Source organism: Vreelandella mediterranea, from assembly GCF_970647075.1.
In genome coordinates, this window is record NZ_OZ310198.1 from 1,697,186 (window position 1) to 1,924,665 (window position 227,480).

Genomic DNA, 227,480 nt, shown 5'->3' on the forward strand with positions numbered 1-227,480 from the left:
ACGCCGTATCGAACGCCTTCATGTCGTTGGCGTCCTTGGCGGCCAGTTCTTCGAGTACGTAGGGGTGGCAGCGGATCGCGCCCTGGCCAAAGATCATCAGGTTACGCGTCATGATGTTCGCACCTTCCACGGTGATCGCCACCGGGTTGGCGCTGTAGCCAATGCCTAAGTAGTTGCGCGGGCCAAGCGTAACCGCTTTACCGCCATGCACGTCCATGGCGTGGCTTAGAATCTCACGCTGGAATTCGGTTAGCTGGCTTTTCAGAATCGCCGAGGGCACCGCGGGCTTCTCGCCGTGATCGATCAGGTTAGCGGTCTGGTAGACCGTGGCCTGGGCGATATAACCAAGAGCGGCCATTTTAGCCAGCGGCTCCTGCACACCTTCCATCTCGGCGACCGGCACGTTGAACTGGCGGCGAACGCGGGTGAAGCCGCCGCTCCAGCCCAGCGCATAGCGCGCGGTACCGGTAGCGCCAGAAGGCAAGGTGATGCAGCGCCCAATGGAGAGGCACTCGACCAGCATGCGCCAGCCCTGACCGATCATGTCCTGGCCGCCAATGATGGTATCCAGCGGTACGAATACATCGTGTCCCTTGATCGGGCCGTTCATGAAGGGGCTGCCGATCGGATGGTGGCGACGGCCGATTTCCATACCGTCGGTGTCCCGGGGGATCAATGCGAGGGTAATGCCGCGATCTTCTTCGTCACCGAGCAGTTTTTCCGGGTCGAACAGGCGAAACGCCAGGCCGACCACGGTGGCGATCGGTGCCAGGGTGATCCAACGCTTTTCGAAGTTCAGGCGTACGCCGAGCACTTCCTGGCCATCGATGGTTTGCTTGCAGACCACGCCGGTGTCCGGAAGCGAGGTGGCGTCAGAGCCAGCGCGCGGGCCGGTCAGGCCAAAGCAGGGGATTTCGCGGCCATCGGCCAGGCGCGGCAGGTAGTGATCCTTTTGCTCTTGAGTGCCGTACTTGAGCAGCAGCTCACCCGGGCCGAGCGAGTTGGGCACGCCCACGGTGACCATCAGAGTTTCGTTGGCGGAAAGCTTTTGCAGGGCCATGGACTGCGCCTTGGCCGAGAAGCCCAGACCGCCATACTCTTTCGGGATGATCATCCCGAAGAAGCCTTCTTTTTTCAGGTAGTCCCAAAGCTGCTGGGGAAGATCAGCACGCTCGATGGAGATATCCCAGGCATTACACATGCCAGCGGCCTTGGCGCACTGAACGTCCAGAAACGCCTGCTCGTCTTCGCGCAGACCTTCGTCTTTATAGTTTAACAGCGTGTTCCAGTCGGGCTTGCCGGAGAAGAGCTGGCCATCCCAGGCAACGGTACCCGCTTCGAGGGCGGTGCGCTCGGTGGCGGATACTTTCGGCGCGACTTTTTTGAACGTGGCGAAAATGCGCGGCGTGAGCCACAGCCGACGAAGCGGAGCGAGGCCCGCCGCCGCGACCAGTAGCGCCGCGATGATGAGGATAAAGCCGGTGACCGGTGCCTCGAACACCAGACCCACCAGCCCCAATACCGCGAGTACGCCGATGGCCGGGGCCGCACCGGCTTCGCGGCGCATGACCACCAGCAGGCCTATCACAGCCAGCACTATAAGCAGTAGCGTGAGCATGGAATTTCTCCTTTTTGTTTATGCAGAGTCTTCAAGCGTGGTTCGTTCAGGGCTTTTTGTACAAACCTGTTTTTGCAAAACGGGGGTTCGGGGCAGCGCCCAGGGTACGTATTTAAACGAATGTTTGAATAGTGGCAGACTAGCGCTGCTTTGCGCAAGTACTACACGAGTACTACACAAATACTACGTGAATACTGCTCCAGTACTGCTCAAGTGCCACTATACCCTGCGGTGGCTTGATCTCTTTATAGTGGGCCCGATGGTGGCTGCTTTCTTGATGTCGTGGCGTGGATAGGCAAGCTTAAGAAGGGCGCGCAGGCGAGCCAAGCAGGTACCAGCAGGGTAATCGTTCGGCTCGTTGCCTGGCCGGGGCGTTACCGGCCACGAAGTATCCGACGTTTTCCCGCGGCAACGGGGCGCGGCCGCGAATACGGTCGGCGATTTTCTCGGCCAGCATGATCGTCGGCGCGTTGAGATTGCCGGTCGGAATCAGCGGAAACAGCGAGGCATCGACCACGCGCAGCCCTTCGATGCCGTGGACCCGGCCTTGACCGTCGGTCACCGCATCGTCCCCTTCGCCCATCCGGCAACTGCCGCAGGGGTGATAGGCGGTTTCGGCGTGCTCCTTGATGAACCGGTCCAGCGCCGCATCGCTTTGCGTGTCTACCCCCGGGGCGACTTCCCGGCCACGGTAGCGGTCGAACGCCGGCTGGGCGATGATCTCGCGGGTCAGCCGAATAGCGTCGCGAAACTCCTCCCAGTCCTTATCTTTGGACATATAGTTGAACAGGATACTGGGCGAGGCGGTTGGGTCTTTCGATCGCACCTGAATACGCCCGCGGCTTTGCGAGCGCATCGAGCCGACGTGGGCTTGAAAGCCGTGGGCCTGAACCGCGCTTTTGCCGTTGTAACTGATGGCGATGGGGAGAAAATGGTATTGCAGGTTGGGCCAGGCTTCTTCTTCCCTGGAGCGAATGAACCCGCAGGCCTCGAACTGATTGCTGGCGCCAACCCCGGCACCCTTGAAGAGCCACTCGGCGCCGATTTTGGGCCGGTTGTACCATTTGAGCGCCGGGTAAAGCGAAATCGGCTCCTTGCATTCGTACTGAATGTACATCTCCAGGTGGTCCTGTAGGTTCTTGCCGACGCCGGGCAGGGCGTGAACGATCTGGATATCCAGGGCTTTCAAAAGTGCCGGGTCGCCTACGCCGGAGCGCTGGAGTATCTGCGGCGAGGCGATGGCGCCGCCGCACAATAGTACCTCGCACTTGGCGCGCACGCGTTTCTCTTCGCCTTTTTGCCGATAGCGAACGCCCACGGCGCGCTTGCCTTCGAACTCGATTACATCGGTCAGCGCGTGGGTTTCGATGGTCAGGTTGGCGCGTTTTTTAGCGATATCCAAATAGCCACGGGCGGTGGAGGCGCGCCGCCCTTTGGGGGTGACGAAGCGGTCCATCGGGCCAAAGCCTTCCTGCTGGTAACCATTGACGTCCTCGGTCTCCGGGTAGCCCGCCTGTTTGGCCGCCTCGATGAAGGTGCGGTAGAGCACGTTATTGCCCGGCCCCGGCGTGGTGATGCTGACCGGGCCGTTGTCACCGTGATAGGGGCTTGCGCCGGTGTCTCGGGTTTCGAATTTTTTGAAATAGGGCAGGCAGCTCAGGTAGTCCCACTCTGCAAGGCCCGGCTCTTTCGCCCAGTGGTCGTAATCCAGGGCGTTGCCGCGGATATAGCACATGCCGTTGATCAGCGACGACCCACCCAGGCCCTTGCCACGACCGCACTCCATGCGCCGGTTATCCATATAGGGCTCCGGGTCGGTCTCGAACGCCCAGTTGTAGCGCTTGCCCTGAAGCGGAAACGCGAGGGCGGCCGGCATCTGGGTGCGAAAATCGAGGCGGTAGTCCGGCCCGCCCGCTTCCAGCAGCAGCACACTGACGCCGTCGTCTTCGGTCAAGCGTGTGGCCAGCACGTTGCCCGCCGAGCCCGCGCCGATGATGATATAGTCAAATTCGCGTTGCCAAGCCATGCATACCTCCCGAAAGTCGAGTAACGAAGCAGGATTAAAACGCCGTATTCAAAACACCGACTCGAACGGCCCCATCTCGATCTGCACCGATTTGAGCTGGGTATAGTGGTTAAGCGTTTCGACACCGTTTTCACGGCCGATGCCGGAGGATTTATAGCCGCCAACCGGCATCTGGGAAGGGGAGTCGCCCCAGGTGTTGATCCAACAAATACCCGCCTGCAACCGGTGAATCACCCGGTGGGCCTGGCTTAGCCGTTCGCTGAAAACCCCCGCCGCCAGCCCGTAAGCGGTATCGTTGGCGCGGCGAATGACCTCGTCTTCGTCATCGAAAGCGAGTACTGACATCACCGGGCCAAAGATCTCCTCCTGGACGATGCGCATGTCATCGGTGCAGTCGGTGAAAATGGTCGGTACCGCCCAGGCGCCTTTTGTGAACGGCTCGTGATCCCAGGCGCTGCCGCCCGCCAGTACCCGCGCGCCTTCCTGTTTGCCAAGCGCGATGTAGGCGAGCACCCTCTTTTGGTGCTCGAAGCTTACCAACGGGCCGAAGTTGACCGTGGGGGTGAGCGGGTCGCCGGCGCGGATACGCGCGACGCGCTCGAGTAGTTTGGCTTCGAACGCTTTTTTGACCGAGCGCTCGACGAAGACCCGCGTGCCGTTGGTGCATACCTGGCCGCTGGAGTAGAAGTTCGCCATCATTGCAGCATCGGCGGCGCGATCAAGCTCGGCATCCGCGAAGACGATGAGCGGCGACTTGCCGCCAAGCTCCATGGTGACGTCTTTGAGGGTGGAGCCCCCGGCGGCGGCCATTACCTTCTTGCCGGTCTCGACCTCGCCGGTGAACGAGATTTTGGCGATCCCCGGGTGCTCGGTCAGCATCGCACCCACGCGACCATCGCCCTGCACCACGTTGAAAACGCCGTCGGGCAGACCCGCTTCGGTCAAGATTTCAGCCAGTTTGATGGCCGTGAGCGGGGTGATCTCGCTTGGCTTGAAGACTACGGCGTTACCCGCGGCGAGTGCCGGGGCGGCTTTCCAGCAGGCGATTTGAATCGGGTAGTTCCAGGCGCCAATCGCGCCGATAACACCCAGCGGCTCACGCCGTGTATAAACGAAGGAGCTTTCGCGAAGCGGAATCTGACTGCCTTCGATCGCCGGGGCCAGGCCCGCGTAGTACTCCAGCGCATCGGCGCCGGTGACGATATCGACGCTCGATGTCTCGCTGATCGGCTTGCCGGTGTTGAGCGTCTCCAGTTCAGCGAGCTCGTCGTTACGCTCACGCAGCAGCGCCACCGCGCGCAGTAAAATCCGCGCGCGCTCCATGCCGGTCATGGCCGCCCAGACGCATTGACCCATTTGGGCCGCCTCGACGGCGCTATCCACGTCGCTCTGGCTTGCCTGACCAATGCTGGCAAGCGTTGCGCCATCGAACGGGTTGGTAACGCTAAAGACTTCGCCGGAGGAAGCCTCTTTCATACGACCGTTGATATATAGAGGGCCGGTGGGATGCACGTTCATGGAAGACTCCTGCGGATGGGGCGCTATCGAATCAGTGGGGTAGGCCAAGTAGGCGGTCTCGCTGGGTCAGCGCCAGGTCCCGGGCGCTTTCGACGTCGAGCCCATCCGGGGTAAGGGCGCCGCGTAGCCAAAGCCCGTCGATCAAAGCGGCCAGGGTGCGCGCGGCGTTTTGCGCCTGCGCCCGGGGCATTGCTTTACGAAACTGGCTGCACAGGTTGGCGTAAAGTCGCCGGTCGTTGACGTTTTGTAGGCGAGCAAGCGCCGGGCGGTGCATGCTGCTGGCCCAAAACGCCAGCCAGGTTTTAGCCGCGGGGCCACTGACCTGAGAGCGGTCGAAGTTACCTTCGATGATCGCGCCGATATGTGCGCGAGCACTACGCTCGGTCAGTGCCCGGCGCCGTTTGGCGACCGCCTGGCTCAGGTCGGTCAAAATCTGGCGCATGGTGGCCTCCAAAAGGCCGTCCTTGCCGCCGAAGTAGTGGCTGATAATGCCCGCGGATACCCCGGCATGGCGGGCGATACGCAGGATAGTGACCTCAGCGAGGCCAACTTCGTCGATCGCGGTCATGGTGGCCTCGATCAGCTGCTGACGGCGTATTGGCTCCATTCCCACTTTGGGCACGATGACCTCCTGGATGACGTTTCAGACCGGCGTTTTTAAGGGTGAAGCGCGTGAGAGCCCCAGGGCTTCGTCTTGAAATCCCCGTTGGGGCATGGTTACCTGAATATCGTGGCATTTATTAATTGAACGTTCAATCAATAAAAACGAAGTGACCAATGCCCCCCAACGCTACTACGCTAAGACCCTCACCCATCAGGAGATAAGTCATGAGCTACGCAAACAAGGCTAAATGGAGCGCGCTTGCAGTGCTGACCGCACTGCCCGCCGCCGCGATGGCCGATGAGTGCACGACCGTACGTTTCGCCGAAGTGGGGTGGACCGATATTACCGCGACCACCGCCATGGCAAGCGAAGTGCTCGACGCGCTGGGCTACGAGCCCCGGGTCGATACGGTATCGGTGCCGATTGCGTATGCCGGTATGCGTAATAACGACTTCGACGTATTTTTGGGTAACTGGATGCCCTCCATGGCCTCCATCAGCGACCCCTACGTTGAAGACGGCGACGTGGTGCGCCTGGTGGCGAACCTGGAAGGGGCGAAGTACACCCTGGCCGTTCCGCAGTACGTTTATGACGCCGGGGTGACCTCGGTCGAGGACCTGGCCGAAAACGCCGAACGGTTCGATGCCCGCATTCACGGTATCGAAGCCGGTAATGACGGTAACGAAATGATCGAGCAGATGATCGAAGACGACGCCTATGGCCTGGGTGAATGGCAGGTCGTCGATTCCAGCGAGGCGGGTATGCTCTCCGAGCTCAACACGCGCGTGCCCAACGAAGAGTGGATGGTGTTTTTGGGTTGGGAGCCGCACCCCATGAACACCAACTTCGATATGGCGTACCTCTCTGACGCCGACGACTACTTCGGCCCGAACCTGGGCGGGGCAACGGTGCACACCAATACCCGGGCCGGCTTTATCGAAGAGTGCCCCAACGTGGGCGAGCTTTTAGGCAACATGACGTTCACGCTCGAAATGGAAAACCAATTGATGGCCGAGATCATGGATGAAGGCACGGACCCCCGCGAGGCGGCCCGGGCGTACCTTGCCGAGCACGACGACGTTCTCGAGCAGTGGCTCGAAGGCGTCACCACGCGCGAAGGCGACGAAGCGTTGCCCGCTGTTCGTCAGGCGCTCTAATATTTTTGCAGCGCAAAAAGCAGAAGTGCCCGTGATTTTAAACATTTAGTGTAAAAGGCAGGCCGTTATGGCTTGCCTTTTGTCATCAAGGTGGGCATAATCTGCACCCGCTGATGAGGCAAAGGCTACGTAGCTCAGCTGGTTAGAGCACATCACTCATAATGATGGGGTCCCCTGTTCAAATCAGGGCGTAGCCACCACATCGCGCACGATAAAGCTAGCACGCCAAGGCTTTATCGCTATGGTGGCCCCTTAGGTCCTCCCGCAACGCGAAACTGCAAACCCCGCCAGGCCCGGAAGGGAGCAACGGTAGTGGTGGATGCGTGTGCCGGGATGTGGCTTTTGGGGTCGCCTCCATTTCTGACGTTCCCCCCCCCGTTATCAAGACCTCGATCCTTGGCGCTAGAACGCCCTCGTGACGCTTATCCGTACATTGTCAACGTCTTTGTGTGCGATCGGCGAAACGCTTTACGCGATCGCACACAAGGTTATTCATCGAAGCCCAAAACCGTATGTCGTGCCATTTCTAACGATTGGGTGAGCACGTTAACGTCTCAATCTTCAAAGACGGTTTCCAGTTCATTATCGATGGAGGCAAACGCGGCCTCATCCGTTAGCAATTGGCGTAGCGTTTCGACGGCCAGCTGGCCCTCGTTATCGATCAGGTTATCGAGCCATAGCAATGCTTCCTGCTGATTGGGATTCTCGAAGCCCCGCGCCAGGAGATAGGCCCTGGCCAGGGCGAGACGAGCAGTGCGGTGTCCCTGGCTTGCCGCCTCATAGAGGTAGCTGGCACCCCGATCGACATCCTGCTCGATGTTGTCCCCGTTGAGGTATTCACGGCCAAGCGATGCCTGGGCGCCCGCGTGACCTCGATTGGCGGCGTCCAGGAGTAGCTCATGGCCTTTCGGTACATCCTGGCCGATAGCACCCTGACCACGCATATAAGCAACACCCAGTTCGGCGCGGGCATAGAGGGCGCCTGCATCACTGGCCTGTCGATACCAGCGCTCGGCAAGCTCGGCATCCTGTTCGACCACGTCACCGTGCTGGTAGGCATCGCCCAGCACGTAGGCGGCATGGGTAGCGCCGGAGGCGGCCGCCTCGTTGAGCAGTTCAAGGCCCCGCGCCACATCTTGCTCAGTGTGTGAGCCGGTCAAGTAGGCTTCCCCCAGATCCTGGCGGGCGCCCGCATGGCCTCTGGAGACGGCGGTTTCCAGGTAGTCGATACCTCGCGCGCTTTCGCCCCGATCCAGATACATGCGGCCAAGGGTTGCCCCGGCGCCGGCATGGCCTGCCTGGTGGGCTTGCTCTAGCCAGCGCTCGGCCTGCGCCTGGTCTTGCTCCACCCCATTACCTTCGAGATAGGCGCGACCAAGGTTGGTCATGGCGCTGGGCTGCCCACTTCGGGCGGCGGCGATGAGCGCCTCGATATCGCCTTCGGCCCCCAGGTCGCGTTGCACGTAGGCGAGGGCGTCGGCGGCGGAGGGGTGGCCTGCCTCCTGCGCTCGGGTCAGCCACCGCCTGGCCTCGTAGAGATCGCGCCGGACGCCGTTTCCTTCTCGATAGGCACGACCCAGCAATACCATGGCATAGCCATCCCCCTGTTCGGCGGCCTGGGTGATCAGTCGAATGCCCTGGGACGCATCGCCTGGCAGCGCGCCGTCGAGATAGGCTTCGCCGAGGATGGTCATCGCGGTGGTGTCGCCGCTCTGGACGGCGCGTGTCAGCAGCTCCCGGCCTCGATCAGGCCGTGAGGGCAAGACATCGCCAGCCAGGTAGGCCTCACCAAGCAGACGCATGGCGCCGGTCTGGCCTTGCGCGACCGCCTCCTGGAGTAGCGTTTGGGCGCGTTCGGGGTCTCTTGTCACGCCCCGGCCCTCCAGGTAGGCGGCGCCGAGTTGCTGGGTCGCCCAGGGGTGGCCCAGTTCATGGCTGCGCTCCAGATAGTCCGCGGCGACGGTAGGTTGGCTTTCGACCCGCTCGTCATCCATGTACAACGCACCAAGCTGGGCCAGGGCCAGCGGGTCGTCATTTCCGGCCGCTTGTTCGAGCAGATCAATGCCGCGGGGTAGGTCGTCAAGGCCTGCCTGGCCTTCGACGAGGGCACGACCGAGAATCACCCGAGCATCGTTGGAGCCCGCTTGGATGGCCTCGCTCAGCCACCGTTCAGCGCGATCCGGCGCCGAGGGTCGACCATCGCTTCCGGGCGTCAACAGTGCCAGGCCAAGGTAGGTCATTGCTTCGACGTTACCCTGGCGTGCGGGCTCTTCCAGTAACGAGATGCCCAACCGGTATTCGCCGGCGTTGGCCAGCGCCTGCCCAGCCCGGGCCCGGTCTTCAAGATCACCCAGTTGGGCCGCTTGCTGCAACCACTGGATGCCCTGATCGGATTGGTCACTGAGCAGGCCGTCCGAGGAGTAGAGCGATGCCAACTGAAACATGGCGTCGACATCGCCCTGGCTTGCGTTGACCTCGAGCTTACTGGCGTAACGCTTGGCGTAATCCATCGACCGTGCGGAGTCTTCTTCTAACCAACCGCCGGGTGCGTGCGCTTGGGCCAATGCCTGCAGCGCCTGTTCCTTATCTTGAGAAGCCGCTTGCTCGTATAGCTCGCGGGCCAGTTCAGGGTCCGCTTGCACGCCTTCGCCGCCTTCGGACAGCAGGGCGGCAAGGTCGACTTCCGCTGTCCGGTCGAGGTTGGCCTCTTTGGCCTGCCAAAGCAGATGATAGGCGAGCACGTCGTTACGTTCTACGCCGCGACCCTCTCGATAGAGCTGTGCGAGGTTGAGCGAGGCATGACCACGGGTCGAGGAAGGCCGGTTAATGGCCTCGCCATAAAGGCGTGCCGCCTCGGTGTAATCCTGTTCGACGCCGAGTCCTTGTTCATAAAGCTTGGCTACCTCGTAAAAAGCCGGCGGCACATAGCGCTCCATCAAGGGGGCCAGGTACGCGATGGCCTCATCAAAGCGGCCCTCTTCGATGCGCTCCTGGGCGAGGTTGATTCTCTCCCAATCCGAGCCGCCCGTATCGACTTCTGACGCATTGGAGAACCAGCCGGCATAGTGGGCAGGAACGGGGCCTGCATGTTCTCCGACAGGGGCCTTCTCGGTGGTGACGGCGCAGCCAGCAAGCCATGCTGACAAGGTTAACGCTGCGGCCAGCTGCAGCGTAGGTCTGTATGGCATCTTGATCGTTGTCCTCTTCATATGCTCCCTACTGTTCTTATGTAGCGTGGTGACTGTTTAGTTGCCCAGACCCCGAAAAGCCTCGGTATCCTGACGCTGCTCGTCCATGTGGATATGCTCTTGGGCGTCGGGGTCCATGAAGTAAAGAGTGACGGGGCCTCCCGCGCTGCGATTGTAGGTAGGCCGTAACCGAGTAATGAAACTGGCCATATCCGGATGGTCGAAGTGCGAAAGGTAGATCTCCATCCATGTGAAGTACTGGGGGTCACGCAAAAAACCGGTGTACTGTTCGCGGGGCGCGTAATCGCCCAATGCTTCGGGGTCGTTAAGGATCTTGAGCAGGTAGTCGACGCCTTCCTGAATATTGCTGTTCTCATACTCCAGATTGAAGATGTCATAGCCTTGGCGATGGATGATCTGCATATTGGGGATGAGATAATTGAGTGCGTAGTTCTGGTAGTGAGTAGCGCGTCGTCCGCGGCGCACCTCGAGGGGGAGGGCGCCTTCCTCGGTCATGTCGTTTAAAGCCGAATAAATGGCCCCCACACCAAAACGAAACAGGTCGTTGTCTTCGACAAGAACGCCAATCATGGTGGCGTAAAGCGCGCGACGATATAAATGGTTGTTACAGCAACTCTCCTGCACAAAGCCTGGTACTGCCGAGTGCTCCAGGGCCAAGCGCTGCAACCATTGTTCAATGATATCCCTTTCTTGCTCTAGGCCGTCGATGTAAGGGCGCACGATAGAGTAAGCCATGCCCGCCGCGAACAGCATCGATTCGGAGGCAAACCAGGTTTGCGGCTGCGACGATTCATAGACGAAGTCCGTCATGGCTTCGGCCTCGGCCCAGTGGTGCAAGTAATGCACCAGGCATTCGCCGTAGTAAATATCGCCACTGGCCACGAACGCACCGGCAAGCTCCGATACGCTATCCTCGAAGGCGAATAGTGGCCTGGTCGCCACCTTCCATTCTGCAGGATTGGGATAGAAACCGGGTATCGCGCCCCGGGTGGTGATGGGCTCTACGTTGATTTTTTGACGGCAACTGGGGCCCATCGAGAACTCGTCTTTCAACTGGAGCAAAATGGTGCTGTCGGTTTGCTCGAGCAGCGCCATACGTGCTTCTACGTCAAAATAACTGGCGTTGGTATCAGTGACACGATAGTCGGAAAGGTCAAGGTTTTGCCGCTCTTCAGTAGAGAGCGTCTCGTCCAGGTTCACACTAGCCGACACAACAGTACTACCCATTGCCACCAGGGCAACGGGCAATGCAAATAGAAACTGGGCGGAACGCCCTTTTGCTAAGCCAAGAGGCATGATCATTATTGCTCCGAAAGCGTGACGGCTCGCGCTCAAGCTCCTGGGGTATAGAAGCGGAACTCGGCAAAATCCACGTACTGGTCGCGGGGCGTGCGCCAGCCTTCTCCCGTGCCACCAAAGAAAGTGGAAAACATCAAACCATCGATGGTGATATCCGGCGTGGTACGAAAGACGATGTTTTTCTGTTCAAGCACGGGCTGACCGTCTATCCAGATCCGAGCCACACCGTTCTCTTGTTCAGGGTCGTTGAGTTGAATTTCCTGTTCGATGGTGACCCATGAGCCGGTCGGGTAACGCCAGTAGCCGCGACCGACCGATTCTCCCTCGAAGTCGACCACGTAAGGGTAAAGCTCGCCTTTACCTTCCTCGCGCCACATCAAGCGCATGGAGAAACCGTGTTCGCCATCGACGTTATCACCGCCGGAGGGGGCGTCACCGCCATAAAGCCCCGGCAATTTGCCGCCTTTTACGAAATCGAAGTCGGCAGGGAAACGCAGCTTGTAGCTCAAACAGGCGCGCTCGACGTTTTGAAACGAAGCGGGGTCGCTGTAGAAGCCGGCGCCACCGAGAGGCTTTTCCCCGGGTGAGGAGCTGCCCGCGGGATAGCGAACACGCAGGCCTGCTTCATTCAGGCCGTTGTCCTGGGAGGCCAGGTACGCCACGTTCTCTTCGGTACCCCAGTGTCGTGTGGTATCGAACGCCTGACGAATGGCGTTATAGGCATCTTCGGTGGGCGCCAGGCTCGGGGCTTCCGTCAGGGCGTAGCGCTGAGAGCAGGGCGCTTCCTGGGGGGTGCTGAGCACGGCATTTTCGGCCTGGTCAGCTTGGCTTGCCGAAAACGGCAGCAGCGCCAGCACACTCACTAGTAGAGGCGTGTATCGTAACCCGTTAAATGGCTTTGAGTATTTACCCTTCAGTGTTGACGGCATCGGTATCGTTCCAGTAGTGGTTGATTTCATCCCGGATCGTGTCATAGAGGTCGTGGCTTGTCTGCGAGATCCAGTTCACGCCTTGCCATGTCTTTTCTGAGGCGATACTCAGCAGCTGTGTTTCGCTAAAGCGAACGTCGATCGGCTGGCCCACGCTTTCTGGCGGCAAAGGCTCCTCGGGAAATAGCAGTACACTGGCCATGTTTTGCTGCTGGCGTACCCAGCTGGGGAAACCGGCCCGGGGCTGCGATTCGATATCAAGGGCGACGTTGCGCACCTGAGCGCGAATCGGCTGAGTGGCATTGGGCAGCGTGACGTAGGCCTGCTGATTGGGCTGGATGCGGCTAATGTCATCCATGTGCACCAGCGCCTCGACCATCACGTCACCTTCATCGGTACGCACCAGGGTCATGATCGGGTCGCTCTCGTTGATGTAAACGCCCGCGGCACTACTCAGCGCCCAGGCAACGAGGCAGTTGCAGGGGCTGTATATCTCGTTGCTGGCCTGAACGCCTTTGAGAGCGGCGATGCGCGAGTTCTCGTAATCGCGTACCTGCTCGAACTGTTCGATACGGGCCTCGGCGATCGCCGGCGAGACTGTCTCGAAGGTGGTCGTGTCACCGCTGGCCGGCCGTGCGGAGTTGGCCAGACTGATCTCTTGGGCATTCTCCTCGAGAGAGCCTCGCAGGTTCTCGATCAGTCGATCGTTATAGCTGATGGCGGCTTCTGCCAAAATCAGGTCCGATTCGAGATCGCTGTCCACCACGTTGGTCAATAGCTGGTCACGCTCGACCCGGTCCCCCGCGTTTAAGTCGTGCTCGCCAAGTATGCCGGGGCTAGGGGCGCGGATATCGATGCGCGGTGCCGTTACAGCGGCGAAGCTTGGCTCGATCAAGACGAAATTACGATAGGCGGTCGCTGCACCTACCAACACCAACAAGGCGATCGCAAGAAACAGGAGAATGTAGCGCCCGATAGGCTTGGGTGCGCGCTTGGAGGGCGTTGTTCTGGTGGCCTGACGCTTGCGTGGCGTCTGTGGGTCTTCGCTGGCCATCTGGCCTTCGATATTGGGCGCACGGCCACTCAACCAGCTGCGAATGATTTGACGTAGCGACTCCTGATGCTGCGGGTCCATCTCGGTGAACTTGAATCTGACATCGAATCCCTTGCCGCTCTTTCGGGGAGTGGTGTCAAGGCATTCGGCCTTGGCCGCCACAATGACGTCAAAGCTGCCCGCTGCCATGATCAGTGACGCGTCAACACGCTCGCCAGGCTCAAACGCACGGCTACTTTGGGCAGAAAAGCCGCCCAATGAGACATCGTTGCCGTCAAGCTCGGTATCGCTATCGGCGAGGACCACGCGAAACATGGTCGGAACCCGGATATAGCCCCTTTCGTCGCGCTTCTCATGCTGGAGTGAGTTGTCCTGGGTCATGCGTTCATTTTCTTGATTGACACGTTCTGAGGATGCATCCTGGTTCGTCCGTTTTTGCTGTTCGCCGAGAGTGGGTTCGTGCCAACCGTGGTCAGCTTTTGAATGATCATCTTGCATCCGTAGATTGTTCCTTGCGTCAGGGATGAGTCGTCGACACCTTGCTCAGGTCGCCTTTTATAAGAAATAGTCAGTAGGCATCTACTGGATCGGATTACTGGGCGTCATTGCCTGCCCCCCATAGCTGATCGATAGCGATATGCATCGAAGCCCGATCCGGAAGCAGCGTGTCGCCGGTTGAGAGCACCAGGATGAGGAGAAGCGCGCCATAGAAGAGACCATGTAACGCATGGCCGATGCGTCGCTGTTTGCGCACCGCGACCGGATCGTCCGGTTCGCCCGCCGAGATGCCTTGGCGCGACCATTGCTGACGATTGAAGCGAAAGCTGACATAGGTCTTGAGGATCGCGCCCCACACCTGGTTGTAATAAATCAGCGGAATCCACAGCCAGCTGAACCGCCCGCGTTGCCACGCCAGAATCGACACGGCAATGCCACGGGTAAACATGATCCAAAGCACGTAAGTGAAGAAAAACGAGGGGCGTATGAAAAGTGTGACCAGAATGACCACCGTTGGGCCCACCAGGGTGGTCCACATGGAGATGCGCTGGTCGACCAGGCTCCACCAAGGGAACATCCCCATGGGGCGCGGGCCCAGGGCGATTGCGCGATTGCTGATGCGCAGCATGTTGCCAAACCAGCGCCGCATCAAATCGGTGGATGATGCAAAGAAGCGATGCCGGTTGGGCAGCTCCTCGAATCCCGTGACAAAAACATCGGGAACGTAGACCATGGACCAGCCGTTTTTCAGCAGCCAATACCAGGAGGATTTATCGTCACCTGACAGGAACTTGAAACTACCAAATCGCCAGTGATCGACATGGTCGTTCTCGATCAGTTCGATGAAGTCCGGCTGAATGGCGAGGTCGGTGCGAAAAACGCTGTAGCGGCCTGTGAGGACCAGTAGGCGCCGGGAGATCGACATCGAACTCATCATTAGATGGCGCTGTGCATAGCGCAGGTCGTACCACTCCCGAGTGACGTCATCGCCCGTTACCTGGGCACGGTTGTTGGTCGTCAGCGCCCCCAGATCGTCCTGGGCAAGAAAGAAGGAAACCGTGCGTGACAAGGTGTCGGGCTCGATGAGGATATCGCCGTCCATCGAAATCAACAGCGACCCCGGCGTGGGCATGCTCCTGGAGATCGCCCGCAGCACCTCGGCCATGGCCGAACGCTTGCCGTCTCCTTTCTGAAACATGTAGCGCACGTTAACGTTCTGTGGCCAGTCATTGTCTTCCAGAACGTGCGTGATGATATCCACGTCGGTACGATCCGAAACAGACGCGAAAATCGTCGTCGGCACCCCGTATTGATGGGCTTCCCGTATCAAGGCATCGTAGACCTGAAAGTTGACACGCTCATCGATACGATAAGAGGTGCAAAGCACGTACAGCTCAGAGGGCTTGTCGTGGCGTCCGGCTTCGTCCGCTTCGGCACGCAAGCTCGGAAAGACGACCCGGTTGTACAAAAGCGAGCGAACAGCCTGTACCGCCCACCAGGAGTAGCGCCAGATGGCAATCGCGCCGATGATGAAAAAGAAGCTTTCCGACTCGGGCGAGAGGACATCGGCCGGCAATTGACTAATGGCGAAGACGAGCAGGGCCAAACCGAACAGGAAGGTGGTTAGTTCCGTTATACGGCTGGCCGAGGAATGCTTGTGGCGATTAGCGAACATTGAAGGCCTCAAGCTTGGACGGCGCGTACGGAGTCACCCCGGCCAATGGCGTAGTAGGCAAGCCCTGCCGCTTTGACGGTATCGGGATTGAAAAGATTGCGCCCATCGATGACGACGGGTTCGAGTAACGTGTTGCGCAGTCGCGAGAAGTCGACGGTGCGAAAGGCTCTCCACTCGGTGCAGATGACCAGCGCATGAGCGCCTTCCAATGTATCGTCGCGTTGCTCGGCAAGAATCAGATCATCGCGCTCACCGTAGAGGCGACGGCACTCGTTGCTGGCCTCCGGGTCAAACGCCTGTACGCGCGCGCCAGCGTCCCACAAGGCTTCTATCAAGGTCCTGCTGGGGGCCTCTCGCATATCATCGGTGTTAGGTTTGAAGGCAAGCCCCCACAAGGCGATGGTTTTGCCCGCCAGTTGACCATCCAGGGCCTGAGAGAGTTTGTCGAACAGCGTGCTCTTCTGGCGCGTATTGACCTGTTCCACTGCCTTGATGACATGAGCGGGCTGGCCGATGTCGTCGGCGGTATTGGCAAGTGCCCTGACATCTTTGGGGAAGCAGGAACCACCGTAGCCACAGCCGGGGTAGATGAAGCTGTAACCAATGCGCGGGTCGGACCCGATCCCATTGCGAACCTCTTCGATCTCGGCGCCCAAGTGCTCGGCGAGGTTGGCGACTTCATTGATGAAGCTTATCTTGGTCGCAAGCAAGGCATTGGCCGCGTATTTGGTCAATTCGGCGCTGCGCACACCCATGAACATCAGCTTGTCGCGCTGACGATTGTAAGGGCCGTAACACTCCCGCATGGCGTCCTTGACGCGCTCGGATTCGGTACCGACGATAATACGAGAACCGCGCGAGAAGTCTTCGATCGCTGCCCCTTCCTTGAGAAACTCCGGGTTTGAGCAAACGTCGAAATCCAGCGTGAGGCCTCGCTTTTCGAGCTCGGCAGCCACCGCATGCTCCACCTGAGTGGCGGTACCTACGGGCACGGTCGATTTGTCGACGATAACCGTGTAGTCATCCATGTGCTGGCCGATCGTCTGGGCGACCTTGAGTACGTACTGAAGATCGGCACTGCCATCTTCGTCGGAAGGGGTGCCCACCGCGATGAATTGTAGCGAGCCGAATTTGACCGCCTCTGCCGCATCCGTGGTGAAATTCAAGCGCCCAGCGGCTTGGTTCTCGTGAATCAGGCGCTCCAGGCCCGGTTCAAAAATCGTTACCTTGCCTGCTTGCAGACTGGATACGGTATCCGGGTTGACGTCGACGCAGATAACTTCATGACCGACATCGGCCAAGCAAGCGCCCGTTACGAGGCCCACATAACCACAACCGAAAATACTAATCTTCATGTTCCCTGCTACTCCTTGTTTGATGAATTGCTTTATTTTATATATCTAAAGTTACCGGTAAAAGTCAGCATGCTCATCTCAAAGGTTGAGCATGCTAGTCGTTCAGCTATCAATGAATTAATTTATTCTTATATTTATAGTTTCGATAAAAGATTGGCTACATGGTGGTATTGATTTTTAATATTTTCAAGGCTTGTCACGAACCGAGTTGGGAAAACGGTTAGGACGATTATTGGTTGGGCGAGTTATTTTGATGGTCTGGTGTCGATCGATACGAGTCGCATTTTAACGCCATTTCGAGTCGATTAATCGATAGGTGTGAGCGGGCTTTTTGGGGCTTAAAGCCCGTCGTGCTGGTCCTTTTGCGATATGACGGCTTCGTTGGCAAGTGTTAAATATATTGAGAGTTGTATGGCTGCCTTGATGCAGAAAAAATAGGCCATCGAGTTGTTCTGTTCTTTGCCGAATAAAATTATTTGCTTAATGTATGTTATTAAAAAAGAAAGTTCGTATATCAATCGTTCCTTAATAAATAAAAATCATTGGTTAACTTATGTTGTTGAAGGATGATGCGGTTATATCGTTTTAGATGTGAATTTTAAATTAAGCAGCCTATTTTTTAACTTGAGTTATTTACCGGTTTTTAAAATTAAGTCAACGCGATATTTTTAACTTCGGTTTTTCTTTTTTCTATCTTTATATTCTCGTTCGTTGAAGCGCGCGCGCCGCCACTTCTTTAAAGTGTCATTACGCATTTGATTAAGGATCGTCATGAGAACGCTTTCAGAGGGTTTTTTAGCCTTATGGTGCTGCTGGCGCTATTCTCCAAACTGCCGGGGGTAGGCCGGGTTGACATGGCGCGAAAGGTAAGTCTGAGCGAGTGACCCTAAACAGCGTCTCGATATATTTGCAGATACTTTATTAAAGGATTAGTATTTATAAATAATAGTTGAGGATGGTCATGCAAACAGCCCCTGAATTAGCGAACAACAAAGCCGCCGCCGCGGTCGGTTTGAAGGCCGCGGTCCGCATTCTGGATAAATGGCAGGCAAGCGGTGAGCAAGGCGAAGCGATTCTACGAGTTTCGCACTCGACCTACGCCCGGGCGCGGCGTGGGGAGCTTGCCGAAATCAAGCTCGACAGCGACCAGCTCACCCGCATCAGCTATCTGCTCAATATTCACGCGGCGCTGCGTACCCTGTTTGAAAACCCGGAGAACATCTACGGGTTTGTCTCCATGGCCAATCATAACCCTTACTTTAATGGCCGTACGCCGCTCGAGGTGATCGCAAGTGGCGACTTCGCCGCGCTTTACGAAACGTTCAAGCGCATCGATAGCCTGCGAGGCGCCCAGTGGTAGCGGTCGAGGTGCTGGCGCAGCGCGTGCCCAATCGGGTCGAAGGCTACCGGCTGATCAATAGCAAATTCCCGCCGATCGCACTTTTCGACGACGTGGCCGATGCGGATGAGTTCGAAGCGCTTTTCAAGCTTCAGGCGCTGACCAATCCCCGCATTCGCAACGAGTTGGGTGATTTAGCGCTGCTCCCCGCAGAGGAGATTCCCTTCGGGATTCGCGGGTGTTCCTACGCCGCCGGGGCATTTACCCACGTCAATCCGGATGGTTCGCGCTTTAGCGACGGGCATTTTGGCGTGCTTTATATCGCGGATACGTTAGCCACGGCGATCGCCGAGGTAAGCCACCATCAGCAGGCCTATTGGGAGAAAGTACCCGCGCTTCATTATGAACGCTTCGTGTTTCGAGGACTGCGCTGCACGTTCGATGAGAAAAATTGCCGCGATGGGCTCGCCCTTGAACAGGACCATCCGATTTATGACCCGAACAGCTACCGTGCTTCCCGCGTACTGGGTAGAGAACTTCGTCAGGCCCGGGAACCAGGGCTTCGCTACCGGTCGGTGCGAAATCCCGGAGCGACCTGCTGGGCGCTAATGACCCCACGACATGTGAAAGGTGTCGTGCAAACCACGCATATCGAGATGGTCTGGAACGGCCGACTGACACAGGTCAACCGGCTTTCGGCACTGGCGGGAAAAGAGCAGTAGGCTAGCGGCGGTGCTGCTCGGTAAAGCGCTGCATAATGGCGAGGGTTTCGTCGCTGACGTGGTGCTCCATACCTTCGGCATCGATGCGGGCGGTGCTGTCGGTCACGCCCAACGCGCGCAAAAAGTGCAATACGACATCGTGGCGGCCCCGGGAGGTCTGCGCCATTTTCTTGCCTTCTTCGGTCAAAAAGAGCGAGCGGTAGGGCTGGCTGGTGACAAGGCCCAGCTCGTTGAGACGGCGGATCATTTTTGAAACGGTCGCCTGGCTTACCGCCATGCGATTGGCGATATCCGCTGCCCGCGCTTCACCGCGATGATCGAGCAAGTCGCCAATGAGCTCTACGTAGTCTTCAATCAGCTCGGTTTCATGAGCATTGCGCACCGTTTCGTACTGCCGAGCGTGTTGTTCCACCGGCGGAAGCGCATCGTTGCTATGGCCGCCCCGTAGTGGACGTTGCGGCGTTTGGTCATCACTCATTGGCAAAACTTACTGGCAGTAGATGGAAACAGCGTCATAAAGCTAGCGTATCGCACCGGCGATTGTTAGCCAAGGCTATATTGTTTACCCGTGGCTTTTACCGGCCAATGCCTGCCCCGGCGCATACTAGCATACCCCTAAGGCCTCTAGCGCCGTTCACGGCAGGGCGATCATCCAGGGTTTAGCGCTTGCCTTCACCTGCTGTTAGGGAGTTGATCTGGCTCTGTACGCCCAACGCGTCTTCTACATCCAGTTGAAAGGCGATCCCGGTGCCCGGCGTTTCATCGAATTCGCCCACCCGGGCAATTGCTTCGAGTATTGCCCGGCTTGCGCTCTCCTCGCTTAGAAAAAGCAGCACATCGCGCTGAGCGGTAATCTCCATACCCAGAAAACCATGCACCGGGTGATGGCCTTCGCCGCGGGCGTTGTTGATCACGGTCGCCCCGGTCGCACCGGCCTCGCGGGCGGCGTTCAATACTCTATCGCTCAACTCGTCTTCTACTAACGCGACGATCAGTTTAAAGCGCATGGTAGTCTCCTTTGCGCGCTGCTGTTAACGGTTGGCCTAGCGGCTTTTAGCGCTTTTGCGTCGATAAAGCCACTGGCTGATCTGGGCGTAGCCCATAACGGTCATGATGGGAAACAGACACGCCAGGGCGATCATGCCAAAGCCGTCCGCCAGCGGGCTGCGCCCGGGAATGGCGCCGGCGATCCCCAGGCCAAGTGCCGTGATGATCGGCACGGTAATGGTCGAGGTGGTCACCCCGCCGGAGTCGAAGGCCAGCGGTATGATGGCGCGCGGCGAGCGCAGTGTTTGCACGATCACCAGACAATAAGCGCCCAGAATGAACCAGTGAAGCGGCAAGCCCATGACGATACGCCAAACCCCGAGCGTAATGCCCATGGCCATCCCCAGGGCGACGGCGATACGCAGCATCAAGGGGTTGAGCGTGCCGCCGGAAATCTCGCCCGCCTTGAGCGCCACGGCCATGAGCGCGGGTTCGGCAATGGTGGTGCTTGCACCGATAGCGAAGGCGAACAGGTAGACCCAGTAATAGTCGGACCAGTGGCGCGTAGCACCTGGCGAAAGCGCGGGAAGAAAGTCCGGGTCGGTCAGTTGGATGGCCATGAGCTCGCCCAGTGGAAACAGCGCGCTTTCCAAGCCGACCAAAAATAGCGCAAGCCCCAGCCATACCATGATGAAGCCCACGGCGACCTGGGCCGGGCGCTTGATGGGTTTGCGGATCACGCCAAACTGGAAGCCAAAAATGATCAAAATGATCGGCGCAATATCGATCGACGTACTCCAGAGACTTTGCAGTATCGTCATAGCACGCCTCCTGCCGATATTCCCAGGCTTAGAATGCCGAATACCAGCACGAAGATGATGGGCATGATGGAGGCCAGCGCGATCAGTCCAAAGCCATCGAGCATGGGGTTACGCCCCTTGATGCTGGAAGCAAGCCCTACGCCCAGTGCGGTGACCAGCGGAACGGTAATGGTCGAGGTGGTCACCCCGCCGGAGTCGTAGGCAATCCCGATCAGCGCCTCCGGGGCGATCAGTGTGAGCAGCAGTACCAGCACGTAGCCGGTAATGATCAGCGGCGGCAAGCGCCAGCCCTTGATGATGCGCACCACGCCAAGAATCACCGCCACGCCGACCGACACCGCCACCACCAGGCGAAGCGTCAACGCAAAGCTTGCCTGGGCGCCGGGGTCGATCATGGCGCTTTCGGAAAGTACCAGCGCCGCTCGGGCGGCCACGGCGATAAGCGCCGGCTCGGCCACGGTAGAGCCAAACCCTAGGGCAAAGGCAAAAACGATCAGCCAGTTGATCGAGCCCTTTTTCACGAAGGCATGGGCCAGGCTTTCGCCGAGGGGGAAAAGCCCCAATGAAAGCCCCTTGATAAAAAGCGTCAGGCCAATCAGTACGCAGGCAACGCCCACCGCAAGGTCCGCCAGGGCAATGGTGTCCGGCAGCGGCTGGCGAATGACGACGAGCTGGAAAAAGCCCATCACGAGCACGATCGGGGCAAGATCGCGCAGACTGCTTTTGAGCTGGTGTAAAAGTGATAGAACGAAAAGCATGAAGTCACACTGGGTAGGGCGCGTTGGGCCATATTACCGTGGGCGCGGGTTGCGGGTTTGATATGAAGCAAGCTTTTCGAATCAAGCGTTCTAAAAGCTCCCCAATAACGTGCCCAGGGTGATGACACTGGCCAGTGCCGCGACGGGCAGCACGATAGTGACCATGGCCACGTTGGCGTAGGACTGGCGGTGGGTGAGCCCACAGATGGCCAAAAGCGTAATGACCGCGCCGGAGTGGGGCAGAGTATCCATGCCGCCGGCGGCAAGCGTTGCCACCCGGTGCATCAGTTCCGGGTCGATACCCGCCTGCTGCGCCATGGCCAAATACTCGTCGCCCAGGGTTTCCAGCGCAATCGAGAGCCCGCCGGAGGAGGAGCCGGTGATACCCGCCAGCACGCTCATGGCAAGCGCCTCGGAAATCAGCGGATTGTTGGGCGAGACGTTCAAGACCGCGTCGCGAATGATGGCAAAGCCAGCAAGACTTGCGATCACCGCGCCGTAGCCTACTTCGGACGCCGTGTTGAAAATAGGCAACAGTGAGCCAAATACCCCTTTGTTGACGGTCGCTTTCAGATTGGCCCAGTGGCGCCAGCGCGTCACCATCAGCCAAGCGGAGGCGCTCAATAGGGCAATCAGGATGGCCCAGAGGCCCGCCTGGTTATCCGCGGTGACGTTTTCGAAGGCGGCGTCGATAAAACTCAAATCCAGCGCGGGAAACACACCGTAGGTAAATAAAGCGTTCAGCCCGATCACCATCACTAGCGGAATCAGGGCAAGCGGCAGTGCCATGGTGGCGAGAGTGGCTTCATCAGCGCTCTCTTCGGTCTCTTTATCGGTATGTACGCCGTAGCCTTCGCCAGCTGCTTTGGCCTTGTGCACGCGCGACTGAATATAGGCAATCCCCAGCCCCAGCATGATCAGCCCGCCGATCACCCCAAGGCCTGGGGCTGCGAAGCTGTTGGTGCCAAAGTAAGGAATGGGGATGGCGTTCTGGATGGCGGGTGTGCCGGGCAGGGCGGTCATGGTAAAGGTGAACGAGCCAAGTGCGATGGAAGCGGGAATGAGCCGCTTGGGCACGTTGGCCTCGCGGAAAAGCTCGCGGCTGATCGGGTAGATCGCAAACGCGACCACGAACAGCGATACACCGCCGTAGGTCAGTACCGCGCAGGCCATGACCACGGTCAGTACCACGTGTTGGGTACCCAAACGCTTGACGATACCGTTCGAGATCGAGTGGGCTGCGCCGGAATCTGCCATTAGCTGGCCAAAAAGCGCCCCGAGTAAAAAAAGCGGGAAGAACTGGGTGACGTAACCGCCCAGCGCCTGCATGAAGGTGTCGGTGTAAACCGGCAGCAAAAAGGCGCCATCGCCGGAAAGTAGCACGGCAAGTGATGCCATGAGCGGCGCCAACAGCAGTACCGAGATACCTCGATAGGCCAGTAGCATCAACAGTACAAGAGAAACGATAATCGCCAGCATACTCATGGGGGCGTCTTGGCCTTTGTTGTTAATAGAGTGGACAAGCGAAAAAGAGTAGGCCCGATGTTGCAAAGCAGCAATGCCTTAGTGACTAAAGTTGTAGCGAGTAACGCCGGGACCGGGCGCTGAATTTAGCCTGCTAAAAGCCGTGGGCATCTGCTAATATTCGTCACCTTTAGCGCTAATACCAACGTCCACAAAACCCTTCAAGGCTTTAGGTAACTCGATGAATGCAGTGATTATTGCAGTGCTCGTCATGGTGGCGCTGTCGCTTTTACGTGTCTCGGTGGTCTTCGCCCTGGTGGCGGGCGCCATTGTGGGTGGTCTGGTGGGTGGGCTCTCCCTGGAGGATACCCTGGCTGCGTTCAACGACGGCGTGGGCGGTGGCGCCCAGGTGGCGCTGGCCTACGCCACACTGGGCGCGTTCGCCGTGGCGATTTCCCGCTCCGGGCTTCCCGATATGCTCGCCGAGCGCTTGATTCGACTCTTGGGCAAGGAATCCACCGCGGCGCACCATACCCGGGTCAAGTTTATTTTATTGGGCGCTATCCTGATGGTGGCGATCTTTTCGCAAAACGCCATTCCCGTTCATATCGCCTTCATCCCCATTTTGATTCCGCCGCTACTGGCGCTAATGAACCGCCTTCAGCTCGACCGCCGTGCAATCGCCTGCGCGCTCACCTTTGGCCTGACCGCACCCTATATGTTGTTACCGGTGGGGTTCGGGGCGATTTTTCTCAACGATATTCTGCTCGCCAATTTGAACAGCGCCGGCGAAGCGCTGGGGTTGGAGATCACGCGGGCCATGGTCCCCATGGCGATGGCCATTCCCGTGGGCGGCATGGCGGTGGGCCTTTTGGTGGCCCTGTTTTTCAGCTACCGGGGCCAGCGCCGCTACGCCGATAAAGAGGTCGCGGCCAATAGCTCGCAGGTAAGCGCTACACCAGCCAAACCCCATGCGAAGGGGCTTATCATGTCCGGTGTTGCCATCGTCGCCGCACTAGGCTTGCAGCTTTATACCGGCTCGATGATTCTGGGCGGTTTGGTGGGCATCGGCCTTCTCTCGATGGGCGGCATCTTCAAGTGGCGCGAAGCGGACGACTTGTTCACCAGCGGCATGCGCATGATGGCGCTGATCGGCTTTATCATGATTTCCGCAGCGGGCTTTGCCGAGGTAATGAAGGCGACCGGCGATATCGATGCGCTGGTCAGTGGCGCCTTCGAGCTCTTCGGCGATAACCGGGGCCTGGCGGCGCTGACCATGCTGCTGGTGGGGCTTTTCATCACCCTGGGGATTGGTTCGTCGTTTTCGACCATTCCGATCATTGCTGCGATCTTCGTGCCCCTGGCCGTGCAGTTTGGCTTTTCGCCCATGGCTACGGTGGTACTGGTCGGCACCGCCGCCGCCCTGGGCGATGCGGGCTCCCCCGCGTCGGATTCGACCCTTGGCCCAACCTCCGGGCTCAACGTCGACGGCCAGCACGACCACATCTGGGACAGCGTGGTGCCCACCTTCCTCCACTACAACCTGCCGCTGATCGCCTTTGGCTGGCTCGGTGCGATGTGGTTCTAGGTATCGCTTGCTACGTAAAAAGGCAGCCTCGGCTGCCTTTTTTATGACGCTTTAGTGCGTTATTCGTTATTCGTTATTCGGAAGGTGGGATTCGAACGCGCTTAGCAACCCGCGTAGTAGCGAAAGCTCCTTGCGGCTCGGCTCGGCGCGGGTGAAGAGCGTTTGCAGCTGCTCTTCGGTGCGGGCGTGGGGCTGGGTCAAAAAACCGCTTTGGCGCATCAAGCGGCCCAGATGGTCCTGGAAGTAATCGAGCTGCTCGCGGGTAGGGGGCGTGGCCTCGAGCGGGCGCTGATAGGAAAACTCGCTTCCGGCTCGTTTGCGCCAGGCCCGGTGAACCTCATAGGCGAGTATCTGCACGGCCTGGGAGATATTCAGGATACCGTACTCCGGGTTGGCTGGAATGCTCACCTGATGGGTGCATTCGCGAATTTCGTCGTTGGTCAGTCCCGAGCGCTCGCGCCCGAATACCAGCGCCACCGGCGCCTGCTGGGCATTTTGCACCGCGCTCTGGGCCATCTCATCGGGTTCGTCGAAGTGGGGCAGTGGCAGGCTTCTCAGCCGGGCGCTGGCGCCGATCACCTGTACGCAGTCGCTGACGGCTTCGTTGAGGCCATTCACGACCCGGGCGTTTTCCAGCACATCCGTGGCGCCGGCGGCCAAACGGGTTGCTTCTTCGCTTGGAAACTCCCGCGGATTGACCAGCACCAGGTCCACAAGACCCATGGTCTTCATGGCCCGCGCCGCGGCACCGATATTACCGGGATGAAAGGTTTGAACGAGCACGATACGAATTCGAGAAAGCACGGTAAGAACGACCCAAGTAAAGCCTGAATAAAGCGCGCATGGTAGCACGCTTTGGCTTCCAAAAAGCCGTCTTGCGGCCCCAAACGGCAAGAACCCCGCACAGGGCGGGGTTCTTGTAGACGTCAAACGTCAAAGCGGTGGGGCAAGGGCTGTCGGGTAGCAGCAGCGCATTACTACGCCGCCGCCCCCTAAGAACCGTACGTGCGAGTTTCCCCGCATACGGCTCAAGCCTTTATAAGTCTGACTGTTAAGATAGACCGGCGATCTTGAATCATTCTCCCCAAGAAATTTTCATAGTCCAGCCCAGAGTCCCGGATTCCAGTAGGGTTGAATAGCCATCAGCTTTTAGAACCCTTTCGGCTTCTTCTAGTACTGATTTTTCAACACTCTTCTCATCGAAGATTGCTACGGCTTTAGTCTCCCGACTGCTTCGGCTTCTAGCGTTGATATTGGTATAGATATCATCTAAAACCTTTTCCAACTTCATCGTGGTTACCGATGAACTGGCCTCTCTCGCCTGCTTAGCAGTTAGCCTATTTTCATTGTCCATATTTTCACTCCATAGTTTGTGATAACTACATTGGGGCAGCATCTCCAATCAATATATATAGCAAATATTTTGGATTATGCCTATATGTAGTGTTTAGGACCATTTGAAAATTGTTTTGTGTGCCACTGGCGATGGCAATTGGGATGCAACAACACCAAATTACTCAGCTCGTCACAACCGCCTTTATGCCGCTCCACCACATGGTGAACATTCCACCCGGTTTCCCAGGTGATAACGCTACGGCACATAGGACAGCGTTTATCTTGCCGAACCCAGAGCGTTTGCAGTTTCTTACGACCCTTGGTTGACGCTTTCCAGGAACGCTCCAGCCTGTCCTCGAAATACTGCTCGTCTCTAGGGTCATAAGGGTTCGCTTCCGCCCTGATCTTGGTGTGTCGCACAATCGAGATGTCCTTACTGCTCAACAACCGTACTGGCTTGCCGGGCAGTAAGGCACTCTGGAAAACCCAGTTCTCGCTTTTAACTGAGTGAAAATACTTGTTTTTCACCCAACGTTTTTGGCGATTACCGTGACGCCTACAACTCCAGCGCCATAAGAGCTTCCAGACACGGTAGTCAACATAGCCAAACGTCTCTTTAGCCACCACGTGACGGTGATAGTTCGCCCATCCCAGTAGTACTGGATTAAGCTCCTTTATCAACACGTCTTGTCGTGACGTTCGATTAAGTTTGACGATATCTTTGATTTTCCTTAGGTGTCTTTGCAGGTTCTTACGGCTAGGCTTAATCAAAAGCTTACCGTTGTACTTCCGCAAATTTTGCCCGAGGAAATCAAAGCCTGTTGTAATGTGCGTGACCACAGTCTTGCTGGTCGACAATGTTAGCCCACGCTCTGCCATGAAGGCAGTAACGACAGGTAGAACATCATTTTCTAACAGCTCCTTGGAGATGCCAGTAATGATGAAATCATCGGCGTAGCGCACATAATTAACCTTGGTCTTATAGCTGGCTTTGGTGTTTTTCTTCCCAAAGTGGGATTCAATCACCTTTTCCAGACCATCAAGCGCCAGATTGGCTAATACCGGAGAGATGATCCCGCCCTGGGGCGTTCCTGCCTCTGTCGGATACAATTGCTGTGACTCCATGAATCCCGCTTTCAGCCACTTCTTGAGTATTTGCTTGTCCATCGGGACGTTAGCAAGTAGCCAATCGTGACTGATATTGTCAAAGCACCCCTTAATATCACCCTCCAGCACCCATTCAGCAGAATGCTTACGACTCAAATTGACAAAGCACTGCTCTATCGCATCGGCCGTTGAGCGCCAAGGGCGAAATCCATAGCTGTTACGATCCGCTACCGTTTCCGAAACTGGTTCGAGCGCCAGCAAAAATAGTGCTTGCATGGCTCGATCCCGCATCGTAGGTATCCCTAGTGGGCGGCGTGAGCCATCCGGTTTGGGAATATAGATTCGACGTAATGGAGCAGGGCGGTAAGCCTTACTACCTAGTCTTTCTAATGCCGACCATTTGGATTGAGGAGTACTCCACAATTCGCCATCGACTCCGGGTGATTTCTTACCCCGGTTTTCCGTGACACGCTTAACGGCAAGTGCTTTAGCCGCAAACGAGTGGGTGAGTAGTCTTTGCAAAGCTTTAACCTTGCGCCAACGTTGTTCCCGAGTCGCCTTCGCGATCCGCACCTGTAGCCCTCTCACCTGCCTGTTAACGGCAAACCAGTTGATGGAATGCCAGCTCTCAGGCGGATGGGAGAACGCAGGTACTCTATCGACGTAAGTACTCATCTTGCTGTCCTCCTAAATGCCGTTACGACACTCCTCGGAGAACAAATACATTACTACCCTTACGGGAGTGTATTTGCTCCCGCAAGGGTTGGACAAGAACTCTAGACCACCGAGTCTATACCATTCGTAAAGTCAGCATGGTAGAGCGCTTTGCAGCGCTATCACACGATTAAAGACCAGTTGGACGTGGGCACCGTTTCCGGTAGAGGAACATTTAACCTCTTATTCGCCCCATTACAGGGCGACATTCGCTTTTTCCAACCTCCTAATCCCGCACTACTATCAGCTCGCCTTACGGCTTGCCTGCCATTCTGGCAGTAATACGGGGTTTCCGAGTTCCATATCCTGAACACGAATCACTTAGACCCTGCCTATACACCGAAGACCTGTTGGTAACGTATCCCCAGATGTAAGAGGGATAGCCGGTCTTTCACCTTTTGGTCAAAGCGTGTCAGTAGCTTACGCTTCTTGCGGCTGACGGTGCTTTTAGCAGTTCACTTACGTTGGTCATATGATCCAGCCTAGCCTCTCATTCGCCTGCTACTAGCGAAATCTTCCATGCGCCTCGCGGCGTCATAGAACCTCGAAAGGGAGTACATTGTCAGGACGCTTGGCACCCCACCGTTACCGGTGACGCACTGCCCCTAGACTACTGCTGGTTACACAGCAGGTTCCTCTTGTTCCGGCCCAGCTACATACTGGTTGAGAACATGGAACCATTCAGAATACAGCTTCGCACCGGATAGGTAGCTAAGCCTATTAATAGACACGAATATCCCCGCTACGTCACATCCTCAATAATAAAGATGTTTCAGCGTGTACGAATATCGCCGAGGCGAGAGGTACGAGCAGACTCATACCGGAAAAGGGTATTTACCCTGAGGTAATACCCGATATCCGGACTGAATCAGCCCGAATATCGGGTTTATTAAAAATGCTTCTTGGGCGGTTGTGGTCACTAACCAAATGTTAGTGACCACTTCTAGTGTAGACCGCTAGGCAAGCTACCTATACGACTCTCGTCGCACTACATCATGCCGCCCATGCCACCCATTCCGCCCATGCCACCCATATCCGGGGCAGCTTCTTTCTCGTCCGGGTCGTCGGCGATCATGCACTCGGTGGTGATCATCAGGCCCGCCACGGAACCGGCAGACTGCAGCGCGGTACGCGTGACTTTCGCCGGGTCGAGTACGCCCATTTCAAAGAGGTCGCCGTACTCGCTGGTTTGCGCGTTATAGCCGAAGTTGCCTTCGCCGTCTTTAACACGGTTGATCACGACCGCCGGCTCTTCACCTGCGTTGGTGATGATTTGGCGCAGCGGCGACTGCATGGCACGCAGCGCCATGTTGATGCCGTGGTTCTGGTCTTCGTTGTCGCCGGTCAGGCCCTGTACCTTGGCCATGACGCGAACCAGGGCGGTACCGCCGCCAGGTACGACGCCTTCTTCGACCGCAGCGCGAGTAGAGTGCAACGCGTCTTCGACACGTGCTTTCTTCTCTTTCATTTCGACTTCGGTCGCCGCACCCACACGGATGACGGCAACACCGCCAGCAAGCTTCGCGACACGCTCCTGAAGCTTCTCTTTGTCGTAGTCGGAAGAGGTCTCTTCGATCTGGGCACGAATCTGGCTAACGCGCGCTTCGATGTCGTTTTCAAGGCCGGCACCATCGATGATGGTGGTGTTCTCTTTGGACATGGTCATGCGCTTGGCGGTACCCAGATGATCCAGGTTCGCTTGCTCGAGCGTCAGGCCCACTTCTTCAGAGATCACGGTGCCGTTGGTCAGGATCGCGATGTCCTGCAGCATGGACTTGCGACGGTCGCCAAAGCCAGGCGCCTTGGTCGCGGCGACTTTAACGATACCGCGCATGTTGTTGACGACCAGAGTCGCTAGCGCTTCGCCTTCGATATCTTCAGCGATGATGGCCAGCGGCTTGCCTTGCTTGGCAACGGCTTCGAGTACCGGCAGCAGTTCGCGGATGTTGGAAACTTTCTTATCGACGAGCAGGATGTAGGGGTCCTCGAGCTCGACGGACATGGTTTCCTGGTTGGTAACGAAGTAGGGCGAGAGGTAGCCACGGTCGAACTGCATACCTTCGACCACTTCCAGCTCGTCTTCGAAACCACGGCCTTCATCGACGGTGATAACGCCTTCTTTACCGACTTTTTCCATCGCTTCAGCGATGATTTCGCCGATGCGCTTGTCGCCGTTGGCAGAGATCGTACCGACCTGAGCGATGGACTTGGTGTCGGTGCAGGGTACGGCCATCGCCTGGATTTCTTTGACGGCGGCGTTGACGGCCTGGTCGATACCGCGCTTGAGATCCATCGGGTTCATGCCGGCGGTCACACCTTTCAGGCCTTCGGCAACGATCGCCTGGGCCAGAACGGTAGCGGTGGTGGTACCGTCGCCGGCGGCATCAGAGGTCTTGGAAGCGACTTCCTTGACCATTTGCGCGCCCATGTTTTCGAACTTGTCTTTCAGTTCGATTTCCTTGGCAACGGACACACCATCTTTGGTGACGGTCGGTGCGCCGAAGGACTTGTCGAGTACCACGTTACGGCCTTTCGGGCCCAGCGTAACTTTTACCGCGTTGGCCAGCGTGTCAACGCCACGTGCCATACGTTTGCGGGCATCATCGGAAAACTTGACTTGCTTAGCTGCCATGTTCGTTACTTCCTAAATTGAAAGTGAAAAGATGAAAGTAAATAGTCGAAAAAGTCGAATTAGCCTTCGACGACCGCCAGGATGTCGGCTTCGCTCATGATCAGCACTTCTTCACCGTCGATCTTTTGCTTCTCGACGCCGAAGCCGTCCTTGAAAATCACGTTATCGCCTACTTTTACGTCCAGGGCGCGCACTTCACCGTTTTCCAGGATGCGACCATTACCGACGGCCAGGATTTCACCACGGGTCGGTTTTTCCTGGGCGTTGCCCGGTAGCACGATGCCGCCAGCGGTTTTCTGTTCTTCTTCCACGCGACGAATTACGACGCGATCGTGCAAGGGACGGATATTCATGCTTTCGTTCTCCTGAGTATCGTCAAAGCCCAACGGGCCGTTTTAAATGAATTCTCGCGGTCTTACCCCGAGAAGTGAAGGCCTGCTGCCTTCCTGTCGAAGGCAAAAGCCACTGCTTTTCCCGAAGTCTGTGCTGATTCAAAAAGTGGGGGCTTACGCCTGCCTTTCAAGGGCCTGGAGCCAAAAAATTATCCTAAAGACCACGACTTAAGTCGTGATCGCGGGGGCGGGTCTCACTACCGGCGACCTTCGTCTTCACGGCTAATGAACTCGCCCTCGATGGTGGTGGAGTCGCGTTGACCGCCGCGCTCATCGTTCCAGCCGGTATGAGGCGGCTCTTGTGGGCGCGGGCCCGGCTGTTGGAGCGTGGTTTTCAAGCCAAACCAGGTCAGCGCCTTTGCCATCAGCCGCCTCGCGTTGGGCAGCAAACAAGCAAGTCCGAGCGCATCGGATAAAAAGCCGGGAGCCATGAGCAGGGCGCCGCCGAAAATCAGCGCCGCCCCGGTGAAGATTTCGGAAGAGGGAATTTCACCCGACTGCATGCGCGCGCGTGCGCGGGCCAGTGTCGAGATACCTTCGCGGCGAATGAGGTGCAGGCCGACAAAGCCGGTGAGCACCACTAAAGCAAGTGTGGTGAGCAGGCCGATGTGGCTGCCTACCGAGAAAAGCACGACAAAATCGAGTAGGGTGAAGATCGATATGAAAAGTAATACGGGCATGGCTGCCTCCAGCACTAACGTTAGTACCCTCTATGGTGCCAAAAATTACAATTACAAGCAGCCTCGCGCGCAGCACGGGCAAAAGCCGCGCGCTCAATCATTAATTTGCACTTGGGAACGAGCAATGAATGTAGATCATAAAGTCATCGCGATTACCGGCGGCGCCCGCGGGTTGGGGTTTGCCGCCGCCGAACACCTGGGCGCTCGCGGTGCTCGGCTTGCATTACTGGATACCCAACCCCAGGCGTTGAACGAGGCCGTTGAACGCCTGGCCGAGCGCGATATTCAAGCTAACGCGTTTGAGGTGAACGTCGCAGACGAACGCTCGGTCGAGGAGGGGTTTGCGGCGATCAAGCGTGCGCTCGGCCCGGTCAGCGGGTGTATCAATAATGCGGGTATTACCGACGACGCGATGCTCGTTAAGGTCAAGGAGGGCAAGGTCGAAAAGCGTATGTCGTTTGACGCCTGGCGGCGGGTACTCGATGTGAACCTGACCGGGGCGTTTCTTTGCGGTCGTGAAGCCGCCACCCAAATGATCGAGGCGGGCCACGCTGGGGTCATCGTCAATATCTCGAGTATTTCCAAAGCGGGCAACATGGGCCAGAGCAACTACGCTGCCGCCAAGGCGGGAATTCACGCGTTGACCGTCACTTGGGGTAAAGAGCTTGCCCGTCATGGTATTCGTACCGGAACCGTCGCGCCGGGCTTCGTTTCGACGGAAATGACCGCGGCGATGCGCCCGGATATGCGCGAGCGGATCGCGGAAAGTGTGCCGCTGAAAGCGCTGGGCGAGCCTTCGCATATCGCCCAGAGCGTGGCGTTCATTTTTGAGAACGACTACTTCACCGCGCGTATCATCGAGTGCGACGGTGGTTTGCGCCTTTAACCCGCGCGTGTCGGTTTAAAAGTAGTCGCGGCTGATCTCGCGCTGAAAGTACATTTCCAGGCGCATCGTCATCGCCCAGCGCGGGTCGTAGCTGACATCGCGCTGAAAATGCAGCTCCGGAATCACATCCGCAAACAGAATGCCCTTGTGCAGGTCGCGGCGGTAACGGGTTTGCAGGTAGTAATCGGTCATGCGCGGGGTCGAAACGCTCTCGCCTATGGCAATCGCCGAGTAACGCAGCGCACTGCGGTCGTTGATGCGGTGATTGAGCTCGGCCACTTCGCTGTACTCGAGAGTGTCTTCTTCTTCGCGCCACTGCACGGTGCTGATAAAGCGAAGGTGGCGGCGCTCGCTCAGCGCCCGGCCGATGTCCCAGCGGGTGCGGGCGTTGTACCCGGAATTGTTGAACCAGGAGAGCCGGTTGAAGGACTCGAGCTGCCAAGGGCCATCGCCTATATCCCACAAGCGTTCGCTGGTGAAGCGCACGTAAGGGTCGATGGGCAGGCGCAGCCGGACACCGGCGCCAAACCGGTTGCTCCAGTTTTCACGTTTGTCGCGGCTTTCGAGCCAGTCAAGACCGAGTATCGAGTTGCTGCGGTCGCGCTGGTCGTTATAAAGCCGCCCCGAGCCCTCTTCAGCAAGTGTTCCCTGGCTCTCGTCCGGGTCGCTCTCGATGACCAGGCGCAGGCGCTCTTCGGTAGTGGGTAGATCGATTCGGTAGCGGATGCTGGTATCGCCATCGACGCCTTCTCCCTCCATCCAGTCGATTTCCTGACCAAGGCGAAGGTAGGAGTCGTTTTCAGCGGAGGCGGTGTAGTGGTCGCCCCCAAAAAAAGCGTCCACGTTGCGTGAGGTATTGTCGACCCAGTTACCCACACTGGCGCGAAAGGGCTCTACCTGCTCCGTCGCCCAGTCAGACAAATCACTATCTTCCTCTTGTTGTGCATGGGCGGGTAGCGAAAAAGCGACGAACGAGCCCATACAAAGCGAGGCAATAACTAACTTCATGATAAAACGTCCCTGAATGGTGGTGCGGGCAGGCAGCCGCTCAATCAGCTGCCTTGCCGGTGTTATCTTGTTTTACAGTGTTACTTCGCCTTGTGAAGTTCGACCTCTTCGGCCCACTTGATCACCTTCTTACGCTGGAGGTAGCTGGTCATACGCTGAGTATCGATACTTTGGGGGATGAGCTGGCGGTTCGGCTCGGCGTTGACGTCCAGGTCGAAACAGCGTGAGGCGCCAAAAGGCTTGTCTTCCGGCCCGTAAATGGCGATCACGCGTATTTCCATTTTAAGGTTCGACTGCTCGATGGTTTGCTGATCGACATTCCAGTACTTTCGAACCTGCTCGATGATCGAGCCAAAGCTTTGAATATGAATATTGTTGCCGGAGGTAAGCGGCCCCTGGTGGGTACGGTAGTTATCTTCGCCTTCGTCATCGCTTTGCTGCTGGTATTCCACTACGTCGAGCTCATAGGAGTGGCTATCCGTATGCAGGACCGCAATGACATGCTGAAGATAAACCGATTCGGTGCTCATGTTGCTGACCAGGCAAAGCGCTTCGGTACCGATACCTTTACCGCGGTTGATGATGATGCGAGGGCGACGCTGGCGGGAGTAACTGTGAAAAAGCAGTTGGGCGTAAAAAAGCCAAACAAAAAGCGTTAAAGAACTGGTAAGCGCCGAAATTGCCTGCGCATTCTCATCGAGCCATTCCATGGCAGATCCCTTGAATGAAGTCATTTGTAGCGCGCTAATTTAGCCTGGCAGGCGCCAAAAGTCATTAGCCCAGGTAAGGCGTAATAAAAAGCCGCGCGGATTAGGGGCGACGAATTGTCAGCCACTAAAAGGTACTTTAGTTTGAAGTGCGAGCAACGGAATTTGAAGTACGAGCAACAAGGACTGGGCGCCGAAGAAGTGCGTTAAGCCGTCAATTGGCCAAGTCACGATCCGGTCACACGGGATGATTCAGGGAGTCTAGAAGGAATACTAAAAGGAGGGAAAAACTGAAAAAAATCAAATTGGTGCGGATGGGGAGACTCGAACTCCCACACCTTACGGCACTAGAACCTAAATCTAGCGTGTCTACCAATTCCACCACATCCGCAGAAGACGAGGCGTATAGTATCAATATTTAGCGCTAAGTCAATAAGGTGCCAGAAGAAATTATTACCGAACAGGTGGGATTGCCATGGGGTTAATGAAGTGGGGCAGGATAGCCAATGCGGCATTTAAAAAAGCGCTGCCGGGATACTGCGCTTTCTGTCTATCGCCAAAGGCCGGAGTAGAAGGGTGGTGTGACGAATGCTATTCGCTTCTTGCGCATAACAACTGCGGCTGCCCCCGGTGCAAGGAGCCACTGCCATCGTGTTATACCGGGGCTGAAATGGCGCTTTGCGGCCACTGTCTGGTCGAGCCGCCGGCGTTCGCCGCGACCACCGCCGAGTTTCTCTACCTGGAGAGCGTTAAAGAGCTCGTACGCGATTTTAAGTTCCACGCCTCGCCCCGGGCGGGCATGCTGTTGGTGGAGTTGATGCTAACGCGTCCACCGGCGGCGGTGGGTGATGCGCTCATCGGCGTGCCTATGCACCCGGCTAAAGCGCGCGAGCGCGGCTTCAACCAGGCACACTGGCTTGCCCAGCAGCTCGCCAAGCGTTTGGGGCGGCCCTTGCTCACCGGAGAGTGTATTAAAAACCTACCCTCGCAACGCACGCTCAACCGTAAGGAGCGCGCGGCCAATTTAAGAGGTGCCTTCAAGCTTCCTCAAAGGCTTCCATCCCACGTAACCGTTATCGATGATGTCGTTACAACGGGGGCCACCGGGCACGAGTTGGCGCGCAGGGCGTTAAGCGCCGGCGCGAGCCGGGTCGATCTCTGGGCGCCGGCGCGCACACCTCTGGGAAGTAACTGATAGAATGGGCGTTTTGCAGGAGCAGCGTATGGCCCACGCATTTAGCGCACTTTCCCCGGATGCGGTGATGTCCGCCGCCGAATCCGTTGGCATCTATCCGGTCGCCGAGCCCTTTGCGCTCAATAGCTACGAAAACCGCGTGCTGATGTTCCAGGACGATGACCAAAGACGCTGGGTGGTGAAGTTTTACCGCCCCGGGCGCTGGAGCGACGCTTCAATCGAAGAAGAGCACGGCTTTCTTGCCGAGTTAGAGGCCGCCCGCGTACCGGTCAGCGCCCCCTGGCGCGATGGTCAGGGCCGCTCGCTACACACCTACGTGCATGGCGACCAGCCATTTCGCTTTGCACTATTCCCCCAATGTGTGGGCCAGGCACCGGAGCTCGATAACCCCGAGCATCTTTTCGCGCTGGGGGAGCTATTGGGCCAGCTGCACGAGCAGGCTGTTAAGGGCAGCTTCGAGCACCGCCACACACTGCATTTCGAAAAAGACATAAAGGACGCCGAGGCGCGGGTGCTGGCAAGCGGCCGGTTAGGCGAGCAGCAGCAAAGAGCCTACTGCCAGGTAATCGATAAAACGCTTGCGGCCTTGGCGCGGCTTGGCGTCGCCAAAACACCCTTGATACGTACCCACGGCGACTGCCATCTGGGCAATATTCTGGGCCGCGACGAGCGTTTTCACCTGGTCGATTTCGACGATTGCCTGATGGCGCCCGCCATTCAAGATGTTTGGATGCTGCTGCCCACCGGTGAGCCCGATAGCTGGCAAGCTCAGCTGAGTGAAATCGTCGAAGGTTACGAGCAGATTAGACCCTTTCCCAGCGAGCAGCTTGGCGTGATCGAGCCGCTAAGAGCCTACCGTTTGATTCGCTACACAGCGTGGCTGGTGTCGCGCTGGGAGGATCCCGCTTTCCCCCGTGCGTTTCCCTGGGTGGCCGAAAGCGGCTATTGGGACCAGCACATTCGCCAACTGGAGCAGCAACTGCTTCAACTAAGCGAGCCGCGCTGGCTTGCATGAGAGCGGCTCGTTAAAGCGCGGGGCGTTGGCAGTGGCGTTTGAATGTCGGGATGTGGATGTTTAACCACGGTTTTTGGTCGGTTTTACCCTGCCAACCAAGCCCCGGGTAGGGTAAAATGCGCGCACTCCATCGCTTTTAACTTTTCGCTTTTAATGATTCAAACGTTCATGGGCCTGGCGGCTTATGGCGTAAAAGCGCCTGAAAGCAGTTTGCCATGGGGCGGCACGCATCCCCGCGCTATCGATGAACCCGCAGTGTGTTCTAAAGCCCGTGTCGCCCATCAGTTAGGTTGAATGAGGCTCGTCATGACCGATGACATTGCAAAGAACTATCGCGACATTATTACCGCCCTGGGCGAGGACCCGGACCGGGAAGGACTGCGGGATACGCCCACCCGCGCCGCCAAGGCGATGCAGTTTTTGAACGCGGGCTATAAAACCTCGCTCGATGAGATCGTCAACAACGCGGTGTTCGAGTCGCAAACCGATGAGATGGTGCTGGTCAAGGACATCGAACTCTACTCCATGTGCGAACACCATCTGCTGCCGTTTATCGGCAAGTGCCATATTGCCTACCTGCCCGATGGCAAGGTGCTGGGGCTTTCAAAGTTCGCGCGTATCGTCGATATGTACGCCCGGCGTATGCAGATCCAGGAGAACCTGACCCGCGAAATCGCTGAAACGGTGCAGGAAGTGACCGGCGCGAAAGGCGTGGGCGTCGTGATCGAGGCGCGCCATCTTTGCATGATGATGCGCGGGGTCGAGAAGCAGAACTCGAGTATGACCACCTCGGTGATGCTGGGTCGCTTTAGAAGTAGCCAGGCAACGCGCCAGGAGTTTTTGACGCTGGTGAACTAAGCGAGGAAATTTCACTACCTGAAAGCAAACATTTGGTCAAACGGGCAGATTCGTCTTAGCATGAAACGATTGAAATGAATCGAGCATGGAAATCACCGACGACCTTCGGGTCAGGAGACTGTCATGGAAGCGCTCAAGGAAACCGAACTGTACTGCCCGTTTGCCTATATAGACGGTAGCTGGGTCGCCGCCGACAGCGGCGAGCAGATCAATGTCATCAACCCCGCTACCGGCGAAAGCATGGGCGACATGCCGCGCCTTGGCCGCGCGGAGACCGAGCGGGCGATCGACGCCGCGGACCGCGCGCTGCCCGCCTGGCGTGCGCTGACCGCCCTGGAGCGCTCGGATTTGCTGTTCAAGTGGTATGACCTGATGATGGGTCATCAGCACGACCTGGCCGTGCTGATGACCCACGAGCAGGGCAAACCCGTCAAGGAAGCCGAAGGCGAAATCGCCTACGCGGCGAGTTTCATTCGCTGGTTCGCCGAAGAGGCGCGTCGGGTTTATGGCGAAACCATCCCGGCGGCGAAAGCCAGTCAGCGCATTGTGGTGACCAAACAACCCGTGGGCGTGGTCGGGGCGATCACCCCCTGGAACTTCCCGGCGGCCATGATTACCCGCAAGGCCGGGGCGGCGCTCGCCGCGGGCTGCACGATCGTCGTCAAGCCTGCCAGCCAAACGCCGTTTTCCGCCACCGCGCTTGCGCTTTTGGCCGAGCGTGCGGGCATCCCTCGCGGTGTGTTCAACGTGGTGCCGGGCAGCGCTTCCGAGATCGCTAAAGCGCTGACCGACTCGCCCAAGGTGCGCAAGATTACCTTCACCGGCTCTACCGAAGTGGGCCGCGAGTTGATGGCGCAAGCCGCGCAGCACGTGCAGAAAATTTCCCTGGAGCTGGGTGGCAACGCGCCCTTTATCGTCTTCGAAGACGCGGATCTCGACGCTGCCGTCGAAGGCGCGATGGCGGCCAAGTTTCGCAACGCCGGACAAACCTGTGTGTGCACCAACCGCTTTTTGGTGCAGTCCAGCGTGATCAACGCGTTTTGCGAAAAGCTGGCCGTGGCGATGAATAGCGAGCTGCACGTCGGTGACGGCACCGAGGCCAATGTTAACGTGGGCCCTTTGATCAACGAAGACGCGGTCAAAAAGGTCAGCGAGCACGTTCAGGACGCCGTGGATAACGGCGCTGAGCTGCTGTTGGGGGGCCAGCCGCACCCGCTGGGCGGCAACTTCTTCACGCCGACGCTGATCAACTTCGCCAACGACAAGATGAAGGTCGCCCACGAAGAGACGTTTGGCCCGCTGGCGGCGGTGTTCCCCTTCGATGACGAGGAGACCGCCATCGAGATGGCCAACGATACCCAGTACGGTCTGGCCTCCTACTTCTACTCGAAGGATCTGGCCCGGGTATGGCGTGTCTCCGAGGCGCTCGAGTACGGCATGGTGGGGATCAATACCGGGCTGATCTCTAACGCCGCCGCGCCCTTTGGCGGGGTGAAGGCCTCTGGCCTTGGCCGCGAGGGTGGCCATCAGGGCCTCGAGGAGTACCTGGAGACCAAGTACCTGTGTATGGAGCTTGGCAGCTAATCGATCGGTCGATAGTGGCCAGTCTAAAAAAGCCCGGGCAAATGCCCGGGCTTTTTAATGGAGGAGCCGCTCGGCTAATGGGCGGCGGCTCTTTCCCGTCGTACTTAGTGGCGGAAGTGGCGCATACCGGTAAAGACCATGGCGATATCCGCCTCGTCGGCGGCGTCGATCACTTCCTGGTCGCGCATGGAGCCGCCTGGCTGGATGACCGCGGTGATGCCCGCTTTTGCGGCGGCGTCGATGCCATCGCGGAAGGGGAAGAAGGCGTCCGAGGCCATGACCGAGCCTGGCACGGTGAGGCCTTCGTCCGAGGCCTTGATACCAGCGATTTTAGCCGAGTAGACGCGGCTCATTTGACCGGCACCCACGCCAATGGTTTGACCATCCTTGGCGTAGACGATCGCATTGGATTTGACGAACTTGGCAACCCGCCAGGCAAACAGGAGATCACTCAGTTCTTGCTCGGAGGGCGCGCGTTTGCTGACCACGGTGAGTTCGTCGCGGGTGACCGCGCCCTGGTCGAGCTCCTGCACCAACAGACCGCCGTTGACGCGCTTGTAATCCAGCGCGGCTTTTACGTTCCGGCCCTCTAATGCAGCGGTTTCCAGCAGGCGTACGTTCTTTTTCTCGGCCACGATGGCGGCGGCTTCGTCGCTGACGCCGGGGGCGATGATCACTTCAACGAACTGGCGCTCCACGATGGCGCGGGCGGTGTCGGCGTCAAGCGCTACGTTGAAGGCGATGATGCCGCCAAAGGCGCTGGTCGGGTCGGTGGCGAAGGCCTTGTCGTAGGCTTGCAGGGCCGTGGCGGCGGTGGCCACGCCGCAAGGATTGGCGTGCTTGACGATCACGCACGCCGTTTCATCGAAGGCCTTGACGGCTTCGAACGCCGCGTCGGTATCGGCCACGTTATTGTAAGAAAGCGGCTTGCCCTGGCGGATTTTGGCCGTAGCCACGCTTGGTTCACAAGCGTTCGGGTCGACATAGAACGCCGCCTGCTGGTGCGGATTTTCGCCGTAGCGCATGTCCTGCTTTTTGTTCAGTTGCAGGTTGAAGGTGCGCGCGAAAGTAGCGTCGCTTTCGCTGACCTGGCGACCGAGGTAGTTGGCGATCGCGCCGTCGTAGCCGGCCGTATGCTCGAAGGCCTTGACCGCCAGATCGAAACGGGTCGCTTCGCTTACGGCGCCATTCTGGGCGGCCATCTCACCCAGCACCCGGGCGTAGTCACTGGTGTTGACGACGATGGTGGTGTAGGCGTGGTTCTTCGCGCAAGCGCGCACCATGGTCGGGCCGCCGATATCGATGTTTTCGATAGCGTCTTCAAGGGTGCAGTCGTCCTTGGCCACGGTAGCCGCGAAGGGGTAGAGATTCACCACCACCATATCGATGGGGTCGATATCGTTTTCCGCCATGACCGCATCGTCCTGGCCCCGACGCGCCAGAATGCCGCCATGAATTTTGGGATGCAGCGTTTTTACGCGGCCATCCATGATTTCCGGAAAGCCGGTATGCTCGGATACTTCCTGCACCTCGATGGCGTTTTCCTTGAGTAGGCGAAACGTACCGCCCGTCGAGAGCAGGGCAACGCCTTGCTCGCTCAGCCCGCGGGCGAAGTCGACGATGCCGGTTTTGTCAGAAACGCTCAGGAGGGCGCGGCGAACAGGAGTGTGGGTACTATCTGCCATTGGATGCTCGTAAGAGTCAGGGATTAAAAACGACAACGCCCCATTTAAGGGGCGTCACTTTCGATTAGGCTGTACTGCTTCAACTTCTTGCGCAGTGTGCCTCGGTTGAGTCCCAGCACGTCGGCGGCTCGCGTCTGGTTGCCGTCGGTGTGGTCCATCACGCAGGCAAGAAGCGGTGCCTCTACTTCGGCCATCACCATGGCATAAAGATCTGTGGCCTGACTGCCATCGAGATGCTCGAAGTAACGGCGCATCGCGCTTTCCACGGCTTCTCTCAAAGGTTGGGGGCCCGCTTGCGGGTCTGGGCCCTGGGCACCGAGAGAAGTCACTTCGCTATTCATTATAAAACGTTCGTTCATGCAGCATGGCTTCCTTTTGCTAGCAGGTGCGCCGCGGCGTCAGGCGTCATCGCCTCGTTGATCCATTCAAACTGTGCCTGAGGGGTGCTGAGCGCATTGAATTGTTGTTTTAATGACTTGCGTTGGGCCTCGTCGAAGCGGGCGTCCTCGTCGAGATACCAGCCCAGATGTTTGCGCGCAATGCGCACGCCCATGGTGTCACCGTAGAAGGCATGCAGGGCGGCGATGTGCTCGTCGAGCACGACGCGACGCGTGGCCAATGAAGGTGGTGCAAGGCGTTCACCGTGGGCCAGGTAGTGATTGATCTGTTCGAATATCCAAGGGTTGCCTTGGGCGCCTCGACCCACCATGAGCGCATCCGCCCCGGTATAGTCGAGCACGAAAGCGGCCTTCTCGGGCGTGGTGATATCGCCGTTGGCGATCACTGGAATCGACAGATGAGAGGCGACTTCGGCGATGGTGTCGTACTCGGCACAACCAGTATAGCGCTGTTCCCGGTGTCTTCCATGTATCGCCAATGCTTTGATCCCGGCGGACTCGGCAAGCCTTGCGATGTTCAGCGCGTTGTTGGAGTCCTGACACCAGCCGGTACGGATTTTAAGCGTCACGGGGATATCCACCGCGCGCACCACCGCGTTTAGTATCTCGGCCACCAGCGCTTCGTCGCGCATCAATGCCGAGCCCGCCGCTTTATTGCACACCTTCTTGGCCGGACAGCCCATATTGATATCGATCACCTGGGCGCCAAGCTCGGCGTTGAGCCGGGCGGCGTTGGCGAGCATCGCGGCGTCACCGCCGGCGATTTGCACCACCCTGGGCGATGGCTCGCCGGTATGGTCCATGCGCAGCTGAGATTTGCGGGTGCGCCAAAGCGAAGGGTCGGAGGTCACCATTTCACCCACTACCCAGCCTGCGCCAAGGCGGCGGCAAAGCCTGCGAAACGGCCGGTCGGTCACGCCGGCCATGGGGGCCAGCATTACCGGTCCATGAAGGGGGTAAGGCCCAATGTCAGGAAGCTTAAGGGTCGATAATGTCATGATGATTCAAGCGTTGGGCGAGCGGGTGGGCGCGTTAAAGGGGCGTATGATACGCCTACCCGCTAACAGGGTGAAGGCCCTGCGGCAATTATACCGGCCGCTTGCCGGTCAGGCGCACCCAGCCTTCGCGTACCGCCGGCTCGTCGATCACAAGCCCCTGGGCTTCGTAGGCTTTAATGACTTCATCGGCCTGGTTGGCCAGAATGCCGGAAAGCGCGATATGGCCGCCCGCGGCCACGTGACCGGCGATGGTGTCGGCCAGTTCGATCAACGGCCCGGCCAGGATATTGGCGGTCACGATCGGGTAGTCGCCGCCTTCGAGTTGCTCCGGGTAGTAAAGCGATAGCCGCTCTTCGGCTACTTGGTTACGCTCGGCGTTTTCGCGGCTGGCCTGCAGCGCCTGGGGGTCGATATCGGTGGCATCGGCTCTATCGGCGCCCAGCTTGAGTGCGGCGATGGCAAGAATGCCCGAGCCACAGCCCACATCCAGTACGGTCTTGCCCTCGAGGCTGCCTTCGACCGCCAGGCCGTCGAGCCACTCGAGGCAAAGCGCGGTGGTGGCGTGGGTGCCGGTACCAAACGCCAGGCCCGGGTCGAGGATCAGATTGACCGCATCAACGTGGGGAGGTGTGTGCCAGCTGGGCACGATCCAGAGCCGCTCGCCCATTTGTAGAGGGGCGAAGTCGTCCATCCACTCGCGCTCCCAGTCACGATCCGCCAAAAGCTCGTACTCGATACTCGGGCAGGGTTCGCCGGGCATCTGCTCGGCCCAGGCCGCCTCGATGCGTGAAAGCATCGCGTCGATGCCTTCCAGGTCGTCGTACAGGCCGGTCAAAATGGTGTCTTGCCAGAGTGGGGTAGTGCCCCGGTCGGGTTCGAACACCGGGTCGTCCTCGGCGTCTTGCAGGCCGATGGCGGTGGCGCCTTCTTCCAGTAAAAGTTCCTCGAGAAGTTCCGCCTGCTCGGGGGCGACGTGGGCGCGAAGCTGTAGCCAGGGCATGGCACTCTCCGAAAATGATGAACGGGGGAAACGATAACGGGGTGGCCAGGCCACCCCGTTAGACGCGATTGCAAGCGTGGATTAGCTGCTCAGCTTTTTCTCGAGATAGTGAATATTGACGCCGCCCTGGCGGAAGTAGCTATCCCGTACCAGATCTTTTTGCAGGTCGATATTGGTTTTGATCCCTTCGACCAGTAGCTCGTCGAGGGCGTTGCGCATACGCGTCAAGGCGGTCTCACGGCTGGCGCCCCAGGTGATCAACTTACCGATCAAGGAGTCGTAGTGCGGCGGCACGCTGTAACCTGTGTATATGTGCGAGTCCATGCGTACGCCAAGCCCGCCCGGGGCGTGATAGAGCGTCACCTTGCCCGGCGAGGGCATGAAAGTACGCGCGTCTTCGGCGTTGATCCGGCACTCGAAGGAGTGGCCGTTGATCTGAACGTCTTCCTGGCGAATCGACAGCGGCAAGCCCGAGGCGATACGCAACTGCTCCTTGACGATGTCGACGCCGGTGACCATTTCGGTCACGGGGTGCTCGACCTGGACCCGGGTATTCATCTCGATAAAGAAGAATTCGCCGTCTTCGTAAAGAAACTCGAAGGTGCCGGCACCACGGTAGTTGATTTCCAGACACGCCTGGCGACACGCTTCCAGTACTTTGGCGCGGGCGTCCGGGTCGATCCCCGGCGCCGGGGCTTCCTCCAGCACTTTTTGATGGCGACGCTGCAAGGAGCAGTCGCGGTCATAAAGGTGGATGGCGTTGCCCTGGCCGTCGGCGAGTACCTGGACTTCCACGTGACGCGGTTTTTCCAGGAATTTTTCCATGTACACCGTGCCATCGCCGAAAGCGGAGTGGGCTTCGGTGCGGGTCACGGTAATCGCCGAGAGTAGGTGGCCTTCGGTGTGCACCACGCGCATACCGCGGCCACCGCCGCCGGCGGCGGCCTTGATGATGACCGGGTAGCCGATACGGTTCGCCGTGGCCAAGTTGGTGGCATCGTCGTCACCCAGCGGCCCATCGGAGCCGGGCACGGTCGGAACGCCGGCTTCTTTCATCGACTCGATGGCGCTGACCTTGTCGCCCATCAGGCGAATGGTCTCGGCGCGTGGCCCAATGAAGGTAAACCCGGAGCGCTCGACCTGTTCGGCGAAGTTGGCGTTTTCGGATAAAAAGCCGTAGCCGGGGTGTATGGCGCTCGAGTCGGTCACTTCGGCGGCGCTGATCAGCGCGGGGATGTTGAGATAGGACTGGCTCGAGGCTGCCGGCCCAATGCATACCGCTTCGTCGGCCAGGCGTACGTGCATCAGGTCCCGGTCGGCCTTGGAGTGCACCGCTACGGTCTTGATCCCTAGCTCTTTACAGGCGCGAAGAATACGCAGGGCAATCTCGCCGCGATTCGCGATAAGTACCTTATCCAGCATGGGAGAATCCACCCGTATTGAAATGAAAGATTAAGCGATGACGATCATGGGCTGATCGAATTCCACCGGCTCTCCGTCTTCCACCAGGATAGCCTCTACCACGCCGTCGCGATCGGCTTCGATCTGGTTCATCATTTTCATGGCTTCGACGATACATACCGTGTCGCCCTGCTTGACGGTATCACCTACTTCGACAAAGGCCTTCGCACCCGGTGCCGGGCTGCGGTAGAAGGTGCCGACCATGGGCGAGTTGACCGCTTCACCGCGGTAGCTGGTCGCCGGGGCGTCCGGGGCTGTATCGGTGCTGGAGGGCTGAGCCGCGGGTGCCGGCGCCGGCTGGGGGTAGCCCGGGTAGCCGTATTGCGGCATCTGCTGAGGCTGCCAGCTTGCGCCATCCGGGTGGCGGCTGATACGGACCGATTCTTCACCTTCCTGAATCTCGATTTCGCTGATGTTGGATTCTTCGAGCAACTCGATGAGTTTTTTAACCTTGCGAATATCCATAATGGGGGCCCTATGCTGGTGAATAATGGTGCGCGTGCCTTGAAACGCACGTTTAAAAGCGCAGTAAACCAAATAGTAAAAGAGTCAAAAGGCTGCACGTTAACGAACGATGCCTGCCGGACAGCCTTAAAAGCGCGTATTTGACCAATATGGGGGCGGAGTTTGCCGAAAAACACCCCTATTGTCCAGCGCGAGGGCTTCAAAGCCCTTATGGGCGCAGGGCGCGGCTACTAAGCGCCCCGGCCGTCTTGCTGAAAGCGTTTGAGCGAGGCGAGGTGCTTTGCGAGGGCGTCGGCGCTGATATCGCCCTGAACGCGGGCCTGGCGAATCTCTTCGCCTGCATCGAAAAACAAAAGGCTCGGCGGGCCGAATAGCTCGAACGCCTCTAGCGCCGCCCGGGTTTGCGGTGTGGTCTCGGTGACATCGACCTCGATCAGCGTCAGGCCTTCGAGTGCGCTTACCACGCGCGGGTCCGGGTAGACGTTGCGCTCCATTACCTTGCAGGAGATACACCAGTCCGCGGTGAAGTGTACGAACGCAAGGGTATCACCGCTTTGTTCCAGAGCACCTTGCAACTCCTCGAGCCCCGCCACCGTAGTGAAAGCGGGCGCCTCGACATGCTGTGATGAAGTGGTCGATGAGCCAAAGCCGCCCAGCGGGCGCAGCGGGTCGTGATTGCCTTGAGCGGCGCCGAAGACCAGCGCCACCCCCCAGGCCAGCAGCATCAGGGCGAGGGTCTGACGCGCGCGGGCAAAGCCGCTTGCCCGGTGAGGAGTCAGCGCGCCAAGCGTCAACGCGGTACCGATTGCCAGGGCGGCCCAGAGCAAAAGTGCAATCGACGGGTCGATCAGACGCTCGATCATCCAGATGGCCACGCCAAAGAGCAGCAGCCCGAAGGCCACTTTGACGCCGTTCATCCACGCCCCGGAGCGCGGCAGCAGAGTCGTGCCGAACGTGCCCACCAGTAAAAGCGGCAAGCCCATGCCTAGCCCTAAAGCAAACAGTACCGCGCCACCCATCAAGGCGTCGCCCGTGGTCGAGATGAACACTAAAGCGCCGGCCAGCGGCGCGGTCACGCAGGGCGAAACCACCAATACCGACAACGCCCCGGCCAGGGCCAGCCCCGCGGGGCCACTTTGCTGAGCGCGGGTTTGCCAGCGCTCTACCTGCTGGGAGAGGCGCGGGGAAAGGCGCAGATCGAACGCCCCCAGCATGGCCAAGCCGAACAGGCCAAAAAGAGTCGCAAAGCCGATCAATACCGGCGCCGACTGTAGCCGTGCCTGCAGATTGAGCCCCGCGCCGAAAAGGCCCATCAGTATGCCGACCACGGCGTAGGTGGCGGCCATGCCCAGCACGTAGCTCGAGGAGAGCACGAAGGCCCGCGGCCGCGTGGGGTTTTGTCCCACGATGATCGACGAGAGGATGGGCAGCATCGGCAATACGCAGGGCGTAAAGGTCAGCCCGATGCCCGCTAATAAAAAAAGCCCAAGCGCGACGGGCAGGCTCGTTTCGCTAATCAGAGCGCTGAAGCGCCCATCTTCGCTTTGCGGCGCGCTTAATGAGGCGGCGTCTCCCGCGGTCGTGGTCGTTGGTGCTTCTTCTGCCTCGCTTTGCCAGTCTGCAAAAGCGGCGGGCGGGGACGTTTGGGCGGCCTCCAGGGTAATCTGTTCCGGCGGGTAGCAAAGTCCGGCGTCGGCGCAGCCCTGAAAGCGGAACTCGAGGGAGACCGGACCGTTTTGAGCGGTGGTAAAAGGCGCTTCGAATACCAACTGGTCCCTGAAAACGTAGGCCTCGCCCATGAATTCGTCGGTAATGAAACGGCCCTGGGGAATGACCGGCGCGTCCAGCAGCGCTTGTTCATTGGAGGCGTCGATGGCGAGCTGATGGCGGTAGAGGTAGTAGCCCTCGCTGATGTCCACCCCGACGTAAACCCGCTCACCGTCGTGCCAAGCCTGGCTTTGAAACGCCTCGAGTACCGGGAGAAAATCGCTTTGGCTGCTATCCGAGAACCACTGGGCCTGGGCCGCCAACGGTAGAGCCAATAAACAGGTTAAGAGTAAGCGCTTGATCAATAACACGGCAGGTCCTTGAAAATCGTCCCGCGTAGCATAACGTACCAGAGCGGGCGCGCGTAGCGGCTGCGATGACGTGCCGCGCTCGGCGCTTGGCCCGCCTGGAATGCACGGGTTTTCCATGCATTCGTCTTCGATACCGGCGTTTTCAATAAATTCGTTTTCCATACAAAAGGGCCGCCCTTGGGCGGCCCTTTTGCGCGGCGAAAAAAGCGTGGCTTACGCTTTCTGGTAAGCGGACACCGACTTTTCGATGGCTTTACGCGCGGCGTCTACGCCTTCCCAGGACTCGACCTTCACCCACTTGCCTTTTTCGAGATCCTTGTAATTCTCGAAGAAGTGCGCGATTTGCTGGCGAAGCAGTTCAGGCAGGTCAGTGACTTCATGTATGTCGTCATAGAGCGTGCTGAGCTTGGGGTGCGGTACGCAAACCAGCTTGGCGTCTTCGCCGGCTTCGTCGGTCATGTTGAGAATGCCTACCGGACGAGCGCGGATGATGCTGCCCGGCGCGACGGGGTGCGGCGTCACGACCAGTGCGTCCAGCGGGTCGCCGTCGTCGGCCAGGGTGTGGGGAATGAAGCCGTAGTTGGCCGGGTAGAACATCGGAGTGGCCATGAAGCGGTCAACCAGCAGCGCGCCCATGTCTTTATCGATTTCATACTTGATCGGGGCGTGGTTAGCCGGAATTTCGATCGCCACATAAATATCGTTGGGCAGATCCTTTCCAGCGGGGATGTGGTCGAAGTTCATTTGGAGTCCTTAGCTTGGCTTTTAACGTACGGAGTCTAAGCGATTGATGTATTGCGCAATTGCGACAAATTATACGAATAAGACCGCAGGATTACCAATTCAACGTCGGCCAAGTGCTAAATTTCCCCGGTTTTAGCTTGAAATGCAAAAGCGTTATTCGTCTCGAGACGGCCAGCCGGGTTGACGATCACCGACCATTGGCGGGCATCGCTGTGCTTACGCAACGTGTATGATAACGCCTATCGATAGGGCGCTTGTTGGTTGGCGCCTCTTTTTTTGATATTTAACGCTCGCGGCCAAGGAGGATGAATTGGCGCACGCTCAGTTACTGATCAGCTACGGCCAGGCGTTTGTTGCCCCGGACCGGCGAAAGCATCGAAGCTCCATGTCGGTAAGCTTGCCGGACACCCCCTTGCTCAACACCAAGGGCGCTTGCGCGGTGATCAGCGATTCGCTTTCGCGCAATACCATGGCGAAACAGGCGGGGGATTTGAGCGTGCGCGGCTTCATGGCTGACTACTACTCGACGCCGGAGCACTGGGATATCAAAACCTCCGCGACCAGGGTGATGCTCGCTCTCAATAGCTGGTGCTATAGCCAGAGCCAGCACGTCAAAGAGGGCAGTTTCGTCTCGTCCATGTCGGCGATGATTTTCAAGGCCGGTGAGGCCAACCTGTTTCATATGGGCGATACGCTGGTCTTTCGCCTGCGCGGGGCCGAGTTCGAGCAGCTCACCCGCGACCATGTCACCGACGTTGGCGGCTACCGCTACCCTTCGCGGGCACTGGGCATGGATGGCAGTTTGGATATCGACTACAGCCTGATCAATCTAAAGCAGGGCGATTTCTTCGTGTTCACCACCCAGGGCGTTCGCGGCACGCTGATGCCCTCGGACTACGTTCGCCTGATTCGTGAAGACGCAAGCGACCTGGACGCCGCCTGCGAGCGGCTGGCCAGTGAAGCCAAGCAGCGCGCCCAGGAACGCGGCTACGGCGGCGACCAGTTCTGCTTTCAAATTCTGCGCATCGACGAGCTGCCCGAGGAGACCGAGGACGACCCGGCACTCATCTACGGCGACCTACCCATTCCGCCGGAACTTTCCCCTGGTCAGCGCCTCGACGGCATGGAAGTAGAACGCGTCCTTTCGCGTAATGCGCAGTCGCGGGTCTATCAGGTGCGCGATATCAACTCTCAGCGGCGTATGGTCATGAAGGCGCCAAGCCCGGAGCTTTCGCTACGCAACGCCTATCTCGAGCATTTTCTGCTTCAACAGTGGGTGGTGGAGCGCGTCAACTCGCCCTTCGTGGTCAAGGTGATCGACCCCTCGCGGCCCCGGCGCTACCTTTACTACCTGATGGCGTATATCGAAAGCGAAACGCTGCGCGAGTGGGCGGACCGCCACCCCCAGGCAAGCCTCAAGCAGCGTCTGGACATCGCCAATCAGCTGGGCAAGGCAGTGCAGGCGCTGCACCACCGGGACATCATTCACCAGCAGATCACCCCGGACAACGTTTTGATCGACCAGCACGGGCAGGTCGTACTGGCGGACTTCAGCGCCTGCCACATGCGCGATATGGAGGGGCATCGTAACTCCGGCGAGCTGTTGCGCCAGGTCGGCTTCAACGAGCACACCGCCCCGGAATACGCCCTGGGCGATAGCGTTGGGCGGCGAAGCGATCAGTACTCGCTGGCCTCGACGGTCTATTGGCTGCTGACCGGGACGCTTCCCTATAGCCTCACCCCCGACCGGCTGCGCAGCCACACCGACCTGGAATCACTTAGTTATAAAAGCGCGCGCAGCGCGACGCCGGAAATCACCCCGGCGCTGGACGATGCGCTACGGCGTGCGCTGGACCCCCAGCGAGCACTGCGCTTTAGAAAGATGTCGGAGCTTTTGCACGCGCTGCGCGTGTCGCTTGGCCGGGTACCGGTGCGCGACGAAACCCGCCGCGAGCCACGCCGATTCTGGCAAGGTGTGGCGGGTATTTTGCTGTTGCTGCTCGTGCTCTCCTGGCTTTTGCGATAGCCCGCTGTAGCGGTCACACTGAATAGTCAGCCACTAGGGTCTGTCTGAAAAGTCGACGAGCGAAGACAAGACAAGGCAAAAATTGGCGAAAAAACGGAGTTTACATGTGTAAATGAGTATTTTGAGCCAATTTTTAACGCCGTATTGTCGAGCGCAGGCACTTTTCAGACAGACCCTAAAAAGCCGGGACGATGTGAGCATCGCCCCGGCTTTTTTTACCCGTTACCGCTTAAAGCGAAAAGGCGGGTAGCTTTTGCTCGACCTTGGCAAGCTTCAGCTTGGCGACTTTCGGCAGACCATTTTCGAAGGGCGGGAAATCCTCACCCTGAATCAGCGGCGAAAGATAGTCGCGGCAGGTTTGGGTAATGGCAAAGCCGTTATCGGAGATGAAGTCCCGGGGCATGAACTTCTCCTGGTTGGCGACCTGGGAAAGCGGTGCGGAAATTACATCCCACTGGTAGGGCGTCTGGGAGATACGGCGAATGGCCGGCATCATCGCGTTCTTGCCTGCCAGCGCCAGGCTTACCGCTTCGCGGCCCACGGCGTAGGCTTGTTCCACATCGGTTTTCGACGCCAAATGGCGCGCGGCGCGCTGCAGGTAGTCGGCCACCGCCCAGTGGTATTTGTAGCCCAGGTCCTGTTTCACCATGCCGGCCAGTGTTGGCGCCACGCCGCCGAGCTGGCGGTGGCCAAAGGCATCGGTGTTGCCCGCGTCGGCCAGGAAGGTGCCGTCTTCGTAGCGCGCGCCCTCGGAGACCACGATCACGCAGTAGCCGTATTTCTTCACGCTTTCATCGACCCGTGCCATGACGGCTTTACGGTCGAAAGCGATCTCCGGAAAGATCACCAGGTGGGGCGGCTCGCCTTCGCCTTCACCCGCCAGGCCTCCGGCGGCGGCGATCCAGCCCGCGTGACGGCCCATTACCTCGAGAACGAACACCTTGGTCGAGGTGGCGCACATGGACGCGATATCAAGCGAAGCCTCGCGGGTCGAGGTGGCGATGTACTTGGCCACGCTACCAAAGCCCGGGCTGTTATCGGTGATCGGCAGATCGTTATCCACGGTTTTGGGTACGTGGATCGCGGTGAGCGGGTAGCCAAGCTTCTCGGAAAGCTGCGAGACCTTGAGGCAGGTATCGGCGCTGTCGCCGCCGCCGTTATAGAAGAAGTAACGGATATCGTGGGCCTTGAAGACCTCGATCAAACGCTCGTACTGTTTTCTATGGGTCTCGATGTCCTTGAGCTTGTAGCGACACGAGCCGAAGGCGCCGCCCGGGGTGTGCCGGAGGGCGGCGATCGACTCATCGCTTTCCTGGGAGACATCGATCAAATCTTCGGTGAGTGCACCGATAATGCCGTTATGGCCGGCGTACACCTTGCCAATCTGGTCGGGGGCCTGGCGGCAGGCCTCGATAACGCCACAGGCGCTGGCATTGATGACGGCGGTGACGCCACCGGACTGGGCGTAGAAGGCGTTATGCTGAGCCATGGAAACCTTTTAACTCCTGATTCGGATGGGGTGAGGCGTTGCCGGCTTTTGAAACCGATACCAATCGAGTCATATCAGCCGGAGTTTAACGTAAAGCGGTTTTGACTGCATCACGGGTTACTCCGATGTATCCAGGTCTTGCTCCTGAAGCGCAAGGCGCCAGCCGCCCAGGTCTTTGTAGCGGTTGACCATGGCGCAGAAAAGCTCGGCGGTGCGCTCGGTGTCGTAGCGCGCCGAGTGGGCGGCCTTGTTGTCGAACTCGATGCCCGCTGCCCGGCATGCCCGCGCCAGCACCGTTTGCCCGTAAACGAAACCGGCGAGTGTAGCCGTGTCGAAGCTCGAGAAGGGGTGGAAAGGGCTTCGCTTCACGCCGCAGCGGTTGGCGGCGGCGTTCAAGAAGCCGTGATCGAAGGCGGCGTTGTGGCCCACCAATATGGCCCGCGAACAGTTGTGCGCTTTGACCGACTTACGAATCGGTTTGAAAATCTCGCCAAGCGCTTCTTCTTCCGAAAGCGCTACCTGCTGGCGCAGCGGGTCGTCCAGATTGATACCGGTGAAATCGAGCGCTGACTGCTCGACGTTCGCCCCTTCGAAAGGTTTGATGTGGTAGGCGTAGGTCGCATCCGGCAAGAGGTTGCCGTCGGCGTCCATCGTGAGCGTGACGGCTGCAATCTCGAGAACCGCATCACGTTGGGCGTTGAATCCACCCGTTTCCAAATCGATGACGACCGGTAAATAACTGCGAAAACGCTGGGCCATCAATTCACGGGCTATTGCCTCGCTCATGCAGCTCTCCTTAAAAGCGAGTAGTCGGTAAAGAGTAGCGGCAGGCTACCGCTAACAGTGGCTTGATTCTAGCAGCTTTAAACCGGCGGCGTCGTTGACGGTGTTCCCGAGACTTTGAGAGCGCTATACTCAGGGTTTAACGCATTCGTTAAAGCCCGGGTGATTGAAAGCGGGCTTTGCTAAACCAAAGGAGTCGAGAATGTCCGATGTCAAAAAGGTTGTGCTGGCCTATTCAGGAGGGCTTGATACATCCGTGATCGTTAAGTGGTTGCAAGAGACCTATAACTGTGAGGTCGTGACCTTCACAGCCGACATCGGTCAAGGTGAAGAAGTCGAGCCCGCCCGCGCCAAGGCCGAGGCGTTAGGCGTTAAAGAGATCTACATCGAAGATCTGCGCGAAGAGTTCGTACGCGACTACGTCTACCCGATGTTTCGCGCCAACACCATTTATGAAGGCGAGTACCTGCTCGGTACTTCGATCGCCCGCCCGCTAATCGCCAAGCGCTTGATCGAAATTGCCAACGAAACCGGCGCCGATGCGATCTCTCACGGCGCGACCGGCAAAGGTAACGACCAGGTGCGCTTCGAGCTTGGCGGCTATGCGCTCAAGCCTGGCGTCAAGGTCATCGCGCCCTGGCGCGAGTGGAATCTGACCTCGCGTGAGAAGTTGATGGCGTATTGCGAAGAGCACAATATTCCGGTCGATTTCTCCAGCAAGAAGAAGAAATCCCCGTACTCCATGGACGCCAACCTGCTGCATATCTCCTATGAAGGCGGCATTTTGGAAGACCCCTGGGCGGAAGCCGAGGAAGACATGTGGCGCTGGAGCGTATCGCCAGAACAGGCGCCGGAAACACCGACCTATATCGAGCTGACCTTCGAGAAGGGTGATATCGTCGCCATCGACGGCCAGGCGCTCAAGCCCCACGAAGTGCTTGAAAAACTCAATAAGGTCGGCGGCGACAACGGTATCGGCCGTCTGGATATCGTCGAAAACCGCTACGTGGGCATGAAGTCGCGCGGCTGCTATGAAACACCTGGCGGCACCATCATGCTGCGCGCCCACCGCGCCATCGAGTCACTCACTCTGGACCGTGAAGAGGCCCACCTGAAAGATCAGCTGATGCCCAAGTACGCCGAAGTGATCTATAACGGCTACTGGTGGAGCCCGGAGCGGCGCATGCTACAGGCTGCCATCGACGAAACCCAGGGCAATGTCTCTGGCGTGGTGCGTTTGAAGCTGTATAAGGGCAATGCCATCGTCGTGGGCCGTCAGTCCGAGCAGTCGCTGTTCGATGAGTCGATCGCAACCTTCGAAGACGATGCTGGCGCTTATGATCAAAAAGACGCGGAAGGCTTTATCAAGCTGAACGCGCTGCGTCTGCGTATTGCCGCAGGCAAGGGCCGTAAGCAAAGCTAAACGTTTGGCGGCCAGCGCGGCTGGCCGCTTTTAGCGGCAAGACTTCGTTTTCAGGTAACGGTTCAGGATAGCGCCATGTTTAAAAAACTGCTTTCGGCTCTAACGGGCAGCGGCGATAAACCCGCCGCCGGGGTGACGCCCGCCGAGCCCGTTCAGTACAAGGATTACGCCATCGTCTCGACGCCGGACCAGCAAAGCGGCCAGTACCGAGTGAGCGGCACTATCAGCAAGGCGGGCGATGATGGTCAAACCTGTGAGCACCGCTTCGAGCGCTCGGACATGTTGCCCGCGCGCCAGGCCTGCGATGACATGATGGTGACCAAGGCCAAGCGCTATATCGACGAGGTCGGCGAGGCGATGTTCGACCCCGACCCGCGCCACACAAGTGACCAACCCTAACGTTTAGGATTTGGCACTACTGTTTAGAGTGTTATCCACCAGGGACCGGGCTTGTGCCGCGGCTCCCAGCAAAAGAGAGTCCGAAAGCCCGTTCAAGAGGTTGCCACTCTCGGCGGACTCCACATCATTGAGCAGCATCCCCATTGCGCCCTTGCGCTCGACCAGCGCATCAAAAAACATCGGGCCCAGCGAAATCTCTTTCATCAGCGTGCTTAGATCAATATTCAAAATGATCGGCATGTGCGATAAGAGCCCGAGTATGAACCCTTCTTCCTCGTCTAGTCTTCTTTTGCGCGCGACTTGCTCGCAGGCCAGCGCCTTGGTTAGGCCGTTAATCAGGTTCAGCTTGTTGGCCGGACTATTATTAGCGAGCAGGATAATCGTCACCATCATTCTCAGCTCGTTAATACCCAGAAGCTGAATGCAGCTATTGAGTTTATAAGAGGGCTGCGCGAGGGCATACCAGGCCGAGTTGGTGCGCCGTAGTACTGCATCGACCATGCTCGGGTCCTGAGCAATCAAGGACCGGATTTCCGAAATACTGACATCGGGCTTATAGAGTTTCGCGATGAGCCGCAGCTGATAGGCTTTTGGGGATGAGCGGCGGATATTACGCGTTTTTTGAGTGGTCGGGCGCTCGTAAAAATAGCCCTGAAAAAGCGAGACGCCAAGCGCTTTGAAATGCTCGAACTCCTCCCGGGTCTCCACCCGCTCGGCCAAAAGCGTGACATTGTGCGCTTTTAGCGATGCGATCATTTCGTTTGAAATGCCGGATGAAATATCCAGTTTGATAATGTCGCAATAAGGCAACAGCGATTCGTGATTTTGGTCTGTCTGGAAGTCGTCGATGGCCAGCGTGTAGCCCTGCGCTTTCAACCCCGCCAGGGCTTGCTTGACTTCCGGCGTGGGCGGCGTGGTTTCAAGAATTTCGAGCACGACTTGATTGGCCGGGAGCGCATGCAGGTCCGGGTTGAGAAGCCACTGTTCGGAGACATTGATGAACAGTTTGCGCGAGCCGCAAAGCTTGTTTAAGCCTATTTCGTAAATAGCGACGGCGCAGGCCCGCGCGGTTGCCTGTACGTCGTCATCGATATGCGCTTCCCGGTCATTGAAATGACCACGATAAAGTAGTTCATCGGCGACGTGGTTGAGATGGGCATCGACGATAGGCTGGAGTGCGATCGTATAGCTTTTGGAAGCCACATCGAGTGCGGTGTTTGGCATTAACTTATGGCTCCCATGTATAAGGCCTGCGTGACCAGGAATGTTAGTTTAAACTTCACCCCCTTGCCAGCTACCCTACAGCGAACGATCATGCGAGCTTTCCAGCAAAGTGGGTTTTTAACCATCGACCCGAAATTATAGAGCTTCTATAAACTGCCGTCCTGCCGATCCAGGGCGGTTGCCTGGAAAGTGAGGAGCTCGGCGAGCGTATGAATGTTGCGCGCTTTTAGCCGAGTAACCATCGAAAGCCAAAGCTCGGCGGTTAGCTGAGCATCGCCTAGCGCCGTATGGCGGGCATCCTGGGCAATGGTCAGCGCGTAGCGCTTGGCCTGGGACTCCAGGTCGTGGCCGGACAGCGCGCTGTCCAGCGCTTTGGAAATCAACAGTGTATCGAGCACCGGATGGGTCGGCCTGGCGCCCGCCTGGCTCAGCGCGAGCAGGTCAAACGAGGCATTGTGCGCTAGTAGCACTGCGTTTTGGGTGTAAGCATTAAACGCATCGAGCACCACGCTTGCAGCAGGGGCGTTGCGTACGTCGTCGTCGCGGATGCCGTGAATGGCGGTGCTCGCGGCGGGGATCGGGCGGTGGGGATTGATGTAGCGATCGAACACGTCGTTGGCGAGCAGCCGGTTGTTGACGATCCGGCAGGCGCCAAGGCTTAACAGCGTATCGCCGCCGCGAAGGTCGAGCCCCGTCGTTTCGGTGTCGAAGGCCACGATATCGAGCTGCTCCAGGGCGCGTTCGAGCGGCGCCGCCGCCGGTGTTTGATCGGCGATGGCGAAGTCATGAAACTCCGGGCGGGGAGACGCAGACGGCTTGGGAGCGCTCTGGCGACGCGAGCGCTTGAACGATACGCATAGCCTTGCGTGCTTGCCATCCGCGTCGTTTTCGCTCCAGAGCGTGCTCTGGTGAATGTCCAGAACGTCCTCGACGCTGGGCGCCAGGGGCAGCGTCTCGATGGTTTCGTTTCGCCAGTTCGATAGCGTGGCCGCCTCGATGGCAACCCCCCGCCAGATGAAAGCGAGCCAAACGCCATTATGGGTGTTGATCAGCTCACCTTCGAAGCCGCATCGGGGCAGCTCACCGTGCAGCTTTTTAACCAGCGTATCGAAAAGAGCGATGAGCGAGGGCTGGTGGCCCTTGAACCAGCCGGGCACGCCGATAGGCGTTATCAGTGGGCGTGCCGGATCCAGCTGTTCGTCCAGCGCCTGCCAGAACGCGTTCGACCAGATCGAGGTCAGTCGCTCGTTGACGAAATCCGGGTCTTGCCATAGCGTTTTCAACTCGCCAAGCGCTGAGGGCGGCGTGGTTTGCTTGATCGTCTGTAACAAGGTGTTGATGCTTTTTCGCACTCCCAGCTCGTTTTGCCAGGCGCGGGTCACGTCCTTGAGCGTTACGACGATTTCACCGGGGGAATGGGCAAGCCGGGTTAAGCTAACCGACAGGATGCGTTCGGTTTGGCCCGTTAGCACTTCCCGCGAGAAGTCCCCGTTCGAGGCGGGGGCTGCCATCAGCGCGTCGAAGCGTGCGCCAATCGTCGGGTCGGGGAAGAGACTCTTGAGCTCTTTACCCAGCCCCAGGCAGTAGGGCGAGACGAAAAACGCCTCCGCCGCCTGATTGAAAAGTAACAGCCGACGGTGCTGGTCGAACACCAGGATGGGGATGGCCAGGCGCTGTAAAAGGGTTTCGAGTTCCCGGCGAACGCGTGCGGTTTCTTGCGCCCCTTCCTGGCGCGCGCTTTGCAGGCGGGCCCGGTCGGCGCGCCACTGCTCGGCGATCTGGCTTACGTCCGGCCCCAGGCTTGCAAGCCAGCCCCCCGGGCGTTCGATGGTTTTATCCGGGTGGGCCAGCAGTTTGGCAAGCTCGCCATGAAGGGTGCGCAGCGGCGTCAGCAAAAAACGCTCGAGCCAATAGCCCACCGTCAATAGCGTAACCCCGCCGGACAGCGCGCACAGCCACATAAGCGCCCGCGGCAGGGTCGAAAGCGCAAGTTGGTTGTCGAGCCAAGCCGCGAACACGGCGCCGCCCAACAGGCTAATACCGCCGAGCAGCAGCCAGAGCCCTACCAGCCGTTGGGGCGTAGGCAAGCCTTTAGCCATGGTTATCGCCCGCTTGGCGGCTAGCGCTCGAAAGCGGTAAACGTAAAAGATAAATAGACAAACGCTGAGTCCTTTGTCGGCGAAGTTGGCTGGGCGCCGGCGTATCGAACGCGGCTGTTGGAAGTTTAAGCTGTTGGAAGTCTATGTAGATACGTTCTCTCCGCCTAGGCGACCTTGGTGCAAACAGCCGTTCTCTTTAGTGCTTTGTGGCCGGGAGCGAGTTGATATACTGGCGGATCTTCAGAGCTTGTCCGAAAGCCGGCGGCACGGGCATCATTCAGGCAGGGCCTGGCAAGCGCTTAGCCAACAGGGTTTTAAATGCGGGTACTGTTACTTTCGGCTTATGAGGCGGTTAGCCACCGCTACTGGGCAGACCAGTTGATCGCGCGCTTTGATGACCTGGACTGGACACGCCTTAGCCTGGCCCCACGCCACTTTGCCTGGCGCATTCGCGGTAATCCCATGAGCTGGTGGCTCAAAGAGCACGCTACGCTAAGCAAGCCCTACGATGTGGTGCTGGCCACCTCCGTGGTGGACCTGGCCACCTTGGTCGGGCTTTTTCCTCACCTTGGGCGGGCGCGTAAGATCGTTTACTTTCACGAAAACCAGTTCGCCTATCCACCGTCGAGCGCCCAGCAGCATCACGTCGAGGCGATGATGGTCAATCTCTACGCAGCGCTTGGCGCAGATGAAATCGTATTCAACTCGGCCTATAACCGGGACTCGTTTATCGACGGCGCCCGGGCATTTTTGAAAAAGATGCCGGATAACCTGCCCGCCGCCGCACCCCTGGAGGCGCTTCGACGCCGTGCGCGGGTGCTGCCGGTGCCGATTGCGCCGCTTGAGGAAACCGCCACGGGGGTGTCGCCTTCAAAGCGGATTATCTGGAATCACCGCTGGGAGTACGACAAGAACCCGGACGACTTCTTTAACGTGCTTTTCAAGCTAAGCGAGGCGGGCGTGGCCTTCGAGCTTGCGGTGGTAGGTCAGCGCTTTCGCGACGAGCCGGCTATTTTCGACGAGGCGAAAACGCGCCTGAAAGAGCATATCGTGTGCTGGGGGCCGCTTGAGCTTTCAAAATACCGGCAGCTTTTGGAGCAAGGCGGCATCGTGGTCTCCACGACCTGGCACGAGTTCCAGGGCCTGGCGATCATGGAAGCCGCCCAGCAGGGGGCGCTGCCGCTGGTGCCCGACCGGCTCTGCTTTCCCGAGCTCTACCCGCCAGCATACCGCTACGATGGCACGCCCCAGGGGCTTTATGAGCGACTAAAAACGTGGCTAACCGACCCCGAGCGCCGTCCAAAGCGGCTGGATAGCCACGCCTGGGAGTGGCCTCAGTGGCAGGCGCGCTACCAGGCGCTTTTGTACGGGCCGCCAGCAACGAACGAGTAGCCGTTCAAAGATCGACTTTCTCCTTGTACTCGCACAGGTCTTCGATGATGCAGCTGCCGCAGCGCGGTTTGCGCGCCACGCAAGTGTAGCGGCCGTGGAGGATCAGCCAGTGGTGGGCATCCTTCATGAACGGGCGGGGGACGTGGCGCATGAGCTTTTGCTCGACCTCGACGACATCCTTGCCCTTGGCGATGCCGGTACGGTTGGAGACCCGGAAAATATGGGTATCCACCGCGATGGTCGGTTCATTGAAGGCGGTATTCAAAATGACGTTGGCGGTCTTGCGGCCTACCCCGGGCAGCGCCTCGAGCGCCTGGCGGGTGCGGGGCACTTCGCCGTCATGTTGCTCTACCAGTAGCGCGCAGGTCTTCATCAGGTTCTGTGCTTTGGTGTTATAGAGCCCGATGGTCTTGATGTGCTCTTTCAAGCCCTCGAGACCCAGCTCGATGATTTGGCCGGGCGTATTGGCGGCGGGAAAGAGCTTCGCTGTGGCCTTGTTCACGCCGACATCCGTCGACTGGGCCGAGAGCAGCACGGCGGTGAGCAGCTCGAACGGCGTACGCCAGTTGAGCTCGGTGGTGGGGTGAGGGTTTTCGGCCTGAAGCCGGCTAAAGATTTCAAAGCGCTTGTTGGCGTTCATGAGGACGTTTCCGATTCGAGCGCCTTATGGGCTGTGTCCACCACCTGTTGGGCCTGGTGCAACTGCTCTTCGACCCGTGCGACGTCGGCGGCCGTTCCCTGGCGCTTGGCGTGGCTTAGCTGCTGGCGCACGTGGCGTAGCGACTGCTCGGCGGCTTTTAGAGCCATGCGTTTTTGATGGCGCCGCGTAGCGCTGCTTTGTGTCTGTGCGGTGGCTGGCTCGTCGGCGTTTGCTTCATTCAGGGTCGCATCGAGCGCCTCTAGCGCCCGGCGTTGGGTCTCGACGCTGGCGGCAAGCTCGTCGCGTTTGGCGCTATCCTGCTCGGCTTCAAGCTTGCGTTCGAGGCGTTTGAGGGCGGCGGCCTGGCGCGCGCGGTTGGCTCGCAGCGCACTGGGCGAGGCGGGCGGGACCTCCTTTTTAGGCGCCTGCAACGGTTTGGCGGCGCTACGCTGGGCGCGCCGCTGACGTTTGGCCTCTGACTGGGCGGCCAGGCGTTGGTTGCGCGCGATAAAGCGCTCGCGGCCCTTGATGGCGCGATGCTCCAGGTAAGCGGTTTTCTCGGCGTCGGTATTCGCGGCCTGCCACTGCGGGTGGGGCACCAGGTCGATGCAGTCTACCGGGCAGGGCGCCACGCAGAGCTCGCAGCCGGTGCACTCGTCCTCGATGACCGTATGCATCTGCTTGGCCGCGCCGACGATCGCATCCACCGGGCAGGCCTGAATGCACTTGGTGCAGCCGATGCACTCATCCTCACGGATGAGCGCAAGCGTGGGCGGTTGGGGCGGTTGCTCCAGTGGCAGCGTGGCCCGGCCGGTGAGTTCGGCCAGCCGGTTTAGGGTCTCGACGCCGCCGGGCGGGCAGCGGTTGATAGCGTCACCCGCTACGATGGCTTCGGCGTAGGGGCGACAGCCGTTATAGCTGCACTTGCCGCACTGGGTTTGCGGAAGCTCGGCGTCGATGGCATCGATGAGCGCACTAGCAGCCACTCAAGTCACCCGTTGGCCCGGCTTGGCACCGCTGTCCGGCGACATGAGATAGATCCCTTCATCGTCACCGGCGGCCAGTACCATGCCTTCGGACATGCCAAAGCGCATCTTGCGCGGTGCCAGGTTGGCGACCATGACGGTCAGGCGGCCTTCGAGCGCTTCCGGCGAGTAGGCACTGCGGATACCGGAGAAGACGTTACGGGTTTCACCGCCCAAATCCAGGGTAAGCTGCAAAAGCTTGTCCGCGCCTTTGACGTACTCGGCTTTCGCGATACGCGCGATGCGCAGGTCGACTTTGGTGAAGTCGTCGAAGCTGATTTCCGCCGCAATGGGGTCGTCAGCAAGCGGCCCCTTGGCGGACTCTTTGAGTTTCTGCTCTTCCACGAGATCTTCTTTTGAAGCCTCGATCATGGCGTCGATCTTGTCACGCTCGATGCGCGTCATCAGCGGCTTGAATTTCTCGATGGCGTGGCCGGTCAGAAGGGTTCGACGGCTCTCCCAGTCGAGGGAGTCGACGTTGAGAAAGCGCTGAGCTTCACCGGCCATGGCGGGTACCACCGGCGCCAGATACACCATCAGTTGGCGGAACAAATCGATGCCCACCGAGCATATATCCAGTACTTCCTGCTCGCGGCCGTCTTGCTTGGCCAGCGCCCAGGGGGCTTTATCGGCGATGTAGGTATTGGCCTCATCGGCAAGCTCCATGATCTTGCGCATGGCGCGGCCGAATTCTCGCGCCTCATAATCCCGGGCGATCTCATCCCCTGCGTCAACGAAGCGCTCTACCAGCTGCGGCTCGGCGCAGTGCGCGGAGAGCGTACCACCGCCGAGCTTCTTCACGAACCCGGCGCAGCGGCTGGCGATATTGACCACCTTGCCGACGAGATCCGAATTGACCCGGGCGGTGAAGTCGTCGAGGTTCAGGTCGAGATCATCGACCCCGGCGCTGAGCTTGGCGGCAAAGTAGTAGCGCAGGTACTCCGGGTTGAGGTGCTCGGCGTAGGTGGCGGCCTTGATGAAGGTACCACGAGATTTGGACATCTTGGCGCCGTCCACGGTCAAAAAGCCGTGGCAGTTCACCGCGGTGGGCGTGCGCAGGTCGGCGCCGTGAAGCATCGCCGGCCAAAAAAGCGCGTGGAAGTAGACGATGTCCTTGCCGATGAAGTGATACACCTCGGCGGTGGAGTCCTTCTCCCAGAAGCTGTCGAAGTCGATGCCTTCGCGCTCACAAAGGTTCTTGAAGCTGGCCAAATAGCCGATGGGCGCGTCGAGCCAGACGTAGAAGTACTTGCCCGGCGCGTCGGGAATTTCAAAGCCGAAGTAGGGCGCATCCCGGGAGATATCCCACTCGTTGAAGCCGGACTCGAACCACTCCATCAGCTTGTTGCGAATTTGCGGCTGCACGTGGCCGTCGTTGATCCAGTCTTGTAGAAACTCACTGAATTCGGGCAGCTTGAAGAAGTAGTGGGTCGAGCTTCGTACTTCCGGCTTGGCGCCGGAAATCGCCGAGACCGGGTCAATAAGCTCTGCCGGGGTATAGGTCGCGCCGCATTTTTCGCAGTTATCGCCGTACTGGTCGTCGCTATGACACTTGGGGCAGGTGCCCTTGATGAAGCGGTCGGCGAGGAACAGGCCTTTGACCGGATCAAACATTTGCTCGATATCGCGGGTGGCGATATGGCCCTTGTCGCGCAGGCGCGTGTAGATCTGCTCGCTAAAGTGGCGGTTCTCTGCCGAGTGGGTGGAGTGGTAATTGTCAAAGCCCACGCCAAAGCGGGCGAAATCCGCCTGATGATTATTGGAGACCCGCTCGATCAGCGCCTCGGAGGTAATACCTTCCTGCTCGGCGCGCAGCATGATGGCGGTGCCGTGGGCATCGTCGGCGCACACGTAAAAACAGCGCTGGCCCCGGCTTTTTTGAAAGCGCACCCAGATATCGGTTTGGATATATTCGAGCAGATGACCAAGGTGAATATCACCGTTGGCGTAGGGGAGGGCGCTGGTCACCAAAATATTGCGCGGGGCAGTGTTTGACATGGTTTTGAATACGTCCGATTAACTTGTAACAAATAAAGTCGGCGAAGAGGGGGTGCACTTCGCCGATAACGTCGTTCGCCAGTGAGGCCCGGGCGCCTCTTGTCAGCGCAAGGCCGGTGTCAACGCAAGACCGGCGCTAGGCTCTGTCTGAAAAGTACCTGCGCTCGACAATACGGCGTTAAAAATTGGCTCAAAATACTCATTTACACATGTAAACTCCGTTTTTTCGCCAATTTTTGCCTTGTCTTGTCTTCGCTCGTCGACTTTTCAGACAGACCCTAGTAGAGCGCCTGCTCCTCCTGCACGACTTCCCGCAAAAGCTCTAAAAAGAGTTTGTCTGCCTCGGAGTGCTCGGCGGGGTCTTCGGGGATATGCACGCTGGTCGTGCCGGATACTTCGTTGGCGATGCGCGCCATCGCCGCGGGGCTGGAGCCTTCGGCAAGCTCCCGGCGAGCAACGGCGAGCGACTGCAGCAGGATATCCGGGTCTTGTAGAAGCTTGCGGATAAATCCACGTAGCTCGTTGATTACGCGAGTTTTTTGAATTTCGGATGCCGACATGATGCGCTCCTTGAGGCTTGGGTTAAAAGCCAAGCCTGAACCAAACAGTGAATGCCTTGACCTTAGCACTTTTTGACTGGCTCGGCATGAGCCCTGCGCGGACAAGGCGTGGGCCCCGCCGGCGTTTTAAAGGCGCAGCCGGCCGGCCTTGTGTTTTACCGGATTGGCGTACTGGTTGAGCCAATAAGGGCGCAGTTCTTCGGGCACAGAGGCCAAACGCTCTGCAAAGCGCGCCCGGTCTTCCCGGGTAATGGCCTTGCGCGCCACCAGCTCCGGCGCCTCACCGAGCGCTTCCAAGGCCAGGTAGTGGCTCGGAAATAGCCGGTAGCCGCCGATCACCTGGCGGTCGATCTCGGCGGCGACTTCATCCGGGGTCGCCATGTCCGCGTCCAGGGGCTGGCCAAAGCGCAGTTGCACGCGGCCCTTGGTACCGGTAATACCCGCCACGATCGAGCGGATATCCTCGAACTCGCTTTTCGCGTAGCTACCAAGGGTGGCGACGTCATGCAGTTCCTGGGCCTTTTGCATATCGCAGGGGTCGTACTCGTAGCTGATCGACACCGGCACGAGCTTGAGCTCGGCGATCGCTTCGCCGAAAACGAAATCGCCCGGATCGCCACGACTCGCCATGGTCAACATCTTGATGATGGCGGGGTCGGTGCGATCGATGCCGTTTTTGGCCCGTCCTTCGCGCTGGGCCATCCAGATGGAGTGGTTGTCCCCGGTGATCGAGTGGCGAATATAGCCCGAAAGCTTCTGGTAAGCGGCCAGCATCGCCCGCTTGCCCCGGGCACTGCGGGGCACGATAAAGCTTTTATTGAGCCGCATCAGGTCGGTGACGTAGGGCTTTTTGAGCAGGTTGTCGCCAATGGCGATGCGCACGGTGTTGCGTCCGGCCGCGTAGAGCGCGTAGTTGACGAAAGCCGGGTCCAGCGAGATATCGCGGTGATTACCGATGAACAGATAAGCACTATTCGCGTCGAGCTTCTCGAGCCCGGTAACCTCGAAGGCGTCGGTCGTGGTGCGTATCATGCGCTCCATGTAACCGGCGATACGCATTTGAAAATCGCGAACCGAGGCAACGTTTTCGACCTCGCGGCGCACCGTGCGCCCAGCGATCATGCGCGCAAGCGCCGGCGCCCACTTGGCAAGACGGGGCAGCTTGAACCGGGTTAACGCATCGAGTAGCTCGCTGTCGCGACTCAGCCGCGTGAGCACGTCTTTCACCTCGTGATCCATGTAAGGGCGAATATCGGCCCAGGGATCATCGGACGAGGCGTCGTTGAGAGCGTGATGTTGGTCAGTCATGCGATCCGTTTGTAAGAGTGAGCCAAATCGAGGGTGAAACCGTTATTCTAACCTAACGACGCGCGTCAGGCCTGGTCGGTCGTGGCGGGCTCTTTTTGGGCCTCGCCGCCCAGCCATTCGAGTAGCCGGGCGATATCTTCTGAAAGCGACTGCGCCATCAGGATGAAGTCGGTTTCAAGCCGGGCAAGCGCGTCGTCGCCGTCGTCGGCGTGATCCGCTTCCTCGATCAGCGCATCGCCAAAGCGCAGCGACTTGAGCGCCAGGTCGTCATGTAGCACCAGGTGTAACCGACCTTCGAGGCCGATGGCAAGTTTGCTTGCCTGGCGGCCGCTCTCCAGCAGGTTTTGAATTTCGTCGCTGTCGAGATCGACCTGGCGGGCGCGCAGGACGCCGTCGTCGCCTTTGGCCTTGAGCTCGACCTGATCGCCTAGCTGCATATCCGCCGGGCGGCTCGCGGCGTCGCCAAGCCAGGTCGTCATGGCGCGAATCGGCAGGGTTTGCGAGTTGACCGGGGTCACCTTCAGCGTGCCTAGCGTTTCGCGTAGAAGATCGAGAATCTCCTCGCAGCGGGTGCGCGAGCTTGCGTTGATACCGATCATGTTGTGCTTGGTGTCCCACCAAAGATCGACCTTTTGGCTGCGCACGAAGGCACGCGGCATCAGCTCCTCGGTGATCTGCTCCTTGAGCGTGGTTTTCTCCTTGCGGGTCACCTTGCGCGCCTCGGCGGCCTCGATATCGGCGACTTTCTCGTCGAGCTCTTCCTTGACCACGGAGGCCGGAAGCAGGCGTTCCTGGCGCAGCGCGCTCAGCAGGCGGTGGCCCTGGATCTCGTGGAGCAGTTGACCACTGCCCAAGCGGCCTGCCGGCGCTGTCCACCCAAGCCTGCGGGCGTCGGCGCCGCCCAAAGGCCTGGCGGCGTGGGGCTCGAGTGCGCTCTGAAGCGCGCTGGCATCGAGCTCGAACTCGCCGTGTAGACGATACAAGTGCAGGTGCTTAAACCACATATCACCAATCCTATCCAAAAGGGGGCACATTATGGCGAAACGCTGCCCGTCCTGCCAGCCTCTTGCACTAAAGCGCCTTTATTGCCTACGTTAAATGGCCGGTATTTAAATGTGCGTTTAAAACCCATGTTTGTTCGCTGGCGCTTTTCAAGCGTTGTCTAATTCAATAAGGATTTTTTATGTCGTCTTCGATTACCCGTGTCGATCTGCGCGTACGTGGCTACCACCTGGATGGCTACGGCCACGTCAATAATGCCCGCTATCTCGAGTTCATGGAGGAAGGGCGCTGGGCGTTTTTCGACGACCACAAGGACCTGATTCGCGAGCTGCACGAGGCCGGGCGCGCTTTTGTAGTGGTCAATCTCAATATCGATTACAAAAACGCGGCGGTGCAGAACGACGACCTGTCCGTGCTCACCGGGATTACCGAGGTGGGCGAGCGCAGCGCACGCTGCCACCACCGCATCCAACGCGCCGACGGCAAAGTCGTCGCCCAGGCGGATCTTACTTTCGTGCTGCTGGATATAAAATCGAACAAGGCAAGCGCCATCGAAGGCGATGTGTACCAGGTGCTCGACCGGCTTCGGGTCGATAAAGAAGCCTTCGCTTAACCTTTTATTCGCGAATAGCCCCGGCGCGTCGATGAGTCTACCCTTTACGCGCTCTCTGACTGCCCTTGGTGCTTATGCGGTGGTATGATGGGGGGGTATGTGCGCCCGTCTGTTGATTCTCTAACACGGCGGTATTAAAGCGCTTTCAACTCTCGCAGTGCCAATGCAGTGCAAAGGATCTGACTTTCATGGGTGACATCGCCAGAGAAATCTTGCCCGTCAATATTGAAGACGAGCTAAAGCAGTCGTACCTCGACTACGCGATGAGTGTCATTATCGGCCGCGCGCTTCCCGATGTGCGCGACGGGCTGAAGCCGGTGCATCGCCGCGTGCTCTTCGCCATGCACGAACTGAGCAATGACTGGAACAAACCGTACAAGAAGTCGGCGCGTGTCGTCGGCGATGTCATCGGTAAGTACCATCCCCACGGCGACAGCGCGGTCTACGACACCATCGTTCGTATGGCCCAGCACTTTTCCATGCGCCACGTGCTGGTGGATGGCCAGGGTAACTTTGGTTCGATCGACGGCGACAACGCCGCGGCCATGCGTTACACCGAGGTGCGCATGGCGCGCTTGGCCCACGAGCTGCTGGCGGATCTGGAAAAAGATACCGTCGATTGGGTCGATAACTACGACGGCACCGAGCGGATTCCCGAGGTGCTGCCCACCCGCGTACCGAATCTGTTGATCAACGGCTCGTCGGGTATCGCCGTGGGTATGGCGACCAACATTCCGCCACACAACATGCGCGAAGTGATCGACGGCTGCCTGGCACTGATCGACGACTACACGCTGACCATCGATGATCTGATGCAGTACATCCCGGGGCCGGATTTCCCGACCGCGGGTATCATCAATGGCCGCGCGGGCATTCTGGACGCCTACCGCACCGGCCGCGGGCGTATTTACGTGCGCGCGGCGCACACCATCGAGCACCACGACAAGACCGGGCGCGATCACATCATCATCACCGAGCTTCCCTACCAGGTGAACAAGGCGCGGTTGATCGAGAAAATCGCCGAGCTCGTCAAAGAGAAGCGCATCGAAGGTATTGCAGAGCTTCGCGACGAGTCCGACAAGGACGGCCTGCGCGTGGTCATCGAGATCAAACGCGGCGAGTCCGGTGAGGTGGTGGTTAACAACCTCTTCGCCCAGACCCAGCTTCAAAACGTGTTCGGTATCAACATGGTGGCGCTGGAAAATGGCCAGCCGCGCACGCTGAATCTTAAAGAAATGCTGGAGGCGTTCATTCGCCACCGGCGCGAGGTCGTTACCCGGCGCACGCTGTTCGAGCTCAAAAAGGCGCGCGAACGCGGCCATATCCTCGAAGGCCTGACGGTTGCCATCTCGAACATCGACGAAGTCATCGAGCTGATCAAGGCCTCACCCAACGCCGCCGAGGCGAAAGAGAAGCTGCTCGAACAAGTGTGGCAGCCCGGCCAGGTCACCGCGATGCTCGAGCGTGCCGGTGCCAACTCCTGCAAGCCGGAAGACCTCGACGAAGGCTTTGGTCTTAACACCACGGCCACCGAATACCGTCTCTCGCCGGCTCAGGCCCAAGCCATTCTGGAACTTCGTCTGCACCGCTTGACCGGTCTCGAAACCGAGAAATTGCTCGACGAGTACCTCTCGATTCTGCAACGCATTGCCGAGCTGACCGAGATTCTCGCCTCGGCGGAGCGTCTGATGGAAGTCATTCGCGAAGAGCTTCATGCGGTTCGCGACCAGTTCGGCGACGACCGCCGCACCGAGATTCAGGCAAGCCATCTCGATCTTTCCATGGAAGATCTGATCGCCGAAGAGGACATGGTGGTGACCGTGTCGCGCTCGGGCTACGCCAAGACCCAGCCGCTTTCCGACTATCAGGCCCAGCGCCGCGGTGGTCGCGGCAAGTCCGCTACCTCGATGAAGGACGAAGACGTCATCGAGCACCTGCTAGTGGCCTCGACTCACGACACCGTGCTGCTGTTCTCCAACCGCGGCAAGGTGTACTGGCTCAAGGTGTACGAGATGCCCAACGCCAGTCGGGGCTCGCGGGGCAAGCCGTTGGTCAACATGCTGCCGCTCGACGAAGGCGAAGCGATCAACGCGATTTTGCCGGTTCGCGATTACAACCCGGACAACTACATCCTGTTCGCCACCGCCAAGGGCACGGTCAAGCGCACCAGCCTTGAGCAGTTCTCGCGCCCGCGTTCGGTCGGTCTGATTGCGATCGACCTGGAAGAGGACGACCGCCTCGTCGGCGCGGCGATTACCTCCGGTAGCGATCACGCGATGCTGCTCTCGTCCAACGGCAAAGCGATCCGTTTCGAAGAAGGTAACGTGCGCGCCATGGGCCGTACCGCCCGCGGCGTTCGCGGCATGCGCCTGCTAGGCGGCGCCGAAGTGATCAGTCTGATCATTCCCAAGAGCCAGCAGATCGACTCGGAAACCGATAGCGAAAGCGAAACCGGTGAAGAGGCGGCGGCCCAGGTCGAGCCTCAGGCGGAAGGGCAGATCTACATTCTCACCGCCAGCGAAAAAGGCTACGGCAAGCGTACGCGGTTAGAAGAGTTTCCGCTGCGCGGACGCGGCGGCCAGGGCGTGATCGCCATGCAGACCAGCGAGCGTAACGGCGCGTTGGTGGCCGCCATGCAGATCTACGACTGCGATGAAATGATGCTGATCACCGACCGCGGCACGCTGGTGCGCACCCGCGTCGAAGAGGTCTCGACCACTTCGCGTAATACCCAGGGCGTCATGTTGATTCGTCTGGGTAAAGAGGAGAAGCTGGTCAAAACCGTGCGTGTCGACGAGCCCGCTGAGCTGCCGCTCGAAGAGCCAGGCGAAGAGGGCGAAGCGCCGGCGGAGGCGATCAATAGCGGCGAGGAGGAAAGCGGGCACGATGACACGTCACTATAACTTCTGCGCAGGGCCGGCGGCCCTGCCCACCGCCGTTTTAGAGCGCGCCCAGCAAGAAATACTCGATTATCAAGGGCGCGGGCTTTCGGTGATGGAGATGAGCCATCGAAGCGATGAGTTCGTTGCCATTGCGCATAAGGCCGAGGCGGATCTACGGGGGCTTTTAGGCATTCCGGATAACTACCGGGTGCTGTTTTTACAGGGTGGCGCAAGCCTGCAGTTCGCCATGCTGCCCATGAACCTGTTGGGTCGGGGCGGCAGCGCTAATTTTATCCAGACCGGTATCTGGGGGAATAAGGCGCTATCGGAAGCCAAACAGCTGGGCTTTGATTGCCATGTGGCGGGTAGCAGCGAAGCGAATGGGCACCTGGAGGTGCCTACGCTTGAAAGCCTTGCCTTGAGTGCTGATGCCGCCTACCTGCACTACACGGCCAACGAAACCATCGGCGGGCTTGAATTCGATTACACCCCTGCGCTCAAACGACAGGATGGTGCGGATGTGCCGCTCGTTTGCGATATGTCCTCGAGCATTCTTTCCGGGCCGATCGACGTCAGCGACTTCGGTGTCATTTACGCCGGCGCCCAAAAGAATATCGGCCCGGCGGGTCTGACGCTGGTGATCGTGCGCGACGACCTGCTGGCTCGCGCCCAAGCCGCCACCCCCTCGCTGTTTGATTACCAAAAGCTCGCCGAAGCGGAATCCATGGTCAATACGCCGCCGACCTACGCCTGGTACCTCTCGGGGCTTGTCTTCGAGTGGCTTAAAGACGAGGTAGGTGGGCTCGAGGCGATGGATGCGCTCAATCAGCGTAAAGCCGACAAGCTTTACCGCGCCATCGACGAAAGCGGCTTCTACTCCAACCCGATCGCCAAGCGCAATCGTTCGCGCATGAACGTGCCGTTCGTGCTGGCCGACGCCACCCTCGATGGGGAGTTTCTGCGTGAGGCCGAAGCGGCCGGGCTATTGAACCTGAAAGGCCACCGCAGCGTGGGCGGCATGCGCGCAAGTCTCTACAACGCCGTGCCGGAAGCCGCCGTGGACGCGCTCATTGCGTTCATGCACGATTTCGAACAACGAAAGGGCTAGGATTCATGTCAGATACGCCGATCAATTTGGACGAGCTGCGCCAACGCATCGACCAGCTCGATGAGGACATCGTGCGTTTAATCAGCGAGCGGGCCCACTGCGCTCAGCAGGTGGCCAAGGTCAAGCTGGTGGATGACGAGAACGCGGTGTTTTATCGGCCCGAGCGTGAGGCCCAGGTACTGCGCCGCATCATGTCGCTCAATGAAGGGCCGCTCGATGACGAAGAGATGGCGCGGCTTTTCAGAGAGATCATGTCGGCGTGTCTGGCGCTGGAGAAACCCATCAAGGTCGCCTACCTGGGCCCGGAAGGCACCTTCACCCAGCAGGCAGCGCTCAAGCACTTTGGCGACAGCGCCGTCAGTCTACCCATGGCCGCCATCGATGAAGTTTTTCGCGAGGTAGAGGCGGGCGCGGTGAACTATGGCGTGGTGCCGGTGGAGAACTCCACCGAAGGCGTGGTGAATCATACCCTCGATACCTTTATCGACTCCTCGATCAAGATCTGCGGCGAGGTCGTTCTGCGTATTCACCACCACCTGCTGGTCAGCGAGAATACCCGCCGCGACAAGGTCACGCGTATTTACTCCCACCCGCAATCCTTTGGCCAGTGTCGCAAGTGGCTCGACGCTCACTTTCCTCACGCCGAGCGGGTGCCGGTTGCCTCCAACGCCGAAGCGGCGAAGCTGGTCAAGACCGAGTGGCACAGCGCCGCGATTGCCGGTGATATGGCGGCCAAGCTCTATGGGCTTACGCATATCGCGGAAAAAATCGAGGACCGTCCGGACAACTCGACACGGTTTTTGATCATCGGCAGCGAAGGCGTGCCCAGCTGCGGCGAGGATAAAACCTCGGTGGTCGTGGCCATGCGCAACCAGCCCGGCGCTCTTCACGACCTGCTCGAGCCCTTTCATCGTCACGGTATCGACCTTACCCGTATCGAAACACGCCCCTCGCGCACTGGGGCGTGGAACTACGTCTTCTTTATCGATTTCAGAGGCCACTGCGACGAACCCGGCGTTGCCTCTGTGCTCGAGGAAGTCAAACAGCGCGCGCTTGAACTGCGTGTTTTGGGCTCCTACCCCCAGGGCGTAATGTGATCGATCGGCAATCCTCTTTGAAAAGCCAGGGGGGCTTTCGAGAGCCGCGGTTATTGATCGTCGGGCTTGGCCTGATGGGCGGCTCGCTTGCGGCTGCGCTTAGGCAGCAGGGCTTTGATGGCAAGATTCTGGCCTGCGACCCCAGTGATAGCGAGATCGCGCTGGGCATCGAGATGGGGCTGATCGACGGCGGCGGTCGCCGTCTCGAAACGCTACTGGATAACGTCTCGATGATCGTGCTGGCGGTGCCGGTGCTGGCCATGGAGACGGTGCTGGCAACGCTCAAGGAGGGCTTGTCCAGCGCATCCCCCGACGTAGTGATCACCGATGTCGGCAGTACCAAGGGCACGATTCGCGACTGCGTGGTGCGGGTTTTTGGCGAACTGCCAGCTAACGTTGTGCTCGGCCACCCCATCGCCGGGTCCGAGAAAAGCGGCGTGGCGGCGGCCAATCCGGCGCTTTTTATCGATCATAAGGTCATCCTGACGCCGGCACCCAACGCCGACCCCGTAGCGCTTTCCAGAGTCGCTGCACTTTGGCAGACCTGCGGCGCCGAGGTGCTCGAAATGAGTGTCGAGCGCCACGACCAGGTGCTGGCGCGTACCAGCCACCTGCCGCACCTGCTGGCATTTTCCCTGGTGGATACGCTGGCCCGTCAGGACGAGCGGATGGAAATTTTCCGCTACGCCGCCGGTGGCTTTCGCGACTTTACCCGCATCGCCGGCAGTGACCCGGTCATGTGGCGCGATATCTTCATCGCCAATCGCGAAGCGGTGCTGGCATCCCTCGATGATTTCGAGGCGGGCCTGGCGAGTCTTCGCCGCTCGATCGAGCAGGGCGATAGCGACGCGCTCATTGCCACCTTCGATCGGGCCAGCCACGCGCGGCACTACTTTGGCACCCTACTTAGTAAAACCAGTTATCAGGCGGAATACCATATGCAGTCTCACGCAAATGTTACCTACCGTGTAAAACCCGGTGGCCAGGCCCAGGGTCGGCTGAGGGTGCCCGGCGACAAATCCATGTCCCACCGCTCGATCATGCTGGGGGCGCTGGCCGAGGGCGTGACCGAGGTAAAAGGTTTTTTGGAAGGCGAGGACAGCCTGGCCACGCTGCAGGCGTTTCGCGAAATGGGTGTGGCCATCGAAGGCCCGCACCAGGGGCGCGTGACGATTCACGGCGTGGGGCTTCACGGGCTCAAGGCACCGGCCGGGCCGATTTACGTGGGTAATTCGGGTACCGCCATGCGGCTATTTGCCGGACTTTTAGCGGGCCAGCAGTTCGATAGCGAGCTCACCGGGGACGAGTCGCTGACCAAACGCCCCATGGGCCGCGTGGCAGAGCCGCTGCGCCTGATGGGGGCGGCGGTTGAAACCGCCGAGGGCGGGCGCCCGCCGCTGGTCATCCGCGGTGGCGCCAAACTGCAGGGCATTCATTACGATATGCCCATGGCCAGTGCCCAGGTCAAATCGTGTTTGCTGTTGGCGGGGCTTTACAGCGAAGGCGAAACCCGCGTGCGCGAACCCGCGCCGACCCGCGACCACACCGAGCGCATGCTCAACGGCTTTGGCTACCCGGTACACCGTGAAGGCGATACTTGCTGGCTGGAAGGCGGACACAAACTAACCGCCGGGCCCATCGACGTCCCTTCGGATATTTCGTCGGCCACGTTCTTTTTAGTCGCTGCGGCCATTACCCCAAACTCGGACATTACCCTCGAGCACGTGGGGATGAACCCGACCCGTATTGGTGTCATCAATATCCTGACGCTGATGGGCGCTAATCTCGCGTTTGAAAACGAGCGCGAAGTAGGCGGCGAGCCGGTCGCCGATATTCGCATTCGTTACGCGCCGCTCGAGGGTGTCGATATTCCGGTCGACCAGGTGCCACTCGCCATCGACGAGTTCCCGGCGCTGTTTATCGCCGCGGCCAATGCCAAGGGTACGACCCGGCTGCGCGGCGCCGAGGAGCTTCGCGTCAAGGAGTCCGACCGACTCCAGGCCATGGCCGACGGCCTTGCCATTCTGGGCGTCGAGCACACCATGCTAGAAGACGGTATCGATATCGTTGGCGGCCAGTTGTCAGCGGACGCATCGCCGAACTACGCCGGCGGTACAATCGACAGCCTGGGCGATCACCGTATTGCCATGGCGTTTGCCGTGGCGGGTCTGCGCGCCTCGAGTGAGATCGTCATTAACGACTGCGCCAACGTGGCCACGTCGTTTCCGGGCTTCTTGACGCTTTTGGAGCGCATCGGCATGAGCGCCGAGGAGGTACGCGAGCCATGATATCGATCCCGGTACTGACCATCGACGGCCCCGGCGGGGCCGGCAAGGGCACGATCAGCAGTCTGCTCGCCGAACGCCTTGGCTGGCATCTGCTGGACAGCGGCGCGCTTTACCGGCTCACCGCCCAGGCGGCGGCCAAACACGACGTGGCGCTAGACGATGAAGACGGCCTCAAACGCCTGGCAGCGGAACTCGATGTCGCCTTTCCCGTGACAGACGGTACTCCGCGTACACTGTTGGAAGGCGAGGACGTCACGCTCACCATTCGCACCGAGCAGGCCGGCGAGCGGGCCTCACGGGTGGCTTCGCTTCCCGGCGTGCGCCAAGGGCTCCTGGAGCGTCAGCGTGACTTTTGTAAAGCGCCGGGCCTGGTAGCTGATGGGCGGGATATGGGAACGGTGGTATTTCCCGATGCGCCTTTAAAGGTGTTTCTAACCGCCAGCGCCGAGGAGCGTGCCCGTCGACGGCATCAGCAGTTGCAGGAAGCCGGCGTGGATGCTAGTCTTTCGAGTCTTTTAAAGGAGATTCAGGCACGCGATGCACGCGACACGCAGCGCAGTGTGGCTCCTCTCAAGCCGGCAGATGATGCCATTACGCTTGATACCACACGCCTGAGTATACCGGAAGTGGTTGATCAGCTAACTCGCTTGCTCGCTGAGAAAGGGCTTGCAGGCGATAACTGACTCTCCCTTGCGGCGTTTTTGGGAAGGTGTCACGACATGGCAGGGCGGCAATTCATATGATCGTTCATATCAGAGAGCCCGGTCAGGTCTAACCAGCGTTAACACCCCTGAAAGCTGAGTTACATTAGGCCCGTACTCGCTGGTGGTACGGAGAAGGCATTACGCCTCAACAACGTTGATCACGTAGGAAAACCATGAGCGAAAGCTTTGCTGAACTGTTTGAACAGTCTCTTAACGACATCAACATGGAGCCGGGCGCCATCGTCGCGGCCCAGGTTGTCGACATCGACGGTGACTGGGTTACCGTTAACGCTGGTCTGAAGTCTGAAGGCCAAATCCCCGCGGCGCAGTTCCGCGATGAAAACGGCGAACTCAACATCGCGATCGGTGATGACGTTCACGTTGCACTGGAAGCCGTAGAAGATGGCTTCGGTGAAACACGTCTGTCTCGTGAAAAAGCCAAGCGTGCAGAAGCCTGGAAGATTCTTGAAGCAGCCTTCGAGAAAGACGAAATCATCAAGGGCGTGATCAACGGTAAAGTTAAAGGCGGCTTTACAGTCGACGTTGACTCTATCCGTGCCTTCTTGCCGGGTTCACTGGTCGATGTTCGTCCGGTTCGCGATACCGCGCACCTGGAAAACAAAGAACTCGATTTCAAAGTCATCAAGCTCGACCCGAAACGCAACAACGTCGTCGTTTCGCGTCGCGCCGTGCTTGAAGCCGAAAACAGCGCCGAGCGTGAAGCACTGCTCGCTACGCTGCAGGAAGGCCAGCAAATCAAGGGTATCGTCAAGAACCTGACCGATTACGGCGCCTTCGTTGATCTGGGTGGCGTTGACGGCCTGCTGCACATCACCGATATGGCCTGGAAGCGCATCAAGCATCCGTCCGAAATCGTTGCCGTGGGCGACGAGATCAACGTCAAGGTTCTTAAGTTCGACCGTGAGCGCAACCGCGTATCGCTGGGTCTTAAGCAGCTGGGCGAAGATCCCTGGGTCAACATCAAAGCGCGCTACCCGGAAGGCACCAAAGTACACGCTGTCGTCACTAATCTGACCGACTACGGCTGCTTTGCAGAGCTTGAAGAGGGCGTCGAAGGTCTGGTCCACGTTTCCGAAATGGATTGGACCAACAAGAACATCCATCCGTCCAAAGTCGTGCAAGTGGGCGACGATGTCGACGTCATGGTGTTGGATATCGACGAAGAGCGTCGTCGTATTTCCCTGGGTATCAAGCAGTGCACCGCTAACCCGTGGGAAACCTTCAACGCTGAGTACAACAAGGGCGACCGTGTTTCCGGTACCATCAAGTCGATCACCGACTTCGGTATCTTCATCGGCCTTGAAGGCGGTATCGACGGTCTTGTACACCTGTCCGATATCTCCTGGACCGAGACCGGCGAAGAAGCGGTTCGCAACTTCAAGAAAGGCGACGAAGCCGAAGCCGTCATTCTGTCTATCGACCCCGAGCGTGAGCGCATCTCGCTGGGTATCAAGCAAATGGATTCCGATCCGGTTGCTGAGTACCTCTCGGTCAACGATAAAGGCAGCATGGTAACGGGTCGCGTCGTCGAAGTTGACGCGAAGGAAGCGCACGTAGAACTCGCTACCGACGTTATCGCTATCTTGAAAGCGTCTGAAATTAGCGCTGACCGCGTCGAAGACGCGCGTAACGTGCTAAACGAAGGCGACAGCGTTGAAGCGCGCATCGTTAATGTCGATCGCAAGAGCCGTCAGATCAATCTGTCGATCAAAGCGAAAGACCAGGACGATACACGTCAAAACATGAAGAAACTGCGCGATCAGGACTCTTCTGAAACAGGCGGCGGTGGTGCAACCACTATCGGCGATCTGATCAAGCAGCAGATGGGCGGCCAGGACTAATCGTTCTAGCGTTCATTCAAGAAACGCCGCCTTCGGGCGGCGTTTTTTTTACCTGTAATACCGCATCTGCTTCAATAAATTAGTTTGCCGGTTTCCAGGTTTAAACTTTTAAACTGGTTTGATTTAAAAAAACGATTAGTATTTAGCTTAAAATCAACTAGACTATTGTCAATTAGAGCAATTAAAGCAATAATGTCGACGCCTCGGGGCAAGTGATTCATGGTTATTATAATTTAACCTCTTACTTGTTCAGTCACAGTATCAAGGAACCCCCTATGTCACTCCTAAATGAATACATGCAGAAAGAGCAGCAGCTAAAGCAGCTGCAGGAAGACCTACAGCGCTTGGAAGGTGATCAGCGCCTTAAGAGCGAGCTCGAGTTTAAATCAAAGCTCGAAGCATTGATGAATGAGTTCAATAAGCGTCCGGCAGATGTCATTGCTTTACTGGAACCATCAAGTGACCAACGCTCTTCCCAGAAAGCGGCGGCCCCGACCAATCGTCGCAAGCGTCGTCTTAAAGTGTACAAGAACCCGAACACCGGCGATGTCATTGAAACGCGTGGCGGAAACCATAAAGGGCTCCGTGCCTGGAAAGACGAGTACGGCGACGAGACTGTCGAATCCTGGCTCCAGCCGCAAGACAGCTAATTAAGAAAAGCCGGTGCCTTTTTAGGGCACCGGCTTTTTTGTTCGAGTTAAGCATTGGATGCCCACGGGTTCTCTGGAAGCCCTTCGAGCGAAGACACCAGGAAGCGTTTCTCGTAAAGACCCACAGCAGTAGACAGATGAATTCATTCCAGCGCCTGCTCGTAAGCACAGACACCTCTGCTATGCTTGAAAGAAGTTTGGGCTGCCTGCCACGTTCTGAGCGCATTGATAAGCATTTGTGAACGGCCGTTGGCGCTTCGAACCCGCGTCTCTTTGAAGTGTTCTGGCTTTGCCGTATGGTTTGACATTCGTGCGCTTCATTCAGTATCAGATGAGTGTGAACGTGACAGCCACGGCACGTTTTTTATGCGCTATAGTCGTTGTGCGCTAACACGCAAAAGATGAACGCTCTTGGGCCCTGTGGGCATTCTCTTTAACCCAGTGAAGGCCTGTACAAGGTAGCCGCGTCCTCACCCTGTGTGATTCATTAAGTGGCTCTATTCTTACCATTTAAAACGACTGCCAGTGCCACCATTATAAGATGTAGTAACGCTCACTGAGCCTGTAAGCCTTCATCGAGTATCTTGAGTATCAGTTAGCCGATTGGTTCGGCCGATTTGGGGGCATTTGCTGAAATTAACTTTTGTTAGCAAGCGCGATATTAAGTCGCACCCTAAAGCCAGAATTGCCGCACTATGAAGCTGCAAATTTTCTTTTCTTAAGTAAGGTGTAAATGAAAGGTCAATGAAATATCAAAAGGAATATAAGCAGGTGGACGAGCGCGATAAACTACGCAAGTTTCGCGAGCTTGACGATGCTTTCGCGCAGGCGTTACGTCAGCTGGAGAATCCAGACAATAGTTTTGATATTCCTACCGGCCCTCCGGTACGTTCGCTTAAAGACCTGGAAGAGCAGGATGAGAAAACCCGGGTCGAGGAAAGCGAGCGGCTATTTGGTGAACGCTTGAAAGCCCTGTGTATCGAAAACGGATATTCCGAGGAAAGTGTCAAAGCGCTCGTAGAGGCTTTGGTGAAAGGGGGGCGCTGGACCATGGATGAAACACCGTCGGTTACCCAGCCCACGGTCGAGCACAGTCTTAGCGGTAGCGATAAACCCGCAGGCTAGGTAGAAATGCCTCACTTTCCAGCTTTTCATCGCGGCGCTTGGCGCGGGTGCGCTGCTCCGGCATCTTAGGCGAGGGTGCCTTGATGTGCGGTAGGCGCGCTTGCTGGGCGGGCACGATCAGTGGCATGGCAATATTATGCGCCAGGCGTGTATGGCCATCCTGAAGTGGCTCGGTAAAGAACAGGTTCGCTCGCATCAATGGTGCCTGGGCTTGCACCCGGGCCAGCGTTTCGCCAGAGGGTATGCCGGCCAGTTTCTGTAGCTGAATACGTATGTGGGGGGCATCGGTATCCAGTTGCAGCAGTTTTTTCTCCGCCTCTTGAACACTCAGCTTTTTAATCGAACGCCCGCTCGTATACCAGGCCAGGCGCACCCGGGAGACAGGGCCCGGGGCGATAGGAATATGACGCCAACACTGCTTCAAGTGAAGCCGTGCCATACCGCTTTTGCGCAATACATCATCGACATGGGGATGGCGCTCGGGCAAGCGCTGCCGCGCCTCGGTCAAGGCGCTGGGTGAAAGCGCCTTGATACGGCTTATAAGCTCGCTAATAGCGCTCTTGGCCTGGTTGACCTCGTCGATGGCCTCTAGAAGGTCGTCGCCTGCCGCTATCACGGCGATATAGTTACGCGTTTCGCGCCCGTCCTGGCCTTGCACATGCCACATATCCATCAGTGCATGGCGAAACCAGCACGCCTTCTCGCTTGTTCCTTCCAGTTGCCAGGTGGGCGGCCTGGTTCGTTCATAAAACTCGGCGGCCTTTTCGATGGCAGCTATCAGCTGGTCGAAGCGTGAATCGAGCGCGTAAAAGAGGTGATACGCCGCGGGGGTATCGCTACTCATTGCGCGCCTTCATGAAAGCGGGGCGTCTTTGTCGGCCTGGGCCAGCAGTGTTTCGATATCGGCTTCATCCATGGCCGATTCGCCACCAATGCGGTGGGATTCATCCGCCCAGGCGCCAAGGTCGATCAACTGGCAGCGCTTGCTGCAAAACGGCCGATACGTACTGTCCGGTGTCCAGGGTACCTGGGCGCCGCATTGGGGGCAGGCTACTTCAAAAGGGGAATCGTTAGCGGGGGACATAAAACTCCTGCACGTTGATGCTCATATAGTGTTACTCAAATGCCGGTAGCGCTGGTCGAGAGTGGCGACTTGCTTTTCGAGCTGCTCGTGAGCGCTATCATTATCGACCACATCATCGGCGTTGGCCAAACGCTCTTCCCGAGAAAGCTGCGCGGCGAGGATCGCGTTTATCTGCTCTTCGCTTACGTTGTCCCGGCGCATGGTACGTTCGCGCTGGGTCTCGACGCTCACATCGACCACGAGCGTGCGCGCGACCAACGCCGCCTGCCCGGACTCGAACAGCAGCGGTGAAACCAGCAGTACGTAGGGCGAGTGCCGTTCGAGTGCTTCGAGGTGCTCGACCAGACGCGTGCGGATACGGGGATGGGTAACGGACTCGAGCCATTTGCGCTCGGTGGCGTCGTTGAAGATCAGGGCGCGTAGCGCGGCCCGGTCGAGCGTGCCATCACCCTTGAGTATATGGTTGCCGAAGTGCTCGATGATGTCCGCAAGCGCTGGTTCACCGGGCATGACGATTTCCCGGGCGACGTCATCGGCATCGACAAACCCGATACCCCGCGCCTCGAACGCCCTGGCGACGGTCGATTTACCCGAGCCGATACCACCTGTTAAACCAATGATCATAAAACTATCTATCCAGCCTTGATGGGGCTTGGTTAAAAGCTAAGCGCTGTGTAAAGAACGAACAGTTCGTCACCGGCGAGCAGGCACGTCCAGCCGGCCAGCGCCAAAAAGGGGCCAAAAGGCAGCGGTTTACCGCGCATGTTGGGGATCAGCCACTGGGCGAGCAAGCCAATGACCGCCCCCAGCCCCGCCGACACCACCAGCAAAAGGGGTAAGAATGCCCACCCCAGCCACGCGCCAAGGGCAGCCAGCAGCTTGAAGTCGCCATACCCCATGCCTTCCTTGCCGGTTATTAGCTTGAAGAGCCAGTAAAAGCTCCAAAGGACGAGATAACCCGCCATGGCACCGATAACGGCACTTTGCAGCATGAACGGCTGGAACATCAGCTGGTAGATGAGGCCTAGCCAGAGAAGCGGCAGTGTCAGCGCATCGGGCAACAAGAAGGTACGAAAATCGATAACCGCCAGAGCGAGAAGTGTCAGGCACGCGGCAAAGATGAACAGCGCGTTGAGCGTAAAACCAAAAAGCGCCAGCACCGCCACGGCCACTAGCCCTCCGGCGAGTTCCACGAGCGGGTACTGCGGGCTGATACGTGTTTGGCAATGCGCGCAGCGCCCCCGGCGCTTTAGCCACCCGACGACGGGCAGGTTATCGTGCCAGGCAATGGCCGCTTCGCAGCGCGGACACATGGAAGCGGGGACGGCGAGATTGAAGCGCGGGGCGGGTTCGAGGGGTAACTCTAAAGATGCCCGCGCCTCTTCGCGCCAGCGGCGCATGAGCATGACCGGAAGGCGGGTAATGACCACGTTCAAAAAACTGCCCAGGCAGAGTCCAACGATAAAAATGGCGCTATATAAAATGGCTGGCGGTAAACCCATGATGCTCCAGGCAAGCGGTTAAAGTGCGGTACCAATTTCGAAGATGGGCAGATACATGGAAACGACGACGCCGCCGACCAAAAGCCCCAGAACGACGATTATAACCGGTTCCATGAGTGAGGTAAGTGTGTCGACCTTGTTTTCCACTTCTTCTTCGTAATAGTCGGCCACTCGATTCAACATCGCATCCAGGGAGCCTGCTTCTTCGCCAATGCTCACCATTTGCACGGCCAGGGCCGGAAAACGATTGGTCAGGCGCATGGCAAAATGCAGCTGTTGGCCGGTCGTCACGTCCTCGCGTACCTCGTTGATGGCCTTGATGTAGACCCGGTTGTCCGCCGCCCCGGAGGCGGTTTCCAGCCCCTCGATGAGCGGCACACCGGAGCTAAAGGTCGTGGCAAGCGTTCGGGTAAAGCGTGACACCGCTGATTTGTGCAGTATGTCCCCCAGCACCGGTAGGCGAAGCAGGAACTGATCGATGGCGTAGGCGACTTTATCCGAACGCCTGGCCGCTGCCTTGAGGAGCACGATTCCCCCCACAATCAGGCCAAGCGTGGGTAGCCAGTAGGCCTGGGCGAGTTCCGAGAAGCGCACGGTCACCTGGGTAAGTACGGGCAGCTCGGCGCCAAAGCCCTGGAACATGCTTTCGAACTCGGGCACGACCATTACCAGCAAAATCATCGTCACGACCAGGCCGATGGTCATGACCGCGGCCGGGTACCAAAGCGCCTTTTTCACCCGGCTTTTCAGGGAAGCGACTTTTTCCTTGTAGAGGGCGATGCGTTCGAGCATTTGATCGAGTGCCCCGGCCTGCTCGCCGGCGCTAACCAGGTTCACAAAGAGCCGGTCGAACTGCTTGGGGTGTCGGGCCATCGCCTGGGAAAGGCTGTCGCCGGAGGAGACATCGCGCATGATCTGCTGGGTCAGATCGACCATGGCCGGCTTTTTCATGCTCTCGGAAATGGCCTGAAGCGCCTGAAGAATCGGGATGCCCGCGCGCATCATGGTCGCCATTTGCCGGGCAAACAGCATGATGTCGACACTGGAGACCCTGCCGCGGCCGTTCAGGCTGCTGCGCTTTTGAATTTTTTGCGCGGTAATCCGTTGGCGTGCAAGCTGCTCGACGATTTCATCCTTGGTGCGGCCAATCAGCTCGCCTTTCATGACACGGTCTTTCGGGCCCTTGCCCTGCCATTTCCAGCGGTGCAAAGGAGCAAGTTTCGTGCGCGCTTTCGCTTTGGCCATCACCCTGGTTACTCCTTGCTGATACGGTTGACTTCTTCAAGGCTGGTACTGCCATCCAGTACCCGACTCAAGCAGCTTTGATAGAGGCTTGGGTGGTCTTCCTGGCGGGCGAGCTTGTCGATTTCGAGCGCGTTGCCGTCGCGCATGATCAAGGTGCGCATGTCGTCGCTAATCGGCAGTACTTCGTAAATGCCCACGCGCCCTTTATAGCCCTGGGTACACTGCTTGCAGCCCACCGCCTTGTAGATGGTGACGTTATCGAGTTGCGCCTGGCGGAAACCGGCTTTCAAAAGCGCCTCGTGGGGGATATCCGCCGGCGCCTTGCAGTTAGGGCAAAGCCTGCGTGCTAGCCGCTGGGCGATGATCAGCGTGACCGAGCTTGCGATGTTGTACGAGGCAACGCCCATATTGGCCAGGCGCGTCAGGGTTTCCGCCGCCGAGTTGGTGTGCACGGTCGAGAGCACCATGTGCCCGGTCTGCGCCGCCTTGACGGCGATCTCTGCGGTTTCGAGATCGCGAATCTCGCCCACCATGACCACGTCCGGGTCCTGGCGCAAAAACGCGCGCAGAGCGCTGGCAAAATTGAGCCCGATCTTGGGCAGCACGTTGACCTGGTTGATGCCCGACACCTTGATCTCGACCGGATCCTCGGCGGTACAGATATTGCGCTCGATCTGATTGAGCATATCGATACCGGTGTAGAGCGTTACGGTTTTACCGCTACCGGTGGGGCCGGTCACCAGGATCATGCCCTGGGGGCGTTTGAGGGCGGCTTCGTAATCCTTTTGTTGGCGCGCACTGAAGCCCAGCTGCTCGATGCCCAAGCGTATCGAGGAGGGGTCGAGTATCCGCAGCACCAGCTTTTCGCCGTACACGGTAGGAAGCGAGTTGACCCGGAAATCGATCGAGCGCGAGCGGGACAGCTGCAGCTTGATCGCCCCGTCCTGGGGAAGGCGGCGCTCGGAAATATCCAGCCGGGACATGATTTTCAAACGCGCCGCAATTCGGTCGCGCATGGCAAAAGGTGGCTTGGCGATCTCGATGAGCATGCCGTCGATACGAAAGCGCACCCGGTACTGGGATTCGTAAGGCTCGAAGTGAATATCCGACGCGCCGCGGCTAATGGCATCCAGCAGCACCTTGTTGACGAACTTGACGACCGGCGCGTCCTCCTTATTGACGCCGGTACTCTCGAGGGTGACCTCTTCGCCTTCCTCGTCGTGAACGATATTGAGCGTGCCTACGGAGTCGTCCACGCCGTCGAGCTCTTCGAGAAGGCTGCGCTCGTTCTGGGCCACGTACTGAATCAGGTGGCTGCGTATCTGCTCCGCCGGTGCCAGTACGCCTTCGACGCTCAAGTTGGTGGCAAACTGCAGTTCATCTAGCTGGGTGAGCGTGGCCGGGTAAGGCACCGCCACGGTGAGCCGGTGGCCGTGGTGCGCCAGCGGCAACGCGTTCAGCTTGTTGAGTATCTTGATAGGGTATTCGTTGGCCGGGGGCAGGGCGCTTAGCTTGACCGCCTCGAGATCCACCACCGGTAGCCCGTACTCCCAGGCCGCCGCCAGCACCGCATCGGTCGAATCCACCAGCCCGCTTTCTACTACGTGCTGTAGAAACGAAAGATCGAGCTCGGCGGAAGTCTCGTCCGCCACTTCGGCTTGAGCCCGTGTCAGCACTTCGTGGGCGACCATGCGCCTGGCAATACCGCTTAATTTAAGTCCCGTGGCGGGCTCATTAAAGGCAGAAGAGGTCATAGAATCTCGCAACGCGTGCGTGTGGGCAGAAAGAATACTTAACTGCCATTAAAAACTACTATAATGCACGCTTTGACGTCATCATAAAGAGGGAATAGCGCTCAAAAAGGGCTTATAAAGCTAGTTGTCAGCTCTTCCCCGCCAGGCTACTGTGATCCCCACATGGGCTAAACATTTTTAGCCCCAAAAAAACGACATCTTCCAAGGGGCACACCGAATGCAAATTCCAAACGCAACACAGCTAAAACGCTACCACCAGGGCGGTTTTACGTTGATCGAGCTGCTGATCGTAGTGGCGATCATCGGTATTCTGGCGGCGGTGGGTGTGCCTCAGTATGGTAATTACTTGGATCGTTCTGCCACTAGTGCTTGTGTTTCAGAACTTAGTGCATTTAGAAGTATCGTTGTAGCTGAAAGCGCAAGCGGTGATTCTTTGTCGAGTGGCGAGGGCGAAAGCCTATCTTTGACTAATGAAGCTGTGAGCAATTATAGCTTCGAATCTTGCTCCATAGCCGATACTGGAACCCCTAAAGCTCAGTTGGCTAGTGCATTTCTATCAGGCGATAATTTTGATGTAACTGTTTCAAGAGCCAGCGCTAATAACGTAACTGTGCAAAATGGTCAGATTACTGTTAACGAAAGCTAATTTTTAGAAAGTCAGCTTGAATTAATTTCATCTATTCTAAAACCGCCTTCGGGCGGTTTTTGTTTGTTCATAAGAATGTTACTTATATTTTTTAGCATTAAAATTTTAGCCATTCATTGGGGAGTCTTATGCAATTACTAACCCGTCTAGAAAAGACAGTACGCATTGCCGAAGCAGCAGGCCAAATGATCAAAACAGCGCGAACCGAGCAGAGCTTCGATCAGCGCTTGAAGCAGGGCATCGAGCTGGTCACCGATGTGGACGTGGCGGTCGATACCTTTATCAGCGAAGAGCTTTCCAAACACTTTCCGGGGGAAGCGCAGCTTAGTGAAGAGCTGAGCCCAGAGAAGGGCTTGGAAGCGAAGGAGCCGCTGTGGGTCGTGGATCCTATCGACGGCACGGTGAACTTCGCTCAAGGGCTTCGCCACGTGGCGGTTTCCATTGCCTGGCTCGAGCAGGGCGTGGGCAAGATCGGTGTGGTGCACGCGCCGTTTTTGGATGAAACCTTCACCGCGGTCGAGGGCGGCGGGGCGCAGTTGAACGGTCAGCCCATCGAGCCAAGCAAGGCCAGTGAACTGGCAGCGACTCTGGTAGGAACCGGCTTTCCCTACGACAGGGCTGAGCGCAAAGCGCTAATGCCGCGCCTGGAAGCCGTGTTAACGAATTGCCAGGATATCCGCCGCAACGGCGCCGCGGCGCTGGATATCTGCGATATCGCCTGCGGGCGGTTGGACGCCTACTTCGAGACCGTCTCGCCCTGGGATTTTGCGGCGGGCTGGGTGATCGCACGCGAGGCGGGCGCCTCGCTTGGCCGTTTGGTCGAAGTACCCGAGGGGCTCTCGGCGGACCTGTACCCTGAAGAGCTTCTGATCACGGCCCCCGGCGTTTTCAAGGAGATGGCGTCGCTTCTCAAGGGCGTGTCGTAAGCGTTTGGCCAAGCATTTGAAAAGAAAGCCTAAAAAGGACTTTTCATTTACGCCATTAAACGCTAGTATACGCACCGTCTTGAGGCGATAAGTCAGCGCTTTAAAAGTGCCGTTCGCAAAAGACATCGGAGTGTGGCGCAGCTTGGTAGCGCGTTGCAATGGGGTTGCAAAGGTCGCAGGTTCGAATCCTGTCACTCCGACCAAAATACGAAAACCGCCGCTACGGGTTACCCCGAGCGGCGGTTTTTTTATTCCTGATCAAAAACGCTCGTTAATGTCTTTGATATCGTTTGGGCGGCGTTGGGCGCCGCCAGGGCGGGTACCTGGATGTTGGCCTGGCCGGCTCGCGGCGTTACCCCGATACTTATCCCAAGCGTTTTTCGCCTTTTGCCGGTTGGCGGGCTTTCGTAGCCAGTTGAAGAGCGCCAGCAGTATCCACTTACGCATTATGACCTCCAGAGACGCTGATTCCGAGCGGGCTTGCTGAATCAAAAAAGCCGCCGCTTAAAGCAAGCGGCGGCCGTTCGCGTTTGGGGCTTATTCTTCCTGAGCGCGGTGGTCGGCCAGGGCGGTGGTGACCGCTTCTTCCCATTGGCCGGCGTCGATACCCCAGTGCTCCATCTCCGATTCATCCGGCGCGCCTTCGGCGGCGGCTTCGAGCTCTTCCGGCGAATGGGCCTCGAAGCAGTGTTTGGCGAATGCTTTGGTCGGGCCTTCCTGAAGCTGGTTGATCATTTCCATTGGGTCGTATCCTTTCCTTATGGGTGCTTAATAGCGGGTATGAATCAGTATAGTAATTAGCCAGCACTTTGCGCGAGGGTCTGTCTGAAAAGTCGACGAGCGAAGACAAGACAAGGCAAAAATTGGCGAAAAAACGGAGTTTACATGTGTAAATGAGTATTTTGATCGGACTCGCGCGCGAGCCAATTTTTAACGCCGTATTGTCGAGCGCAGGCACTTTTCAGACAGAGCCTAAATGTTCCACGCGGGCTAGACAAATACCTCGGTGAGAATTTTAACCGCGATACCGGCCAGTAGCAGCATGATCAGCTTATCGAACCACGCAAATGGCAGGCGCTTGCCAAGGGCGGCGCCCAGCGGCATGCCCAGCGCAATTATGGCGAATGCCGCCAGGCTATAGGCGCCAAGCTCGAGGGTTAGAATACCCGTAGCCAGCAGTGCCGGTATTTGGGCCAGCGTAATGGCGCAGAAAAATACCGAGATCGAGCCAATGAACACGCGCCGCTCGAGCCGCATGGCGTTAAAAAAGGTAATCGAGGCCGGCGCCGACATGCCCGCTGCCCCCTGAAGTATGCCGCCGACTAGCCCCACCGGCAGTACGAGCCGGTCGGCCATCGCCATCGAAAGCGCCATCTTCCCCCTCAATAGCTTGATCACGAGATAAAGCACGATTGCCCCGGCCACGCCTAATGACAGCGTATCGTGAGAGAGCGCTACCAGCCCCCAGGTACCCAGGACGATCCCTGCGCAGCCTGCCAGCGAGAACACCATCAAAAACCGGATGGGCAGCAGGTGGCGGCGGTGCTGCCAGGCCTGGAGGGCGTTACTGAACAGGTTGGAGGCCACCAGTAGCGCGATGGCCGTCTGCACGTTGTAAAGCATGGTAAACACCGGCACGACGATGACCGGCACGCCGGAGCCGATTGCGCCTTTCACCACTCCGGCTATCAATAGCGTGAATAGCGCGATGATCACGGGTTCATCCTTTATGTCATGCGTTCAAGATCAGTTTTCGAGCACGTAGCAGGGCGTATAGGGCTCGCCGTCGAGTTTCATGCGCCCCTGGGCGACGAAGGAGCTCAAAAGCTCGTCCAGGCGGCGCATGAGCTCCGGCTCGGCGGAGAGCACGAAAGGACCATGGGCCTTGATGGCGCGAATGCCCGGCTCTTTCACGTTACCCGCCACGATGCCGGAAAACGCCCTGCGCAGGTTGGCGGCCAGTTCGTGAGTGGGCTGGTCGCGATGCAGGGCAAGGTTCTTCATCGCTTCGTGGGTCGGCTCGAAGGGGGCCTGGAACTCGCGGGCGATGTTAAGACGCCAGTTGAAATAGAAAGCGTCCTGATGCTCGCGGCGAAATTGAGCGATCTCGTCGATGCCTTCACGCATGCGCCGGGCGACGGACACCGGGTCGCCGGTAATGATGGTGTAGTAGCGGCGAATTTCTTCGCCCAGGGTGTACACCAAAAACTCGTCGATTTTCTCGAAGTAGGCGGCGGAGGCGGCTGGGCCTGTGAAAATGAGCGGGAAGGGCGTGTCGCTGTTTTTCGGGTGTAGCAGAATACCCAGTAGATACAGGATCTCTTCGGCGGTGCCCACGCCGCCGGGGAAAATGATGATGCCGTGACCCAGGCGCACGAAGGCCTCCAGGCGCTTTTCGATATCCGGCATGACCACCAGTTCGTTGACGATCGGGTTCGGCGCTTCCGCGGCGATGATGCCGGGCTCGGAGATCCCCAAATAACGCCCACCTTTACGCCGCTGCTTGGCGTGGGCCACATTGGCACCTTTCATGGGGCCTTTCATTGCCCCGGGCCCGCACCCGGTGCAGATATCCATTTCTCGCAGGCCCAGGTGATAGCCCACATCCTTGGAGTAGTCGTACTCTTCGCGGGAAATCGAGTGCCCGCCCCAGCACACCACCAGGCTCGGGTCGAGCTCGGGCTTTAACGTGCCGGCCTTGCGCAGAATATGGAAAACCGCGTTGGTCGTGCCTTCGCCGGTGGTCAGGTCGAAGCGGTCCTGGCGCTGAATTTCGCTATACACGTAAACGATGTCGCGAAGGATCGACGAAAGATGTTCGCGAATACCGCGAATCATGTGGCCATCGACGAAGGCTTCCGCCGGGGCGTTGGTTAGCTTTAGCCGAATGCCGCGGTCCTGCTGCAGCACTTCGATGTCGAAATCCTTGTAAGCCTCCATGATCGCCAGGCTGTCGTCCGAGGGGCGCCCGCAGTTGAGTACCGCCAGCGCGCAGCGGCGAAGCAGGTCGTGAAGCCCGGTTTGAGAGGTGCTTTGCAGGCGATAGACCTCTTGTTGCGAGAGCACCTCGAGGCTGCCTTCAGGGGAAATCGTGCTGGAAATCGTGGGCCGTGGGGCCAGGGCTTGGTTCATTCGTGTAACGTTCTCTGGGTGAATAACAATGACTTGCCCTACTATCACCCAGGCGAATGGCTACGCGCAAGGCGCCTCGGCGTGCCAGATATGCTAATCTTGACCGTTTTGGTGTTCGCGTTTGAAACACCATACGTTACTTTTGCTATGGCCCTCATCATGTTCAATGCCCACTACTTTCGAACCTTTATTACGCTGGTGGAAACCGGTAGCTTTACGCGTACCGCGCGCCGTCTGGAAATGACTCAGCCAGGCGTCAGCCAGCACGTTCGAAAGCTCGAAGGGTATCTTGATAAAACGCTGATCGAGCGTAAGGGAAAAAGCTTTACCCTGACCGAGTCCGGCCGGCGCGCCTACGACTATGCCTTGAAGCTGTTTGCCGAGCACGAGCAATTTCGCCACGCCCTGGACGATGACCTGATCGACAGCGGTGAGTGCCGGATCGCCTCGCCTGGAAGCGTCGGGCTCATGCTCTATCCGTTCATTTTGGGCCAGCAGCAAATGCACCCGAACCTCATGGTGAGCTATAGCTTCGCCTTTAACCACGAAATCGTCGGCGACCTGCTGGACGGTCGCTACGATATCGGTATCGTCACCGAGCAGGTCAAAAGTGCCGAAGTCTCCTGCGAGGTGTGGCATAAAGAGCCGCTTTGTCTAGTGGTGCCGGCAGACTTTGCCGGGACTACGCTTGCCGAGCTGATGGGGCTTGGTTTTATCAACTATTACGACGGGATCAATCACGCCAACTACCTGCTGCGCGCCAACTTCCCCGACGAGTTTCGCTCCATGAGCCACTTTCGCCACCAGGGCTTTACCAACGAGGTGAGCATGGTACTCGACGCCGTGGCCCGGGGGCTTGGCTTTACCGTGGTGTCACGGCTGGTGCTCGAAACCTCGCCCTGGCAGCGCCAGGTGAGGGCCTTGTCGCTCCCCGTTGCCGTGGATGAGGTGCTTTACGTGCTGACCCGGCGGGATTCGACGCCGCCCAAACGCTACGAAAAGCTGCTCAACGGCTTCAAACAGCAGCGTCTGCAGGAAATCGCCCAGTAGCCGCCAGGCATTGAAACCTATAAAAAAGCCCCGGGGTGTTCGTGTCCCGGGGCTTTTTTGAGAGTGCGCTAAACGCTTTTCTGGCCTGGGGGCGCTTTAGTTACGGTACTCATCGATGCTGGGACAAGAACAAATCAACTGACGATCCCCCAGCACGTTATCGACCCGGTTGACCGTCGGCCAGTACTTCGCCGCCATCACTGCCTCGGAGGGGAAGGCGCCCAGGGTGCGGTCATAAGGCCGTGCCCATTCGCTGTCGGCCAGGTCGCGCTGAGTGTGCGGCGCATTGACCAGCGGATTGTTCTCAAGCGGCCACTCGCCGCTCTCGACGCGCTTGATCTCCTCGCGAATCGCGATCATCGCATCGCAGAAGCGGTCGATCTCGAAAAGCGACTCCGACTCGGTGGGCTCGATCATCAGCGTGCCCGGCACCGGGAACGACATGGTCGGGGCGTGGAAGCCGTAGTCCATGAGGCGCTTGGCGATATCCTCTTCGGAAATACCGGAATTCTGTTTGAGCGGGCGAATATCGATGATGCACTCATGGGCCACGGTGCCGTTTTGCCCGCGGTAGAGAATCGGGTAACTCTCTTCCAGGCGCTTGGCGATGTAATTGGCGTTAAGAATGGCAAACTCGGTGGCTTCACGAAGCCCTCGAGCGCCCATCATCTTGATATAGGCCCAGGAGATCGGCAGGATCGAGGCGCTGCCGAAGGCCGCGGCGGCCACCGCGCCGCCTTCGGTTTTCACGCCGTTGATCGGGGTGACCACGTGGTTGGCAACGTAAGGCGCCAGGTGCGCTTTCACGCCGATGGGCCCCATGCCCGGGCCACCACCACCGTGGGGAATGCAAAACGTCTTGTGCAAATTCAGGTGTGATACGTCGCCGCCAAAATCGCCGGGGCGGGTAAGCCCGACCTGGGCGTTCATGTTGGCGCCGTCGACGTAGACCTGGCCGCCATTTTCGTGAACCACCTCGCACACCTTGCGCACGTGGGATTCGAACACCCCGTGGGTCGACGGGTAGGTGATCATCACCGCCGAGAGGCGATCCTTGTGCTGCTCGGCCTTTTGGATCAGGTCGTCGAGGTCGATGTTGCCTTGCTTGTCGCACTCGACCACGACCACGTCCATGCTGACCATGGCGGCGGATGCCGGGTTGGTGCCGTGGGCGGAGCTTGGGATCAAGCAGACGTTGCGGTGGCCTTCACCGTTGGCCGCCTGGTAGCGGCGGATGGCCAGAAGCCCCGCGTACTCACCTTGGGCGCCGGAGTTGGGCTGCATCGAAACGTGATCGTAGCCGGTGATCTCGACCAGAAACGCGGCCAGCTCGTCGATCATCTGATGATAACCCGCGACCTGATCCCGCGGGGCGAAGGGGTGCAGTTGGGCAAAGGCCGGCCAGGAAATCGGCAGCATTTCGCTGGTGGCGTTGAGCTTCATGGTACAAGAGCCCAGCGGAATCATCGCGTGGGCAAGTGACAAATCCTTGTTCTCCAGGCGCTTCAAGTAGCGAAGCATTTCGGTTTCGCTACGGTAGCGGTGGAACGTGGGATGCGTCAGGAAATCGCTTTCGCGGCGGTACGCCTCGGGGATGCCTGAAAGAGCGCTTTCGAACAGCTGGTCTTCGAGCGACGGAATCGATAGGCCGTGCTCGTCGCCCAGGATCACGTCGAACAGCGCCGCCAGGTCGTGAGCGGTGGTGGTCTCGTCCAGGCTTACGCCGATGTCGCCATTGTCGAAGTAGTGCAGGTTGATATCGACGGTCATCGCCCGGCCGTGGATCTTGCCCGCATCCACGCCGGTCAGGCGAAGCGTATCGAACCAGCTTTCGCTATCTAGCGCCACGTCGGCCTGTTTCAAGCCCTGGGCCAGCAGCGAGGTGAGACGGTGAACCCGGGCGGCGATTTTACGCAGGCCCTCGGCGCCATGATAGGTCGCGTAGAAGCCGGCGATGTTGGCCAACAGCGCCTGGGCGGTACAGATGTTGGAGGTCGCTTTCTCGCGGCGTATGTGTTGTTCGCGGGTCTGCATCGCCATGCGCAGCGCCGTGTTGCCACGGCTGTCCTGGGAGACGCCGATGATACGCCCGGGAATCGAGCGCTTGAGCTTGTCCGAGGTGGCAAAAAACGCCGCGTGGGGGCCGCCAAAGCCCATGGGTACGCCAAAGCGCTGGGAGTTGCCGACCACGATGTCGACGCCCATCGCCCCCGGCTCTTTCAAGAGCACCAGGCTCAAAAGGTCCGTGGCCACGCAGGTCATGATGCCGCGCTCTTTGGCTGCGCTTACGAGTGGCTCGAGCGCGGTGATGGTCCCGCTTGCGCCCGGGTACTGAAGCAGCGCACCGAACACGTCGTGCTCGGCGAGGGTGTCGGCCGGGCCGGTGATCAAGTCGAAGCCAAAACACTCGGCGCGGGTTTTGACGACGTCGACGGTTTGCGGGAAAACGTCATCGGCAACGAAGAAGGCGTTGGACTTGCTCTTCTTATTGGCGCGTTTGCAAAGCGCCATGGCTTCCGCGGCGGCGGTGGCTTCATCGAGCAGCGACGCGTTGGCAAGCTCCATACCGGTCAGGTCCATCACCACCTGTTGGAAGTTCAGAAGCCCTTCGAGTCGGCCTTGGGAAATTTCCGGTTGGTAAGGCGTATAGGCGGTGTACCAGCCCGGGTTTTCCAACACGTTACGCTGAATGACCGCGGGCAGGTGGGTGTTGTAATACCCCTGGCCGATGTAGCTTTTGGCGACCTTGTTCTGGCGCGCCAGCTGGCTTAGGTAACCGAGCGCTTCGGCTTCGCTTTGCGGCTCGTCCAGGGCGAGCTCGCGGTCTAGTCGGATATCCCCCGGCACGGTTTGCTCGATCAGGTCCTCGATGCGCTTCATGCCGAGCGCACTCAGCATGGCCGTGGCATCGCGCTCGTTAGGGCCGTTATGGCGTTTGATAAAAGCATCGTGATCGGCCAGTTCGGCCAAGCGGCGAGTTTCAAAGGACATGAGAAGATTCCAGACGTAATGGGAAGACCGTGCGGGGCAAAACCTAAGCGCCTGCGTAGGCAGGCGCTTGAAAATCACTCGTCGGCGAGCGTTGCCTGATAGGCGTCGGCATCGAGAAGATCATCGAAGTCCTGGTCGCTGACGCGGACTTTCATGATCCAGCCGCCATCATAAGGCGCTTCGTTGACGGTCTCCGGCGCGTCTTCGAGCGCATCGTTCACCTCGATCACATCGCCATCCACCGGCGCGTAAAGATCCGAGGCGGCCTTGACCGACTCGATCACACCAAACTCTTCACCCTTGGTGAGCGTTTGGCCGATCTCGGGAAGCTCGACGAATACTACGTCGCCAAGCGCTTGTTGAGCGTGGTCGGTGATACCGATCGTGACGGTGCCATCTTCGTGGTCAAGCACCCATTCGTGGCTTTTGGCGTAGCGAAGATTCGCAGGAAGGTTGCTCATGTCGTATCCCTATTAAACGGTTGTCCAAGCCAAAACATACTAGCGCTTGTTGGGGGCCTTAGCGACCCCTTCAAACGTGCTGGCCGATAGCCCCATGGTACCGTGTTTCTCATAGGAAACAAATTTCTATAGCGTGGCATGAGAAGATGCCTACGGCGTTTTTATTTACCTGGAAACAGTAGGCTATTAAATAGAATCAATCACTTCGCCATGATTTTGCCCAGCAAAAGCGTCAAGTCCATGGCAAGCCAGCGGGAAAATAGTGTAAAACAGGGTTATCGGCCGTTTAGCCGAGTAAGGAACGCTTAAGTGCTAGACACGCTCCACAATCAGCTCTTCTAAAGTGTTAAAGCATCACCGTCTCGATCCGGGGTTTGCCAAGTGCACTCGAGGGCGGGCTGGCTTTGTGGGCGTACCTGATATCGACACCATCACGACACCATAATGACATCGAATAAACATGCATTCCTGAAATGCTCAAGGGTAAGGAGAACGACGTGGAAACGCTAACAACTGTGGTCGAGGCCATTAACGGGGTCGTGTGGGGGCCGTTAATGCTCATCCTGCTGCTCGGCGTGGGGATTTATCTCCAAGCGGGCTTGAAGCTCATGCCGATCCGTAAGCTTGGTACCGGCTTCAAACTGATGTGGCAAGGGCGTGATCCCAAGCGCGGCAAAGGAAGCGAGCAAACGACCGACGACGGCGAAATTTCGCCTTTCAACGCGTTGATGACGGCGCTTTCGGCCACCGTAGGCACAGGGAATATCGCCGGTGTGGCCACCGCGATCGCCCTCGGTGGGCCGGGGGCGGTGTTTTGGATGTGGATCACCGCACTGGTCGGCATGGCGACCAAATTCGCCGAAGCGGTGCTCGCCGTTCGCTACCGTGAAACCGATAGCAACGGCTACCACCTGGGCGGGCCGATGTTCTACATCAAAAATGGCCTGGGCAGAAAGTGGCTGTGGCTGGGGATTTTGTTTGCCTTCTTTGGCGCGGTGGCGGCCTTCGGAATCGGCAATACCGTGCAGTCGAACTCCGTTGCCGACGCCATGGATGCTACCTTCGGCGTGCCGCACTGGCTCACCGGCGTGGTGATCATGGTGATGACTGGCGCGGTCATTCTGGGTGGCATCAAGCGTATCGCCAAAGTGGCGGGTAAGCTCGTGCCCATTATGGGGATCGCTTACGTGCTGGCGGGGGTGGCGGTGCTGATCGTCAACGCCGACCAGGTCGGTGAAGCCTTTAGGCTGATTTTCTACTACGCCTTCAATCCAATGGCGGCGGCCGGTGGTTTTGCCGGTGCGGCGGTCATGGCGGCGATCCGTTTTGGTGTGGCGCGCGGTATTTTCTCCAACGAAGCGGGGCTCGGCAGTGCACCAATCGCCCACGCGGCGGCGCAAACCAAAAACCCGGTCCGCCAGGGGTTGATCGCCATGCTGGGGACCTTTATCGATACGATCGTGGTGTGCACCATCACCGCACTTGTGATCCTGACCTCTTCAGTATGGCTCGAAGGTGAAGAAGGGGCTTCGCTGACGGCGCTTTCTTTCGATGCGGCGCTCCCCGGTTTTGGTAATCAAATCGTGGCGATTGCGCTGGCGGTATTTGCGTTCACCACGATTCTGGGCTGGTCGTTTTATGGCGAGAAGTGCTTCCAGTTTCTCTTCGGTACGCGCTCGATCATGCTTTACCGGGTGCTGTTCGTGCTGGCGCTGCCGCTTGGCGCGATGGCCCAGTTGGGCTTTATCTGGCTGATGGCGGACACGTTCAATGCGCTCATGGCCATTCCCAACCTGATTGCGCTGGCGCTGCTGTCGCCGGTGGTGTTCAAACTGGCCAAGGACTATTTCGCCGGTAAGGATGTGCTGCCCGGCGAAGCGTTGGATCACGACAAGTAAGGGCTGATCGATTTAACCCCAAATACGAGCCGGGAAGCGACGTTTGCTTGCCGGCTCTTTCGATGGCGAGGACACGACATGACAGAACTCCACAAAACACCGCTTCACGCGTTGCACCAAACACTTGATGCCAAAATGGTGCCTTTCGCCGGTTTTGAAATGCCGGTGCAGTACCCGCTCGGCGTGAAAAAAGAGCACGAACACACCCGTCGCCAATGCGGGCTTTTCGACGTGTCGCACATGGGCCAGATTTTGGTTTCTGGGCCGGACACCGCCGCGGCGTTGGAGTCGCTGATTCCGGCCGACCTGGAGGGGTTGGCCGAAGGGCGCCAGCGCTACGGGCTTTTCATCAGCACCGATGGCGGGATCATCGACGATTTGATGGTCGTCAACGCCGGGGACCACTTTTATCTGGTGGTCAACGCCGCCTGCAAGGACCAGGACATTGCGCATCTGCGCGCCAACCTCGGGTCGAGCCACGACATTCAGGTGCTCGATCGTGGCCTGCTGGCTCTGCAAGGCCCCAAAGCGGTGGAGGTAATGCACAGGCTTTGCCCCGAGGCCTGCGAGCTTACGTTCATGCAGCACGGGCGTTTCACGATTCTGGGGCAAGACGTTTGGGTGAGCCGCAGCGGTTATACCGGTGAGGACGGCTTCGAAATCTCGGTGGCCGCCGAGGCCAGCGAAGCGTTCGCCAAAGGGCTTTTGGAGGCGCCGGAAGTCGAGATGATTGGCCTGGGCGCTCGCGACTCGCTGCGTCTGGAAGCTGGGCTCTGCCTCTACGGCCATGATATGGATATGGCGACCACACCCGTCGAAGCTGGCTTGATCTGGGCGGTGGGTAAGCCGCGCCGACACGGCGGCGAGCGGGCCGGCGGTTTCCCTGGCGCGGATGTCGTGCTCCATCAGCTCGATGCCAAGGATCACACCCGTAAGCGGGTAGGGCTGGTTGCCGAGGGCCGCGCACCGGTGCGCGAAGGCGCGCGCCTGCTCGACGAGCAGGGCGAAGAGGTCGGCGTAGTGAGCTCCGGCGGGTTTGGGCCAAGCGTTGGCAAGCCCATCGCCATGGGCTACGTCACCCGCGAATGGGAGGCACCGGAGAGCGTGGTTTACGCCGAGGTACGCGGTAAAAAGCTGCCCATGACGGTCGTTAAAACGCCTTTCATTACGCCGGGCTACCACCGCGGTTAATCGCGCGGCCTAGCCCCGACATAAAAAGCCCCGACATAAAAAGCCCCGGTGATGCCGGGGTTTTTTATGGGCGAGTGAAAGGGCTTTCAGCGACGAACGCGTTAACGAAGAACCTGACGCGGGTCGATGGGTTTACCGGCCTGGCGCAGGTCGAACAACAGATCATAGCGCTCGGTGGCGCTGCTTTGGCCGACCTCGCAAAGCGGCTCACCGGCGCTTACGTTCTGCCCCGTGCTCACCAGTATGCGCTCGCAAAGCGCGTAGACACTTTGCAGGTTGTCGGCATGATGAACGATCACTACCTCGCCGAGCTGGCGCATGCCGTCGGCAAAGCGTACCTCGCCCGGGGCGACCGACTGCGCCCGGGCACCGGATTGAGTCGCCAGTAGCATGGGCTGGAGCGTACCACGGCTGTCCGGGCCGAAGCGGCGCACGATCCGGTAATCCTCCAGCGGCCAGGGCCAATTGCGCGCCGATGAGGGCACGCTTGCACTTGGCGTGGGCGCCGCCGACGACGAAGAGCTCGAACCGCTCGAGCTGCTTGAAGAGGCCGTGGCGCGCGAAGCGGAACCCGCGCTAAGCGGCACGCTAATGATCTGACCAACGCGCAGCGCGGTAGGGGAGGTGCCGGCGTTGGCGCTCTGGATACGCCCGCTGGTCGTGCCGAAGTGGCGGGCCACGCCGGAAAACGTATCCCCTGAGCGGATCTGGTAGCGGTAAGGCCCACCGGAGGGCGCGCGCTCTTGCTGCGTGGGGATCAAAAGACGCTGACCGACCGCCAAGCGCTGGGCGTTTACCCCTGGGTTGAAGCGCTCGAGACGCTCGATGGGTACGCCCGCACGCGCCGCTAGCTGACCCAGCGTATCCCCGCGGCTAACCTCGACCCATTCGCCGTTGATGGCACTCGAGGCGCTGCTGGTGGGGCTTCGCTGGCTCGATGAAGGCGCTGAGCTGGCGCACCCGGCCAATAAGGCCGCCAGCAAGCAAACGCCTACCCAAAGTGCTAGTCGTGGTCGCTCAGCGTTTCCAGCAGCGCGTCTTTTTCCTGCCAGAGTGAGTTGATCCATGCGTGGAAGCGTTCCTTGTGCTGCGGTTGTTGATGATAATGTGCGGTGTGCATCCACTCGGGGATCGCGATCTGTCGTGCCACCAGGCTAACCGATGCCTCTTGGCCGCATAAAAAGCCCCAGAAGTTCGGCGAGGGGTTGGTGTAGCTGATGGTGACGTCTACGATACCATCCAATTGATCGCCGAGAAGCCCTAAAACCTGGGCCACGCCACCGGCCTTGGGGCGTAGAAGATGGCGAAAAGGGCTCTGCTGGGCGTCGCGTTTAGCTACGCTAAACCGGGTGCCCTCGACAAAGTTGTAGATCGAAATGGGCGCGTGGCGCGCCTGACGGCACACGCGCTCGGTCGAATCCCTGTCAATAGTAGCGAGCTTGGGGTTTTTGGCAATCTGTTCCCGGCTAAAACGGCGCATAAAGGGAAATTCGAGCGCCCAGAAAGCCAGTCCGACGATGGGAATCCAGATGAGCTGATGTTTGAGAAAAAAGCGCGGCATGGGAATACGCCGGTGAAGCGCCATGAACAAAATGAAGATGTCGGTCCAACTGCGATGATTGGAGATGACCAAAAGCCACTGGTTTGGGCTAAGCGAGGCGGGGATGTCGATCGACACATCGGGTTTGAGCCAGTGCTTCATCCACCAAAGATTGAGCCCGATCCAATTGAGCGCGACCGCGCAGAGTTTGCCCAAAAGCCACTGTTTCGCACGTTGGCCCGGCACGACGACCTTTAAAAAAGTGAGCGCGATCAGCGGCACCCCCCAGAATAGCGTGCTGAGCGTGAGCATTAAAATGCTCCCTGCTCCCTTGATGACTGGCATACCCTTGACTCCTTCGCGGTTTCATAGCCCAAGCCTTGCGTGCTTTGTTGTACACGGCCTTTGAGGTAAATGCTAAAGGATCAAGGCCTTACTTCCCAGTAAATCCCTCTATAAGCACCGTTAGACGCTTGACGCTCCTGATGGCTCTTTATAAGTTGTCTCTTTGGTTTGATAACAAAAACACGTCACCCCTTTGGCTCCAGGCTTTTTAACGACCACCCTGTAGTAGTATTTGGTAAGCAACCCTGTAGCAACTTTGGGGCACAAGACCCTCGAGCCACTCACCCTTTAGCGTGCACGCGCCAAGGCGCACCGGGCATCAACGACAACAAGCGAGGCTACACATGGCAGGATTCGATAAGCGGGTCGCTTCCTACGAGGAAGCAATGGAAGGCATCGAAAGTGGCATGACCGTTCTGGCCGGTGGGTTCGGCCTTTGCGGCATTCCCGAAAACCTGATCGCCGAGATCAAGCGCCGCGAGGTCAAGAATTTGACGGTGGTATCCAATAACTGCGGTGTAGACGGTTTCGGTCTCGGGCTTTTGTTGGAAAAGCACCAGATCAGCAAGATTTTTGCGTCTTACGTGGGCGAAAACGCGCTTTTCGAGCGGCAGATGCTCGACGAAGAGATCGAGGTCGTACTGACCCCTCAGGGCACGCTTGCCGAAAAAATGCGCGCCGGCGGTGCGGGAATTCCGGCGTTTTATACCGCGACCGGCTATGGCACGCCGATTGGTGAGGGCAAGGAAGTGCGCGAGTTCGATGGCCGCCACTATATTATGGAAGAGGCGATCGTAGGGGATTTCGCCATCGTCAAAGGATGGAAGGCGGATCGCTACGGCAATGTCATGTACCGTCATACCGCGCAGAATTTCAACCCGATGGCCGCTACCGCCGGCAAAATTACCGTTGTAGAGGTGGAGGAGATCGTCGAGCCCGGCGAGATGGACCCCAGCCAAATCCACACGCCGGGTATCTATGTCGACCGGATCATCCAGGGCTCGTTTGAAAAACGTATCGAAAAGCGCACGGTTCGTAGCTAAGCACCCGGCCAATTTCCACTGACTTCGAGGTAATTACCATGGCGTTAACACGAGAGCAGATGGCCCAGCGCGTGGCCCGTGAGCTTCAGGACGGCTTCTACGTGAACCTGGGGATCGGTATCCCCACGCTGGTTGCCAACTACATCCCCGAGGGGATCGACGTGATGCTTCAGTCCGAAAACGGGCTATTGGGTATGGGACGCTACCCAAGCGAAGAAGAGCTCGACCCGGACATGATCAACGCCGGAAAGGAGACCGTTACCGCTCGGGACGGCGCGGCGATTTTCTCCTCTGCCGAATCCTTTGCGATGATCCGTGGCGGCCACGTGGACTTGACCGTACTGGGCGCCTTCGAGGTGGACCAGCACGGTAATATCGCTTCCTGGATGATTCCCGGCAAGCTCATCAAGGGCATGGGAGGGGCGATGGACCTGGTCGCGGGCGCCGAAAACATTATCTGCACCATGACCCACGCGTCTAAACACGGCGAGTCCAAGCTACTCGAGAAGTGCGAGCTGCCGTTGACCGGCGCGGGGTGTATCAACCGGGTACTGACCGACCTGGCGTATCTGGAGATCAAGGACGGCGCGTTCATCTTGAAAGAGCGCGCCCCCGGGGTAAGCGTGGAAGAAATTCAGGAAAAAACCGCCGGTAAGCTGATCGTTCCCGATCACGTGCCGGAAATGGAATTCGCTTGATTCAAGGGGTGACTTCTAAAATGGCGTGTTCGTTCACGCCATTTGGCACCGAGTGTGCGGCGGAAGCAGCTCTTCGCCCAAGGTGGTTGATGCGCTGTTCACCCCTTTTTGTGCAAGCGCCAGTCCACCAAAGCAGAGCCTGTGTTCATCCCCTTGGCTAAACGCTACCTTTTGCGGCATGGCCGGGTAGAAGCGGTGATCCAGTGAGTTCGAAACGGGAAAAATGCCGTTTTGCCGATCACTGGAGCACGCCCACCCGGCATTTTCGAGGGTCTTGTCCAGTGCGGCCAGCGGCTCGCCCAAAACCTGGCAATTGAACCCGGCGTGGTGAAGCCTCGGGCCCATCACCGCAAGCCACGCCGCCACCGGGTGTTCCTGTTCGAGTTCCTGATAAAGCGCCCAGGAGGGCATCGGCCAGGGTCTTCCACGGCAAAGCAAATTGTGCCCCTTACAGTCCTGGGGGTGGCTTTGCTCTATAAGCTTTAAAAGTGCTTGCCTTGGCGACGTACACAGCGCGCCCAGCTGGAGCTCGGCTAAAATTAGCCAGCTACTTTGTGGCGCGCCAAGTAGATGAATGATGAGACCTTTGTCTGCCAAAGCATACCGGGTAGCACAGACGTACCCCATGCGGTGAAGCTTGTCGGCAAGTCGTGCCGCGCTAAACGGCCCGTGGTTCAGGGTCAAAAGCGTCAGGTATTCGGCTTTGACGTTGGCCGGCCAAATACCCAAGCCGCCAAGGTCCGGGTGCGTATGGATATAATCAAGCCAAAGCTGCTGTTCGAATTCTTCACGTTGCATGGCGCATGTCCTTGCCGCCTTGGGCGGTCTTGTTGGGAAAGGTAGGCCCTGGTCACTATAGGCAGCAAGGTGGCATGCGGGTTCAATTAAAAGGGGGGATAAAAGGGGCTAGGGATCAGGCTAAAAGACCATTTTCACGCACGTAAGCGTCAAACTCGCTATACCCGCCGATATGATCCTGGTCGATAAACACCTGGGGTACGGTGTGGATCGGCTTGCCTGCGGTCTTGGCGATGTCCTCTTTGGTGACGCCTTCCGAAGGCATATCGACGTAGCGATAGCCTTCGATCTTATGGGCGTTTTCCAGCTGCTCGGCAAGCTGCTTGGCCCTTACACAAAATGGGCAGCTCATGCGCCCGAAAATGACCACGAACATGGTGACTCCTTGGGGGTAGTGACGTTGGTTTGCCATTGTCGCTCAGGTGGGCTGCGTTGAACAATCCTGGCGCGCTTTCCCTTATGTCCGCTCAAGCGTTCTATACTGATGTTCGTCTAATGAATGCTTGGACTTTTCTTCTTTTAGGAGGTGGGTATGTCGGCAGGTATGGGTAAAACGCCCCGGGTTGCACTGGTCACGGGCACCAGCAGCGGCATTGGTGCAAGCGTGGTCGAACACTTTTGCCAACTGGGCTATCAGGTGCTGGCGGTAGACTTCAACGCCGAGGGCGAGAAAACGGCCAGCCAACAGGGCGCGGCGTTTTTCCAGGCCGACTTGACCGACGCCCAGGCGTGCAAGGACGCGGTGAAAGAGGCGATCAAACGCTTTGGCCGGGTCGATATTCTGGTCAACAACGCCGGCATACAGCACGTCAGCGACATCGAATCGTTTCCCGAGCAGAAGTGGCGCGCCATCATGGACTTGATGGTCACCGCGCCGTTTTTGCTCACCCAGGCCGTGTGGCCCTCCATGCGTGAAAATGGCTGGGGGCGGATCATCAATATTGCCTCGATTCATGCCCACGTGGCCTCGCCTGGTAAGGTCGCCTACGTGACCGCCAAGCACGGGCTGATCGGCATGACCAAAACCGCCGCGCTGGAAGGCGGCGAGCAGGGTATTACCGCCAACGCGGTGTGTCCGGCCTACGTCAAAACCCCGCTGGTGGATAACCAGATCGCCGATCAGGCGAAGCTCAACAAGATGGACGAGCAAGAGGTGATCGAAAAGATCATGCTCAAGGATGCCGCCGTGAAGCGCCTGGTCGAGCCCGGCGAGGTCGCCCAGCTGGTGAACTACCTTGCTTCCGACGCCGCGGGCGCCATCACCGGCTCGAGTTTCAATATCGACCTTGGCTGGACGGCGCACTGATGCGAACGGCGGCTCTTGGGGGGCTCGATCCTATCGCTTGACCGGGCGTTTTTGCAGCTTGCGCTGAAGCGTGCGCCGGTGCATACCCAGTGCCCGGGCCGTGGCGGAAATATTGCCGTCGTGCTCTTGCAACACTTTTTGAATGTGCTCCCAAGTGATCCGGTTGATCGACGGCGGGTTGTCGGCCAGTTCGATGTCCGGATCGCCGCCTTCGTGCTCGAAGGCGGCGATCACGTCGTCGGCGTCCACGGGTTTACACAGGTAGTGTAGCGCGCCGAGCTTGATCGCCTCGACGGCGGTGGCGATGCTCGAGTAGCCGGTCAGCACCACGACCCGGCAGGCGGGCACGATGGCGAGCAACTCCGGCAACAGCTTGAGTCCGGAGCTTTGTTCGAGTTTCAAATCGAGGGTGGCCATGGTCGGGGCGAACGCGGCTGCGATCTGAAGCGCCTGTTCGGCGTCGTGGGCTACCTGCACTTCATAGCCCCGGCGGGTTAGCGCGCGGCTCAATACATGGCAAAACACGTCGTCGTCGTCCACGATCAAAAGGCGCTGGTCTTGAGTCGGCATGGTCTTCTCGCTGTTTATCGGTGGGCGGCGCTATTTCTCGGGGGCATCGCTTCTGGGCAACGTGACCTCGGTGAGCGTTCCGCCTTCAGGGTGATTATAGAGGCTGACGCCGCCGCCGAATCGGTTGATGGTGGCATGGGTTAAAAATAGCCCAATGCCCATGCCTTTGCTCTTGGTCGAAATGAAGGTGTCGCCGAGCTGGTCGGCAATCGACATGGCGATCCCCGGGCCGTGGTCGCGAATATCGATCACCACGTTTTCTTCGTTCCAGTCCAGACGTACGTTCACCTGCTCCGGGTGGGCGTCGGCGGCATTGTTCAAAAGGTTGGTCAGCGCCTGGTCCAGGGTGGCATCGACCAAAAGCCAGGGGCGGCTTCGCCGGCTTTGCACCTCTAACTGATGGGTGACATCCGGGCGGATGACCAGCCAACGCTGGAGGACGCTCGAAAGCCACTCTTCGGCGTCGAACACCTCGGGCTCTGCCATGCGCCGCCGGTCGGCGTTGGTGACCAAATTCTGAAGGCGGGATTTACATACGTCGACCTGCTGGCGCAAAAGTTTTATATCGGCTTGAAGCGGCGAGTCGGCAGTGGTTTCCGCCTCCATCTCCTTGAGCAGCACCGCCATGGTGGAAAGGGGCGTACCCAGTTCGTGGGCGGTACCCGCCGCCTGGGTCGCGACGGCCAGCACCTGTTCGTTGCGAAGCGCCGCTTCACGGGTGCGTGAAAGCGCCTTGTCACGGCTTCTGAGCGCGTGGGCCATTTTGTAGATGAAAAACGTCACCAGCCCCGCCGAAAGGCCGAAGTTGAGCCACATGCCCAGCACGTGCAGGTTCAAAAGGCTGTCGCTGTCGATATGGCTCAACTGGGCGATAGGGTGGTAGACGACCATCAAGAAGCTGTAGCCCGCCATCGCGCAGCCTGCGATGATCCAGGCGTGGCGCCAGGGCAGCGTAGCGGCGGCGATGGTCACCGGCACCAGGTAGTAGGTGATGAACGGGTTGGTCGAGCCGCCGGTAAAATAGAAAAGTAGCGTCAAGCCGGCAATGTCGGCCAGAAGGTGCAAAAGGTACTCGTGATGGCTCACCGCGCGGGGCCTGCCCAGTCGCCACCAGGTAATGATATTCAACACCCCCATGGCGATGACCACGCTGATGACCGCCGCGACTTCGAGCTCGAAGGCGAGAAATTCCACGCCCACGATGATCGCCAGCAAAAAGCCCGTCCAGGTAATGCCGCGCACGATCGTCAATCGGACCAGGTTGCGGTTGGGGGTGGAGAGCGGAAGCGGCAGGGCGGTTTGCATAGGGAGCTACTTGGTTAGGGCGTTAGCGCGACTGGGCACGGGACGTTTTGAAACCGTGAATGATGAACTTGATGAACAGCGTCATCACGTAGGTCAGCCACCCGGCGGTAGCCAGCAAGTTGAATACCAGTATCTTGGGTGGAAGCCAGGCACGGCCGACCAGTGCTTCCAGCAAAATATGCAGCAGCATGGCCAGCAGCAGCGGCAGCGCCAGGGTGTGAATCCACATGTCCGTGCGGCGTTTGCGCACGTGGTAGCGGCGCAGTAAAACGCGCATGGGCTTGTGCGCCCAGCTAAACAGCAAAAGCGCCCCCACCACGAACAGCATGGCAAGCGTGGGCTCGGTGCTGCCCCGGTGCACGGATGCCGAGATGGACCAGGCAAGCGCTAGCCACATCAGCCCTTCAATGCTGGTGAGAATGTCGGCGTAGCGTCTGACGTTTTGCATAGTCGGCCAAAATCCTTGAGCGGGTTATAAAGCCGCCATGATACGACACTTGTAAAGCGCTGTGGACGTTGCGCGCGATTTACCGGCTGGATTTAACCCGTCCGGCGTTCAGGTATACTGACCGAAAGCGCCTTCAAACCCACTGCTGATACAGGATTGACCGTGGACTCTATTACGCTGACCCGCCCCGACGACTGGCATCTTCACTTGCGCGATGACGAAGTGCTGAGCGCGGTCGTCAATCACACCGCCGCGCAAATGGGGCGTGCCATCATCATGCCCAATTTGAAGCCCCCGGTCACCACCACTGATCAGGCGCTCGTCTACCGCGAACGCATCCTGGCGGCGCTGGCGCCTGGCAGTCAGTTCGAGCCGTTGATGACGCTTTATCTCACCGACACCACCACTGCCGGGGAGATCGAAAAGGCGCACCAAAGCGGTGTGGTCAAGGCGGTGAAACTGTACCCGGCCGGGGCGACCACCAACTCGGCCTCCGGCGTTACTGATATCACCCACTGCGATGCGGCTATTGGCGCGATGGCAAGGCTCGGGTTGCCGCTTCTGATTCACGGTGAAGTGACCGACAGCGACATCGATATCTTCGACCGGGAAGCCGCGTTCATCGAGCGCGTGTTGAAGCCGCTACTAAAACGCCACCCTTCGCTCAAGGTGGTGTGCGAGCACATCACTACCCAGCAGGCCGCCGAATTCGTCGCTAATGGCCCGGATAACCTGGCGGCCACGATCACCGCGCATCATCTGCTGTTCAATCGCAACAAGATGCTCGCCGGCGGCATTCGCCCACACTACTACTGCCTGCCGATTCTCAAGCGCGAGCAACACCGCCAGGCGCTGTTGCAAGCCGCCACCAGCGGCAGCCCAAAGTTCTTTCTGGGCACGGATAGCGCCCCCCACGAGAAGGGTGACAAGGAGTCGAGCTGTGGTTGTGCGGGGGCCTACACGGCGCCGGCCGCCCTCGAGCTATACGCCATCGCCTTCGAAGAGGCGGGGGCGCTTGGCAAGCTCGAGGCCTTTGCCAGCCTGAACGGCCCGCGCTTTTACGGGCTGGCGCCCAATACCGATACCGTCACCCTCGAGCGCCGCCCGCAGGTGCTACCGGCAAGCTACGCATACGGTGACAACCGCTCGATCGTACCGCTAATGGCCGAGGAGACGCTTGAGTGGTCCCTCAAGGGGTGACGAGTACCCTCGCTTGATTGGAACGGAGCCTTTTGGCTCCGTTTTTCGTTGTAAGGCGCCTCATAGACCTGCTTGAAGCGCTCGTTGTTAGAAGGCGCCAGATTCTGGTTCGTCCAAGCGGTTGTCTTGTACGCATATTAATGTTTATATATTGAGATATTTCTATATATAGGTGAATAAGCATGTCCGTTAATCCAGAAACCCTCGCCGCGCCGCTTTTCGAACCCTTCGATCTTGGCTCGCTCAGCCTGGCGAATCGTATCGTCATGGCGCCGATGACGCGTAACCAATCGCCGGGTGGCGTACCCACGGAAGAGGTCGCGGCCTACTATAAAAGCCGCGCTGCCGGTGGTGTTGGCCTGATCATCACCGAGGGCACCTATATCGACCATCCTGGCGCCAACGGTTACCCGGCGGTGCCGGCGTTTCATGGCGACCAAGCGCTGGCCGGTTGGCAGCGCGTGGTCGAAGACGTTCACGCCGCTGGCGGTAAAATCGTACCCCAGCTTTGGCACGTAGGTCGCGAGCGCCGTCCGGGGGTCGAGCCCCAAACCAGCGTGCCGGGTTTCGGCCCCATGTCGATCGTCGAAAACGACCTGGAAGTCGTCGAAGCGATGACCGAGGACGACATGCATGACGTCGCCGCCTCTTTTGCCCGGGCGGCGATGGATGCCCAGCGCATCGGCTTTGATGGTATCGAGCTTCACGGCGCCCACGGCTACCTGATCGACCAGTTTCTGTGGCCGGAGAGCAACCAGCGCACCGACGCCTACGGCGGCAGCCTTGAAAACCGGCTACGTTTTCCGCGCATGATCGTACGTGCGGTGCGTGAAGCGATAGGGCCGGACTTCCCGATCATCTTCCGCTTCTCGCAGTGGAAGCTTTCCGATTACACGGCCATCATCGCCGAAACCCCCGAAGCGCTTGGCGAGCTCTTGAAGCCGCTGGCCGATGACGGCGTGGATATATTCCATGCCAGCACCCGCCGGGTGTGGGAGCCGGGCTTTACGGGTAGCGAGAAGACCCTGGCTACCTGGACCCGCGAGCTAACCGGCAAGCCGGTGATCGCCGTGGGTAGCGTAGGGCTCGACCGTACCTTCCGGACTGGCCACTTCACACGTACCGAGGACCCGACCTCCAAGAGCCGGGTGAACGTGGCCGAGCTTGCCGAGTGGCGTGCCAAGGGGCACTTCGATCTGATCGCCATTGGCCGCGCGCTGCTCTCCGACCCGCAGTGGGCCAACAAGGTAGAGCAGGGCCGGCTGGACGAGCTTTCGGACTTCGATAGCGCCGCCCTCGAGTCCCTGGTCCGTTAAGTCGAGACCAAAGAGCGCCTCGGCAGTATGGCGTTAAACGCGTATACTGATCAGGCTTTCGCCACTGGCCGTGATCATGGATATTAATACCGTTTTAAGCGCGCTGGCGAACCCGGTGCGCCTCGACATACTGACCTGGCTGAAAGAGCCGGAGCGCCATTTTCCGGCTCAGAAAGAGACCGCGCCCCAGGGCGGTGTGTGTGTCAGTCATATTCGCGAAAAGGCCGGCCTTTCGCAGCCGACCATTTCGCTCTATCTTTCCACACTCGCCCGCGCGGGGCTGGTCTCTTCGCAGCGGGTGGGGCAGTGGACCTACTACTGCTACGAACGCGAAGTCGCGGATGCTTTCCTGCATGCGCTGCAAGAGCGGCTATGAAAAAAGCGCCTGCCAACCGGCAGGCGCTTTTTTGTTGGGATAAAACGGCGAGGCCGCCCGGCCGCGCCGCTTGATAAAGCCATTCGATAAAACCATGGAGTTACGGCTTTCGCTGCCCCAGCGTTTGCAGCATCTGGTCGACCATACGCGAAGAGTGGGCGGCCGCGACTTCCAGAAATTGCTCGAAGGAGAGGTGGTTGTCGCCGGCCCCGGGAATATCGGACAGCGCGCGAATCACCACGAAAGGGCAGCTGTAGAGGTGGCAGGTCTGGGCGATCGCCGCCGCTTCCATTTCAACGGCCAGCATGGTGGGAAACTGCGCGCGGGTGGCTGCCACTCGCGCGGGGTCGGCCATGAAGGCGTCGCCGGTGGCGATCAACCCTTCGCGCACATTCACCTCGCCCAGTGTCTTGATGGCCTGTTTGGCGATATCGCCCAGGTGGGTATCGGCGATATACGCCGCCGGCATCCCCGGTACTTGGCCGATTTCATAGCCAAAGACCACCGCGTCGACATCGTGGTGGCGTACCTCGCTCGAGATGATGATATCGCCGATATCCAGACCCTCGGCAAAACCGCCCGCCGAACCCGTATTGATGATCGCATCCGGCTGATAGCGCTCGAGTAGCACCGCCGTGCCCACCGCAGCGTTGACTTTGCCAATGCCGGACTGAAGCACGATCACTTCGAGCCCATAACGCGTGCCGCTATAGAATACGAAGCCAGCGTGATCGACACGCTCGGCGTTTTCGAGCTGACCTGCCAGCGTTTTAACTTCTTGCGCCATTGCGCCGATAATTCCAATGCGTTGCACCCGGCGTACCCCCTTTCGATTGAATGTAGACGGTTTTGGTTATGTTAAGCGTCGTGAGCCTCGGCGGCTTCGAGCGTGTTCTCGAGCAGAGTGGCCACGGTCATCGGTCCCACGCCGCCGGGTACCGGGGTAATAAAGCTGGCGCGCTCGGCAGCGGTTTCAAAGTCCACGTCGCCAATGAGCTTACCGTCTTCCTGGCGGTTGATGCCCACATCGATCACCACCGCCCCAGGCTTGATCCATTCGCCCTTGACGAGCCCGGGCTTGCCTACGGCCACGATGAGCAAATCGGCGCGGCTTACGTGGGCCTCGAGATTTTGGGTGAAGCGGTGGCACACGGTCGTCGTACAGCCGGCCAGCATCAGCTCCATCGACATGGGGCGGCCCACAATATTGGAGGCGCCAACGATCGTGGCGTCGAGCCCGCGTACGTCGATACCACTTTCGCTCAATAGCGTCATGACGCCCTTCGGCGTACAAGGGCGAAGAGCAGGGCTACGTTGCGCTAGCCGGCCCAGGTTGTAAGGGTGAAAACCGTCGACATCCTTGTCCGGGCGGATACGTTCGAGAATGGGGCGAGCGTCCATGTGTTCAGGAAGCGGCAATTGCACCAGAATGCCGTCGACTCTCGGGTCGTCGTTTAGCTGGTCGACCAGCGCCTCGAGCTCGTCTTGAGGCGTGTCGGTGGGTAGTGCGTGCTGAAAAGACAAAATGCCCGCCTGGTCGCAGGCGCGGTGTTTGTTGTTAACGTACACATGAGAGGCCGGGTCATCGCCAACCACAACCACGGCTAATCCGGGGGCGCGAGCACCGGCCTGTAAACGGGCGGCGGTTTTCTCGGCAACACGATGGCGGACATTAGCGGCGATGGTTTTGCCATCGATGAGTTGGGCGGTCATGTAATGAGGTCCCTATGGAGGTGATGAGCGGGTCAAAAGGCCGATATGAGGTTGGCATACCAGCGAATCGCCAATTTTCGCATGTTGGGCCTGGCAGGCAAAGCGGCCAAGGCCTTAAAGCCTTTAAGTGTTGACTTTAAAATTAAAAATAGTAGTATATGCCTCGCTTGAGACGGGCTAAGCAGTAGCGTCAAAGGTAGTCATCGGGATGTAGCGCAGTCTGGTAGCGCGCCTGCTTTGGGAGCAGGATGTCGGGGGTTCGAATCCCTCCATCCCGACCACGTACCTCGCGCGGAAGATGGCAACTTGCTTTTCCAGGCGTTGGTTGTGGTCAAGTGCTCATCGGTGTTCGGTATCAGGAATGCTTTATGTGCGCCCATAGCTCAACCGGATAGAGCAACGGCCTTCTAAGCCGTAGGTTGCGGGTTCAAGTCCTGCTGGGCGCGCCATCGAAGTATGGCCGCAGCTGTTAAGCGCAGGCGTCGCGTTTGTTCGGTAATCAATGGTGGATGTAGCTCAGTGGTAGAGCCCCGGATTGTGGCTCCGGTGGTCGTGGGTTCGATCCCCATCATCCACCCCATTGATACGCAACGCGTGGTAGTAGCAAATTATTAATAAAGTAGTACTAATAAAGTAGTAGCAACACAGTAGTAGCAGTAAAGCAGTAGTAATAAGCTTTCAGGTTGTGGTGGATGTAGCTCAGTGGTAGAGCCCCGGATTGTGGCTCCGGTGGTCGTGGGTTCGATCCCCATCATCCACCCCATTAACCTTTCCCTTCTTGTTTCTCTATCCTTTCTTCTTTTAGTTCGTTTCCTTACCCTATCGAATTCTTGCTTCAAGCATACTAAACGGCTTGTAGTCTTTTCTGCGTTCTACGTTCTACGTTCTACGTTCTGCTGCGCTTGAAATCTCCCCTTCGAATCGACTTATCCAAACGTGGCAGGCGATTTTACTGTCGCTCATATTTTAACGATAAAAAAATCTGCTTATTTGGTTTCTACCGTAATTCATGCTGTTTATTGTCTCCAATACAGTGGTTATCACTATATTAAAGCTTCCTGAGCAGTGGTATTTTTTCCTGATACTTTCAGTACTTTATACCTATAAAGAGGAGCGTTTAAATGGGCCAGCGGCGTATTGCGGTGCTCGGAGCAGGCATGGTCGGTGTGAGTATCGCCTGGCACCTTCAAAAGCGGGGCCGCCAGGTAACGCTCATCGACCGGCGGGAGCCCGGGCGCGAAACCTCCTACGGTAATGCCGGTATCATTCAGCGCGAAGCCGTTAGGCCTTATGCCTTCCCCCGGGATATGAAAACCATTTTGAGCGTGCTGCCCAACAAGCGGGTCGATATCCGCTACCGCCCCGGTGGCATGCTCAATGCGTTCTCGCCGCTTTTAAGCTACTGGCATCATTCATCGGCCAAGCTTTATAAAAAGATCGTTCCCGAGTATGCCTCGATCATTAAGCTCTGCCTCGACGCTCACGGGCCGATGATCGAAGCGGCCAACGCAAGTCACCTGGTGCGCCGCGAAGGCTGGCTCGAGATTTACCGAACCAAAGCGAAGCTCGCCAAGCGTATCGAGGAAGCAAAAGAGGCTCGCGAGCGGTTCGATGTACGGTTCGACGTCCTGGACCGCGCCGCTCTCGAGCAAAAAGAGCCGGACATCGGTCGAGATATCATCGGTGCCGTTCACTGGCTGGACCCCTGGACCGTTGCCGACCCGGGGGCGCTGGTAGCGGCCTATGCGGATTCCTTCGTCGAACTGGGCGGGCGTATCCTGCAGGCGGATATCGAGAGTGTCGATAAAGACGGGGAAGGCTTCAAGGTGGTGGCGGGTCAGCAAACGCTGACACCGGACGATGTGGTCATGGCGCTAGGGCCTTGGGCGGGCAAGTGGGCATCAACGCTTGGCTATAATATTCCCACCTTCGTCAAGCGCGGCTATCACATGCACTACGCCACGAAGCCCGGTGCGAAGCTCAACTACTGGCTGATGGACGCCGAGGTGGGGTATTTGCTGGCGCCAATGAATGCGGGCGTGCGCCTGACCACCGGCGCCGAGCTCGACCGGCTGGAGTCACCGGCCGACGAGCACCAGCTTGGCGCCGCAGAAAAAGTGGCCCTAAAGGTTTTTCCGCTAGGCGAGCGCAGCGAAGAGGCGGCCTGGAAGGGCGCCCGGCCGTGCCTGCCGGACATGAAGCCGATTATCGGCCCGGCACCGCGTCATGAAGGACTTTGGTTCGCTTTCGGCCATGGCCACCAAGGCTTTACCCTGGGCCCGGCGACGGGCTCGCTACTGGCCGACCTGATGGAAGGCAAGCCCACGGCGATCGATATGGCCCCGTTCAGGGCCGACCGCTTTTAGATGGATTATAAAACTCATCCTTTACTGGTGAGATCAGTGAGCTTTTGCTACGCTTTGACACAGGTTTTACAAATCGTGATTTCAACCCAGCAGTACGCTCAAGGAATCAGGAACTCAACGTGAGGTGAGATTATGGATGTCGCAGCGAGCCATGCCGTTAGCCAAGCGCTTTATATGAATCAGGCGCAAACCGCCGAGCAGGCCCAGATGGAGCTTTTCCGTCAGGCGCTGGATATACAGTCCCAGCAGGTCACGGAGGTATTGGCCGGTGCCGACCTTCAGGCCCAGCCGGATTTGGCCCGAGAAGGCACACTCGGTACGCAGGTCAACACCTTCGCCTGATGCATTCGAGCCATTCACTGCAAAGAGTCGCCGCTGGCGGCTCTTTTTTTGTGCTCAACATTTTTGTGCTTAACCCAGCCTGGCGGCGCTGCTTTTTTAAAGGGCGTGGCACCGGTCCCGCCAGAACGTTACAATCCCGGCCATTGTGACTCACTCAGCCAGAGCCGTTCGGCGCTTTACATATCGCTGAGTATCAATTTTATAGAGGCAAGATGAAAGAGACTCAGTTAGCCCAGGAAGCGGAACTACGGCGCACCTTCGCGATCATTTCGCACCCTGATGCGGGCAAGACCACGATCACCGAGAAAATGCTGCTGTTCGGTAACGCCATTCAGATGGCGGGCTCGGTCAAAAGCAAGCGTAACGACCGCCATGCGACCTCCGACTGGATGAAGATGGAGCAGGAGCGCGGTATCTCGGTCACGACCTCGGTGATGCAGTTCCCTTACAACGGGCGCATCGTCAACCTGCTCGACACCCCAGGCCACGAGGATTTCTCCGAAGATACCTACCGTACGCTGACGGCGGTCGATTCCGCCTTGATGGTGATCGACGGCGCCAAGGGTGTCGAGGACCGCACCATCAAGCTGATGGAAGTATGTCGGCTGCGTACCACGCCGATTTTGACCTTCATCAACAAGATGGACCGGGACATTCGCGACCCGATCGAAGTGATGGATGAAGTCGAGACCGTACTCAACATTCAGTGCGCGCCGATGACCTGGCCGATTGGCATGGGGCGTCACTTCAAGGGGGTGTATCACCTCTATAACGACGTGATTCACCTCTACACCCAGGGCCAGGGTAACCGCATTTCTGAAGACAAACGCATCGAAGGTCTGGATAACCCGGACGTGGAGGCGCTGTTGGGCGAAGAGCAGGCCGAAGAGCTGCGTATGGAGATCGAGCTGGTCCGTGGCGCCTCTCACGAATTCGATCTCGACGCCTACCGGCGCGGTGAGCTCTCGCCGGTCTATTTCGGTACCGCCATGGGGAACTTCGGCGTGCGCGAAATGCTCGACGGCTTCGTCGAGTACGCACCGCCGCCCCAGCCACGTGAAACCGATGCCCGGGAAGTCGTCGCCTCGGACGAGCGCTTTTCCGGCTTCGTGTTCAAGATCCAGGCGAACATGGACCCGAACCACCGCGACCGCATCGCGTTTTTGCGGGTGTGCTCGGGCAAATACGAAAAGAACATGAAGATGCGCCACGTGCGTATTGGCAAGGACGTCAAAATCGCCGACGCCTTGACCTTCATGGCCTCGGACCGCTCCCAGGTGGAAGAAGCCTGGCCTGGCGATATCATCGGCCTACACAACCACGGTACGGTGCAAATCGGTGATACTTTCACGGTGGGTGAAGACATGCGCTTCACCGGTATTCCGCACTTTGCCCCGGAGCTTTTCAAGCGCGTACGTCTGAAAGATCCGCTTAGAATGAAGGCGCTGCAAAAAGGGTTGCAGCAGCTCTCCGAAGAGGGCGCGACCCAGGTCTTCATGCCCATGGACAACAATGACCTGATCCTGGGTGCGGTGGGTACCCTGCAGTTCGACGTGGTCGCCCACCGGCTGAAGGAAGAGTACAAGGTCGACTGTATTTACGAAGGCGTGAACGTGCAAACCGCGCGCTGGGTGTATTGCGAAGATGCCAAGATGCTCGAGGAGTTCAAGCGTAAGGCCAGCGCCAATTTGGCCATCGACGGCGGCGGTTATTTGACCTACATCGCCCCGACTCGGGTCAATCTGCAGATGACCCAGGAGCGTTGGCCGGATATTCGCTTCCAGCCCACCCGCGAGCACTAAGCGCGTATCTCCCAAGTGCCGCTGGCTTAAAAGCCGGCGGCGCTTTGATCGATTCAACCCATAAGGCTTGCCGATAGCTGCTCCGGGTCCAGGCGTTCGACCGGGTAGGGCGGCTCTTCGAGTGTGACCGGCTTATCACTCCAGCTTAGCGCAAGCGGCGTTTCGATCGCCTTGGTGGCCACCACCGCGAGTAACTCCACTTGATGCTGGCCGCTAAAGGCGCTATTAACCACTTCGCCCAGGCTTTTGCCATTTTCATCGATAAGTGAATCGGTCACGCCGGGCAGTACGTCGCTTTCAAGGCGTGCGCGTACAAGGCGCTTTTTCACCTGACCGCGAAAGTGCGCGCGGGCCACCACTTCCTGGCCGGTATAGCAGCCTTTTTTGAAGCTGATACCGCCAAGTGCTTCCCAGTTGATCATCTGGGGCAGGAAGTGGTCTTCCTGGGCTTCGGTCAGCCAGGCAAGACCGCTTCGAATATCCGCCAACTGCCAGTCGTTTTGAAGGGTTTCATCCGCTGGCGCTTCGCTTTCATCTTCTTGCAGGCCCAGCACGTAGCGCTCCTCGCCCGGCAGACGCAGTATCGAGGCTTTTTCATCGCCGGTGTGCAGGTAGGCGCTCTCGGGCAAGGCAAGGCCTGCTTTTTTTGCCCACTCCCGGGCTTTGTCCGGCCCAGCGCCTACCAGTGTAAGCCCGGTGTTGACGCTAAGTTCGGTCTGGTAGAACACCGCAAACTTTTTGAGATGCTCGGCAAGTTTTTCGACGAGGCTTCCGCTGACCAGCAGTCTAAAGTAATGCTCGGCGACTCTTAAGAGCTGACCATTGGCGATGATGCGCCCCTTGGGCGTACAAAAGCAGGTGAGTGGTGCGAAATGGCCGTTCGCCAGGCTCACCTGGGCGCTGGTTTGCCCCTGTAGAAACTTCTCGGCGTTCTCACCTTTGATATCCAGCGCGCCTAGGTGATCCAGACGTACGTCGCCGTTGAAGGAGGGGGACTGTTCGGTTGCCATAAAAGCTCCACTAGCAGGGTTGTGCGTTCGCTCTAGCGTAACACTGTTGGTCTGCAGGTGAGGGCTCGAAGTCGCAATTGCAAGGCAGCGGCGGCGTGCTAGACTTCTCGGGTTGTATCAGTTTTGCATAGGTTAGCGGGCGCCCGGCGCCGGTTTCAAAAGAAGGATGAGTCATGGCTTACCAATCCCTGAACTTCAAGGGTGTACGAAACGCCGATGAAGTGAACAAGATTACGACCGCACTGATGATGCTCGACGGCGTGGAGAGCGCCGAAGTCGGGCGTCATGGCGCGGAGGTCGAAGGGCGTGCAAGCCATCAAACGCTTATAAAGGCGGTCAAGGATCTAAAGCTCAACATCGAGGTCTCCTAATGCATCAGCCCATCACCCTTATCAGCGAGCGCAATAAAACCTTCAGGCAGCGAATCGAGGTCGAGGACATCGAAGCGCTCTACGCCGACGCGCCCGCGCCGATGGGAGGCGATGGGCAGGACCCGGACCCGCACGACTACTTCGATATGGCGCTGGGTAGCTGTAAGGCCATCACCGTGCAGATGTACGCCAAGCGCAAGGAGTGGCCGCTGGAAGGGATCACGGTGACGGTAGCGCGGGACGAAAGCCAGGAGCGCCAGGGGCAGTACTCTCTCGACGTTCATCTCGAGCTTCACGGTCCTCTCGACGAGGCAATGCGCGCAAAACTTTTGGATATCAGCGAGCGCTGCCCGGTGCAGCGGCTGATGACCCAGGCCACCGTGACCATCAATACGCAGTTGACTTCCCCCGGCCAGCACGCGGGCGAATAACGATTTTTCCAGATTGGAGTAACGATGAGCAGAGAGTTCCGGCTAACGTCGAAGTTCGAACCCGCGGGTGATCAGCCGACCGCCATCAAAGGCTTAATCAGCGGGCTCGAGTCGGGGCTTGCCCATCAGACGCTACTGGGTGTGACCGGGTCCGGCAAGACGTTCACCATGGCCAATATCGTGCAGCAGTTGCAGCGCCCGACCATTGTCATGGCCCCCAACAAGACGCTGGCCGCCCAGCTTTACGGGGAGTTCAAGGCGTTCTTCCCGGATAACGCCGTCGAGTACTTCGTCTCCTACTACGATTATTACCAGCCCGAAGCCTACGTTCCTTCCTCGGATACGTTCATCGAGAAAGACGCCTCGATCAATGACCACATCGAGCAAATGCGTCTTTCCGCCACCAAGGCGCTGCTTGAGCGCCGCGACGCACTGATCGTGGTATCCGTGTCGGCCATCTACGGTCTGGGCGACCCGGATCAGTACTTGAAGATGCGCCTGCACTTTACCCGGGGCGAGTTGATCGACCAGCGGGCGTTTCTGCGCCGCCTGGCCGAGCTTCAATATACCCGCAACGACATGGATTTTCGCCGCGGCACCTACCGGGTACGCGGCGATGTCATCGACATCTTCCCGGCGGATTCCGACGAGGAGGCGGTACGCGTCGAGCTCTTCGACGACGAGATCGACTCCATTCGCCTGTTCGACCCGCTCACCGGCGATGTGCGCGGCCAAGTACCGCGTATGACGATCTACCCCAAGTCCCACTACGTGACGCCGCGAGAGACGATTCTGGAAGCGATCGAGTCGATCAAGGCCGAGCTCAAGGAGCGCCTGGAGTGGCTTAGAAAGCACGAGCGGCTGGTGGAAGCCCAGCGCCTGGAGCAGCGTACGCTCTACGATATCGAGATGATGCTGGAGCTTGGGTACTGCAACGGCATCGAGAACTACTCCCGCTATCTTTCCGGGCGTGATCCGGGCAATGCGCCGCCCACGTTCTTCGACTACCTGCCGGACGATGCGCTGCTGTTCATCGACGAGTCCCACGTGAGCGTCCCCCAGGTGGGCGGCATGTACAAAGGCGACCGCTCGCGCAAGGAGACCCTGGTGGAGTACGGCTTCCGGCTGCCTTCGGCGCTGGATAACCGCCCGATGAAGTTCGAAGAGTGGGAATCGATCTCCCCGCAGACGATTTTCGTCTCGGCCACACCGGGTAAATATGAAGCCGAGCACGCCGGCCAAGTGGTCGAGCAGGTGGTGCGGCCGACGGGGCTTCTCGATCCGGAAATCGAGGTGCGTCCGGCCAGTACCCAGGTGGACGACCTGCTCTCCGAGATCAACAAGCGCACCGCGGTGGGCGAGCGCGTACTGGTCACCACACTAACCAAGCGTATGGCAGAGGACCTGACCGAGTATCTGGACGATCACAGCATTCGCGTACGTTATTTGCACTCGGATATCGACACCGTCGAGCGGGTCGAGATCATTCGCGACCTGCGCCTGGGCAAGTTCGATGTACTGGTCGGCATCAACCTGCTGCGCGAGGGCCTGGATATTCCCGAAGTCTCGCTGGTGGCCATTCTCGATGCGGATAAAGAGGGCTTTTTGCGCGCCGAGCGCTCGCTCATCCAAACCATCGGCCGCGCCGCGCGTAATGCCCACGGCAAGGCGATTCTTTACGGCGATCGTATTACCGACTCCATGCGTCGTGCCATGGATGAAACCGAGCGCCGTCGTGCCAAGCAGATGGAGCACAACGAGGAGCACGGCATTACGCCGACCACCGTGACCCGCTCGGTGGCGGACATCATGGAAGCCGGCCAGGCGCCGGGGGCTAAAAAGACCAATGGCCGTCGCGGTTCGGACCGCAAGAAAAGCCAGCCCGCCGAGTACGACATTGCGAGCATGGGCCAGCAGGAGCTTACCGATGCGGTCAGCAAGCTCGAGGACGCGATGTTCGAAGCGGCCCAAAATCTGGAGTTTGAAGAGGCGGCGCGTCTGCGCGACCAGCTCAATCAAATGAAAGAGAAACAGCTGGTGCTAGGGTAGTCGTGCCGGAAGGTCCGGAAATCCGCCGCGCGGCGGACCGTATCGAAAAGCAGATAGGCGGCCGGGTAGTGGAAGAGGCCTGGTTCGCCTTTGACGAGCTCCAGGCCCAGGCCAACTCGCTGGTAGATGTGCGCGTCGACGCCGTCGAGACCCGGGGCAAGGCCATGCTGATTCGCTTTGCCAATGGGCGGGTGCTTTATTCGCATAATCAGCTATACGGCGTTTGGAAGCTTCACGCCGCCCACCAACCACCTCAAACCAGGCGCTCGCTGCGCGTACGCCTGATCGCCGAGGGAAGGGCGGCGAGCCTTTATAGCGCATCGAGTATCGCGCTGCTCGAGCAAGACCGCCTCGACGAACATCCGTTTTTGGCACGCCTGGGCCCGGATCTGCTAAGTCAGAACGTATCCGCCGCCGGGGTGGTCGAGCGCCTGGCCGCTGCCCGGTTTTATCGCAGAAGCCTGGGGGCGCTGCTGCTCGACCAGTCCCTGGTGGCGGGGCTTGGTAACTACCTGCGCTCGGAGATCCTGTTCTTTGCCGGGCTCAACCCCAAAACCCGACCGGCGGATTTAAGCGCTGACGCGCGCAAGACGCTGGCGCAGATCATCATCGATACCACCTGGCAAGCCTACCGCCAGGCCGGGGTCACCAATCGCGATGCCTGGATCGAACAGGCCAAAAGCGCCGGCGAAACGCGGCGGCAGTGGCGTTTTAGTGTGTTCGAGCGCGCCGGGCTCTCTTGCCACCGCTGTGGTGAGGTCATCGAGCGGCAGATGGTTGGATCGCGTAGGCTTTACTGGTGCCCACACTGCCAACCGGTTTTATGAGTTCAAATTTATACCGTTATCTTACTCGTTACACCAAAAGAATCAGCTTCGGAATAGAGTTGTCAGCAAGGAGAGCTGCCGCGAATTATTCGATCGGGTATACTGCGCTTCGCCTAGACGGCTAACGGGATGCCAAAATCCTTTAGAAATAGCCGCTTGAATCGACCTATCAGGAGCCCGTTGTTCATGACCGTGATCAAACAGGACGACGTTATTCAAAGCGTTGCCGATGCCCTCCAGTACATCTCCTATTATCATCCGAAAGATTTTATCGACGCTATGGCGGCCGCCTACGAGCGTGAAGAGAACCCGGCGGCGAAAGACGCCATCGCCCAGATTCTGATCAATTCACGCATGTGTGCGACCGGGCATCGGCCGATTTGTCAGGATACCGGGATCGTGACCGTGTTCGTTCACGTCGGCATGAACGTGACCTGGCATGCGGACATGAGCCTGGATGATATGGTCAATGAAGGCGTTCGCCGGGCCTATCTTCTGCCCGATAACGTGCTGCGCGCCTCGGTGCTGGCCGACCCGGACGGCAAGCGCCAGAACACCAAGGACAACACGCCCGCGATCATTCATCACAAGATCGTTCCCGGCGATAAGGTCGATATCCACGTAGCGGCGAAGGGCGGCGGTAGCGAAGCGAAATCCAAGTTCGCCATGCTGAATCCTTCGGATAGCGTCGTCGATTGGGTGCTAGAGCAGCTGCCCAAAATGGGCGCCGGCTGGTGCCCGCCGGGGATGCTGGGCATCGGGATTGGCGGTACGGCGGAAAAAGCCATGGAGATCGCCAAGGAAGCGCTGCTCGATCCCATCGATATTCAGGACTTGCAGGCGCGCGGTGCAAGCAACCGCGCCGAGGAGCTGCGCCTGGAGCTTTTCGACAAGGTCAATAAAACCGGCATCGGCGCCCAAGGCTTGGGCGGTTTGACCACGGTGCTCGATATCAAGGTCAAGGATTACCCGACCCACGCAGCCAACAAACCGGTAGCGATCATTCCCAACTGCGCGGCCACGCGCCATGCTCATTTCACCCTCGACGGCTCGGGCCCGGTGGCCTTGAAGGCACCAAAGCTCGAGGACTGGCCCGAGATCACCCGCGAAGTAGGCGACAACGTCAAGCGGGTCAACCTCGACACCGTTACCGCCGAGGAGGTCAAAACCTGGCAGCCCGGCGATACGCTGCTGCTCAACGGCAAGCTTCTAACCGGCCGGGACGCGGCGCATAAGCGCATGACCGATATGATCGCCAAAGGCGAGCCGCTGCCGGTGGACATGAAAGGGCGCTTTATCTATTACGTCGGCCCGGTGGATCCGATCGGCGACGAAGTCGTGGGCCCGGCTGGCCCGACCACCGCGACACGCATGGACAAGTTCACCCGCACGATGCTCGAAGAGACCGGGCTTTTAGGCATGGTGGGCAAGGCCGAGCGTGGCCAAGCGGCGATCGAGGCGATTCGGGACAACCAGGCGGTTTATCTAATGGCGGTGGGCGGCTCGGCTTACCTGGTCGCCCAGGCGATCAAGAAATCCCGCGTGGTGGGCTTCGAAGATCTGGGGATGGAAGCCATCTACGAGTTCGAGGTAGAAGATATGCCGGTCACGGTGGCGGTCGACACGCAAGGCACCTCGGTTCATCAGACCGGCCCGGCTAAATGGAAAGCAATTATTGCCGAAACCGCGTAAACTGGCGCAAGCAAATTACCCGTCAGTTAAAAACGAAAGCCCCGTCTCGCGGGGCTTTTGCATATAGGGAATCGTTCAAGGAACTGAGTGTATGGCAGGGAGCGTTTGATGACTTCATGGCTTATCGGTACGGGCATTATGCTCATCCACCTGTTGGGCATGGTCTCCGCCGTCATGGCGCTCATGTCGAGTCGAACCTCGCAAGGTGCCGTCGCCTGGATAATGTCGCTTCTAACGTTTCCTTACGTGGCGCTGCCGGCCTACTGGTTTTTTGGCCGCCCACGATTTTATGGCTACGTGACGGCCCGTGGCGCCAAGGACAACGTTCTAAGGCGCGTGCTGCGTCGCTACCGTAACAACATGAAGCCGCATATCTCGCTTCCCGCCACGCCGGATATTCAAGCGGTGGAGCAGCTGGCCATGATGCCGCTGACCAAGGGCAATCACGCCGAGCTATTGATCGATGGTGACGCCACCTTCGAGAGCCTGTTCCAGGGAATCGACGACGCTAACGACTACTTACTGCTGCAATTTTTTATCGTTCGCGATGATCGGCTCGGCCAAAAACTCAAAGAGCATCTGTTAGACGCCGTGGGCCGGGGCGTGCGTATCTACTTCCTCTACGACGAGCTTGGCAGCCGCAAGCTGCGCGACGGCTACTTCAAGGAGCTGGCCAGCGAAGGCGTAGAAGTGAGCCCCTTTGGGTCGTCGCGCGGGTTCAAGCATCGTTTTCAGCTCAATTTCCGCAATCACCGCAAGATCATGGTCGTCGATGGCAAAAAAGGCTGGGTAGGGGGCTTCAACGTCGGCGTGGAGTATTTAGGGGAACATCCGCGTCATGGCCCCTGGCGGGACACTCACCTGATGCTTCAAGGCCCCGGCGTACTGGGGCTGCAGGAGGCGTTTTGGGAGGACTGGCACTGGGCGACCGGCGAAGTCATCACACTGAACTGGCACGCCGAAAACCACGCACAGATGGACCATCAGGTCGTCATTGTGCCCTCGGGCCCGGCGGACAAGCACGATACGGCCAGTCTTTTGATCCAACAGCTCATTCATAGCGCCAATGACCGGCTTTGGGTGACAAGCCCTTATTTCGTACCGGACCAGGGTGTACAGGATGCGCTGCGTTTAGCGGCCATGCGGGGCGTCGATGTACGCGTCATGATCCCCGAGCGGCCAGACCATCTGCTGGTATTTCTCTCGGCTTTCTCCTTTTTACCGGACATGTTGCGAGCGGGTGTTAAAATATACCGTTATCTTCCCGGATTCTTACATCAAAAAGTCATGCTAATCGATAGCGAAGCAGCAACGGTTGGCACGATCAATCTGGATAACCGTTCTTTTCGGCTTAATTTCGAGATTACCGCCTACGTACCGTCGTCAAGCTTCGCCGCAAGCGTCACCGATATGCTCGAGGAGGATTTTTCCAAATGCCGGCGGGTTACCATCGACGAAATCAATAACCGGCCGCTTTGGAAAAAAGTCGTTTCCCGGGCTGCATACCTAACCGCGCCCATTCAGTAGCTTTAGCGTAGACGCCGACACAAGGAGTTTCGGATGAATCTGGAAACCAAATGGCTCGAGGATTTCGTCGCCCTGGCCAATACGCGAAGCTTTTCGGCCTCGGCGCGACAGCGCCACGTCACCCAGCCCGCTTTTAGCCGTCGCATTCGCGCCCTCGAGCAGGCGCTGGATACGACGCTGGTGGACCGCTCGACCACGCCCATTGGATTGACCGCTGAAGGGCAGCTTTTTCTGGTGACCGCGCGTAACCTGGTAGAACAACTCAATGAGTCCATTAGCCACTTACACGGGCTTTCCATCGCCAACGAGGCTTTGGACATCGTCGCGGCGCACTCGCTTGCGCTCAGCTTTTATCCGCCCTGGATTTCGCGGCTGCAAAAAGGGGTAGGCGAGCTGCCTACCCGGTTAATGGCGATGAACGTGGGCGAGGCGATCCACGTACTGCGCGAGGGCAACTGCGACCTGATGCTCGGTTATTACGACCCTTTCGCCACCATGCAGCTCGATACCAAGGTGTTTCCGTCATTTTCCATCGGCAATGTCAAAATGCTGCCGGTGTCGCTTGCCGATAGCGACGGCCAGCCGCTCTTTACCCTTGACCAGCAAGAGCCGGTTCCATATTTGGCTTATAGCCAGGGTGCGTTTTTGGGTCGCAGCGTGCATATGGTGCTCAAAAACGACCCGCTGCGCATGAACCTGCGCACGGTTTACGAAACCGCCATGGCCGAAGGGCTAAAGGGGATGGTGCTCCAAGGGGTCGGCGTTGCCTGGATTCCGGACTTCTGCATTCGCGAGGAGCTCAAGAGCAAACGCCTGGTGCGCGCCGGCGACGAAAGCCTCGATATCCCGCTGGAAATTCGCCTTTACCGTTGCTCGCTGGTTCATAAACCCGGTGTCGAGCGGCTTTGGCGGCAGATGATGAAACTCCCAAGAGATTTCCTTCAAGCGTGATCATTTGAAAACGGCTTCACTATAAAGTGCTTGTGAAAAGGCACGTATTACGAAGAAAGCGCGCCAGGCAATAGTTAGGTATGCTGTTATTATTAAAAAGCATCACACAAGTGCGCGCTATAAAGCGCATGACATAAGGTATTTCGCAAGGGAATCAATATGCTAAAACGTACGCTACTGTTCTGGTGGAAAGTAGTGCAGGACGCCATTGCACTCTGGCTCGAGCGCAACGCTTTTAGCTACGCGGGCTCGCTTGCGTTCTATACGCTTTTCTCATTGGCACCAACGATCATTATCGCCGTCACGGTCATCGGTATCGTGCTGGGCGAAGATGCCGCCCAGGGCCAAATCGTCGCCCAGTTGCAGGGCACGCTTGGGGTCGATGCCGCATCCGCCATCGAACAAGCAGTCGCCCAGTCGCGTATCGAAGAGTCGGGGCTTCTACCCACGCTTTTGGGCTTTGGCGCGCTGTTGGTCGGTGCGACCACCGTGTTTGCGCAGATGCAGTTCTCGCTGAACACCATCTGGGACGTTACCGCCAAACCTACCTCCAACAGTGCTTTCATCTTTATCAAGACCCGCCTTTTATCGCTGACCGTGGTGCTGTCGATCGGCTTCATTTTATTGGTGTCTCTGGTGCTGGGGGTCGTGATTCGCGGGATGCTGCAAGCGGCCAATTATCTCATGCCGTTCATGAGCTTTTTTACCACCACGCTTGAATCCTTGCTTTCGCTTGCCATGGTCACGCTGTTGTTCGCGACCATCTTTAAGGTGTTGCCGGATGTCGTGCTACGCTGGCGGGATGTACTGATTGGCGGGCTGGTGACGGCGGTACTCTTTACTATCGGGCGCAACCTGATTGCCGTTTATTTGGCCTACACGGCGACGGCGTCGACCTACGGCGCGGCGGGTTCGGTTGTCATGGTACTTTTATGGGTCTATTACAGCTCGCTTATTTTACTGTTTGGCGCTGCGTTTACCCGCTCGCTATTGGCCCGCCGCGGGCGGCCGATCATCCCGCGTAATAGCGCAGTTCGCGTCAAGCATGAGTTCATCAAAGAGCAGGACAACGTTTAAAAAGAGGAGGCCATCGTGGTAACGAAAAACGTTCGCGCTTGGGTAAGCGGCAAGGTACAAGGCGTTCACTACCGGTCGAGTACTCAGCAACAGGCCCGTACCAAAGGGGTAACGGGCTACGCTAAAAATCTGCCCGATGGCCGGGTCGAAGTGCTCATGTGCGGCGACGCCGAGGCAGTCACCGCCCTTGGCGAGTGGCTCTGGCAGGGGCCTTCGAACGCCCACGTCACCGAGGTCACCTTCGAAGAGGTCAGCGGCGGGCGCGTGCCCGACGGTTTTACGACCGCTTAGGCGTTTGCGTTAAAGCGTTCGATATTCTCGGCGGTCAACTTGACGATGTTCTGGCGGGCCTCCGGGGTAACCCAGGCATTATGCGGGGTCACGATCAGGTTGAGCGCCTCATCGCTTGCCAGCGCGTCCAGCAAGGCATGACCACTACGCGGCGGCTCTTCGGGCAGTACATCGACCCCAAGCCCGCCAATTTGGCCTTCGCGCAGGGCCTTTAGCGCAGCGTTCTCGTCGATAATGCCGCCCCGGGCGCAGTTCACCAGCAAAAGCGACGACTTAGCGTTTTCCAGCCGCTCTTTATTGATCAGGTGTTTCGTTTGCTCGTTGAGCGGGCAGTGCAGGCTGATGACATCGGCGCGGGGCATAAGCTCGTCGAGGCTTGGGCGCTCGTCGTCGGCCTCGCCACCTGGTCGTGCGGCGAACGTCACGTTCATACCAAACGCTTTCGCCAGCCGCGCCACTTCCGAGCCAAGCTCCCCCTGGCCGACCATGACGAGCTCCTTGCCGGCAAGCTGTAGCGTCGGGTAGTCCTGCAGGCAGAAAAACACGCTCTGCTGCCAGGCGCCTTGGGCGACATCCTGTTGATAGCGGGGCAGGCGAGCCGCCAGCGTCAATATCAACATCAACGTATGCTGAGACACGCTGGCCGTGCCGTAGGCGGACACGTTTTTCACGGCAATACCGTTGGCCTGGGCCGCGTCCATGTCGATGTTGTTAAGGCCGGTCGCCATGACGCAAATAAGCTTGAGCGAGGGCAGCGACTCCAAAAGCTGGCGGTCGAGTTTGACCTTGTTGACCAGCACGATATCGGCGTCTTTCAGGCGCTCCTGGGCCTGCTCCGGGGTGGTTTGGTCGTAGATATCCAGCGTCGAGACGCAGTCACGAATCGCGGTGAAATCGATATGAGGGCCCATGCTTTGTGCATCGAGCATTACCGCGTTGGCCATTTTATTCTCTCCATGTAAACCGAGGGATGCCAGGCCTTGCCCGGCAGGGGGCACAAAAGGGTATAATGGGCGGCTTTACCAACCGCTGTCTTGGAATTTATTACGACAGGCCACATATTGCCAGGGCCCAAAGTCGTTAGGGTTATCAATGTCCTGTCTACGCTGAGCTTTTCAGGAGCTATCAACATGCCCATCTATGAATACGAGTGCAAGGCCTGCGGTCATCGCATGGAAAAACTACAGAAGATCAGTGCCGACCCGTTAAAGCACTGCCCGGCCTGTCAGCGCGACGATCTCAATCGTCTGGTGTCGGCGGCCGGCTTCCGCTTGGCCGGCGGCGGATGGTATGAAACCGATTTCAAAACCGGTGGCAAGAAAAACCTGGCGGCGGACAACCAGCCCGCCGCAACGGGTAAAGCCGAAAACGCTTCGTCTACACCCACCGGTGGCTCTTCCAAAAGCAAGGGTGACGCGGCGTAGCCGCGCCGGTGAAGGCCAGACCCGCGATACCTTTATTGTCACGTAACAGAACAGGATGAAACATGCGCAGCCATTATTGCGGCCAGCTTAACGAAACTCTGGTAGATCAAACGGTCACCGTCTGTGGGTGGGTGCATCGTCGCCGTGACCACGGCGGGGTCATTTTCCTCGATATGCGCGATCGCGACGGTATCGCCCAGTTCGTAGTCGACCCGGATACCGCTGAAGCGTTCGCCAATGCCGACCGTGCCCGTAATGAGTACGTGCTGCGTATTACCGGCCGCGTTCGGCTACGCCCGGAAGGCACGCAAAACCCGAACATGCCCACCGGCATGATCGAGATTCTGGCGAAAGACGTCGAGGTGCTCAACACCGCCGCTACGCCGCCTTTCCAGCTCGACGAGCACGGCAAGGTCGGCGAAGAAGTGCGCCTCAAGCACCGCTACATCGACCTGCGCCGCCCGGACATGATCGAGAAACTGCGTCTGCGCTCGCGTATCTCGCATACCGTTCGCGCCTATCTGGAAAACGAAGGTTTTCTGGATATCGAGACGCCGATCCTGACCCGGGCAACGCCGGAAGGCGCCCGCGACTACCTGGTGCCTAGCCGCACCCACGCCGGCAGCTTCTTTGCGCTGCCGCAGTCGCCCCAGCTTTTCAAGCAGCTTTTGATGGTGGCGGGCTTCGACCGCTATTACCAGATCGCCAAGTGCTTCCGCGACGAAGACCTGCGCGCCGACCGTCAGCCCGAGTTCACCCAGATCGATATCGAGGCCTCCTTCGTCGAGGAGAACGATATCATGGGCATTACCGAGTCGATGATTCAAAAGCTCTTCAAGGAAGTGCTCTCCGTCGAGCTGCCCGAATTCCCGCGCATGAGCTGGCAGGAAGCGATGGACCGGTTCGGCTCGGACAAACCCGATCTGCGTATCCCGCTCGAGCTTACCGATGTCGACGACCTAATGAGCCAGGTCGACTTCAAGGTTTTCTCCGGACCGGCCAGCGCCGACGACGGCCGCGTGGCCGCGCTGAAAGTACCCGGCGGTGCCAAGCTTTCGCGTAAAGAAATCGATGAGTACACCAAATTCGTCGGTATTTACGGCGCAAAAGGCTTGGCCTGGATCAAGGTCAACGAGCGCGCCAAGGGGCTGGAAGGTCTTCAATCGCCTATCGTCAAGTTCATGGAGAACGTGGTCGAAGAGCTTCTGGACCGGGTAGGGGCCGAGGATGGCGATATCATCTTCTTCGGCGCGGACAAGACCAACATCGTCAACGAGGCGATCGGCGCGCTGCGCGTGAAGCTCGGTGCCGATCTGGACCTTTACACCCAATCCTGGGCGCCGCTTTGGGTCGTCGACTTCCCGATGTTCGAAGCCGACGATAACGGTCGTCTGAGCCCGCTTCACCACCCGTTCACGGCGCCGTCCTGCTCGCCGGAAGAGCTCAAGGCCGACCCGGCCAGCGCGCTTTCCCGCGCCTACGACATGGTGCTCAATGGCACCGAGCTCGGCGGCGGCTCGATCCGTATCCACGACCAGACCATGCAGCGCAGCGTGTTCGAGATTCTGGGTATCGGTGAAGAGGAAGCCCAAGAGAAGTTCGGCTTCTTGCTCGACGCGCTCCAGTACGGCGCGCCGCCCCACGGCGGCCTGGCCTTCGGCCTCGATCGTCTGGTGATGCTGATGGCCGACGCGAAAACCATCCGCGAAGTGATCGCCTTCCCGAAAACCCAGAGCGCGGCGTGTCTGATGACCGACGCCCCGGGCGAGGTGAGCCCGGATCAGCTCAAGGACCTCAACATCCGCCTGCGCCAGAAAGCGAAGCCCGAGACCACTACCGGCGAGTAATCCAGCCGACGTCTCAATGCTACGTTAAGGTAGGCTCAAGCACCGGCGCTCGCGTCGGTGTTTTTGTTTCCAGGCACCGCGCTTCAAGGGGAAGTAGGTCAGGAAAAGTACGTCTGGAAATAGTACGTCTGGAAGTAGTACGTTAGAAAAAGTCCGTCAGGAGAAAGTACATGGACGAACGGCCCAAAGGCCCGCCTCGGCGCATCCTGGGGATCGACCCGGGCTCGCGGATTACCGGTTACGGCGTGATCGAACTGGTCAACGCCAAACCGCACTACGTGGCAAGCGGCTGTATCCGAACCGCTGACGGCGCACTCGAGCAGCGCCTGGCGCAAATATACGCCGGGCTTGCCGAGGTAGTGGGTCTTCACCGGCCAACCGAAGTTTCTGTGGAGCGTGTCTTCATGGCGAAAAACCCGGATTCCGCCCTGAAACTTGGCCAGGCCCGCGGCGCGGCGTTAGTGTGTATGGCCAATCACGGGCTGGAAATCGCCGAGTACGCCGCCCGCCAAATCAAACAGGCGGTGACCGGCCAAGGCGGGGCGGATAAAGCCCAGGTCCAGCATATGGTCACCGCCATTTTGAATCTTTCGGCCACGCCCCAGGCCGACGCCGCGGATGCGCTGGCCATTGCGCTCAGCCACGCCTACGCAGGCCAGGGGCTAACGGCTTTGCCCGCCCGGGGTGCAAGTCGGCGCTCGAGCGGGCGTTGGCGCCTTTAACAGCGCACAGCACTTAAGGTCGTCGCGCCACCACTGGTCATCTGTACAGAGTCGTCATATAGTAACCCTGTGTAGAGTAACCGTCTGTTTAGTCACTCGCTTTTTTATGTAACCCCTGTTTGATCGGTAACGAGGTAGCCCATGATTGGTCGTTTAAACGGCGCACTGCTGGAAAAACATCCACCCTGGGTGGTCATCGACGTGCACGGCGTTGGCTACGAGCTGGAAGCCTCGATGACAACCCTTGTGGCGCTTCCCGCCCCAGGCGAGACCGTAACGCTCTATACCCACCTGACCATTCGCGACGACGCGCATCTTCTTTACGGCTTCGCCCGGGCGCAGGAGCGCGCGCTGTTCCGGGCGCTGATCAAGGTCAACGGCGTAGGTCCCAAGCTCGCCCTGGCGATTCTCTCGGGCATGGATGAAGACGCCTTCATGCGCTGCGTGCGCGACGACGACAGCAAGGCGCTCACCAAACTGCCGGGCGTGGGTAAGAAAACCGCCGAGCGGCTGATCATCGAAATGCGCGACCGCTTCCCGGAATGGGAGCAGGGCCAGCACGCACCGCTTGCCCTGGAAGGCGCCAACGGCGAGCCCGCGCCGCGCAACAACCTGGCCGATGCCGAGGCGGCGCTTACAAGCCTTGGGTACAAGCTGACCGAAGCCGCTAAAATGCTGGCCGATATCGACCCCCATCAGCCAACGGAAGCGCTCATAAAAGCAGCACTTACCCGGCGCATGGGAGGCTAAATGACAAATTATCGGGTTTTGAACGCAGGCGCTAACGAGTATTTATGCTAGAACACGACCGGCTCATTGCCGCCGCCCCCGAGCAGGGCGAAGTGCGCATCGACCACGCTATTCGCCCCAAAAAACTCCAGGACTATATTGGCCAGCCCCGGGTACGCGAACAGCTAGAGATTTTTATCGGCGCCGCACGGCTTCGCGAGGAGAGCCTGGACCATACCCTGGTCTTTGGCCCGCCAGGCCTTGGTAAAACCACGCTGGCCAATATCATAGCCACCGAGATGGGGGTCGGGCTCAAGTCAACCTCGGGCCCGGTGCTCGAGCGCGCCGGCGACCTGGCCGCCATGCTCACCAATCTCGAGCCCGGTGATGTGTTGTTCATCGACGAGATCCACCGGCTTTCGCCGGTCGTCGAGGAAGTTCTTTATCCCGCCATGGAAGATTTCCAGCTCGATATCATGATTGGCGAAGGGCCAGCGGCGCGTTCGATCAAGCTGGATTTGCCGCGCTTTACGCTGGTCGGAGCGACCACGCGCGCCGGGCTTTTGACCTCGCCGCTGCGTGATCGTTTTGGTATCGTGCAGCGCCTCGAGTTTTATAACCTGGAGGAGCTGACCGAGATCGTGACCCGCTCGGCCAAGCTTTTGGACGTCGAAACCGACCGCGAAGGCGCGATAGAGATCGCTCGGCGATCCCGGGGCACACCGCGTATCGCCAATCGGCTTTTACGCCGCGTGCGCGACTACGCCGACATCAAGGGTAACGGGGTCGTTAACGCCGCGTTGGCCGACGCCGCGCTCAATATGCTAAACGTAGACCATCATGGCCTGGACCATATGGACCGGCGGCTATTGCTGGCGATGATCGACAAGTTCGACGGCGGCCCGGTCGGGGTGGATTCGCTTTCCGCGGCGATCGGTGAAGAGCGCGATACCATCGAGGATGTCATCGAGCCCTACCTGATTCAGCAGGGGCTCATGATGCGCACGCCGCGTGGGCGTGTGGTGACCCGCCAGGCCTGGCGACACTTCGACCGCGTACCCCACGAGCAGAGTATCGACGTGGAAGGGGAGCGTCGCCCGTGAGCCCAACGTTTCGTATGCCGGTGCGTGTCTATATCGAAGACACAGACGCAGGCGGCATCGTCTACTACGTTAACTACTTGAAGTTCATGGAGCGTGCCCGCAGTGAATGGCTAAGAGAATTGGGGCTTGGCCAACAAACGCTGCTGGACGAAGGCACTCAGCTAGTGGTATACCGCTTGGCTTGTCACTATAGCAAACCGGCCAGACTCGACGACGCGCTAAGCGTAGACGCAACGGTCGACAGTATGGGCCGCTGCCGGATGGTGTTCGATCAACGCGTATGGCGAAACGAGGAACTCTTGTGCCGCGCCACAGTCGAGATAGCCTGCTTGAACGGCGAAACGCTGCGGCCCAAAGCGTGGCCCAGCGAGCTTCGGGCCCAACTCGACGCATAAGCGGGCCGGGCAGTACTACCTAACGGGTTTCTGGATCCATTCTACAGACCATAACGGCGCGTTTGCGCTAACAGACTGATGAGGGCGACTGTGAACGATAACACCATGTCCATACCCCACCTGATAATGAGTGCCAGCACCGTCGTGCAGCTGGTCATGCTGCTGCTTGTCGTGGGGTCGATCCTCTCATGGGTGGTGATTTTTCAGCGCAGTATCGCTATACGCCGAGCCAAGCGGGATTACAGCGAGTTCGAAGAGTCGTTCTGGTCCGGGGTCGATCTCAACGAACTCTACCGCGAAATCCCCGCCGACGAGCCGGGGCATGGCGCCGAGCATATCTTTCATTCCGGCTTTCGCGAATTCAACCGTTTGCTTCCCAAGACCCGCAACGCCGATACCATTCTTGAAGGCGTACAGCGCAGCATGCGCGTGGCCTGGTCCCGCGAAGAAGACCGCCTGACCCAACATCTCACGTTTTTGGCCACCGTGGCCTCGGCAAGCCCCTATATCGGCCTTTTTGGTACCGTCTGGGGCATCATGGGCTCGTTTCAGTCGCTCTCCATGTCGCAGCAGGCAACGCTTGCCACCGTCGCGCCCTGGATCGCCGAAGCGCTGATCGCCACGGCCATGGGGCTGTTCGCCGCCATTCCCGCGGTTATTTTCTACAACCGTCTCTCCAATGACGTTGGCCGGCTACTGGGTAAGTACGAAGACTTTGCCGAAGAGTTCCACGCCATTTTGCATCGCAATCTGCAAGGTCGCGATAGCAGCAAGAGCGCCGGCTAAGGGAGTCCAACATGAACGGACCATTTAATCGCGGCGGTAATAAAAAACCGATGGGGGAGATCAACGTCGTCCCCTTCATCGATGTCATGCTCGTACTGCTGGTGATCTTCATGATCACCGCCCCCATGCTGACTCAAGGGGTCGAGGTCGACCTGCCCCAGGTAAGCTCCGAGCCGCTGGAGAATCAGGACGAGTCGGACCCCATCATTATCTCGGTCAATAGTGAAGGCAGTTATTTCATTACCTTGGGTGAGGACACCACGGCGGTATCGCTTGATCAGATGTCCGAGCGCGTCGTCGCGATACTCCAGCGTGTACCCAATACGCCGGTCATGGTGCGGGGCGACCGTAACGTACAGTACGGTCAAATCGTGGTGCTGATGAGTACGCTTCAGCGCGCCGGCGTTGCCAACGTAGGGCTACTTTCCGAGCCGCCCCAGGAGGCGCAAGGGTAACGCTTATGGCCCATGACGCTTTTCGTGACCGACAGGATGTCGGCTATACCTTGCCCGCGATACTGGCAATTGCGGTTCACCTCGCGATCCTGGCGTTTAGCTTGATTAGCCTGCCGAGCAGCACCGAGGAGCCGGACACTACCTCGATCGTGCAGGCAACCTTCGTCAGCACCGAGACCTTTACCGACCAGGCGCAGCAGGCGATCGAACAGCAGGCGGCATTAGAGAGTGCCAGCGCCCCGGAGGCGACCGAACCACCGCCTGAGCCCGAGTCCGAACCTGCACCGCAAGAGAGCAACGCCGAGGCGGAAGCAGAAGCGCAAGCGCAAGCCGCTGCCGAGGCGGAAGCCCAAGCGGCTGCAGACCGCGCTAGTGCGCTCGAAGAAGCCGAAGCCGAAGCGGCGCGCCGGGAACAGCAAGCCGAAGAACAAGCTCAGGAGCAGGCGGCTCAAGCCCAGGCACGCGAAGAAGAAGCCCAACGCCTGGCCGAAGAGCGCGCCGCCGAGGAGCAGGCCCGAGAAGAAGCCGAGGCCGAGCAGCAACGCCTGCGCGAAGAGCAAGCTCGCCAGGAACGCGAAGCAGAAGCAGAAGCCGAACGCCAACGCGAAGAAGCCGCACGTCGCGAGGCGGAGGCCGAAGCCCAAGCTGAGGCAGAGGCAGAGGCCCAAGCGGAGGCCGAAGCCGAAGCTGAAGCTGAACGCCAGCGAGAGGAAGAGGCGCGTCGCGAAGCCGAGGCCGAAGCACAAGCTGAGCGCGAAGCCCAGGCAGAACGTGAGCGTGAAGAAGCGGCGCAGCGCGAACGCGACGCCCAAGCCGAGCGTGAACGAGAAGCAGAGGCCCAGCGTCAGCGCGAAGCCGAAGCTCAGGCAGAGGCCGAAGCCGCCATGCAGCGCCAGTTGGAAGGCGAAGCGGCGGCCGCGGCCAATGCGCAACAAGCCCAGCAGGCAGCCAATAACTTTAGCAACCTCGTGCAGCGGGCCGTCGAGCAGGCCTGGATCATCCCCGGCGGCGCCGGCGACAACTTGCGTACCACCATAAGCGTGCGTTTGGGGCCGTCAGGGGAGGTGTTATTGGCTAACATAGTAACGTCGAGCGGCAACAGCGCTTTTGATCAGTCGGCCATTCAAGCGGTCGAGCAAGCAGCGCCGTTTCGCGAGCTGCTGCAACTAACCCCGGAACAGCAGCGCATGATTCGATCACAACCGATGAACTTTAACTTCTCGCCAGGAGGGGTACGTTGATGCAGACCTTGAGCAAAGTATGGCTATTTTGTGTTCTGCTGCTGATCAGCAGCGTCGCAAGCGCCAACCTTACCATCGAAATAACCCGGGGCAGCGACCAGGCCTTGCCCATTGCCGTAGTGCCATTTGAAGGCGGCGAAGGCTTCCCCGAAGACGTTGCACAAATCGTTCAGGATGACCTGGAGCGTAGCGGCATGTTCGCCCCGCTCGAACGCAGCGCAATGTTCGAACGGCCAAGTCAGGCAAGCGATGTGCAGTTCGGCACCTGGCGCTCTCTGGATACCCGCTACCTGGTCGTCGGGCGCGCTCAGCAGTCCGGCAGCGGCTATCAGATCCAGTTCGAGCTGATGGATATTAGCGGCCAGTCGCGCATGATCGGCGAAACCGTCAACGTCGATAGCAACGACCTGCGCGGTGGCGCGCACTACATCAGCGACCAGATTTTTGAAGCGATCACCGATATTCGCGGCGCGTTTTCGACCAAAATTGCCTACGTCACTGCCCAGGGCTTGGGCGACAACATGCAATTTGGACTTTACGTGGCTGACTCGGACGGGCGCCGCAGCCAGCAGGTGCTAACCTCTGATCAGCCGATCATGTCACCAGCCTGGTCGCCGGATGGTACTAAACTGGCCTATGTTTCCTTTGAAACGGAACGCCCGGCGATTTATATTCAAAGTGTGTCCTCCGGACAGCGGGTTCAGGCAACCTCGTTCGAGGGTATCAACGGTGCCCCGGCCTGGTCGCCAGACGGCCGCCGTTTGGCGATGTCGCTTTCCAAGGATGGCCAGCCGGATATCTACGTACTCGATATCGGCAGCCGTTCGCTCGACCGCGTGACCCAGAGCAATAGCATCGATACTGAACCGGCCTGGTCGCCGGATGGCCGTAACCTGATTTTCACCTCGGATCGCAGCGGCGGCCCGCAGATTTATCAGATGCCGGCCAGTGGCGGCAGCGCCGACCGTGTGACCTACACCGGCAACTACAATGCTCGTGCGCGCTACTCACCCGACGGTGACCAGATCTTTTTGATTCACCGCTCGGACCGTGGGTATCAGGTAGCGCGTCAGGAATTGGATGGTGGCCGTTTAGTCGTATTGAGCGAATCAACGCGGGATGAATCTCCTAGTGTTGCGCCGAACGGGACCATGGTAATCTTCGCTACCCAACAGGGTGGAAGTGGCTTTTTGAGTGCCGTTTCGGCGGATGGCCGCTCGTCATTCAGACTGCCGGCAGCACAGGGTGAAGTACGCGATCCCGCGTGGTCTCCCTTTTTAAATTAAAGTTGAACAACAGAAATAGTTGAACAACACAAAATTCTGTTTTCAGGCAAGGAGTCTGATTATGCAACTTAAGCCATTGGCTCGCTCTCTAGCAGTCGCTTTCTCCATTCTGGCGGTTGCTGGCTGTTCAAGCACCGGCGGCACCCAGGACGGTGACGCTTACGGAAGCCAAAGTGGCAGCACCACGGGTACGGGCACCGGTTCTGGCACGGGCGCCAGCGGTACCGGTCAGTACGGTTCGACCAGCGGCTCGGGTACCGGCCAGCAGGCCGATTCACGTATCCCCGAAGTGCGCACCATCTACTTCGATTACGACCGCGATACGATCAAAAGCGAGTACGAATCCGTGGTAATGGGCCATGCACGCTACCTGCAGTCCAACCCGAACGCGCGCGTTACGCTTCAGGGCCATACCGATGAGCGCGGCACGCGGGAATACAACATGGCACTGGGTGAGCGCCGTGCTCGCGCGGTACAGCGTTTTCTGAACATTCAGGGCGTTTCGCCGTCTCAGATGAGCGTTGTGAGCTACGGTGAAGAGCGTCCGGCGGCCAGCGGCCAGGGCGACAGCGCCTACTCACAAAACCGTCGCGTTGTATTTAGCTACTAGACGTACCGGCGCGCCACGGCGCGCCTGCGTTTTCGGAGTCAACATGAATCACAGTCTCAAACGCTTTTTTGAGAGGCTGTGCGGTGCGGGAGCCATTGCGCTCCCGCTGTCCGTATTGCCCCTTACGGCGCTTGCCCAACAGCCCCTGGTTCAGGATATTTCTTCGGGCTCCAACGGCTTCTATCAGCAAACCCAGCGCCAGGAAGCTTCCGGCGGTAACCTGGTGTTGTTTAACCAGGTCGAGGAGCACCAGCAGGAAATCCAGCAGCTGCGCGGCCAGGTCGAAGAGCTTAGGCATCAGCTGGAACAGCTGCGCCGACAGTCGCAGCAGCAGTACATCGATATCGAAGACCGCTTGATGAACCTGCAAACGAGCGCACCGGCGCAGGCCTCCGCGCCAGCCCCGGCGCCCGCCGAGCAGGCCGCGCCGCAAGTAGAACCTGAGGCGGCGGAGGAGGTGGTCAATGCCCCCTCCAGCAACGTAAGCGAAGACGCCCAGGCCGACTATCAGGCGGCCTTCGCCCACGTTCAGGCGCGCCGCTTCGACGAAGCGATCGACGCGTTCAGCGCCTTCGTCGATGCCCACCCGGCTACCAGCCTGACAGCCAACGGCTACTACTGGCTTGGCGAGCTCTATGCTGCCGAAAACGAACTCGGCGCCTCGGATGAAGCCTTTAGCCGCGTCATCGAAGACTTCGACAACAGCAACAAAGTGCCGGACGCGCTTTATAAGCTGGGTCTGGTCAAGGCCCGCCAGGGCGAGCCCGAGCGCAGTCGCGAACTACTAGAGCAGGTGCGCGACGACTTTCCGCAAAGCAGCGCCGCCGGGCTTGCCAACGACTTTCTCCGCCAGTCCGCCGGATAATACTCACCTCGAGGTTATGCATGACCTGCAAGATCGACTATCAGCCCCAGCCTGAACTATTGAAGGACCGGGTCATTTTGGTCACCGGTGCCGGCGATGGGATCGGCCGGGTCGCAGCGCTGAGTTACGCCCAACACGGCGCTACCGTTATTCTGCTGGGCCGCACGCTCGAGAAGCTCGAACGCGTGTACGATGAAATCGAGGCGCAGGGCAGCCCCCAGCCGGCGATTTTTCCGCTCAATATCGAGGGCGCAACCCTCGAAGATTTCGACGATATGGCCAGGCGGTTGGATAAAGAGTTTGGCCGGCTGGACGGCGTTTTACACAACGCCGGGCTATTGGGGACGATTACGCCTTTCGAAGAGTACGACCCCGAGCTTTGGGAACAGGTGATGCAGGTCAACATCAATGGCCCCATCTGGATGACCCAGGCACTGTTGCCGCTACTGGATAGCGCCGAGGATGCCTCGCTGATTTTCACGTCCTCTAGCGTCGGCCGTAAAGGCCGGGCGCAGTGGGGCGCTTACAGCGTTTCCAAGTTTGCCACAGAAGGGTTCATGGAGCTTTTGGCCGATGAGTTCCAAGAGCGCGCGCACCTGCGCGTCAATACGCTAAACCCGGGCGCCACGCGCACCGCAATGCGTGAAGGTGCCTACCCAAAGGAAGACCCCACTACGCTGCGTACACCGGAACAGATCATGCCCACCTACCTTTGGCTGATGGGCCCGGACAGCCGCGGCGTAACGGGGCAAAAAATCGACGCGCAGCCGCCCCGGGCTTAAAACCCGAAGGGGTTCACTCTCTCCCTGCTAGAACGTGAGAAGGCGCTCGACCAGCGCCTCGCAGGTTTCGAACCAGACATCGGCGGGCCAGGTGCGGTAGTCGTCCTGCTCGCTGATATACCCATACCCCACCGCAATGGCTGTCATGCCCGCCGCTTTTGCCGCCTCGATATCGCGGCGATGATCGCCCACGTACCAGCACTCTGCTGGGGCGATATTCAGGCGCCGCGCGGCCTCCCAAAGCGGTTCGGGCTCGGGCTTTTTGACACTCAAGTCGTCGGCGCACAAAAGCGCACCCGGCTCCAGCGCCAGCGCTTCGAGTAGCGGCAGGGTGTAGCGGCGGGGCTTATTGGTCACGATGCCCCAGAGTCTTTCATTGGCGTGCCAGTCGATCAGCCACCGATCCAGCGGACTAAAGACCTGGCTATGCACTGCTACCGCCTGCTCGTAGGCATCCAACAGGTACTGGCGGGCGCTGGCGTGGCCGTCGGCATCGGCTTCAAGACCAATGGCCAGCGTCACCAGGGCGCTGCCCCCGTTAGACACTTCCCGGCGGATCTGATCGAAGGGCAGGGGTGCCAAGCCGTGGTGCTGCCTTAACGCGTTGGTCGCGTTCGCCAGATCCGGTGCGGTATCGACCAGCGTGCCATCGAGATCGAACAGCACCGCCTTGGGCGCGGGAAGCTCACGCGTGGCGCTTGCGGCGGGCGCATCAAGGGTCGAATACGCCATTTATTGGCTCACTTTGCGGCAGTACATCATGTAGTTGACCGAAACGTCCTGGGCTACCAGTTTGTAGCGGCGGGTAAGCGGGTTGTAGGTCAGTCCGGTTTGCTCACGCACCTCGAGTCCCGCCTCACGCGCCCAGCCGGCCATTTCAGAAGGGCGAATGAATTTAGCGTAGTCGTGGGTTCCCCGGGGCAAAAGATTCAGTACGTACTCCGCGCCCACGATCGCAAACGCGTAGGCTTTGGGCGTGCGGTTGATCGTCGAAAAGAAAACGTAACCGCCCGGGCGTACCAGCTTGCAGCATGCACGAATGACCGATGCCGGGTCCGGGACGTGCTCGAGCATTTCCATGCAGGTGACGACATCGAAGGCGCCCGGCGACTCCTCGGCCAGGCTTTCAACGCTTATATTGCGATAGTCGAGCTCGACGTTATGGTGCTCGGCATGTACTCGGGCAACGCCCAGCGGCGCCTCGCCCAGGTCGATGCCGGTCACCTGAGCGCCGCGGCGCGCCATGGACTCGCTCAAGATGCCGCCGCCGCAGCCCACATCCAGCACGGCCTTCCCGGCAAGCCCGGCCCGGGCGTCGATGAAATCCAGGCGCAGCGGGTTGATCTCGTGCAGCGGCTTGAACTCGCCTTGGTCGTCCCACCACTGGCTGGCAAGTGCTTCAAATTTCGCTACTTCCGCTTGATCGACGTTACCTTTATAGCGATCAGCAGTGCTATCCTGAGAGGTCGCTTGCATGGAGTCACTTCCTTATCGTGTCAGCGCGAGATTTTACCGGGCCGCCTAACGGCCAAATCGTTCCAGCCGGTTACATTAGGCAACAAGGTGGCATCCACCCCCGGGTTTTGTATTATTACATTCTAACCACTCCAGGAGCGAAGCGCATGAAAAGGAGCGCGTCATGACTCAAAAAGCCCTGTTTATCCGGCGATTGCGTTGGGAGCGTACCTAATGCGCGTATTACTCCACGGTAGTGAGCTCAGCGCTGCGACGGCGGCCGCGGCACTGCCCTTCGTAGGCCACCGGGTCGATTGGCTGCTCCACGAAGACTCTACCTGGGAGGCCGTTTCCGAGCGCGACTGGCTGCGCCGGGAGCCCGAGCTCATGGCGCATATCAGCCAGGCGCTCGACCAGGGCACCTTGCGTATCATCGACCAGTTGGACGATGCCGGCGCCACGGAGGTGATCTGGCTGGCTCTTTCGCCCAACCAGCGCCAGGCGGCGGACACCTTGATCGACGCGCTAACGTTTCAGGTGCCGCGGGTGGTGTTGGTGAATAATTCCACCTTTCCAGTGGGCGACACCGAGCGGCTGCACGCCTTGATGGGGGAGCAGCATTCAAGCGTGGCTCTCCCGGATACGCTGGAAGAAGGGCGCGCCTGGGAGTCCTTCACGCGCCCCACACGCTGGCTATTGGGCTGCGACGACGCCCAGGGCGAACAGGTCATCCGCGAACTTCTGCGCGCGTTCAACCGCCGCCGCGACGTTTTCCAGCTCATGCCTCGGCGTGCCGCGGAGCTGACCAAGCTCGCCATCAACGGCATGCTGGCCACGCGCATCAGCTACATGAATGAAATCGCCGGGCTTGCCGATACTCTGGGAGTGGATGTCGAGCACGTGCGCCAGGGCATGGGCGCCGACACGCGCATCGGCTTTGAATACCTGTACCCGGGTTGCGGTTTTGGCGGCCCGAACTTTTCCCGGGATTTGATGCGCCTGGCCGATGTCCAGTCGCAAAGCGGGCGTTATTCGGCGCTTTTAGAGCAGGTCGTCGATATCAACGAGCAGAAAAAAGAGACGCTGTTCAGAAAGCTCTGGACGTTTTTCGAAGGCGAGCTGACCGGCAAAACCGTCGCAATCTGGGGCGCGGCGTTCAAGCCCGGCACCGCGCGCATCGATCACGCGCCGGTCCTTACACTGCTGGAAGCGCTGTTGGCCCAAGGGGTCAAGGTGAAACTCCACGACCCGGCAGCCACCCCGGCGCTTGCAACGCTTTTGGGCGAGCGCGAGGACCTGACGCTTTACACCGGCGACCCTTACCTGGCCTGCGAGGGCGCGGATGCGCTGATGCTGGTCACCGAGTGGAAAATCTATTGGAACCCGGACTGGCATCGCTTAGCCTCGTTGCTCAACGCTAAATTGGTATTGGATGGGCGCAACATTTTCGACCCTGCCTTCGTAGCCAGCTGTGGCCTACGCTATAGAGGGATTGGTCGTCGTGCCGACCCAGCGACTCTTTGAGGATATTTCATGTCTGACGCCACCTCGTCCCAACGCATCGTGCCCGATGTGGACCAAAGCCTGAGCGCGCAGCACCTGCGCCATCGCCGCGGGCCAACCATCTGGCCCTTGTGGCTTATGCTACTGCTGGTGATCGCGCTACTGGGCGCGCTTGCTGCAGGGCTTTGGTTCGAGCGCGAACGTCTATCGAGCGAGCTTAGCCGAGTAAGTGGGGAGGTCTCCAACCTGCACGCGCGGCTTGAGTCCGGCGATGTCGACGTCGTCGATACGGTCACCTACATGCAGGCGCAGATGACCACGCTGTTCCAGGAGCAGGAACAGCTTGCCCTGCGGCTGAGCAACACCCGTGAAGAGCTTTACGGTGTACTGACCGACGGCGAGGAGTTGGCCTCGACAGAGTCGCTGGACGATTTACGCGGTGAGCTTGATCAGCTTCGCGAGGCCGCCGACCTTAACGACCGCCAGTTGGACGCCATTCGCACCTCGCTTGGCGCCCTTGAACAGGCGGGAACCGCCGGCCGACAAAATCTGGTGGAAGAGGTGGCTTACCTCGACCAGAATACCGCCGAGCGCATAGCGGCACTTGAAGAGCAGATCGCCCGGGAGAGCACCTCGATCGAGAACCAGTTCAGCCAGTGGCGGAGCGAATTCGACGAACAGGTGGCCGAGCTATCACAAAGGCCCCAAAACGATGAAGCGGGTATCGATCAACAAGCACTCGATAGCGCAACGGCAGAGCTAAGCGAGCGCATTAGTGCGTTGGAGAGCGATGTACGCCAAGTGCGCCAGGCGCAGCTCGCGTTTAGTGCCCAAATGGAAATGCTGCGATAATTCGGCGCGCGACGTACTATATCGGCTTACACGTACTATATCGGCTTACACGTACTATATCGCCTTACGCGCACTATATCGCCTTACGCTATTTCGCCGGCCTGGGTTAGGAAAAGACACACATGCAACGATACCGTCAGCGATTGGCCATCCCCGTCGCGCTGTTAGCAGCAACGCCGTTTTTGACGCTTAGCCCCTTGGCGCGAGCGGTAGAAGCCTCCATCAGCGGAGTCACTGGGCCGGTGCAAGAGAACGTTGACGCTTACCTGCAAAACATCGACGAAGAACGCTACACCGATGTACGCCTGGAAGGCGAGATCCGTCAGCGCGCCCAAGAAGCGCTGCGGGTTTTTGGCTACTATGAATCCGAGATCAACGTCGACGTCGATCAAACCCCGGTGAGGGTACGAATCGAGCCGGGCCCGGCGGTACGTATCGAAACCTTGTCGATCGATATTCAGGGCGATGCCCAGGACGACCCAACGTTTCAAGCGGCCCTGGACGCCTTTCCGCTCAGCGAAGGCGACGTGCTCAATCACGCCCCCTGGGACGAGCTAAGCTCCGATTTCTCGGGCCTTGCGATCGAGCGCGGCTACTTCGACTGGGGCTTTACCGACCGCCGTATGGAAGTTCGCCCTTATCTTGAAAGCGCGCGACTCTATATGGATTTCGATAGCGGCCCGCGCTACCAGTTCGGCAATACCGTCATCGTGGGCAGTCATATCCAGCCCGACCGGCTGCGTCAGATGCGCGGCTTCGAGACCGGCGACCCTTATCTTGCCGAGTCCGTGGCTCGTTATAGCCAGCGGCTGGGCGAAACCCGTTGGTTTAGCTCGGTCACCGTGCGCCCGCGGCTGCAAACCGCCCAGGAGTTGGTGATTGCGCCGAGTGGCGGTGGGTCGCCCTGGTTCGACTCGGCCACCGCCTCCCAGCCACAGCGCCCGCGGCTTTCGAGCGCGGCGTTCGCGAGTGCGCTAAGCCTTGGCCAGTCGGGCAACAACCGCCTGCCGATCGATGTAACCGTCGAGCCTGCCGACCGCCACCAATTCGAAACCGGTATCGGGTTTGCCACCGATGTCGGCCCCAGGCTGCGTTTTGGCTGGCAGCAGCCCTGGATCAATAGCTTGGGTCATAGCCTGAACCACGACCTTTACATTTCCGGGCCGGATCAGCGCTTTACCGGGGTGTATAACATTCCGCTGGAAGACCCGATTCGCGACAACTACCGGCTCCAGTACGGTATCCGTAACCGCGACGATAACGACACCCAATCAGTCGAGGGCACCATCGAGTTCGCCCGGCGCTGGGAGTTCGAAAACCGTTGGGTTCAGACGCTTTACTTGCGTACCACCTACGAAGACTTTACCCAGGGCGGGCTCTCCGACGAGGTTTGGCTTTACTATCCCGGCATTCAGTGGTCGCGTACGCGCACCAGGCCCGAGCGCTTTCCGCTTTGGGGTGACCGTCAGCAGCTCTCTGTGGAGTATTCGGATACCGCCTGGGGGTCGGACGCCCGCTTTGCCCGCGTGACCGGTGATACCGAGTGGATTCGTACCCTCAATGCGGACAACCGCTTCTTAGCGCGCCTCAGCGTGGGCGCTACTGAAACCGACGACTTCGACAAGATCCCGCCCTCGCTGCGCTTTTTCGCCGGTGGGGATCGCAGCGTGCGCGGCTACTCCTATGAGAGCCTGGCGCCGCGTGGCGAAGACGGGCTGCTGCGCGGCGGCCAACAAATGCTGAGCTCGACGCTCGAGTACCAGCGCCGAGCAACCGGCGACTGGTGGGGTGCTGCCTTCGTCGATAACGGCAATGCCTTCAACGACTGGGAAGCCGACGACCTGAAAACCGGGGCGGGCCTGGGCGTTCGCTGGGTATCGCCGGTCGGCCCCATTCGTTTCGACGTCGCGCATCCCTTCGACGATGACGACAACGATTACCGCTTACACTTCTCTATCGGCCCTGAGTTCTAGGAGCGCATTTTGGCAAACGTCGCAAAGAAAAAGCCGCGCAGGAAAAAGCGGCTCTCTTCTAGAACCCGTACCCGCTTGGCCATTTGGAGCCTAATCCGGCTTCTAATCCTCGTGCCGCTGTGGCTGTTTGGCCTGGTAGCGCTAATTTTGGGCACGGCGCTTTCCCCCTGGGGGACGGCGCAGATTTTCTCCCAGGCGGAAAAGCGCGGCTATGTCAGCTTCGATTCTCAGTCCGGAGAGTTGCTCGACGAATTCACACTTCAAGGCTTTCGTTTGAACATCGGCACGACCCGGGTCGCCATCGATGACCTGGAACTTCGCTGGGCGGACGACTGCCTGCTGTCGGGGCGGCTATGTATCGACACGCTGCGCGCCGAAGGAGCGGATATCCGTATCGGCGCGAGTGACGATGAAACGCCGCCGGAAGAGAACCAGGAGCCGCTGCGCATTACGCTGCCTTTTCCCATCGAACTTCGCGAACTGGTACTGAATGACACCGCGGTGACGTTAGGGGATGGTACGCGTATCACGCTGGCGTCATTGACCAGCGCCGCCATCGCCGAAGGGCAAAGCGTGCGTTTGGCGCCGACCGAGCTAAACCAGCCTCGCGTCTATTTGCCCCCGTCCCAAGGCGTTCGGCTCACCCAAAATACCGACACACCGCTCGAGGCCACCGGCATCGACGGGGCGATCGCCGTTCACGCGCCCCGGGATGAGCAAGAGGCAACCGAAGACGAAGGCGGCGGGGTGCTGGTGAGCGAGCAAGGGCGAACGCAGCTGCCGGATATCACGCTCCCGATCGATGTCATCGTCGAAGAACTCGCCATCAACGACTTCGCCCTCGAAGGCGCCTTCGACTACCAGGTCGAGCGGCTCACGCTCGTGGGCTCGGTAGTAGAACACGATGTCGCGATCGATACCTTCTACGTGCTCACCCCGGACGCCGAAGTCGATCTTACGGGCACTATCCGCCTGGCGGAAAGCTATCCCCTCGATCTAAACCTGGACACCACGCTTTACCTGCCCGAACGCTTTCCCGAGCTTAGCGGTAATACGCTATCGCTTTCACTGTCCGGCTCGCTTGCCGAGCTGAGCGGCGAGCTCGACACCGAAGGGCTGGTCAATGTCGTGCTCGATGCAAGCGTGGACGTACTCGACCCGCGCTTTCCCTTCGATGTACGCCTGCAAACCGAGCAATTCCAGTGGCCGCCCACGCCGGCGGCAGACAGCAACGCCGAGCCCTTGACGGTGGAGAACCTGGATCTTCGCGCCAGCGGTAACCTGGAAGCGTTCACGGTGGTGCTCGACGCCGACGGTATCGAGGACACCAGGCTCGAAGCGCGTGTCGATCTTGACGATCCGACGTATCCTTTCGACCTGCGTCTACGAAGCGAGCGGTTCCAATGGCCGCTGATCGCCGCAGAAAACGCCGAAACCGACCCTATCGTCGTACAGGATCTGGATCTGCACGCCAACGGCGACCTGGAGGCGTTCACGGTAGTGCTCGACGCCGATGGGATCGAGGATACCCGTCTCGAGGCACGCATCGATATCGAGGATACGAATTACCCGTTTACCGCTCGGCTTCAAAGCGAACGGTTACAGTGGCCCCTGATCGCCCCGGAAAACGCCGAGACCGCCCCTTGGGTCCTGCAGAATATGGATATGCGTGCCGAGGGTGACATCAACGCTTACACACTAGCGTTGGACGTGGACGGCCAGGGGCCGGAGGTGCCGCTTTTATCGCTGAACGTAGAGGGTAGCGGCGATACCGGCTCCTTTAGCTGGTCATCCCTTGCCCTTCGAATTGATGAAAGCCGGTTGGCAAGCCAGGGGCGGGTCAGTTGGGCCGACGCCATTGCCCTGGATACGCGGATTCGACTGGATAACTTCGACCCCTCGCACTTCGTCGATGACCTCAACGGCTCGCTCGATGGAGATATCGAACTTGGCGTGCTTCAGCAGGGCAACCGCTGGCTGATCGACCTGCCCGAACTCTCGATCGGCGGCGAACTACAGGATTACCCACTGACGCTGCAAGCCGCGCTGACCGCTAATACGGACCTGGAAGTCGATATCGACGAGCTGCTCTTTACCCAAGGCGAGAACCGTCTTACCGCCCAGGGCCAGGCAAGCCAGCAGGCGCTTTCGCTGGATGCGGACATTGCGCTCACCCAGCTGCAAACCCTGCATCCGGAACTTGCCGGCCGTTTGACCGGCGATATCCAGGCGCGGGGTAGCCTTAACGAGCCACGCCTCAACGCCGAACTAACCGGCGATGGCCTGCGCTTTGCCGACAACGCCGTCGAGCGCCTGACGCTCAACGGCGATGTCACCGGTATCGACGACCCGCGTCTGGACGTCGATTTAGCGCTCGAGCGCGTGATCGCCGGCGGCCAAACCTTCGAGCGCCTGAACCTGGCCCTGGACGGGCGACTTTCCCAGCATACGCTGGCCTTCGATGTACAAGGCGGCGACGGCGCGGTCATGAGCCGCGCCCAGCTCGAACTGGCAGGGCGCTTCGATCAGGCAGACCAGCGCTACCAGGCCCAGGTAACGCCGCTCGAGATCGACTCCGAGGCCGGCAACATCCGCCTCGAGAGCCCGCTCGATGTGCGCTACAACCTGGCCAACGGCCAGGCGCGGCTAACCCCGTTTTGCTTGCGCCGGCTTGAAGGCGGACTGGTCTGTTCAACGGAGACGATCAACGCCTCGGCGGATCAAGGCCAGGCCGCCTTGACCGTGCGCGAAGTTCCCATGGAAATGCTTGAGCCGTTCTTGCCCGATGACTGGCGTCTTGAAGGTGACACGACGGCGGACCTGGGTCTTTCCTGGCGTCAGGGTGGGGCGCGCTGGCAGGCGAATGTCGAACTGTTGAGCGAGCTGGCCATTACCGCGATCAACGACTTTGGCCAGCCGGTTCAGCTGCCGGTCATCGACCTGGACGCCCAGATAGAGGCCAACCAGTCGCTGGCCAACGCAAACGTCGTGCTTTCGCTTTCAGAAGCCGGCCGGCTCGCCCTCGACCTTACCATTAACGACCCGATCGGCCAGGGCGGACTCAACGGCGAGTTGCGCGCCGGCAACGTCTCGCTCGAGCCTTACCTGCCGATGGTCGCGCAGCTCGACCAGTTACAGGGAGACCTGAACGGCAGCGTTCAAATCGGCGGCACCACGGCCCAGCCGGATCTTCAGGGCACTCTAGCCCTGCGTGGCGTTCGGGCGCGCGGGCCGGATATCCCGCTGGATATCGTGGATGGCGAGCTGGCCCTGCGCTTCGACGGCGGCCAGGGCTCTATCGACGGTTTCGTGGCCGCCGAGCGGGGCCGGCTCAACATCACCGGCGATGCCTACTGGCCTGAGGACGAGCAGTGGCGCATGGGCATCGATCTAAACGCGGTACAGGAGCCGTTACTGGTGGTGCTTCCCCAGTTCGGCCGCCTGGAGGCCGCACCGGATATTCGTATTCGCATCAACCCGGAGCTTCTTCAGATACGCGGTAACGTGGACATCCCTTGGGCGCGACTGGAAATCGGCCGACTGCCGGCCTCCGCGATTAGCCCAAGCGGCGATGAAATCATCATTACCGAGCGCCAGGACCGCGAAGCCGAGCGCATTGCCCAGCTTCAAGCCGCCAACGGCGAAGGGCCCAGCAGGACCGACGAACTCGCCCAGACCGGTATCGAACTCGATATGCTGATCACTCTGACGCTTGGCAGCGATATGCAGCTAGCGGCCTACGGGCTCGAGTCCGGGCTATCCGGCGGCCTCGAAATCCGTCAGGATAACGGCATCCTGCAACTGTTTGGCGAGGTGAACCTGGTCGACGGGCGTTTCCAGGCCTTTGGGCAGGATTTGCTGATTCGCCGCGGTCAGCTGATCTTTAGCGGCCCGCCGGGCCAGCCGGTGCTCGATTTCGAAGCGATTCGTAACCCGGATGTGACCCAGGATGACGTGATCGCCGGGCTTAGAGTCACTGGCACCGCCGACGAACCCAATATCGCGATCTTCTCGGAGCCCGCCATGCCGGAAAGCAGCGCGCTCTCCTACGTACTGCGTGGGCGGGCACCGGATTCTTCCGGTGGCGGCGTCGACAGCGCCTTGACCACTGCGCTCATCGGTATGTCACTTGGGCGTACCGGCGGCGCGGTCGGCTCGATTGGTGAAGCCTTCGGCATCAACGATCTGGCACTCGACACCACCGGGGCCGGCGACGACAGCCAGGTCGCCTTGAGCGGCCAGCTCACCGACGACCTCCGCATTAGCTACGGCGTGGGAATTTTCTCGCCGATTGCGGAACTAACGCTACGCTATACGCTTTGGCGTAATCTTTACGTACAGGCGGTTACCGGTACGAGTCAGGCGGTGGATCTGATCTACACCTTCTCGCGCCAGGGCTCGCCCAGCATATTCCCACGGCAATAAGAGGTGGCCATGACACTTTTTTCCAGAACTTCGGCAGCACTGCCAGGCCGGGACACGCCGATCGAGACAAGCGACGTTCACGCCGTCAACGGCCAGTCGATCAAGGCGCCATTTCCCGAAGGGTACGATGAAATCGTGCTGGGTATGGGCTGCTTTTGGGGAGTCGAGCGTCTGTTTTGGCAAACCCCCGGCGTATTCGTCACCGCCGCAGGCTACGCCGGCGGCGAGACGCCAAACCCCACGTACGATGAAACCTGCACCGGGCGCACCGGCCACACCGAGGTCGTGCGCGTGGTTTATGACCCGGCCAAAGTGACACTTGCCACGTTGCTGCAGATCTTCTGGGAAGGGCACGACCCGACCCAGGGCAACCGCCAAGGCAATGACATCGGCAGCCAGTATCGCTCGGCGATCTTCACGACCAGCGAGGCCCAGCTCGAGCAAGCGCGTCAAAGCGCCGAGGCATTTCAAGCCGCACTCGACGAACACGGCAAGGGTGAAATCACCACCGAGATCAGGCCGCTGGACACGTTCTACTACGCCGAGGGCTATCATCAGCAGTACCTGGATAAAAATCCGGGAGGCTACTGCGGCCTGAAAGGTACTGGCGTAACCTGTGCTATTGGCTAAGCTGGCTTCATCGTTCAATCGTTAGGGGGGCTCACCCCCTTCACACGACGCTTTAACCGCTCGCTCAGACTTTCTTTGAGCGGGCGGCTTTCGTTATACCGTCAAATTTCGTTATATAGTCAAGTAGCAAGGAGTCCCTATGTCAGCGCAGGCTGAGTTTGATTACGACCTGTTGGTCATCGGCGCCGGTTCCGGCGGTGTACGCGCGGCGCGCACCGCCGCCGCCCAGGGCGCCCGGGTGGCGATTGCCGAAGACCGCTACCTGGGCGGCACCTGCGTCAACGTGGGTTGTGTTCCCAAAAAGCTCTACGCCTACGCTTCGCACTTTCGCGACAGTTTCGACGATGCGGCCGGCTACGGCTGGCACCTGCCGGCAACGCCCACCTTTGATTGGCCGACGCTTCGCGATAACAAGTCCGGCGAGATCAAGCGGCTCAACGGTATCTACCAGCGCCTGCTCGAAAACGCCGGCGTGACGCTCTATAACGCCCGGGCCTCGGTCGTCGATGCCCATACCGTCTCGCTTGGCTCAGCCACGGGCGATAGCCTGGTCAGCGCCAAAAAGATCCTGTTGGCCACCGGCGGCTGGCCCTGGGTGCCGGATTTTCCGGGAAGCGAGCATACGGTAACCTCCAACGAGGTGTTCGACCTCGACACGTTTCCTCAGCGCTTTCTGGTACTCGGCGGCGGCTATATCGCCGTTGAATTCGCTAGTATCTTCAACGGTTTGGGCAGCGAGACGCATCTGATCTATCGCCAGGAACTCTTTTTGCGCGGCTTTGATAACGAAGTGCGCGAATTTACTCGCGACGAGATGAAAAAGAAGGGCGTCAATCTACACTTCTCTGCCAATATCGAGCGTATCGACAAACAAGAGGATGGCCTCAAGGTCACCCTGACCACCGGCGAGACACTCATCGTCGATACCGTGCTGGCCGCCACCGGGCGCAACGCCAATATCGAAAGCCTGGGCCTCGACAAATTGGGTATCGCGCTCAACGAAAGTGGCAAAATCACGGTCAACGAGCGCTATGAAACCCAAGTGCCTTCCGTATTGGCCCTGGGGGATTTGATCGATAGCCCGGAGCTGACCCCGGTCGCCATCGCCGAGGCGATGCAGATCGCCGAGCTCCACTTTAGCGACTCGACACCGGAGCCTTTGGACTACGAGCACGTGCCCACCGCGGTGTTCTGCCATCCCAATATCGGTACCGTAGGATTGAGCGAAGAGGCCGCGCGGGAGCGCTTTGCCCATATTCGCGTGTATCGCACCGATTTCAAACCCATGAAACATACGCTGTCGGGAAGCGACGAGCGCATGCTGATGAAGCTGGTCGTGGATGACGCAAGCGACGTTGTGGTCGGCGCTCATATCGTGGGCGAAGATGCAGGCGAGCTGATTCAGAACGTGGGCATTGCGGTGCGTGCCGGGCTCACCAAGACGGATTTCGACCGCACCCTGGGGGTTCACCCCACGGGCTCGGAAGAACTTGTCACCATGCGCACGCCGTCGCGCACGTGACACCCAACACTTCGACCCAACGACAATGAACCCAAGCGAGCGAAAGCTCGCTTTTTTTTACCACTTTTTTGAAGTTGGACTAAGCTTTTAGCATCCAGGTCGTTATGGGCGCTATCTGCATAGCCGAGCTGAGTATAATTAAAAATTATCAAACAGGGAGAAAAACATAACATGCATTTTGAGTTATTAATAATTCGCTGTTATAGTAGCGTTCGAATTCGCAACGGCGAAGTAACACCATGAGCATGCCTTCAACATCTTTTACGCCTTCTTTCGATTTAGCCAGACCCACCGTTGCCGATGCGGTAGTGGGGAGCGAGCAAATGCCGCTCTACATCCGCAAGCCCAACGCCGACGACGGCTGGGGCATTTACGAGCTGGTCAAAGCCTGCCCGCCACTCGATGTGAATTCCGCTTACGCATACCTTCTGCTAGCGACCCAGTTTCGTGACACCTGCGCGGTCGCCACCAATGAAGAGGGCGAAATCGTTGGTTTCGTCTCGGGTTACGTCAAGGACAACGCCCCGGACACGTTCTTTCTATGGCAGGTGGCGGTGGGTGAAAAAGCCCGTGGTACCGGTCTTGCTCGGCGGCTGATCGAAGCGATCATGTCCCGCGAGGAGCTGGGCACTGTACACCACATGGAAACCACGATCACCCCGGATAATCTGGCGTCCTGGGGGCTTTTCCGTCGCCTGGCCGCGCGCTGGCAGGCACCGCTCAATAGCCGCGAATACTTTTCGACCGAGCAGCTCGGTGGCGAGCACGACCCGGAAAACCTCGTACGTATAGGGCCGTTTCAAACCGACAATATCGTTTAATCGAGGGTCGTTTACCGTTACTTGATTGCTCGAGTAAGCCCTTGAAAATTCATTTAGCCGTCTCAAGGTTCTGAGACAGGTCATTCTCTGAAAGGGAGGTCAACATGCAGACCCAAACGTTCGAACGTATGGAATCCAATGTGCGCACCTATTCGCGCTCGTTCCCGGTGGTATTCACCAAGGCGCAAAATGCGCGCTTGACCGATGAAGAGGGGCGCGAATACATCGATTTCCTCGCCGGTGCCGGTACGCTCAACTATGGTCACAACAATGCCCACCTCAAGGAAGCGATGATCGACTATCTGTCGTCGGATGGCGTGGTGCATGGTCTGGATATGTGGACGGCCGCCAAGCGTGACTACTTCGATACGCTGAACGAGCTGATTTTCAAGCCGCGCGGGCTCGACTACAAAGTGCACCTGCCGGGCCCCACGGGCACCAACGCCGTCGAGGCAGCGATCCGCTTGGCCCGGGTTGCCAAGGGTCGCCACAACATCGTGACCTTCACCAACGGCTTTCACGGCGTCACCATGGGCGCGCTTGCCACGACCGGTAACCGCAAATTCCGCGAAGCGACCGGCGGCATCCCAACCCAGGGCGCAAGTTTCTTGCCCTATGATGGTTACATGGGTGAGCACGCCGATACGCTGGATTACTTCGAGAAGCTTCTGGGCGATAAGTCCGGTGGGCTGGATATTCCGGCGGCGGTCATCGTCGAAACCGTGCAAGGCGAGGGCGGTATCAACGTAGCGGGCCTTGATTGGCTCAAGCGCTTGGAAAGCATCTGCCATGCCAACGATATTCTTTTGATCATCGACGACATTCAGGCAGGCTGCGGGCGGACCGGCAAGTTCTTCAGCTTCGAACATGCAGGTATCAAACCCGATATGGTGACGAACTCCAAGTCGCTTTCCGGCTTTGGTTTACCGTTTGCTCACGTATTGATGCGCCCGGAACTCGACCAGTGGAAACCAGGTCAGTACAACGGCACCTTCCGTGGTTTCAATCTCGCCATGGTTACGGCGACGGCGGCGCTTAAAAAGTACTGGTCCAACGATACCTTCGAGCGTGACGTACAGCGTAAAGGGCGTATTGTGGAAGAGCGCTTCCAAAAGCTTGCCAAACGTCTTAGCGATAGCGGTATGCCAGCCACCGAACGCGGTCGCGGCTTGATGCGCGGTATTGACGTAGTATCTGGCGATATTGCCGATGAAATTACCGGCAAGGCGTTCGAGCACGGCCTGATCATCGAAACCAGCGGCCAGGGCGGTGAAGTCGTCAAATGTCTCTGCCCGCTGACCATCAGCGATGAAGACCTCATTGCGGGTCTGGATATTCTCGAAAAATGTGTCGAAGCAGTGATCAACGAAAAAAAGTAACGCGGTAGACCCCGTTAAGCCACGCCCAAGACTATTACGGTGGTCAAACACGGCCACCTCATAAGGAGCACATCGATGATCGTTCGCAACCTGGAAGAAGCGCGTAAGACAGACCGCCTGGTAACGGCGGAGAACGGCAACTGGGACAGCACGCGCCTGATACTGGCCAGCGACAAGGCCGGCTTCTCGTTTCACATCACCCGTATTTTCCCGGGCACCGAAACCCATATTCATTACAAGAACCACTACGAAGCCGTTTTCTGCTACGAAGGCGAAGGCGAAGTAGAAACCATCGCCGATGGCAAGATCTGGCCGATCAAGGCAGGTGATGTCTACATGCTGGATCAGCACGACGAGCACCTGCTGCGCGGCAAGGAAAAAGGCATGACCGTGGCCTGTGTGTTTACACCTGCGCTTACCGGCAAGGAAGTCCATCGCGAAGATGGATCTTACGCGCCGGCAGAAGAGTGACCTGGTAGCCACCGCATTGGCACTGCCAACGTAGTCGTTCAAAGGACAGCCCGATAAGGGCTGTCCTTTTTATTGGGCAAGCCTTTATCCCGCGGGCATAGAGAAGATGCAGACAAAAGCAAAGCTCAAGACCAGGGTGGGCTGTCGGGAAAGGCTTTCTCAATAAGTTCGCATAATATATATTATGTTAAATCAAATATCCTGAGTTAATAAAAACCGCCACCTTATTGGACAAGGCGGCTTACTTATTCATATTATTCCCCCTCTCGATCGGCAAGGAATTTCCATTTTATGCGCCCAACACTTATCTGGTTGATGGCTACGCCGCTGCTATTGGCGGGCTGTGCAGTGAACCAGCCAGAGCCAAACGAGCCTCCGCCGCTAAGCCAGGCGTCGTTTGACTCGCGCATTCAGGAGCTCGAATCGGCGCTCGTTCAGCAGTGCGACACCCGTTCGCTGCAAACCGAGCAGACCAGCCAGCACCAAACCCTGGTCTCCAACATGCACGAAGTGGGCAATCTGCTGCGCGTACTGCAGCGTGACGTGGCGGATCTCGAAGCTCGTGGTGAAGAGCCCTTGATCGTTCGCGAAGAGTGCGAGATCGAGCAGACTCAGAGCGATAAAACGCTTTTGGGACGCAGCGAATGGGTCGGCTTTCCCATGATCGGCACCTACCTGCAGGCCCGTATCGACTCGGGAGCCAGCACCTCATCGCTTTCCGCCTCGGATATCACGCGTTTCGAGCGCGATGGCGAAAATTGGGTGCGTTTCAAACTGGCCCTCAACGAAGACGATGTAGCCGTCGAGCAGGTACGCGACGAGTGGATCGAAGCACCTATCCAGCGCCGGGTTCGCATCGTTCAAGCCTCTGGCGAAGAGTCGCGGCCGGTCATCTCGTTGCTGTTGACCCTGGGGCCGATTCGCGAAAACGTCGAATTCACGCTAAACGATCGGTCACATCTGGATTTTCCGGTGCTTTTGGGACGACGCTTCATGATGGATATTGCCACTATCGACGTGGCGCAGTCTTACATTCACGATCGGCCCGAATTCCCCGGCGGCGAGCCTGCAGACCAGGCGGCTGACGATGAAGTAGCTGATGATCAGGACGATACCGAAGAGTAACCGCTCTACCCTGTCGCTTTTCGCTGAAAGGAATCTTCATGTCACGCTTGCCCTTCTATTTGATCGTGGGTTTTTTATTGATTGCGGGGATCGCTGCCAGCGTTCACCGCCACGTCCAGTTCGAAATTCCCTGGGTGCCCGGCGAACAGCGTCAGGTATGGGAAATCGAAGCGGTCATCACCTTCAACGCCCAAAACGGCCCGGTTCAGGTCGACCTTGCGCTGCCTTCCCACCAGGCGGGATACCGCGTACTGACCGAAAACACCGCGTCCTCCGGCTATGGACTTGCCTATAGCGCCGACGAGCTGGGCCGCCAGGCGCAGTGGACGATTCGCAACGCCGCCGGTAGCCAGCAGCTTTACTACTCGGTACAGATGCTGGTATCACCGGATGCCCGCGCGCCGATCCAGACCCCGCCCGGGCTTTCGACGCCTGCCCCTTGGGAGTCACCCTACGAGTCGGCCGCTGAACAGATCATCGAACGCGCCTGGGCGCGCAGTGCCGATAACGCGACCTTCGCCCGCGAGCTCATCCTGGATATCAACGGCGAGCGCCAGGCGGAAAATGCGCGCCTGCTGCTGACCCAGGAAGAGCCTTCGGCGCTTATCGTGCGTCTTTTAAACCAGGCCGGTGTCCAGGCGCGGGAAGTCAGCGGCTTATTGCTAGAAGACGCCCGTCGGCGTCAGTCGCTGTCTAGCTGGATTCAGGTCTTCGACGAGCCCGGTGATCAGTGGGCGATTTTCAACCCGGTCTCCGGCGAGCGTGGCCGGCCGGACAACCTGCTGCTGTGGGAAACCGGCGGCCGCGCGGTGCTCGAAGTGCTGGGTGGCACCAACTCCCAAGTCAGCTTCTCGATGTTGACCCATAATCAGCCCGCCTCGGCGGCCGTGCGTAATCACCGCTCGGACAATACGCTGTTGAATTTCTCGATTCACAGCCTGCCGCTGGAAGAGCAGGCACTGTTCCAGACCATTTTGCTGATTCCCATCGGTGCGTTGGTGGTCGTGCTGCTGCGCGTATTCATCGGCGTTAAAACCTCCGGTACCTTCATGCCGGTACTGATCGCCCTGGCGTTCATCCAGACCACGCTGCTAACGGGTCTCATCGGCTTCTTGCTGATCGTTGCCGTTGGCCTAGTGATTCGTAACTATCTGTCTTATTTGAATTTACTGTTGGTAGCGCGAGTGTCGGCGGTGATCATCACGGTCATCGCCATCATTGCCGCCTTCACCGTACTGGCCTACCGTATGGGGCTTAGTGCCGGGCTTACCGTCACTTTCTTCCCGATGATCATTTTGGCCTGGACGATCGAGCGCATGTCGATTCTCTGGGAAGAGGAAGGCCCCAAGGAAGTACTGATTCAGGGGGGCGGTAGTTTGGTCACCGCGGTACTGGCGTACCTGGCCATGAATAACCCCTGGATTCGCCACATCACTTTCAATTTCCTCGGTGTGCAGCTGATTCTGATGGCGTTCATTTTGCTGCTGGGTAACTACACCGGTTACCGCCTGCTGGAGCTTCGCCGCTTCAAGCCCATTATCGATGACGAGAAGCCGTCATGAGCTGGCTCAAGGACTGGACCTGGCCCAAAAACCTGCAGAGCAAGGGCATCATCGGGATGAACCGGCGCAATATCCGCTATATTGGCCGGTACAACTCGCGCAAGCTCTATCCGCTGGTGGACGACAAGCTCCAAACCAAGTTGTTGGCCCAACGCTATAACACCACCACGCCAGCGCTGATCGGCACGGTAGGCACCCAGTTCGGGGTCAAGCATATCGGCGCGATGCTGACCGGCCACAAGGGTTTCGTGATCAAGCCCGCCAAGGGCAGCGGTGGCAAGGGCATTCTGGTGATCGAGAACGTCGAAGAGAATGCCTTCATCAAACCCAGTGGTGCCCACCTGACGCTGACCGATATCGAGCGTCACGTTTCCAATATCCTCTCAGGGCTCTATTCGCTGGGCGGCTCGCCGGACGTCGCGGTGATCGAAACGCTGATCAACTTCGACGAGAGCCTGATGGCCTACACCTACGAAGGCGTACCGGATATCCGCGTCATCGTCTTCAAGGGCTACCCGGTCATGGCCATGATGCGCCTGTCTACTGCGGCCTCGGACGGTAAAGCCAACCTTCACCAGGGGGCGGTCGGCGTGGGGCTCAACATTGCCAGTGGCGAGGCGCTTCGCGGCGTGCAGTTCGACCGCCCCTGCTACCGCCACCCGGATACCGGCCATGATCTGGCAAGCCTGGTGGTGCCTCAGTGGGACACCCTCTTGAACCTGGCCGCCGGCTGCTATGAAATGACCGGGCTTGGCTATCTGGGCACCGACATGGTGCTCGACCGGGTGCACGGCCCGATGCTTTTGGAGCTCAATGCCCGCCCGGGCCTCGCCATTCAAATGACCAACGGCGAGGGGCTGCGCCGACGGCTCGATTTGATCGAACGCCAACCCGATGGCGTGGGCGCCCAGGAGCGCGTGGCCTTTGCCCAGCACCACTTTGCCCGGCAAAGCGAGCTTACCGCCTCTCCTGACACGAAGGCGGCGAGCGCGTAAACTAGGCGTGTTACGTTAACCGGGTCGTTGATGATGAAAACCAGTACGCTACTGCAGCAGGCGGAATCACAGTGCATTACGCGGGGAGTGCGTTTTACGCCTATTCGCAAGCGCGTGCTCGAAATGATCGCGGACAACGGCGGCGGCTTGAAAGCCTACGATTTGCTCGACCAACTCTCGAGCGAACACGCCGCGGCCCGCCCGCCCACCGTTTACCGGGCGCTGGAGTTTTTGATTACCGAAGGCTTCGTTCACCGTATCGAGTCACAAAACGCCTATATTGCCTGCGCCTGCCCGGAACATACCCACGGCTTCCAACTGTTGATTTGCCGACAATGCGGCCACGTCGAGGAGTTACACCTGGATGCGATCAGCGACGAACTGGCAGAACTTGCAAGCCAAAAGGGCTTCAACGTAGAGCGCCAAACCATCGAGCTTCAGGGCCTTTGTGCGGCGTGCCGAAAAGAGCAGCGCATCGATTAGCCCTCCCCGAGTCCAACGGCTCGCGCCTGAATGCCTTCACTTAATACGAGTATTTATGTCCCGTTTTGACCAGATCCCGCCCAATGAGCTCTTTAAAGCGATCGAAGCCGCCACGGGAGAAGATACGCTGCCCGAGACGGCAACGCTTTTGGACGCGGCCAAATTCAACGACGAAGGACTGATACCGGCCATTGCCCAACAGCACGACACCAAAGAAGTGCTGATGATGGCCTGGATGAACCGCGAAGCGTTGGAAGAGACGTTAAAAACGAAACGCGTGTGCTACTACTCGCGCTCGCGCAAAAAGCTCTGGCGTAAGGGCGAAAGCTCCGGCCAGCAGCAAGCGCTGGTGTCCGCCGCCTTTGATTGCGACGGCGACACGCTACTTCTTCAGGTCGATCAAACCGGTCCTGCGTGCCACACCGGGCGTAAAAGCTGCTTTTATATCGCAATCGACCCCCAAAACGCCGCGATCATCAGCGAAGCGCTGATTGACCCGGCCACCCTCTACGTCAAATAACGTGCCCGCTTTACGCGCTCTTAAAATCGCGCTGACCAGGGCGCTGGGGGCGGTCTTGATCGGTTTGGTCAAAGTGTATCAGGTAACGCTGAGCCCCCTGCTCGGCCCGCGCTGCCGCTTTTGGCCAAGCTGCTCCTCCTATACCGTTGAAGCCATAAAGGTTCATGGCCCGTTCAAGGGCGGCTGGATGGCGATCAAACGCATCAGCAAGTGCCACCCCGGCCACCCAGGTGGCATGGACCCGGTTCCCGGCGGGCGAAGCGAAGCCTTGCACAAGGCCGACCAGCGCAACGAAGGTAAAGACGCCTGCGCCGGTCACGACGATAAGCCGAACGGTAAGAACAAAGCCTAGGCGCTTTGCGCGACCTGATAGATACGTTCGAGCATGGCGTGCAGGCCGTTGCTGCGGGTGGGAGACAAGTGCTTATCCAGCCCCAGGTCCTGAAGAAAGTGCGGCTGGGTCGCGGTGATCTCTGCCGGCGTGCGCTCGCTATAAATGCGCAGCAGCATGCCGATCAACCCCGAGACGATGGCAGCGTCCGAGGTCGCCTTGAACACCAGCTTTTCGCCATCGACCTCATGGTTCATCCACACGTTCGACTGACACCCTTGGATCTTGTACTGCTCGGATTGCCATTCACCAGGAAATTCAGGGAGCTGCTTTCCCATATCGATGATGTACTGATACCGGTCCATCCAGTTATCGAACATCTCAAACTCTTCAACCAGCTCTTGCTGGGCGAGCTCGGGGCCGGGCGTGCTCATGATGCCTCCTTGGACGTCTTGAAAGATAAATCTGGCAATCATTATAACGTGTCACTGCCTCTTTTTGGGGCCCTCGAATGAATGCGGTGGCGCTGCTGCTCGTCATGCCACTCGTCAGCCTCGGTATGCAGGTAGCGGCTGGTGGTTTCAAGACGGGCGTGGCGGGCGTTCTCGGCCAGGTAGCGAAGGCTGACGCCCGACTGCGCCTGGTGGGTAATCGAGGTGTGTCTCAGCCAGTGCGGCGTGGCCCGTCGCAACGTATCGACATGGGCCGGTTCGCCCTGCTCTTGCTCGAGCGCTTGCGCGGCCTGTAAAAACGCCGACTTGATCAACCGATAGAGCTGGTTGTCGCTGATACTGCGCGTTTTATCCAGTGCACGCAGAAGTGGCGTCGGTTCATCGAAGCCAGGCAGCGGCGAAAGGCCGAGCGCGAAACGCCACTCTTTTAGCGCTTCGAGCATGTCCTCGGGCAGCGGTATACGCGCCCGTTTCTGCCCCTTGCCGGTCACCACCCACCACCAGCGCCCTTCTATCAGCCGAAAGTCTTCCATTTTGGCCTCACTCATCTCGCTGATGCGCGGCGCCAATAAGTAAGCAAAGCTGAAAATGAACCGCCGCCTCGCCTGCTCGAAGCGCTGCCTGGGGCTTGCACCCTCCTCTGTCTGGCCAAGCCAGTCCCAAAGCCACTGCCAAAGCGACTGCTCCAGGTAGCGCTCGACCGACGTCGTCTGATTATTGAGCCGCCGTGATTTATCGCGCATCAAGCGAAACGGGTTATGTGCGACCCACCCCGCCTCGGCCAGCCAGCTATAAAGCCCTTGAAGAATGACCAGGCTCTGGCGGCGGCTGGCCGGTGAAAGCCCGGCGCGAAACGGTCGCCAATCCGGACTAGAGCGCGGCGCGCCGGGCCCGATCCAAAAGGATGCGGGCTCCGGGTTTTCCAGAAACGCCTCGAAGGCGCGAAGCGCCTCGCGATCCACATCATTCAAGCGCCTACCGATGCTATCGAGCCAGAGCAGCAGCCGCTGCGCCTCGCGCCGGTACGCCTTGAAGGTTTGCGGGCTTTCTCGGTACTCGGCAAGCCAAAGCCCCACCGCCTCGGCGTCACTTGTGGCCTCAATGCGCACACCACTGGCAGCACGCTCGACGCCCCCTAAAACTTCTTCTAATTCAATACTTTGACTAACCAGAAGCCCGTCATCGCTCACGCCGCCCTCCTGTTTGTTTGCCCCTCATCCCGAATTCTGACGATTAACTTATAAAAACTCAAGATAATACGTGTAATCTTGAATTTTATAATCTATTCATAAATAAAATTACATATTACGTTTTACGTAATTATTGTATTAACCAGTACACTAAGCCAAAATGGCCGCTTCACCGACCATCAGGATCGACACCATGGCGCGTAGCGGCATTCAGTACAGCGACGTTCAGCAGGCAATCGACACGCTGCTGAGCCAGGGCGATAACCCCAGTGTTCAGCGCATCCGCGAGGTGCTGGGTACGGGCAGCTTTACGACCATCAGCGAGCACTTTCGCCAGTGGCGTAGTGAGCGCGAACAAAACCGTGACGTACCGCCGCCCAAGGGCGTGCCGGAAGTCGTCGTGAATACGGCGAGTGAGCTGTGGCGCGAGGCCCAGGACGTCGCCAATCAGGCGCTGGTTCACTACCGCGAAGACGCCAGCCGTCAGGTAGATGAAGCCAAGGAAGCCGCGGAGCGCGCCGAGCAGAACGCCCTGGATGCCCAGCAGCGCGAAAAAGCGCTGGCCGAACATTTACGTCATACCGAGGCGCGCCTTGAAGCACTGAGCCGCGAACTCGCCACGCTCGAGTCGAGCCAGGCCCAGCTGATCGAGCAGGCAACGCGCGCCGAGCAGCAGACCGAGCGCGCCCAACACGCCAATGCAGAACTCGAACAGCGTTATCAGGCGCACCAGGAAAGCGCCCAACAAGAGCGCCAGGCAATGCAAAAAAGCTGGGAGCAGCGCCTGGCCCAGGAGGAGGAGCGCAACGAAGCCTCCGAGGGCAAGCTGATGGCCCTACTGGATACGCTCAGACAAGAGCGCGCCCAAGAAGAGAAAGCGCACCAGAAGCGGCTCGGCCAGCAGGAGCAAAAGTGCACTACGCTTGAAGAGGAGCTTGCGCGCAAGCAGGAAGCGCTTCAGCAGCAGAGCCTGGAGGCGCGCAGCGCCAAAGAACACCTGGCGCAGCTTGAAAAGGATAAACGCGCCTTGAGCGAGGACAATGCCGAGCTCGAGCAACGCCTGCAGCAGTGCCAGCAACAGCTGGAGCAGAGCCGCGCCCAGGCAAGCGACGCCAACGCATGGCAGCGCTCGCTCAACGAACAGATCCAGGCGCTTCATCAGCAGCTAAGCACCCTTCCGCAAACGCTCACCGCAGTGCAAAAGGAGAGTGATACAAAAAAGCCACCTCGCTAGGAGGTGGCTCTGCTTTCTTACCAGGTCAGAGCGGCGCAGGCCGACTTTTCCCGGCGCCCCGTTTGCTTAGGTCTGGGGCTTGGGGGCTTCGTCCTCCGACTCCTCGGGCTGCTCCCAAGAGCCTTCTTCGGTCCAGGGGTCGTTTTCCGGAAACTCTTCGATATTGATCTCCGGGTCGTTGTAATCCGGCTGATAGCGCAAATCGTATTTGGCAGCGCGCACCATCGAGACCATCAACAGCACCGCGATCAACAAAAGCGGCACCCCGCTGACGATACTCGCCGTTTGCAGCGTCTCGAGACCGCCTAGAAACAGCAGCGACATGGGCAAAAACGACAGCGTGAACGCCCAGAACAGGCGATGAAAACGCCCAGGCTCTTCCTCGAGATTCTTCTCCGCCGCCGAGGAGAGAATGTAGGCGATGGAGTCGAAGGTGGTGGCCGTGAAGATCGAGAGCAGTATTACCACCGCCAGGGTGACGAGCCAGGTCAGCGGAAGCTCACCCAGCACCGCGTAGAACGCCGCGTTGGCGGAGCTGTCGTTCATGATCTGAATGACGTCCAGGGTACCGCTTAGCTGTAGGTAGAGGCCGTAATTGCCCAGGATGATGAAAAACAGCGCGCAGCCAAGTGAGCCGAAGAACATGGAGCCTGCCACCATGGTTTTGATGCGCCGGCCCTTGGAGATTCGCGCAATGAATAGGCCTACCGTCGGCGCAAACACGAGCCACCAGGCCCAATAGAACACCGTCCAAGTCCGGGTAAAGCCGGTTTCCTCGAAGCCACCCAGCGAGCCAAAGGGTTCGGTCCAGGTCGCCATGCGCACCAGGTTACTCAGCATCAAACCAATGGAGTTGAGCCCGGTATCCAGAATGAATACCGTGGGGCCCACGATCAGGATGAACGTCAAGACGCCCAGTCCCAGCCACATGTTGATGTCGGACAAGAGCTCGATTCCGCCCTTGAGCCCGCGCCAGGCACTGATGGCAAAAAGCGCCGTGGTACCGATCAGTACCAGCACCTGACTAGCCGCGTTGGGTGTAAAGTTGAAAAGATTACCCAGCCCTTCGTTGATCAACGGCACCAGAATACCCAATGAGGTCGCACCGCCGCCCAGCATGCCGAAGATGAACAGTATATTGATGATATTGCCAAGCCAGCTACGCGCGAGCTTTTCCCCCAGCACCGGGCGAATCGCCTCGCTAATGCGCAGTACCTTGTGCTTGCGCACGTGGAGGAAGTACGCCATGGGCAGCGCCGGCACCAGATAGATCGACCAGGCCACCGGCCCCCAGTGGAACATGCCGTAGGTCGCCGCCCAGGCGGTGGCTTCATCAGAAAATGGCTCGAGCCCAAAGGGCGGATCCTGCAGGTAGTACATCCATTCGACCATGCCCCAGAACACCACCGCCCCGCCGATACCCGCGGCGAACAGCATCGCACCCCAGGAAAGCAAGGAAAACTCCGGCTCGGTGTCGATATCGCCGAGCTTGATCTGGCCGATATCGCTGAACACGATATAGAGCATGAACCCGAGCGAGGCGATCCCCATGGTCAAATAGAGCATGCCGAAGGTTCGTGAGACGAACTCCTGGGCCGCCATTACCCAGACCCTGCCCATCTCCGGGAAGATAATGAGTGGAAGCGTCACCAACAGCAAAAGCCCCAAAGAACCGAAAAAGATCGGCTTGTGAATATTGGATAACATCGATGGCTTATTAATGATTCTGCCCCCCGGACATTTTAGTATCGTTATTGATGATTGGACGTAAGTCGCACCCCCTATTCAAATATGTCATCAGCCGATGTTTTACAAATTTTTTACGCTGTAAAAGCGTTGATCAAGAGTTAAAAGGCGTTGTTGAGACCAGCCGTTTGCTTAAAAGCACCCACAAAAAAAGCGCCCCGCGAGTGCGGGGCGCTTTTGGGTTTAACGCTTACTAAAACGCCTTGGGGCGCTCGTTAGTAGTAGGCGTTGGTCGTATCCGAGTGATCGGTCACGTCGCGAATGCCGGCAAGCTCGGGGATGCGCTCGACCAGGGTCTTTTCCACCCCGTCTTTCAGGGTGAGATCCACTGCCGCGCAGCCCTGGCAGCCGCCACCGAAGGCAAGTACCGCTACCTTTTGCTCGGTGAGCTCGATCAGCTTGATCTCGCCACCGTGAGCGGCAAGGCCCGGGTTGATCTCGCTGTAGAGCACGTAGTTGATACGGTCTTCCAAGGGGCTGTCCGCATTCACCTTGGGCATCTTGGCGTTGGGCGCCTTGATGGTGAGCTGGCCACCCATGCGGTCGGCGTTGAAATCGACCACCGCTTCTTCCAGAAACGCGAGGCTGTTCTTGTCGAGAAACACGTTGATTTTCTCGAGTTCCAGCTTAACATCGCTGGGCTCTTCTTCGCCGGGACGGCAATAGGCCAGGCACGTTTCCGCGTAGGGTGTACCGGGCTGGGTAATGAAGATACGCACCGCAATGCCATCCACGTTTTGCTTTTCCAGCAGTTCCGCGAGATAGCCCTGGGCGCTATCGGTAATATCAATGCCGGGCGCTTCGATAGTCGTGGTCATGAGCGATCTGTTCCTCCTGTGGTAGCGGCTAGGCCGCTTCACATGTCATTTGTGTCCATGGTAAGCAAAACCGCCTGCCGACACAATCCCGACTATTTTAGTAAACTATTCCGTCGAACGCATTTCGTTTTGACTTATAAGCCGATGAGCACTTCAAAAATGCGGCCAAGCGGCGAGGAAGATCACGCTCTTGACGTTCACAGTGCTGCCCCGCTCTTGACCGTTTGATATGATGAAGTTCCTTTGCGCTGGTGCTTGCGCCAATCCCCTTGATTGCCCTGCTGGAGACTCCCCCTCGCCATGGCTTTACGTGAAATGACTGCGTCGCTGACCCAACGCCTCTCCCAACACATCCTGCTGCTGGACGGGGGCATGGGCACCATGTTGCAAAACGCGGAGCTTAGCGAAGCGGAGTTTCGCGGCGCGCGCTTTGGCGACTGGCCGTCGGATCTCAAGGGGAACAACGATCTTCTGGCGCTGACCTGCCCCGAGCTCGTGGCACGCATTCACCGCGACTATCTCGAAGCCGGCGCGGATATTCTCGAGACCAATACCTTCAACAGCACCCGTCTCTCTCAGGCCGACTATGGCATGGAAGAATTGGTCGTCGAGCTCAACCACGAATCTGCCCGGCTGGCGCGCGCGGTCTGTGACGAGGTTACCCAAGAGACCGGCATCCCCCGTTATGTGGCCGGGGTGCTGGGCCCGACCTCGCGCACCGCTTCGCTCTCGCCGGACGTCAATGACCCGGCCAAGCGCAACGTCACCTTCGACGCGCTGTATGAAAACTATTACGAAGCCGCGGCCGCGCTGATCGACGGTGGCGCCGATCTGATCATGATCGAGACGATCTTCGATACGCTCAACGCCAAGGCGGCGATCTACGCGCTGGAAGTGCTCTTCGAAGATCTGGGCCGGCGCCTGCCGGTGATGATCTCGGGCACGATCACCGATGCCTCGGGCCGCACACTGTCTGGGCAGACCACGGAAGCCTTCTGGAACTCGGTACGCCACGCCAACCCGTTTTCCGTGGGTCTCAACTGCGCACTCGGCGCGGAAGAGCTTCGCCCCTACGTGGAGGAGCTCTCCAATAAGGCGGATACCTTCGTCTCCGCCCACCCCAATGCGGGCCTGCCCAACGAGTTCGGCGAGTACGATCAAACCCCGGAAGAGATGGCGGCGATCGTCGGCGAATTCGCCAAGAGCGGGCTGGTCAACATCATCGGCGGTTGCTGCGGCTCCACGCCCGAGCATATTCGAGCCATCGCCGAGGCCGTGCGCCCCATGACGCCGCGCCAGGTGCCCGAGCGCGACAGAGCGTGCCGGCTTTCCGGGCTCGAGCCGTTCAACATCCAGGCGGATTCGCTGTTCGTCAACGTCGGCGAGCGCACCAACGTGACAGGCTCCGCGCGCTTCAAGCGCTTGATCGTCGAAGAGGACTTCACCACCGCACTGGAAGTGGCGCTGGAGCAGGTCGAGAACGGTGCTCAGGTGATCGACATCAACATGGACGAAGGGATGCTCGAATCCCAGGAGGCCATGGAGCGGTTCTTGAACCTGATCGCCGGCGAGCCGGACATCGCCCGGGTGCCGATCATGATCGACTCCTCCAAATGGGAAATCATCGAAGCCGGGCTCAAGTGCGTGCAGGGCAAGGCGGTGGTCAACTCGATCTCGCTGAAAGAAGGCGAAGCATCGTTTCGCGAGCAGGCCACCAGATGCATGCGCTACGGCGCAGCGATCGTGGTCATGGCCTTCGATGAAGAGGGCCAGGCGGACACCTTCGCGCGCAAGAGCGAAATCTGCGAGCGGGCGTACCGCCTGCTGGTCGACGAGATCGGCTTTCCCGCCGAGGACATCATTTTCGACCCCAACATCTTCGCCATCGCCACGGGGATCGAGGAGCACAACAACTACGCGGTGGACTTCATCGAGGCGTGCCGCTTCATTCGCGACCACCTGCCCCACGCCATGATCTCCGGTGGTGTGTCGAACGTGTCGTTCTCCTTTCGGGGTAACAACCCGGTGCGCGAGGCGATCCACTCGGTGTTCTTGTATCACGCGATCAAGAATGGCCTCTCCATGGGCATCGTCAACGCCGGTCAGCTTGCCGTTTACGATGACCTGCCCACGGAGCTTCGTGAAGCGGTCGAAGACGTGGTGCTCAACCGCCGCGAGGACGGCACAGAGCGCCTTTTGGACATCGCCGATAAGTACAAGGGCGACGGTAGCGGCGCAGCCAAGAAAGAAGATCTCGAATGGCGCAGCTTCCCCGTCAACAAGCGCATCGAGCACGCCCTGGTCAAGGGCATCACCGCCCACATCGAGGATGACACCGAAGAGGCCCGCGCCCAGGCCGAGCGCCCGATCGAGGTGATCGAAGGCCCGTTGATGGATGGCATGAACGTGGTGGGTGATCTCTTCGGCGCGGGCAAGATGTTTCTGCCCCAGGTGGTGAAGTCCGCCCGGGTCATGAAACAGGCGGTCGCCTACCTGATTCCCTATATCGAGGCGGAGAAAAGCGGCGACACCCAGGCCAAGGGCAAGATCGTCATGGCCACGGTAAAAGGCGACGTTCACGATATCGGTAAAAACATCGTCGGCGTGGTGCTTCAGTGCAACAACTACGAGGTGATCGATCTGGGCGTGATGGTCCCCGCCGAGAAGATCCTCAAGGCCGCCGAGGAGCACAACGCGGACATCATCGGCCTCTCCGGGCTGATCACGCCCTCGCTCGACGAAATGGTGCACGTGGCCAAAGAGATGCAGCGCCGCGGCATGGATCTGCCGCTTTTGATCGGCGGGGCCACTACGTCGAAAGCGCATACCGCGGTGAAGATCGAACCGCAGTACGAGCATCCGGTGATCTACGTCACCGACGCCTCCCGGGCGGTGGGCGTGGCCGGGCGGCTTTTGACCCCGAGCCTCAAGGGCGACTATGTTCAGAGTATTCGCGATGAGTACGAGGTGGTGCGCGAGCGAAACGCCAAGCGTCGCCCCAAGGCGGCGGACCTTGACTACACTCAGGCGCGTAAACGCCGCTTCAAGACCGACTGGAACGAGACCACGCCGGTCGAGCCGTTAAAGCCCGGCATTACCGTGTTCGAGAACTACGACCTTTCGGAGCTGGTCGAGCGTATCGACTGGACGCCGTTTTTCATGAGCTGGCAGCTAGCGGGCAAGTACCCGAAAATTCTCAACGACGAGGTAGTCGGCGAGGCGGCGCGCAGCCTCTTCGAGGACGCCAAAGCGATGCTCGATAAGCTCCTCACCGAGGGACATATTCACGCCCGCGGCGTGATCGGCCTGTGGCCTGCCAACAGCGTCGACGACGACGTGATCGAAGTCTACGCTGATGAGAGCCGCGAGGAAGTGGTCGATCGCCTTCACCATATTCGCCAGCAAACCACCAAGGGCCGCGACGGCCTCTGCTATAGCCTGGCGGACTTCATCGCCCCGAAAGAGAGCGGCAAGCCCGACTGGATCGGCGGCTTTGCGGTGACCACCGGCCACGGCGTCGACGAACTCTCCAAGGCGTATGAGAAAGCCGGCGACGACTACAACGCGATCATGGTGCAGGCGCTCACCGACCGGCTGGCCGAGGCGTTCGCCGAGCGCCTTCACGAGCGGGTGCGCAAGGAGTTCTGGGGCTACGACAAGGATGAGGCGCTCGACAACGACGCCTTGATTGCCGAGAAGTACCGCGGCATTCGCCCTGCTCCCGGCTACCCGGCCTGCCCGGACCACACTGAAAAGGCGACGCTGTTCAAGCTTTTAAACGCGCCTGAAAATACCGGGCTGACGCTGACCGAGAACTTCGCCATGTGGCCGGCGGCGGCGGTATCGGGCTGGTACTTCGCTCATCCGCAGTCGAAGTACTTCTCGACCGGCAAGATCACCCGGGACCAGGTCGAGGCGCTGGCCAACCACAAGGGCATGGCGCTGGGCGAGCTTGAGCGTTGGCTATCGCCGGTGCTCTCCTACGAGCCGGGCCAGGAAGAGAAAAAGGCGAGCTAAAAGTAATGCGCCGGTTTTGCATTCCGGCGCCCTTTTAAATAGCCTTTAACGATAAAAAGATAATTATATATTCTTTCATAGAATATACCGATCTGCGTTAAGGTGACGGCAATCTACCGTCCGTCTCGACGTGACCATTTCGCTATGCAGGACCGTGCACATGTACCGTTATGATATTCACGACCAAACGCTCGTCGACGAGCGGGTCGCTCAGTTCCGCGATCAGATGGAGCGTTACCAGGCCGGCCGCTTGGGTGAAGAAGAGTTTCGCCCGCTGCGTCTGCAAAACGGTCTCTATATCCAGCGTCATGCGCCGATGCTGCGCATCGCTATCCCCTACGGCATGCTGGCTGGCAATCAATTGCGGGCGCTTGCCGAGATCACAAGGCGTTATGACCGCGGCTACGGCCACTTCACTACGCGCCAGAACCTGCAGCTCAATTGGCCGGCAATGGAAGACGTGCCGGATATCCTGGGTGAGCTTGCCAAGGTGCAGATGCACGCCATTCAAACCAGCGGCAACTGTATCCGTAACACCACCAGCGACCAGTTCGCCGGCATCGCCAATGACGAAGTCGAAGATCCGCGCCCCTGGTGCGAGCTGATTCGCCAGTGGTCGACGCTGCACCCGGAGTTCGCTTACCTTCCGCGCAAGTTCAAGATCGCGGTGAGCGGCGCAAGCCAGGACCGTGCAGCGATCCAGGTGCACGACATCGGCCTGCGCCTGTGGCGCAACGACGCCGGTGAGCTGCGCGTCAAGGTGCTCGCCGGCGGCGGCCTTGGCCGCACGCCGATGATTGCCGAGGTGGTACGCGAGGATCTGCCCTGGCAGCACCTTTTGACGTATCTCGAGGCCTGCGTACGGGTGTACAACCAGTTCGGCCGCCGCGACAACAAGTTCAAGGCGCGCATCAAGATTCTGGTCAAGGCCTTGGGTATCGAGGAGTATCGCCGCCGCGTGGACGAAGAGTGGGCACACCTGAAAGACGGCCCGCAAACCCTGACCCAAAAAGCCGTGGATGAGGCCAAGCGCCACTTCCCCGAACCCGAGCGTCGCGAAGTGGCCGAGGGTGCCACCGATGCGTACAACGCGCTGCGCGAAGAGAACCGCGCCTTTGCGCGCTTTGTGACCAACAACGTAAGCGATCACAAGGTGCCGGGCTACAAGGCGGTCACGCTCTCGCTCAAGCGCCGTGAGCACGCCCCGGGCGATGTGACAGCGGACCAGATGGAAGCGGTGGCGGATCTCGCCGACCGCTATGGCTTCGGTGAAGTGCGAGTCACCCACGAACAGAACCTGGTGCTTTCGGACGTGCCGGTGGACGATATGCAGGCGCTTTGGGAAGAGCTCGAGGCGCTGGGCATGGCCAACCCCACCGTGGGCACGCTCAACGATATCATCTGCTGTCCTGGCGGCGATTACTGCAGCCTGGCCAACGCGGTCTCCATCCCTATCGCCCAGGCCTTGCAAGAGCGCTTCGAGGATCTTGACTTCCTCTACGACCTGGGGCCGCTGGACTTGAACATCTCGGGTTGCATGAACGCCTGCGGCCATCACCACGTGGGCCATATCGGCATTCTCGGCGTCGATAAAAAGGGCGAGGAGTACTATCAGGTTTCGATCGGCGGCAACTCCACTGACGATGCCTCGCTTGGCAAGATTCTGGGGCCATCGTTTTTCCGCGAGGACGTGCCGAATGTGGTCGAAAAAGTGCTCGAGGTATACGTTGCCGAGCGTCACGAAGACGAGCGCTTTCTGGACACCTATCGCCGCATTGGTATGAAACCCTTCAAGGAGCGCGTTTATGCCCACTGATGCACAAGAAACCGCCCCGGCCCTGGTTCACGTCGACCACCTGATCGTGGGGGGCGAGCTGGCATCGGAAAACGCCTGGTGCGTCTCATACGACGTCGAGGCACTGCCCGACCAATTGCCGGCGTTCGTGCCGCTGGCGCTTTGGCGCGAGCACGCAGAAGACGACGAACTCGCGCCGTTGCTATCAAGCGACACCGAGCTAACCCCGGCGCTGGGGGAAGAGCTTAAAAAAAGCGCGGCGGTAGCGATCGACTTCCCCGCTTTTACCGATGGCCGCGGCTATAGCCTGGCGCGGCTTTTGCGCGAACGCTACGGTTTTGAGGGGGAACTTCGCGCGGTGGGCGACGTGCTGATCGACCAGCTCAACTACATGGAGCGCTGCGGCTTCGACGCCATGGCGCTTCGCGAAGACCAGGAGCCGGACGTGGCCCTGCGCGCGCTAAAAGCGTTCAGCGTGCGCTACCAAAGCGATGTCGAGGTGCGCTCGGCGCTGTTCGAGCGCCGCCTGGCCGCCGCCGAGTAGCGGCCACTTTCGATCTCCCATGAAAAGGGCAGCCTAATGGCTGCCCTTTTTAGTTTTAGAAAGCTTGGTTTCAGAAAAATGTTGCTCTCAGAAAAACCCGTGTGGCGTCCGTTAGCCGCGGCGCTTCTGCTGGCGCTCGCGATTGTTGGATTTAGCACGGTCGCTCTTGCGCAGCATGACCCAGGTAGCGCCCATCCCGCCCTCTGAAGGCTGGGCCGAGACGTAGGCCTGCACTTCCTCGAACTGGCAAAGCCACTTGGCAAGGTAGGAGCGCAGCACGTTGGCGGGGCTGTCGATCTCGCGCCCTCGCCCGTGGATGATCATCACCGAGCGCAGGTCATTGGCGTAGGCGTCTTGAATGAACGGAAAGAGCATTCGGCGGCATTCGGCCAACGGGCGCCTTAACAAGTGAAGCTGGGCTTGCATGGCGTAGCCGCCGTGGCGCAGCTTATCGACGACGCCCTGCTGAATGCCCTCGCGGCGATACTCGATCGGGTCGATGGGGGGTAGCAAGTCGACGAAGTCGTCGGAAAGAAAGTTAGTGTGCTCGATGGCCTCTTCGGCGCGCTCGCGCCGTGCCAACTGCGCCTCCGAGGGGCGCGAGCGCTTGTCTCCCGTTTCTGCCCGCTTCCCCTTCGCTAGAGGTTTCACATCGCCAACAAAAGAGCGAAAATCCATATCATTACGCGCGTCTTCACGGACGTCATCAAGAAAGTCATCACGAAGCGACTGGCTCATGGCGGGCTCCTCCGATAGGGTGCAGTCGATATCCTGGCCGATACCGGGGCGTTTAGCGTCGCTTGCCCCTAACGCGTCAGGCGGCGTTCACTATAAGGATAGAACATGATCGGGATCAAACGAATAGCCGTCGGCGTACTGGTTATGATACTCGCCGCCGCGCTGTGGCTCTGGCTGACCATGCTAAGCCCATGGTTTTACGAGCGCCCGGAGCAGCTGGGGTCCATCGAGCAGCGCAGCCATCAAGTGTTCGTCTACGGTACGCTGCGCTTTGCTCCGGTGCGCTGGGTGGTCATGCGCGCTGGCGGCGACCCGGTGCCCGATACACTGGAAGGCTTCAGCCGAGAGGGCCTCGATATAGCGCCCGGCCCGCAAAGCGAAGTGCTAGGGCTGGTGCTTACCGTCACCCCGGATGAGCTTTCAAGACTCGACCGCTACGAGCGCCTGGGCGTTCGCTACCGCCGCGAAGAGCTGACCCTGGCCAGCGGCGAACTCGCCTGGGTGTACCGTCGCCTGCCCCAGGCCGACGACGAGAACAATACGGCTCTGCTAAGATATAAACAGCCGGCGGCGAACGACGCTTTTTACACCACCGCCGAGACCCTTCCCTTCAAGGAAACGCTATGAGCGATGAAACCCCCTACATTCTGGTTCTTTACTACTCCCGCTCGGGCGCCACACTCGAAATGGCGCGCCAGGTCGCGGCAGGTATCGAGAGCGTGGCGGGTATAAAAGCGCGACTGCGCACGGTGGCGCCGGTGTCGCCTACCTGCGAGGCGGTGGATAGCGAAGTCCCCGAAGAGGGCGCGGTCTACGCCGATCTGGAAGATTTACGCCACTGCTGCGGCTTGGCGCTGGGCAGCCCCACCCGGTTTGGCAATATCGCCGCACCGCTCAAGTATTTTCTGGATACCACGAGCAATCTTTGGATGAACGGCGCGTTGATCAATAAACCCGCCACCTGCTTTACGGCGTCGTCGAGCATGCACGGTGGCCAAGAGAGCACGCTGCTGACCATGCTGATTCCCCTTTTACACCATGGCATGGTGTATGCGGGTATTCCCTACAATGAAACCGAGCTGATCAGTACTCAAACCGGCGGCACCCCTTACGGAGCCAGCCACGTCGCCGGCGCACGCAGCGAGCGTCGGGTCGACGAGCACGAGCGCGCGCTCTGCATCGCCCAGGGCAAGCGTTTGGCAAAGCTCGCGCTGGCACTCAATACGATGCGCACCGAGGCGACGTCATGAGGCAGTGGCTCGACGATCTTGAAAACCAGCATGGCCTGACGCCGTTGACCGACAAAATGCGCCGGCTGGTGCTGATTAGCTTTGTCGTGCTGCTAGGACTTGTCATGCTGCGCGGCTTTCTCGTTCAGGGCGACGAATATAATTGGCGTCCGGTCTTGGCCTTCGTGCTGCCGCTGGTGCTTTTTTTACCCTCGATTATCGGCAAGCGCCCCCGCGGCCATGCCTGGCTCGCTTTCGTTAGCTTGCTTTATATAGCCCAGGGGGTGATGTTCGCCGCCGCCACCGGGCAGATCCTACGCGGGGTTTTGGAAGTCGCCGCCGCACTCGCGCTTTTCGTGGGCTCGCTGGGCTATGCCCGGTTCCGCGCCCGCCAGCAGCGCCAATAGTTCAGGGTTTGCATTTGGCTTGAGGTCAAGCACTTCACGTCAAACGATACTCATAACCGCTTAAGGGAGCAGCCACCATGACCCGTAATATTGCCGATGTCCGGCGTGACTACGAAGGTAATCATCTGGAAGAGGCCAATACGCCGGATAACCCGTTCGAGCTTTTCAACCAGTGGCTGAACGAAGCCCTCGAAAGCGATGGCGAGGACGCTAATGCCATGACGCTGGCCACGGTAGATAGCCAGGGCCGTCCCCACGCCCGTGTCGTGCTGCTCAAGGGGGTCGATGAAGGGCTGGTGTTCTACACCAACTACCACAGCCACAAAGGCAGCGAGCTAAGCAACGTGCCGTTTGCGGCGGCGACCTTCTGGTGGCCTGGCCTTTCGCGTCAGGTGCGCGTAGAAGGGCCGGTCGAGCAGGTGTCGGCCGAGGAGTCCGACGCCTACTTTCAAAGCCGCCCCCGCGGCAGCCAGCTGGGCGCCTGGATTGCGACCCAAAGCGTAGTGATCCCCAACCGCAAGTGGATCGAAGAGCGCCAGGTACGCTTTGAGCATGTCTACGACGGCCAGCCGATTTCGCGCCCGGTTCACTGGGGCGGCTACCGCATTCAACCCGAGATGATCGAGTTCTGGCAGGGCCAACCCAGCCGCCTGCACGACCGGGTCCGTTTCGAGCGCCAAAACGAGGGCCCCTGGAGTCGTTTCCGCCTCGCGCCCTGAGCCGTTTTTCTCTAAGCCCCTATTCATAGGCAAACACGCCATGAAATGCAACGGCTTTTTTGAGGGGGGGCTAGCCGTCGCATTTCTCTCCAGGGCACTACCCTTGCCTGCCAAGCGCGACGGCCCGACCCTCAATCCGGCAGACTCTCCAGGCGGTGACGCTGCCACTCGCTATCCGGCTCGTTAAGCCGCAGCACCGCATCCACTACCTGCTCCTCCATGTTGTAGCGGCTTTTGAAGCCCAGATGCTTGATCAACGCACGCATGGGCTGGTTGTCCATCATGATCTTACCGATCATCTCGATCGTGCCGATACTCTGGCAGTAACTGATCATCTTCTGCATCAGCAGCCGACCGATTCCCAAACCCTGCAGGTCGTCGCGGATTATGATGGAAAACTCGGTGCGAATATTGTCGGCGTCGTTATAAACCCGCACTACCCCCAGCATCTCCTTGGTGCCGTCGTCGTGCTGGTGCTCGGCGATGAACGCCATCTGCCGGTCATAGTTGATGTGCGAGAGAATCGATAGATCGCGCTGGGTCAGGTTCGACTTGTTGTGAAAATAACGAAAGCGGATGCTCTCCTCGGAAAGCCGGGTATGGAAACTGGTGATCAACGGCGCGTCTTCGGCGCGGATCGGGCGTACCTCGACCTGCCAGCCGTTTTTGAGCGTGACCCATTCGCGAAGCTCCTCCGGGTACGGCATGATCGCAAAGCGGGCCGGCGGACCCAGGTCCATGGCGAAATCCACCGCCAGGATACCATCGCGGTTGAGCAACAATGGGTTGAGCTCCAAACCGCGCAGCTCATTCAAATCCGATGCCATTTGTGAAAGCTTCACTAAAAACTGGCAAAGCCTTTCGATATCGCGCTCGGCTTCCGAGGAGTGCTCGCGGATCAGCGAAGCGACGTGAGTGCGCCCGACCATATCGGCGGCCAGGCTCATGTTCAGCGGTGGCAGCGCGACCTGGCGGTCGGCGAGTACGTTCACCTTGTAACCACCGATCCCGAAAACGATCAGTGGGCCGAACACCGGGTCACGGGTGATACCGGCGCAAACCTGCATGGAGTGCTTGCCGCGCTGCATGGGTTGCAGGCAGTACTCCTGAACGGTGTACTCGGGAAATTTTTCGTGCACTTTGTCGCCCAAGCGGCGAACGCCCTCCTCGACCTGCTCCGGCGTTTGCAGATCCTGCAATAGACCGGCGGAAATTTTATGCGGGTGGCGCCGGTAGCGGTACGGATGACAGTTGCCATCGTGTATCACCTTGAGCGCCTTGGGGCCCTCGAAGTGGCCATCGGCTGCGTGCGCCTCGCTTGGGTGGCGTAAATAAACGCTCGGCGCGGTGGGAATGCCGTAAGCCTGGAGCACCTGCGCCGTTTCCGAGTGGGTCAGCGCGTGGCGGCGCTGCTCTTTTGCCCGGCTGATCAATTCGCGGCACGCAATACGATCAGCGGGCCGGGTATTGAAGGTCAAACTCGGCGGAATTTCGTGCAAAAGCGCCTGTACGCGCTGATAGTCCACCATATGCATGAACGCCTTGACGGCTTTTTCCGGCGAAATATAGGTGGGTATGCCCGCCGCGCTGCACGCACTGCGCGCTTTCAAGGCCTCTTTCAATCCCATCCAACTGGTCAACAGGTTGCGCCGAAAGCGCTTGCGGTTATCGATCAGCGCGCGGGCCGTTTCGACCGACGGCGCCAAACGTGTTGGCGCGTGCACCACCAGCACCGCGTCGACCCCCGGGTCGGCGGTCACGATCTCGAGCGCCTCGACAAAGCGCGCGGGGGTGGCGTTGCCGCCCAGGTCTACCGGGTTCTCGCCGGGTTTGCTTCTATCCACCTTGCGCTCGGTCAGCTGGGTCTGCGTAGCCTCATTGAACTCGGCAAGCTTGCCGCCGCCACTTACCAGCTTGTCGATCGCGAGCATCGCCGGGCCCAGTCCGTTAGAGACGACCGCTAGACGGTCACCGCGCAGCGGGCGCATGCGTGAAAGCGTCTCGAGCGCATCGAAAAGCTCGTCGGAGTCGTTTACCCGGACCACACCGGCCCGGGCGAAGGCAGCGTCGAAGACGACATCGCGATTGGCAATACCCGGTGTGGGCGCCATACCGGAGATGTCCGATTCCGGCGTGCGCCCGCTTTTGATCGCCACCACCAGTCGGTTACGCGAGGCGTCGCGTACCGAGGTCATGAAGTGCTGAGCGTCCTTGATGCGCTCCAGGTGGAGCAAAATGGCCTGGGCCGGCGAAAACTGGTTCACGTAGTCGATCAAATCCGGCAAAAGCACGTCCACACTGTCGCCGACGGTAATCAGGTGGGAAAACCCCACATCGCGCCCCGCTGCCCAGTCGATCATGGCGTTGGCAAGCATCCCGGATTGTCCCAGGTACGCGACCCGCCCGGGTTTGACCGGCTGGCTGGCGTAGGACGCGTTGAGCTTTTTGCCCGGTACGATCACCCCCATGCATTCCGGGCCTAGTACCCGAATCCCCGATGCGCGGGCGGCGTGTAGCATCTGCTCGCGAATCGAGCCCTCGCTTCCTCGTTCGCGATCCAGGTACGCCCCTCCGGAAAGCACCAGCGCCGCCTTCACGCCCTTCTGACCCAGCTTCTTGATCAGTTTGGGCGCGCCCTCGACTGGCGAGCAAATCACCGCCAAATCCGGCGGGGCGGGCAAACTGTTGACGCTTGCGAAACACGGCGCGCCGAACACCTGCTTATAACCTTTTAAATTCACCGCCCAGAGCGTACCTTTGAACTCGCCCTGCTGAAGGTTGGCCAGCACCAAGCCACCCAGAGACTCCGGTTTTTCCGATGCGCCGAAGACGGCCAGGGTTTTCGGCTCGAAGAAATGGTGTAGAAAACGGGTACTCACAAGCGTATCTCCCTGACCTGTCACCTCGGTGTACGACTTATTATCACTGTCGTGCGGGCACGCATACCGATTAAGGTAGCTTTACATAGAACGGAGCGCCTGCATGATCACCGCCTACCTTACCCATCCCGACTGCATCTTGCACTATATGGGGCCCGAACATCCGGAGAGCCCCGCTCGGCTAGAGGCAATACGGGCACGCCTGGCGCTTAGCGGGCTATTGCAGCAAACCATGCAAGCCGAGGCCAAAGAGGCCACTCGGGAGGCGCTCGAGCGTGTGCATTCACCGCGCCACCTCGACGCGCTCGAGAAGTGCTTGCCAAGCGAGGGCATTACCGCGCTGGATAGCGACACGCTAATGAACCCGGAATCGCTCAAGGCGGCGCGGGTGGCCGCAGGCGCGGTCATCAAAGGGGTCGACCAGGTTTTCAAGCGCCAGGCGGATAATGTCTTTTGCGCCGTACGCCCGCCAGGCCACCACGCCGAAGCAGCCGAAGCCATGGGCTTTTGCTTTTACAACAGTATCGCCGTGGGTGCGGCGCACGCCAGAGCCCAACACGGTGCCCAACGGGTCGCCATACTCGATTTCGACGTTCACCAGTGCAACGGCACAATCGATATCTTCAAGGGCGACCCTGCCGTGCTGATCTGCACAAGCTACCAGTACCCTTTCTACCCCTGGCGCTACCTACGAAGCGAATGGCACAACGTGGTGAATACCCCCCTCGAAGCGGGGATGCAAAGCGCAGCGTTTAGAGACGCCGTCGAGCGTAACTGGCTACCCGCCCTGCACGCCTTCAAGCCCGATATCGTACTGGTATCCGCCGGCTTCGATGCCCACCAGGACGATCCCATGGGCGAGGTATGCCTGACCGACGAGGACTACTACTGGGTCACGCATCTGGCCATGGAAATCGCCGGCCTCTACGCCGAAAACCGGCTGGTCTCCGTACTCGAAGGCGGCTATAACCCCAAGTCGCTCGCCAGCGGCTGCGAAGCGCACATCAAAGCACTTCTCGGCCTGCCTTTTGAAAGCACACCGGCTACCGGGTAGCCTGCGGCGGGCTGTGTTAGCATAGCGTGTCCTAAAATGCACTTACCGGGTATGACGATCCAATGACGGCGACTCATGACGAAAACGCAGCGCTTCGTATTGCATCGGGGCGCAAACCCTTCGTAGAGCCGCTTCGCTTGGGCGCACGGCTCAAAGAGATCCGCTTGGCCAATCAATGGACGCTCGAGGATGTCAGCCAGCGCACCGGACTCGCCCGCTCGACGCTCTCCAAGATAGAGAACGACCAGCTATCGCCCACGTTTACCGCGGTGCAAAAGCTCATGGCCGGGCTCAACATCGACCTTCCCCAGCTGTTTACCCCGCCCAAGCGCGAGCACTACACCATGGGGCGGCGGGATTTGACCCGCAGCGGTAAAGGCCAGCACCACCCCACGCCCACCTACGAGCACGAACTTTTGGGCCACCATTTGGCACAAAAGCGCATGATTCCGTTTAAAACCATCGTGCGGGCGCGCAGCTTCGACGAATTCCAGCAGTGGGTCCGCCACGACGGTGAAGAGTTTTTGATGATTCTCGAGGGCGAAATACTGCTGTACAGCGAGTTTTACGCTCCGGTGGCGCTGAGCGAAGGCGATAGCATCTATTTCGATAGTGATATGGGCCACGCGCTCGTATCCACCGGCCCAGTGGATGCCATGGTGCTCTCGGTGTGCACTCGGGGCGATCTGGACTGAGCCGAAGCGTTTACAAGCAGTTGGTCGGTTTGGGGAGCCCGGCGATACGCGCCGTGCGCCGCGCCGGACTTTCCGGGAACAGCGACATCAGATAAATCGAGGTTCCCTTCTTTTCACCCAGCGCCTGCTTGGTTGCCTTGACGAGCGCACGCATGGCTGGCGCCATCTCAAAGCGCTGGTAAAAGTCACGCACCACGTCGATGACTTCCCAATGAGCCTCACTCAGCGAAAGCCCCTCGTCACGCGCCAAAAGCTCGGCCACCTCGGCACTCCAATCACCCTGATCAACAAGATAACCTTCGAGATCTAATTTAATGTTTTCATTTGAATCAAGATAACGGTATAAATTTTCATTTGTCATATCAATACCAACTTACACACTGTTCGTGACGCTCGGTCAGCGTTACAAAATCCTTCATTGTGATGATCGCCGCGTCAAGATTCTCGGCCGATTCCAGCAGCCCTGCGGCTTCCAAGTCGTCGCTCAACAGGTATAGCCGCCCTTTGCACTGCTGGAAACCGGCCCACTGCGGTAAAAGGCTTGCCTGCACGGCCTGCTCGATCAGCAGCACGTCATCCTGGTCCCCCACCACCCGGAGCATATTGGCCGCGCTTAGGCTTTCGGGGCGTTTATTTAGAATATGCAGCATGAAAGTCTCACTAGAAGTGAAGAGTCGTCGAGGAGTCTTGATAAAGCGCCGCGAGCGCCTCATCGGAGATGACCCGCGCCGCCGGCACCAGCTGGCTCGGCGCTAGCCCTAATTGTTCCAAGCTGCTTTCAGGTACCAGAAGCTCTTCGATATCGTACATCTCGAGCATGTCGATGGTCGGCAGCACCGCCTTTTGCCCCGGTGCACCAGCCTTTTGGCTTTTCACCAGCGCCAGCGCCCCCTGCCCCATGAAAATCAGCTTGACACTTTGGCCAAAGGCCGCGGCGACCAGCGCTACATCGAGGCCTTCGCGCAAGGCATTGGATTGAAACGGTGCTTGAGTCAGCGCGATCAAACGTACGGCGTCTTCGGTCATCACTTTTCCTCAGGCAAATGTAATGAAACGATCGCAGCGCTTTTGCAGTACTAACAACTGCCCCAACCCCGTGAGTTCGAACGGTACCTCCAGGCTATGCTGGGTCAAGCCGTGGCGTTTGGCTTCGGCCTCGTCTAACACCCCGCGGCGAAGCGCGGCCGCCACACACACCTCGAGGGCCGTGCCGTGCTCGGCATTGAGCGCTACCCAGGCATCCTTGAGGTTCAGTTCATCCTGGGGTGGGCTCATCAGCGTCGACGCATTGAGCACCCCCTCCTGGTAGAAAAACACCCCGGCCAGGGTATGCCCCTGGCTTATTAGCGCATTGGCAAAACGCAGCGCCGAATGAGCCGCGGGGCTTGTGTAAGGGGCACCGGTAACCAGTAGACCGTACTCCATGGCGCTCTCTCACCTGAGTTATATAAAAGACGCTTACAAAAAAACAGACCCTACCGAAGTAGGGTCTGTTTGGGTAGAGCTTAACGATTAAATCAGTCGCTGCTCATGATGCCAAGAATAGAGAGAAGGCTTACGAACAGGTTGTAGATCGAGACGTAAAGCGTAACCGTCGCCAGAATATAGTTGGTCTCGCCAGCACGGTGCACGATTTCACTGGTTTGATAGAGAATCGCTGCGGATGAGAATAGGACGAAGCCCGCAGACACCATCAGAGAAAGTGCCGGAATGTGGAAGAAGAAACCTGCCACCATGGCAAGGATCAGCACGATGCCGCCCGCCATCAGGAAATTGCTCAGAAAGCTGAAATCCTTTTTGGTGGTAAGCGCGACCGCAGAAAGACCAATGAAGGTCAAGCCGGTCATGGCCAGGGCATTCATGATCAGCGCACCACCGTTAGGCAGCGTCAGGTAAGCGGAGATGATCGGCCCAAGGGTGAAGCCCATGAAACCGGTGAACGCAAACGTAGCCAAAAGGCCCGCAGCAGAGTTGGCGGTTTTATGAACCAAAAACATCAGCCCATAAGCGCCGACGAGGAAAACCAGAATGTTGAGCTGCTGAACGCCAAGCGCGACGGAGGCGCCAGCGGTAACGGCTGAAAACAGCAGCGTCATGGCCAAAAGCGCGTAGGTGTTACGCAATACTTTGTTGGCTTTCGCGCTGCTGACCGCTTGTTCGTTATGCGGTCGTACGGTGTGCGAATCGTTGAACGCCATGGTTTTAAGCTCCCTAGTGGTCGTACTAACAACGGACAAGCATGCCGTTACGTAGTTCCCGACGCAAGCCCCTGTGGTTTAAAAAGATACCCGGATTGGACGATGATTCAACGCGAAGGGTCTGTGCTACCCTTTCAGGTATAACACTCGCCGTTCACAATGCGAGTTAAATCTATCCTTTCGCTCCCTATTTTTTGCCGCCACTTTTTGCCGCCAACAAACCAACAGGACGCATTACCATGATGACAACAGCACGTACCCCATTAACGTTTACCGCTTTGGCCGCCGCTACGCTGATGAGCAGCCATGCGTTTGGCTTCGAACCACGCGGCGAAGACATCAGCTATCAGGTCAAGGATGAACGCTTTGAAGGCTATTACGTCGAGGCCCAGGGCGAATCCAAAGGTAGTGTGCTTATCGTGCACGACTGGGATGGCGTGGACGATTACGAGCGTGAGCGCGCCGACATGCTCTCCGAGCAGGGCTTTGATGCCTTCGCGGTGGATCTTTTCGGTGAAGGCAACCGCCCTCAGCAAACCGAAGCCAAACAGGCTGCCACCAACGCGCTGTACGAAGACCGCGAGCGGATGCGCGAACTTACCCTTGCAGGACTTACCCAAGCGCGGGAACAGGGCGCCGCCAGCACGACCGTCATCATGGGCTACTGCTTTGGAGGCACGGTCGCGCTCGAGATGGCCCGCGCCGGTGAAGCCGAGGATATCGCCGCCTACACCAGCTTCCACGGCGGCCTAGAGACCCCGGAAGGCCAGTCCTACCAGGCCGAGACGCCGCCCATCTATATCGCCCACGGGGGTGCGGATGAGATGGTGAGTCTCGAAGATGTCGCTACTCTGGCCGGCGAGCTCGAAGAGGCGGGGATTACCTACGAGGTGGGCATCTACTCAGGCGCCCCCCATGCCTTTAGCGTCTTTGGTAGCGAGCGCTACGATGAGCGCGCCGACGAGCGCTCCTGGTCGGCCTTCACGGCGTGGCTTGACGAAATGCTCTAATGCCTGGTCGCTTGCGTCGAGTGCAGGGCTAATCGACGCAAGATGTACTACGTTGTTTAAAGCTCCCGTCGCTTGACGGGGGTTCATCCATGGAGAGGATTAAACATGAGCATTTTTATCGTATACCGGGTGGTAAAAGAGGACGCTGCCATCGACGCCCAGCCGGAGTGGTGGATCGTCGATACGCGGGAAGAAGCCGAGCGCGACGGCCCACTGGTGCGCGAGCGCGTGGCAACGAAGCCAGAAGCCGATGAAGTAGTGAAAAAACTGAACGCCGAGCACGAAAAACCCTAACGTCTATCCAGGACTTATCCAAAAGCCCGGCCTGCATCCTCGCGCAGACCGGGCTTTTTTTAGCTCTCGACCTTGCGCAAATCTTCGGTGGTGACACCGTCGGGCAACTCGTCGGAATCCGCCGGTAGCCATACCGGATCAAAGTCGCTATCGACCCTTCCGTCCTCAAGGGTTTGGCCGGGAATGCGGTATACTATGCATTCGCGTTTTACGTCCCAGGCGTAGATGGGATCCATATGACCTCCGAAGGGCTGCGCTTACGGTATGTATGCCGTTTCAAGGCTGATATCATTGAGTTGCATTGTTTTGGTCGAATATTCAGGAGTCAGAGTATGAAATATATGTTCACTTTAGGATTGGTTGCGATGATGATGATGAGCGCGGGGTGTAGCTCCAACGGCGCCAGCTCATCGCGCTCTGCGGATTGCCGCAAACAGGCCGAGGCCATGGGCGATACCATGCACTATGGTGATTGCCTTCGCGGTACCCGCACGCAACAGGGCTTTTAATTACGCCCACCATAAAAAAACGGTTCAGCTTACGCTGAACCGTTTTTTTTGATTAATCGGTGTCGGCCTTATGAGACGCTTCTCTCAGTGTTTTTTCGAGGCCGTGTTCTCCGCCATCATCTGATTCGGCATCATCGACCAAAAATTCCGAATGGCGGTGCTTGTGCTTGTGTTGGAGCTCCGCTCCGCAATCATCGCAATTTTCAGGCTTGTCGGGCTCGCCTCTCGCTTCCGAGGGGTCATATTCCTGGCCGCACTGGGCGCATTTTTTAAGATGCTGCATTCTACTCTCCTTTCCTGACCACCTATTCCTGTTGAACACATAAAGTGCCAATAGGTTCCTTTAAAACACGCTTCGAACACTTAGCCAATAGTCTAACATTACGCTTCATCGCCACGTGGAAATGGCGTTATCGCGATCTCAGCGTAAAGCATGTACCACCAGCATAAGTACTGACGACGTTTTGTTAGAGTTTCACCTATCATGGCGAGTGAGTCTATTAAACTATCTTTCTAATTCAACCCTATAGGCAACGGATGTTACGGAGACACCCTGCAGTGCAACGTCTTTGGAAAATACGATTGCCGCTGCGCCGCTTCTCCAGCACCGGGCTCGTTCTGGGAACGCTATTATTCGCATTGTCACTCACACCGAGCCTGCTCCCCAGGCCCATGCTCGCCCAGGGTGTCGTGTCCGGGCTCTGCTTTAGCGCAGGCTATGCCATCGGCGTACTGTTGCGAGGGCTCTGGCACTACCTGCGCCTGCCCAAGCCAGGCCCACGCACCGAGCACTGGGTCAAAACCCTGGCCGCACTTGCTTGTACGCTAACCGCCGCGCTTTTTCTTTGGCAAGCCTCGAGTTGGCAAAACGGCATACGCGAGCTCATGGGTATGCCACCGGCCAGTGGCACGCGAGGGCTTAGTATCGCCGCCATCGCGCTATTGCTGTTCGCTTTTTTCTATCTTATCGCAAAGGTATTCAAACGCACGTATCGGCTTCTGTCGCGCAAGCTGTTCTTCTTCTTGCCCAAACGCCTGGCGGTCGTGCTGGGGAGCGTGGCCTCGATCGCGCTTTTCTGGCTATTGATCGAGGGCGTAGTGCTCTCATTTGCGCTGCGCGCGGCGGATCGTTTCTATGCTCAGATCGACGAGCTGGTTCAGGACGACCTGGCAGCCCCCACCGGCGCTAATCGTTCGGGAAGCGCGGCATCGCTGATCAGTTGGGAGGCGCTTGGCAGTCGCGGACGCCGCTTTGTTACCCAAGGGCCCAGCGGCGATGGCATCGGCGCGTTTTTAGGCGACGACGCCCAGGATCCGATCCGCGTCTATGTGGGCTTGAATGCGCTGGATACCCCACAAGCACGCGCCGAGCTCGCCCTGGACGAGCTGATTCGCACCGGGGCCTTCGAGCGCTCGACGCTGCTGCTGGCCACCCCCACCGGGCGCGGATGGATAGACCCGGGGGCTCAAAATACCCTGGAGTACTTGATGCGCGGCGATATGGCGACCGTGGCTGCACAATACTCTTACCTTCCTAGCCACCTGGCGCTGATTGCCGAAGGCGAATACGGCGTGGAAAGCGCCCGGGCGCTGTTTGTCGAAGTCTACCGCTACTGGAGCGCACTACCGGTCGACGAGCGCCCGGCGCTGTATCTGTTCGGTTTGAGCCTGGGCGCGCTCAACTCGGACCGCTCCTTCGATTTCTACGATATCATCGAAGACCCGTTCGATGGCGCGCTATGGGCAGGCCCGCCCTTTCGAAGCGATACCTGGCGAATCACGACCGCTGACCGTGACCCGGGTTCTCCCGCCTGGCAGCCCACTTTTCGCGGCGGCAGTGTCGTACGCTTTATGAATCAGCAGTCCGGGTTCGAAGGGTATTCCAGGGACTGGGGCGATTTTCGTATCGCTTATCTGCAGTACGCCAGTGACCCGATCGTCTTTTTCGACCCCGCGGCTTTCTGGCGCGAGCCCGATTGGATGCGCCCGCCACGCGGCCCGGACGTCTCCCCGGCGCTTCGCTGGTACCCGGTGGTTACCATGCTGCAGCTACTGGCCGATTTGGCCACCGGCGGCGCGCCACCCGGCTACGGCCACGAAATTGCCGCCGAGCACTATATCAACGCCTGGGTGGCACTCACCGAACCAGAAGGATGGAACGACGAGGAGATTGCGCGACTCAAGCGATTTTTTAACGATGGAAGTATTTGAAATAGCCGCAAAGCCTACCTGGCCGGCACTTCACTTTAATTACGGCCAGGAAGGCGTATAATGCGCGCCCTTGTGGCGCTTGCGCCGAAACAGAGGGTTCCCTAACCCCTCGTGCTCTTAAAAAGGCCTCTCTCTTATGTTTGCATTGACCGACGCTCAACACCGCCGCTGCCTGACGCTCATGGTACTTTTCCATATCGCCGTCATTGCGGCCAGTAACTACCTGGTTCAGCTCCCCTTCACCCTGTTCGGTTTTCATACTACTTGGGGCGCCTTCAGCTTTCCGTTCATCTTTCTGGCCACCGACCTGACCGTTCGCCTGTTCGGGAAGGGCCCGGCGCGCTCGATCATTTTGCGGGTCATGTTCCCGGCATTGGCGATTTCCTACGTGGTGTCGGTCATCTTCCCCCAAGGAAGCTTTGCCGGCATCGAGGCGTTGGGCGAGTGGAACGTGTTCGTTGCGCGGATCGCGCTGGCAAGCTTTATGGCTTACTTCCTCGGTCAACTGCTGGATGTGCAGGTGTTCGACCGGCTGCGTAAGCTGGCCTGGTGGGTAGCGCCGGTTTTCTCGACGGTGCTTGGCAACCTGGCCGATACCTTCGCGTTTTTCTTCACCGCTTTCTACAATAGCCCGGATCCGTTCATGGCCGCCCACTGGGTCGAAATCGCCGCGGTGGACTATGCCATCAAACTCGCCATTAGCCTGCTGTTTTTCCTGCCGCTTTACGGCCTGCTGCTGGCAGCACTCACGCGCAAGCTAATGGGCTGGACCGGGCAAACCGACACCGCCCCGCGCACCACCTAACGTTGACTACGCCACTACCAAGGAGCCCTCATGAGCCGCGTCCCTACGGTTGACCTTCATTTTATCGATGCCATCGACGAAGGCGCCGATGAAACCAAAACGCCGCTGGTCGTGCTCCATGGCCTGCTGGGCAGCGCGGACAACTGGCGCTCTCACCTGAAGATGTGGCAAAAGACGCGCCGAGTGATCGCGGTGGACCTTCGCAATCACGGCCGCTCCCCCCACGCCGAAGGGATGGACTACGAAACGCTCAGCCGCGACGTGATTGCGCTGCTCGATAAGGAGCACATCGAGCGGGCCCATATACTGGGGCACTCCATGGGCGGCAAGGTGGCGATTAGCCTGGCGCGCCTGGCCCCCGAGCGTACGGCCTCGCTCACCGTGGGCGACATTGCCCCGGTACGCTACGCGCATGGCCACGATGACGTGTTCAGCGCCCTTGAGGCGGTGCGCAAGGCTAAGCCAACGGACCGGCGCAGCGCCGATGCGGTGATGGCCGAGCACGTCAGCGCCCGCCCTACCCGGCTATTTTTGGCGACCAACCTGGTGCGCAACGACGCGAAAGAGATGGCCCTGCGCGTCGGCCTCGATGAGCTCCGTAGCGGCTACGCTGCCATTATTGAAGCACCCGCCGGCAGCGAGCCTTTTAATGGCCCCACACTCGTGCTGCGCGGTGAGGATTCGCACTACGTGGCCGATGATATGCTACCCGCGCTCAAGGAAATATTACCCAAGGCGCGCCTGGTCACGCTAAAAGAGGCCGGTCACTGGCTGCATGCAGACCAGCCCGAGGCGTTTCAGGAGGCAGTGAACGCCTTCATCAGCGCCCAGGACGAGGTTTAAAGCGGCGTAACCGCCAGGCCGTGCGCCTCGGGGCTTTGCAGAAAGCGGTTCAGAATACGGTAGGTATCTACGTCGAATTGAACCGCCTGATGCCCCAACCGCTTGGCCTTGGCCGGGGTCTCGGCGCTACCCAGGTAGCACCAGTGGTCCACCGCGTGGTAGGCGCTGCGCTTCGTTTGCGCGTTCTTCTCGGCAATCACGATTTTATCTGGCCAGGGCCAGGCACTCACCTTGAACCGCTTGAGCGCGTGCTGGGCGCGCCGGGTATGCGCTTCTAATGTTTCCTTACCGCAGCAGGCCCCCGCGCACTTACCTAACTGGTGCCCAAAGCAGCGCCCCTTGCCCTTTTCGAGCCCCAGCACCTGGGGGCAGAGCTTTTGCTCCTCTACCACGCCTCTCAACGCCTCTTTGGCCTCGCGGGCGTTGCGAAACAGCCCGAAGCGTTGCCCTGGCTGGGCATTGATCAATACCGCGCTACCGGCCAGTACCGGGGCGTATTCGCCCTCGGGCCAGAACCAGGTTTTCAAGGCGCCTTGGCGGCGCAGCTGGCGGTTCATGATCGGCATCAGCTCCTTGATCAGTTGCGCTTCACGCAGCTGAGCGCCCAAATCGCCGGCGGTCTCCTCCCACTCGATATGCTGAATCTGCTGGAGCATGCGCATTGCCTTGTCGTCCTGATGGTCGCGCTGAAAGTGCCCTTTCACCCGGTTTTTAAGGTTGATGCTTTTCCCTACGTAGAGCGGCAGCCGGTTATGGCCATAAAAGAGATACACGCCAGGACTTGCGGGAAGCCCGGCCAACACCTCGCTATCCAGGTGGGCAGGCAAGTTCTTATGCTGCTTTTCCAGGCCGGTCGCTGCCTGCCAGTGATCCACTTCGAAGCGCTGCTGCCAGGTTTGCCACAGCTTCCAGAGCGCCTCGGCGTCGTCTTCGGCGCGGTGCGCCCGGCTCACTTGAATATCGAAACGCGCCAGCAGCGCTTTCAGGTTATGGTGGCGCTCATCGGGCTCGAGGCGGCGCGAGATGCGCAGGGTGCACATGATATCGGGGCGATAATCGAGCCCGGCGCGCTTGAAGGCGTTGCGTAGAAAGCTGTAATCGAAGCGGGCGTTGTGTGCCACCAGGCAGCTATCGCCCAGCCACTCCCGCAGCGACTCGGCGACCGTCTCGAAATGCGGGGCATCCGCCACCATATCGTCGTGAATGCCGGTCAGCTGAGAAATAAAGGGGGGAATACCGGTACCCGGATTGATAAGGCTCACCCAGCGGTCGACCACTTGGCCATCGGCTACTTTCAAGGCGGCAATTTCGGTGATGCGGTCGCGGGTAGCGCGGGTGCCGGTGGTTTCGACGTCGATAAATGTAAGGGCGGGCTCGCTCATGACACTCCGTTGTTGATTTGCCTTACTCCTGCAGCGTATGCGGGTCCACCGCCAGGCGGGAGACCGGTAGCGTCTCTTCGATAAGGCCACGCTGCTTTAAATACGCTTCAAAGGCCTGGTAGCGGCGCGTATTGACCGCCGAAGGACTTAGCGATAGGCGACGAAGAATCCCCTCCCAGCTCGCCTGGTTCACCGTATTGTCCAGGATGGGGTGCCGCTCGGCCAAAAGCCCCCAAGCCTCTTCAGGGTTTTCGATCATCCAGTGGGACGCCTGCTCCACGGCGGTCATAAAGCGCGCCCAGGTAGGGCCTTGCTTGGAAAGCGACTGACTATTGGCCACGATGATGACTCCTTCATGGCGGGGGATATCGAGTTCCTCGTAGCGAATGACGCGGCTTTCGATGCCCTCCGGGGCCAGCTGCTCCGGCAGCGCGTAGTAGTAGCCGTCGGCGATCACCTCGGCATCGCCATTGACCACGGCAGCCGCGGCGTCGAAATGGACGTTTTCCGGGGCGGTAAAGCCATCGGTTTGACGAAGCGACTCGGGAATCAACTGCTCGGCCACCACGGCCTCGCCTTCCTGGGTCGAGAAACCATAGTCGAGCCCGGCAAGCGAAGCGATATCATCTTCTCCGGCCCAGGAGCGCGTCACGACCACCGCATTGAGAGGCGTCTCGATCAGTGTACCCACGCGAATCAACGGCTCACCGGCGTGCACCTGAAGATGCAAAATTGGCGCCCGGGTCAAGGCCAGGTCGACTTCTTCAGTGGCCAACAGTTTGAGCGGAATCGCCGGGTCCGCCGGGCTTTGTAGCTCGACCGCCAGCCCCTGCTCTTTGAAATACTCACGCGCGTCGGCGATCAACAGCGCGGCGTGCTGAGGGCTCAAGTACCAATCCAGAATGACCGACACCTCTTTGAGCGGCGGCGGGTCGAGCGGCGGTGGCATTGAAAGCGCCGCCGAGGGTACCGGCTCTAGCGCGGCCGCCTCATGGGTCTCGTCCTTTGGTGCGGCGTCTTCGGGTACTGGCGCTTCGCTCTCTTCTCTTTCTTCGCCTGGGTCGACGACCCAAAGGGCGGGCGGTAGAAACACATCGCTCTCAAGGGTCAGCGTCTTTACTTCCGGCGCGGCGTCGCGCGCCTCTTCGTTTGCGCAAACCGCTGAAGTTAAAAATACTGTACACATCGCACTCGCCAGCAAGAAACGCCTTCGCCGGCGGATAGTCAGGTGCGCCATCACTTCACACTCCCTAGTCGTGAAGGCGGAGTGTAGCGGTTGGCCATCCGCCATGACCAGCCCCTTACTCGCCACAAGGCCCTTAAACGGCGCAGTAAAATAACGGGCGGCGTGTAATAATAGAGCGGCATTGATGTAGAGACGGAGAGACATGGAAGCACTTTATACCTTTTTTTTGATTGGCGGCATTCTCATGACGCTGAGCATTTTGGCGAGCCGGCTTTCATCGATGTTTGGTGTACCGCTTCTGTTGATCTTTCTAGGCCTTGGCATGCTGGCCGGCGAAGAAGGCGTGCTTGGCGTCGTGTTCGACGACTACACCATGGCATTTACCATCGGCCATCTTGCGCTGGCGATGATTTTGCTCGATGGCGGGCTGCGCACCCGGCTCAAGACCTTCCGGGTCGGCTTCAAACCGGCGCTCTCGCTTGCCACCGCCGGGGTGTTCATCACCAGCGCCATCGTCGGTGTCATCGCCATGTGGGTGTTCGGCCTTACCCTGATTCAGGGACTATTGGTCGGGGCGATCGTCGGTTCGACCGACGCGGCGGCGGTTTTCTCGATGCTCAGCGGGCGCGGCGTCAACCTCAACGAGCGGGTCAGCGCCACGCTGGAAATCGAGTCCGGCACCAACGACCCGATGGCGATCTTTCTGACCCTAATGCTGGTCGAGCTTTTGGTCGGCGACATAGGGGGCATCACCGACACCCTCATCTTCTTCGTCTCGCAGTTCGGTATCGGGTTGATCGTGGGTTTGGGGGGCGGCTGGCTGGCCGCCAAGCTGCTGCGCTGGCTCGACCTGGCCCCCGGGCTTTACGCCATGTTGGCACTGGCGCTCGGGTTTAGCGTATTCGGGCTGACCAGCGTGCTGGGCGGCAGCGGCTTTTTGGCGATCTACCTGGCAGGGTTGATGATCGGCAATCAGCCCGGACGCCATCTTAATTTCATTCTCCCCGTCCACGACGGCTTGGCCTGGCTTAGCCAAATCGGGCTGTTTCTGGTGCTGGGTCTTTTGGTCACCCCCAGCCAACTGGTGGAGGTCATACTGCCCGCCGGCCTGGTGGCGCTGGCACTTATCTTCATCGCCCGACCGCTGGCGGTGCTGATCACCATCAAGCCGTTCTTCCGCTTTCGCTGGCGCGAGGTTTTCTTTATCGCCTGGGTCGGCCTTCGCGGCGCCGTACCTATCGTGCTGGCGATCTTCCCGGTGATCGGCGGGGTCGAGAACGCCTCGCTCTACTTCAACGTCGCCTTCGCGGTGGTTTTGATGTCGCTGCTGATTCAGGGGGGCTCGCTCACCCTGGTCGCCCGCTGGCTCAAAATCGAGGTCCCCGCCGGCACCACGCCCAACCGGCGCGGGCCACTGGGCATTCTGCCGGAGAACGACTTCGAAATGTTCGTTTACGTGGTCGAGAACCAGGACCTCGAAGACGTCCAGATCCGCCTGCTGCGCTTTCCTTCCGGTGCGCTGATCTCGGCGTTGTTTCGTAATCACGTCATGCTTCATCCCAAGGGCAATACACGCCTGAAGCTCAACGATGTGATCTGCGTCATCGGCCGTTCGGAAGATCTCGTCTCACTGAACCGGCTGTTCAACGGCGACGCCAAGCTCAAGCAGGAACGCGCGTTCTTCGGTACCTTCATTTTGGAAGGTGGCGCCTACATGCAGGACATCGCCCAAGCCTACGGCCTCACCCTGAGCCCCGGCGAGCAGGAGATGAGCCTGGCCGAGTTCATCTCGCTGCGCGTAGGCGGCCACCCGGTGGTCGGCGACGATGTGGACTGGCACGGCATTCACTGGGTCGTCAGCGAAATGCAGGGCGGCAACATCACCCGCGTCGGTCTTCGTCTCTACTAATTTGACCAAAGGCGTTGACTTCCAAGGGAAAGGTGGTAATATACGCACCCATCGGAGGGATGGCAGAGCGGTTGAATGCACCGGTCTTGAAAACCGGCATAGGTTAATAGCCTATCCAGGGTTCGAATCCCTGTCCCTCCGCCACTACATAAAAAAGGCCTCAGCTAACTAGCTGGGGCCTTTTTTTATTGCATGTTCTTAAAGAACAGCTACCAATCAAGATAGAAAGCGGCGGGCATCCCAGTTTCTTTAAGAAGCATTCGTACTGGCCGGGAAATTTCCACACGCTGCTTTAAGCTTTCCTTTTCCATCCAAGTCAGGCGCAAGTTTTCAGCTAAAGTCATCATTCCCAGACACGAACGGTGCTAATCTCTGAAAGTCGGCAACGGGCTGACAAAGATGAGGAATCAAGAGTGAAAAAAGCCTTGGCAGCACTAATGATGGCCGGGATGTTATTGAGTGTCGGCAGCGTATCTGCAGCAACCACCACTATCAGTGCCGATGTAATGGAGCATAGCGGGCGTACGGATAGCAAAGGGTGCCACCGCGACACCAAAGCAGGCACGCGACATTGCCATTAGGCACCTAACGAAAGTTTGGCTTTTCATTAACGGGAGTTCCATGAGCTCCTGTTAATGCTTATCTTTTTGACACATCGATCAATCAACCAAAACCTACTTCAGCGACCCAGTCTGCTCAGCACTACCCACGCTTTTATCAAGCATGGCCGTATGAACATCCTCCAGACTCGTCGGATCATCGATGGTCGAGGGAACGGTGAAGGGTTTGCCGTCGGCCATGGTGCGCATGAGTTTGCGAAGGATCTTGCCCGAGCGTGTTTTGGGCAGCCGGTTGACGATGAGTACCTGCTTGAACGAGGCCACGGGGCCGATGGCGTCACGCACTCGCTGAATGAGCTCGGCCTCCAGTGCTACCTCATCGCCGTTGAAGCCATCCTTGGGAATGACCAGGCCGATCGGCAGCTGGCCTTTTAGCTCGTCGTGGATCCCAATGACCGCGCACTCGGCGACCGCCGGGTGGCCGCCCAGCAATCCTTCCATTTCACCGGTCGAAAGCCGGTGGCCCGCTACGTTGATGACATCGTCGGTGCGCCCAATGATGAAAAGATAACCATCTTCATCCTGGTAGCCGCCGTCGCCGGTCAGGTAGTAGCCGGGAAACGCTGCCATGTAGGCGCTGTGAAAGCGCTGCGGGTCTTGCCAAATGCCGGTCAAACAGCCCGGCGGAAGCGGCTGTTTGATGACCACGCTTCCCTCCTGCATCGGCGCAGCAGAAGCGCCTTCACGGTCGATGATCTCGACATTGAAGCCGGGCACCGGGAACGTGGCGGAACCCGCCTTGCAAGGAGCCAGCTCGATTCCCGCCAGGTTCGCGGCAATGGGCCAGCCGGTTTCGGTTTGCCACCAGTGGTCGATGACCGGCACCTGGAGGATGTCGTTGAGCCAGTGAAAGGTGGGTGGGTCGAGGCGCTCGCCGGCCACGAACACGTACTCGAGGCTATCGAGCGTATAACGGCTTAGCGCGAGCGCCTCCGGGTCCTCTTTTTTGATGGCGCGAAAGGCAGTGGGCGCGGTGAAAAAGGTTTTAACGCGGTACTCGTCGATTATGCGCCAAAAACTGCCTCCATCCGGCGTTTTCACCGGTTTGCCCTCGTAAAGCACGCTGGTACACCCGCGCAGAAGCGGTGCGTACACGATATAAGAGTGGCCCACTACCCAGCCTACGTCCGAGGCGGTAAAGCACACCTCCCCCGGGGCCAGGTCGTATATGGCGTCCATGGAGTAGGCAAGCGCCACGGCGTAGCCGCCGGTGTCGCGTACCACGCCCTTGGGCTTACCGGTGGTGCCCGAGGTATACAGGATATAAAGCGGATGCGTCGCACCGACGGGCACGCACTGGGTAAAGGCGCCACCCTCCTCGATCGCCTGCCAGTCGTACTCGCCCTGGCCCAACTCGGCGCGTAGCGCTTCGCGCTGAAACAGGATCAGCGCATCGGGCTTGAAGCGGCTTTGGGCAAGGGCACGGTCAACGATGGGCTTATAGGGCAGTACGCTCTCGACCTCGACACCACAGGAGGCGGCGATCACCACTTTGGGCTCGGCGTCCTCGATGCGAAGCGCCAGCTCGTGGGAAGCGAACCCACCGAAAACGACCGAGTGAATGGCCCCCAGTCGCGCACAGGCCAACATCGCGATGACCGCCTCGGGGACCATGGGCATATAGATCACCACCCGATCGCCTTTGGCCACTCCCAAACGTTCCAGCCCGCCGGCAAAGTGCGCAACGCGGTCGCGAAGCGTGCGGTAGGTCAGCGTCTGTTTGGTGGCGGTCACCGGCGAATCCCAGTAAATCGCAGGCTGCTCGCCGCGGCCTTCATCCACATGATGATCGAGGGCGGCGTGGCAGATATTGAGCGTGCCATCCTCGAACCAGCGGGCGTGACGCTGCTCATCGAAAGAGAGAATGGTGTCCGGGAAGTGGTGCCAGGGCACGCGCCTGGCCTGTTCGGCCCAGAACGTCTCGGGGGATTGTACGGAGGACGCGTAGGTGGTGAGGTAACGGCGCATGGTGGCTTCTCATTATTATGTCGACGAACGAGGCTATGGGGCACTTTAACCAGAAAAACCGGCCGGAACCGTTACACTATGGGCTAATACCCAACCGCTACGCATTTAACCAGCGTTATGGTCGGCGCCCGGCGCCGCCCTTACCATTGACTCATCGTTAAACGACCGCTTGGACAAGCTTCGCTAAATTAACCAATATTGATCAACAATATTTCAACGTTAGACCGTTTCAGCCATTAAAAAACCACGACTGCCGCGATTGAATGATCGAACAACTATAAAAAAGCTACCTATCGTTTCGGCAAGGAGAAAACCATGTCTACTTCCCCAAGCGCCGCGTCTCGATTACTCGAACATGAAGGTCATGCATTGGAAGCAGGTACGCTATTACTCAAAGCGCTCGCTAACGAGAAACGCCTGCAAATACTTTGTCTGCTAACCGAAAAAGAGCTATCGGTCACCCAGATCAATCAGCAGCTGGTCTTAAGCCAGTCCGCGCTTTCGCAACACCTGGCCATTCTGCGTCGCGATAACCTGGTGCAAACCCGGCGGTCGTCGCAAACCATTTTTTACTCGCTTAAAAGCGAAAGCGCCAAGGCTGTCCTGTCCGCCCTGGCGCTTCATTACGCGGCCTGAGGCCGCCTCTCGCGTCAATTACCGACGGTGCCAGCCAGTCGCTTCGATAGCGCCCAGCGCTTTGGTCACTGCCTGCTCCACCCCAGATGATACCGCCACACCCACGCGCCGCCCGATGGTTTTGGGCGGCTCGAGTTTGACGCTAAATACATCCCCCTGGGCCATACGTTCGACCAGATACGCTTCACTGGTGCCTACGCTGTCCACCAGGTGCTGCTCGAGCGCTTGGCTGCCGTACCAGATTTCGCCGGTGGCGAGACGCTCGATATCCATACCGGGGCGATGGCGACCCACGTACTCCTTGAAGAGCTTATGCGTGTTTTCCAGGTCGTCGATGAACTTGGCCCGGCCCTCTTCGGTGTTTTCACCCAGCACGGTCAATGTACGCTTGTAACGCCCGGCGGTGAGCATCTCGACATCGATATCGTTACGCTTTAGAAGGCGATGGATATTGGGCACCTGGGCGACGACCCCGATCGAGCCGATGACCGCGAAAGGCGCGGCTTTGATGTGATTCGCGGTACACGCCATCATGTAGCCACCGCTGGCGGCGACCTTGTCGATACACACCGTGGTCAAAAGGCCGGCCTCGCGCAGCCGGTCGAGCTGTGCCGAGGCCAGCCCGTAGGCATGTACCAGCCCGCCGCCGGACTCCAGGCGTACCACCACCTCATCGTTGGCGCTTGCCACCTCGATGACCGCGGAAACCTCTTGCGCGAACTGTTCCGTACGCGACGCCTTGATATCGCCATTGAAGTCGAGCACCCATACCCGCGCGGCCTGCCCCTCGGCCTTTTTAGCGGACTTCTGGCGCTCTTTCTCTTCACGGCGAAGGTGTTTAACGAGCTTTTTACGCGCGCCCTGGGCGGTCGCGCTAACCTTGAGACGCCGGTTGCGCGCGCGGCGCTGCTCGTTTAATGACTCTACGTGCAGCGTCATACGGTGCTCGCCGCCGCGTTTACTACGCAAAAGTATAAAGCCGGCCACCATTAGCAGCAGGGTTAAAATAACGCTCTGCACAAGGAAAGTGCCTATTTCAGTCATCCACTCACTCAACTGCGCTCTCCTTCGATGCTGAATCCCCGAACCCGACCACCGTCGAGTGAAGATCAGGGAATCGCTTGCTTGATAAAATCCAATGCTTTAAATAGGCTCTTCGCGAGCTTATGGTTGACTCGCATCTTATCGCGCTCACGTAGCGTTTGCCTTTAAATAAACTCTTCATAGGAAACACTCGATGTCCTCTACCACTTTTGAAAAGCTTGAGTCCCGCTTCGACCCGGAAGCGGCCCGGGGAATGGATGAAGTCTTTCAGTTCCATTTCTCCGACGAGCAGAGCCATTATCTGCACGTGCAAGACGGCACCCTGGGCGTTCACGAGGGTGAGCACGACGACCCCTCCGTCACGATTTCCACCAGCACCGATACGCTGCGCGGCATCATGAACGGCGAAGTCAACGGTATGACCGCTTTCATGACCGGCAAGCTCAAGGCGACCGGTAACGTCATGCTGGCCACCAAATTGACCAGCCTTTTCCCCGGTAAATAAGCGCATTAAGCAAGCGCGCTTTGGCCTCTAGCGGAATTTGGCCAGGTGCGTCTCGATCAGCTCCCGAGAGATAGAGTAGGCCGGCGGCAGCACCGGCGGCTTGCGGGGTGAAAACCAGGCCGCATCGCTGATTTCGACGCCATCGATGTGAATCCGCCGGGTGGTCGCCTCGGCAAAGTAGCCAAGCATCAGCGAATGCGGAAACGGCCACGCCTGGCTCTTGTGGTAGCGAAGATTGTCGATATGCACGCCCACCTCCTCGAACACCTCACGGTGCACCGCCTCCTCGGCGGACTCTCCCGGCTCGATAAACCCGGCCAGCGTCGAGTAGCGCCCGGGAGGAAAGCGCGGGCTACGCGCCAGCAGCATCGCTTCGCCCCGAGTGACCAGGGTAATGATGCAGGGCGAGATACGCGGATAGTTGCGGTGCCCACAAGCATCGCAATGCATAGCGAACTCGGCACCCAGTTGGGTAGCCTCGGCGCCGCAGCGCCCGCAAAAGCGGTGATTCTCAAGCCAGGCACTGACCTGTAGCGCCGTCGAAAGCAGGCTGAACCAGCTTTCGGGCAAATGCTCGAGCCAGTGACGCCCCTCCACCCAGTGCGCCTCGGGCGCAGCTTCGATCGAGAGCGCCACCGGCTCGTCCTGCCAATAGCAAAGCGGCTGCATGGCCGGTGTCCAGGGCTGAAAAGGCTGCAGCGGCGTTGGCGCACCCTCGGGAGTGTTCACGCCCGGCGCGAGCCGCCCGCGGGCGATACGCACGACCCGCCCCGCCGCCTCGTTTTTGGGAATTTCCCTTTTAAGCATCGTGAGCGGCGCCCTCCAACCAGCGCAGATCATGCGCCTGACACTTGGCGGTGTGCGCCGCTTCTTCATCGTCGCTTGGCTGGATCACCCGAAGCTGGCCCGGCGTCAGGGTCAACCGCTGGACCGAAAGACCTTCGCTTGCCTCGCTTTTCTCCTCGCGCTCGCTGGAACTCTCCGCATCGAGGGTCAGCGCGGTCTGGCCGCCGGTCATCGCCAGGTAGACATCGGCCAGAATCTCGGCGTCCAGCAAGGCGCCGTGAAGCACCCGGTGGCCGTTGTCGATATCGTAGCGCTTGCAAAGCGCATCCAGGCTGTTGCGCTGGCCCGGGTGCATCTGGCGCGCCATGGTTAGCGTATCCAGCACACGGCAGTGCTCGCTCACCGGGCCCAGCGGTTTTTGACGGCGCTTATTGGCCAGGTTCAGCTCGTGGTCGATAAAGCCCACATCGAAAGGCGCGTTATGGATGACCAGCTCCGCGCCCACAATAAAATCCCAGAACGCGTCGGCGATGTCGGCAAAGACCGGCTCGTTGGCGACTTTCGCGTCGTCGATACCGTGAACGGCGACGACCTCGGCATCGATATGCCGTTCCGGGTTGATGTACTGATGGTAGGTCCGCCCGGTAAAGCGCCGGTTGATCATCTCGACGGCACCGATTTCAACCATGCGGTGCCCATCCCGGGTTTCGATGCCCGTCGTCTCCGTATCGAGAATTATTTGGCGCATGGCGTGCTCCTTTGGTGATCATCGATGGCTTCGTTGGCCAGGGCATCGGCTTTTTCATTGCCAGGGTGGCCACTGTGCCCTTTGACCCAGTGCCACTCGACCGTGTGGCGCCTGGTTTCCTCGTGCAGGGTTTTCCAAAGTTCGGCGTTTTTGACCGGCTGTTTGGCTGCAGTTTTCCACCCGCACTTGACCCAGTTATGGATCCACTGGGTAATGCCCTGGCGCACGTATTGGGAGTCGGTCCAAAGCTCGACGGCACAGGCGGTATTCAGCGCGCGCAGCGCCATGATAGCGGCCATCAGCTCCATACGGTTGTTGGTGGTTTGCGCTTCAAACCCTTTGAGGGTTTTCTCGTGTGGCCCGCTTGCGAGCACTGCCCCCCAGCCCCCGGGGCCTGGATTTCCTCGGCAGGCGCCGTCGGTGTAGACCACGACCCGGGGCTGACTGTCTTGCTCACTCACGCTGATTTTCCTTTGCAATACGGGATGACGATTTGGCCGGTTCTTCTAAATACGCCCGGTTGCGCGAGGCCCCCAACGGCATAGATGACGCCTTGGCAGGTAGCTTGAACTTGACCCGCTCGATGGGGGCGCCGCGCTCGCGCCGACACGCCTGGATCATGTAGCTTTGCCCAAGTGGCAGGTTGTGGCGCCGCCCCCAAGCTTCCCAGCGCTCGCCGCAAGGGGCGTTGATACGACCACGAAAACAGCAGTAGTCTACGCGCTTCACCTCGAAGTCGACAAACGCCAGCCAATCGCGCAGGCGGTTGACGCTATGCCAGTCACCACTGAAGGGAAACGCCGCATCCCCACCGTGGCGGCGTTTTAAAAGCCCGCTCATGCTGAGCGGGTTAAAACCGAATAGCACCAGCACGCCATGGTCGTTAGTGACCCGGGCCGCCTCCTTAAGGGTAAAGTGGGGGTCAGGCAACTGCTCGAGCCAATGGTGGATGACCACGGTGTCCAGACAGCGGTCGGGCAGCGAAAGGCTGTCCGGCGGGCAGACCAGGGTCGCGGGGGATTCGGCAAGGGCCAGGGTAGGCGCCCAGCGGATACGATGGGGAATACGGGATAGCGACATCAGCGAGCGCCCCATGCTCATCTCCAGGCAGTGCTGGCCATGGCGATTTTCTACCACAGGGCCGAGGCAAGCACGCTGCACATCCCAAAGCGAACGCCCGGCCGGGGTTTCCCAATAGACTTGGCTTTGGGTCAGCCGTTTGGCAAGCTCGGGGGCCATCGAGGAATTTGACATGAAATGCGCTTGCCTCCACAGTAGCGACTTTTTCACGGCGGTGCGTGTATTCTTGCACACGCAGTCGTGTAATTTGAACGTTAAAGGATCTCGCCCATGATGAGCGTGACACCGATTCCTGCCCTTAGCGACAACTATATTTGGTTGCTGCGCCAGGATACTAGCCAAAACGTTTGCGTGGTGGACCCCGGTGAAGCAGCCCCGGTCATCGAGCTTTTGGAGCGCGAAGGCCTTAACCTGGCCACCATTTTGATTACGCATCATCATCACGACCACACCGGCGGGGTGAAAGAGCTCAAAAGGCGCTACGCCTGCCACGTGATCGGCCCTTCAGGCTCGTCCATCGAAAGCCTCGATGAGACGGTGGGCCACGGCGACGAGCTGCGCGTGATGGGCCGGCTTTTCGAAGTCATCGCGACCCCCGGTCACACCCTGGACCACATCAGCTACTTCGCGGCGGGCATTCCGGCACTGCTGTTTTGCGGTGACACGCTCTTTTGTGCCGGCTGCGGGCGACTTTTCGAAGGCGAGCCGGAGCAGATGTTGGCCTCACTCGACGCACTGGCAAAGCTTCCCGAAGATACGCTGGTGTTTGCCGGTCATGAGTACACCCAAGCCAACCTGATGTTTGCGCGGCAAGCCGACCCGGTCAATGACGCGATCCCCCAGGTACTGGAGGAGTGCGAGAAAGCACGTGCGATGGACCGCCCCACCCTGCCCAGCAATATCGGGCGCGAGTTGACCATCAATCCCTATTTACGCGTGGCCACCGACAGCGTGCGCCAAGCCGCAGGGGCCCAAGGCCCAAATGGTGACGACCTCGCAACGTTTACGACGTTGCGCGAGTGGAAAAACCGTTTCTAAAGCCTTTACCCAGAAAAGACGCTCTATGACTTATCGCACCATTCGCCAGCGCTTTTTACTAAGCGCTGGCAGCACCGTTATTATGGGCCTTTTAATGGCCACGGCGGCCAACTCCGAAGCCTCCGCCAATCGTTCTGGTGTCTTTACCTCTGCACCCGCGCCCAACACACTGCCAGCGTCCGGGGGCCAGCAAGCATCCGCGTCAAAGCTCGACGCCTACCACGCCCACTTCTGGGATTCCCTGGCCCTTGAGCCCCAAAGCGTATGGAAAACACTACGCGACGCGTTTCAGTGGCAGGATAAAGCGCTTGCCCCCGATGCCCAGGCTAGAGTCGATCAGTGGATCGAGTACTACCGCGCCCGGCCGGAAAACATCGTCGAAATCACGCGCCGCGCCACCCCCTGGCTTGCCTGGATCACCGAACAGGTCAGCGCGCGCGATCTACCCGGCGAAATCGCGCTAATCCCTTTCGTGGAGAGCTCCTTCGACCCTAGCGCCAAAAGCCATATGGGCGCGGCGGGGCTTTGGCAATTCATGCCGCGTACCGGCGACGCGCTGGGGCTTGTGCGCAACAGCCGCTACGATGGCCGGCTTGACGTTCTTACCTCGACCCAGGCCGCCCTCGACTACCTGGAGTCCCAGGCAGAGCAGTGGTACGCAGGCGACATGATGCTTTCACTGGCCGCCTATAACGCCGGCGCCGGTACGGTCAACAAGGCGGTGCGCCGGGCCCAGGGCCAGGGGCTCGAAGGCAGCTACTGGGATCTCAGCTTGCCCTCGGAAACCCTGCAGTACGTGCCCAAGCTCAAGGCCATTTCGGCTATCATTCAGGATCCGGAATTTTACGGCGTCGAGCTGCCCGAGATTCATGCCTCACCCGCTTTTGCCAAGGTGCAGCTCGCCCAGCCGCTCAGCCTATCCCAGGCTTCGACACTTCTGGATGTCAGTCAGCAGCGCCTGGCCGAGCTCAATCCCGGCCTACTCGCCGCCCAGGCGGGGCCGCAAAGTGCGCAAACGCTGCTGGTGCCGGAATCGGCGGACAGTGAGCTCATCGCCGAGCTTTCTCAAAATGGTTCGAGCATGCTCGCCTCGACCCAGACCCCAGCGGTTCATCGCGTTGAAAGTGGTGATAGCCTATCCGCTATCGCCGCGCGCTATAATGTCGACCAAAGCGACCTGATACGCTGGAATTCCCTCGAGCGGCCGAATGCCCTGGAGACCGGCCAGCTGCTGGCGCTCTCTGCGCGGTAGAGGGCGTCGTTTTTCGGTCACGGTTCAACGCGACAACAGGACGTCCTCGATGCGAAGCGGTGTGCGATGTGTCAAAGCTCTTTGCGCCCTACTGCTAATGGCGGCCAGCGCTGCGCCTTTGGCGGCGCTGGCCGATGATAAAAGCGCCGCGATGGCGCTTTCCGAGCCGCCCTCGAGTGCCCCGGTCGAAACCGTTCACGCGCTGTCGCTCTACGACACCCCGGCGCTCGATGAAGGCTTCGCTTACTTCCCCCATGTAAACCCTCAGGCGCCCAAGGGCGGTAGCATCATTCATACCGCCGTCGGCTCGAGCTTCGATTCGACCAACCCCTTCATTATTCGCGGCACCCCCGCCACCGGGGTGAGCACGAAGATTTACGACACGCTGATGGTGACCAACCCCAATGAGCCGTTCAGCCTCTACGGGCTATTGGCCGAAGGCGTACGCCTGGACCCGGACCGGGCGTGGATCGAGTTCGACCTTCGCCCGGAGGCACGCTTTCAAGACGGCGAACCCGTGACCGCCTACGACGTGGTGTTTTCCTTTGATTTGCTACGCGAAGAGGGCAACCCGTTTTTCGCCAGCTACTACGCCGGTGTCTCCCAGGTCATCGCCCAAAGCGAGCACCAGGTGCGTTTCGAGTTCAGCGACACCACCTCGCGAGAACTGCCGTTGATCGTTGCGCAACTACCGATTCTACCGCGCCACTACTGGGAGCCGCGGGATTTTACTGCGCCGACACTGACCGCTCACCCGGGCTCCGGGCCCTACCGCATCGGCGAGGTGGACCCGGGCCGGCGGATCGTCTTCGAGCGCGACGAAAACTACTGGGGCAAGGACCTGCCGGTCAATATCGGGCGTTACAACATCGAGCGGATCGTTTACGACTACTACCGCGACCGGGATATCGCCTGGGAGGCATTCAAGGCGGGGCTCGTCGATTTTCGCGAAGACGCGCGCGCCGCTACCTGGGCGATCGGCTACGACTTTCCCGCCTTCCGCGAAGGGTTGATCGAGCGCATTACCGTACCCGACGTCAACCCGGCGCTCATGCAGGCGTTCGTCTTCAACTTGAATAAAGAGAAGTTTCAGGACCCACGGGTGCGCGAGGCGCTAAGCCTCACCTTCGACTTTGCCTGGCTCAACACCAATATTTTTTACGATAACTACCAGCGTACCGAAAGCTACTTCCAGAACTCGGAAATGGAAGCCGTAGGCCCGCCTTCCGAGGCCGAGCTTGCGCTTTTGGAACCGCACCGTGAAGAGTTGCTCGCCTCGCATCGCTCGGAGCGTCTGTTCACCGAATCGCTCCCTATGGAGCAGCCCACGGCGCTGCGTGAGCGCCTGCGCCGTGCCCTTGGGCTCTTGCAAGAGGCCGGTTACGAAATCGAAGACGGCGAGCTGGTTCACGGCGAAACCGGCCAGCCGCTTCGCCTCGAGGTATTGATGTACGACGCGGCGCTCGAACGCGTGGTACAGCCGATGCTTAGAAACATGGCGCGCCTGGGCGTCGACACTTCCATGCGCATCGTCGATATCAACCAGTACCTGAACCGAGTGCGCAACTTCGATTACGATATCGTGACCACCCACTACCCCCAGTCGAACAACCCCGGCAACGAGCAGCGCGACTTCTTCACCAGCGCCGCCGCCGAGGCGCCTCAAAGTCGTAACCGTATGGGGCTTGCCCACCCGGCAGTCGACGATCTGGTCGAGCACATCATTAGCGCCGAGGACCGGGAAGAGCTCGATGTGGCCACCCGGGCGCTGGACCGTGTGCTGCGCTGGGGATTTTACGCCATACCCCACTACCACTCTGGCGAAACCCGCATCGCCGTGTGGGACAAGTTTGGCTACCCGGAGCCGTTCCCCGCTTACGCCATGGACCTCGACGCCTGGTGGGTGGACCCCGACCGGGAAGCCAGCCTTGAAAGGCGCCGTTAGGGCTTTTTCGATCACCCCAGGAGCGCACCGTGGCCCGCTACACTCTACGCCGACTACTTTTGATGATTCCCACCCTGCTGGGGATCATGCTACTCAACTTCATGATCGTTCAGGCCGCCCCCGGCGGGCCCATCGACCAGATGCTAGCGCGCTTCGAAGGCGCCGACGCCATGGCCAGCACGCGCCTGGACATGGGCGGCGCCGACGTCCAGGTCAATGACGACTCGCGAGGCGCCCGCGGTATCGACCCGCGCTTCATCGAGCAACTCGAGCAGCAGTTCGGCTTCGACAAGCCGGCTCACGAGCGCTTTCTTACCATGATGACGGACTACCTTCGTCTTGATTTTGGCACCAGCTTCTTTCGCGACCGCCCTGTCATCGACCTGATGGCCGAGCGCCTGCCGGTCTCGATTTCACTGGGCCTTTGGGCGACGCTGCTGGTTTATCTGGTGTCGATTCCGCTGGGCATTCGCAAGGCGTTGCATCACGGCTCCCGCTTCGATGTATGGAGCTCGGGGCTGGTGATCGTCGGCTACGCGATCCCGGGCTTTCTGTTCGCTATCGTGCTGATCGTGATCTTTGCCGGGGGCAGCTACCTGGACTGGTTTCCGCTCAGGGGTCTCACCTCGCCCAACTTCGATGACCTCTCCCTCTGGGGCAAGGTGAAAGATTATTTCTGGCATATCACCCTGCCCGTCGCCGCCGCGGCCATCGGCAGCTTCGCCACACTCACCATGCTGACCAAAAACAGTTTTTTGGACGAGATTCACAAGCAGTACGTGCTCACCGCCCGCGCCAAGGGTGCGGACGAGCGCCGTATTCTCTATGGCCACGTGTTTCGCAACGCCATGCTGATCATCATTGCCGGGCTGCCATCAGCGGTGATCGGTATCTTCTTTACCGGCGCGCTGCTGATCGAGGTGATTTTCTCCCTCGATGGGCTGGGTCTTTTGGGTTTCGAAGCAGTCATGCAGCGCGACTACCCGGTGATTTTCGGCACGCTTTTTCTGTACACCGTCATCGGGCTGATCCTCAAGCTGGTCTCTGATTTAACCTACATGTGGGTCGACCCCCGCATCGACTTCGCCACGAGGGAGGTGTAACGATGGCCACGCCCTCCTCCCCGCGCTCTTCCCGGCTGTCCCCCATTACCCGGCGCCGCATCGCGGCGTTCAAGGCCAACCGCCGCGCCCGGCTGTCGCTTTGGGTGTTCGGCGTGCTGTTCATTTTGAGCCTGGCCGCCGAGCTGGTCGCCAACGACAAGCCGCTGGTGCTGAAATATGAAGGCCAGTGGTATGCGCCGCTTTTGGTGGACTACCCGGAAACCGAATTCGGCGGCTTTCTGCCCACGCGCACCGACTACCTCGACCCATTCATTCAAGGGCAAATCCAGGCAAACGGCTGGGCGCTATGGCCCATGATCCCGTTCTCTTACCAAACCCTGGATATGCAGATGACCCGGCCGTCTCCAGCGCCGCCGGATAGCCGCCATTGGCTGGGCACCGACGACCAGGGGCGCGACGTACTGGCGCGGGTCATCTACGGCTTTCGCCTCTCTGTCGCCTTTGCGCTGGTGCTGACCACCGGCTCGATCGTCATGGGGGTGCTGGCCGGCGGCGTACAAGGCTATTTCGGCGGCAAGGTCGACTTGATTGGCCAGCGCCTCACCGAGATATGGTCCGGGCTTCCGGTGCTGTTCTTGCTGATCATTCTTGCCAGTTTCGTGCAGCCGGGTTTTTGGTGGCTGTTGGGCATCATGCTGCTTTTCTCCTGGTTGGGACTGGTCGATATCGTACGCGCCGAGTTTCTGCGCGCGCGTAACCTGGAGTACGTGCGCGCAGCGAAAGCCATGGGGCTGCCTTCCAGGTTGATCATGTGGCGCCACGTATTGCCCAACGCCATGGTCGCCACCCTCACCTTCATCCCGTTTCTGTTTACCGGCGCCATCGGCACGCTCACCGCGCTCGATTTTCTCGGCTTTGGCCTGCCCCCGGGCGCGCCGTCGCTTGGCGAACTGGCCGCCCAGGGCAAGAACAATCTGCACGCTCCCTGGCTGGGCATCACCGCGTTCATGACGCTGGCGGTCATGCTTTCGCTGCTCGTGTTCATCGGCGAGGGGCTGCGCGACGCCTTCGACCCCCGCCACGTAAGCCATAGCGCCACGCCCGCATCGGGAGCTCAACATGCCTGACCCGCTTTTTCGCCTCGAAAACTTCACCGTGGCCTTCGATGGTCAGCCGGTGGTGGACGGCCTCTCGCTTAGCGTCGACCGGGGCGAGACGCTGGCGATCGTGGGTGAATCCGGCTCGGGTAAGTCGGTGTCGGCGCTGGGCGCGCTTGGCCTGCTGCCCGCAAACGCCAGAGTGAGCGGCGGGCGCTGGCTGGAAGCAACGGATTTGGCAAAGCAAGGCCCGCGCCAGTGGAACGCCATCCGCGGCAACCGCATCGGCTTCGTGTTCCAGGAGCCCATGACCTCACTAAACCCGCTGCACCGCATCGGCAAACAGCTTGGCGAAACCCTGCGCCTGCACCAGGGCCTTCGGGGCCAGGCTGCCCGGCGCCGCGCGAAGGCGCTTCTCGAACAGGTCAAGCTACCCCGGGCCGAAGAGCTTTTGGACGTTTGGCCGCATCAGCTCTCCGGCGGGCAGCGCCAGCGGGTGATGATCGCCATGGCGATCGCCAACAACCCGGCGCTATTGATTGCCGACGAGCCGACCACCGCGCTGGATGTCACCGTACAGCAGGAGATCCTCGCCCTACTAAAGGCGCTGCGCGACGAATACGGTATGGGGATGCTGTTCATTAGCCACGACCTGAACCTGGTACGCCGCTTCGCTGACCGAGTTTGCGTGATGAAGGATGGGCGCATCCAGGAGACCGGCACGGTGGCCAACGTATTTGAGCGCCCGCAAAGCGATTACACAAGGGCGCTGATCGACGCCGAACCCGCTGGCCGGCCGGCGGCCATCGCCAACACGACGCCGCTTTTAAGCGCGCGCCAGCTCAAGGTAAGCTTCGCCCGCCCCGCCACCGGGCTTTTCCAGCGCAAACGGCCCGATTTTGAAGCGGTAAAGGCGACTGATCTGAGCATCGCGCCCGGCGAGACGCTGGGCATCGTGGGCGAGTCGGGCTCGGGCAAGACGACCCTCGCCTCGGCCATCCTGCGCCTGATGCCAAGCCAGGGCGAGATCGCACTGGGCGACACCCGGCTCGACACCCTGAGCGGCAACGCCTTGCGGCGCCAGCGCCGCCGGCTGCAAATGGTGTTTCAGGACCCTTACGGGGCGCTGTCACCGCGCATGCCGGTGTTCGATATCGTCAGCGAAGGGCTGCGCTTTCATCACCCCGAGCTTAGCCAGGCAGAGGTCACCGCTCGTGTTCACCAAACCCTCGAGGAGGTAGGCCTGCCCGAGAGCTGCGCGGCCCGCTACCCCCACGAGTTCTCCGGTGGCCAGCGCCAGCGTATCGCGGTGGCCCGAGCCATCATCCTCGAGCCCGAGCTTTTAGTGCTCGACGAGCCCACCTCGGCGCTCGACCGTACGGTACAAAAGCAGTTGATCACTCTTCTGCGCGAGCTACAGGCCAGGCGCCAGCTAAGCTATCTGTTTATCAGCCACGACCTGGCCGTGGTACGTGCCATGGCCCACCGCGTCATGGTGCTCAAGGAGGGCGAGGTAGTCGAACAAGGCCCCTGCCTCGAGGTGCTCGCCGCGCCACGCCACCCCTACACCCAAGCGCTGATCGAGGCCGCCAAACTCACTCATTTTACTGAATAACTCTCTCGCCGTTTGCTTAACGAATAGCACCAAGCCCTAAATTTAAGCCTTAAAATAAGATAACGGTATAAAATAGTTATCTCTGGAACAGTTTGAGGCGCGAGTACGCTCGTTTATAAAAGCCGGCTATAAAAAAAGCGCCCTTCAAGGGCGCTTGCTGGGGCATCGTAACGGCCTAGAACCTGGCGGCTTCTTCGGCGGTGAGTTCGCGCCACTCACCAGGGCCCAGGTCCTCGGGGAGCTCGATAGGGCCAATGGCGTGACGGTGAAGCGACACCACCCGGTTGCCAAGCGCGCCGAACATGCGTTTTACCTGATGGTAACGCCCTTCGGTCATGGTCAGCTTCGCCTGGGTGGGGCTCAGTAACTCCAGCGTGGCCGGCGCGGTGGGTGTTTCGTCGTCGTCCAGCAGAATACCCTCGGCGATTTTCTCCACGGCGCGCTCGGCGGCGGCGCCCTCCAACGGGTCGGCCAGTTCGGCGATGTACACCTTCGCGCAGCGGTGCTTGGGCGAGGTTACCCGGTGCGACCACTGGCCGTCATCGGTCAGCAGCAAAAGCCCGGTAGTGTCTACGTCCAGGCGCCCGACCGGCTGCAGACGCTCGGCCTTGGGCAGCTCGATCAGATCGACCACACGGGGGTAGAGCCCACGCCGGGCCGTACACTCGACATCGGTCGGCTTATGCAGCATTACGTAGCGAAGCCCCACCAAAGCGAGCTTTTCGCCGTTTAACAGCACCTCGTCCTCGTGGGTGTCGAGCTGGGTCGATGCCTGCTTGACCGGCGAGCCGTTCAAGGTGACCTCGCCGTTTTTAAGCGCGCGTTTGGCCAGACTGCGGGTAAGCGAGCTGGTTTCACTGAGAAAACGGTCAAGGCGCATTACTGGCCTACTCCTGGTAAAAGTTCGAAACGGTCGGCGTCCTGCCAGGCGGGAAATTTTTCACGAAACCCGTCGAGCTCCGCTTTGTCGAGGGTTCCGGTTTCGATGAAGGGCGCGTCCTTGGGCCAGTCGATGAGCGGCTCACCCTTGTAATCGACTAGCATCGAGTCGCCGCTGTAGGCCATGCCCTTGGCGTCTTCGCCCACCCGGTTCACGCCCATCACGTAAGCCAGGTTCTCGACGGCACGGGCCTGAAGCAGCGTGCGCCAAGGCTTTCGACGCGGGGCGGGCCAATTGGCCACGCATAAAAGCGCATCGTACTCGAAGTGCTCGCCCTCGCGGGGCTGCTGGCGCGACCACACCGGAAAGCGCAAGTCGTAACAAACGCTCAAAAGGATTTTGAAACCCTTGAGCTCGACGATCTTACGAGACGGGCCCATGGCGTAGCGCTCGTGCTCACCGGCCATGCGAAAAAGATGACGCTTATCGTAGTGGTGAACCACGCCCTCGGGGGTCGCCCAAATCATGCGGTTGTAGTACTCCCCCTGATAAACGACCGCCACGCTCCCCGTCACGACACAGCCCCGGGTGCTGGCCTGTGCTTTTAGCCAGGCCACACTTTGGCTCTGCTCCATGGGCTGAGCCATTTCGCGGGAGTTCATGGTGAAGCCGGTGGCGAACATTTCCGGCAGGACAATGAGGTCGGTGTCGCGGCTATCAAGCTCCCCCAGCAGCTCTTCCAGATGGGCATGGTTGGCCGCCGGGTCCTCCCAGCGCAGATCGCACTGCACCAGGCTCGTTCTTAGCTCGGTCATGGTGCTTCTCCTTATCGTCCGGTGTGTGTGAAGATTGTGTGATAGATTAACATTTTTCAATAATGAGGCTGCTATGCTTTCCCCGCCTGCTCGCGATCCTGAAGCTGTCAAAGGCGTTACCTTCGGCCTCACCGCCTACGTGCTTTGGGGCTGCTTTCCGCTCTACTTTGCGCTGTTCGAGGGCGTGCCTGCCCCGGAAGTATTGATTCACCGCATTCTTTGGTCCTGCATTTTTCTGGTCGGGGTGATTACGCTGCTCAAGCGCTGGGCGCCGGTGGTGAGTGCTCTGAAAGCGCCGCGACGGCTGGGGCGGGTATTGGTCTGTGCGGTGCTGATCGGGATCAACTGGGGGCTCTATATCTACGCGGTCGAAAGCCGCCAGGTGCTCCAGGCAAGCCTTGGCTATTTTCTGACGCCACTGGTCAACGTGGCGCTTGGCGTACTGGTGCTGCGTGAAGTAATGGCGCGGCTTCAGGTGGTGGCGGTCGGGCTTGCCAGCATCGCTATTTTGATTCAGTTCTTTATGCTCGGCGAGTTGCCCTGGATCAGCCTGATGCTGGCACTAAGCTTTGGTAGCTACGGGCTTTTTCGCAAGCAGGTGCCGCTCGATGGCCTATCCGGACTTTTCGTCGAAACGCTGGTGCTCTTGCCCCTCGCGCTGTTGGCGCTGACCTGGCTTAGCCTGCAGGGCGAATCGCACTTTCTCACCGATGCGCCGCTTAGCGTACTGCTCATGACCTGCGGCATAGCCACCACCCTGCCCCTGCTCGCCTTTGCCGGCGCCGCTCGGCGGCTGCGCCTGTCGACGCTCGGCTTTTTGATGTATATCAACCCAAGTATCCAGTTTTTGATCGCGCTCACCATCTTCAACGAGCCGCTGGGTACGATTCAGCTCATTACCTTCATCATCATTTGGCTGGGGCTGGCACTCTACTCATACTCCTCGTGGCAGTCACGCCCGCGTTATGAGGCAAGCTAGTCAGCCCTTCGCCACTTAGGCTGGCAGCGCTCTTTTCGCCGCTGGCCCCAAGGCGCTGTGGCGGGTAGCCCACTCGAAAGCCGCCCCAGTGCTTGCCGTTGATGAAAATAGGCACCGAAAGGTCGTGCATGATTTCGCCCGTGTCGCGCTTGTAGGTTTGCAGCAGCAGCGCCTGAGTATGCGCGCCGCAGCGCTTACCGGTCGGGTCGTCGAAGATGCGTTTGCTGCGACAGTACTTGAGATCGAAGGCGTAGTCGCCGGTCGGCGCGTGGCTCACTGCCGCGTTGTGGGTCGGTACATAGCCCTGGCGGTCGCAGGCAATCGCGTAGCTTATCCCGTGCAAGGCCAGTAGCGGCTCTTGTAGCGCCGGTAAGTGTTGGTCGGTAAAGGTATCGAAACCGGTGCGGTAAAGCGCTGGTTGGGTACCCGCCACCTCCTCGTACCGGGTTTGAAAGAGCGCCTCGGTGGTGAGCTCATTTCGAGCGATAGCGCCTTCGAAGAGCGCGCCGATTTGATCCGCCGCGTGGCGGGCCAGCTTGAAGACGTCCTGATGGCGCCCTTTCAAGCGCTGCTGGGCGAGCTCGCCGTCCACCTCCTCCGCCGCGGCCATCAAAGCGCGCGCCTGACCCGCCAAATCGTGCATATTGCGGTTCCCCTCGTCCGCATCCGCTTCCAACTGGCGCAAACTCTCCGCGACCGTCTGGCTATGTCCTTTGGTACTCGCCATCGATTGGGCGACACCGGTGATTTCCTGCTGCACCTGATCGAACTGCCGGGTAATCAAAGCCATGCTTTCGCCAAGCCGGGTCATCCCTTCAGAACGGTGGCGGACCCGGGCCATCAGGTGCTGCATCGTGCTCACCACCTGTTGGCCGCTTTGGTGCATATCCTTGACGAGTGTCTCGACGCTTTGGGTCGCTGTAGAGGTTTTGAGCGCCAGGCTGCGCACTTCGCCGGCCACGACGGCAAACCCGCGGCCGTGCTCTCCGGCCCGAGCAGCCTCGATCGAGGCGTTAAGGGAGAGCAAATGGGTCTGCTCGGCGATCTCTTCGATCATCGAGGTCACGCTACGCACCCGTTCTATCTTCGCGTTGAGCGCCTCCAGCATCTCGAGCGCTTCGTCCGAGCGAGCCGCTACATCGCTCATGTCGGTGACGATCTCGGTCAGCTCATCCCGGTTTTGGTGCCCCGCATCCCGCGCGCTTTCGGCCAGTGAAGCGACTTGAGCAGCGCTGGTACTGACCTGGACGATGGCAGCGTTGATCGCGCTGGTGCTGGTGGAGGCCTCCCGCGCCATGCGTTCTTGCTGGGCCAGGCGTTGATCCATCAGGTCGGCGTAGTGGGAGACTTCCGCCGAGGCGATCGCCGTGCTGCTCGCCCGGCCCATTAACCGATGCGCCATCGCCTTGAGCGAGGCGTAATCCCTGAGCGGTTTGATTCCCCGGGTACGGGCAAGGCGTTGCTGGTCAGCCAGGTAGACGTTGTAAAGCGCCCCGGCGGCCAGCCCCGCTGCGCCAAGCAGTGCGCAAACCAGCGCCAGGTACGCCCAAGACTCACCTCGAATCACCAGTGGGATGGATAGCCCCAGTAGCAGCAAAGGCGCGAGAAGCCGGCATAGCCACATAAGCGGTACTCTTTTTTAGTGGATGTTATTTTTTTGTTTCTTTTAAGCAGGCTAACCTTGTGAGCGCCAAGTCGATGAGTCTACCCCCTTGCTGGCAGTAAAGGAGTAACACTTTGGGGGAACATATTGGTTATTTTTTTAGGCCATGCCGCCATGATTGCTATAACACGTTAATATAACCATAGACCTGAACGTTCAGCGGTTTAAAAGATACTTTGACGGCACGGAGCTTATGTTCAAGCGCTATTTCCCTATTTTGACGTGGCTACCCCATTATCATCGGCGGCTATTCAGCGCGGACCTGCTGGCCGGGTTGATCGTCACCATCATGGTGATTCCGCAGTCACTCGCCTACGCGCTGCTCGCCGGGCTCCCCGCCGTCGTGGGGCTTTATGCGAGCATCCTCCCTCAGCTTCTTTATGCCCTGATGGGCACCAGCCGCACCCTGGCGGTCGGGCCGGTGGCGATCATCGCCTTGATGACCGGCGCGGCGCTCTCAAGCGTCGCCGCGCCAGGGTCAGAGGCCTACCTGGAAGCGGCGCTGGTGCTCTCGCTACTCTCCGGGCTGATACTAGTGGCCATGGGCGCGCTGCGCATGGGATTTTTCAGCAACTTCCTGAGCCACCCGGTCATCTCCGGCTTTTTGACCGCCTCGGGCATTTTGATCGCCGCCAGCCAGTTGGGCAGCCTTCTGGGAATCGAAAGCAGCGGGTTCACGCTGGTCGAGCGCGTGAGAACGCTGTTCCCCCATCTCCCAACGATCAACCCTTATACCGCGGCTATCGGCTTGGGTACGCTGGTGTTTTTGGTGGCCATGCGCCGCTACGGCAAAAGTGGCTTCACGCGGCTTGGCCTGCCGCTGGGGCTTGCGGATTTGCTGACCAAGGCGGGGCCGGTGTTCGCCGTCGTTATCACGACTCTTGCGTGCTGGCATTGGGAGCTGGCATCGAAAGGCGTGGCCGTGGTCGGCGCCATTCCTGGCGGGCTACCCGAGCTGAGCCTGCCGCTTGGCGACGGCGCGCTCTGGAAAGCGCTTTTGGTACCGGCGCTGCTGATCAGCCTGGTGGGCTTTGTCGAATCGGTCTCCATGGGCCAGATGCTTGCCGCCAAGCGGCGCCAGCGGATTTCGCCGAATCAGGAATTGATCGGGCTGGGCGCGGCCAACCTGGCCGCGGGGGTCACCAGCGGCATGCCGGTCACCGGCGGGCTTTCGCGCACGGTGATCAATTTCGATGCCGGCGCGCAAACACCGGCCGCCGGGGCCTTTACCGCGCTGGGTATCGCTATCGTCACCCTGGCGTTTACCGGCTGGCTTTTCTATCTGCCCATTGCGACGCTTTCGGCCACTATCACGGTGTCGATTTTGACCCTGGTCGACATGCCCATGCTGCGCCAAACCTGGCGCTATTCGCGAAGCGATTTCGCGGCCATGGCGGTCACGATCGTGCTAACGCTGACCGAAGGTATCGAGGCCGGGATCATAGGCGGCGTGACGCTTTCCATTGCGCTGTTTCTTTATCGCACCAGTCGTCCGCACAGCGCGCTGGTGGGCCGAGTGCCCGACACCGAGCACTTTCGTAACATCGAGCGCCACGATGTCGAAGCCCCCCAGAACGCCGCCCTGCTACGTATCGATGAAAGTCTCTACTTCGCCAACGCGCGCTACCTCGAAGATACCGTCTACAATTTAGTCGCCAGCCGTCCGGAGATCGAACACGTGGTGCTGATCTGCTCGGCGGTCAACCTGATCGACGCCTCGGCGCTGGAGAGTCTGGACGCCATCAACGCGCGCCTGAAAGATTCCAACGTCAAACTTCATCTATCCGAGGTCAAGGGCCCGGTCATGGACCGGCTCAAACAGAGCGATTTTCTCGAGGCGCTCACCGGTCGCGTGTTTTTGAGTACTTACGCCGCCTGGCGTGAATTTTCCTAGCCACCTTTAAACCTGCCCCCCTTGAAAGCCAGGCCACTGCCTGGCTTTCGAGTCTCTAGTGACCCCATACCCAAGACACTTGATACAACGGCGTTGACATTTGTCTCGCCGCCTATCTACTATCAATTGAAAATTGCAAAACAGAGTACCGCACAGCAAAACAAAAAGTAACGAAATGTAATTATATTCCTACAAGCATAATAATGGAGCCCTTCAATGCGCCCACTCAATCAACGCCTGCTCATCGCTGCCTTACCCTTATCACTGCTGGTCGCGTCCTTGAGCCAGGCCAGTGACAGCGAATCTCCCGACATCGACCTACCCAGCACGATGGCCTGGACGGCTTATGGCACCAACTCAAGCGGCTACGCCCAGGCCGTGGCGATCGGCAACATGCTGCAAAACGAGTACGGATCATCGGTGCGAGTGTTGCCCGGCGAAAACGATGTCTCGAGAATGACACCGCTGAAACAGGGGCGGGTCGACCTTTGCGCCTGCGGAATCGCAAGCTACTACGGCGCAGAAGGCGTGCTGATGTTCGCCGACCGCGACTGGGGTCCGCAGCCGATTCGAGTGATCACCACCTCTACTGCGTCCTTTGGCTTGTCGCTGGCGGTGGCCGGTGATCTGGACGTCGAAACGCCCGCCGACCTGAAAGGTAAGCGTATCGCCTACATTCGCGGGGACGATGCGCTCAACAAGGGCACCGAGGCGTACCTGGCCTTTGGCGGCCTGACTTGGGACGACGTCGAACGCGTGGACTACCCGGGTTATGCGCGCTCCTTCGACGGCATCATCGCCGGCGACGTGGACGCCTCCTTCACGACGACCGTCACGCCCCCCGCCCAGCAGCTCGCCAGCAGTCCACGGGGCATCAGCTGGCCAGTTCTGGATCCCGATGATGAAGCGGGCTGGGAGCGCATGGCCGCCGTCGCGCCCTACTTCCGACCGCACGAAGTGACTGCCGGGGCCGGCGACATCAGCGCCGACAATCCCTTGGCGAGCGCCAGCTATCCCTACCCCATCGTGGTCGCCAACCAGAACCTGGAAGACAACGTAGCTTATGGGCTGATCCGGGCGCTGCAGGAAAATTACGACGACTACAAGGATAACGCTCCCGGTGCCAACGGCTATGCACTGGAGTATCAGGATCTGGAGTGGGTAGTACCGTTTCACGATGCGGTCATCGAGTACTACAAGGAAATCGATGTATGGACCGACGAAATGCAGGCCCATCAAGACCGGCTGGTAGAACGCCAGGACGTGCTATTGCAAGCCTGGGAGACGTTCATGCAGGACGCGCCCAGCGACGATGACGCCTTCACGACCGAGTGGATGAGCGCCCGCGCGAGCGCGTTGAACGACGCTGGTTTCGAGCCGATCTTCGAGTGACACGCCCCGGGGCGGCCTGCGCCGCCCCTGTCGATTGATGGAATCCCTTATGACCACCAATACCCCGCCTGCCGATAACAAGCAGGTAAAAGAGAAGATCAGCCAGATTCGCGAGCTTCCCGACGTCCTTCGCTGGATACCCGCCACGGTGACGGTCATCCTGATGCTGATGACGCTGGACTACCTGTTCAATACGGGACTTTTGACCTTCGTGACCGGGCTCGAGACCCAATTCTATTACGCCGTGGTGGCGCTACTCCTGCCGCTGGTCTTTCTGCTCTGGCCTTTGAGTAGCCGGCAGCAGGAAAAGCCCATCCCCTGGTACGACTACCTGCTGAGCGCCATCACCCTCGCGGTGGGGGGCTATTTCGTCTATAACGCCGTGCCCATTCTTGAGCGCGGCTGGGCCTTTTCCGCCCCGGACGTGGCCATCTACGCAAGCTACGCCTACTGGGTGCTGATCATCGAAGCGGCCCGCCGGGCAGGCGGGCTGCCCATTGCCATCATCGCCGGCCTCTTTTCGCTCTATCCGCTGGTGGCCGACATCGTTCCCGGCCCGATTCAGGCCTTTCCTTCTACACTTGAACAGACCGCCATGTATCACACCATGAGCACCGAAAGCATCATGGGCGTACCGCTTCAAGCCTTTGCCGGGCTGGTCATCGGCTTTCTGGTCTTCGGCGTGGTGCTGCAGAAAAGCGGCGGTGGCAAGTTTTTCATCAACCTGGCGTTTGCGCTACTGGGCCATGTCCGCGGCGGGCCGGCCAAGGTGTCGATCTTTTCAAGCGGGCTGATGGGCTCGATGAGCGGCAGCGTGATCAGTAACGTGCTGACCACCGGCGTGCTGTCGATTCCCGCCATGCGGCGCATCGGCATGAGCCGCTCATTCGCCGGGGGCGTCGAGGCCTGTGCGTCCACCGGCGGGGTGTTGATGCCGCCGGTAATGGGCGCCACCGCCTTCGTCATGGCGATGTTTCTGGATATTCCCTACTCCGCGGTGGCCCTGGCCGCCGTCATCCCTTCGATTCTCTACTTTCTGGGTCTGTTCATTCAGATCGACGCTTACGCAGCGCGCAACGACATTCAGGGGCTGCCCGCCGTCGAGCTCCCTTCGCTGAAACAGACCCTCAAGGAGGGCTGGTACTTCATCTTCGTATTCGGCCTGCTGGTCTGGATGCTACTGGTGATGCAACGCGAAGCCGTTGCGCCCTTCTACGCCACTGCCCTGCTGCTGGTACTCAACCAGCTTTCCAAACACAACCGCTGGGGCTGGTCGGACGTCACCGACACGCTCTCCTCGGCGGCCAAGCTTTTCGCCGAGCTGATCGCGATTCTGGCCGGCGTCGGCATGCTGGTAGGCGCGCTTTCCATGACCGGCCTTTCCGGCACCATCGCCAACGACTTCATCAATATCGCCGGCGGCAGCGTACCGCTTCTACTGATCATGGGTGCGGCCACAAGCTTCGTGCTGGGTATCGGCATGACCGTGACCGCAGCCTACATCTTCCTGGCGGTCGCCCTGGCGCCGGCATTGATCCAGGGCGGCGGTCTGGATCCGATGGCGGTGCACATGTTCATTCTGTACTGGGGCATGCTGAGCTTCATCACCCCGCCGGTGGCCTTGGGTGCCTTTGCCGCGGCCACGGTGGCCGGCGCCCGCCCCATGGCCACTGGCCTTCAGGCCATGCGCCTGGGCAGCGTGATCTACTTCATTCCTTTCCTGTTCGTGCTCAATCCGGCGCTGATCATGCAGGGCGCGCCGCTTCTGATCGTGGCCGTGTTCGTCCAAGCGGTCGTGGGCATCATCTTGTTCGCCTCGGCGATGCAGGGCTACCTCATGGGCGTAGGAAGACTCGGCTACGGTATCGTGCAGGAGAGCGTCATTCGTACGCTGGTGCTGGTGGCAGGACTTTTACTGGCACTGCCCGGCGGTGGCATGGTGCCGCTGAGCCAGCTCGAGCTGATGGGTCTGGCGCTGGCCGCGCTGATACCCGGTGTACTGTTGGCGCGCTATTGCCAGCGACGCCATGGGCCCACCACCCACGCCGCTTGACTCACACAACGGACAACGAGGATACAATGCGTATGACAACAACTCTTTCCCTCGCTCTGGGCGCCGTGGCCGCCGGGGTACTGCTCGCCGGCCCCGCTTCGGCCATGCCGGCGACTCTGAACTGGACCTCCTACGGTACGGGGACCAGCGCCAACGCGCAGATCATGGCCATCAGCCAGCTTTTGCAAAACGAATATGGTACCCAGTCCCGGGTCATCCCCGGCGAAAACGACACCATGCGCATGACCCCGCTCAAGACCGGTCGGGTGGATCTTTGTGCCTGCGGCATCGCCAGCTACTACGGCGCCGAAGGCGTGATGATGTTCGCCCGACCCGACTGGGGACCGCAGCCGATTCGCGTGATCACTACCTCGATGGCGGGCTTTGGGCTCGGCATGGCGGTGGCCGGGGATGTGGAGCTCGACACGCTGGCCGACCTGGAAGGCAAGCGACTGGCCTACCTGCGCGGCGATGACGCCTTGAACAAGGCCGCCGAGGCTTATCTGGCGTTCGCCGGCCTGACTTGGGAGGACGTCGAACGGGTGGACTTTCCCGGCTACAACGCCGCCTTCGACGGCATCATCAGCGGCCGTGCCGATGCAGCCATCACCACCACCGTCACCCCCGCCTCACAGCGTCTGGCCGCAAGTCCCAGGGGGCTTCAGTGGCCCGCGCTTCCCGTAGAAGATGAGGCGGGCTGGTCAAGAATGCTCGCGGTCGCGCCCTACTTTCAGCCCCACCAGGTCACCTCCGGCGCCGGTATCGATCCGGACTCGCCGCTTGCAAGCGCCAGCTACCCCTACCCGATCGTGGTGAGCAATGCGGATCTCGAGGACACGACCGTTCAGGGGCTGATCACGACGATGGTGGCGTCCTTCGACGACTACAAAAATAATGCGCCCGGCGCCAGCGGCTACGCGCTTGAAAACCAGAACATGACTTGGGTGATCCCGTTTCACGACGCCGTGGTCGACTACTATCGCGAGCGCGGCCTCTGGACCGACGCGATGCAGGCGCACCAGAACGCCCTGGTCGAGCGCCAGACGCTGTTGCTGGAAACCTGGGAGAACTACAAGGCGGATGCCCCGACCCAGGAGCAAGCATTCATCGACGGCTGGATGGCCGAGCGGCGCACGGCCCTGGAAGATGCCGGGTTGGATCCGGTCTTCTGAGTCGCATGATAGCCGAATCGACACAGATTCCGCAAAGCGAAACCATATTTCGTTTTATTGACTAAGCTCCCCTCTTTAGACATGATCGGGGAAGTCATCAGTGAATCTGAACTTTCCAATGCTCAAAAGTGAGTAAGCCATGACCGTCTCGTACCAGCGCCAGGGTGATATCGGCGTTATCGAAATTTCCAACCCGCCCGTCAACGCCTTGGGTCACGCCGTGCGAAGTGGCCTGGTCGACGCGCTCGAGGAAGGCATCGCCGATCCGCAGACCCAGGCTCTGGTGCTGCTGGCAAGCGGACGCACCTTTATCGCGGGGGCGGATATTCGCGAATTCGGCAAGCCCTCTCAGCACCCGATACTTCCCGAGGTGGTAAACGAACTCGAGGCAAGCCCGAAACCACTCATCGCCGCCTTGCACGGCACCGCACTTGGCGGCGGGCTGGAAGTGGCACTTTGCTGTCATTACCGGGTCGCCCTGAAAGGCACGCGCGTCGGCCTGCCAGAGGTCAAGCTCGGCCTTCTCCCCGGCGCCGGCGGTACCCAGCGCCTGCCGCGTTTGACCGGCGTGACGCGGGCGCTGGACATCATCACCAGCGGACGCTTCGTAAGCGACGAAGAGGCCCTCGAAGCGGGCATCATCGATGCCGTAAGCGATGCCGAAACGCCACTGGAAGCTGGACTGGCAGCCGCTCGAGAGATCCTGGCCGGCCACGTCAAGGCGCGCATCACCGGCGAGCTGCCCGCCCCGCCACCCGACCCCGAGGCCATCAAAGCGACCCGGACGCGCCTTGAGCAGGAGGTACCCGCGCTTTTTTCACCGTTTCGTATTGTCGAGGCCATCGAGGCATGCACGACGTCAGTATCGATTCGAGACGGTCTTGACCGCGAGCGAGCGCTTTTCATGGAGTGCATGGAGTCGCCCCAGCGAGCCGGGCTGATTCACCTGTTCTTCGCCGCGCGCAGCCCGCACCAGGTGCCGGATGTCGAAAACGCCGAACCGTTCAAGCGCCTCGCCTTGATCGGCGAACACCCGCTGTTCGAGAAGCTTCAGGCGGCCGCGCCGCGCGCCGGGCTCGAGCTTACCAGCCCCCCGAACGCGGACACCGAGCTTTGCATACTCGCCCCCGACACCTCGGCTGACGGCTGCCCGACAGGTGCCCACTGCCTGACGCTACAGACCATCGGTCACGGCGATGACAGCGCTACGCTGAGCCTGGTGCTTACCGAAAACGGCCCCTTCAACGAGCTGGTCAATCGCGGCGTCGATGCCCTGACTCAACAGCGCGTCGCGCTCACGCTGAAAGCGCTGCGCCAGAACGTGGTGGCCACCCGGAAACGAAGCCTTCTGGACACGCTCAGCGCCGCCGCGCAACACACAGGCGACGCCCACTCGGCGCTCGAAGACGCAAGCATGGGGATCGTCGAGCGCGGCGAATGCTACCGGGAAAGCGATATCGACCTGCTGGCCGTGGAGGCGCTGAACTACCCGCGCCATCTAGGCGGGCCGCATCGCCAGGCTACGCTTGGCACAAAGGAACCCTGACCATGAATCTCACTTTCAGCCCCGAAGAACAGGGCTTTCGCAGCGAGGTGCGCGCGTTTCTCGCCGACGCCTTACCCAGCGATATTCGCGAGCGCGTGCGCCTGGGGCGCCACCTGCGCGCCGACGATCACCTGCGCTGGCAGAACATCCTCAGCCAACAGGGCTGGCTTGCTTCCAACTGGCCTGTCGAGCACGGCGGCCCGGGCTGGGGGCCGGTACAGCGCCATATCTTCGACGAGGAGTGCGCCGCCGCTCATGCGCCGACCGTTGTGCCTTTCGGCGTCAACATGGTGGCGCCGGTCATCATGAAGTTCGGTACCCCCGAACAGCAAGAACGCTACCTGCCGCGCATTCTCGACAACCGAGACTGGTGGTGCCAGGGCTACTCGGAGCCCGGCGCCGGCTCGGATCTGGCGAGCCTTAATACCCGCGCCGTCCGTGAGGGCGATCACTACATCGTCAATGGCCAGAAGACCTGGACCACCCTCGGCCAGCACGCCAACATGCTGTTCTGCCTGGTACGCACCGACCCAGCCGCCAAAAAGCAGGCCGGCATCACTTTTCTGCTGATCGACATGCAGACCCCGGGCATCACGGTGCGCCCGATCGTGACGCTGGACGGTGCCCATGAAGTGAACGAAGTCTTTCTGGACAACGTTCGCGTACCGGTCGAGAACCGTGTGGGCGAAGAGGGTCAAGGCTGGACCTGCGCCAAGTTCCTGCTCACTCATGAGCGCACCGGCATCGCAGGGCTTGGCCACGCCAAGCAGGCGCTTCGCCACCTGAAATCACTGGCGAGCCACGTCGAGCACCGCGGCAAGCCCTTGCTGGAGCTGCCGAGCTTTCGCCAACGCGTGGTCAAGGCCGAACTCGAACTCATGGCGCTGGAAGTGACCAACCTTCGCGTGATCGCCGCCGCCCGCGATGGCGGCGCCCCGGGCGCGGAAAGCTCGCTTCTGAAGGTGCGTGGCTCGGAACTTCGCCAGGAACTCAGCGAGCTGACCCGGCGGGCGCTCGGCCCGGCGGCGGTGGCGTTCTTCCCCGACTTTCTCTATCGCGACGAACCGCTGGACGAGGCGTATGCCCAGAGTGCGGCGGCAAGCGGTCAGTATTTCAACCGGCGCAAGCTTTCCATCTACGGCGGCGCCAATGAAATACAAAAAGGCATCGTCGCCAAAACCATTCTCGGCATGTAAGGGGGTCCCATGGATTTTGCTTTGACCGACGAACAACGCATGCTCGAAGAGACATTGACCCGCCTGGTGGCCGATCGCGTCTCTCCGGAGCAGCGGCGCGCCATGCTGGCCAAGCCCTCCGAGGGCGCGCGTACTACCCTCTGGCAGACTTTCGCCGAGCTCGGCCTTCTGCATATGCCCTTCAGCGAAGAGGCGGGTGGGCTTGGCGGTGACGGGACTGACCTGATGATCATCCTGCAGGCGCTGGGCCGGGGGCTTGTGCCAGAACCCTACCTGTTCGCCTTGGTGCTGCCTGGCCAACTGCTGGCACTGACTGCCGACGGCGAGCAGCAAAACCGCTGGCTTGCGCCGCTGCTCGAAGGCGAACACCAGCTGGCGCTCGGTTGGCAGGAGGTCGCCGCCCGTTACGACGCGCGGGCGATCACCACCCACGCTCGCCAGATAGATGGCCAGTGGTGTCTCGACGGCCGAAAGGATCTCGTCATGAACCTGGACGCCGCCGCCGCGACACTGGTTACCGCGAAACTTGAAAGCGGCAAGTTGGGGCTGTTCCTGGTGCCCGCGGATACCGCCGGTGCCCGCACCTTTACCTATCAGACCATGGACGAGCAGAGCGCCGGGGACCTGACCCTGGATAACGTCATGCTGGCTCCAGCGTACTGCCTGAGCGAAGACGCCGAGAGCGTGCTCGAAGAGACGCTCGCAATCGGCCGTGCCGGGCTCTGCGCCCAGGCGATCGGTGCCATGGAGACCGCCTGCGATCAGACGCTTGCCTACCTCAAGGAGCGCAAACAGTTCGGTATGCCTCTGGCGACGTTTCAGGCGCTGCAGCACCGCATGGTGGATATGCACCTGCATCTGGAACAGTCACGCTCCATGGCGATTCTGGCGGCCACCAGCCTTTCGCTGTCACCGCTGGATCGCGACGTCAAGATCGCCGCGGCCAAAGCGTATTGCGGCGAGTCAGCGCGCTTTATCGCCGAACAGGCCATTCAGCTTCACGGCGCGATGGGCATGACCGAAGAGTGCTATGTAGCCGCCTACGCCAGGCATCTGGTGATGTTCGATCATTATCTGGGGGATAGCGATCATCACCTTGAAATCGTTAGCGAGCACCTGAGCGCCGCTTGAGGAATCCTCTTTCATGACATCCCGCGACCACAGGGCTTCACACCCCCAGATGGCATCCCACACCACCATGGTCGTCATCGTCAGCGCCGTGAAAGCGGCGTTGTAGAGGCTGTCATCAATCAACCGAACGTACGCAACGCCTTGAGCGAGAAGACCGCCCTGCGCTCGACGATGCGCTGAGGAACGCTGCGGAGAACCCGCAGGTGCGCTGAGCTATACTGCACGGTGAAATTAGTGCCTGATCGAATGAACGCAATAAATGTAAAAGGCCCCTTTCGGGGCCTTTGAAAGCAAAGCCGTTTACAGCTTGCTCTCGAGCGCCGGCAGAAGCTCGAATAGATCTCCCACCAGCCCATAGTCCGCGACCTGGAAGATCGGCGCCTCGTCGTCCTTGTTGATCGCCACGATCACCTTCGAGTCCTTCATCCCCGCCAGGTGCTGAATGGCGCCGGAAATGCCCACCGCGATGTAGAGATCCGGGGCGACGATCTTGCCGGTCTGGCCCACCTGCATGTCGTTGGGCACGAACCCCGCGTCCACCGCGGCCCGTGAGGCGCCCACCGCTGCGCCCAGCTTGTCGGCAATGCCGTCGAGCAGTTTGAAGTTCTCGCCGTTGCCCATGCCGCGCCCGCCGGAGATCACCACCTTCGCGCCGCCAAGCTCCGGGCGGTCGGACTGCGCGAGCTCTTCCCCGACGAACTGCGACTGGGCGTTCTCGATCACGGTGTCCACCGCTTCGACCGCGGCGGCGTTGTCGCTGCCCACCGCATCAAACGCCGTGGTGCGCACAGTCATGACCTTCAGCGAATCGTCACTTTTGACCGTGGCGATGGCGTTGCCGGCGTAGATCGGGCGCTTGAAGGTCTCCGGGCCGTCGACCGCGACGATCTCGGAGAGCTGGCTGACGTCCTTGAGCGCAGCGACGCGCGGCAGCACGTTCTTGCCCGTGGTCGAGGCGCTGGTGAGGATATGGGTGTAGTCGTCGGCGAGCGCCACGAGCAGCGCCCCCAGCGGCTCGGCGAGCTGGTGGGCGTACACGGCGTTGTCTGCCAAGCGAACCCGGGTGACGCCGTCGAGCTTCGCGGCGTTGTCGGCGGCGGACTGCACGCCCTCGCCAGCCACCAGCACGTCGATGTCGCCGCCGATCGCGCGGGCAGCGGCCACCACGTGGGCGGTGGCGTCAAGCAGATGGCCGTCGTGGACGTCGGCCAGAACCAGAATACTCATAGGGAACTCCTTGTAAACGGGGAAGAGGCGGTTAAAGCACCCTGCTTTTAAAGAACCTTCGCTTCGTTTTTGAGCTTGTCGACCAGCTCATCCACCGAGGCCACTTTCACGCCGCCCTTGCGCTCAGCCGGGGTCTCGACCTTCACAAGGCTTACTTTTGAACCCACCTCGACGCCGTAATCCGCCGGGGTTTTCACATCGAGGGGTTTTTTCTTGGCCTTCATGATGTCCGGAAGCTTCGCGTAGCGCGGCTCGTTCAGGCGAAGGTCGGTGGTGACGATCGCCGGTAGCGACAGCGACAGGGTCTGAAGGCCGCCGTCGATCTCGCGGGTGACCGTGACCTGGTCGCCGTCGATGGCGACTTTCGAGGCGAAGGTTGCCTGAGGCAAGTTCGAAAGTGCGGCCAGCATTTGTCCGGTCTGGTTGTTGTCGGTGTCGATTGCCTGCTTGCCGAGAATGACGAGATTCGGCTTTTCTTCGTCGACCACTTTGGCCAGCAGCTTCGCGACCGCCAGCGACTCGACGCGCTCGTCGGTCTCGATCTGGATCGCGCGGTCGGCGCCAAGCGCAAGCGCAGTGCGCAGCTGCTCCTGGGCCGCCTTCGGGCCAATACTCACGGCGACCACCTCGGTGGCCACACCCTGCTCCTTCATGCGTACCGCTTCTTCCACGGCGATTTCGCAGAAAGGGTTCATGGCCATCTTGACGTTGGTCAGGTCCACATCCGAATGATCCGCCTTGACGCGGATCTTGACGTTGTAGTCGATGACGCGTTTTACCGCGACGAGAATTTTCATAGGGGCGCTCCTGCCTGGTTTATCGTTTTGCGGGTAAGCGGCGAAAGAATCGCCCGGCCGTAAATTCCGCAAGGCAAAATGTTATTTCAATTTATACAATAAACAGTAAAAAAACCCTGCGCAAAGGTCAAGCGCTTCACTGGGTAAACCCGCCCCGTGCAAGTTTCCATACAAGCGTTGTGCCCTAAAACGGGGACCAGCCAAACCAGAACGCGAGCAGCGGCACGGCCACCAGCATGAAACGTCCGTTCCACCGATACCCGATCTGCGTGGTGGAGACACCGGTAAAGCGCGACAGGGTCAGCATGGAGGCCGTCATCGGTGATGACATCAGCGACAACGCCCAACCCACCATCAGCGACGCGGCAATGAGAACGGGGGGCAGGCCGTCGATATTCAAGGTCGGCAATAGCCCCGCCAGCAAAGTCACCGTGACGATAGGATTCACCCCCACCTGAGCCAGCCCCAGCACCGTGAGCATGACCAACACGGTGTTCCAGGTGCCCAAGGGGTCGAGTACCGTTAAAAGCGGCGCCAGCGCTTGAGTGTCCACCAGACCGATACATAGATGCCCCAGGTACCCCGCCGACCCGAGCACCACGATCTCGTTGGCACTGGGCGACAGCAGCCAGGGAAGCTTACGATGCGCGGTTTCAAGGGCGGCGGGCAAACCCGCGTAGCCAAGACGGCGGCGCTGCCAGGCAAGCCATATCAACGCGCTGCCAGGTGCCCCCAGCAGTGCAGCGATGGGCAGACGTACCTCGAGCAGCCAGGCAATCGATACGACCAGCGCGACCACGGCCGTCAACAGCACGCTGAACCACACAAGCGGTTCAAGCGAGGGGGGCGCCAGCGCCTGGTTGGCCGGCGGATGGGGGCCGGTCAGATAATCCACCATCCAGCCGGCCAGAAAGGTCAGGCCCGCGGCGAAGAGAATATAGGGGGCGAGTTCCAGCCAGGTGATCTGAGGGATGCTCGACAGCACCACGGCGACCCCCATTCCCATGGGAGAAATCAGCGGCGCCAGCGCAAAGCCACGCAAAAGCGCCAGCATCATGCGGCGCTGGCGCGCCTGACGAACCCATACGCGGCCCTGCGCCGCTTCGAGGGTATTGCTCTTCTCGATCATGGCGGCGAACAGGTTCAACACCCCGATATTGAGGATGATGCCAAACAGCATCGAGCCAAACGAAAGGATCGGGTAGCGCCGGCCGGGCGGCTGTAACAGCATGGCCTGGCCGCAGCGTCGCACCAGAGGCGAGCGATAAGCGGGAAGACGCATCATGCCAAGCGCCACCACGAAAGTGGCGAAGAAAGCGAAACGCCCACCGGCCTCGAAGAGCAATTGACCCGGTGATGACGAGTACCCAAGCGCCATCACCGTCACCAGGCCCGCGACGATAAGGAGTCCCTTGGCCATACGGTTCAGCTGCCCGGCCAGGGTGGCGAGATAACCAATCAACGCCGCGATGGCGACTGCCTGGGCGCCGCTTGCCACCGCACCGTCGACCACCAGGTAAATCAGCGTCGGGGCAGTGACCAACAGCAGCAGTGACACCCGCAAGCGGGCAAGCGTCACTCGCGATGCTCTCTCAAGCGCTCTTTGAGCGTCTCGATGGGGACCCCCTCGGGAGATTCGCTGCCGCGAAGACGTTTGAACGACCCTTCACCCATAGCGATCAGATTGCCCCGTTCATCGACGACCTCGGCGCTGGCCATGTAGATCTTGCGCCCGCCGCCGCGCAGCACGCCGGTGGCGCGCAGCACTCCCTTCTTCGCCGGCCCCACGAAGGTGGTACTAAGCGAGAGCGTCACGGCGCGCCGAGCATTACCCGCCACGGGGCAGTAGAGCCCGGCCAGGCTCAAGGCGTTGTCCAGCAGCGAGGAGAGCACTCCGCCGTGGACGTTGCCGCTTCGATTGACATGCTTTTCCGCGAGGGTCAACTCGACCACGGCGCGCGCATCGCTCCACTCGGTGACACAAATCCCCAGCAGGTCGTTGAAGCCGCCGGGCTCATCCACCAGGGCTTGGGTCTGAGTATCGTCGGCTCGACGCATCAGCTGCCCTCCTGCTGTGCCATGTCGCGCAGGCGTCCTTTAAGAATCTTGCCGGTCGCGGTCGAAGGCAGCGCTTCCATCAACACGATTTGCGTGGGCCGTTTATAGGGCGCCAGACGCTGGGCGATAAACGCCTTGAGTTCGGCAAGGTCGGGTTCGACGCCTTGCTCGCACTGCACGAACGCCACCACCTCTTCATTACCCGCCACCTGACGCCCCACTACGGCGGAAAGCGTAATGGCCGGGTGCTCGTTGATGACCGCCTCGACGTCCGGCGGATAAATATTGAAGCCCGAACGAATGATGAGCTCCTTGCTGCGCCCAACGATATAAAGCTGGTCGTCGTGGTCGACTTTGGCGATATCACCGGTATTGAGCCAGCCATCCTCGGTCAGCGTCCGGCGCGTCGCCTCCGGCTGGCGGAAGTAGCCCTTCATGATATTGGGGCCCCGCACCCAAAGCTCCCCCACTTCCTCGCCGGGGTTGTCACCGGTCGTACTGCTGCCAAGAGGCTCGAGACGGTACTCGAGAAGCGGCAGCACCCGCCCCACCGTATTGTTGGTGTGACGATCGTCGATACGCGTCTGGCTGATGGTCGGGCTGGCTTCGGTCAAACCGTAGCCATTATGCAGCGTTAGGTCGAAGACCGACTCGACCCGGCTCTTGGTATCGCTGTCCAGGGGCGAGCCACCCGCCGAGATATAGATAAGCGCCGGCGCTTTCAGCTCGCACTGCTCACGCTTCAAGTACTCCAGCGCCCGGGCGTACATCGCGGGCACCCCCTGAAGCACGCTGATACGCTCTTCCTCGAGGGTTTTTATTAGATGCTCGGCGTCGAAGCGTGGCACCGTGTAAAGGCAGGCTCCGTTATATAGCGAGCCCATGCATACCGAGGAGAGGCCAAAGACGTGAGAAAGCGGAAGAACCCCGTAGACGCGTTGGCCTTCGCTCAAATGGCGCATTCCGCCGGAAATGGAGGCGATGTAGAGGATGCCGCGGTGAGTCAGCATCACGCCCTTGGGCACGCCCGTGGTGCCCGAGGTATAGATCATCGCGGCCACTTGATCGGCACCGCTTGCGCTCACCGGTTCCGGGTCGCTATCGAAAAGGGCCGAAATGGCCAACCCGCCAAGCCTGGGATGCTGATAGCGGTCGGCTCCGTGGCGCTCGGCGTGACGCGTCGCGTCAATCGAGGCTTCGCAGGTGTATATGACGCGCCGGGGCAGGCAGTTAGCCTGGATCAAATCGATTTCCTGGGCCGAAAGCCTGGAGTTGACGATCGCGACCCAGACATCCATTTCGCTGGCGGCCAGTAACAGCACCACCAGCGCCCGGCAGTTTTCGCTTACCGTCATCAGCCGGTCGCCAGGGCGCAGCCCCTGCTGCGCAAGCCATTCACAGGCCGCGCGTATTTCCTGGCCAAGTTCGGCGTAGCTCCAGCGCACGCTGCCATCGACAATGGCCGGATGGTCGGCGAGGCGCTCGGCGTTTTCCAGAACCCGGGTACTGAGGCGCTCGGGCAGCCGAGCTACCAAATCGCTTGCAAGCGAGCCGAAGATATCCTCATCCGGCGCCTGATAGGGAACCGATAGCGTCATCAGGAGGCCTCCCGCACCATGTTTCGGGCGATGACCAACTGCTGGATCTGCGTGGTACCTTCATAGATGCGAAATAGGCGCACGTCCCGGTAGAAGCGCTCGACGGGATACTCGGACATGTAGCCCGCACCGCCGTGAACCTGTACCGCGCGATCCGCGACCCGCCCTACCATTTCGGCACAGAAGAGCTTGCAGCAGGAAGCCTGGGTCGAGACGTTCTCGCCGTCATCCTTGCGCCGCGCGGCATCCATCACCATGGTCTTGCCGGCGTAGGCTTCGGTCTTGCTGTCGGCAAGCATCGCCTGCACCAGTTGGTGCTCGGCAAGTGCCGCGCCGAACTGCTTGCGCTCCATGGTGTAGTTGAGCGATTCCTCCACCAGCCGGTCAGCAACGCCCACGCAGACCGCCGAAATATGTAGCCTGCCACGGTCGAGCACCTTCATGGCCGTCTTGAAGCCTTGCCCCTCCTTGCCGCCGATGATGTTCTCGGCAGGCACCCGGCAGTTGTCCAAAATGATATCGCAGGTATGTGCGCCCTTCTGGCCCATCTTACTGTCCGACGGTCCGCGGTGAAGCCCCGGCGTATCGCCTTCGACGATGAACGCCGAGATACCACCGGCTCCCTTATTGCTCGGATCGGTTCGCGCCATCACGGTGAAAAGATCCGCCTCCGGGCCATTGGTGATATAGCGCTTGGTACCGTTGAGAATGTAATGGTCGCCGTCGCGCACCGCGGTGGTACGCAGGCTCGCAGCGTCGGAGCCGGAATCGGGCTCGGTCAGGCAAAAGGAGCTCAGGATCTCGCCGGTGGCCAAGCGCGGCACGTAACGGGCTTTCTGCTCTTCGGTGCCGTCGATCAGAATGCCTTGGGCGCCAATTCCGTTATTGGTTCCGAAAACCGAGCGAAAAGCCGGCGATGTCTTGCCGATTTCCATGGCGACCAGCGCCTCTTCCTCCATGGTTAGCCCCAGGCCACCGTACTCTTCGGGAATGGAAAGGCCGAAAAGCCCCATTTCCTTCATTTCCGCCAGCAGCTCGGCAGGAACCGCATCGTCCTCGGCCAAGCGTGCTTCGTTGGGTATCAAGCGCTCACGGACAAAACGGGAGATGGTATCGACAAGCTGGTTGATCAATTCGGGATCGCGAATCATGACGGCTCCTGGGATATAGAGAGTGGCGTTTTGTGATCGTCGAAAACACAGGGGTATTGTTATTGATGCGCGTTTCGAACACGCCTTGGCCGCGAAGAGTGGCTGTCGCGACCACTATTTTGCATAGCGAAATTAAAGTCCGCACTTCTTGTCAAGCACTTTTGCATAGCCTAGGATGGCAGTCAATAATTGAAACATGGTTTTGCAATGCAAAATTGCACACTGTTTTACCATTGATTGGCATAGAGGATTTGGCGAATGGCGACGACAACGACACCCCAACCCTTCACCACACTGGGAATCGTCGGAACCGGGGCCATGGGCCGCGGGATCGCTCAGCTGGCGGCTCAGGCAGGCCTGGACGTCAAGCTATTTGACCTTAAAGAGGACGCCGTACAACAAGCCAGGACGTTCATCGAAGAGGTATGGCAGCGCAGCGTAGAGAAGCAGCGCATCACCGCCGAGCAGGCCAAGCAATACGGCGAACGGCTACTCGAAGCCAAGGACCTGCAGGCACTGGGCCCTTGCGATATCGTCATCGAAGCGATCGTCGAAAAACTCGAAGCCAAACAGTCACTGTTCAGTGAACTCGAAGACATCGTCGACGCCCAGGCCGTACTGGCCACCAATACCTCCTCGCTTTCGGTCACCGCCATTGCCGCCGGCTGCAAGAGGCCTGAAAGGGTCATCGGGTTTCACTTCTTCAACCCCGTTCCCTTGATGAAAATCGTCGAGGTCATCCCGGGCTTACGTACCGCCGATGAAACCACGCAGCGCGTGAGCGCCCTGGGCAAGGCCATGGGCCACTTTACCGCTCACGCGACGGATACACCGGGGTTTCTGGTCAATCACGCCGGGCGCGCCTTCGGCACCGAAGCGCTGCGTATCCTCAACGAAAGCGTGACGGATCCGGCGACCATCGACCGCATCATGGTCGACCAGGGGGGCTTTCGCATGGGGCCATTCACCCTTTTGGATCTCACCGGTCTTGACGTCTCCCACGCGGTCATGGAATCCATCTACCATCAGTTCTACGAAGAGCCGCGCTTTCGCCCTTCTCCGCTGACACGTCAGCGCCTCGATGCGGGCCTTTTGGGCCGCAAGACCGGCGAAGGCTTCTACCGCTATGTAGAGGGGCAGCAGCAAATACACGTAGAGCCCGAGATCCCGGCGGCTCAGCCGCGCCCGGTATGGGTCAGCCAGGACGATCAGCAAAGCGCTGCGCTGCTCGAGAAGCTAGTACAAGAGGCCGGCTGGACGCTGGAGAGCACCGAGTCGCCTTCACCACAAGCCCTGTGCCTGCTCACGCCGCTTGGTGAAGATGCCACCACCTGTGCGTTGCGCCAGGGGCTCGATGCCCGGCGCTGCGTGGCCGTGGATATGCTGGCGGGGCTCGAGAAGCGTCGCACCCTGATGACCACGCCCGTCACCCACGCTGACTATGTCGAGGCGGCCAGCACTCTTCTACATCATGACGGTACGCCGGTCAGCAGCTTGGCGGACAGCAATGGCTTCGTTCTTCAGCGCATCACTGCCTGCATCGTCAACGTGGGGACCGAGATCGCCCAGCAAAGAGTGGCGGACCCGGCCACCATCGACCGCGCGGTGGAGCTTGGTCTGGGTTACCCCCTCGGGCCGCTGAAGATGGGCGATCATTACGGTGCGCGGCGAATTCTGCTAATTCTCGATCGCCTGCTCGCAGCTACCGGCGACCCCCGCTATCGCCCTAGCCCTTGGCTGCGTCGCCGCGCCGAACTCGACATACCCCTGACTCAGGTCTGATGACAACGATTCTTTCATGACGGGCTTTTGATAACGCGCTTTTCAACCACAAGGAGAACACCATGCAAGACGCTTATATCTACGACGGCATTCGCTCCCCTTTCGGCCGACATGGCGGCAGTCTTGCGGCCATTCGCCCGGATGATCTGCTGGGTCTGACGCTCAAGACGCTCGTCGAGCGCAACCCCTTCAAGCCGGAAAGCTACGAGGACGTGCTGGCGGGCTGCACGAACCAGGCCGGTGAAGACTCGCGCAACGTCGCGCGCCACGCGGCGCTTTATGCGGGCCTGCCGATCGAGGTGGCGGGACAGACCGTCAACCGCCTCTGCGGCAGCGGCCTGGCGGCGATGATGGATGCTGCTCGCGCCGCTCGACTGGGCGAAGGCGAGCTGTTTCTAGCCGGCGGTGTGGAGTCGATGTCGCGCGCGCCCTACGTGCTGGGCAAGGCGGAATCCCCGTACGCGCGCAACCAGCCGATGTTTGATACGGTCATCGGTTCGCGCTTCCCCAACCCGTGGATCGGCCAGGAGTACGGCCATCACAGCATGCCCGAGACCGCCGATAACGTTGCGCACGACCTGAATATCAGCCGCGAGCAGGGTGATGCCTTCGCCGCGCGCTCTCAGGCTCGTTACGCCCAGGCCCTGGCCAACGGCTTCTATGATGATGAAATCGTGGGTATCGAGGTCCCCCAGGGGCGTAAACAGCCGCCCCTGCTGGTGGACAAGGACGAACATCCGCGCCCGCAAAGCACCGAAGACAAGCTTGCCAAACTGGGCAGCCTTTTCGAAGGCGGCGTGGTCACCGCCGGCAACGCCTCGGGCCTCAATGATGGCGCCGCAGCGCTGATCGTCGGCTCGAGATCGGCCGGTGAAAAGGCAGGCATTGCCCCGCGCGCGCGTATCGTCGCCAATGCGGTGGCCGGTGTGCCTCCCCGCGTGATGGGTTTGGGGCCGGTGCCGGCGTCGAAAAAGGCGCTGGAGCGCGCAGGGCTGACTTTAGATCAGATGGATGTCATCGAGATCAACGAAGCCTTTGCCGTACAGGTACTGGGTTGCGTGCAACAGCTCGGGCTTTCAAGTAATGATTCACGCCTGAACATGAACGGTGGTGCCATCGCTATCGGTCACCCGCTCGGCGCCTCCGGTGCGCGGCTGGCACTCACCGCGCTACGTCAGCTCGAAGCTATAAAAGGCCGGTATGCGCTGGTCACCATGTGTATCGGCGTGGGTCAAGGCATTGCAACGATCATCGAGCGGCTGGAGCACTGATACCTGTTCGTTGAAGAGGGGCAACGCCGGGCCTTTATAGATATGTGATAATGGCTCTTTTGCCATCTAACTGGAAGATTGAATGCACCCCACCGAGACTGACGCCTCGACGGCATCCGACAAGGATCGAAACTTCGTGACCGCCTTGGCCCGCGGTTTGGAGCTACTTCGCGCTTTTGGAAACGGTGAAGAATATCTAGGCAATGCCGAACTCTCGAGTCGGACGAGCATTCCTCGGCCGACGGTCTCAAGGCTCACCTACACATTGACTCAGTTGGGCTATCTGCAGCACAACACTCACCTGGAAAAGTATCGGCTTGGGCCGGGGGTGCTGGCGCTCGGCTACCGCTTTCTAGCCAATATGGGTATCCGTGAGATCGCCAGGCCCCACTTACAGCAGTTCGCCGATGCAACCGACTGCAACGTAAGCCTGGGGGTCGCCGACCGTCAAGACATGGTGTATCTGGAAACCTGCCACGGTAGCGGTCCCTTGATCATTCGTTTAGATACGGGCTCACGTCTGCCCATAGCAACCTCGGCTATTGGCCGAGCCTGGATATGCGGTCTAACCCAGGCCAAACGAGAGCAGGTGTTTCTAGAACTCGCCGAACACCATGCAGACGATTGGCCCGCCCTAAAAGCCGGCATTCAGCAAAGCATGGAAGACCATGCCAAGCATGGGTTCTGCTTTTCCGAGCAAGATTGGCAACGCGACATCAGCGCGGTGGCTATGCCCTTGATTTTGGAAGAAGGTGCAGAAGTCATGGCCATCAACTGTGGCGGTGCC

205 protein-coding genes, 8 tRNA genes and 1 other RNA gene (2 of these 214 running past the window's edge) are annotated in these 227,480 nt (G+C 59.4%); 118 read left to right on the forward strand and 96 right to left on the reverse strand.

The features are described 5' to 3' along the window. From ACWFVE_RS07935 to betI, 4 genes are all read right to left on the reverse strand, one after another. On the reverse strand, positions 1-1,618 hold the 5' portion of the coding sequence (locus ACWFVE_RS07935; RefSeq protein WP_447528738.1) for an acyl-CoA dehydrogenase. 872 nt of this gene lie to the left of the window's left edge; the window shows 1,618 of its 2,490 coding nt (coding positions 1-1,618); it begins with the start codon at positions 1,616-1,618; its stop codon lies beyond the left edge, outside the window. Between the two features lie 301 nt (positions 1,619-1,919). Then, a complete protein-coding gene (betA, locus tag ACWFVE_RS07940) occupies positions 1,920-3,644 on the reverse strand; it encodes a choline dehydrogenase (RefSeq protein ID WP_447528739.1) in 1,725 nt (574 codons plus the stop codon). A gap of 48 nt (positions 3,645-3,692) precedes the next feature. Then, entirely contained in the window at positions 3,693-5,162 is a 1,470-nt protein-coding gene (gene betB / locus ACWFVE_RS07945) for a betaine-aldehyde dehydrogenase (RefSeq protein WP_447528740.1), read from the reverse strand. Between the two features lie 31 nt (positions 5,163-5,193). After that, on the reverse strand, positions 5,194-5,784 hold the full coding sequence (gene betI, locus ACWFVE_RS07950; RefSeq protein WP_447528741.1) for a transcriptional regulator BetI: 591 nt from the start codon (positions 5,782-5,784) through the stop codon (positions 5,194-5,196). Positions 5,785-5,990: 206 nt separating this feature from the next. Between betI and ACWFVE_RS07955 the strand changes: the two genes are divergently transcribed. The 3 genes from ACWFVE_RS07955 to ffs all read left to right on the forward strand — a co-directional run bounded on the left by ACWFVE_RS07955 (position 5,991) and on the right by ffs (position 7,271). Next, positions 5,991-6,923: a choline ABC transporter substrate-binding protein gene (locus ACWFVE_RS07955; protein ID WP_447528742.1), complete on the forward strand. Its 933-nt coding sequence runs from the start codon at positions 5,991-5,993 to the stop codon at positions 6,921-6,923. A gap of 123 nt (positions 6,924-7,046) precedes the next feature. Beyond that, positions 7,047-7,123, forward strand: a tRNA-Met gene (locus tag ACWFVE_RS07960). Positions 7,124-7,174: 51 nt separating this feature from the next. After that, positions 7,175-7,271, forward strand: an RNA gene (ffs, locus tag ACWFVE_RS07965) — signal recognition particle sRNA small type. A 206-nt stretch (positions 7,272-7,477) separates the two neighbouring features. Here ffs and ACWFVE_RS07970 read toward each other — a convergent pair. The 6 genes from ACWFVE_RS07970 to ACWFVE_RS07995 all read right to left on the reverse strand — a co-directional run bounded on the left by ACWFVE_RS07970 (position 7,478) and on the right by ACWFVE_RS07995 (position 16,942). Further along, positions 7,478-10,111, reverse strand: a complete 2,634-nt coding sequence (locus ACWFVE_RS07970; protein WP_447528743.1) for a tetratricopeptide repeat protein — start codon at positions 10,109-10,111, stop codon at positions 7,478-7,480. A 57-nt stretch (positions 10,112-10,168) separates the two neighbouring features. Beyond that, positions 10,169-11,434 carry an alginate lyase family protein gene (locus ACWFVE_RS07975; protein ID WP_447528744.1) on the reverse strand — a complete coding sequence of 422 codons (1,266 nt, stop codon included), beginning with the start codon at positions 11,432-11,434 and terminating at the stop codon, positions 10,169-10,171. 29 nt (positions 11,435-11,463) lie between these two features. Continuing rightward, positions 11,464-12,294 carry a polysaccharide lyase gene (locus ACWFVE_RS07980; protein WP_447528745.1) on the reverse strand — a complete coding sequence of 277 codons (831 nt, stop codon included), beginning with the start codon at positions 12,292-12,294 and terminating at the stop codon, positions 11,464-11,466. Positions 12,295-12,337: 43 nt separating this feature from the next. Then, positions 12,338-13,795 carry an HlyD family efflux transporter periplasmic adaptor subunit gene (locus ACWFVE_RS07985; protein WP_447528746.1) on the reverse strand — a complete coding sequence of 486 codons (1,458 nt, stop codon included), beginning with the start codon at positions 13,793-13,795 and terminating at the stop codon, positions 12,338-12,340. A gap of 211 nt (positions 13,796-14,006) precedes the next feature. After that, complete coding sequence (locus ACWFVE_RS07990; RefSeq protein WP_447528747.1) at positions 14,007-15,587, reverse strand: glycosyltransferase; 1,581 nt, start codon at positions 15,585-15,587, stop codon at positions 14,007-14,009. Positions 15,588-15,595: 8 nt separating this feature from the next. Then, a complete protein-coding gene (locus tag ACWFVE_RS07995; RefSeq protein ID WP_447528748.1) occupies positions 15,596-16,942 on the reverse strand; it encodes a UDP-glucose dehydrogenase family protein in 1,347 nt (448 codons plus the stop codon). Positions 16,943-17,903: 961 nt separating this feature from the next. On the opposite strand from ACWFVE_RS07995, the gene ACWFVE_RS08000 reads away from it, so the two are divergent. Together ACWFVE_RS08000 and ACWFVE_RS08005 are read left to right on the forward strand one after the other, a co-directional pair. Continuing rightward, complete coding sequence (locus ACWFVE_RS08000; protein ID WP_447528749.1) at positions 17,904-18,302, forward strand: antitoxin Xre-like helix-turn-helix domain-containing protein; 399 nt, start codon at positions 17,904-17,906, stop codon at positions 18,300-18,302. Beyond that, positions 18,296-19,003: an RES family NAD+ phosphorylase gene (locus ACWFVE_RS08005; RefSeq protein ID WP_447528750.1), complete on the forward strand. Its 708-nt coding sequence runs from the start codon at positions 18,296-18,298 to the stop codon at positions 19,001-19,003. The genes ACWFVE_RS08000 and ACWFVE_RS08005 overlap by 7 nt, the downstream gene beginning before the upstream one ends. 1 nt (position 19,004) lies before the next feature. On the opposite strand, the gene mntR is transcribed toward ACWFVE_RS08005, so the two are convergent. The 5 genes from mntR to ACWFVE_RS08030 all read right to left on the reverse strand — a co-directional run bounded on the left by mntR (position 19,005) and on the right by ACWFVE_RS08030 (position 23,054). Next, positions 19,005-19,481 carry a manganese-binding transcriptional regulator MntR gene (gene mntR, locus ACWFVE_RS08010; protein ID WP_447528751.1) on the reverse strand — a complete coding sequence of 159 codons (477 nt, stop codon included), beginning with the start codon at positions 19,479-19,481 and terminating at the stop codon, positions 19,005-19,007. A 181-nt stretch (positions 19,482-19,662) separates the two neighbouring features. Further along, the gene (locus ACWFVE_RS08015; RefSeq protein ID WP_447528752.1) at positions 19,663-20,010 is read right to left on the reverse strand and encodes a P-II family nitrogen regulator; all 348 of its coding nucleotides are present in this window, start codon (positions 20,008-20,010) and stop codon (positions 19,663-19,665) included. A 36-nt stretch (positions 20,011-20,046) separates the two neighbouring features. Continuing rightward, positions 20,047-20,811 carry a DUF1538 family protein gene (locus ACWFVE_RS08020; RefSeq protein WP_447528753.1) on the reverse strand — a complete coding sequence of 255 codons (765 nt, stop codon included), beginning with the start codon at positions 20,809-20,811 and terminating at the stop codon, positions 20,047-20,049. Continuing rightward, positions 20,808-21,569 (reverse strand): DUF1538 family protein, encoded by a 762-nt coding sequence (locus ACWFVE_RS08025; RefSeq protein WP_447528754.1) that lies wholly within the window; start codon positions 21,567-21,569, stop codon positions 20,808-20,810. The genes ACWFVE_RS08020 and ACWFVE_RS08025 overlap by 4 nt, the downstream gene beginning before the upstream one ends. A 90-nt stretch (positions 21,570-21,659) precedes the next feature. After that, positions 21,660-23,054: a GntP family permease gene (locus tag ACWFVE_RS08030; protein ID WP_447528755.1), complete on the reverse strand. Its 1,395-nt coding sequence runs from the start codon at positions 23,052-23,054 to the stop codon at positions 21,660-21,662. A 220-nt stretch (positions 23,055-23,274) separates the two neighbouring features. Here ACWFVE_RS08030 and ACWFVE_RS08035 point away from each other — a divergent pair, with 220 nt between their 5' ends. Further along, positions 23,275-24,621, forward strand: coding sequence for a Na+/H+ antiporter family protein (locus ACWFVE_RS08035; RefSeq protein WP_447528756.1), 1,347 nt, complete (start codon positions 23,275-23,277; stop codon positions 24,619-24,621). Between the two features lie 66 nt (positions 24,622-24,687). On the opposite strand, the gene ACWFVE_RS08040 is transcribed toward ACWFVE_RS08035, so the two are convergent. The 6 genes from ACWFVE_RS08040 to ACWFVE_RS08065 all read right to left on the reverse strand — a co-directional run bounded on the left by ACWFVE_RS08040 (position 24,688) and on the right by ACWFVE_RS08065 (position 31,481). Then, positions 24,688-25,425, reverse strand: coding sequence for an RNA methyltransferase (locus ACWFVE_RS08040; protein ID WP_447528757.1), 738 nt, complete (start codon positions 25,423-25,425; stop codon positions 24,688-24,690). A gap of 271 nt (positions 25,426-25,696) precedes the next feature. After that, on the reverse strand, positions 25,697-25,975 hold the full coding sequence (locus tag ACWFVE_RS08045; RefSeq protein WP_447528758.1) for a hypothetical protein: 279 nt from the start codon (positions 25,973-25,975) through the stop codon (positions 25,697-25,699). An 80-nt stretch (positions 25,976-26,055) separates the two neighbouring features. Next, positions 26,056-27,738, reverse strand: a complete 1,683-nt coding sequence (gene ltrA / locus ACWFVE_RS08050) for a group II intron reverse transcriptase/maturase (RefSeq protein ID WP_447528759.1) — start codon at positions 27,736-27,738, stop codon at positions 26,056-26,058. A 1,027-nt stretch (positions 27,739-28,765) separates the two neighbouring features. Beyond that, positions 28,766-30,409 (reverse strand): chaperonin GroEL, encoded by a 1,644-nt coding sequence (gene groL, locus ACWFVE_RS08055; protein ID WP_447528760.1) that lies wholly within the window; start codon positions 30,407-30,409, stop codon positions 28,766-28,768. A 59-nt stretch (positions 30,410-30,468) separates the two neighbouring features. Next, positions 30,469-30,762: a co-chaperone GroES gene (locus tag ACWFVE_RS08060; RefSeq protein ID WP_447528761.1), complete on the reverse strand. Its 294-nt coding sequence runs from the start codon at positions 30,760-30,762 to the stop codon at positions 30,469-30,471. 236 nt (positions 30,763-30,998) lie between these two features. After that, the gene (locus tag ACWFVE_RS08065; RefSeq protein WP_447528762.1) at positions 30,999-31,481 is read right to left on the reverse strand and encodes an FxsA family protein; all 483 of its coding nucleotides are present in this window, start codon (positions 31,479-31,481) and stop codon (positions 30,999-31,001) included. 124 nt (positions 31,482-31,605) lie between these two features. On the opposite strand from ACWFVE_RS08065, the gene ACWFVE_RS08070 reads away from it, so the two are divergent. Then, a complete protein-coding gene (locus ACWFVE_RS08070) occupies positions 31,606-32,367 on the forward strand; it encodes an SDR family NAD(P)-dependent oxidoreductase (RefSeq protein ID WP_447528763.1) in 762 nt (253 codons plus the stop codon). A 15-nt stretch (positions 32,368-32,382) separates the two neighbouring features. Here the strand turns inward: ACWFVE_RS08070 and ACWFVE_RS08075 are convergent, their stop codons facing one another. The 3 genes from ACWFVE_RS08075 to ACWFVE_RS08085 form a co-directional block, all read right to left on the reverse strand. After that, a complete protein-coding gene (locus ACWFVE_RS08075; protein WP_447530512.1) occupies positions 32,383-33,348 on the reverse strand; it encodes a hypothetical protein in 966 nt (321 codons plus the stop codon). 107 nt (positions 33,349-33,455) lie between these two features. Continuing rightward, entirely contained in the window at positions 33,456-34,085 is a 630-nt protein-coding gene (locus ACWFVE_RS08080) for a hypothetical protein (RefSeq protein ID WP_447528764.1), read from the reverse strand. Positions 34,086-34,388: 303 nt separating this feature from the next. Next, a tRNA-Leu gene (locus ACWFVE_RS08085) sits at positions 34,389-34,473 on the reverse strand. Positions 34,474-34,752: 279 nt separating this feature from the next. Between ACWFVE_RS08085 and ACWFVE_RS08090 the strand changes: the two genes are divergently transcribed. The 4 genes from ACWFVE_RS08090 (at position 34,753) to ACWFVE_RS08105 (ending at position 38,734) form a co-directional block, all read left to right on the forward strand. Then, a complete protein-coding gene (locus ACWFVE_RS08090) occupies positions 34,753-35,277 on the forward strand; it encodes a ComF family protein (protein ID WP_447528765.1) in 525 nt (174 codons plus the stop codon). A gap of 28 nt (positions 35,278-35,305) precedes the next feature. After that, positions 35,306-36,292 (forward strand): serine/threonine protein kinase, encoded by a 987-nt coding sequence (locus ACWFVE_RS08095; RefSeq protein ID WP_447528766.1) that lies wholly within the window; start codon positions 35,306-35,308, stop codon positions 36,290-36,292. A 306-nt stretch (positions 36,293-36,598) separates the two neighbouring features. Continuing rightward, complete coding sequence (gene folE / locus ACWFVE_RS08100; RefSeq protein WP_447528767.1) at positions 36,599-37,150, forward strand: GTP cyclohydrolase I FolE; 552 nt, start codon at positions 36,599-36,601, stop codon at positions 37,148-37,150. A 123-nt stretch (positions 37,151-37,273) separates the two neighbouring features. Next, positions 37,274-38,734 carry an NAD-dependent succinate-semialdehyde dehydrogenase gene (locus tag ACWFVE_RS08105; RefSeq protein WP_447528768.1) on the forward strand — a complete coding sequence of 487 codons (1,461 nt, stop codon included), beginning with the start codon at positions 37,274-37,276 and terminating at the stop codon, positions 38,732-38,734. Positions 38,735-38,838: 104 nt separating this feature from the next. Here ACWFVE_RS08105 and purH read toward each other — a convergent pair whose 3' ends face one another. The 8 genes from purH to ppa all read right to left on the reverse strand — a co-directional run bounded on the left by purH (position 38,839) and on the right by ppa (position 47,563). Continuing rightward, entirely contained in the window at positions 38,839-40,419 is a 1,581-nt protein-coding gene (purH, locus tag ACWFVE_RS08110; RefSeq protein WP_447528769.1) for a bifunctional phosphoribosylaminoimidazolecarboxamide formyltransferase/IMP cyclohydrolase, read from the reverse strand. 44 nt (positions 40,420-40,463) lie between these two features. After that, on the reverse strand, positions 40,464-40,760 hold the full coding sequence (gene fis / locus ACWFVE_RS08115; RefSeq protein WP_447530513.1) for a DNA-binding transcriptional regulator Fis: 297 nt from the start codon (positions 40,758-40,760) through the stop codon (positions 40,464-40,466). A 14-nt stretch (positions 40,761-40,774) separates the two neighbouring features. Further along, positions 40,775-41,815, reverse strand: coding sequence for a tRNA dihydrouridine synthase DusB (gene dusB, locus ACWFVE_RS08120; RefSeq protein ID WP_447528770.1), 1,041 nt, complete (start codon positions 41,813-41,815; stop codon positions 40,775-40,777). Positions 41,816-41,903: 88 nt separating this feature from the next. After that, complete coding sequence (gene prmA, locus ACWFVE_RS08125) at positions 41,904-42,815, reverse strand: 50S ribosomal protein L11 methyltransferase (protein WP_447528771.1); 912 nt, start codon at positions 42,813-42,815, stop codon at positions 41,904-41,906. Between the two features lie 81 nt (positions 42,816-42,896). Further along, on the reverse strand, positions 42,897-44,237 hold the full coding sequence (gene accC, locus ACWFVE_RS08130) for an acetyl-CoA carboxylase biotin carboxylase subunit (RefSeq protein ID WP_447528772.1): 1,341 nt from the start codon (positions 44,235-44,237) through the stop codon (positions 42,897-42,899). Positions 44,238-44,267: 30 nt separating this feature from the next. After that, positions 44,268-44,741 (reverse strand): acetyl-CoA carboxylase biotin carboxyl carrier protein, encoded by a 474-nt coding sequence (accB, locus tag ACWFVE_RS08135; protein WP_447528773.1) that lies wholly within the window; start codon positions 44,739-44,741, stop codon positions 44,268-44,270. A 230-nt stretch (positions 44,742-44,971) separates the two neighbouring features. Further along, positions 44,972-46,819, reverse strand: a complete 1,848-nt coding sequence (dsbD, locus tag ACWFVE_RS08140) for a protein-disulfide reductase DsbD (RefSeq protein ID WP_447530514.1) — start codon at positions 46,817-46,819, stop codon at positions 44,972-44,974. Between the two features lie 213 nt (positions 46,820-47,032). Next, entirely contained in the window at positions 47,033-47,563 is a 531-nt protein-coding gene (gene ppa / locus ACWFVE_RS08145; RefSeq protein ID WP_447528774.1) for an inorganic diphosphatase, read from the reverse strand. 310 nt (positions 47,564-47,873) lie between these two features. Here ppa and ACWFVE_RS08150 point away from each other — a divergent pair, with 310 nt between their 5' ends. Continuing rightward, positions 47,874-49,589 (forward strand): protein kinase domain-containing protein, encoded by a 1,716-nt coding sequence (locus ACWFVE_RS08150; protein WP_447528775.1) that lies wholly within the window; start codon positions 47,874-47,876, stop codon positions 49,587-49,589. A gap of 229 nt (positions 49,590-49,818) precedes the next feature. On the opposite strand, the gene ACWFVE_RS08155 is transcribed toward ACWFVE_RS08150, so the two are convergent. Further along, positions 49,819-51,078, reverse strand: coding sequence for a 6-phosphofructokinase (locus ACWFVE_RS08155; RefSeq protein ID WP_447528776.1), 1,260 nt, complete (start codon positions 51,076-51,078; stop codon positions 49,819-49,821). 117 nt (positions 51,079-51,195) lie between these two features. Beyond that, complete coding sequence (gene rnt, locus ACWFVE_RS08160; RefSeq protein WP_447528777.1) at positions 51,196-51,864, reverse strand: ribonuclease T; 669 nt, start codon at positions 51,862-51,864, stop codon at positions 51,196-51,198. Positions 51,865-52,063: 199 nt separating this feature from the next. Between rnt and ACWFVE_RS08165 the strand changes: the two genes are divergently transcribed. After that, a complete protein-coding gene (locus tag ACWFVE_RS08165; protein ID WP_447528778.1) occupies positions 52,064-53,284 on the forward strand; it encodes an argininosuccinate synthase in 1,221 nt (406 codons plus the stop codon). Positions 53,285-53,359: 75 nt separating this feature from the next. Continuing rightward, positions 53,360-53,683 (forward strand): HlyU family transcriptional regulator, encoded by a 324-nt coding sequence (locus ACWFVE_RS08170; RefSeq protein ID WP_447528779.1) that lies wholly within the window; start codon positions 53,360-53,362, stop codon positions 53,681-53,683. A 3-nt stretch (positions 53,684-53,686) separates the two neighbouring features. Here the strand turns inward: ACWFVE_RS08170 and ACWFVE_RS08175 are convergent, their stop codons facing one another. After that, positions 53,687-54,907, reverse strand: coding sequence for an EAL and HDOD domain-containing protein (locus ACWFVE_RS08175; RefSeq protein ID WP_447528780.1), 1,221 nt, complete (start codon positions 54,905-54,907; stop codon positions 53,687-53,689). A gap of 146 nt (positions 54,908-55,053) precedes the next feature. After that, the gene (locus tag ACWFVE_RS08180; protein WP_447528781.1) at positions 55,054-57,006 is read right to left on the reverse strand and encodes an exonuclease domain-containing protein; all 1,953 of its coding nucleotides are present in this window, start codon (positions 57,004-57,006) and stop codon (positions 55,054-55,056) included. Between the two features lie 318 nt (positions 57,007-57,324). Between ACWFVE_RS08180 and ACWFVE_RS08185 the strand changes: the two genes are divergently transcribed. Further along, positions 57,325-58,398, forward strand: coding sequence for a tRNA-queuosine alpha-mannosyltransferase domain-containing protein (locus ACWFVE_RS08185; RefSeq protein ID WP_447528782.1), 1,074 nt, complete (start codon positions 57,325-57,327; stop codon positions 58,396-58,398). Between the two features lie 4 nt (positions 58,399-58,402). Here the strand turns inward: ACWFVE_RS08185 and nth are convergent, their stop codons facing one another. The 6 genes from nth to ACWFVE_RS08215 form a co-directional block, all read right to left on the reverse strand. Further along, positions 58,403-59,038 (reverse strand): endonuclease III, encoded by a 636-nt coding sequence (gene nth, locus ACWFVE_RS08190; RefSeq protein ID WP_447528783.1) that lies wholly within the window; start codon positions 59,036-59,038, stop codon positions 58,403-58,405. Further along, positions 59,035-60,024 (reverse strand): RnfABCDGE type electron transport complex subunit B, encoded by a 990-nt coding sequence (locus ACWFVE_RS08195; RefSeq protein WP_447528784.1) that lies wholly within the window; start codon positions 60,022-60,024, stop codon positions 59,035-59,037. The genes nth and ACWFVE_RS08195 overlap by 4 nt, the downstream gene beginning before the upstream one ends. Then, positions 60,025-62,061, reverse strand: coding sequence for a methionine--tRNA ligase (metG, locus tag ACWFVE_RS08200; RefSeq protein ID WP_447528785.1), 2,037 nt, complete (start codon positions 62,059-62,061; stop codon positions 60,025-60,027). Between the two features lie 278 nt (positions 62,062-62,339). Then, positions 62,340-62,621, reverse strand: coding sequence for a hypothetical protein (locus ACWFVE_RS08205; RefSeq protein WP_447528786.1), 282 nt, complete (start codon positions 62,619-62,621; stop codon positions 62,340-62,342). Positions 62,622-62,747: 126 nt separating this feature from the next. Continuing rightward, positions 62,748-63,929 (reverse strand): 1-acyl-sn-glycerol-3-phosphate acyltransferase, encoded by a 1,182-nt coding sequence (locus ACWFVE_RS08210; RefSeq protein ID WP_447528787.1) that lies wholly within the window; start codon positions 63,927-63,929, stop codon positions 62,748-62,750. 65 nt (positions 63,930-63,994) lie between these two features. After that, positions 63,995-64,933 carry a recombination-associated protein RdgC gene (locus tag ACWFVE_RS08215; protein WP_447528788.1) on the reverse strand — a complete coding sequence of 313 codons (939 nt, stop codon included), beginning with the start codon at positions 64,931-64,933 and terminating at the stop codon, positions 63,995-63,997. Between the two features lie 179 nt (positions 64,934-65,112). Here ACWFVE_RS08215 and ACWFVE_RS08220 point away from each other — a divergent pair, with 179 nt between their 5' ends. The 9 genes from ACWFVE_RS08220 (at position 65,113) to ACWFVE_RS08260 (ending at position 77,260) form a co-directional block, all read left to right on the forward strand. Continuing rightward, positions 65,113-65,544, forward strand: a complete 432-nt coding sequence (locus tag ACWFVE_RS08220; protein WP_447528789.1) for an acyl-CoA thioesterase — start codon at positions 65,113-65,115, stop codon at positions 65,542-65,544. A 188-nt stretch (positions 65,545-65,732) separates the two neighbouring features. Then, on the forward strand, positions 65,733-68,447 hold the full coding sequence (gene gyrA, locus ACWFVE_RS08225) for a DNA gyrase subunit A (protein WP_447528790.1): 2,715 nt from the start codon (positions 65,733-65,735) through the stop codon (positions 68,445-68,447). Continuing rightward, positions 68,431-69,534, forward strand: a complete 1,104-nt coding sequence (serC, locus tag ACWFVE_RS08230; protein ID WP_447528791.1) for a 3-phosphoserine/phosphohydroxythreonine transaminase — start codon at positions 68,431-68,433, stop codon at positions 69,532-69,534. The genes gyrA and serC overlap by 17 nt, the downstream gene beginning before the upstream one ends. A 5-nt stretch (positions 69,535-69,539) precedes the next feature. Beyond that, complete coding sequence (gene pheA, locus ACWFVE_RS08235) at positions 69,540-70,631, forward strand: prephenate dehydratase (RefSeq protein WP_447528792.1); 1,092 nt, start codon at positions 69,540-69,542, stop codon at positions 70,629-70,631. Further along, entirely contained in the window at positions 70,628-72,919 is a 2,292-nt protein-coding gene (locus ACWFVE_RS08240; protein WP_447528793.1) for a bifunctional prephenate dehydrogenase/3-phosphoshikimate 1-carboxyvinyltransferase, read from the forward strand. Before pheA ends, ACWFVE_RS08240 begins: the two co-directional genes overlap by 4 nt. Beyond that, entirely contained in the window at positions 72,916-73,602 is a 687-nt protein-coding gene (gene cmk, locus ACWFVE_RS08245; RefSeq protein WP_447528794.1) for a (d)CMP kinase, read from the forward strand. Before ACWFVE_RS08240 ends, cmk begins: the two co-directional genes overlap by 4 nt. A 194-nt stretch (positions 73,603-73,796) precedes the next feature. Further along, complete coding sequence (gene rpsA / locus ACWFVE_RS08250; protein WP_447528795.1) at positions 73,797-75,485, forward strand: 30S ribosomal protein S1; 1,689 nt, start codon at positions 73,797-73,799, stop codon at positions 75,483-75,485. Between the two features lie 275 nt (positions 75,486-75,760). Then, entirely contained in the window at positions 75,761-76,135 is a 375-nt protein-coding gene (locus ACWFVE_RS08255; RefSeq protein WP_447528796.1) for a histone-like nucleoid-structuring protein, MvaT/MvaU family, read from the forward strand. 744 nt (positions 76,136-76,879) lie between these two features. Next, positions 76,880-77,260: a hypothetical protein gene (locus tag ACWFVE_RS08260; protein ID WP_447528797.1), complete on the forward strand. Its 381-nt coding sequence runs from the start codon at positions 76,880-76,882 to the stop codon at positions 77,258-77,260. Here ACWFVE_RS08260 and ACWFVE_RS08265 read toward each other — a convergent pair. Genes ACWFVE_RS08265 through pilB form a run of 6 tightly spaced genes read right to left on the reverse strand, consistent with a single transcriptional unit; the run spans position 77,232 to position 82,845 of the window. Beyond that, positions 77,232-78,104, reverse strand: coding sequence for a DNA replication terminus site-binding protein (locus ACWFVE_RS08265; protein WP_447528798.1), 873 nt, complete (start codon positions 78,102-78,104; stop codon positions 77,232-77,234). The genes ACWFVE_RS08260 and ACWFVE_RS08265 overlap by 29 nt on opposite strands. 9 nt (positions 78,105-78,113) lie before the next feature. Further along, positions 78,114-78,344 carry a DNA gyrase inhibitor YacG gene (yacG, locus tag ACWFVE_RS08270; RefSeq protein WP_447528799.1) on the reverse strand — a complete coding sequence of 77 codons (231 nt, stop codon included), beginning with the start codon at positions 78,342-78,344 and terminating at the stop codon, positions 78,114-78,116. Positions 78,345-78,365: 21 nt separating this feature from the next. After that, positions 78,366-78,968 (reverse strand): dephospho-CoA kinase, encoded by a 603-nt coding sequence (coaE, locus tag ACWFVE_RS08275; RefSeq protein ID WP_447528800.1) that lies wholly within the window; start codon positions 78,966-78,968, stop codon positions 78,366-78,368. Positions 78,969-79,000: 32 nt separating this feature from the next. Next, positions 79,001-79,846: a prepilin peptidase gene (locus ACWFVE_RS08280; RefSeq protein WP_447528801.1), complete on the reverse strand. Its 846-nt coding sequence runs from the start codon at positions 79,844-79,846 to the stop codon at positions 79,001-79,003. Positions 79,847-79,864: 18 nt separating this feature from the next. Continuing rightward, positions 79,865-81,091, reverse strand: a complete 1,227-nt coding sequence (locus ACWFVE_RS08285) for a type II secretion system F family protein (RefSeq protein WP_447528802.1) — start codon at positions 81,089-81,091, stop codon at positions 79,865-79,867. Positions 81,092-81,099: 8 nt separating this feature from the next. Further along, a complete protein-coding gene (gene pilB / locus ACWFVE_RS08290; protein ID WP_447528803.1) occupies positions 81,100-82,845 on the reverse strand; it encodes a type IV-A pilus assembly ATPase PilB in 1,746 nt (581 codons plus the stop codon). A gap of 217 nt (positions 82,846-83,062) precedes the next feature. Between pilB and ACWFVE_RS08295 the strand changes: the two genes are divergently transcribed. The 3 genes from ACWFVE_RS08295 (at position 83,063) to ACWFVE_RS08305 (ending at position 84,620) form a co-directional block, all read left to right on the forward strand. Further along, the gene (locus ACWFVE_RS08295) at positions 83,063-83,491 is read left to right on the forward strand and encodes a pilin (RefSeq protein ID WP_447528804.1); all 429 of its coding nucleotides are present in this window, start codon (positions 83,063-83,065) and stop codon (positions 83,489-83,491) included. A gap of 128 nt (positions 83,492-83,619) precedes the next feature. Beyond that, positions 83,620-84,417: an inositol monophosphatase family protein gene (locus ACWFVE_RS08300; protein ID WP_447528805.1), complete on the forward strand. Its 798-nt coding sequence runs from the start codon at positions 83,620-83,622 to the stop codon at positions 84,415-84,417. Between the two features lie 126 nt (positions 84,418-84,543). After that, positions 84,544-84,620, forward strand: a tRNA-Pro gene (locus ACWFVE_RS08305). Positions 84,621-84,954: 334 nt separating this feature from the next. On the opposite strand, the gene ACWFVE_RS08310 is transcribed toward ACWFVE_RS08305, so the two are convergent. The 3 genes from ACWFVE_RS08310 to ppnN all read right to left on the reverse strand — a co-directional run bounded on the left by ACWFVE_RS08310 (position 84,955) and on the right by ppnN (position 87,549). Further along, positions 84,955-85,158 carry a hypothetical protein gene (locus ACWFVE_RS08310; RefSeq protein WP_447528806.1) on the reverse strand — a complete coding sequence of 68 codons (204 nt, stop codon included), beginning with the start codon at positions 85,156-85,158 and terminating at the stop codon, positions 84,955-84,957. Between the two features lie 249 nt (positions 85,159-85,407). After that, positions 85,408-86,133, reverse strand: a complete 726-nt coding sequence (locus ACWFVE_RS08315) for a sulfite exporter TauE/SafE family protein (protein ID WP_447528807.1) — start codon at positions 86,131-86,133, stop codon at positions 85,408-85,410. 30 nt (positions 86,134-86,163) lie between these two features. Continuing rightward, positions 86,164-87,549, reverse strand: coding sequence for a nucleotide 5'-monophosphate nucleosidase PpnN (ppnN, locus tag ACWFVE_RS08320; RefSeq protein WP_447528808.1), 1,386 nt, complete (start codon positions 87,547-87,549; stop codon positions 86,164-86,166). 159 nt (positions 87,550-87,708) lie between these two features. Here ppnN and ACWFVE_RS08325 point away from each other — a divergent pair, with 159 nt between their 5' ends. Continuing rightward, positions 87,709-88,599: a LysR family transcriptional regulator gene (locus tag ACWFVE_RS08325; RefSeq protein WP_447528809.1), complete on the forward strand. Its 891-nt coding sequence runs from the start codon at positions 87,709-87,711 to the stop codon at positions 88,597-88,599. A gap of 96 nt (positions 88,600-88,695) precedes the next feature. On the opposite strand, the gene gcvP is transcribed toward ACWFVE_RS08325, so the two are convergent. Continuing rightward, positions 88,696-91,590, reverse strand: coding sequence for an aminomethyl-transferring glycine dehydrogenase (gcvP, locus tag ACWFVE_RS08330; protein ID WP_447528810.1), 2,895 nt, complete (start codon positions 91,588-91,590; stop codon positions 88,696-88,698). A gap of 74 nt (positions 91,591-91,664) precedes the next feature. After that, a complete protein-coding gene (gene gcvH / locus ACWFVE_RS08335; protein ID WP_447528811.1) occupies positions 91,665-92,051 on the reverse strand; it encodes a glycine cleavage system protein GcvH in 387 nt (128 codons plus the stop codon). Positions 92,052-92,548: 497 nt separating this feature from the next. Here gcvH and ACWFVE_RS08340 point away from each other — a divergent pair, with 497 nt between their 5' ends. Both ACWFVE_RS08340 and gcvT read left to right on the forward strand, forming a co-directional pair. Then, complete coding sequence (locus ACWFVE_RS08340) at positions 92,549-93,949, forward strand: alanine/glycine:cation symporter family protein (protein WP_447528812.1); 1,401 nt, start codon at positions 92,549-92,551, stop codon at positions 93,947-93,949. 78 nt (positions 93,950-94,027) lie between these two features. Beyond that, on the forward strand, positions 94,028-95,140 hold the full coding sequence (gcvT, locus tag ACWFVE_RS08345; protein ID WP_447528813.1) for a glycine cleavage system aminomethyltransferase GcvT: 1,113 nt from the start codon (positions 94,028-94,030) through the stop codon (positions 95,138-95,140). 101 nt (positions 95,141-95,241) lie between these two features. On the opposite strand, the gene ACWFVE_RS08350 is transcribed toward gcvT, so the two are convergent. Further along, complete coding sequence (locus ACWFVE_RS08350; protein ID WP_447528814.1) at positions 95,242-96,123, reverse strand: LysM peptidoglycan-binding domain-containing protein; 882 nt, start codon at positions 96,121-96,123, stop codon at positions 95,242-95,244. Positions 96,124-96,143: 20 nt separating this feature from the next. Beyond that, entirely contained in the window at positions 96,144-97,025 is an 882-nt protein-coding gene (locus ACWFVE_RS08355; RefSeq protein ID WP_447528815.1) for an acyltransferase, read from the reverse strand. 344 nt (positions 97,026-97,369) lie between these two features. Between ACWFVE_RS08355 and ACWFVE_RS08360 the strand changes: the two genes are divergently transcribed. Continuing rightward, positions 97,370-98,068, forward strand: coding sequence for a CoA transferase subunit A (locus ACWFVE_RS08360; RefSeq protein ID WP_447528816.1), 699 nt, complete (start codon positions 97,370-97,372; stop codon positions 98,066-98,068). A gap of 38 nt (positions 98,069-98,106) precedes the next feature. Further along, entirely contained in the window at positions 98,107-98,766 is a 660-nt protein-coding gene (locus tag ACWFVE_RS08365) for a CoA transferase subunit B (protein WP_447528817.1), read from the forward strand. Positions 98,767-98,799: 33 nt separating this feature from the next. Here the strand turns inward: ACWFVE_RS08365 and ACWFVE_RS08370 are convergent, their stop codons facing one another. After that, positions 98,800-99,564, reverse strand: coding sequence for a DUF1338 domain-containing protein (locus ACWFVE_RS08370; protein ID WP_447528818.1), 765 nt, complete (start codon positions 99,562-99,564; stop codon positions 98,800-98,802). A 115-nt stretch (positions 99,565-99,679) separates the two neighbouring features. Further along, a complete protein-coding gene (locus tag ACWFVE_RS08375) occupies positions 99,680-99,940 on the reverse strand; it encodes a GrxA family glutaredoxin (protein ID WP_447530515.1) in 261 nt (86 codons plus the stop codon). A 156-nt stretch (positions 99,941-100,096) separates the two neighbouring features. On the opposite strand from ACWFVE_RS08375, the gene ACWFVE_RS08380 reads away from it, so the two are divergent. Further along, entirely contained in the window at positions 100,097-100,870 is a 774-nt protein-coding gene (locus ACWFVE_RS08380) for a 3-hydroxybutyrate dehydrogenase (RefSeq protein WP_447528819.1), read from the forward strand. A 30-nt stretch (positions 100,871-100,900) separates the two neighbouring features. Here the strand turns inward: ACWFVE_RS08380 and ACWFVE_RS08385 are convergent, their stop codons facing one another. Genes ACWFVE_RS08385 through ACWFVE_RS08395 form a run of 3 tightly spaced genes read right to left on the reverse strand, consistent with a single transcriptional unit; the run spans position 100,901 to position 103,193 of the window. Beyond that, on the reverse strand, positions 100,901-101,440 hold the full coding sequence (locus ACWFVE_RS08385) for a response regulator transcription factor (protein WP_447528820.1): 540 nt from the start codon (positions 101,438-101,440) through the stop codon (positions 100,901-100,903). Positions 101,441-101,470: 30 nt separating this feature from the next. Beyond that, positions 101,471-102,745 (reverse strand): ATP-binding protein, encoded by a 1,275-nt coding sequence (locus ACWFVE_RS08390; protein WP_447528821.1) that lies wholly within the window; start codon positions 102,743-102,745, stop codon positions 101,471-101,473. Positions 102,746-102,767: 22 nt separating this feature from the next. Then, positions 102,768-103,193 carry a hypothetical protein gene (locus ACWFVE_RS08395; RefSeq protein WP_447528822.1) on the reverse strand — a complete coding sequence of 142 codons (426 nt, stop codon included), beginning with the start codon at positions 103,191-103,193 and terminating at the stop codon, positions 102,768-102,770. A 162-nt stretch (positions 103,194-103,355) separates the two neighbouring features. On the opposite strand from ACWFVE_RS08395, the gene pyrC reads away from it, so the two are divergent. The 3 genes from pyrC (at position 103,356) to ACWFVE_RS08410 (ending at position 106,085) form a co-directional block, all read left to right on the forward strand. Further along, positions 103,356-104,393: a dihydroorotase gene (pyrC, locus tag ACWFVE_RS08400; protein WP_447528823.1), complete on the forward strand. Its 1,038-nt coding sequence runs from the start codon at positions 103,356-103,358 to the stop codon at positions 104,391-104,393. 182 nt (positions 104,394-104,575) lie between these two features. Then, a complete protein-coding gene (locus ACWFVE_RS08405) occupies positions 104,576-105,709 on the forward strand; it encodes an NADH:flavin oxidoreductase (protein ID WP_447528824.1) in 1,134 nt (377 codons plus the stop codon). A 76-nt stretch (positions 105,710-105,785) separates the two neighbouring features. Next, entirely contained in the window at positions 105,786-106,085 is a 300-nt protein-coding gene (locus tag ACWFVE_RS08410) for an ArsR/SmtB family transcription factor (RefSeq protein ID WP_447528825.1), read from the forward strand. A gap of 100 nt (positions 106,086-106,185) precedes the next feature. Here the strand turns inward: ACWFVE_RS08410 and mtnN are convergent, their stop codons facing one another. Next, the gene (mtnN, locus tag ACWFVE_RS08415; protein ID WP_447528826.1) at positions 106,186-106,899 is read right to left on the reverse strand and encodes a 5'-methylthioadenosine/S-adenosylhomocysteine nucleosidase; all 714 of its coding nucleotides are present in this window, start codon (positions 106,897-106,899) and stop codon (positions 106,186-106,188) included. Positions 106,900-106,943: 44 nt separating this feature from the next. After that, on the reverse strand, positions 106,944-107,798 hold the full coding sequence (gene folD / locus ACWFVE_RS08420) for a bifunctional methylenetetrahydrofolate dehydrogenase/methenyltetrahydrofolate cyclohydrolase FolD (RefSeq protein ID WP_447528827.1): 855 nt from the start codon (positions 107,796-107,798) through the stop codon (positions 106,944-106,946). A gap of 204 nt (positions 107,799-108,002) precedes the next feature. Here folD and ACWFVE_RS08425 point away from each other — a divergent pair. From ACWFVE_RS08425 to ACWFVE_RS08455, 7 genes are all read left to right on the forward strand, one after another. Continuing rightward, positions 108,003-108,079, forward strand: a tRNA-Pro gene (locus tag ACWFVE_RS08425). A gap of 91 nt (positions 108,080-108,170) precedes the next feature. Beyond that, positions 108,171-108,247, forward strand: a tRNA-Arg gene (locus ACWFVE_RS08430). A gap of 56 nt (positions 108,248-108,303) precedes the next feature. Continuing rightward, positions 108,304-108,378: transfer RNA gene (locus tag ACWFVE_RS08435), tRNA-His, on the forward strand. Between the two features lie 108 nt (positions 108,379-108,486). Continuing rightward, positions 108,487-108,561, forward strand: a tRNA-His gene (locus ACWFVE_RS08440). A gap of 358 nt (positions 108,562-108,919) precedes the next feature. Further along, positions 108,920-110,164, forward strand: a complete 1,245-nt coding sequence (locus ACWFVE_RS08445; RefSeq protein WP_447528828.1) for an NAD(P)/FAD-dependent oxidoreductase — start codon at positions 108,920-108,922, stop codon at positions 110,162-110,164. 132 nt (positions 110,165-110,296) lie between these two features. Further along, on the forward strand, positions 110,297-110,506 hold the full coding sequence (locus tag ACWFVE_RS08450; protein ID WP_447528829.1) for a putative motility protein: 210 nt from the start codon (positions 110,297-110,299) through the stop codon (positions 110,504-110,506). A 212-nt stretch (positions 110,507-110,718) separates the two neighbouring features. After that, positions 110,719-112,308, forward strand: a complete 1,590-nt coding sequence (locus ACWFVE_RS08455) for a peptide chain release factor 3 (RefSeq protein ID WP_447528830.1) — start codon at positions 110,719-110,721, stop codon at positions 112,306-112,308. A gap of 53 nt (positions 112,309-112,361) precedes the next feature. Here the strand turns inward: ACWFVE_RS08455 and ygfZ are convergent, their stop codons facing one another. Then, on the reverse strand, positions 112,362-113,318 hold the full coding sequence (gene ygfZ / locus ACWFVE_RS08460) for a CAF17-like 4Fe-4S cluster assembly/insertion protein YgfZ (protein WP_447528831.1): 957 nt from the start codon (positions 113,316-113,318) through the stop codon (positions 112,362-112,364). A 173-nt stretch (positions 113,319-113,491) separates the two neighbouring features. Between ygfZ and ACWFVE_RS08465 the strand changes: the two genes are divergently transcribed. The 9 genes from ACWFVE_RS08465 (at position 113,492) to ACWFVE_RS08505 (ending at position 122,534) form a co-directional block, all read left to right on the forward strand. Next, positions 113,492-113,689 (forward strand): hypothetical protein, encoded by a 198-nt coding sequence (locus ACWFVE_RS08465; protein ID WP_447528832.1) that lies wholly within the window; start codon positions 113,492-113,494, stop codon positions 113,687-113,689. Then, the gene (locus tag ACWFVE_RS08470; protein ID WP_447528833.1) at positions 113,689-114,120 is read left to right on the forward strand and encodes an OsmC family protein; all 432 of its coding nucleotides are present in this window, start codon (positions 113,689-113,691) and stop codon (positions 114,118-114,120) included. Before ACWFVE_RS08465 ends, ACWFVE_RS08470 begins: the two co-directional genes overlap by 1 nt. A gap of 24 nt (positions 114,121-114,144) precedes the next feature. After that, on the forward strand, positions 114,145-116,169 hold the full coding sequence (gene uvrB, locus ACWFVE_RS08475) for an excinuclease ABC subunit UvrB (protein WP_447528834.1): 2,025 nt from the start codon (positions 114,145-114,147) through the stop codon (positions 116,167-116,169). A gap of 2 nt (positions 116,170-116,171) precedes the next feature. After that, positions 116,172-116,996 carry an endonuclease VIII gene (gene nei / locus ACWFVE_RS08480; protein ID WP_447528835.1) on the forward strand — a complete coding sequence of 275 codons (825 nt, stop codon included), beginning with the start codon at positions 116,172-116,174 and terminating at the stop codon, positions 116,994-116,996. Positions 116,997-117,182: 186 nt separating this feature from the next. Then, positions 117,183-118,688, forward strand: coding sequence for a fumarate hydratase (locus ACWFVE_RS08485; RefSeq protein WP_447528836.1), 1,506 nt, complete (start codon positions 117,183-117,185; stop codon positions 118,686-118,688). A 108-nt stretch (positions 118,689-118,796) separates the two neighbouring features. Further along, positions 118,797-120,215 (forward strand): cardiolipin synthase, encoded by a 1,419-nt coding sequence (gene cls, locus ACWFVE_RS08490; RefSeq protein ID WP_447528837.1) that lies wholly within the window; start codon positions 118,797-118,799, stop codon positions 120,213-120,215. 33 nt (positions 120,216-120,248) lie between these two features. After that, on the forward strand, positions 120,249-121,166 hold the full coding sequence (locus ACWFVE_RS08495) for a LysR substrate-binding domain-containing protein (protein WP_447528838.1): 918 nt from the start codon (positions 120,249-120,251) through the stop codon (positions 121,164-121,166). Positions 121,167-121,325: 159 nt separating this feature from the next. Then, on the forward strand, positions 121,326-122,243 hold the full coding sequence (locus ACWFVE_RS08500; protein WP_447528839.1) for a YihY/virulence factor BrkB family protein: 918 nt from the start codon (positions 121,326-121,328) through the stop codon (positions 122,241-122,243). Positions 122,244-122,258: 15 nt separating this feature from the next. Then, a complete protein-coding gene (locus ACWFVE_RS08505; protein ID WP_447528840.1) occupies positions 122,259-122,534 on the forward strand; it encodes an acylphosphatase in 276 nt (91 codons plus the stop codon). Here the strand turns inward: ACWFVE_RS08505 and ACWFVE_RS08510 are convergent. Further along, complete coding sequence (locus ACWFVE_RS08510; RefSeq protein WP_447528841.1) at positions 122,531-123,478, reverse strand: D-2-hydroxyacid dehydrogenase; 948 nt, start codon at positions 123,476-123,478, stop codon at positions 122,531-122,533. The genes ACWFVE_RS08505 and ACWFVE_RS08510 overlap by 4 nt on opposite strands. A 186-nt stretch (positions 123,479-123,664) precedes the next feature. Here ACWFVE_RS08510 and ACWFVE_RS08515 point away from each other — a divergent pair, with 186 nt between their 5' ends. The 13 genes from ACWFVE_RS08515 (at position 123,665) to ACWFVE_RS08575 (ending at position 134,779) form a co-directional block, all read left to right on the forward strand. Next, positions 123,665-123,958 (forward strand): FmdB family zinc ribbon protein, encoded by a 294-nt coding sequence (locus tag ACWFVE_RS08515; protein ID WP_447528842.1) that lies wholly within the window; start codon positions 123,665-123,667, stop codon positions 123,956-123,958. 62 nt (positions 123,959-124,020) lie between these two features. Further along, positions 124,021-125,805: an aspartate--tRNA ligase gene (gene aspS / locus ACWFVE_RS08520; RefSeq protein WP_447528843.1), complete on the forward strand. Its 1,785-nt coding sequence runs from the start codon at positions 124,021-124,023 to the stop codon at positions 125,803-125,805. Between the two features lie 170 nt (positions 125,806-125,975). Beyond that, positions 125,976-126,527, forward strand: coding sequence for a crossover junction endodeoxyribonuclease RuvC (gene ruvC / locus ACWFVE_RS08525; RefSeq protein ID WP_447528844.1), 552 nt, complete (start codon positions 125,976-125,978; stop codon positions 126,525-126,527). Between the two features lie 141 nt (positions 126,528-126,668). Then, entirely contained in the window at positions 126,669-127,277 is a 609-nt protein-coding gene (gene ruvA, locus ACWFVE_RS08530; RefSeq protein ID WP_447528845.1) for a Holliday junction branch migration protein RuvA, read from the forward strand. A gap of 44 nt (positions 127,278-127,321) precedes the next feature. Continuing rightward, positions 127,322-128,359: a Holliday junction branch migration DNA helicase RuvB gene (gene ruvB, locus ACWFVE_RS08535; protein WP_447528846.1), complete on the forward strand. Its 1,038-nt coding sequence runs from the start codon at positions 127,322-127,324 to the stop codon at positions 128,357-128,359. 14 nt (positions 128,360-128,373) lie between these two features. Beyond that, positions 128,374-128,754, forward strand: a complete 381-nt coding sequence (gene ybgC / locus ACWFVE_RS08540; RefSeq protein ID WP_447530516.1) for a tol-pal system-associated acyl-CoA thioesterase — start codon at positions 128,374-128,376, stop codon at positions 128,752-128,754. Between the two features lie 105 nt (positions 128,755-128,859). Beyond that, the gene (gene tolQ / locus ACWFVE_RS08545; protein ID WP_447528847.1) at positions 128,860-129,540 is read left to right on the forward strand and encodes a protein TolQ; all 681 of its coding nucleotides are present in this window, start codon (positions 128,860-128,862) and stop codon (positions 129,538-129,540) included. Between the two features lie 11 nt (positions 129,541-129,551). Then, positions 129,552-129,995: a protein TolR gene (gene tolR / locus ACWFVE_RS08550; protein WP_447528848.1), complete on the forward strand. Its 444-nt coding sequence runs from the start codon at positions 129,552-129,554 to the stop codon at positions 129,993-129,995. A 5-nt stretch (positions 129,996-130,000) separates the two neighbouring features. Then, positions 130,001-131,236 (forward strand): cell envelope integrity protein TolA, encoded by a 1,236-nt coding sequence (tolA, locus tag ACWFVE_RS08555; protein WP_447528849.1) that lies wholly within the window; start codon positions 130,001-130,003, stop codon positions 131,234-131,236. Next, positions 131,236-132,522, forward strand: coding sequence for a Tol-Pal system beta propeller repeat protein TolB (gene tolB / locus ACWFVE_RS08560; RefSeq protein ID WP_447528850.1), 1,287 nt, complete (start codon positions 131,236-131,238; stop codon positions 132,520-132,522). Before tolA ends, tolB begins: the two co-directional genes overlap by 1 nt. A gap of 61 nt (positions 132,523-132,583) precedes the next feature. After that, positions 132,584-133,132 carry a peptidoglycan-associated lipoprotein Pal gene (gene pal, locus ACWFVE_RS08565; protein WP_447528851.1) on the forward strand — a complete coding sequence of 183 codons (549 nt, stop codon included), beginning with the start codon at positions 132,584-132,586 and terminating at the stop codon, positions 133,130-133,132. A gap of 43 nt (positions 133,133-133,175) precedes the next feature. Further along, positions 133,176-133,997 (forward strand): tol-pal system protein YbgF, encoded by an 822-nt coding sequence (gene ybgF / locus ACWFVE_RS08570; protein WP_447528852.1) that lies wholly within the window; start codon positions 133,176-133,178, stop codon positions 133,995-133,997. Between the two features lie 20 nt (positions 133,998-134,017). Beyond that, positions 134,018-134,779, forward strand: a complete 762-nt coding sequence (locus ACWFVE_RS08575; RefSeq protein WP_447528853.1) for a YciK family oxidoreductase — start codon at positions 134,018-134,020, stop codon at positions 134,777-134,779. Between the two features lie 27 nt (positions 134,780-134,806). Here ACWFVE_RS08575 and ACWFVE_RS08580 read toward each other — a convergent pair whose 3' ends face one another. Then, a complete protein-coding gene (locus ACWFVE_RS08580; protein ID WP_447528854.1) occupies positions 134,807-135,511 on the reverse strand; it encodes an HAD-IA family hydrolase in 705 nt (234 codons plus the stop codon). Continuing rightward, positions 135,512-136,255: a bifunctional 2-polyprenyl-6-hydroxyphenol methylase/3-demethylubiquinol 3-O-methyltransferase UbiG gene (ubiG, locus tag ACWFVE_RS08585; protein ID WP_447528855.1), complete on the reverse strand. Its 744-nt coding sequence runs from the start codon at positions 136,253-136,255 to the stop codon at positions 135,512-135,514. It lies immediately after the preceding gene. Positions 136,256-136,468: 213 nt separating this feature from the next. Here ubiG and ACWFVE_RS08590 point away from each other — a divergent pair, with 213 nt between their 5' ends. The 15 genes from ACWFVE_RS08590 to yidD all read left to right on the forward strand — a co-directional run bounded on the left by ACWFVE_RS08590 (position 136,469) and on the right by yidD (position 154,847). Beyond that, on the forward strand, positions 136,469-137,758 hold the full coding sequence (locus tag ACWFVE_RS08590) for a nucleotide sugar dehydrogenase (protein ID WP_447528856.1): 1,290 nt from the start codon (positions 136,469-136,471) through the stop codon (positions 137,756-137,758). 9 nt (positions 137,759-137,767) lie between these two features. Beyond that, entirely contained in the window at positions 137,768-138,589 is an 822-nt protein-coding gene (locus tag ACWFVE_RS08595; protein ID WP_447528857.1) for a hypothetical protein, read from the forward strand. A gap of 122 nt (positions 138,590-138,711) precedes the next feature. Further along, complete coding sequence (gene tamA / locus ACWFVE_RS08600; protein ID WP_447528858.1) at positions 138,712-140,562, forward strand: autotransporter assembly complex protein TamA; 1,851 nt, start codon at positions 138,712-138,714, stop codon at positions 140,560-140,562. Between the two features lie 9 nt (positions 140,563-140,571). Next, on the forward strand, positions 140,572-144,987 hold the full coding sequence (tamB, locus tag ACWFVE_RS08605) for an autotransporter assembly complex protein TamB (protein ID WP_447528859.1): 4,416 nt from the start codon (positions 140,572-140,574) through the stop codon (positions 144,985-144,987). A 9-nt stretch (positions 144,988-144,996) separates the two neighbouring features. Then, positions 144,997-145,617, forward strand: coding sequence for a peptide-methionine (S)-S-oxide reductase MsrA (gene msrA, locus ACWFVE_RS08610; protein ID WP_447528860.1), 621 nt, complete (start codon positions 144,997-144,999; stop codon positions 145,615-145,617). Positions 145,618-145,756: 139 nt separating this feature from the next. Beyond that, a complete protein-coding gene (gene gorA, locus ACWFVE_RS08615; protein WP_447528861.1) occupies positions 145,757-147,139 on the forward strand; it encodes a glutathione-disulfide reductase in 1,383 nt (460 codons plus the stop codon). 239 nt (positions 147,140-147,378) lie between these two features. Next, positions 147,379-147,960, forward strand: coding sequence for a diaminobutyrate acetyltransferase (ectA, locus tag ACWFVE_RS08620; protein WP_447528862.1), 582 nt, complete (start codon positions 147,379-147,381; stop codon positions 147,958-147,960). A 104-nt stretch (positions 147,961-148,064) separates the two neighbouring features. Next, positions 148,065-149,339: a diaminobutyrate--2-oxoglutarate transaminase gene (gene ectB / locus ACWFVE_RS08625; protein ID WP_447528863.1), complete on the forward strand. Its 1,275-nt coding sequence runs from the start codon at positions 148,065-148,067 to the stop codon at positions 149,337-149,339. A 75-nt stretch (positions 149,340-149,414) separates the two neighbouring features. Beyond that, positions 149,415-149,810 (forward strand): ectoine synthase, encoded by a 396-nt coding sequence (locus ACWFVE_RS08630; protein WP_447528864.1) that lies wholly within the window; start codon positions 149,415-149,417, stop codon positions 149,808-149,810. A gap of 291 nt (positions 149,811-150,101) precedes the next feature. Next, entirely contained in the window at positions 150,102-150,935 is an 834-nt protein-coding gene (locus ACWFVE_RS08635; protein ID WP_447528865.1) for an ATP-dependent zinc protease family protein, read from the forward strand. A gap of 38 nt (positions 150,936-150,973) precedes the next feature. Beyond that, positions 150,974-152,497 (forward strand): inactive transglutaminase family protein, encoded by a 1,524-nt coding sequence (locus ACWFVE_RS08640; RefSeq protein ID WP_447528866.1) that lies wholly within the window; start codon positions 150,974-150,976, stop codon positions 152,495-152,497. After that, positions 152,494-153,492 carry an alpha-L-glutamate ligase-like protein gene (locus tag ACWFVE_RS08645; protein ID WP_447528867.1) on the forward strand — a complete coding sequence of 333 codons (999 nt, stop codon included), beginning with the start codon at positions 152,494-152,496 and terminating at the stop codon, positions 153,490-153,492. Before ACWFVE_RS08640 ends, ACWFVE_RS08645 begins: the two co-directional genes overlap by 4 nt. 30 nt (positions 153,493-153,522) lie before the next feature. Then, the gene (locus ACWFVE_RS08650) at positions 153,523-153,975 is read left to right on the forward strand and encodes a transcriptional repressor (RefSeq protein ID WP_447528868.1); all 453 of its coding nucleotides are present in this window, start codon (positions 153,523-153,525) and stop codon (positions 153,973-153,975) included. 55 nt (positions 153,976-154,030) lie between these two features. Then, on the forward strand, positions 154,031-154,495 hold the full coding sequence (hisI, locus tag ACWFVE_RS08655) for a phosphoribosyl-AMP cyclohydrolase (RefSeq protein ID WP_447528869.1): 465 nt from the start codon (positions 154,031-154,033) through the stop codon (positions 154,493-154,495). A gap of 1 nt (position 154,496) precedes the next feature. After that, on the forward strand, positions 154,497-154,847 hold the full coding sequence (yidD, locus tag ACWFVE_RS08660; protein WP_447528870.1) for a membrane protein insertion efficiency factor YidD: 351 nt from the start codon (positions 154,497-154,499) through the stop codon (positions 154,845-154,847). Here the strand turns inward: yidD and ACWFVE_RS08665 are convergent. Continuing rightward, complete coding sequence (locus tag ACWFVE_RS08665) at positions 154,844-155,260, reverse strand: SufE family protein (RefSeq protein WP_447528871.1); 417 nt, start codon at positions 155,258-155,260, stop codon at positions 154,844-154,846. The two genes, yidD and ACWFVE_RS08665, sit on opposite strands and share 4 nt — an antisense overlap. Positions 155,261-155,301: 41 nt before the next feature. Continuing rightward, positions 155,302-156,435 (reverse strand): tyrosine-type recombinase/integrase, encoded by a 1,134-nt coding sequence (locus tag ACWFVE_RS08670; protein WP_447530517.1) that lies wholly within the window; start codon positions 156,433-156,435, stop codon positions 155,302-155,304. A gap of 226 nt (positions 156,436-156,661) precedes the next feature. On the opposite strand from ACWFVE_RS08670, the gene ACWFVE_RS08675 reads away from it, so the two are divergent. Next, positions 156,662-157,702 carry a DNA-binding protein gene (locus ACWFVE_RS08675; RefSeq protein ID WP_447528872.1) on the forward strand — a complete coding sequence of 347 codons (1,041 nt, stop codon included), beginning with the start codon at positions 156,662-156,664 and terminating at the stop codon, positions 157,700-157,702. Between the two features lie 66 nt (positions 157,703-157,768). On the opposite strand, the gene ACWFVE_RS08680 is transcribed toward ACWFVE_RS08675, so the two are convergent. Together ACWFVE_RS08680 and nfuA are read right to left on the reverse strand one after the other, a co-directional pair. Next, positions 157,769-159,409 (reverse strand): BCCT family transporter, encoded by a 1,641-nt coding sequence (locus tag ACWFVE_RS08680; RefSeq protein WP_447528873.1) that lies wholly within the window; start codon positions 159,407-159,409, stop codon positions 157,769-157,771. Positions 159,410-159,663: 254 nt separating this feature from the next. Beyond that, positions 159,664-160,266, reverse strand: coding sequence for a Fe-S biogenesis protein NfuA (nfuA, locus tag ACWFVE_RS08685; RefSeq protein ID WP_447528874.1), 603 nt, complete (start codon positions 160,264-160,266; stop codon positions 159,664-159,666). 300 nt (positions 160,267-160,566) lie between these two features. On the opposite strand from nfuA, the gene metH reads away from it, so the two are divergent. The 3 genes from metH to ACWFVE_RS08700 all read left to right on the forward strand — a co-directional run bounded on the left by metH (position 160,567) and on the right by ACWFVE_RS08700 (position 166,622). After that, complete coding sequence (gene metH / locus ACWFVE_RS08690) at positions 160,567-164,283, forward strand: methionine synthase (protein WP_447528875.1); 3,717 nt, start codon at positions 160,567-160,569, stop codon at positions 164,281-164,283. 160 nt (positions 164,284-164,443) lie between these two features. Beyond that, positions 164,444-166,099: a nitrite/sulfite reductase gene (locus ACWFVE_RS08695; RefSeq protein ID WP_447528876.1), complete on the forward strand. Its 1,656-nt coding sequence runs from the start codon at positions 164,444-164,446 to the stop codon at positions 166,097-166,099. Continuing rightward, positions 166,089-166,622, forward strand: coding sequence for a DUF934 domain-containing protein (locus ACWFVE_RS08700; RefSeq protein ID WP_447528877.1), 534 nt, complete (start codon positions 166,089-166,091; stop codon positions 166,620-166,622). Before ACWFVE_RS08695 ends, ACWFVE_RS08700 begins: the two co-directional genes overlap by 11 nt. A gap of 111 nt (positions 166,623-166,733) precedes the next feature. On the opposite strand, the gene smrA is transcribed toward ACWFVE_RS08700, so the two are convergent. Further along, the gene (smrA, locus tag ACWFVE_RS08705; protein WP_447528878.1) at positions 166,734-167,360 is read right to left on the reverse strand and encodes a DNA endonuclease SmrA; all 627 of its coding nucleotides are present in this window, start codon (positions 167,358-167,360) and stop codon (positions 166,734-166,736) included. A 105-nt stretch (positions 167,361-167,465) separates the two neighbouring features. Here smrA and ACWFVE_RS08710 point away from each other — a divergent pair, with 105 nt between their 5' ends. The 4 genes from ACWFVE_RS08710 to pdxH all read left to right on the forward strand — a co-directional run bounded on the left by ACWFVE_RS08710 (position 167,466) and on the right by pdxH (position 169,715). Further along, positions 167,466-167,987 (forward strand): gamma-glutamylcyclotransferase family protein, encoded by a 522-nt coding sequence (locus ACWFVE_RS08710; protein WP_447528879.1) that lies wholly within the window; start codon positions 167,466-167,468, stop codon positions 167,985-167,987. Further along, positions 167,984-168,610 carry an NAD(P)H:quinone oxidoreductase gene (gene wrbA, locus ACWFVE_RS08715; protein WP_447528880.1) on the forward strand — a complete coding sequence of 209 codons (627 nt, stop codon included), beginning with the start codon at positions 167,984-167,986 and terminating at the stop codon, positions 168,608-168,610. The genes ACWFVE_RS08710 and wrbA overlap by 4 nt, the downstream gene beginning before the upstream one ends. Beyond that, positions 168,607-168,996 (forward strand): DUF2069 domain-containing protein, encoded by a 390-nt coding sequence (locus tag ACWFVE_RS08720; protein WP_447528881.1) that lies wholly within the window; start codon positions 168,607-168,609, stop codon positions 168,994-168,996. Before wrbA ends, ACWFVE_RS08720 begins: the two co-directional genes overlap by 4 nt. A gap of 77 nt (positions 168,997-169,073) precedes the next feature. Continuing rightward, on the forward strand, positions 169,074-169,715 hold the full coding sequence (pdxH, locus tag ACWFVE_RS08725; RefSeq protein ID WP_447528882.1) for a pyridoxamine 5'-phosphate oxidase: 642 nt from the start codon (positions 169,074-169,076) through the stop codon (positions 169,713-169,715). Between the two features lie 131 nt (positions 169,716-169,846). Here pdxH and ACWFVE_RS08730 read toward each other — a convergent pair whose 3' ends face one another. Next, the gene (locus tag ACWFVE_RS08730; protein WP_447528883.1) at positions 169,847-172,594 is read right to left on the reverse strand and encodes a bifunctional acetate--CoA ligase family protein/GNAT family N-acetyltransferase; all 2,748 of its coding nucleotides are present in this window, start codon (positions 172,592-172,594) and stop codon (positions 169,847-169,849) included. Between the two features lie 103 nt (positions 172,595-172,697). On the opposite strand from ACWFVE_RS08730, the gene ACWFVE_RS08735 reads away from it, so the two are divergent. After that, positions 172,698-173,648, forward strand: a complete 951-nt coding sequence (locus tag ACWFVE_RS08735; protein WP_447528884.1) for a histone deacetylase family protein — start codon at positions 172,698-172,700, stop codon at positions 173,646-173,648. A gap of 62 nt (positions 173,649-173,710) precedes the next feature. Continuing rightward, positions 173,711-174,343 carry a helix-turn-helix domain-containing protein gene (locus ACWFVE_RS08740; RefSeq protein WP_447528885.1) on the forward strand — a complete coding sequence of 211 codons (633 nt, stop codon included), beginning with the start codon at positions 173,711-173,713 and terminating at the stop codon, positions 174,341-174,343. Positions 174,344-174,353: 10 nt separating this feature from the next. Here ACWFVE_RS08740 and ACWFVE_RS08745 read toward each other — a convergent pair whose 3' ends face one another. From ACWFVE_RS08745 to ACWFVE_RS08765, 5 genes are all read right to left on the reverse strand, one after another. Next, complete coding sequence (locus tag ACWFVE_RS08745; RefSeq protein ID WP_447528886.1) at positions 174,354-174,704, reverse strand: TusE/DsrC/DsvC family sulfur relay protein; 351 nt, start codon at positions 174,702-174,704, stop codon at positions 174,354-174,356. 1 nt (position 174,705) lies between these two features. Continuing rightward, positions 174,706-174,993, reverse strand: coding sequence for a sulfurtransferase complex subunit TusB (tusB, locus tag ACWFVE_RS08750; protein ID WP_447528887.1), 288 nt, complete (start codon positions 174,991-174,993; stop codon positions 174,706-174,708). 10 nt (positions 174,994-175,003) lie between these two features. Beyond that, complete coding sequence (locus ACWFVE_RS08755) at positions 175,004-175,369, reverse strand: DsrE family protein (protein WP_447528888.1); 366 nt, start codon at positions 175,367-175,369, stop codon at positions 175,004-175,006. A 9-nt stretch (positions 175,370-175,378) separates the two neighbouring features. Beyond that, positions 175,379-175,768 (reverse strand): sulfurtransferase complex subunit TusD, encoded by a 390-nt coding sequence (tusD, locus tag ACWFVE_RS08760; RefSeq protein WP_447528889.1) that lies wholly within the window; start codon positions 175,766-175,768, stop codon positions 175,379-175,381. Positions 175,769-175,860: 92 nt separating this feature from the next. Then, on the reverse strand, positions 175,861-176,541 hold the full coding sequence (locus ACWFVE_RS08765; protein ID WP_447528890.1) for a Bax inhibitor-1/YccA family protein: 681 nt from the start codon (positions 176,539-176,541) through the stop codon (positions 175,861-175,863). Positions 176,542-176,780: 239 nt separating this feature from the next. On the opposite strand from ACWFVE_RS08765, the gene ACWFVE_RS08770 reads away from it, so the two are divergent. Both ACWFVE_RS08770 and ACWFVE_RS08775 read left to right on the forward strand, forming a co-directional pair. Further along, the gene (locus tag ACWFVE_RS08770) at positions 176,781-177,551 is read left to right on the forward strand and encodes a dienelactone hydrolase family protein (RefSeq protein WP_447528891.1); all 771 of its coding nucleotides are present in this window, start codon (positions 176,781-176,783) and stop codon (positions 177,549-177,551) included. Positions 177,552-177,656: 105 nt separating this feature from the next. Continuing rightward, a complete protein-coding gene (locus tag ACWFVE_RS08775; RefSeq protein ID WP_447528892.1) occupies positions 177,657-177,845 on the forward strand; it encodes a hypothetical protein in 189 nt (62 codons plus the stop codon). 59 nt (positions 177,846-177,904) lie between these two features. On the opposite strand, the gene ACWFVE_RS08780 is transcribed toward ACWFVE_RS08775, so the two are convergent. Beyond that, a complete protein-coding gene (locus tag ACWFVE_RS08780; protein ID WP_447528893.1) occupies positions 177,905-178,081 on the reverse strand; it encodes a hypothetical protein in 177 nt (58 codons plus the stop codon). Between the two features lie 96 nt (positions 178,082-178,177). Between ACWFVE_RS08780 and ACWFVE_RS08785 the strand changes: the two genes are divergently transcribed. Continuing rightward, entirely contained in the window at positions 178,178-178,354 is a 177-nt protein-coding gene (locus ACWFVE_RS08785; protein WP_447528894.1) for a hypothetical protein, read from the forward strand. A 52-nt stretch (positions 178,355-178,406) separates the two neighbouring features. On the opposite strand, the gene ACWFVE_RS08790 is transcribed toward ACWFVE_RS08785, so the two are convergent. Beyond that, positions 178,407-178,637 carry a hypothetical protein gene (locus ACWFVE_RS08790; protein WP_447528895.1) on the reverse strand — a complete coding sequence of 77 codons (231 nt, stop codon included), beginning with the start codon at positions 178,635-178,637 and terminating at the stop codon, positions 178,407-178,409. 299 nt (positions 178,638-178,936) lie between these two features. Between ACWFVE_RS08790 and ACWFVE_RS08795 the strand changes: the two genes are divergently transcribed. The 3 genes from ACWFVE_RS08795 to ACWFVE_RS08805 all read left to right on the forward strand — a co-directional run bounded on the left by ACWFVE_RS08795 (position 178,937) and on the right by ACWFVE_RS08805 (position 182,213). Beyond that, positions 178,937-180,565, forward strand: a complete 1,629-nt coding sequence (locus ACWFVE_RS08795; protein ID WP_447528896.1) for an alpha/beta hydrolase — start codon at positions 178,937-178,939, stop codon at positions 180,563-180,565. Between the two features lie 136 nt (positions 180,566-180,701). Beyond that, positions 180,702-181,370, forward strand: coding sequence for a 7-cyano-7-deazaguanine/7-aminomethyl-7-deazaguanine transporter (locus tag ACWFVE_RS08800; protein ID WP_447528897.1), 669 nt, complete (start codon positions 180,702-180,704; stop codon positions 181,368-181,370). 30 nt (positions 181,371-181,400) lie between these two features. Next, on the forward strand, positions 181,401-182,213 hold the full coding sequence (locus ACWFVE_RS08805; RefSeq protein ID WP_447528898.1) for an alpha/beta fold hydrolase: 813 nt from the start codon (positions 181,401-181,403) through the stop codon (positions 182,211-182,213). Here ACWFVE_RS08805 and ACWFVE_RS08810 read toward each other — a convergent pair. Next, a complete protein-coding gene (locus ACWFVE_RS08810) occupies positions 182,210-183,595 on the reverse strand; it encodes an exonuclease domain-containing protein (RefSeq protein ID WP_447528899.1) in 1,386 nt (461 codons plus the stop codon). The genes ACWFVE_RS08805 and ACWFVE_RS08810 overlap by 4 nt on opposite strands. Positions 183,596-183,617: 22 nt before the next feature. Then, entirely contained in the window at positions 183,618-184,886 is a 1,269-nt protein-coding gene (locus ACWFVE_RS08815) for an ABC transporter substrate-binding protein (RefSeq protein WP_447528900.1), read from the reverse strand. A 97-nt stretch (positions 184,887-184,983) separates the two neighbouring features. Between ACWFVE_RS08815 and ACWFVE_RS08820 the strand changes: the two genes are divergently transcribed. The 3 genes from ACWFVE_RS08820 (at position 184,984) to ACWFVE_RS08830 (ending at position 187,271) form a co-directional block, all read left to right on the forward strand. Beyond that, a complete protein-coding gene (locus ACWFVE_RS08820; RefSeq protein ID WP_447528901.1) occupies positions 184,984-186,690 on the forward strand; it encodes a potassium/proton antiporter in 1,707 nt (568 codons plus the stop codon). 53 nt (positions 186,691-186,743) lie between these two features. Next, a tRNA-Ser gene (locus ACWFVE_RS08825) sits at positions 186,744-186,834 on the forward strand. A 362-nt stretch (positions 186,835-187,196) separates the two neighbouring features. Then, positions 187,197-187,271, forward strand: a complete 75-nt coding sequence (locus ACWFVE_RS08830; protein WP_447530518.1) for a YHYH domain-containing protein — start codon at positions 187,197-187,199, stop codon at positions 187,269-187,271. Between the two features lie 93 nt (positions 187,272-187,364). Here ACWFVE_RS08830 and ACWFVE_RS08835 read toward each other — a convergent pair whose 3' ends face one another. Continuing rightward, positions 187,365-189,278, reverse strand: a complete 1,914-nt coding sequence (locus tag ACWFVE_RS08835) for an AMP-binding protein (RefSeq protein ID WP_447528902.1) — start codon at positions 189,276-189,278, stop codon at positions 187,365-187,367. Positions 189,279-189,593: 315 nt separating this feature from the next. Here ACWFVE_RS08835 and ACWFVE_RS08840 point away from each other — a divergent pair, with 315 nt between their 5' ends. Continuing rightward, positions 189,594-189,914, forward strand: a complete 321-nt coding sequence (locus tag ACWFVE_RS08840) for an ArsR/SmtB family transcription factor (RefSeq protein ID WP_447528903.1) — start codon at positions 189,594-189,596, stop codon at positions 189,912-189,914. An 18-nt stretch (positions 189,915-189,932) separates the two neighbouring features. On the opposite strand, the gene sohB is transcribed toward ACWFVE_RS08840, so the two are convergent. Then, a complete protein-coding gene (gene sohB, locus ACWFVE_RS08845) occupies positions 189,933-190,970 on the reverse strand; it encodes a protease SohB (RefSeq protein WP_447528904.1) in 1,038 nt (345 codons plus the stop codon). A gap of 181 nt (positions 190,971-191,151) precedes the next feature. Here sohB and ACWFVE_RS08850 point away from each other — a divergent pair, with 181 nt between their 5' ends. Continuing rightward, complete coding sequence (locus ACWFVE_RS08850) at positions 191,152-191,463, forward strand: SCP2 sterol-binding domain-containing protein (protein WP_447528905.1); 312 nt, start codon at positions 191,152-191,154, stop codon at positions 191,461-191,463. A 27-nt stretch (positions 191,464-191,490) separates the two neighbouring features. Here the strand turns inward: ACWFVE_RS08850 and nudC are convergent, their stop codons facing one another. Genes nudC through ACWFVE_RS08870 form a run of 4 tightly spaced genes read right to left on the reverse strand, consistent with a single transcriptional unit; the run spans position 191,491 to position 194,251 of the window. Next, entirely contained in the window at positions 191,491-192,270 is a 780-nt protein-coding gene (nudC, locus tag ACWFVE_RS08855) for an NAD(+) diphosphatase (protein WP_447528906.1), read from the reverse strand. After that, on the reverse strand, positions 192,263-192,997 hold the full coding sequence (gene dnaQ, locus ACWFVE_RS08860) for a DNA polymerase III subunit epsilon (RefSeq protein ID WP_447528907.1): 735 nt from the start codon (positions 192,995-192,997) through the stop codon (positions 192,263-192,265). The genes nudC and dnaQ overlap by 8 nt, the downstream gene beginning before the upstream one ends. After that, positions 192,985-193,464: a ribonuclease HI gene (gene rnhA / locus ACWFVE_RS08865; protein ID WP_447530519.1), complete on the reverse strand. Its 480-nt coding sequence runs from the start codon at positions 193,462-193,464 to the stop codon at positions 192,985-192,987. The genes dnaQ and rnhA overlap by 13 nt, the downstream gene beginning before the upstream one ends. Next, the gene (locus tag ACWFVE_RS08870; RefSeq protein WP_447528908.1) at positions 193,451-194,251 is read right to left on the reverse strand and encodes a class I SAM-dependent methyltransferase; all 801 of its coding nucleotides are present in this window, start codon (positions 194,249-194,251) and stop codon (positions 193,451-193,453) included. The genes rnhA and ACWFVE_RS08870 overlap by 14 nt, the downstream gene beginning before the upstream one ends. 96 nt (positions 194,252-194,347) lie before the next feature. Between ACWFVE_RS08870 and gloB the strand changes: the two genes are divergently transcribed. The 6 genes from gloB to ACWFVE_RS08900 are packed head-to-tail and all read left to right on the forward strand — an operon-like array spanning position 194,348 to position 202,088. Beyond that, on the forward strand, positions 194,348-195,115 hold the full coding sequence (gene gloB, locus ACWFVE_RS08875) for a hydroxyacylglutathione hydrolase (RefSeq protein WP_447528909.1): 768 nt from the start codon (positions 194,348-194,350) through the stop codon (positions 195,113-195,115). Between the two features lie 25 nt (positions 195,116-195,140). Then, entirely contained in the window at positions 195,141-196,367 is a 1,227-nt protein-coding gene (locus ACWFVE_RS08880; protein ID WP_447528910.1) for a transglycosylase SLT domain-containing protein, read from the forward strand. Between the two features lie 49 nt (positions 196,368-196,416). Next, positions 196,417-198,312, forward strand: coding sequence for an extracellular solute-binding protein (locus ACWFVE_RS08885; protein ID WP_447528911.1), 1,896 nt, complete (start codon positions 196,417-196,419; stop codon positions 198,310-198,312). Between the two features lie 29 nt (positions 198,313-198,341). Continuing rightward, positions 198,342-199,415 (forward strand): microcin C ABC transporter permease YejB, encoded by a 1,074-nt coding sequence (locus ACWFVE_RS08890; RefSeq protein ID WP_447528912.1) that lies wholly within the window; start codon positions 198,342-198,344, stop codon positions 199,413-199,415. Between the two features lie 2 nt (positions 199,416-199,417). After that, a complete protein-coding gene (locus ACWFVE_RS08895) occupies positions 199,418-200,503 on the forward strand; it encodes an ABC transporter permease (RefSeq protein WP_447528913.1) in 1,086 nt (361 codons plus the stop codon). Next, positions 200,496-202,088, forward strand: a complete 1,593-nt coding sequence (locus ACWFVE_RS08900; protein ID WP_447528914.1) for an ABC transporter ATP-binding protein — start codon at positions 200,496-200,498, stop codon at positions 202,086-202,088. The genes ACWFVE_RS08895 and ACWFVE_RS08900 overlap by 8 nt, the downstream gene beginning before the upstream one ends. Positions 202,089-202,263: 175 nt before the next feature. Here the strand turns inward: ACWFVE_RS08900 and ACWFVE_RS08905 are convergent, their stop codons facing one another. Beyond that, positions 202,264-202,968: a pseudouridine synthase gene (locus tag ACWFVE_RS08905; protein WP_447528915.1), complete on the reverse strand. Its 705-nt coding sequence runs from the start codon at positions 202,966-202,968 to the stop codon at positions 202,264-202,266. Beyond that, positions 202,968-203,783, reverse strand: a complete 816-nt coding sequence (locus ACWFVE_RS08910) for an amidohydrolase (protein WP_447528916.1) — start codon at positions 203,781-203,783, stop codon at positions 202,968-202,970. Before ACWFVE_RS08910 ends, ACWFVE_RS08905 begins: the two co-directional genes overlap by 1 nt. A gap of 73 nt (positions 203,784-203,856) precedes the next feature. Here ACWFVE_RS08910 and rarD point away from each other — a divergent pair, with 73 nt between their 5' ends. Then, a complete protein-coding gene (rarD, locus tag ACWFVE_RS08915; RefSeq protein ID WP_447528917.1) occupies positions 203,857-204,762 on the forward strand; it encodes an EamA family transporter RarD in 906 nt (301 codons plus the stop codon). Here the strand turns inward: rarD and ACWFVE_RS08920 are convergent. Beyond that, positions 204,692-206,386 carry a methyl-accepting chemotaxis protein gene (locus ACWFVE_RS08920; protein ID WP_447528918.1) on the reverse strand — a complete coding sequence of 565 codons (1,695 nt, stop codon included), beginning with the start codon at positions 206,384-206,386 and terminating at the stop codon, positions 204,692-204,694. The two genes, rarD and ACWFVE_RS08920, sit on opposite strands and share 71 nt — an antisense overlap. A 232-nt stretch (positions 206,387-206,618) precedes the next feature. Here ACWFVE_RS08920 and ACWFVE_RS08925 point away from each other — a divergent pair, with 232 nt between their 5' ends. The 7 genes from ACWFVE_RS08925 to ACWFVE_RS08955 all read left to right on the forward strand — a co-directional run bounded on the left by ACWFVE_RS08925 (position 206,619) and on the right by ACWFVE_RS08955 (position 216,809). Further along, a complete protein-coding gene (locus ACWFVE_RS08925; RefSeq protein WP_447528919.1) occupies positions 206,619-208,319 on the forward strand; it encodes a SulP family inorganic anion transporter in 1,701 nt (566 codons plus the stop codon). A gap of 216 nt (positions 208,320-208,535) precedes the next feature. Next, positions 208,536-209,711, forward strand: coding sequence for a TAXI family TRAP transporter solute-binding subunit (locus tag ACWFVE_RS08930; RefSeq protein ID WP_447528920.1), 1,176 nt, complete (start codon positions 208,536-208,538; stop codon positions 209,709-209,711). Between the two features lie 49 nt (positions 209,712-209,760). Next, entirely contained in the window at positions 209,761-211,764 is a 2,004-nt protein-coding gene (locus tag ACWFVE_RS08935; RefSeq protein WP_447528921.1) for a TRAP transporter permease, read from the forward strand. A gap of 26 nt (positions 211,765-211,790) precedes the next feature. After that, positions 211,791-212,936 carry a TAXI family TRAP transporter solute-binding subunit gene (locus tag ACWFVE_RS08940; RefSeq protein ID WP_447528922.1) on the forward strand — a complete coding sequence of 382 codons (1,146 nt, stop codon included), beginning with the start codon at positions 211,791-211,793 and terminating at the stop codon, positions 212,934-212,936. A 139-nt stretch (positions 212,937-213,075) separates the two neighbouring features. Continuing rightward, the gene (locus ACWFVE_RS08945; protein WP_447528923.1) at positions 213,076-214,482 is read left to right on the forward strand and encodes an enoyl-CoA hydratase/isomerase family protein; all 1,407 of its coding nucleotides are present in this window, start codon (positions 213,076-213,078) and stop codon (positions 214,480-214,482) included. 2 nt (positions 214,483-214,484) lie between these two features. Next, positions 214,485-215,678, forward strand: a complete 1,194-nt coding sequence (locus tag ACWFVE_RS08950) for an acyl-CoA dehydrogenase family protein (protein WP_447528924.1) — start codon at positions 214,485-214,487, stop codon at positions 215,676-215,678. Positions 215,679-215,687: 9 nt separating this feature from the next. Then, a complete protein-coding gene (locus tag ACWFVE_RS08955) occupies positions 215,688-216,809 on the forward strand; it encodes an acyl-CoA dehydrogenase family protein (RefSeq protein WP_447528925.1) in 1,122 nt (373 codons plus the stop codon). Between the two features lie 300 nt (positions 216,810-217,109). Here ACWFVE_RS08955 and ACWFVE_RS08960 read toward each other — a convergent pair whose 3' ends face one another. From ACWFVE_RS08960 to ACWFVE_RS08985, 6 genes are all read right to left on the reverse strand, one after another. Further along, positions 217,110-218,036: an electron transfer flavoprotein subunit alpha/FixB family protein gene (locus ACWFVE_RS08960; protein WP_447528926.1), complete on the reverse strand. Its 927-nt coding sequence runs from the start codon at positions 218,034-218,036 to the stop codon at positions 217,110-217,112. A 47-nt stretch (positions 218,037-218,083) separates the two neighbouring features. Further along, positions 218,084-218,833, reverse strand: coding sequence for an electron transfer flavoprotein subunit beta/FixA family protein (locus tag ACWFVE_RS08965; protein ID WP_447528927.1), 750 nt, complete (start codon positions 218,831-218,833; stop codon positions 218,084-218,086). A 184-nt stretch (positions 218,834-219,017) separates the two neighbouring features. Beyond that, complete coding sequence (locus tag ACWFVE_RS08970) at positions 219,018-220,412, reverse strand: hypothetical protein (RefSeq protein WP_447528928.1); 1,395 nt, start codon at positions 220,410-220,412, stop codon at positions 219,018-219,020. Next, positions 220,409-220,891, reverse strand: coding sequence for a PaaI family thioesterase (locus ACWFVE_RS08975; RefSeq protein WP_447528929.1), 483 nt, complete (start codon positions 220,889-220,891; stop codon positions 220,409-220,411). The genes ACWFVE_RS08970 and ACWFVE_RS08975 overlap by 4 nt, the downstream gene beginning before the upstream one ends. Then, a complete protein-coding gene (locus ACWFVE_RS08980; RefSeq protein WP_447528930.1) occupies positions 220,891-222,489 on the reverse strand; it encodes a class I adenylate-forming enzyme family protein in 1,599 nt (532 codons plus the stop codon). The genes ACWFVE_RS08975 and ACWFVE_RS08980 overlap by 1 nt, the downstream gene beginning before the upstream one ends. Beyond that, complete coding sequence (locus ACWFVE_RS08985) at positions 222,489-223,640, reverse strand: acyl-CoA dehydrogenase family protein (protein WP_447528931.1); 1,152 nt, start codon at positions 223,638-223,640, stop codon at positions 222,489-222,491. Before ACWFVE_RS08985 ends, ACWFVE_RS08980 begins: the two co-directional genes overlap by 1 nt. Before the next feature lie 258 nt (positions 223,641-223,898). Between ACWFVE_RS08985 and ACWFVE_RS08990 the strand changes: the two genes are divergently transcribed. The 3 genes from ACWFVE_RS08990 to ACWFVE_RS09000 all read left to right on the forward strand — a co-directional run. Further along, positions 223,899-225,422 carry a 3-hydroxyacyl-CoA dehydrogenase gene (locus ACWFVE_RS08990; protein ID WP_447528932.1) on the forward strand — a complete coding sequence of 508 codons (1,524 nt, stop codon included), beginning with the start codon at positions 223,899-223,901 and terminating at the stop codon, positions 225,420-225,422. Positions 225,423-225,484: 62 nt separating this feature from the next. Further along, the gene (locus tag ACWFVE_RS08995) at positions 225,485-226,693 is read left to right on the forward strand and encodes a 3-oxoadipyl-CoA thiolase (RefSeq protein WP_447528933.1); all 1,209 of its coding nucleotides are present in this window, start codon (positions 225,485-225,487) and stop codon (positions 226,691-226,693) included. Between the two features lie 82 nt (positions 226,694-226,775). Further along, on the forward strand, positions 226,776-227,480 hold the 5' portion of the coding sequence (locus tag ACWFVE_RS09000; protein WP_447528934.1) for an IclR family transcriptional regulator. It continues 111 nt past the right edge of the window; the window shows 705 of its 816 coding nt (coding positions 1-705); its start codon is at positions 226,776-226,778; its stop codon lies beyond the right edge, outside the window.

Bases quoted from the DNA above. Each gene is read 5' to 3' on its own strand.
- betA (WP_447528739.1), bottom strand. From the start codon at position 3,644: ATGGCTTGGCAACGCGAATTTGACTATATCATCATCGGCGCGGGCTCG.
- betB (WP_447528740.1), bottom strand. From the start codon at position 5,162: ATGAACGTGCATCCCACCGGCCCTCTATATATCAACGGTCGTATGAAA.
- ACWFVE_RS07955 (WP_447528742.1), top strand. From the start codon at position 5,991: ATGAGCTACGCAAACAAGGCTAAATGGAGCGCGCTTGCAGTGCTGACC.
- ACWFVE_RS07970 (WP_447528743.1), bottom strand. From the start codon at position 10,111: ATGCCATACAGACCTACGCTGCAGCTGGCCGCAGCGTTAACCTTGTCA.
- ACWFVE_RS07975 (WP_447528744.1), bottom strand. From the start codon at position 11,434: ATGATCATGCCTCTTGGCTTAGCAAAAGGGCGTTCCGCCCAGTTTCTA.
- ACWFVE_RS07985 (WP_447528746.1), bottom strand. From the start codon at position 13,795: ATGACCCAGGACAACTCACTCCAGCATGAGAAGCGCGACGAAAGGGGC.
- ACWFVE_RS07990 (WP_447528747.1), bottom strand. From the start codon at position 15,587: ATGTTCGCTAATCGCCACAAGCATTCCTCGGCCAGCCGTATAACGGAA.
- ACWFVE_RS07995 (WP_447528748.1), bottom strand. From the start codon at position 16,942: ATGAAGATTAGTATTTTCGGTTGTGGTTATGTGGGCCTCGTAACGGGC.
- ACWFVE_RS08000 (WP_447528749.1), top strand. From the start codon at position 17,904: ATGCAAACAGCCCCTGAATTAGCGAACAACAAAGCCGCCGCCGCGGTC.
- mntR (WP_447528751.1), bottom strand. From the start codon at position 19,481: ATGAGTGATGACCAAACGCCGCAACGTCCACTACGGGGCGGCCATAGC.
- ACWFVE_RS08015 (WP_447528752.1), bottom strand. From the start codon at position 20,010: ATGCGCTTTAAACTGATCGTCGCGTTAGTAGAAGACGAGTTGAGCGAT.
- ACWFVE_RS08020 (WP_447528753.1), bottom strand. From the start codon at position 20,811: ATGACGATACTGCAAAGTCTCTGGAGTACGTCGATCGATATTGCGCCG.
- ACWFVE_RS08025 (WP_447528754.1), bottom strand. From the start codon at position 21,569: ATGCTTTTCGTTCTATCACTTTTACACCAGCTCAAAAGCAGTCTGCGC.
- ACWFVE_RS08030 (WP_447528755.1), bottom strand. From the start codon at position 23,054: ATGAGTATGCTGGCGATTATCGTTTCTCTTGTACTGTTGATGCTACTG.
- ACWFVE_RS08035 (WP_447528756.1), top strand. From the start codon at position 23,275: ATGAATGCAGTGATTATTGCAGTGCTCGTCATGGTGGCGCTGTCGCTT.
- ACWFVE_RS08045 (WP_447528758.1), bottom strand. From the start codon at position 25,975: ATGGACAATGAAAATAGGCTAACTGCTAAGCAGGCGAGAGAGGCCAGT.
- ltrA (WP_447528759.1), bottom strand. From the start codon at position 27,738: ATGAGTACTTACGTCGATAGAGTACCTGCGTTCTCCCATCCGCCTGAG.
- groL (WP_447528760.1), bottom strand. From the start codon at position 30,409: ATGGCAGCTAAGCAAGTCAAGTTTTCCGATGATGCCCGCAAACGTATG.
- ACWFVE_RS08060 (WP_447528761.1), bottom strand. From the start codon at position 30,762: ATGAATATCCGTCCCTTGCACGATCGCGTCGTAATTCGTCGCGTGGAA.
- ACWFVE_RS08065 (WP_447528762.1), bottom strand. From the start codon at position 31,481: ATGCCCGTATTACTTTTCATATCGATCTTCACCCTACTCGATTTTGTC.
- ACWFVE_RS08070 (WP_447528763.1), top strand. From the start codon at position 31,606: ATGAATGTAGATCATAAAGTCATCGCGATTACCGGCGGCGCCCGCGGG.
- ACWFVE_RS08075 (WP_447530512.1), bottom strand. From the start codon at position 33,348: ATGGGCTCGTTCGTCGCTTTTTCGCTACCCGCCCATGCACAACAAGAG.
- ACWFVE_RS08080 (WP_447528764.1), bottom strand. From the start codon at position 34,085: ATGGAATGGCTCGATGAGAATGCGCAGGCAATTTCGGCGCTTACCAGT.
- ACWFVE_RS08090 (WP_447528765.1), top strand. From the start codon at position 34,753: ATGGCGCTTTGCGGCCACTGTCTGGTCGAGCCGCCGGCGTTCGCCGCG.
- ACWFVE_RS08095 (WP_447528766.1), top strand. From the start codon at position 35,306: ATGGCCCACGCATTTAGCGCACTTTCCCCGGATGCGGTGATGTCCGCC.
- folE (WP_447528767.1), top strand. From the start codon at position 36,599: ATGACCGATGACATTGCAAAGAACTATCGCGACATTATTACCGCCCTG.
- ACWFVE_RS08105 (WP_447528768.1), top strand. From the start codon at position 37,274: ATGGAAGCGCTCAAGGAAACCGAACTGTACTGCCCGTTTGCCTATATA.
- purH (WP_447528769.1), bottom strand. From the start codon at position 40,419: ATGGCAGATAGTACCCACACTCCTGTTCGCCGCGCCCTCCTGAGCGTT.
- fis (WP_447530513.1), bottom strand. From the start codon at position 40,760: ATGAATAGCGAAGTGACTTCTCTCGGTGCCCAGGGCCCAGACCCGCAA.
- dusB (WP_447528770.1), bottom strand. From the start codon at position 41,815: ATGACATTATCGACCCTTAAGCTTCCTGACATTGGGCCTTACCCCCTT.
- prmA (WP_447528771.1), bottom strand. From the start codon at position 42,815: ATGCCCTGGCTACAGCTTCGCGCCCACGTCGCCCCCGAGCAGGCGGAA.
- accC (WP_447528772.1), bottom strand. From the start codon at position 44,237: ATGCTGGATAAGGTACTTATCGCGAATCGCGGCGAGATTGCCCTGCGT.
- accB (WP_447528773.1), bottom strand. From the start codon at position 44,741: ATGGATATTCGCAAGGTTAAAAAACTCATCGAGTTGCTCGAAGAATCC.
- ppa (WP_447528774.1), bottom strand. From the start codon at position 47,563: ATGAACTTCGACCACATCCCCGCTGGAAAGGATCTGCCCAACGATATT.
- ACWFVE_RS08155 (WP_447528776.1), bottom strand. From the start codon at position 51,078: ATGGCTCAGCATAACGCCTTCTACGCCCAGTCCGGTGGCGTCACCGCC.
- rnt (WP_447528777.1), bottom strand. From the start codon at position 51,864: ATGAGCGAGGCAATAGCCCGTGAATTGATGGCCCAGCGTTTTCGCAGT.
- ACWFVE_RS08165 (WP_447528778.1), top strand. From the start codon at position 52,064: ATGTCCGATGTCAAAAAGGTTGTGCTGGCCTATTCAGGAGGGCTTGAT.
- ACWFVE_RS08170 (WP_447528779.1), top strand. From the start codon at position 53,360: ATGTTTAAAAAACTGCTTTCGGCTCTAACGGGCAGCGGCGATAAACCC.
- ACWFVE_RS08175 (WP_447528780.1), bottom strand. From the start codon at position 54,907: ATGCCAAACACCGCACTCGATGTGGCTTCCAAAAGCTATACGATCGCA.
- ACWFVE_RS08180 (WP_447528781.1), bottom strand. From the start codon at position 57,006: ATGGCTAAAGGCTTGCCTACGCCCCAACGGCTGGTAGGGCTCTGGCTG.
- ACWFVE_RS08185 (WP_447528782.1), top strand. From the start codon at position 57,325: ATGCGGGTACTGTTACTTTCGGCTTATGAGGCGGTTAGCCACCGCTAC.
- nth (WP_447528783.1), bottom strand. From the start codon at position 59,038: ATGAACGCCAACAAGCGCTTTGAAATCTTTAGCCGGCTTCAGGCCGAA.
- metG (WP_447528785.1), bottom strand. From the start codon at position 62,061: ATGTCAAACACTGCCCCGCGCAATATTTTGGTGACCAGCGCCCTCCCC.
- ACWFVE_RS08205 (WP_447528786.1), bottom strand. From the start codon at position 62,621: ATGTCGGCATCCGAAATTCAAAAAACTCGCGTAATCAACGAGCTACGT.
- ACWFVE_RS08210 (WP_447528787.1), bottom strand. From the start codon at position 63,929: ATGACTGACCAACATCACGCTCTCAACGACGCCTCGTCCGATGATCCC.
- ACWFVE_RS08215 (WP_447528788.1), bottom strand. From the start codon at position 64,933: ATGTGGTTTAAGCACCTGCACTTGTATCGTCTACACGGCGAGTTCGAG.
- ACWFVE_RS08220 (WP_447528789.1), top strand. From the start codon at position 65,113: ATGTCGTCTTCGATTACCCGTGTCGATCTGCGCGTACGTGGCTACCAC.
- gyrA (WP_447528790.1), top strand. From the start codon at position 65,733: ATGGGTGACATCGCCAGAGAAATCTTGCCCGTCAATATTGAAGACGAG.
- serC (WP_447528791.1), top strand. From the start codon at position 68,431: ATGACACGTCACTATAACTTCTGCGCAGGGCCGGCGGCCCTGCCCACC.
- pheA (WP_447528792.1), top strand. From the start codon at position 69,540: ATGTCAGATACGCCGATCAATTTGGACGAGCTGCGCCAACGCATCGAC.
- cmk (WP_447528794.1), top strand. From the start codon at position 72,916: ATGATATCGATCCCGGTACTGACCATCGACGGCCCCGGCGGGGCCGGC.
- rpsA (WP_447528795.1), top strand. From the start codon at position 73,797: ATGAGCGAAAGCTTTGCTGAACTGTTTGAACAGTCTCTTAACGACATC.
- ACWFVE_RS08255 (WP_447528796.1), top strand. From the start codon at position 75,761: ATGTCACTCCTAAATGAATACATGCAGAAAGAGCAGCAGCTAAAGCAG.
- ACWFVE_RS08260 (WP_447528797.1), top strand. From the start codon at position 76,880: ATGAAATATCAAAAGGAATATAAGCAGGTGGACGAGCGCGATAAACTA.
- ACWFVE_RS08265 (WP_447528798.1), bottom strand. From the start codon at position 78,104: ATGAGTAGCGATACCCCCGCGGCGTATCACCTCTTTTACGCGCTCGAT.
- yacG (WP_447528799.1), bottom strand. From the start codon at position 78,344: ATGTCCCCCGCTAACGATTCCCCTTTTGAAGTAGCCTGCCCCCAATGC.
- coaE (WP_447528800.1), bottom strand. From the start codon at position 78,968: ATGATCATTGGTTTAACAGGTGGTATCGGCTCGGGTAAATCGACCGTC.
- ACWFVE_RS08280 (WP_447528801.1), bottom strand. From the start codon at position 79,846: ATGGGTTTACCGCCAGCCATTTTATATAGCGCCATTTTTATCGTTGGA.
- ACWFVE_RS08285 (WP_447528802.1), bottom strand. From the start codon at position 81,091: ATGGCCAAAGCGAAAGCGCGCACGAAACTTGCTCCTTTGCACCGCTGG.
- pilB (WP_447528803.1), bottom strand. From the start codon at position 82,845: ATGACCTCTTCTGCCTTTAATGAGCCCGCCACGGGACTTAAATTAAGC.
- ACWFVE_RS08295 (WP_447528804.1), top strand. From the start codon at position 83,063: ATGCAAATTCCAAACGCAACACAGCTAAAACGCTACCACCAGGGCGGT.
- ACWFVE_RS08300 (WP_447528805.1), top strand. From the start codon at position 83,620: ATGCAATTACTAACCCGTCTAGAAAAGACAGTACGCATTGCCGAAGCA.
- ACWFVE_RS08310 (WP_447528806.1), bottom strand. From the start codon at position 85,158: ATGGAAATGATCAACCAGCTTCAGGAAGGCCCGACCAAAGCATTCGCC.
- ppnN (WP_447528808.1), bottom strand. From the start codon at position 87,549: ATGAACCAAGCCCTGGCCCCACGGCCCACGATTTCCAGCACGATTTCC.
- ACWFVE_RS08325 (WP_447528809.1), top strand. From the start codon at position 87,709: ATGTTCAATGCCCACTACTTTCGAACCTTTATTACGCTGGTGGAAACC.
- gcvP (WP_447528810.1), bottom strand. From the start codon at position 91,590: ATGTCCTTTGAAACTCGCCGCTTGGCCGAACTGGCCGATCACGATGCT.
- gcvH (WP_447528811.1), bottom strand. From the start codon at position 92,051: ATGAGCAACCTTCCTGCGAATCTTCGCTACGCCAAAAGCCACGAATGG.
- gcvT (WP_447528813.1), top strand. From the start codon at position 94,028: ATGACAGAACTCCACAAAACACCGCTTCACGCGTTGCACCAAACACTT.
- ACWFVE_RS08355 (WP_447528815.1), bottom strand. From the start codon at position 97,025: ATGCCAGTCATCAAGGGAGCAGGGAGCATTTTAATGCTCACGCTCAGC.
- ACWFVE_RS08360 (WP_447528816.1), top strand. From the start codon at position 97,370: ATGGCAGGATTCGATAAGCGGGTCGCTTCCTACGAGGAAGCAATGGAA.
- ACWFVE_RS08365 (WP_447528817.1), top strand. From the start codon at position 98,107: ATGGCGTTAACACGAGAGCAGATGGCCCAGCGCGTGGCCCGTGAGCTT.
- ACWFVE_RS08370 (WP_447528818.1), bottom strand. From the start codon at position 99,564: ATGCAACGTGAAGAATTCGAACAGCAGCTTTGGCTTGATTATATCCAT.
- ACWFVE_RS08375 (WP_447530515.1), bottom strand. From the start codon at position 99,940: ATGTTCGTGGTCATTTTCGGGCGCATGAGCTGCCCATTTTGTGTAAGG.
- ACWFVE_RS08380 (WP_447528819.1), top strand. From the start codon at position 100,097: ATGTCGGCAGGTATGGGTAAAACGCCCCGGGTTGCACTGGTCACGGGC.
- ACWFVE_RS08385 (WP_447528820.1), bottom strand. From the start codon at position 101,440: ATGCCGACTCAAGACCAGCGCCTTTTGATCGTGGACGACGACGACGTG.
- ACWFVE_RS08390 (WP_447528821.1), bottom strand. From the start codon at position 102,745: ATGCAAACCGCCCTGCCGCTTCCGCTCTCCACCCCCAACCGCAACCTG.
- ACWFVE_RS08395 (WP_447528822.1), bottom strand. From the start codon at position 103,193: ATGCAAAACGTCAGACGCTACGCCGACATTCTCACCAGCATTGAAGGG.
- ACWFVE_RS08405 (WP_447528824.1), top strand. From the start codon at position 104,576: ATGTCCGTTAATCCAGAAACCCTCGCCGCGCCGCTTTTCGAACCCTTC.
- ACWFVE_RS08410 (WP_447528825.1), top strand. From the start codon at position 105,786: ATGGATATTAATACCGTTTTAAGCGCGCTGGCGAACCCGGTGCGCCTC.
- folD (WP_447528827.1), bottom strand. From the start codon at position 107,798: ATGACCGCCCAACTCATCGATGGCAAAACCATCGCCGCTAATGTCCGC.
- ACWFVE_RS08445 (WP_447528828.1), top strand. From the start codon at position 108,920: ATGGGCCAGCGGCGTATTGCGGTGCTCGGAGCAGGCATGGTCGGTGTG.
- ACWFVE_RS08450 (WP_447528829.1), top strand. From the start codon at position 110,297: ATGGATGTCGCAGCGAGCCATGCCGTTAGCCAAGCGCTTTATATGAAT.
- ACWFVE_RS08455 (WP_447528830.1), top strand. From the start codon at position 110,719: ATGAAAGAGACTCAGTTAGCCCAGGAAGCGGAACTACGGCGCACCTTC.
- ygfZ (WP_447528831.1), bottom strand. From the start codon at position 113,318: ATGGCAACCGAACAGTCCCCCTCCTTCAACGGCGACGTACGTCTGGAT.
- ACWFVE_RS08465 (WP_447528832.1), top strand. From the start codon at position 113,492: ATGGCTTACCAATCCCTGAACTTCAAGGGTGTACGAAACGCCGATGAA.
- ACWFVE_RS08470 (WP_447528833.1), top strand. From the start codon at position 113,689: ATGCATCAGCCCATCACCCTTATCAGCGAGCGCAATAAAACCTTCAGG.
- uvrB (WP_447528834.1), top strand. From the start codon at position 114,145: ATGAGCAGAGAGTTCCGGCTAACGTCGAAGTTCGAACCCGCGGGTGAT.
- ACWFVE_RS08485 (WP_447528836.1), top strand. From the start codon at position 117,183: ATGACCGTGATCAAACAGGACGACGTTATTCAAAGCGTTGCCGATGCC.
- cls (WP_447528837.1), top strand. From the start codon at position 118,797: ATGACTTCATGGCTTATCGGTACGGGCATTATGCTCATCCACCTGTTG.
- ACWFVE_RS08495 (WP_447528838.1), top strand. From the start codon at position 120,249: ATGAATCTGGAAACCAAATGGCTCGAGGATTTCGTCGCCCTGGCCAAT.
- ACWFVE_RS08500 (WP_447528839.1), top strand. From the start codon at position 121,326: ATGCTAAAACGTACGCTACTGTTCTGGTGGAAAGTAGTGCAGGACGCC.
- ACWFVE_RS08510 (WP_447528841.1), bottom strand. From the start codon at position 123,478: ATGGCCAACGCGGTAATGCTCGATGCACAAAGCATGGGCCCTCATATC.
- ACWFVE_RS08515 (WP_447528842.1), top strand. From the start codon at position 123,665: ATGCCCATCTATGAATACGAGTGCAAGGCCTGCGGTCATCGCATGGAA.
- aspS (WP_447528843.1), top strand. From the start codon at position 124,021: ATGCGCAGCCATTATTGCGGCCAGCTTAACGAAACTCTGGTAGATCAA.
- ruvC (WP_447528844.1), top strand. From the start codon at position 125,976: ATGGACGAACGGCCCAAAGGCCCGCCTCGGCGCATCCTGGGGATCGAC.
- ruvA (WP_447528845.1), top strand. From the start codon at position 126,669: ATGATTGGTCGTTTAAACGGCGCACTGCTGGAAAAACATCCACCCTGG.
- ruvB (WP_447528846.1), top strand. From the start codon at position 127,322: ATGCTAGAACACGACCGGCTCATTGCCGCCGCCCCCGAGCAGGGCGAA.
- ybgC (WP_447530516.1), top strand. From the start codon at position 128,374: ATGCCGGTGCGTGTCTATATCGAAGACACAGACGCAGGCGGCATCGTC.
- tolQ (WP_447528847.1), top strand. From the start codon at position 128,860: ATGTCCATACCCCACCTGATAATGAGTGCCAGCACCGTCGTGCAGCTG.
- tolR (WP_447528848.1), top strand. From the start codon at position 129,552: ATGAACGGACCATTTAATCGCGGCGGTAATAAAAAACCGATGGGGGAG.
- tolA (WP_447528849.1), top strand. From the start codon at position 130,001: ATGGCCCATGACGCTTTTCGTGACCGACAGGATGTCGGCTATACCTTG.
- tolB (WP_447528850.1), top strand. From the start codon at position 131,236: ATGCAGACCTTGAGCAAAGTATGGCTATTTTGTGTTCTGCTGCTGATC.
- pal (WP_447528851.1), top strand. From the start codon at position 132,584: ATGCAACTTAAGCCATTGGCTCGCTCTCTAGCAGTCGCTTTCTCCATT.
- ybgF (WP_447528852.1), top strand. From the start codon at position 133,176: ATGAATCACAGTCTCAAACGCTTTTTTGAGAGGCTGTGCGGTGCGGGA.
- ACWFVE_RS08575 (WP_447528853.1), top strand. From the start codon at position 134,018: ATGACCTGCAAGATCGACTATCAGCCCCAGCCTGAACTATTGAAGGAC.
- ACWFVE_RS08580 (WP_447528854.1), bottom strand. From the start codon at position 135,511: ATGGCGTATTCGACCCTTGATGCGCCCGCCGCAAGCGCCACGCGTGAG.
- ubiG (WP_447528855.1), bottom strand. From the start codon at position 136,255: ATGCAAGCGACCTCTCAGGATAGCACTGCTGATCGCTATAAAGGTAAC.
- ACWFVE_RS08590 (WP_447528856.1), top strand. From the start codon at position 136,469: ATGCGCGTATTACTCCACGGTAGTGAGCTCAGCGCTGCGACGGCGGCC.
- ACWFVE_RS08595 (WP_447528857.1), top strand. From the start codon at position 137,768: ATGTCTGACGCCACCTCGTCCCAACGCATCGTGCCCGATGTGGACCAA.
- tamA (WP_447528858.1), top strand. From the start codon at position 138,712: ATGCAACGATACCGTCAGCGATTGGCCATCCCCGTCGCGCTGTTAGCA.
- msrA (WP_447528860.1), top strand. From the start codon at position 144,997: ATGACACTTTTTTCCAGAACTTCGGCAGCACTGCCAGGCCGGGACACG.
- gorA (WP_447528861.1), top strand. From the start codon at position 145,757: ATGTCAGCGCAGGCTGAGTTTGATTACGACCTGTTGGTCATCGGCGCC.
- ectA (WP_447528862.1), top strand. From the start codon at position 147,379: ATGAGCATGCCTTCAACATCTTTTACGCCTTCTTTCGATTTAGCCAGA.
- ectB (WP_447528863.1), top strand. From the start codon at position 148,065: ATGCAGACCCAAACGTTCGAACGTATGGAATCCAATGTGCGCACCTAT.
- ACWFVE_RS08630 (WP_447528864.1), top strand. From the start codon at position 149,415: ATGATCGTTCGCAACCTGGAAGAAGCGCGTAAGACAGACCGCCTGGTA.
- ACWFVE_RS08635 (WP_447528865.1), top strand. From the start codon at position 150,102: ATGCGCCCAACACTTATCTGGTTGATGGCTACGCCGCTGCTATTGGCG.
- ACWFVE_RS08640 (WP_447528866.1), top strand. From the start codon at position 150,974: ATGTCACGCTTGCCCTTCTATTTGATCGTGGGTTTTTTATTGATTGCG.
- ACWFVE_RS08645 (WP_447528867.1), top strand. From the start codon at position 152,494: ATGAGCTGGCTCAAGGACTGGACCTGGCCCAAAAACCTGCAGAGCAAG.
- ACWFVE_RS08650 (WP_447528868.1), top strand. From the start codon at position 153,523: ATGATGAAAACCAGTACGCTACTGCAGCAGGCGGAATCACAGTGCATT.
- hisI (WP_447528869.1), top strand. From the start codon at position 154,031: ATGTCCCGTTTTGACCAGATCCCGCCCAATGAGCTCTTTAAAGCGATC.
- ACWFVE_RS08665 (WP_447528871.1), bottom strand. From the start codon at position 155,260: ATGAGCACGCCCGGCCCCGAGCTCGCCCAGCAAGAGCTGGTTGAAGAG.
- ACWFVE_RS08675 (WP_447528872.1), top strand. From the start codon at position 156,662: ATGGCGCGTAGCGGCATTCAGTACAGCGACGTTCAGCAGGCAATCGAC.
- ACWFVE_RS08680 (WP_447528873.1), bottom strand. From the start codon at position 159,409: ATGTTATCCAATATTCACAAGCCGATCTTTTTCGGTTCTTTGGGGCTT.
- nfuA (WP_447528874.1), bottom strand. From the start codon at position 160,266: ATGACCACGACTATCGAAGCGCCCGGCATTGATATTACCGATAGCGCC.
- metH (WP_447528875.1), top strand. From the start codon at position 160,567: ATGGCTTTACGTGAAATGACTGCGTCGCTGACCCAACGCCTCTCCCAA.
- ACWFVE_RS08695 (WP_447528876.1), top strand. From the start codon at position 164,444: ATGTACCGTTATGATATTCACGACCAAACGCTCGTCGACGAGCGGGTC.
- ACWFVE_RS08700 (WP_447528877.1), top strand. From the start codon at position 166,089: ATGCCCACTGATGCACAAGAAACCGCCCCGGCCCTGGTTCACGTCGAC.
- smrA (WP_447528878.1), bottom strand. From the start codon at position 167,360: ATGAGCCAGTCGCTTCGTGATGACTTTCTTGATGACGTCCGTGAAGAC.
- ACWFVE_RS08710 (WP_447528879.1), top strand. From the start codon at position 167,466: ATGATCGGGATCAAACGAATAGCCGTCGGCGTACTGGTTATGATACTC.
- wrbA (WP_447528880.1), top strand. From the start codon at position 167,984: ATGAGCGATGAAACCCCCTACATTCTGGTTCTTTACTACTCCCGCTCG.
- ACWFVE_RS08720 (WP_447528881.1), top strand. From the start codon at position 168,607: ATGAGGCAGTGGCTCGACGATCTTGAAAACCAGCATGGCCTGACGCCG.
- pdxH (WP_447528882.1), top strand. From the start codon at position 169,074: ATGACCCGTAATATTGCCGATGTCCGGCGTGACTACGAAGGTAATCAT.
- ACWFVE_RS08735 (WP_447528884.1), top strand. From the start codon at position 172,698: ATGATCACCGCCTACCTTACCCATCCCGACTGCATCTTGCACTATATG.
- ACWFVE_RS08740 (WP_447528885.1), top strand. From the start codon at position 173,711: ATGACGGCGACTCATGACGAAAACGCAGCGCTTCGTATTGCATCGGGG.
- ACWFVE_RS08745 (WP_447528886.1), bottom strand. From the start codon at position 174,704: ATGACAAATGAAAATTTATACCGTTATCTTGATTCAAATGAAAACATT.
- tusB (WP_447528887.1), bottom strand. From the start codon at position 174,993: ATGCTGCATATTCTAAATAAACGCCCCGAAAGCCTAAGCGCGGCCAAT.
- ACWFVE_RS08755 (WP_447528888.1), bottom strand. From the start codon at position 175,369: ATGACCGAAGACGCCGTACGTTTGATCGCGCTGACTCAAGCACCGTTT.
- tusD (WP_447528889.1), bottom strand. From the start codon at position 175,768: ATGGAGTACGGTCTACTGGTTACCGGTGCCCCTTACACAAGCCCCGCG.
- ACWFVE_RS08765 (WP_447528890.1), bottom strand. From the start codon at position 176,541: ATGGCGTTCAACGATTCGCACACCGTACGACCGCATAACGAACAAGCG.
- ACWFVE_RS08770 (WP_447528891.1), top strand. From the start codon at position 176,781: ATGATGACAACAGCACGTACCCCATTAACGTTTACCGCTTTGGCCGCC.
- ACWFVE_RS08775 (WP_447528892.1), top strand. From the start codon at position 177,657: ATGAGCATTTTTATCGTATACCGGGTGGTAAAAGAGGACGCTGCCATC.
- ACWFVE_RS08780 (WP_447528893.1), bottom strand. From the start codon at position 178,081: ATGGATCCCATCTACGCCTGGGACGTAAAACGCGAATGCATAGTATAC.
- ACWFVE_RS08785 (WP_447528894.1), top strand. From the start codon at position 178,178: ATGAAATATATGTTCACTTTAGGATTGGTTGCGATGATGATGATGAGC.
- ACWFVE_RS08790 (WP_447528895.1), bottom strand. From the start codon at position 178,637: ATGCAGCATCTTAAAAAATGCGCCCAGTGCGGCCAGGAATATGACCCC.
- ACWFVE_RS08800 (WP_447528897.1), top strand. From the start codon at position 180,702: ATGTTTGCATTGACCGACGCTCAACACCGCCGCTGCCTGACGCTCATG.
- ACWFVE_RS08805 (WP_447528898.1), top strand. From the start codon at position 181,401: ATGAGCCGCGTCCCTACGGTTGACCTTCATTTTATCGATGCCATCGAC.
- ACWFVE_RS08810 (WP_447528899.1), bottom strand. From the start codon at position 183,595: ATGAGCGAGCCCGCCCTTACATTTATCGACGTCGAAACCACCGGCACC.
- ACWFVE_RS08815 (WP_447528900.1), bottom strand. From the start codon at position 184,886: ATGGCGGATGGCCAACCGCTACACTCCGCCTTCACGACTAGGGAGTGT.
- ACWFVE_RS08820 (WP_447528901.1), top strand. From the start codon at position 184,984: ATGGAAGCACTTTATACCTTTTTTTTGATTGGCGGCATTCTCATGACG.
- ACWFVE_RS08835 (WP_447528902.1), bottom strand. From the start codon at position 189,278: ATGCGCCGTTACCTCACCACCTACGCGTCCTCCGTACAATCCCCCGAG.
- ACWFVE_RS08840 (WP_447528903.1), top strand. From the start codon at position 189,594: ATGTCTACTTCCCCAAGCGCCGCGTCTCGATTACTCGAACATGAAGGT.
- ACWFVE_RS08850 (WP_447528905.1), top strand. From the start codon at position 191,152: ATGTCCTCTACCACTTTTGAAAAGCTTGAGTCCCGCTTCGACCCGGAA.
- nudC (WP_447528906.1), bottom strand. From the start codon at position 192,270: ATGCTTAAAAGGGAAATTCCCAAAAACGAGGCGGCGGGGCGGGTCGTG.
- dnaQ (WP_447528907.1), bottom strand. From the start codon at position 192,997: ATGCGCCAAATAATTCTCGATACGGAGACGACGGGCATCGAAACCCGG.
- ACWFVE_RS08870 (WP_447528908.1), bottom strand. From the start codon at position 194,251: ATGTCAAATTCCTCGATGGCCCCCGAGCTTGCCAAACGGCTGACCCAA.
- gloB (WP_447528909.1), top strand. From the start codon at position 194,348: ATGATGAGCGTGACACCGATTCCTGCCCTTAGCGACAACTATATTTGG.
- ACWFVE_RS08880 (WP_447528910.1), top strand. From the start codon at position 195,141: ATGACTTATCGCACCATTCGCCAGCGCTTTTTACTAAGCGCTGGCAGC.
- ACWFVE_RS08885 (WP_447528911.1), top strand. From the start codon at position 196,417: ATGCGAAGCGGTGTGCGATGTGTCAAAGCTCTTTGCGCCCTACTGCTA.
- ACWFVE_RS08895 (WP_447528913.1), top strand. From the start codon at position 199,418: ATGGCCACGCCCTCCTCCCCGCGCTCTTCCCGGCTGTCCCCCATTACC.
- ACWFVE_RS08900 (WP_447528914.1), top strand. From the start codon at position 200,496: ATGCCTGACCCGCTTTTTCGCCTCGAAAACTTCACCGTGGCCTTCGAT.
- ACWFVE_RS08905 (WP_447528915.1), bottom strand. From the start codon at position 202,968: ATGCGCCTTGACCGTTTTCTCAGTGAAACCAGCTCGCTTACCCGCAGT.
- ACWFVE_RS08910 (WP_447528916.1), bottom strand. From the start codon at position 203,783: ATGACCGAGCTAAGAACGAGCCTGGTGCAGTGCGATCTGCGCTGGGAG.
- rarD (WP_447528917.1), top strand. From the start codon at position 203,857: ATGCTTTCCCCGCCTGCTCGCGATCCTGAAGCTGTCAAAGGCGTTACC.
- ACWFVE_RS08920 (WP_447528918.1), bottom strand. From the start codon at position 206,386: ATGTGGCTATGCCGGCTTCTCGCGCCTTTGCTGCTACTGGGGCTATCC.
- ACWFVE_RS08925 (WP_447528919.1), top strand. From the start codon at position 206,619: ATGTTCAAGCGCTATTTCCCTATTTTGACGTGGCTACCCCATTATCAT.
- ACWFVE_RS08930 (WP_447528920.1), top strand. From the start codon at position 208,536: ATGCGCCCACTCAATCAACGCCTGCTCATCGCTGCCTTACCCTTATCA.
- ACWFVE_RS08935 (WP_447528921.1), top strand. From the start codon at position 209,761: ATGACCACCAATACCCCGCCTGCCGATAACAAGCAGGTAAAAGAGAAG.
- ACWFVE_RS08940 (WP_447528922.1), top strand. From the start codon at position 211,791: ATGCGTATGACAACAACTCTTTCCCTCGCTCTGGGCGCCGTGGCCGCC.
- ACWFVE_RS08945 (WP_447528923.1), top strand. From the start codon at position 213,076: ATGACCGTCTCGTACCAGCGCCAGGGTGATATCGGCGTTATCGAAATT.
- ACWFVE_RS08950 (WP_447528924.1), top strand. From the start codon at position 214,485: ATGAATCTCACTTTCAGCCCCGAAGAACAGGGCTTTCGCAGCGAGGTG.
- ACWFVE_RS08955 (WP_447528925.1), top strand. From the start codon at position 215,688: ATGGATTTTGCTTTGACCGACGAACAACGCATGCTCGAAGAGACATTG.
- ACWFVE_RS08960 (WP_447528926.1), bottom strand. From the start codon at position 218,036: ATGAGTATTCTGGTTCTGGCCGACGTCCACGACGGCCATCTGCTTGAC.
- ACWFVE_RS08965 (WP_447528927.1), bottom strand. From the start codon at position 218,833: ATGAAAATTCTCGTCGCGGTAAAACGCGTCATCGACTACAACGTCAAG.
- ACWFVE_RS08975 (WP_447528929.1), bottom strand. From the start codon at position 220,891: ATGCGTCGAGCCGACGATACTCAGACCCAAGCCCTGGTGGATGAGCCC.
- ACWFVE_RS08980 (WP_447528930.1), bottom strand. From the start codon at position 222,489: ATGACGCTATCGGTTCCCTATCAGGCGCCGGATGAGGATATCTTCGGC.
- ACWFVE_RS08985 (WP_447528931.1), bottom strand. From the start codon at position 223,640: ATGATTCGCGATCCCGAATTGATCAACCAGCTTGTCGATACCATCTCC.
- ACWFVE_RS08990 (WP_447528932.1), top strand. From the start codon at position 223,899: ATGGCGACGACAACGACACCCCAACCCTTCACCACACTGGGAATCGTC.
- ACWFVE_RS08995 (WP_447528933.1), top strand. From the start codon at position 225,485: ATGCAAGACGCTTATATCTACGACGGCATTCGCTCCCCTTTCGGCCGA.